The following is a 226,201-nucleotide window of genomic DNA, read 5'->3' as shown; positions in this document are numbered from 1 at the left end:
GCACCTCGAAGTCGGCGACGCTGCGCTCCCGGCCGCCGAGCAGCACCAGCGACTGCAGGTCGAACGAGGTGTTCTGCTGGGCGTGGGAGTCCCCGGCGAGCACCTCGACGATCACCACGCGGCCGTGGCCCGCGGCTTCGGCGCAGCGCCGCAGGATCCGCGCAGCGTCCTCGTCGTTCCAGTCGGTGAGCACCCGCGAGACCAGGTAGACGTCCCGGCCGGTGGGCAGCTCGTCGAAGAAGCTGCCGGGCACGAACGTCGCCCGCTCGGCCACCCCGGCCTCGCGCAGGAACTCCTCGGCCTCCGGTTCGACGGCGAGCAGGTCCAGGACCTCGCCGTCGAGGTGCGGGTTGGCCTTGACGATCTCCGACAGCAGCGCGCCCTGCCCGCCGCCGATGTCGATGACGCTCCGGACGGGCTCCCAGTCGAACTCGGCGGCCAGCACCGGACCGGTCTGCCAGGCGTAGGCGACCATGACGTCGCCGAAGAAGCGCCGCAGGTCGTCGTCGCGCTGGTAGTCGTCCCAGAACGGGGTGCCGTGCACCGCGCCGTAGGCCGACGCGCCGGTGCGCACCGAGTGCAGCATGCCGCTGAAGGCCAGATCCATCCGCGCGCCCGGGCCGTCAAGGACCAGCCAGTCCTTGAGCCACTTGCCGTCCTCGGCGAGCAGTTGGCGGGACAGCGCCGTGAGCCCGTAACTCCCGCCCTCGTCGCTGAACAGTCCGATGTGGACGAGATGGCGGAGCAGCCGCTCCAGCGCATCCCGGTCGGCACCGCTCGCCTCGGCCAGCGCGGCGACGTCACCGGTGCCGTCGGCGATGAGCTCCGGCAGCTTCAGCGTCACCGCCGTGCGGATGGCGAAAGGTGTCGCCAGGTCGATGAGGCCGGCGAGTTCGAGACCGGCCTTGCGCGATTCCTCGGAATCCATGGAACTCTGCTTTCTCTCGGATTGAAGACCCGTCCGCCTCCGTGCTTTTCATCCTTACCGACTGCTCAACACCACGTCAACGCACGTGCGCGCAACGACCCACGTGGGCGCGAGCGCGCCCGAAAACGACTGCACCAGAGAGAGAACGAGGTGATCAACCATGTCGAGCATCGACGTGCGCCCGGCTTCCGGCGCGCTGGGCGCCGAGGTCCGCGGAGTCGACCTGGAAGCCCTGACCGAGGAGACCTTCGCGCAGCTGCACGCGCTGCTGCTGGAGAACCTGGTGCTGTTCTTCCCCGACGCCGAGGAGCTCTCGCCCGAGGCGCACAAGGCCTTCGGCCGGTTCCTGGGCGAGCCGGAGGTGCACCCGTTCCTGCCGAAGCTGGAGGGCCACGACGAGATCGTCGTGCTCGACTCCGACCAGGGCGCGAAGGCCGACGTGTGGCACACCGACGTCACGTTCCAGGCGAGCCCGCCGATCGCGTCGATCCTGCAGATCGTGCACTGCCCGCCGCGCGGCGGTGACACGATGTGGAGCAACCAGCACCTGGCCTACGAGAACCTCTCGGCGCCGCTGCGGGACTTCCTGGACGGGCTCACCGCCGTGCACTCCTTCGCCCACCCCAACGGCACGGTGTTCGAGGCCGAGCACCCGGTGGTGCGCGTGCACCCGGTGACGGGCCGCCGCTCGCTGTACGTCAACCGCATGTTCACGCTGCGCATCCCGCAGCTGCGGCGCGCGGAGAGCGACGCGATCCTGCAGCACCTGTTCACCGCGGCGGAGCGCCCGGAGAACGTCTGCCGCTTCAGCTGGACCGAGGGCGCGATCGCCATGTGGGACAACCGCGCCACGCAGCACTACGCGGTCAACGACTACACCGAACGCCGCATCGGCCGCCGCGTCACGATCCTCGGCGACGAGCCCGAGGGCGACGAACCCCGCTGGCCCCACCTCACCGACGCGACGTCGGCGGCGGACTTCCGCTCCAAGTAGTGCGCGCTGGTCCGAACCGTCCTGGCTCAGACGAAGTCACGTCCGGGCGGTTCGGACCAAGACCGCCGGCCGCTCTCACCCCCGACGCCGCACGTACACCCGGTTCCCCGACGGCCCGGTCCACTCCATCCGCACGATCCCCGCCACGGCGGCGTCCTCCTTCCGCCCGGGAACGCTCCAGTACCCGGCGGCGGGGTTCCGGAAGAACGTCGCCCACAGCGCCCCGTCGGCGTCGACGAACAGGTTGTTGTGCCCGGCCCCGATCCCCGCGGTCCACCGCCGGGAGTACGGCCCCTCGAACCGGTCCGACACCGCGATCACCGCGTCGTACTGGAACTTCTCCCCCTCGGGCGTGTAGGCCTGCCGCCCGTTCGCGCCCTTCTTGTTCCACGCGGCGTGCACGAGGTAGTACTTGCCCTCGTACTTGATCACGTGCGCGCCTTCGAGGTAGGGCTCTGGTTCGTAGCGCTGCTGCTGGAACGTCGGGAGGTTCGTCTTCGGGACGATGTCCTCCATGTCGTCCTGGAACTCGGCGTAGAGGTCGTTGTGCAGCACCAGCCAGGCCTTGTCTCCTTCGGTGTGGAGACCCCCGTCGATGCGGTAGTACCGCTCCTTGTCGACACCGTCGGGAACACCGGGGTTGCGGTCGCCGAAGGGCTTCTCCAGGTTCCCGTTCACCACCCGGTACGGCCCGGCCAGGCCGCCTTCGCTGCGCAGCATGAACGACCCGACCTTCCGCGACGAGTCCCCCATGCACGCCACGATGAACCAGGTTCCCCGGAAGTGGTGCACCTCGGGCGCCCACGCGGCGCCGCGCTTGTTCTCGCCCTCACCCCAGTAGGTCTGCCACGGCGCGACGACGGTCCGGCCCGGCTCGTTCTCGGTGACGAACTCCGGCGACCACACCTTGCCCTTGTCGGCGTCCGGCCGGATCCCGGTGGTGTCCACCAACTTCCACGGCCCGTCGAGTGAATCGGCGGTCCACACGAAGATCCCGTCGTTGTGCCCGCCCGCCGTTCCGGTCCCGGCGGGCCGAGTGGTCCCGGTGGCGACGTAGACGGACTTGCCGTCGACGACGAAGTGGTTGACGTAGGTGTCGCGGATCCACACCCGCCCCCGCTCCTCGTCCCGGGGCCGCAGTTCGAGGTCCAGGACCCGCGTGTTGTCCGCCCGCAACTTCAGGTCCTCCCGCTGGTCAGCCGTGCCGTAGGGCTCCACGGCGGGCCAGTTCGGCGGGTACTCCTGCGCCGACCCGGTAGCGGGCAGGACGGTCGCCACCCCCAGCGCTCCGACCCCGCCGATCAGCGCGGACCGACGGTTCACCTGCGCACCGAACATCGCTGTCTCCCCAGTTCTCGCGTCCTGTTCGCGGTCGACGTTCCCCATCGACCGCGAGATCGACGCTACCGCGATCTCCGGAGCGGAGCCGCGAATTCGCCCTCCCCCATCAGGATCGCTTCGCGGCGGGAGAGCCCGAGGTTGCCCGGACGTGATCGGGGACACATCGGCGCGTCGTCACCGCCGGGTCTGGATGAGGGCGTGGGAGCCCTGCGTGCGCCAGGCCTGACCTTGGGCGTCGAGCGCGGACACCGCGTCGGCGTCGAGGCCGACGATGACCTCGGACTTGAGGACGCGGAGCGTCGCCACCGGTCCGGGGAAGTGCGCGACGGCGTCGGCGAAGGGCCGGGTCGCGGGCCAGTGCCGGTCGCCGACGAGGCGCCGGTAGTTGAGGTCGCCCTTGAAGATCGTGACCGAGGCCGCGGCGAACTCGGCGCGCAGGTCGTCGGGGATGTCGGCGTACTCCTTCGGCGCGCAGAAGAACGGGTGCGAGCGCACGCCGATCCGCCCTTCCCGCAACGAGTCCTGGACTCGACGTCCGATCTCGCCCGCTTCGCCGGGGAGCGCGACGAGGTGGTGCAGGACTTCGAGGACGTCGGTCGGGGTGGCGTCGGAGACGTAGTAGGGCGTCGGCTTGACGTGCAGCACGACCCGCTCGGCGCGGCCGGTGGTCAGCAGCCGGTCGAGGAGCACCAGGTCGGCGGCGAGCTCGCCGGCGGCGTTGTCGGCGACGAGGTGGACCTCGCCGGGTTCGCCGAACAGCGCCCAGAACTGCTCGGGCGAGCCGGTGACCAGCCCCGACGTGGTGCCGCTGGCGTCGGTGGACAGCTGGAACGCCAGGTCGGCCTGGTTGCCCCACACCGCGGCCCGCACGGCGGCGGCGTCGCGTTCGGCGTCGTCGAGCTGCGGGAGCGCGTCGAGGGCCTTGAGCGTGTCGGCGGTGGCGGCGTTGTGCAGCTCGGCCCGCTTCATCGGCGCGAACGGGTCGACCCCGCGCCACGGCCCGGAGGAGAAGAATCCGGTTGCCGCGAGGAGCTTCCGGAAGAAGTAGCTCTCGGCGAACAGGAACGAGGTCTGCGACCACGGCTTGCCGACCTCGTCGGCGATCCAGGCGTTCCAGACGTCGTGATCCGGAGCGTCGTCGTCCAGCGGAGCGACGACGCCGCCGGTGGATTCCTCGAACAGCGCGGACAGGGCGTCGCGCACGTCGGGACCGAAGGGGTGCGCCGCGCACAACCGCTCGATCATCACCGGGTGCCGTTCGTGGAACACCCGCCACCCGAACGAGCCCGGTTCCTCAATGCCGATCAACGGCGCGTCCACGTTTCCTCCTCGGTTCACCCCGCGTGCGGCCGCACCGATTCGACCACAACCCCGAACCGGCCCAAGAACCTGCATGAACGCACCGCCGCACCACCCGAGCACGACGCACCCCTCGCACACCCCCCGACCGCACGCAGCCGCAAAGCGTAACCGACCCCCTCCCCCACAACAGCCCGAACCCACCCACCCGCACCCGTTCACGCACCAGGAGCACCCACCGCACACCCAACGTTGACATCGGCCGTTGACAAGGGACAGTTTTTCCGCGAATCACCCATGATCAATGTCTGAAATGTCCGGACAGTTCTCACTAAAACTGTCACCTCCAGCAACCAACACCCCGCTGAGCACGGGCGACCGACGGGAACCGCGCAGCGGTGCTTCCGACTCTAGGCTGTGAAGCACCCATCGCTCGCCTGTACTCCTCGACGTTCGCGACGTCGATCACGAAAGCGCCGGAACTGCGGCACTCCAGCTGAACCTCCACCGGGGAGGAGCCCCAGATGCCATCCGACGAACGCGGATCCACCTAGACCGTCAAATTTCATTCAGCAAAGGGCATCGTCACCCCATCGGTACTCATGTCCGTTAGGTCCGCAAATGCCCAGCCCTGGGGACGACCAACCGGAGGCGCTTCCCCGATGACTTTAGTCGCAGTGCGAAGATTCTCGATCGTCGACTGGGCCGCACGCCTGCCGCGCACAACGAGCCGTCATACTTGCCGTGTGAGCCCCCCTTACGACTACGACGTTGCTGTCACCTTCGCGGGCGAAGATCGCGGGTTCGTTGAATCCGTGGTCGATGCGATCAAGGACGCCGGGTACCGGGTCTTCTACGATCAGGATGAAGAAGCGACGCTCTGGGGTGAGGACCTCACGGAGTATCTCGCAGATGTATACGAGGAGCGCGCCCGTTACGCCGTCATGTTCATTTCGCGCCACTACGCGGCGAAACTCTGGACTCGACACGAACGGCGCAGCGTCCTTCAACGGGGCCTCGAGCAGGCGACTCCGTACCTACTACCAGTACGCCTCGACGACACGCCCCTTCCAGGGGTCCGGTCATCGATCGGTTTCCTCGACGGACGCACGAAAGGCGCAGTCGGCGTCGCGAAGGCAGTTCTTCAGAAGCTGAAGGGAACCTCGGCTGACGGATATGGCAGCTTCAACGGCTACGTCCCGCGCAGTGAGCACGAGGCCACCGTCCTCGTTGGCGAGCGTCCCGACGGCTGGGAATACCTTCTGTTCGCTTACTCGGTGGTCAGCGGCATGGAGGCTCTTCACGACCGATACCTCGATCACCGGATGGAGTTCGCACACCAAGCAGGTTTCGTCGGGACTCATGAGCTCAGTAGCGTCGTCGAACGCGAACTCGCCACGGCCCAAGGACTCACCCGGAACCTTGAGGCTGTACTCGCGAGCACGGTTCAGGAATCAGCCTTCGGTCCGCCGGGAGTTCCCGGAAACGTCGACGAAATTCGGCACTTCGCCAGCCGCGTTGTAGATGTCTACAGATCATTCATTGACTGGGCCGATCGAATTAGGGGTTATGCAACACCAACCGACGAAGGACACAAGGTGCTACGGGCACTCGCGCGCTACTCAACGCAGCCGGTGGAACGACTTCGAAGGTTCGCCTATGAGTTCCGAGACGAGGTGGACCCCATGCACGCTAAGCTCATAGCCGGAGAGCCCGTCAAGATCCAGATCACCCTGTCGCTGGAAGTCTCCCCGGAAGACTCAGGTGAGTTCGACAAGACCTTCGACGTCTTCCTAAGATCCCATCATTTCTAGGCTGAAGCACGTCTCCCCTAGTCGCCAATGTACGAGCACACCAACCTCTACATGATCTGCGAGGAGCCGACTTCGAAGCAAAGATGATCAAGAACCGGTCGGACACCTTCTTCTTGAGTTGGTGAATACGTCATTCTTCGTGGCCTCCAGGAACGTCTTCCATTGAGTAGGAGTCGCTGCAAGGTAGCCACCAGTAGGTCGCTTCGAGTCTCGGACGGCGACGCCTCCGGACCGTCGACAGACCTCCACGCAGTTGCCGTTCGGGTGGCTGTACGACGACCTTTTCCAGGCGATGCTTCCGTCTACCTGATCTCGGAAAACCACGGCCGATTCCACCTCCCGCTCCTATGCCTCGTACCGACCTTCCTTGATCGCCTCCATGAAGGCTGCCCACTGGGCACCAGTGACGGTGACGAGATCCCCGTCAGGATTTTTCGAGTCTCGTACCGCTGCGTGGCCGGATAATCCGGCGACCTCGACGCATTCGCCGTTCGGGCCGCTGTAGCTGGACTTGCGCCAGTTCCGCACTTCGTTCACCACTGGGCCTCCGTGCTGCTCGCGATCTCTTCGATGAGCTCTGAGGTAGTTTCAGGGCTCAAGGCAACTCTGCCGATCAGGTCGACCGCGTGTCCATACTCGTGAACATCATCTGTGTCGACGACGAAGGCTCCCGAGCTGAAGTGCTCGAAGTGAACCACTGAGGGCGAGTCCGGGAACTCGTACAGGACGAAGGGACCGAGCACTCCGGGATGCCAGCCCACGCTGGGGCGCACGAGCTGGACCGTCACGTTGTCCCGGAGCATCAGCTCGCGGATGTGGCGGAGCTGATCAACCATAACCTCGCTCGACCCGATTCGATCCCGCAACGCGTTCTCGCCCAGCAGCACGTGCAGGTCGAGGGGTGTTTTGCGCGTGATCGCCTCCCGGCGAGCGATGCGCACCATGATCCGGGCCTCGATCTCGTTGGGTGGCAAACCGGCTGCTTTCAACAGCGCCCGCGCGTAGTCGGTCGTCTGGAGCAGCCCTGGGATGAGCATGGGCGCCCACTGGTAGATCGCCGAGGCCGAGCGTTCGCATTCGACTGCGCCTGCGAGTTGTTGGGGGATGCCGGGCATGCCGACTGTGAGCCAGTTGGGTTCGCTGGCGTGCTTGGCCAGGTCGACGATCCGCCTCTTCTCAGCACCCGTGATGCCGGCTGCCGTCAGGAGGGAGGCGACGTCTTCCGGAGTCGGTACTCGACGGCCGGTTTCCCAGTGGGAGATCGTGCCGTGGCTCATGCCGAGGCGTTTGCTGAGTTCGCGGCCGCTGATGCCGCATTCCTCGCGGACCGTGCGGATCGCTGCGGCCAAGGCGCGAGCTCTCGGGGTCATCGTGTTGGCGTCTACAGGCACGAGACGAAACGTAGGCCCTCTGAACTGGTATATCCATCGCTCGATCAGGTACTTGATCGCTGACTAGTAGACGTCGATTCTGATGTGGACAGTCACAGATCACCTGGGGGTCAGCGATGTATCCGTTTCATTGGGTTCCGTCGGCATTGGCACGTCATGCGAGCGAGGACCCGCGCCCGGAAGGAACTTTCGTCTACCCGACCGGGACTTCGGTGTCGACGCTGTGCGGCTTGACCGAGCAGAGCGCCGACAACTCCGAACTCGCCTGGTTCTGGCCCACCTGCGAGGACTGCTACGAGAAGGCTCGAAAGATAGCGGACTCCTTGCCCTAGCCCACCCCCCATCCCCGGGGTGACGGATTACGGCAGTATTCCGTCACCCCGCCGGCGGTCAGGACGAGCGGAGGGCCGGGGCGACCTCGGTGGCGAGGAGGTGGAGCGAAGACAGAGCGTCTTCCACCGGCATCCCCGCCCAGTCGGTGCGGAGGATGAAGTGGTTGACGCCCAAGGAGTCCCGCCACGGGAGCAACGCGTCGACGCAGTCCTGCGGGGAGCCGACGATGAAGCGGTCGTCGGCGAGTTCGGCGTAGTCGGTGCGGAAGGATTCCCGGTCCGGCATGACCTTGTCCTGGCCCCAGTCGGCGTAGACCTGGTACTTGCGGGCCAGGTGCGGTCGGGCGAGCTCCAGGGCGCGCTCCCTCGTGGGGGCGCAGTAGATCTCGCGCATGAGCGGCAGTTCGCGGACGGGTTCGCGGCCCGCTGCCGCACGTTCGGCGTGGAACAGGTCGAGCTGCCTGCGGATCGTGGCGGTCGTGGCGTGCGGGTTGATCATCCACGTGTCGGCGAGCCGGGCGGCGCGGCGGACAGCGCCGTCGGAGTTCGCCGCCATCCACACCGGGGGCTTGCTGCGCGGCAGCGACGTGGATCGGACGCCATCGAGTCGGCACCACGGGTTGTCGGCGTGGACCGGTTCGCCGCTCCACAGCTCCTGGACGATGCGCAGGTTCTCGGTGAACCGCTTGACCTTCTGCTCCGGCGGGATCCCGAACGCCGCGTACTCGACCTCCCGGTAGCCCAGGCCCACGCCGAAGACCGAGCGCCCGCCGGTGACCGCGTCGAGGCTCGCGAAGTTCTCGGCCGTGTCGACCGGGTTGTGCAGCGCGAGCAGGTGGATCCCGGTGCCGATGCGCATCTCCCCCGCCTCCGCCGCGAGCCGGGCCAGCCACGGCAGCGGCTGGATGTGCGAGAACGACTCGGGCAGGTGGTGCTGCCCGGCGAACACCGAGTCGAGCTCGCCGTCCCGGGCGGCCCGGACGAGGCGGAGCTGTTCGCCCAACGCCTCGACCGGGTCCCGCCCTTCGGGCTGCTGGTGGGTCAGGAAGACCCCGACCTTCACCCCGTCGGCCAGAACAGAGTCGGCCACCACGGGGTCAGCCACGGCAGGCCTCCGCGAAGTCGGCCGCCGGGGTGTCGTCGCCGAGCGAGAGGACCGCGTCGAGCACCTTCTCGGAGGTGGCCGTCGAGGCCGCGGTGCCGATGGTGTCGTGGAACTTCGCGACGATCTCGTCGTTGCTCAGCGGGCGCTCGTCGTGGCCGCGGTTGACCTGCTCGCGGTGCCGCAGCACCCGCCCGTCCGCCAGCTCGATCTCGACGTATCCGGAATACGCTCCGGGGAAGCACTCTCGTCGTCGTCGACGACGATCACCTTGCCCGCCAGGTCGAGAATCCCCCTGTCCCGGAGCGCCTCGTCCTCCAGCTCGGTGAGCGTGAAGCGCCCGCGCTGCAGGGCGGCCGCGACCACGAACGGGAGGCTGAACTTGGCGTCGTACTCGTCGCGCGGAGCCCACTTGGCCTCCAGCGGCTCGCACACGACCTTGCCCGGCACCGGGTGGATGGCGCAGCGGATGCTGCTGATCTCGGTGTCCCCGATCTCGGGCCGCAGGATCAGCGCGGCGTCGGCGAAGGCGTGGATGAAGTGGCAGATCGGGTAGGGCTTGACGGCGGTGCGCATCAGCTCCCACGTCTCGCCCCAGCCCTCGACCACGGCCTCGGGGCGTGTCTCGCGGCCGGTCAGGTGCGTGTTGTAGAGCCCGAACCGGCCTTCGTAGACCTCGTTCGGCCCGGTCCAGCCCGCCTTCGCGAAGCCCGCGGCGGTCAGGCCCGACATGGCCGCCCAGCCCGGGTGCAGGCGCTTGGTCCAGGCGCCGTCGGCGAGGAACTCCAGCAGACCGGAGCTCATCGAGCCCACGATGCCCTGGGCGGTGGCGAGCCCGTCGGCGTCGAGCCCGGTGATCTTGCCCGCGGCCACCGACGCGCCGAACGCGCCCGCGACGGCCGTCGGGTGGAACCCGACGTCGTGGAACCCGCCGGCCCCGCCGACGCCGACCCGCGCCGAGACCTCCACGCCGAGGACGTAGGCCAGCAGCAGGTCCCGGGTGGTGGCGCCCTGGGCGACCGCCGCCGACAGCGCCGCGGGCAGCGCGGCCGCCGAGACGTGCGTGACCGCCGGGATGTGGGTGTCGTCGAAGTCCATGCCGTGGATGAGCACGCCGTTGAGCACCGCGGCGTCGCGCGCCGGGAGCCGGTCGGGCATCGCCAGCACCGGGTGGTCACCGCCGCCGAACGCGCTCAGCGCGTCCCGCGCGACCGCCGCGAACGGGTAGCGGGTGGAGGCGAAGGCGAGCCCGACGGCGTCGAGCACGAGGTGCCGGGCGCGCAGCAGCACCTCCTCCGGTACGTCCGAGAGCGACGCCTTCGCGGCGAAATCGGCCACCTGCCGGGACAGAGTCATCGTCGATCCTCCTGTTCGCGTCACCGCAACGTCGCCTTGCCCGCGAGCAGCGCCTTGGCGACCACGCCGCGCAGCACGTCGTTGGTGCCCTCGCCGATCGACATCAGCGGGGCGTCCCGGTACAGCCGCTCGACCTCGAACTCCGTGGAGTAACCGTAGCCGCCGTGGATGCGCATGGCGTCGGTCGCGCAGGCCAGGGCCTGCTCGGAGGCGAAGATCTTGGCCATGCCGGACTCGGTGTCCATCCGCACCCCGTCGTCCATCCGCGAGGCCGCCCAGTAGGTCATCAGCCGCGCCGACTGCAGGCGCACGGCGATCTCGGCCACCCGCAGCTGCACCGCCTGGAAGTCGCCGATGGGCTGGCCGAACGCGGTGCGGTCGCGGGCGTAGCCCAGTGCTTCCTCGTAGGCGCGCTGGGCGATGCCGACGCTGCGCGCCGCGATGTTGATCCGCCCGGTCTCCAGCGACGACAGCGCCTGCTGCATGCCGCGCCCCTCGACGCCGCCGAGCAGCTGGGAGGACGGGACCCGCACGTCGGTGAGCACGACCTCGCAGGACTCGGTGCCCTTGTAGCCGAGCTTGCCGATGTCGCGGGTGACTTCCAGGCCGGGCGTGTCGGCGTCGACGAGCAGGATGCTCATGCCCCGGTGCGCGGGGCTGGCGCCGGGATCGGTCTTGACCAGCACCGGCAGCGGGTCGGCGTGCCGGGCGTTGGTGATCCACATCTTGGTGCCGTTGATGACGTAGTCGTCGCCGTCGCGGCGGGCGGTGGTGAGGATGCCCTGCAGGTCGGTGCCCGCGCCGGGTTCGGTGAGCGCGATGCCGGTGCGGCGCTGCCCGGTGGCCAGTTCCGGCAGGTACTTGGCCTTCTGCTCCTCGGTGCCGTGGCGGGCGAGCATGAAGCAGGACACCGAGTGGCTGCCGAGGATGCCTGCGATGCCCATCCAGCCGCGCGAGATCTCCTCGAAGGCCAGCGCGAACGACACCGTGTCGGCGCCGAGCCCGCCGTGCTCCTCGGGGACGGCGAGGCCGAACAGGCCGAGCTGCTTCATCCCCTCCACGATCTCGGTCGGGTACCGGCCGGATGCCTCCCAGTCGCGGGCCACCGGCACGATCTCGCGGTCGACGAAGTCGCGCAGGGTGTCGCGGAACAGCCGTTGTTCGTCGTTGAGCGTGAAGTCCATTGCTCAGCCCTTCCCCAACACGCCGGCTTCGTGCAGCTCGGCGATCGCCTCGTCGGTGTAGCCCAGGTCCCGCAGGATCCGGTCGGTGTCGGCGCCCATCGCGGGCGCCGGTCGGGTCGGCGCCCGGTCGGCTCCGGGCGGGCCGACGCGGACGGCGCTGCGCAGGGTGCGCACGGTGCCGAACGCCGGGTGCTCGGTGCTGGCGATGAGGCCGCGCTGCACGGTGTGCGGTTCGGTCATCGCCGCGGCGACGTCGTTGATCGGCGCGCACGGGATCGACGCCGCGTACAGCGGTTCCAGCCAGTCGGCGACGGTGCGGGTGCGCAGGATTCCCTCCAGTTCCGGGAGGAGTTCCGCGCGGTGGCGGTCGCGGTCGGCGAAGGTCCTGAAGCGCTCGTCGGCGGCGAGGTCGGGCCTGCCGATGACCTCGGTGAGCCGCTGCCAGAACTTCTCCTTCGCGCAGCCGATCACCAGCCACCCGTCGGCGGCCTCGAACGCCTGGAACGGCACCAGCGACGGGTGCGCCGACTGCCGGGTCCGGGCGGGTTCGTACCCGGCGGTGAGGTGCCAGGTGCCGGGGTAGGTGAGCAGGCTGATCGCGGTGTCGTACAGCGACAGGTCGCAGTCGGTGCCGATGCCGTCGCGGCGGGCGGCGTGGATGCCCGACAGCAGCGAGATCGCCGCCACGTACCCGCCGCAGTAGTCCACGAGGGACAGACCGGTCTTCTGCGGCGCGCCACCGGGTTCCCCGGTCAGCGACATCCACCCGCCGAGGGCCTGCAGCACGTAGTCGTAGCCGGGTTCCTTCGAGCGCGGCCCGGTCATGCCGAAGCCGGTCAGCGAGCAGCAGACGATGCGCGGGTTGACGTCCTTGAGGTCGTCGTAGCGGATGCGCAGCTTCTCCGGCACGTCGCCGCGCAGGTTCGAGTACACCGCGTCGGCCTCGCGCACCAGGTCCTCGAAGACCCCGCGGCCCTCGTCGGTGCGGATGTCGAGGGTGATCGAGGACTTGTCGCGGTTGAACGACTGGAAGAACAGCGAGTCGCCGTCGGTGGCGTAGGGCGGGACGGTGCGCCCCACGTCGCCGTCGACCGACGGGTCCTCGATCTTGATGATCTGCGCGCCCAGCTCGGCCAGGTGCATCGAGCCGAAGGGGCCCGCGCCGTACTGCTCCAGCGAGACGATCCGCACGTCCTCCAGGGGCCTCATGACTCCTCCAGGCTCAGCGGCTCGGCGGCCTGCGGGAACAGCGTCCCGGCCCCGCCCGCTTCCTTCTTGTGCACGTAGAAGGTGCGCTTGAACGACAGGACCTCGACCGCGTCCTGGTTGAGGGTGCGGGTCTTGACGGTGACGATGCCCGCCTTCGGGCGCGATCCGGACTCGCGCTTGGACAGCACGATCGACTCCGACCACAGGGTGTCGCCGGAGAAGACCGGCGCGGTCAGCTTGAGCTCGTCGAGACCGAGGTTGGCGAAGGCGTTCTGGGTCAGGTCGGTGACGGACTGCCCTATGGCGATGGAGATCGTCAGGGGCGAGACCACCAGCATCTTCCCGAATTCCGAGTCCGCGCCGACCTGGGCGTTGAAGTGCGCCTGGTTGGTGTTCATCGTCAGCAGCGTGAACCAGGTGTTGTCGGTGTCGGTGATCGTGCGGCCCAGCGGGTGCTGGTAGATGTCGCCGATCTCGAAGTCCTCGAAGAATCGGCCCTGCCAGCCGGGTTTCACGGACATGCGTTGCACACTCCTTCGTCGCGCTCAGGCGCGTTCGATCTCTTCCAGTCGGCGGTTGGTGGTGCGCTCGCCGAACAGCAGCATCACCAGGCCCATCGCCAGTGCGGCGATGGCGAGGTAGACGTAGACGGCGGGCAGCCCGAGGCCGGAGTACAGGCCCGCGACCAGCAGTCCGCCGACCACACCGGCCAGCCGCCCGGAACCGTTGGCGATGCCGGATCCGAGTCCGCGCAGGTGCAGCGGGAAGACCTCGGCGATGTAGGTGTAGAGCGTGGCGACACCGGTCTGCATCAGCATCGCGGCACCGAAACCGCAGATCAGGATGGCGGCCGAGTGCGGGATCAGGCCGAACAGCAGCAGCAGGACGGCGACCGCGACCTGCAGCCCGAAGATGACGGTCTTGCGCTCGAAGCGGTCGATGATCGGCATCGCCAGCAGCGCGCCGGGCACCGCGGCGATCGCCAGGATCGAGGAGAACGTCAGGCTCTGCGCGGTGGTGTAGCCGCGCTCGACCAGCAGCGTCGGGACCCACGAGCTGAAGCCGTAGAACGACAGGATCAGGAACACGCAGGCCAGCGCGGCCACGATCGTCTTGCGCAGGGTGGCGCCGCGCAGCAGTTCGCCGACCTTGCCCGCGACGACGGGCTTCTCGGCGACGGGTTCCGGCAGCGGTTCGCCGGTGCGCTTCTCGGCCTGGGCCTCCAGCTTGGCGACCAGGGCGTCCTCACCGCCGGTGAGGCCGTGGGCGGCGCGCCAGCGCACCGACTCCGGCAGCACCTTCAGCGCGATGACACCGGCGATCGCGCCCAGCGCGCCGATCACGAAGATCCACCGCCAGCCGCCCTCTCCCAGCGGCACCAGCAGGCGCGCGGCCCAGGCCGCGATCGGAACTCCGGCCAGGCCGATGGCCAGCAGCAGCGCCTGCCAGCGGCCGCGGTGGGCGCGCGGGAACATCTCGCTGACCCACACCAGCAGCACGCCGGTCATGGCCTGCAGGCCGAAACCGGTGAGGACGCGCAGGATTCCGAGGGACCACGGTCCGACCGCGAAGGCGCTCAGCAGCGAGAACAGCGAGTAGGAGAACACCGCGCCGATGAGCACGGGACGACGTCCGATCCGGTCGGAGAGCCGGCCGCCGACGATGGCGCCGACGAACATGCCGACGAACCCGGCGGAGGTGATCGCGCCGACGGCGCCGATCGACAGGCCCCACTCGGCGCGCAGGGCCGGGGCGGCGAAGGCGAAGGAGTTCAGGTCGACCAGGTCGAAGACGAACAGCGAGCCCAGCAGCCAGGCCCAGCGGTGGTGCTGCGGGGTGACGACCGGGATGCGGTCCAGGCGGGCGGTGAGGTCGGCGGTCGTCGGCGGTGCCGCGCCGGTGCCGGGTTCGGACGGTAGAGACGCCATTGTCGTGCTCCCTCCGGCGCGCTGCGCTGCGCGCTCCTCGGGCCCCGCGCCGGTGGTTCGCGGGGCGACCGGGTGGTCCCGGCCACACCCCGGACACTAATCATCAGACATTTAGAACCGCAAGGGTTCACCGCGGAAAATCGGACTCGCCGGCGCGCAGCAGGATCGCCCGCGCCCGCAGCTCGACCGGGCGGTCGATGAGCTTGCCGTCGAGCACCGCCACTCCCCCGGCACCCGCCGCGACCAGCACTTTCCTGGCCCACTCGACCTCGCCGGCGGTGGGAGCGAAGGCCCGCGAGACCGGCTCGACCTGCGCCGGGTGGATGCAGAGCTTGGCGGTGCAGCCGAGCGAGAGCGCGTGCGCGGAGTCGGCCAGCAAGGTCCCGTCGTCGCGCACGGCGGTGGTGACGCCGTCGATCGGCGCCCCCGCCCCGGCCGCCCGCGCGGCCAGCACCAGCGCGGAGCGGGCGTAGCGCAGGGCCTCGTTGTCGGCCGGGTCCACGCCCAGCTCGGCGGCCAGGTCGACGCTGCCGAACGCGGGCCGGACCACCCCCGCCGCGGCGCAGACCTCGGTGGCCCGGTGGATCCCGAGCGCGGTTTCGACCAGCGGGATGATCTGCGGGTTCGGTCCGAGCTCGGCGGCCAGCGCGGCGACCTCCGCGGGGTCCTGGGCCTTCGGGAGCATCACCGGGACGCCGGGCACCGCCGCCACGTCCTCGGCGTACCACGGGGTCGCGGGCGGGTTGACCCGCACGATCACGTTCGGCGGCGCGGTCTTCAGCCAGTCCGACACGGCCCGTCGGGCGTCCGGTTTGGACTCGGGCGCGACCGCGTCCTCCAGGTCCAGGACCACGTAGTCCGCGCCGGTCGCGACGGCCTTGCCGAACCGGTCAGGGCGGTCACCGGGGACGAACAGGATGCTGCGGGCACCGATCAGAGATTTCTCACTCATACATCAGACTTTTGCACAACAATCCCGCTCGGGGTAGCCGTGCGGGGATACGATGCAATGGCAGGCAGGGTCGCGACGCGGTCGCGGCACCACGAGGAGCACTCCGGAGCGTGAACAGATGAGCTCGAACCCGGACCGTCGGGGCACCGCCACCGACGCCGCCGACGAGACGCCCCGGAGCGCCCCGCGCGCGAACCTGCGGGTGCAGAAGGTGCGGCCCGCCTACCGGCAGGTCGCCGACGAGCTCCGCTCCCAGATCATGCGCGGCACCCTCGAACCCGGCTCGCGGCTGCCGTCCGAGTCCGAGCTGACCGGCATGTTCGGCGTCAGCCGCTCCACCGTCCGCGAAGCGCTGCGCGCCCTCGCCAGCCAGCACCTCATCGAGACCCGGCGCGGCGTGCAGGGCGGATCGTTCGTCGCCGCACCCGAACCCACCAAGCTCGTCGACGATCTCGGCGGCATGCTCGGCGTCCTCGTCACCACCCCGCAGATGGGCATCGGCGACCTCCTCGAAGCGCGCCTGCTGCTGGAGCCCGCCGCGGCCCGGCTGGCCGCCCAGCGCGCCGACGCCGACACCGTCGAGGCGCTGCGCGCCGCGGCCGAAGCCCCGCGCGATTCCCGCGATCCCAGCGGATTCGTCACGCACATGGACTTCCACACCATGATCCTCATGGCCACCGGGAACCTGATGCTGACGATGATGGGCCAGCCCGTCAGCGACGTCCTGCGCACCCGTCTCGACCGCGCCTCGGTCGCCCCGGAGCAGTGGGACCAGGTCGACTCCTGCCACGTCGCCATCACCGACCACATCGCCCGCGGCGAAGCCGCCGAGGCCGAGTCCCTGATGCGCGACCACCTCCTCGACCTCAAGGACCTCTACACCGAGACCTGGCGCGGCTCGACGCAGGACTGAGCCGGGTCAGGTCTCCGGGTCGAGGTGGGCCCGGATCCGGTAGTCGACCCGGACGTCGTGGTAGGTCGTGTTCTCCGCGACCGGGCGCGGGAGGTTCGTGCGGTCGCTGCCGGAAGTCGACCGGTCGGCGGCGTCACCGGTGAAGTCGACTCGGGTGTCGGGTGCTTCGAGGAACGTCATCTCCTCCGCGCGGACGGTGCTGGTGAAGGTGATGTCCGGGTCTTCGGACGTCATCGGCGGCGCTCCCTCCTGGACGACCGGGAGGTGCTGTCGCGACTGGTGCGCCTGGTCCTGCGCTCGGAATCGGCTGCTGCCCGGCGCTTTCGGGGCTGATCGGAGTCGTCGTCGCTCCCGACCACCTCGCGCGCGCCCTGCCCGACGTCTTCGACGGTGTCGCCCACGTCCTCGACGGCTTCGCCCGCGCCGCTGCCGACCTGCTCGACCGCCTCACCCGTGCTCTCGACCGCGTCACCGGCACCGGAACCGACGTCCTCCACCGCGCTCCCGGCACCTTCACCGACGTCCTCCACCGCCGACCCGGCGCCCTCGCCCACGTTCTCCACCGCACTCCCAGCGCCCTCACCCACGTTCTCCACCGCCGACCCGGCACCCTCGCCCACGTCCTTGACCGCCGACCCGGCACCTTCACCGACGTCCTCTACCGCCGACCCGGCGCCCTCGCCGACGCTCTCCACCGCGCTGCCGGCCCCGGCGCCGACCTCCTTGACCGCCGAGCCCGCGCCTTCGCCCACGTCCTCGACGGCTTCGCCCGCGCCCGCGCCCACGTCCTTGACCGCCGATCCGGCGCCTTCACCGACGTCCTCCACCGCGCGTCCGAGGCTCTGCGTGAGGTTCTCCAGGATCTGCGGGTTGCGGTCGATGGTCGTCAGAACCCGGTCGAGGACCTTGGCGACGTTGTCCAGGCGGACGTCGAGGTGGGCCTGCGCCTCCACGCCCTTGATCTGCAGCGCCACGCGGCCGAGTAGGGCGTCCACACCTACGTTGAGCTTGAGGAGGTCGAGAACCTCGGCCTGCAGCGAAACCCGCGCGCGGAGGTTCTCCACCTCCAGGCTGATCTCCTCGACCTTCACCACGGGAATGTCGAGGTATACGTCCGGGTGCTCGTCGTTCGAGCTGTACCCACCGGGCGAGCCGGACCCATCGGGCGAGCTCGACACCCGCTCCCCCTCGACGCCGGATTCCACCAGCTCCCCGTTGACGCCCTCGTCCTCGAGTCGCTCGTCCCTGTCCGCCATCGTCGAATCCCCCCGTTCCCGCGGTCGGCAGGCGCCCTGCGCTAGCTCCAGCCTTAGTCGATGGGGCCGCCGGCGGAGAAGAGAACTTCGTCCCTACCCGTCGCGTTGCTGCGCCCCTAGGTTCGGCTCCCTGCACCGGATGCAAACGCATCACACCGCTGACGCGTGCCACCAGGGACAACGCCGCGCTCGCCGCTCTGCGGACGATCAGTGAACTCGATGTGTGGACGCGCTCGTCCGGGGGTAGGTCTGACTGGACCGCGCTTCGCGGTCAGCGGATTCCATCGCTCCAGCAGGAGGTCGGGATGAAACAGGGACCTCAGATCGCGACGGCGGTGGCGATCGGGTACGCCCTCGGTCGCAGTCGCCGGATGAAGCTGGCCCTCATGGTCGGCGGGGTCGTTCTCGGGCGCCGCATGGGAGATCCCAAGGAACTGCTGGCCAAGGCCGGCGACACCCTCTCCCCGTCGGGCGAGCTCCGCGACCGCCTCGTCGACGCGGCCAAGACGGCAGCCGTCGCCGCGGCGAGCAGCAAGCTCGACTCCCTGGGCGACAACCTCTCCGAACGCGCCGCGAAGATCCGCTCCCCGCAGTCGGATTCTTCGGAATCCGAGGAGGAGGGAACGAAATCGACTTCTTCGGAGCAGGACGAGTCCGGTTCCGAGCAAGACAAGTCCGGTTCGGATCAGGAACAGCCGAGCGGCGAGAAGCAGGAGCGAACCTCGGCGGCGAAGTCCGCTCGTCCGCCGCGCAAGCCGTCCGCGCCGCGCGCCGCCTCGACCGCCCCGCGCAAGAAGGCCGCCGCGTCCTCGTCCAGCAGGTCGGGTGGGAACGATGGCTGAGCGCGAGAAGACCCTGAAGGACGACCTGCCGCTCGATCACCTCAAGGACGCCGGGCAGGAACTGCTCGAAGCGGTCGTCTCCCGCGCCGTCGGCTCGGTCACCGGCAAGGTCACCGGACTCACCGACAAGCTCACCGGTGTCGCCGACAACGGCGGGTCCGGGCTGACCGCGGCGCTGACCGGCGCCAAGGACCTCGCCGAGGGCAAATCACCGGTCACCTCCGCGCTCAGCGCCGGGATGGCCGGGGTGAAGGACAAGGTCAAGAAGGCTGTCGGTGGCGGTAACGGTGGTGGCGGTGGCAGCGGGGGCTCGAAGGTGGTCAACATCATCGAGGAGGTCGACGTCGGCCTTCCGCTGCGCGTCGCCTACGACCAGTGGACCCGCTTCGAGGACTTCCCCGGCTTCACCAGGAAGGTGGAGAAGGTCGAGCAGGAGTCCGACGAGACGATCTCCTGGCGCGCCCAGATCTTCTTCTCCCACCGCGACTGGGAGTCCACCATCATCGAGCAGGTCCCGGACGAGCGGATCGTGTGGAAGTCGACCGGCGCCAAGGGCTACGTCGACGGCGCGGTGACCTTCCACGAACTCGCGCCCACCATGACGCGGATCCTGCTGGTCCTGGAGTACTACCCGCAGGGCTTCTTCGAGAAGACCGCCAACCTCTGGCGGGCCCAGGGCCGACGCGTGCGCTCCGACTTCAAGCACATCAAGCGGCACATGATGACCAGCACGATCCTCGAACAGGAGGAGGTCGAGGGCTGGCGCGGCGAGATCCGCGACGAGGAGGTCGTCAAGACCCACGAGGAAGCGCTCGACGAGGAGGACCGGGGCCCGGAAGAAGACCAGGCAGAACAGGACCAGGAAGAGCAGGGCCAGGAGGACACCGACTACGAGGACGAGGAGCAGGACGAGGAGGAGCCCGAGCGGCGCGTGCCCGCTCAGACCTCCCGCTCGAAGTGACCCCGCTCCACCGCTGCGACTGCGCCCCGCCCGATGCGGGGCGCGGTCGCGTGATCGGGACCACGGCGACCGACCTCGGGGCTGTGTCAACATCGTTGACGTCACGCCTGCGCAGCACGAGGAGACGAGTGTGGAAACGAGCACCATCCGGCACGACGTCACCGACGGGGTACTCGTCGTCACGCTCGACCGTCCCGACCAGCTCAACGCCTTCACCCCCACCATGGCCGACGAGCTGGAGCGAACGTTCGTCCAGGTCAACGACGACGACTCGATCCGCGCCGTGGTCGTCACCGGCGAGGGGCGCGCGTTCTGCGCCGGGATGGATCTCAGCAGCGAGGGCAACGTCTTCGGGCTCGACGAGTCGAAGTCGCCGACGCTGGCCGACATGGACGACCTCTCCTCCCCCGAGCTGAGCCGCGTCCGCGACACCGGCGGGCGGGTGACGCTGGCCATCCACGACTGCCGCAAGCCCGTCATCGCCGCCATCAACGGCGCCGCCGTCGGCATCGGGGCGACGATGACGCTGGCGATGGACGCGCGCCTGGTGTCGAGCAAGGCCCGGTTCGGCCTGGTCTTCGGGCGGCTCGGGATCGTGCCCGAGGCCGCGTCGACGTGGTTCCTGCCGCGCATCGTCGGCATGCCCCGGGCCCTGGACCTCGTCTACCGCGCCGACATCCTCGACGCCGCCGCGACCGCCGAGATCGGCCTGGCCAACTCGGTCCACGAGCCCGACGAGCTGCTGCGGGCCGCAATGGACCTCGCGGACGCCTGGACGAAGGGCAAGTCGCCGGTGGCCACGGCCCTGACCAGGCAGATGATGCGCCGCAACAGCGCCTACGACCACCCCCGCGAGGCGCACCGGATCGACTCGCTGGCGATGTTCCACACCAGCGTCGGCGACGGCAAGGAAGGCGTCGCGGCCTTCACCGAGAAACGGGACGCCGAGTTCCAGGGACGGGCCTCGGAGCTTCCCGCCTTCTACGACGAGTGGATGCACCGCTGATCGAACGTTCCCAGGTTCTTCCCAGCTCGTTCACCGCGAGCACGCGCACTTCCCGCCTAACTTGGTGAGCGCAGTCGGGGAGAGCGTGGGAAGGCGGATCATGGGTGGTCTCACCAGGCGTGTCGCGGAGCTCTCGGGGGAGCTCCGCGGCCACGTCGTCGGCCAGGCCGCGCTGTTCACGGGGATCGGCGCGGCCACCACGCTGGGCAACGCGGCGCTGTACGTGCTGCTGCGCGGCACGTTCAGCGCCGGGTTCGCCAACGTGCTCTCGGTGCTGATCACCACGATCGCCAGCAGCCTGGCGCACCGCCGCTGGGTGTTCGCCGGTCGCGACGAGCACCCGATGCGGATGCACCTGCAGACGCTGGCGACGTTCGGCTTCTACTGCGCCTCGAACCAGGTCGCTCTCTGGCTGCTGGGCCTGGCCGTCGCCGACCCGTCCAGCACCGCCGAGGCCACCGCCGTCACGGCGATGGCCCTCCTCGGCGGCACCACCAGATTCCTCGCAATGCGGCTCTGGGTCTTCGCCTTTCGCCGGTCCGATGTGGAGGCGCCCGGCCGGGCCGAAGCGCAGGTCGTCACGCGCTGAGGTCGGTGTCCCGGGGCTCGCGGACCGCGGTGGCCGCGAGGAGGGAGATGACGCTGAGCACCATGATGTAGGCGCCGACGGCGTAAGCGCTGCCGGTGGCCTGGGTGAGGGCTTCGGCGATCGTGGGCGCGAACGCCCCGCCGAGGATGGCGCCGAAGGCGTAGCCGATCGAGACGCCGGAGTAGCGCACCTTCGCCGGGAACATCTCCGCGTACATCGCCGACATCGGACCGTAGGAGAGCCCGATGCCGAACGACAGCACCACGATGGCCAGCGCGAACATGACGCCGGAGCCGGTCTCCATCATCAGGAACATCGGCAGCATCCACGCGAACACCGCCGCGTAGCCGATCTGGAATGTCCGCACCCGCCCGATCCGGTCGGACAGCGCTCCCGCGTAGATGGTGAACACCAGCCAGCCGACGGCGCCGACGATCGTCGCGAGCAGCACCGTCGGCCGCGCGAGGCCCAGCGTCTTGCCGTAGCTGAGGAAGTAGGCGATGACCAGGTAGCCGGCCGCGTTGTTGGCGACGAAGATCAGCGCCGAGAGCACGACGTTGCGCGTGTTGGTGCGGAACAGCTCGCTCAGCGGCGCCGAGGAGTGGGCCTTGCGCTCCAGCATCTCCTGGAACACCGGGCTCTCCTCGACCAGTCGGCGCACCAGGTAGCCGAACACGATGAGCACGACGGACAGCAGGAACGGGATCCGCCAGCCCCAGGAGTTGAACTGCTCCTCGCTGGTCGACGAGCTGATCACCCACAGCACACCGGTCGCCAGGATCAGCCCCAGCGGCACCCCGGTCTGCGGGTAGGCGCCGAAGTAGCCCCGCTTGCCGCGCGGCGCGTGCTCGACGGCCATCAGCGCCGCGCCGCCCCACTCACCACCTGCGGAGAAGCCCTGCACGACGCGCAGCACGATCAGCAGGATCGGCGCCCCGACCCCGATCTGGGCGTAGGTCGGCAGCAGGCCGATCAGGGCGGTGGCCGACCCCATCATGATCAGCGTCATCACGAGCATGGCCTTGCGCCCGAGCCGGTCGCCGAACCGCCCGGCGATCACCGCGCCCAGCGGCCGGAACAGGAAGCTGATCCCGATGGTCGCCAGCGACAGCAGGCTGGCCACGCCCGGCGCGTCCTGGCTCAGCGGCGCGAAGAAGTGCGGCGCGAACACCAGGCTCGCGGCCTGCGCGTAGATGAAGAAGTCGTACCACTCGATGGTCGTCCCGACGAGCGTGCTGGCGAGCAACCGCCGCTCATCGCGGGTACGGCTGACGCGCGGTGGCGAGTCCGACATGGCTGAACCTCGTTGTTCGGTCGTAGTGTCGACTGCCTGTTTAGCCGGGACACCGCCCCAGGTCGAGACCTACCCGTGCACATTTCCGACGAATTCTCGCTTCCGCCGGCGCACCAGGCGCAGCACCACCCAGGTCAGCAGCGCCAGAACGGCCACCACGAGGTACTCGATGAGCGGGATGCGGACGATCTCGTTCAGGCCGAGCAGCGACCGCCCGGAGTACACCGCGACCGCAGCGGCGAGGTAGAGCGCGGCCAGCACCCAGCGGACGGTCCGGGACAGCCCCAGACCGTGCATCTGGGTGATCACGAAGACGCCGAGGAAGCCGAACAGGAACATCGGCCACATGCCGTCCGGCCCGGAGTTCATCACCGCCACCAGCGTTCCGTGCACGGCCACGAGCAGTTCGAGGGTCAGCGTCCACCAGCGGTCGGTGTGCGCGCGGGTGAAGAACAGGCTGCCCTGCAACAGCAGCAGGAACATGTAGGCGAAGCCGATCAGGTGCCCGCTGGTGGTCTCCATCGGGTGGTACCAGAAGGTGTAGATCGCGGCCCAGCTGAACAGGTACCCGTGGTACTCGCGGAAGAAGCGGGTGATCTCCGCCGAGATCGGCGCCGGGCGGCCGAAGAACATCCCGCGACGGCGGTTCTCCATGATCAGCACGACGATCAGCAGCAGGATCACCGAGCCCTGCGAGGAGAAGATCGAAACGTCCTGCGCGAGACCGTCGTAGAACACCTGCGTCTGCACCTCGTGCAGCGCGATGAACCCGAGGTGGGCGATCAGCGCGACCACGTTCACCGGGTGCAGGCCGCCGGTGTAGCGGCGCACGTGCCGCTGCGCGTAGTAGATCAGCCCCCACCCGACGAGCTGGTGCGCCGCGTACCCGGCCCACGCCGAAGCCCTGGTCCAGAAGGTCGGCTCGGGCAGCTTCCAGTAGTACCAGGAAGCACCTTGATCAGGTGATAACCGCACGTCCCCGAGCCAGAACCCACCGGCCCACACGGCCGCGGTGAGCACCAGGCTCACCACCACCCCCGCACCGAGCACAACCCGCGCGCTGTTCACCACGCGCACCATCATCCCGCACGCGGGCCGGTTTCGGTTCGATCGTCCGTTCTTGACCTGGTGTGATCCTGGACGTAGCTTGCCCAGCAAGCGCTTGGTTCGGGGAGGTGTTGGCGGTGGTCGCTGCCGAGGTGGTGGATCGGCGTCAGGTGCGGAAGGTGGCCCTGTCCGGGCTGCTGGGGCCGTGATCGAGTACTACGACTTCCTGCTGTACTCCACGATGGCCGCGCTGGTCTTCGGGACGCTGTACTTCCCCGGGTCGAACCCCGCGGTGTCGACCATCGCCGCGTTCGGGACGCTCGCCGCCGGGTACGTCGCACGGCCGTTGGGCGGGTTGCTGTTCGGCCACTTCGGCGACCGCATCGGGCGCAAGTCGGCGCTGGTCACGAGCATGGTGCTGATGGGTGTGGCGAGCGTGCTCATCGGCGTGCTGCCCACCTACTCCTCCATCGGACTGACCGCGCCGGTGCTGCTCGTGCTGCTGCGTTGCGTGCAGGGCATCGCCGTCGGCGGCGAGTACGGCGGGGCCGCGCTGATGGTCATCGAGCACGCCGACGCGCGGCGTCGCGGCACCTGGGCGGGGATCATGCAGGCGGGTTCACCGCTGGGCTCGCTGCTGTCCAACGGCGCGGTGGCGCTGGTGACGCTGCTGCCCCGGGAGGACTTCACGTCCTGGGGCTGGGGGTTCCGTTCCTGGCCAGCGCCGTGCTGCTGATCATCGGGCTGTACGTGCGGCTGAGCGTGGTCGAGAGCCCGCTGTTCCGGCAGGCTCTGGAGAAAGGCGTTGAGCGCGAGCAGGTTCCGCTGCTCCAGGTGCTGCGCAAGCCTCGCGCGGTGCTGCTGGCGTGCGCGGCCGGGATCGGGCCGTTCGCGATGACCGCGCTGATCGGGTCGCACAGCGTCGCCTACGCCAAGGGCCTCGGCTACGACCTGCCGGACATCATGCGGGCGCACCTGCTGATCAGCCTGACCGGGTTGATCGGGATCCCGCTGTTCTCCGCGCTGTCGGACCGCATCGGGCGCCGGCGGGTGCTGCTGATCGGGGCAGCGGGCGCGGTGCTGTTCGCGTTCCCGATGTACGCGCTGCTGGGGATGCGGACGGTGCCCGCGATGATCGCGGCGCTGGTGATCGCGCAGGTCTTCCAGAACCTCATGTACGCGCCGCTCGCGCCGATGCTCTCGGAGATGTTCGGCACCCGCGTCCGCTACACCGGCGTGTCGCTGGGCTACCAGATGGCGAGCCTGCTGGGCGCCGGGTTCACGCCGATGATCGCCGCCGCGATGGTGGCCGGGAGCGGCGGGTCGAGCCTGCCGCTGAGCTGCATCATCGTTGCGGCGGTGGGGATTTCGATCGTCTCGGTGCTGCTGATCTCCGAGACCCGAGGTCGGGACCTGGGCGAGTGAGCACGTTCGCGGAGATCGTGCTCGCGCGGGCCCGCGACTCGAAGACCGGGCTGCGCTTCGGAGACCGGTCGTGGAGCTGGGCGCAGGTGGTCGCCGAGGGGGCGAGCCGGGCCGGTCTGCTGCGCCGCCTCGGCGCGCGGCACGTCGGGGTGCTGCTGGAGAACGTGCCGGACTACGTGTTCTGGATCGTGGCCGCGGCCCTGGAGGGCGCGGTGGTGGTCGGGATCAACCCGACCCGGCGCGGGGCCGGGCTCGCCCGCGACATCCGGCACACCGACTGCGATCTCCTCGTCACCGAGGAGCGGCTCGCCGGGTTGCTCGACGGGGTCGACCACGGGGTGCCGGTGCTCGACGTCGACGGCGATCTGGACCTGCGCGACGAGGAGCTCCCCTCGCGGGTGCCCGACGCGGACCGGACGTTGCTGCTGCTGTTCAGCTCCGGCTCGACCGGGGCTCCGAAGGCGGTGATCTGCTCGAACGGTCGGCTGGGGGCGCTGGCGGAGTCGCTGGCCGCGCGCACCGAGCTGACCCGGGATTCGGTGTCCTACCTGTGCATGCCGCTGTTCCACGGGAATTCGGCGATGATGAACCTCGCGCCCGCGATGCACGTCGGATCGACCGTGGTGCTGGCGCGGAAGTTCTCCGCATCGGGATTCGCCCGCGACGTCCACCGCTACGGCGTCACGTTCGTCAACTACGTGGGCCGCATGCTGTCCTACGTGCTCGCCCAGCCCGAGCGAGCCGAGGACCGGGACAGCGCGTTGCGGCTCGCCGTGGGCACCGAGGCGTCGCCGGTGGAGGCGGAGCGCTTCGCCGAGCGGTTCGGCTGCCGGGTGTCCGAGGGCTACGGGATGAGCGAGGGCGTCCTGCGGATCAACCGGACTCCCGCCGCTCCCCCGGACTCGCTGGGCCTGCCGGTCGGCGGCGCCGACGTGCGGGTGCTGCGGCAGGACACCGGAACCGAGTGCGCGCCGGCGGAATTCGACGAGAGCGGAGTTCTGGTCAACGCCGAGGAGGCGGTCGGGCAGATCGTGGCGATCGGCGGCGCGGCGGCGTTCGAGGGCTACTACAACAACCCGGAAGCGCAGGCCGAGCGCGTGCGCGGGGACGACTTCTGGACCGGCGACCTCGCCTACCGCGACGCCGACGGGTTCTTCTACTTCGCCGGGCGCACCGCCGACTGGCTGCGCGTCGACGGCGAGAACTTCGCCGCGGCCTCGGTCGAGCGCATCCTGCAACGCTGGGACCCGGTCGAGGCGGTCGCGGTCTACCCGGTCCCGGACCCCATCACCGGAGACCAGGTCATGGCCGCCCTCCAGCTCCGCTCCGACTTCGACCCGGACGCTTTCGCGGCCTTCCTCGCCGAACAGCCCGACCTCGGCACCAAGTGGCTCCCCCGCTTCGTCCGCATCACCCCGGAACTCCCCACGACGGCCAGCAACAAGACGGCCAGAATCCCGCTCCGCCAAACAGCCTGGAGAACCGACGACCCCGTCTACTTCCGCCAGGGCCCGGCCCCGAGCTACCACCCCCTCACCCCGGAACGCCGCGACGCGTGGGAGCGGGGCTTCGTCACGGCTGGGCGCACGGGTGCGGCGCCTCGGGGTGAGACCGGAGACAGTTTTAGCCATAATTGACCCATGATCATGTCCGTTATGTCCGGTCAATTATGGCTAAAACTGTCCGACTGCCGACCCCCACCCCCGTGGCGCTCCGGGCCTCAGTCCATCGGCCACCGGGGTTCTGCGGTGGGGTCGATGCCGAGGGCCGACTTGCCGATGGTTTCCAGGGCGACGTCGTTGTTCGGCGGGTGGAACTGGCCCGCCCGGACGTCGCGGTAGTAGCGCTCCAGCGGCAGCTTGCGGAAGATCCCGTGGCCGCCGGTCATCCGGACGCAGCGGTCCACCGCCGCGTCGGCGGCGTTGACTGCGGTGTGCTTGATGGTGTTGAGCTCCAGCGGGCTGAGCATGCCGGTCTCCGCGCGGCGGCGCAGGCCGTCGGAGACCAGGGCTTCGGCCGGGCGCAGCAGGAGTTCGATCTCGGCGGCGTTGAAGACCTGCGCGGGCTGCCGCGACATCGGCAGCGACGCGCCCGTCACCGTCCTGCTCGTGACGTGGTGGTAGGCGTAGCGCACCGCAGCGCGGGCCACGCCCAGGTAGATCGAGGCCACGTTGAGCGCGAACCACGCGAACCCGCGCTCCCGCGCCGCGTCCCACACCAACGCCGCCTCGGCCGGATCCGCGCCCTGCTGCACGGCCGCGTCGGGCACGAACACCTCGTCGAACTTGACGTCCCACGAACCGGTTCCGCGCATCGACATGGTGTCCCAGGTGTCGATGAACTCCAGTCCGGGCGTGTCGCGGGTGAGCCCGAACAGCAGCAGCCTGCCGGTCTCGGTGTCGGCGGCGGTGCCCCAGAAGAACCCGAGCACCGGCGCCAGCGAGCAGAACGACTTGCGCCCGCTGACGACGTAACCGCCCTCGACGGGCCTGGCCGGGGTCGACGACGTGCGCACGTTGAGCCCGGTGGCCGCGTCGGTGAGGCTGCCTCCGACGACCGTGCCGTCGCTGACCATCTCGAACAGCGGCCCGGTCTCCTTCTCCCCGTTGCGCCAGCCCTCGGCCGCCGCGCCGAGCCCGAACAGGTGCATGTTGATCGCCAGCGCCGTCGACGCGCACCCGCCCGCGAGGATGTTCTGGCAGCGCACGACGGTCTCCAGATCGGCGCCCCCGCCGCCGAACTCCTCCGGCACGGTGAGGGTGAGGTAGCCCGCCTCCTTCATCCGCTCGACGTTCTCGACCGGGAACCGCCCGGAGCGATCGGTCTCGGCGGCGGTTTCGGCGAACTCGGCGGCCAGGGTGGTGGCGACCTCGGTCCAGTCGGTCATTCACGGCTCCACGATGATTTTGCAGTGCTCTTCCGGGTTTCCGAGCGCGTCGAAGGCCCACGAGATCTCGTCGAGGGGAACCCTCGCGGTCACCAGCGGCCCGACGTCGATGACGCCCTCGGCGATGTTGTGCAGCGAGGTCGCGAACTCCTCGGGGCTGTAGCCGAGGGCGAACCGGACGCTGAGCTCCTTGCTGATCCCGAAGTAGGGGTTGATCGAGTCGGTCTCCATGCACACCCCGACCACGACCACGCGCGCCTCGCGCGGCGCGCGCTTGAGGACGTCGTCGAGGATGCCGGGCACGCCGATGGCCTCGAACACCACGGGATTCCCGCCCTCCCAAGGGCTTTCCTCACGAGGGTCGACGGTGCGCGAGGCCCCGAGCGTGCCCGCGAGCGCCCGGCGCGCCGGGGACAGGTCCGAGGCCACGACCTCCTCCACCCCGCGCGCCTTCAGGGCCGCGATCACCGACAGCCCGACCGGGCCGCAGCCCAGCACCAGCGCGCTCTCGCCGTCCTGGATGCCGGACTTGTTGACCGCGTGCAGCCCGACGGCCATCGGTTCGGTCAGCGCCGCGTGATGCGCGGGCAGCCCGTTGGGCACGGGCAGCAGCAGCGGCGCCGACAGCAGCAGCCGCTCGCCGTACCCGGCGGCGACGGTGTTGGAGTAGACGATCGGCTGCATCCCGCTCTCGCCGAGCAGGATCGGTATCGAGGTCACCAGGTCCCCGGCCCGGGCGGTGTCGACGCCGGTCCCCACCTCCAGGACCTCCGCGGCGAACTCGTGCCCCATGAACACGTCGCGGTCCAGGTCGATCCCGCTGGGCCGGCCCATCTCCTCGCCGAGCGCGAGCATCTGGTCGCCGAACTTCGCGAAGTGCAGGTCCGATCCGCAGATCCCGCACGCGCTGACCTGCGCCAGCACCTGCCCCGGCCCGGGAACGGGCTCGGGAACGTCGTCGCGGACCACGAGGCGTCCGGAGTTCAGCGCCGCCGCGCGCATCAGGGGCTCGCCTCGGTCTCGGCGACGTGCTGCTTGTGCGCCTTGACCACGGCTTCCCCGGCGCGGCCGAAGATCTCCTCGCGCTTGCCCACGGCCCACTCGTGCGAGGCGCGCGGCGCCGCCAACCGGCCCTTGAAGTGCGGGATCACGTACTGGGCGAACAGCCGGTAGGAGTTGAGGGTGCGCTCCGGCGAGGCCCAGTCGTGCCCGAGCAGCAGGAACGTGCCGAAGCCGCCGGCCTGGTCCAGCAGGCCCTCGATGTAGTCGATGGCGTCGTCCGGGGTGCCGATGACGACGCTGTCGGACTGGGCGTAGGACTCGACGAACTCCCTGCGGCTCTGGGGTTTTCCGTTGGTGTTCTCGGCCAGGGGCACGAATCCGGCGCCGCCGCCGAAGTACCCGGCGAACTCCTGCAGGCCGTAGGTGCAGTCGTCGATGGCCTGCTCGCGGGTCTCGGCGAGGTGCATGGTGCCGAGCACCCGCCAGGACGCGCGGTCGGGTTCGGGGTTCCCGGCCTTCGCCGCCTGCTCCTCGACCACGCCCCAGGCCTTGCCGATCGCGGCGAATCCCTCGTTGGCGGCCGACATCGACAGCGACAGCAGCGAGGTCCCGTACTTGCCCGCCAGCCGGGGCCCCGACGGCGACACCATTGCGGCCACCGCGACTTCCGGGTGCGGCCACTGGTGCGGCTGGACCTGCAGCCGCGCCTCGTTGAGCTGGAACCAGTCGGTCTTGCGGGTCACCGGTTCCTCGCCGCGGAACAGCGCGAGGATCGCCTCCAGCGACTCCTCCATCATCCGCCGCTGCTCGACCGGGTCGATGCCCAGGACGTAGGCGTCGGTGGGCAGCGCCCCGGGCCCGGCGCCGAAGATGAGCCGGCCGCGCGTGAGGTGGTCGAGGGTGACCAGCCGGTCGGCCAGCAGCCACGGGTTGTGGTACGGCAGCGAGACGACGCCGGTGCCGAGCCGGATCCGGCGGGTGCGCTGCGCGGCGGCGGCGATGAAGATCTCCGGGCAGGAGATGATCTCGTAGCCGCCGGAGTGGTGTTCGCCGAACCAGGCTTCGTCGAAGCCGAAGCGGTCCAGCGCCTCGACGCGCTCCAGGTCGTACTCCAGCGCCAGCGTCGGGTCCTGGCCGATGGGGTGGAACGGCGCGTAGAAGACCCCGAAGTTCAGCGGCTCTTTCATGCGTTCTCCCGGTAGCCGATCGAGTCGAGGAATCCGAGGATGGCCGTGTTGACCTCCTCGGGCGCCTCCTGCTGCACCCAGTGCCCGACGCCCTCGACGAGGACGCTGCCGCGGCTGTCGGACAGCCAGGGCTCCTGGATGGACGGTGGTGTCATGGCGATCACCGGGTCGGCCGTGCCGCCGATGAAGAAGCTGGGCACCTCGACCTTCGCCCCGGCCAGCTGCGGCGTGCGCTCCCAGCTGCGGTCGAAGTTGCGGTACCAGTTGAGCCCGCCGGTGAACCCGGTTCGGGTGAACTCGCCGATGTAGAAGTCGAGTTCGTCCTGGCTCAGCCAGGACGGCAGTTCGGTCATCTCGGGGAAGCGGTCGACGAATCCGCGCCCGTCGTCGGCGACGTCCATGCCGCCGGGCCGGTCCGGTTCGACGCGGGTACCGGCGAGCATCCGCCGCATCGTCTCCGCGGGCCGGGCGTTGAGCTCGGCGTCGGCGACACCGGGTTCCTGGAAGTACAGGATGTAGAAGAAGTTCTTGCCGTAGCGCGCCCGGAACGCCTCGGTCGGCGGGACCGGCGGGCGCGGCGTGAACGGCACGCTCATCCCGCACACCCCGGCGACGCGCTCGGGGTGCAGCAGCGCGGTCTGCCACACGACCATCGAGCCCCAGTCGTGGCCGACGAAGACCGCCTTCTCCTCGCCGAGCTCGTCGAGCAGTGCGATGAGGTCGCCGCTGAGGTGCTCGATGTCGTAGTCGGCGATGTTCTCCGGTCGCGAGGAGCGACCGTATCCGCGCTGGTCAGGCGCGACCGCGCGGTATCCGGCCCGCGCGAGGGCGGGCAGCTGGTGCCGCCACGAGTAGGCCAGCTCCGGGAAGCCGTGCGAGAAGATCACCGGCGGTCCGGAGCCTTGTTCCACGACGTGCAGGTCCACGCCGTTGCAGCTGAGGGTGCGTTCGGGCATGCGGGGCCTCCTTGCCCTGGCCGTGCGAACGAGGCGGGATGACTGGAAACAGCCGTTGCCAGAAACATACGTTATGGTAACGCGTGTTGCCAAGACCTGATGATTCCGCGAAACCCACCCGCTGGGCAGGCGTTCCGGCCGCCGACCGGGTGTCGGCCCGGCGCGCCCTGCTGCTCGACGCCGCCCTCGAACTGCTGGGCACCGAGGGCTGGTCGGGCACCTCCGTGCGCGCGATCTGCCAGTCCGCGCGCGGCTGAACCCGCGCTACTTCTACGAGAGCTTCACCGACCTCGACGACCTGGTCATCGCCCTCTACGACCAGCTCATCGACGAGCTGCGCGAGCAGGTCACCGACGCCGTCGAGGCCGCGGGCGAGCACGGCCGGATGCGCGCGCTGGTGCGCGCCACGGTGGAGTTCATCGACGCCGACCACCGCCGAGGACGCGTCCTCTACGTCGAGGCGCTGGGCAACGAGAAGCTCAACCGCCGCCGCGTCGAGACCGGCTTCATCATCGCCGGCCACGTGGACGCCGCGGGCGGTTCCGGCGACACGCTGAGCATGATCACCGCCTCGATCCTGGTAGGCGGCTTCAGCGAACTCCTCCTCGCCTGGCTCAACGGCCTCATCACCGTCACCCGCGAGCAGCTCATCGACACCGCCACCGCCCTGTTCACCGCCATGACCGACGAGGCGGGCACCCTCCCGCGCTGCTGAGAGCAGATCCGCCGGCGGCAGCGCGGCGCTCGCGCGGTGGGGTTCCCGGGGCAGGCTCGGGGCATGAGCGATGACGACAGGCAGCCGATGTTCGACCACCGGCTTCGCGAGAAGTTCTACGACCAGCGGGTTCTGGTGCTCGACGGCCCGCTCGACGACGACAACGGGACCGTGCTGATCACCCAGATGCTCTCGCTGGCCCACGCCGATCCCGCCAAGGACATCGCGCTGTGGATCCACTCCCCCGGCGGCTCGGTGCCGTCGATGCTGGCGATCCGCGACGTGATGCGCCTGGTGCCCTGCGACATCTCCACGCTCGCGCTCGGATTGGCCTGCAGCGCGGGGCAGTTCCTGCTGTCGGCGGGCACCCCCGGCAAGCGGTTCGCGCTGCCGCACGCGCGGATCCTGATGCACCAGGGCTCGTCGGGGATCAGCGGCTCGGCCGTCGAGGTGGAGGTGCAGGCCGACGACCTGCGCTACACCCGCGACACCGTGCTCGGCCTCATCGCCGAGGACACCGGGCAGCCGCTGGAGCGGATCTTCGCCGACTCGCTGCACGACCGCTGGTTCAGCAGCGAGCAGGCCCGCGACTACGGGTTCGTCGACCGCATCGTCGACGGGCTCGGCCAGGTGATGCCGACGCGCACGCCGATGGGGCTGGGCGCCGAGACGGGGGTGCGGGCATGAGCAGCTACACGATCCCCAACGTGATCACGCGCAACGGCGGTGCCGAGCGGATCATGGACGTCTACTCGCACCTGCTCGCCGAGCGCATCGTCTACCTGGGCACGCCGATCGATTCCGGGGTGGCGAACGCGCTCATCGCGCAGCTGCTGCACCTGGAGGCCGACAGCCCGGATCGGGAGATCAACCTCTACATCAACTCCGAGGGCGGCGATCCGTCGGCGATGCTGGCGCTCTACGACACCATCCGCTACATCAAGGCCCCGGTCGCCACGACCTGCGTCGGCCAGGCGGTCGCGGCCAGCGCCGTCCTGCTCGCGGCCGGAGCACCGGGTCACCGCGCGGTGCTGCCGCACACGCGGGTGGTGCTGCACCAGCCCGCCGCGCAGGGCCGGGGCGCCATCCCGGACCTGATCCTGCAGGCCGACGAGGTGATCCGGGTGCGCACGCAGCTGGAGGAGATCCTGTCGAAGCACACCGGACGGGACGCGGCGACCCTGCGGCACGACACCGACCGCGACCGCGTCTTCGACGCCCGGGAGGCCGTCGCCTACGGCCTCGCCGACCACGTCCTGGACGAACGCGCCTAGGCGGTGGAACTCTTCGAGGATCACCTTGCTCGGCGGTGCGGGTAGCAGAACCTGCGGCGGTGCCGGCTGCCAGGGTGGTGAACGAGAATGCGGCTCCGCCGCATACCTCACAGCGCTTAGGCGGCCATGAGCACCGGGCCGGAGGGCGGGGCGATCGGGGCGGCGCGGCGGACGTCACCGGCGATGGTGATGAGCAGGTCCGGCAGCTCGATGCCGAGGGCGCCGGTGATCGCGGCGATCATCTCGCTCGACGGTTCCTTGCGGCCCCGTTCGACCTCCGAGAGGTACTGCGGGGACACACCGGCTCGCTCGGCGATGTCGACGAGCCGGTCCCCGCGCTCCTCCCGCGCCGCGCGCAGGCTGCGGCCGAGCTCCTCGCGCCACAACGGCTCGGGCCGGGCCTTGCGCCTCCGCTGGAGGTCCACGACGTCCGCCATGCCCACATCCTGACACCTCCCGCACCCACCACCGGAGCCGTTCTGCTGACGGCGGAACAGGATCACTCCGGCGCGAGCCGGTCCGTGTAGCCGGCGGCGCGCAGGCGGCGGTAGGCGGCGTCGACGTCGGCGGGGACGTGCTGCTCGACGGCGAAGCCGCGCTCGGCGTAGAGGGTGATGCGCTGGGTGTCGCCGACGAGCATGTGCAGGACGCGGTCGGCGTCGCCGATGGCGCGGACGTAGTCCTCCAGCGGAGCGCGCTGGGAGCTGCAGACGATGTCGACCTCCGGCCAGACCTTCTCGGCCGTGGCGTGGGCGCGTCGCTGCTGGTACGGCTTGGACACCAGCAGGATCGACCGGACTTCCCGGCGTTCCAGGGCTTTTCGGGTGAACTCGATGTTCTCGGCGGTGTTGGTGGCGTTCGGCTCGACCAGGATGTCGGCGTCCGGCACACCGCGCCGCAGGGCGTGCTCGCGGTAGTGGACGGCCTCGCCGCGCGGGAATCGCTCAGCGGTCGTCGGCGCGTTCGCGCCGGTGAACACGATCAGCGGGAACCACCCGGCCGCGTGGAGGTCGACCGCGTGGTCGGCAACACCGAGGTCATGACTGCCCAACCCCACGCCGACGTCGCAGCGCCGCAACTCGTGGTGGAGGTCGTGGTAGTCCCACAACGTCCGCGCGTCCTCGCGCAACTCCTCGGGCAGCTCATCGGTTCCCACCCCGGCACTGTATCGAGCTCCAGCTGCTCCGCTCCGCCGCGCGGGGGTGCTGGAGGAGGACGGTTTTTCCTCGAATTGACCGGACATAACGGACATTGATCAGGGTGATTCGAGGAAGAACTGTCCCCTGGTGACCCGACGCAGCCCCCGGAGTCGGGTGCAGTCACTGCCGTCACGCGGCCCCGGGGTCACGTGTAGGCGCGGAGGAAGGCGTCGACCCCGTCGGCGATGAGGTCGTGGAGCTCGTCGGTGTCGCGGGCGAGGTCGGGGGTCTGGTCGAGCACGTCGAGGGCCAGGCGCATGGTCAGGGCGATGAAGTGCTGGACCGCGCGGCGGGGGTCGCGGAGCCGCAGCGCACCCGCGTCGGCGTAGCGGGTGAAGCGCTCCTCCAGCGAGCGCTCCGGCTCGTCGTGGAGGCCGTCGGGCAGCCGCGGAGCGGGCGGGTTCTGACCGTTGAGGCGCCGGAAGTTGACGTAGACCGACGACGGGAAGGTCTCGGTGGTGACCCGCTGAGCGAAGGCGTGCAGCGCCTCCCGGAGATCGCGCCCCTCGGTCAGCTCCTCGCCGATGGCGGCGCGGATGGTCCGCAGCAGCACCTCGCCGGAGCGCTCCAGCACGCCCACGAACAGCCCGCGCTTGTCGCCGAAGTGGTCGTAGACGGTGCGCTTGGAGACGCCGGCCCGCGCTGCGATGGCATCGACGCTGGTCACCTCGAAACCGTCGGAGACGAACAGCTCCTCCGCCGCGTCCAGGATGGCCGCGCGCTTCATCTCGGTCCGCTTGCGCCGACCGTCCGCCTGCGGGGCCGCCCTGGGAGTCGTCATGTTCTCATCCTATTCCCAGGCAATCCATACTACACCGTGTAGTGTAGTTTTTGTCCCGCAGCGAGCACGGCGACACGAGGAGCGAACGATGACAACCGTCGACGAGGTCGAGACACCCCTCCACACCACGTGGAGCGGCCGTCTCATCGGACTGGTGTCGGTGCTCGTCCTGGTGAACTTCATGGTCGACACCGCCATCAGCGCACCGCTGATCGTCCTCCCGCAGATGCTCGACCACTTCGGCACCGACCAGGCGGCCCGGCTCAACGCCAGCGCGATGCTCGCCGGTGCGATGTGGGCTCCCCTGCTCGGCAAGAGCGCCGACGTCCACGGCAAGCGCAAGGTCCTGGTGCTGACGCTGCTGATCAGCTGCGCGGGAGCCCTGGTCTGCGCGGTGGCACCGACGACGTGGGTGTTCGTGGTGGGCCGGTTGCTGCAAGGCTCGGCCGTGGCGGCGCTGTTCCTGACCGTGGCGATCGTGCGCGACGTCTGCGCGCCCCGCCTGGCGATGGTCGCGGTCGGCATCGTGACGTCCGGTTCCGCCGTGCTCAACATCGTTTCGCGCTTCGCCGCGGAGAAGCTGGCCGCCGAGAACGGGTTCCAGGTCCTGTTCGTCATCTCGGGCGCGGTCGCGGCGGCGATGGCGCTGACCGTGCGCGCGGTGGTGTCCGAGTCGGCGATCACCACGCCCGGCCGGATCGACTTCGCCGGAGCCGCGCTCCTCGGCACCGGACTGATCGGCGTGCTCAGCTGCATCAGCCTCGGATCCGAACTCGGCCCGCTCCACCCGGCCCCGGTCTCGCTGCTCGTCGTCGGTGCGGCGGCGCTCACCGGCTGGTGGAGCACCTCGCGGCGCAAGGCCGAACCGCTCATCGACGTGCGCGGGCTCGGCGGCCCGCTGCTGCTGACCCTGCTGATCGTGGTGCTGGCGACCGGGGCGTACCAGAGCCTGCTGCAGCTGTTGCCGCAGGTCGGAGACGTTCCGCTGAGCCTCGGGCTGGGCTACGGGCTCGGCGGTCAGGGTTCGCTGGCGACGCTGCTGGCCGCTCCGGCGCTCGGCGTGATGATCGGCGGCCCGCTGGCCGGGGCGCTGGCGGGACGCGTCGGTCCGGTGCCGACGCTGACCGGCGCGGTGGGGCTCGGGACGATCGGCAGCCTCGGCATGCTCGCCGGTGTCAGTTCGTTCCCGGTGGCCGCGGTCTTCGCGCTGCTGCTGGGTTTCACGGTCGGGGCGCTGGGCACCTCGGGGTTCAACGTGGCGGGCGAGCTCGCCCCGGCGAGCCGGCGGGCGACGGTGTCGAGCCTGGTCATGGTCGTGGTGGCGGTCGGGTCCGTGGTGTTCAACTTCGCCGCGACGGCCGTGCTGCAGGCCACCGCGCTGCCCGCGGGGAATTCGAGCTCGGGCGTCTTCGGCTGGATCGCGGTCTGCGCGATCGCGTTCGGTCTGTCCACTGTGCTCGCCGTCGCGCTGACGCGTCGGCAGTTGTCGAGTTGAGGGGAAGAGAGATGCGAGTGCTGGTGTCCGGAGCGAGCATCGCGGGCCCTGCGGTGGCGTTCTGGTTGTGCCGCAGCGGGTTCGAGGTCACGGTGGTCGAGAAGGCCGCGACCGTGCGGTCCGGTGGATATCCGATCGACGTGCGGGGAACGGCGCTGGAGGTCGTGCGCAGGATGGGGCTGCTGCCGCAGCTGCAGGCCACCGACGTGGCCACTCGGCGGCTGACGTTCCTCAACACCGACGGCTCCGTCGCGGCGTCGGTGCACCCGCAGCACGTCGTGGGCGGTGTCGACGGGGAGGACCTGGAGATCCGGCGCGGCGATCTGACCGACGTGCTCCACGCCGCGGTGCGCGAGGACGTGGAGTTCGTCTTCGGCGACTCGATCGAGGTCCTCGACGAGCGCGCCGACGGCGTGCACGTCACCTTCCGCAGCGGTGCGGAGCGGGACTTCGACCTGGTCGTCGGCGCCGACGGGTTGCACTCCCGCACCCGGGAGCTCGTCTTCGGGCCCGAGCTGGAGTTCCACCGCTACCTGGGCTTCTGCTTCGCCGGGTTCACCATGCCCAACACCTTCGGGCTCTCCCACGAGGGCGTCATGTGGAACGCGCCGGGCAAGGGCGCGATCCTCTACGGCGTCGAGGACGGCGAGACGGTGCACGGGTTCCTCAACCTGGCCTGCGCGCCACCACCGATGGAGCTGCTGCGCGACCCGGACGCGCAGCGCGCGATGGTCGCGGACGCGTTCGCCGGGCACGGGTGGGAAACCCCGGCGATGGTCGAGGCCATGCAGGCGGCCGACGACCTGTTCTTCGACACCGTCAGCCAGATCCGGATGCCCGCGTGGTCGCGCGGCCGGGTGGTGCTGGTGGGCGACGCCGCGCACGCGCCGTCGTTCCTGACCGGGCAGGGGTCGAGCCTGGCGCTGGTCGGCGCCTACATGCTCGCTCACGCGCTGGCCACCCACGCCGATCACACCGCGGCCTTCACCGCCTACGAGGCGAGCACCCGCGAGTTCGTCGAGCTCAACCAGGCGCTGGTCGGCGAGGGCGACGCCGTCCTGTTCCCCACCACCGCCGAGGAGCTGGAGACCCGCAACGCCGGGCTGCGGTCGCTCACCGGGGAGTTGCCCGAGACCGGGCGGGTCGAGCACTCCGCGCTCACGCTGCCCGGCTGAGCGGTCCGGGGCGGGTGAGGCGACCGCGGGCGACGATCTCCAGCACGGCCGCGATCGCCACCGCTTCCACCGCCAGCAGTCCCACCAGCACGAGCAGCTGGACCGCACCGGCCTGCACCGGGCTCGCGCCGCCGAGCAGCATGCCGACGAACGCGCCCGGCAGGGTCACCATGCCGACGGTGCGGGTCTGGTCGAGCGCGGGAACCAGCGCGGTTCCCGCGCTCGGCCGCGCGATCTCCAGCCGGGCGTCCCGGTCGGGCAGCCCGAGCGACAGCGCCGCCTCGACCTCGCCGCGGCGCTGCTCCAGCTCGTCGAGCAGCCGGCGCCCGGCCAGCGCCGTGGCCGTCAGCGCTCCCCCGATCAGCTGTCCCACCAACGGGACCAGCACCAACCCGGTCACCGGCACGGCCCGGCTCACCACGAGCACCGCCACCACCGGCGCGACCCCCGCGGCGATCGGCACGGCCGCCCACCACCAGGTCCGGTCACCGGTGATCCGCCGCCCCGCCGTCCGCACCGCCACCGCGAACATCACGACGACGAACACCCCGACGAGCCACCACGACCGCACCACGTAGGCGATGACCAGCGACACCACCGCCAGCTGCACGGCCCCGCGCACCCCGGCCCCCAGCACGGCCCACCACCGCGCGAACCCGCCCAACCACCCCACAACACCGGCCGCGACCAGCAGAAACCCGATCACGCCACCGAGCACCGGAGTCACCGCAACAGAACCCACCCGCCGACCCTACGACCCCCACGTCGAAAACCCCCGCATTCGCCACGTCGAAAACCCCGGTTTTCACGCCGCGAAAACCGCGGTTTTCACCCGACGAATGTTGCAGTTTTTGACCGGGGTGGGGTCAGGGGAGGAGGTCGCGGCGGGCGGCGTTGACCATGTCGACCGCGTGGTGGAGCCCTGCTCGGGTGAAGCGGGTGTGGAGTTCGGTGAGGGTCTTGGCCACCTCGTCGGGTGACATGCCTTGGTGGGCTTGGGATTTGATGAGGCCGAGGCGGGCGAGGGATTCTCCCCGGGGTTCGGCGATGCGGGTGAACTCCTCGATCGTCGCCGCGTAGACCTGCTCGGCTTCGGCGTAGCGGCCCGCGCGGTAGAGGACGTTGCCGCGCATCTTGTGGTTGTAGGCCAGCGCGGCCTCCAGGCGCATCGCGCGGCAGGCCTGCTCGGCCTCGGCGAGCAGCTCCAGTGCGCCGTCGACGTCGCCGCGCAGCGAGGTGAGGTCGGCGATGCCGCGCAGCGCCCAGGCGCGTCCGCGCTGGTCATCGCTGTCGGTGGCGATCGCGCAGGCCTCGGTGAACAGCGTCAGGGCCCGGTCGTGGTCGCCGTTGTGCCGGTGGATCTGCGCGATGCCCTCCAGCGCCCAGACGACGTGGCGCGGCTGCCCGTGCGCGCGGGCCTCGTCCAGCAGCTTCTCGTGCAGCCGCAACGTCCCGGCGAAATCCCCCTGCACGCGCCCGGTTTCGGCCAGACCGGCCAGCGAGTAGCCGCGGGCGACGACGTCGTTGCCGCGCTCGGCGGTGGCCGCGGCGTGGGTGAGCAGCCGGTGCGCCAGCGGGTAGCGGCCGCGCTGGCGGGCCAGGGTTCCGCCGCTCCACAGCGCCCAGGCCATCGCCGCCGCGTCACCGGCGGCGCGGGCGGTGCGGTAGCTGGCGCGCCAGGCCCGCTCGGCGCGGTCGACCCGCCCGAGCCTGCGGCACGCCTCGGCGATGGCCAGCTGCGCCCCGGCACGCTCCCCGGCCGTGGTCGCCGCCGCGTCGTGCTGCTCGGCTTGGACCAGGACCTCGTCCAGCGAGGCGTTCACCGACAACGCCGCGAGTCCGCCCCGGTACTCGGCTGCCTTGGCGCGCATGGGTCTCCCTCCAGTAGGCGGATCACCCGCCCCCAGGCACGGGTGATCATTTCCACTGGAGACGCTAGGCGGCCCGAGACGCCGAATCCTCAGGTCCGAACCCGGAAATCCGGTCGCGCGACCCTGAGACCGACCCGTACGACCAAAGTCGTACGACCGCCCGGACCCGGCTCTTCCGGCGCAGGTCAGCCGAACAGCTCCTGCCCCCAGTGCTCCCCCGGTCGCACTCCGGGCGGGCACGCGAACAGCGCGGAGCCGTTGTGCTCCAAGTACTCCATCATCGTGTCGTCGCGGGCCAGCGCGCGCTGCATCGGCACGAACTGCCTGCGCGGATCGCGGTTGAAGCACACGAAGAACAGCCCGGCGTCGAGCCTGCCGAGGCCGTCCGAGCCGTCGGTGAAGTTGTAGCCGCGGCGCAGCAGGCGCGCGCCGGTGTTCTCCGCCGAAGCCAGCCGCACGTGGCTGTCGGCGGGCAGCGCGTGCACGTTCACCGGGGCGAACTCGTCGGTGCCGCCCAGCGGAGCACCAGAACCCTTGGCGCGCCCCACGATCTGCTCCTGCTCGGACAGCGACGTCCGGTCCCATGTCTCGATGTGCATCCGGATCCGGCGCGCCACCAGGTAACTCCCGCCGACCATCCACTCCGGACCGTCGCCGGGCCGCACCCAGACGTGCTCGTCGAGGGCGGCGGTGTCCTCGGACTTGATGTTGTTGGTGCCGTCCTTGAAGCCGAACAGGTTGCGCGGCGTGGTCTGCTCGCGGGAGGTGCTGGAGGTGCGTCCGAACCCGAGCTGCGACCAGCGCACCGAGACCGTGCCGAACCCGATCCGCGCCAGGTTGCGGATGGCGTGCACGGCGACCTGCGGATCGTTCGCGCACGCCTGCACGCACAGGTCTCCCCCGCTGCGGGCCGGATCGAGGTTGTCCTGCGGGAAGTGCGGCAGCTCGGCCAGCGCGGGCGGGCGCTGCCCCGCGAGCCCGAAGCGGCCGTCGAACAGCGACGGGCCGAACCCAACGGTCAGCGTCAGCGCCGACGGCGGCAGGCCGAGCGCCTCGCCGGTGTCACCGGGAGGTTCCTGCTCGCCGCCGCCGGTCGCGCCGCGCTCGACGGCCTCCTGACCTGCGGTCATGCGCTCGGCTGCGCGGGTCCAGTCCTGCAGCAGGCGGACGAGCTCGGCGCGGTCCGAGGTGGTGACGTCGAAGGCTACGAAGTGCATCCGGTCCTGCGCGGGAGTCGTGATCCCGGCCTGGTTCGGGCCGTGGAACGGGACCCGCTGGGCGGCCGGGTCGTGCTCGTGCCCGCCGAAGGCGGTGGCGCCGACCGCGCCCCCGGCGCCGGCGATGGCCACGCCGGCGCCGGTGAGCCCGAACAGCTTCCGGCGTGAGAAGGTCACCGCGTCACGACCCCCGCGGTCTTGCTCAGCGGCTCGCTGAGCGCGTCGACGGCCGCCGCGAGCTCCTTGACCTGCTCCGGGGACAGCTCCTGGTAGAGCTTGAAGCCGTCGCCGGCCTTGTAGCGGTCCAGCAGCGACTGCACGGCGGCGAAGTCGCGGTCGAGCTCGCCCAGCAGCTGCGGGTCCTTGGCCGACAGCACCGGTCGCAGCGAGTCGACGACCTTCGCGGCACCGTCGACGTTGGCCTGGAAGTCCCACAGGTCGGTGTGCGAGAAGATCTCCTCCTCGCCGGTGACCTTGCCGGTGGCGACCTCCTCGAGCAGCTCCTTGGCACCGTTGGCGGTGTCGGCCGGGGTGGGCTCGACGCCGTGGGCCTGGGCGACGAGCTGGTCGACGTCGGCGACGAGCTGATCGGCCACCGCCGGGGTGTCTGGCTGCGGGCCGGTGACCCACAGGTCCTTCTCCAGGCGGTGGTAGCCGGTGAAGGGCTGGCCGGGTTCGAGGTCGGCCTCGCGGCCGTCGATCTTGGGGTCGAGGTCGCCGAAGCTCTCGGCGACGGGCTCGATGCGCTCCCACGGCAGCCGCGCCTTCGGGTACAGCGCCTTGGCCCGCTCGACGTCACCGGCCTTGACGGCCTGGACGAACGTGCCGGTCTCGGCCTTGAGCTCCTCGGCCTGCTGGTCCACGTAGGACTTGTAGGCGGCGACGGCCTGGGCGGCTTCCGGGCTGGTCACGGCCTCGGCCGAGCCGGTCACGGTGAACTCGCCGCGGATGCCGTCGCCCTGCATGCCGGGCTTGCAGGCGGTGGTGTACTTGCCGCCTTCGGGCACCTGGGCCACGAGCTGCCGGTTCATGCCGGGGCCGATGTTCTCGACCTCGCTGATGATCTTGTCGCCGTCGCCGAGCAGGTAGAACTCGGTGACCTGCGAGCCCGTGTTGCGCACGTCGAAGGTGATCGTCCCGGCGGGTGCGGTGGTGCTGGAGACCTTGCAGGCGTCGTCGCCGGCTTCGACGCCGATCGCGCCCGGAGCTGCGGGGGCGGCCTGCTGGCCGCAGGAGGCGAGCGCGAGCAGGGTCAGCGGGAGTGCGGACTTGGCGAGGGTTCTCACGAGATCTCTCCGGTCGGGGTCGGGGCGGCGGCGCGCTGCGGCCGCAGGAACAGGACGAGGACGGGCACCGCGTAGCCGATCCAGACGACGGCCTCGAACACGGTGGTCTGCGGCGAGAAGTTGAAGATCCCCTTCAGCAGCGTCCCGTACCAGGACGACGGCGGGACCTGCGCGCTGACGTCGAAGGCCAGCACGTGCAACCCGGGCAGCACCCCGGCTTCCTGGAGGTCGTGGACGCCGTAGGCGAGAACGCCGGCGGCGACGAACACCAGCAGGACTCCGGTGGCGGTGAAGAACTTCCCGAGGTCGATCTTGATCGCGCCCAGGTACAGGGCCCAGCCGATCGCCACCGACGCGGCGATGCCGATGAGGAACCCGGCCAGCGGCAGGATCGTGCCGCCACCGGCGGATTGGACGCTGGAGAAGAAGAAAACCGCTGTTTCCAGGCCTTCTCGCGCCACGGCGAGGAAGGCGACGGTGATCACCGACCAGTTGCCGAGCCGCAGCGCTTCGTCGAGCTGTCCGCGCAGCTGCGCCGACAGGGTGCGCGCGGTGGTGCGCATCCAGAAGATCATGGTGGTCACGAAGACCACGGCCAGGACGGACATCCCGCCGCCGAACATCTCCTGCTGCTCGAAGGTCAGCGTCGCCGAGGTGTAGGTGAGCAGCGCGCCGACTCCCACCGACAGCGCCACGGCGGCGGCGACGCCGGTCCACACCAGGCGCAGCGCCCACCGGTGCTGACCGCGCACCAGGAATGCGATCAGGACGCTCACCACGAGAACCGCTTCCAGGCCCTCGCGCAACCCGATCAACGCGTTGCCGATCAGCACGCCAATCCCCTCTCCTTCTCATCTCGCTCCGAGACGTGAAGGGACAATAGGCATGCCTAACCTCATGGGCAAAACCCTGTGCCCGGAGTCACCGGAAATCGCTATCGAGAAGCCTTGGCGGCTAAATCAGTACAGCCTCCTGACCTGCTGGTAAAGGGAACCAGAACTCATTCCGGAAACATTTGGAGAATGCTTCTCCGCTTACCCGGCAGCCCATCGAGAAATGGATTAAAGGAACCATCCAGACATTCCCGAGCCGGAAATGCGGAAAAGCCACCGCCACTTGACCGACGCGGAAATTCAGAAATCTGCGGCGAAACACCCCAAAGGCGAACGCACCACCGGGGCGAATCACCCGTGATCAATTTCCGAAATGCCGGGATGGTTCGAGGAGAAGTCGTCCGCCGGTGAGGACCGCGTCGCGAAGTGGTGCAGCAGGGCGGTGGTGAGCGCTGAGCGTTGCAGGAGGCCGGAGACCGTCGCGTGCTCGGTGCGGGCGTGGGCGCCTGCGCCGACGGCGCCGAGGCCGTCGAGCACCGGAACCCCGGCCGCCTGGGCGAAGTTGCCGTCGCTGGCGCCGCCGACGGCGGTCTCGCGCAGGTCGAGCCCCAGCGGGACGGCGCAGTCGCGCGCCACCTCGTACAGCGCGGCGACCTCGGGCGTTCGCTCGAAGACCGGGCGGTTCCAGCCGCCGGAGACGGTGATCCGCGTCTTCGGGTCCACCGGTTCCAGCGACGCCAGGGCGGCGTCGATCCGGCTCGCCTCGACGGCGTCGGCGACCCGGACGTCGAGTTCCGCGGTCGCGCTGCCCGCCGTGACGTTGGCCCGAGTGCCTCCGCGCACCACCCCGACGTTCACCGACGTCCCGGCGTCGAGGTCGGTGAGCGCCCGGCAGCGCAGCACCTGGTGGGCCATCTCCACCACCGCGCTCGCCCCGGCCGTCGGGTCGAGGCCCGCGTGCGCCTCCTCGCCGGTGACGGTCACCGTGAACAGCCCGACTCCCTTGCGGGCGGTCTTGACCGCGCCGTCGGCGCTGGCCTCGAACACGAGCGCGGCGCGGGACCTCCGCGCCTCAGCGGCGATCACGTCGGACGAGCCGAGGCTGCCGGTCTCCTCGTCGCCGTTGAGCAGCAGCGTGACCGGAGGCCGGGGAAGCCCGAGCTCCTCCAGCGCGCGCAGCGCCCAGACCGCCTGCACCAGACCGGCTTTCATGTCGAAGACGCCGGGACCGCTGATCCGGTCTCCGTCCACCGCGAACGGCCACCCGGCGAGCGTGCCGGTCGACCAGACGGTGTCGTAGTGGGCCAGCAGCAGGATCGGCTCGGCACCGCTGCCGGAGTACCGGCGGATCACGACGTCGCCGGTCTCGTCGCGCGGCAACCGCTCGTGCTCGGCCGGCGGGCCGATGCGGGCGTCGAGCCAGTCGCACACCCACCTCAGGCACTCGTCGAGCGCGGTGAGGTCGTCGCTGGAGCTCTCGTGGTTCACGTAGGCGGCGAGGTCGGCGATCATCTCGTCGCGGTGCTCGGTGAGCCACGCGTGCGCGGCCGCGGCGGTCACACCAGGCTCCCGGCGATGCGGTCGAGCTCGTCGAGCCGCCGCTCGGACATCGCGGCGGGGTCGTCCTCCAGCTCCCGCAGCCCGGCCATCACCGCCCGGAGCAGGGGCGTGCCGATGCCGAGCCGGTCTGCCTCGGCCAGGACCGTGGCGTAGTGGGTGGTCACCTCGACCTCCCGACGTCGGACCGCGAGGTCCCGCCAGATGCCGCTGCGGGTCTTGGGCTGGGTCCGCAGCCAGGCCGTCAACTCCGCCACCGCGCGTTCCCGGTCGTCGCTGTCGGCGCCGCGCGCGAAGGCGGTGGGGCGGAACGCGTCGAACGCCTCCAGCCGGACGCCCAGGGCTCCGGCGACGGCGAAGACCTCCTCTCCCAGCGCGTGCATCGCGGGCCGGTGCCGGTCGATCAGGTCGGCCATCGGCTCGTCGGCCAGCGCCGTGGCGGCCAGCATCGCGCCGAATCCCGCCTTCGCCCAGAGGAATCCCTCGACGTTGTCGCTGGACTGCGCCGGGCCCCACGCCCGCAGGTCGGCCACCAGCGACCGCACCCGGTCCGACACCGCCCCGCCGGGTTCGCCCAGCACGAGGGCCCCGGGGCCGCCGTCGGCGATCACGCCGGGCTCGGTGCGGTCGGCGAAGATGTTGACGAACGCCGCGACGGTGCGCGCGAGGCCGAGGTGCTCGGCCAGGACGGGCTCGTTGAACCCGTTCTGCACCGACGCCACGTACCCGTCGGGCGCGAGCCGGGGCGCGATCCAGCGCACCGCCGACTCCGTGGCCTGGGCCTTCACCGCGAGCAGCACGTGCTCCAAGGTGCCGGTGAACTCCTCGGGAGTCGCGGCCGCCACCGGCGCGGCGGTGCGTTCACCGGCCCGGTCCAGGACCAGACCGCGTTCGGCGATGGCGGCCACGTGCTCGGCGTCGGCGTCGATCACGGTGACGGGGTGCCCGGCGCGGGCGAGGTGGAACGCGAGCGTGCCCCCGATCGCTCCCCCGCCGACCACCGCGTACGTCGTGGAACTCATGCGTTGCGTCCTTCCCGGACCTCGTTCGGCCCCACCGGGTGAGGCCGCAGTCGTGGCAGGTGTGCGGCACCGGCGGCGGATCCGCCGTCGACGCGCAGGATCTCGCCGGTGATCCACGAGGCGTTGTCCCCGGCCAGCCAGCGGACGGCGCGGGCGACGTCGGCCGGGACGCCCGGTCTGCCGAGCGGGTTCACCGACACCGCGGCGGCGTACTCCTCGGCGACCGGGTTGCAGGCGCTGTCGACCGCCACGAACCCCGGGCTGACCGCGTTGACCCTGATGCCCCGCTCCCCCAGCTCCAGAGCCGCTGCGCGGGTGGCCATCTCGAGCGCCGCCTTGGAGCTCGCGTAGGGTCCGCCGCCCGGCCTGGCGCGCAGCGCGGCCCCGGAGGAGATGTTGACGATCGCCCCGCCGCGAGCCCGCCGCGCGAACGCGGCGGTGGTCAGCACCGGGGCGCGCGCGTTCAGCGCGAAGATCCGGTCCCAGCTCTCGGCGTCGACGTCGGCCATGTCCAGCGACGGGTAGATCCCGGCGGCGTTGACCAGCACGTCCAGCGGCCACGCCTGCTCGACGACCGCTTCGCAGGCCCGCGGTGAGGTGAGATCGGCGGTGATCCGCGTTCCCGGCACCGGCGAGTCGGCCAACCGGTCGCCGTCGATGTCGACGAGGGTGAGCGCGACGTCCTCGTGCTCGGCGAACTCCTCGGCGATGGCGCGCCCGAGCCCGCTCGCCGCGCCGGTGACCAGCACTGCGCGCATCAGGCGAACTCCTCGTCCTTGGTCTCGGGCATCGTCAGGTAGACGATCAGCGAGATCAGCGCCGAGCCGGAGACGTAGAGCCAGAGCAGGTCGCTGTGCCCGATGTCGTTGAGCCAGGTCGTGATGTAGGGCGCGGTTCCGCCGAACAGCGCCACCGCCAGGGCGTAGGGCAGCGCGATGCCGGTCGCGCGGACTTCCGGCGGGAACTGCTCGGCCATGATCACCGCGCAGTTCGCCGAGTACCCGAGCACCAGGACCATGCCGACGAGCTGCACCAGGAACAGGCTCCAGAAGCTGTTGCCGAGCAGGTTCAGCAGCGGCCAGGACAGCACCACGAAACCGCCCGCGAACACGCCGAGCGTGGTCTTGCGGCCCACCCGGTCGGACAGGATGCCGACGAAGGGCAGCGCGACCACGAACACCACCAGGCACAACGTCTGCGACAGCAGCGCCTGCGACAGCGGGATCCCGGTGGTGATGTTGGCGTAGGTCGGCAGGTAGTTGACCCAGATGTAGTACGTCAGCGTCCCGGCGATGGTGATGCCGGCGACCCGCAGCGCCGCTCCGGGGTGCTCGACGAACATCGCCTTGAGGGGGTTGGTCCGGGTCCGGCCGTCCGAGCGGGCCCGGGTGAACGAGTCGGTGTCCTCGACCGAGACCCGCAGCCACAGCCCGATGAGCCCGAGCAGCCCGCCCAGGACGAACGCGACGCGCCAGCCCCAGGAGTGCAGCGCCGCGTCCGACAGCGCGGAGGTGGCGATGGTGCCCATCAGCGAGGCGACGAGCACGCCGCCGCCGACCGAGACCTGCTGCCAGGACCCGGCGAACGCGCGCCTGCCCGCTGCGGCGGACTCGACGAGGAACGCCGAGGACGACCCGAACTCACCACCGGCGGAGAAGCCCTGGAGCAACCGGGCCAGCAGCAGCACCAGCGGCGCGAACAGCCCGATCGCGTCGTAGCCGGGGGTCAGGGCGATGACGAACGACGCACCGGCCATCAACCCGACGGTGAGCGTGAGGCCCTTCTTGCGGCCGTGCCGGTCGGCGTAGCCGCCGAGCACCGCGGCGCCGATCGGGCGCATCACGAAGCCGACCGCGAACACCGCCAGGGTCGACAGCAGCGCGACGGCCTCGTCGCCGCCGGGGAAGAACTCCTGCGAGATGATCTTGGCGAAGATCGAGTAGAGCGCCCAGTCGACCCACTCGACGGTGTTGCCGATCGTGCCCGCCACGATGGCCTTGCGCTGAGCTCGCGTCATCTTCCCGGCGCTGATCGCCGTGTCCGTCCTCATGAGGTCGCTCCTGCGGTGTCGAGCCGGGTCGCCTCGGCGCGCGCGGCGTCGGCGAGCTCGGCGTGGGTGGCGAACCACACGTCGCCGTGCGCCCGGATGTGGTCGAGCAGTTCCCGCAGCACGACCAGCCGCGAGCGGTGGCCGATGACGTGCGGGTGCGCGGTCAGTTGGAAGACGCCCCCGGCCCGGTAGGCGGCGTCGAACTCGTCGACCCAGATCTCCAGCACGTCGCGCGGACGGGTGTGGGGCCGCACGGATCCGTAGCGGTCCATCGTGAAGTACGGCGCGTCGTCGCGGATCCAGTCGACGGGGATCTCCACGATCCCGGTCGGCTCGCCCTCGGCAACGATCTCGTAGGGCTCGTCGTCGGCCATCAGCGAGGAGTCGTAGGCGAAGCCGAGCTCGCGGATGGTGTCCAACGTGGACTCGGAGAAGTCCCACGACGGGGTGCGGATGCCGGTCGGGCGCACGCCGGTGATCTCGGCCAGCGACTCCATCGCCCTGGCGAGCAGCTCCCGCTCGTCCTCGCGGGCCAGCAGGGTGTTGCGCTCGTGGATCCAGCCGTGCACGCCGATCTCGTGCGGTTCGCTCGCGTAGTCCCGCGCCTCGGCCGGGTGCAGCAGCGCCGAGACCGCGGGCATGAAGAACGTCGCGGGGACCCGGTGCTCGGCGAGCAGTTCGAGCACCCGGCCCGCGCCGACGCGGGCGCCGTACTCGCCCTGCGCGAGCCGCCCGGGACTGGTCTCGCCGTCGCGCAGCGGGATCGTCTCGTGGTCCGGGTCGAAGGACAGCGCGACCGCGACCCGCGCTCCGCCGGGCCACTGCTGAGGCACGAGGCGCCGTCCGGCGCGCACGGCTTCGACGTGACGGCGCCAGGTCCGCTCCGGCCACTGCCACGGCTCTGGTGTTTCGGACATGTTCCCTCCGTGCGGTTCTCAGCGGAAGCGGTCGACGCGGGTCCACGCGCGCTTGAGCGTGGCCAGGTGCAAGGTGACGTCCGAGGCGTTGAGCCCGGGCAGCGTGCCGATGACCTCGGTGGTGTAGCCGAACAGGTCGGCCTTGGCGGGCAGCACCATCTGCCCGACGAGGTTGAACCGGCCGGTCGCGGCTGCCAGGAACTTCGTGCCTGGGTGGGCCGCGAGGCGGCGACCGGCCTCGTCGAGGTGTCCCGGGTGGATCGACAGCCAGAGCATGAATTCCACGCCGTAGCCCAGCAGACCGGGTTCGACGAGCGTCCGGAACTGCAATCCGCCCCGCGAGACCATCCGGTCCATCGCGCGGGCGACGCTGGATTCGCTGCACCCGAGCTCGCGGGCGATCGCGCTCACCGGCATCCGTCCGTCCGCGGCGAGTTCCTCGGCAACGGCGGTTTCGAGCTCACCCGGTGCCTTCGGCGGCGTGCCCCAGTCCGCCCGGTCGTAGGGCGGCGCGTGGGTCGGTCGCAGCTCGGCGGCGGCTTCGGGCGGCAGCAGACCGGTGTCCCAGCCCGGTGCCGAGGCGAAGGTGCGGATGACGGCGACGCTCTCGGTCCCGGTGATCAGCTCGGCACCGGGCAGGTCGGTGAACAGCAGCCGCAGCAGCTCGTCGTTGTCGTGCGCGACGAAGTCGACGACGAGGTCGGCGGTGCCGGTCACCACGGCGAGGAAGCGCGCCTCCGGCCGCGTCGCCAGCTGCTCGGCGAGGTCCCAGCCCCGCCCGGGCTTGGCCTGCACCCGGACCAGCATCGACGACCCGGCGGCGGTCCGGTCGAGGTCGATGACCCCGACGACGTGGAGCAACCCGCGCTCGTGCAGCGCGGTGAACCGCCGCTGCACGGTCGTCTCGCTGACACCGGCCCACCGCGCGACCGCGCTCCACGGAGCACGCCCGTTGAGCTGCAGCGCCGCGATGATGCGGCGATCCACCTCGTCCACGGCCTCCACGGCCAGCCCGGTTGTCATGGCCGGGGACGTTAAACACCGGGACAACCCCGGTCAACGCCGGAATCCTGCAAACCACCTGGTTAACACGATGTTTCCCGCCGTTTTTCAGGTCCGCGCGCCGGAAAACACCCACGCCGGCCGAACCCGACCGAAGCCCGACTCCGCGCCGGATCCCGTCAAGAAGATCTTGAAAATCCCCTCACCAGCACGCGGAAGAGCCGCGCGACGAGACCGCGCGGCTCATGAGGGGATCTCCGGCGAAGGGCTCAGACCAGGGGTTTGCCCTTGCGCATCCGGCGGCGGAGGTCCCACAGGTGGTAGTTGAACGGGAACCTGCGGAGCGGGGTGGGCAGGCGGAGGGCCACGGCGCCGATGGCTCGGGTGAGCTTGTCGAAGCGGCGCTGGTCGCGGTGGGTCCAGTGCAGGCCCATCTGGTCGCGGAAGGTCTGCGGCAGGAAGCCCGTGGTGATGAACTTGTTGAGCGGCGCGAAGGGGACGCGCAGGATCGCCGGGAGGAACCGGAGCTCGGCGATGTCGAGCAGATGCCTGCGGATCGTGTCGTCGATGCTGACCTCGGCGAGGTTCTTCTCCCAGTAGTCGTCGAACTCCGCCCTCGTCGACGGCCACATCTCCGGCTTGACCTGCAGCGTCGTGCCCAGCGGGGCGGAAGCCGCGAAGATCTCCTCGCGGCGGTCGGCCGGGATGGGCTTGCCGGACATGGCCACGAACGAGTCCTCGTAGCCCTTGTAGAGGCACGCCGCCACCCACAGCTGCAGCTCCGGGTCGAAGGCGTTGTAGGACACCGGGCTCGACTCGCCCGAGCGGACCTGGGCGTGCGACCGGTTCACCGAGCGCCGGTAGGCGCGCTTCTCCTCGTCGGTGCCCAACGTCGCGACCGACAGGTAGGTGAACGTGGTGCGGGTGCGCTTGACCGGGTGCTTGAACAGGTTCCCGCTGTCCACGGTGCTCTCGTAGACGCCGTAGCCGACACCGGGCCGGCCCAGCTGCATGATCACGTTCGCCGCGCCGGCCATCAGGCCCGCTCCGACGATGACGTCGCCGAACTCCTCCGCCGGTGTCATGACCACCTCCCTATCGCTGGAAAGCCCACCTGACCCCCAGGAAGAATCATGACTTCTATTGACCACTTGTCAATAGCTGATTCGGGATTCATCCTCAGGTATACACCGCTGTTGAGGCCTGTTCGCATCCTTCGCGAACAATCAGGCGACGGCTGTTGACATATGGGCAACAGCGGTTCAGCGTGTTTCGACGCAGGTTCGCAACGGAGGGAACTGGCCGTGACCACAGCCGAGCAGGTAAGCCGGGCCGTCGAGGGACTGACCATCCCCGGACTGCTGCGCCGCAACGCCCGGGACTTCCCCGACCACCCCGCCCTGACCAGCGGGATCGACTCGGACGCCGGCACCTGGTCCTGGTCCCGGCTGCGCACCGAGGTCGCCGCGCTCACCCGCGGCCTGGCCGCGCTCGGACTCGGCCGCGGCGACCGGATGCTCATCGCGATGGCCAAGCGGCCCGAGCACTGGGTCGTCGACCTGGCCGCCATCCACATCGGCGCGCTGCCCTGCACCACCTACGACACCCTGAGCACCGAGCAGATCCGCTTCGTCGCCGAGCACAGCGAGGCGAGCGTGCTGGTGCTGGAGGGCGAGGAACAGCTGCGGCGCTGGCGCCCCGTGCTGGCCGACCTCCCCCACCTGCGGGCCGTGGTCACCGTCGACCCCGGCGTCGGGTCCGACCCCAGCTTCGTCGACTACACCGACCTGCGCGGCGAACCCGGGCCGCCCGACGCGGCTTTCGAGCGGCTCGCCGACCAGGCCGATCCGGACTCGCCGCTGACCGTCGTCTACACCTCGGGCACCACCGGCGAGCCCAAGGGCGTGGTGCTCACGCACCGCAACGCCATCCACGAGTCCTTGATGCAGGACCACCTCGTGCCGGTCGCCGAGCACCCGCGCTCGGTCGCCTACCTGCCGTTGGCCCACATCGCCGAGCGGGTGCTGGGCATCTACATGCCGATCTGCAACGCCGGGCACGTCACCATCTGCGAGGACCAGGCCCAGCTGCTGCCGACGCTGGCCGCGGTGCGCCCGCACGGGTTCTTCGGCGTGCCCCGGGTGTGGGAGAAGCTCTCGGCCGGGTTGTCGGCCGAGCTCGCCGCGCTGCCCGCCGAGCAGGCCGCGGTCATCGAGCACGCCCGCGAGGTCGCGCTGGAGGTGTTCCGGCTGCGCTCGGCCGATCAGCCGGTGCCCGACGAGCTCGCCGCGCGGCACCGGGCGCTCGACGAGCAGGTGCTGCGGCCGCTGCGCGCGGCGATCGGGCTCGACGACTGCGTGCGCGCGTTCAGCGGCGCCGCGCCGATCCCGACCGCGGTGCTGGAATTCCTCGCGGGCGTGGGACTTCCGGTCTACGAGGTGTGGGGGCTGAGCGAGACGACGGGTGCGGCGACGGTGAGCACACCGGAGGCCTTCGCGCTCGGCGCGGTCGGTCGGCCGGGTCCGGGCGTGGAGGTCCGGGTCGCCGACGATGGCGAGCTGCTGGTGCGCGGCCCGGTGGTCTTCGCCGGATACCTGCAGCGCGACGGCTCGATCGCGGCGGCCACCGACGCCGACGGCTGGCTGCCGACCGGTGACATCGGGACGGTCGACGAGCGCGGGATCGTGGCGATCACCGACCGCAAGAAGGAGCTCATCATCACCGCGGGCGGCAAGAACATCGCGCCCACCAAGATCGAATCGCTGTTGCGGGCGCACCCGCTGGTAGGCCAGGCCGTCGCGATCGGCGATCAGCGCCGCTACGTCACCGCGCTGCTGGTGCTCGACGAGGACGCCGCGCCGGGCTGGGCGAAGTCCCACGGCGTCGACACCACCGACCTCGACGAGCTGGCCGAGCACCCCGAGGTCCGCGCGGCGCTGGAGGAGGCCGTGGCGCAGGCCAACCAGCAGCTGGCGCGCGTGGAGCAGGTCAAGACGTTCCGGGTGCTGGCGGGGCCGTGGACCGCCGAGAGCGGGGAGCTCACGCCGAAGCTCAGCCTGCGCCGCAAGGTCATCGCCGAGCGCTACGCGGAGACCGTCGAGGGGATGTACCCGTGAGGTATTGGCAGCGTGCCAACACCGCGCGAAGCGGCCTCCACCAGCACTGCTGGCCTTCCCGACGGGACGGGTGCGGTATCTTGTTGACGTCGGTACGGCCACAGATGAGGAGTCGGCATGAACGCCCAGCGCCCGGTCCAGCGACGACGGTTGGAGCCCGACGCGCGGCGCGCCGAAATCCTGGCCGCCGCCCGCAAGCTGTTCGGCAAGGGCAACTTCTCCACCGTGTCCACTTCGGACATCGCGGCCGAGGCGGGCGTGGCGCGAGCGCTGATCAACCACTACTTCGGCAGCAAGCGGGAGCTCTACCTCCAGGTCGTCCGGCAGATGCTGGTCGTCCCGGCCTCGGTCTCCGAACGGCTGCCCCCGACCACGGCCGAGGAGCGGCTGTCGATCTGCGTGGACCGCTGGCTGGACGTGGTGGAGCGCAACCGCGACATGTGGCTCTCGGCGATCGGTTCGGAGGCCGTCGGCCACGACGACGAGGTCGAGCGGATCATGCTGGAGGCCGACGAGATCGCGACCGACCGGGTGCTGGAGGCCGCGATGATGGCCGACGTGACCGACGGCCGGGAGAAGCTGCGCGGCATGATCCGCGCGCACAGCGCCATGCTCAAGGCCGCCTCGCGGGAGTGGCTGGTGCGCGGCAGCCTCAGCCGCAGCGACCTGCACGTCATGCTCACCCGCACCGTGCTGCACCTGGTGAACGAGGTCTTCCCCGCCGTTCGCGCCGACTGAGCCGGAACCGGCTCTCCGCCAACGCCTTTCCACGCGATCCTGCCACGCGCGTGGCGCAACTACCCTTTTCCGCACTTCCACGCGGGGAAACGCGCGCAAGCGGCGCAGCCGCGAGCGGGCCCGAGCCGCTCTCGCCGCCGGCACCGCCGCGGGTTCTCAGCGGTTCTCCGGGGAGGACGCCGCGACGCCGTGTATCGGCATACATCAGGAGTGGCGCCCGGCCCCGGAGGGCCGCTGAGGTTCCGCTACCCGCACCGCCGAGCAAGGTGACCCGGGAATCACGGAAGACGAGGGAGAAGCGGATGAGCCGTTCTCCAGGGCCTGTTGTCGACGCCCTGCTGCAAGCCGGGTTGCTGCTGGACTTCGGCGCCCGGGCGCTGGCCGCCACCGCGCGGGTCACCTTCCGTGCCCGGCTGGCCTGGCGGGAATGCCTGCACCAGGTGCACTTCCTGGCCGCGGTGACGACCCTGCCCGCGCTGCTGGTCACGATCCCGCTGGGCGTCGTGGTGGCGCTCAACGTGGGGTCGCTGGCCAGCCAGATCGGGGCGGAGGGCTACGGCGGTGCCGTGGTCGCCTTCGTCGTGGTCGGCCAGGCCGCTCCCCTGGTGTGCGCGCTGATGATCGCCGGCATCGGCGGCTCGGCGATGTGCGCCGACCTGGGCGCGCGCACCATCCGCGAGGAGATCGACGCCCTGGAGGTCATGGGCGTGCGCACCGTCGAGCGCCTGGTCGCGCCGAGGGTGATCGCGGCGGTGGTGACCACGGTGCTGCTGGCCTGCATCGTGATGCTGGTCGGCATCGGCACCACGTTCCTGTTCCAGGTCTCGGTGCTGGGCGCCTCGCCGGGCATGTTCCTGCAGACGCTGGTGCAGTACTCGCGCGTCGAGGACTTCGCGATGGCGCTGATCAAGGCCGCGGCGTTCGCGGTGCTGACCGCGCTGGTGGCCTGCTTCAAGGGGTTGACCGCCCAGGGCGGGCCCGGTGGCGTGGCCAACGCCGTCAACGAGGCCGTGGTGATCTGTTTCGTGTGCGTGTTCATCGCCAACACCGCGCTCACCGAGCTCTACCCCGTGCTCGTCCCGGCCAAGGGCGAGTACTGATGACCGCCCCCGTCACGTCCGCTGTGGACGCCCTCGTGCTGGTCGGCAGGCACGTGACCTTCTACGTGCGCGCGGTCATCGGCGTCCCGGCCGTGCTGGTGCGCTACCCCAAGCACATCGTGCGGCTGGTCACCGAGATCAGCTTCGGCTCGGCGTCGCTGCTGGCCGGGGGCGGGACGATCGGCGTGGTGTTCGCGATGTCGTTCGTCTCCAGCACCCAGGTCGGCCTGGAGGGCTACCGGGGGCTGGACCTGCTCGGCATGTCGCCGATGACCGGGCTGATGGGGGCGCTGGTCAACACCCGCGAGATCGCGCCGATCGTGGCCAGCATCGCGCTGGCCGCCAAGGTCGGCACCGGGTTCACCGCGCAGCTGGGCACGATGCGGGTGGCCGAGGAGATCGACGCGCTGGAGTCGCTGGCGATCCCGTCGCTGCGCTACCTGGTGAGCACCCGGATGGCGGCGGCGTTCATCTCGGTGATCCCGCTGTACCTGGTGGGGCTGTTCGCCTCCTACATGGCAACGGGTTTCGCGATCGTCTACCTCAACGGCGACTCCCCGGGGACCTACAACTCCTACTTCCACCTGGTGCTCACCCCCACCGACGTGCTGTTCTCACTGGTCAAGGCCGTGGTGTTCGCGCTGATGGTGACCTTGATCCACTGCGCCCACGGCTACTACGCGACCGGCGGGCCCGAGGGAGTGGGCAAGGCCGCCGGGCGGGCGCTGCGCACCAGCATCGTCGCGATCACCGTGGTCGACGTGCTGCTGAGCCTGCTGTTCTGGGGCGTGCGACCGTCGTTGCCCGCGTTGGGGTTGTAGGCGATGGCGCGGCGGAGCGAACGCGCGTCGCTGGCCCTGCGCGGGGCCGCGGCGGTGTCGGTGCTGGTGGTGGGCGCGGTGACCGCGGTGGTGGGCAGCGCGGGGGTGTTCACCGCCGAACCGGAGGTCACCACGACGCTGCCCGCGGCGGCGGGCCCGGTCCGGGAGAGCACGCCCGTGCAGTACCGGGGCATCAAGGTCGGCGAGCTGTCGCAGGTGGTGCCCGACGACTCGGGCGCGCGGCTGACGATGAAGCTGGATCCGGAGCGGATCGGCGAGATCCCGGCCGACGTGCGGGTGCGGCTGCTGCCGCGGACGCTGTTCGGCAACCAGTACCTCGACCTCACCGGCCCCGGGCTGCGCGACGGCACGCGGCTGGCCGACGGCGCGCACGTGCCGCCGGACACCTCGCGGCCGACCGCGCAGCTCTACACCACCTACACCCGGATGTACCGGCTGCTCGACGAGCTGGAACCGGCGCAGCTGCAGGTGGCGCTGACCGCGATGGCCGACTCGCTGCGCGGCCGGGGCGAGCAGCTCGGCGGCATGATCGACGACGGCGCGGCGCTGGTCGACGAGGCCGATCCGATCCTGCGGAACCTCGGTTCGGACCTGGAGACGATGGCCGCGGTCGGTGACGACCTGCGCGCCGCCGCACCGGATCTCGTGCGCTCGCTGGACAACGCCGTCGCTCTGTCCACCGTGGTCGTCGAGCAGCGGGAGGACATCGGGGCGCTGCTGGGCGGCGGCATCGAGGTCACCGACCGCGCGCAGCGGTTCCTCGACGCCAACGGCGAGCGGACCGTGGAGCTGGTGCGCAGCGCCGACCCGATCACCGACGTCCTCGGCGCGAACCCGGGCGCGTTCGGCAACGCCAAGGCCGGCGTGGACACCTTCCTGGACGGCGCGAACCGCGCGTTCTCCACGGGGTTCTTCAAGATCCGCGCGAAGGCCAGCCTGGAGGACCCCCACCCGTACACGCCGCAGGACTGCCCGCGCTACGGCGCTCTCAGCGGGCCCAACTGCGGGAGGGAGACCGCCATCGGCCCGGTCGGGTCCCCGCAGGAGGACGAGACGATGCGACGGCTCGCCCCGCTGCTGCCCACCCCCGAGCAGGCGCCACCGGCGGCCCCGCCGTCGCCGGACCTGCTCGGGCTGATGCTCGGCCCGATGGTGCGCGGAACGGAGGTGATGACGCCGTGAAGAAGGTGCCGTGGATCCGGCTGGCCGCGTTCGCGCTGGCCGCACTGCTGTGCGGGACGGTCGTGGTCAACACGATCAGCAACCCGGTGACCGGGTCGACCCGCGAGTACCGGGCGGTGTTCACCAACGCCGAGGGCCTCATCCCGGGCAGCGACGTGATGATCGCGGGCGTGCGCGTCGGCAAGGTCACCGAGGTCGAGCTCGACGACGGGCTGGCGCGGGTGGCCTTCGACCTGGCAGCCGACCAGCGGATCCCCTCCGACGGCGTCGCCGCGGTGCGCTACGCCGACATGCTCGGCGGCCGGTTCCTGTCGCTGTCGTCCGGTCGCGGACCCGCGCTGCCCGAGGGCGCCGAGATCCCGGTGGAGCGCACCCGCCCGCCGCTGGACCTGACCGCGCTGCTCAACGGGTTCAAGCCGCTGTTCGACGCGATCGACCCGGGGCAGGTCAACCAGCTGGCGGGCGAGATCGTCGCGGTCTTCGACGGCGAGCAGGGCACCATCACCGACCTGCTGACCAAGGTCGTCGCCGTGACCTCGGCGCTTGCCGAGCAGGACCAGGTCATCGGGCAGGTCGTGGACAACCTCAACGGCGCGCTGGGCACCCTGGACCAGAACCGGGAGCAGATGCGCGAGCTCATCTCCGGGCTGGCGCAGCTGACCTCGGCGGCCGCGCAGCAGGCGCCGCAGATCGCCGAGTCCGTCGACAACGGTGCCGCGCTGGCCGGATCGCTCGACGACGCGCTCGACGACCTCGGTCCGGGCCTGTCGCACGACGTGCGGTCGCTTCGGGAGATCACCTCCGGGATGGTGCGCGACCAGCAGCGCTACGCCACGGCGGTGCACGAGCTGCCGGGGTTCCTCAACGCGATCAACCGCGCGGGCGGCTACGGCTCGTGGATGAACGTCTACGTCTGCAACCTCAGCGCCGCGGTCGGCGGGCTCAAGGTCGACCTCGGGGCGGGACCGCACTCGGAGGTGTGCCGATGACGCACGCGATGCCGCCGAAAGCCCTCCGCAACGGCGCGATCGGGGCGATCACCGCGCTCGCGCTGCTGCTGGCGGCGGTCCTGGTGCCGCAGCTGGCCTTCCGCGCGCGCACCCAGGAGCACGTCGCCGAGTTCGCCAACGCCGCTGGGCTGACCACCGGCACCCCGGTCAACGTCGCCGGGGTCCCGGCCGGTCGGGTGACCGGGGTGGAGCTGGCGGGCGACCGGGTGCTGGTGACCTTCCGCGTCGATTCGGGCCAGCGGCTCGGCACCGCCACCCGCGCCGGGATCAAGATCCGCACCGTGCTGGGAACCCGCTACCTGCAGGTCGATCCGGCCGGTCCGGGCGAGCTGGCGGACCCGATCCCGGTGGAGCGCACCGCCGTTCCCTACAGCCTCGACGAGATCAGCCGGGGGGCCACGGCCACCACCGCCGGGCTCGACACCGCCGCGCTGCAGCGGATGATCGGCTCGCTGCGCCAGGCCGCCCCCGCCGACTCGCGGCTGACCGGCGACGCGCTGACCGGCATCGGCGACGCCGCCCGGATCCTCGGCGAGCGCGGCGAGCAGATCGACGAGCTGCTGCGCGGCACCCAGGCGGTGACCTCCACCTTGCTGGAGGAGCAGAACTCGCTGGTGTCGCTGCTCGGCGACGCCGAACTGGTCGCCGACGTGCTGCACCAGCGGCGGGCCGTGCTGCGGCAGCTCATCGCCGACCTCGACGGCTTCACCGCGCAGCTCGACGGGTTGCTGCGCGACAACCGCGACGTCCTCGGCCCGCTGCTGGACGACCTGCACTCGGTCACCGACTCGCTGGAGCGCAGCGACGCCGACATCGCCGAGACGCTGCGCCAGCTGGGGCCGGCGAGCCGCTACGTCACCAACGCCTCCGGAACCGGTCCGTGGGGCGAGGTCTCGGCTCCGCTCGGGCCGATCCCGGACAACATCTTGTGCGTGGCCGGACTTCTCCAGGGGTGCCGATGAGACGGGCGTGGACGATCGTGGCCGCCGTGACCCTGCTGGCGGTGCTGGCGGCCACCGGCTGGTACACCGTGCTGCGGCCGCAGCAGACATTGGTGGTGTCGGCGGACTTCGCCTTCGCCGACGGCATCTTCCCCGGCAACCGGGTGGCGATCCTCGGGGTCCCGTTGGGCACCGTGCGCACCGTGCAGCCGCAGGGCAGCGCGGTGCGGGTGACGATGGACCTCCCACCGGGCACCGAGGTGCCCGCCGACGCGCACGCCTACATCGTCAGCCCGGCGGTGATCAGCGACCGCTACGTCGAGCTCGGCCCCGCCCACACCGGTGGTCCGACGCTCGACGACGGGGCGACGATCCCGCTGGCGCGCACGCACTCGCCGATCAAGTGGGACGAGCTGACCGCCTCGCTGGACACGCTGCTCAAGGCCCTCGGCCCGCAGGGAGCGGCACCCGGCGGGGTGGGCGAGCTGATGCACCTCGGCGCCGACTCGCTCGACGGGCAGGGCCCGGCGATCCGGGAGGCGATCCGCACCGTCTCCCAGGCCACCGAGGTCCTCGCCGACGGAAGCGGTGACGTCGAGGCCGTGCTGGCCAACGTCGACCGGCTGCTGCAGCTGCTCGTCGAGCGCAAGTCCACAATAGACTCGCTGGCCACCAGGACTTCCGATCTCACGGCGGACTTCAACGCCCAGAGCGACGACATCAGCGCGGCGCTCACCCGGTTGTCGTCGTCGCTGACGCAGGTCGACGGGCTGATCCGCGACCACGGCGACCGGCTCACCGGCGACGTCGCCCAGCTCACCCGGCTGTCCCAGACCTTGGCCGACCACCAGCAGCAGCTCGCCGAGACCCTCGACGTGCTGCCGCTGGGATTGGACAACCTGCAGCGCACGATCGCGCCCGACGAGCGGATGCGGTTGCGGCTCAACGTCTCCACCAACCTCCGCCAGTTCGACACCACGGCCGCGCTGTGCGAGACGCTGCCGCTGCCGCTGTGCGACGAGCCCGGCATCGTCAACCCGATCCCCATCCCGCTGCCGCCGCTGCCGCTGCCGAGCGGGACCACCGGAGGTGGCCGATGAGGTTGTGCGCGATCCCCGCGCTCGCCGTGGTCCTGGCCACCGCGGGCTGCGGGGTCAACCTGCAGAACGCCGGTATCGGCACGGGAATCAGCGGTCCGAGCAAGCACGTCACCGCCGTGTTCACCGACGCGGGACGGCTGCCGCTGGGCGGCGTGGTGCGCTCGGGGCAGGCCGAGATCGGCCGGGTCACCGCGATCCGCACCCGCGACTTCCGGGCCCTGGTGGAGATGGACATCGCCGCCGACGTCGACCTGCCCGGCGGCACCACCGCGCAGCTGCAGCTCGCCTCGCCGCTGGGCGAGGCGTTCGTGATGCTGGAACGCCCGCCGGGAGGGCCGATGCTGGGTGACGGGGCGGTGATCCCGATCGAGCGCACCACCCGAGGCCCCGACATCGAGGACACCCTGGCCGCCGTCGGCACCGTGCTCAACGGGTCCGGGCTGGACCAGGCGCGCACCGTCGTCGGCGAGCTCAGCACCGCGCTGCACGGGCGCGAGGGCGAGGTGCGGGACCTGCTGCACGAGCTGCAGGCGGTGCTCGGGTCGTTGCAGCGGCACCGCGACGACATCAACCACGTCATCGCCGCCCTGCACTCCACCTCCGAGGAGATCGCCCGCAACAAGCCGCTGCTGGAGGCCACGTTCACGCAGGTCAAATCAGGTGTGGACGTGCTGCTGGCGGAGCGGGAGCGGTTCGGGGCACTGCTGGCCAACACCGCGTCGCTGAGCGCCACCGCCGACGGGCTCACCCAGCGCACCGCCAGGACGCTCACCGGCGAGGTGCACCAGCTGCGGCCCGTCCTCGACGAGCTGCGCGGGTTCGACGGCGAGCTGGCGGGCACCCTCGACGGGCTCGCCCGCTTCTCGCAGCTGTTCCAGCAGGCCACGCCGGGCGACTACGTGCTGTTCAACGGGACGCTGGACGTGCCGGGCACGCTCGGCGAGGTCGTGGCACCGGGAAGGGGCGCGCCGTGAAGCGGAACCGGTTGATGCTGGTGCAGATCGCGCTGTTCGCGCTGATCAGCATCGGCTGCACGGTGTACGTCGTGACCAACGTCGTGCGCCCGCACATGATCTCGGCACCGCACCACGTGACGGTGCGGATGCCGGAAGCCTCCGGCATCACCCGGGACTCGCTGGTGACCTTCCGCGGCGTGGAGATCGGTGCGGTGACCGGGGTGCGCATCGAGGACGCCGGGGTGAGCGTGCTCGTGGCGATCGATTCCTCGGCGCGGGTGCCCGCCTCCGCGCGGGCGGTGATCGCGATGGACACCCCGATGGCGCTGCAGCACCTGGACCTGCGGGCCGACACCGACGCGGGCCCGTTCCTGCGCGACGGCAGCGTCATCCAGCCCGAGCGGACCGCCCGGCCGCTGCCGCTGGAGACGTTGCTGACCGACTTCACCGCGATCAGCGACAGCGTCGACCCGCGCGACGTGGACCGGCTCGGCGAGGCGCTCGCCACCGGCCTCAACGGCACCGGCCCGGAGCTGACCCGCATCCTGGACAACAGCGCGGAACTGCTGCGGGTGACGCGGGAGAACGTGCCGCGGCTGCGCAGCACCCTCGACAACGGGCGCGCCCTGGTGGGGCCGAACGGCGAGCAGGGCGACCGGTTGCGGGTGCTGGCGGCGAACCTGCGCTCGCTGACCGACCAGGTGCGCGCCGACGAGCCGCAGGTGCGGTCGCTGCTGGCCACCGCACCGGACACGACTCGGCAGGTGGCGCGGTTGATGGCCGACAACGAGCCGTCGGTGACCGCGCTGCTGGGCAACCTCGTCAAGACCGGGCAGATCGTCAGCGTCCGGGGTCCGGCGATGCAGCAGGCATTGGTGTCGCTGCCCGGCACGTTCGGCGGGCTGGGCCGCATCGTGCACGGCGACACCGCGGACTTCGACCTGGTCATCACCCAGGGGCCGTCGTGCGTCACGCCGATCGAGCGGCGCTCGCCCACCGACACCGAGCCGCGCGAACCGTCCCTGGACTGGCACTGCCCGGGCGACGACCCTCGGATGGGCCAGCGCGGCGCCGCGAACGCGCCCCGGCCGATGGGCACCTACGACACCACCACCGGCGACACCGGCGCCGGCTTCACCCTCGGCACCTCCGGTGGGCAGAGCGAGGTGCTCGGTTCCCGTTCCTGGTACTCGATCCCGCTGCAAGGAGTCCGCTGATGACCGACACCCGGACCGAGCCCGAGACCGCCTCCCGCGCCACCTCTCGCCCCGCTCTTCGCAAGCCGCGAGTCCTGGTCGCCGCGGTGATCGCAGCGGTGCTCCTCGGCGCCCTGGGCTACACCGGCCTGCAACTGCGCTCCCACGTCGCCGCGGAGTCGGCCCGCGCCGCCGCTCAGGAGGCCGCCCGGCGCTACGCGGCGGACCTCTCGACCTACGACTACCGGCGCCTGGACTCCAACTTCGCCGCCGTCACCGCCAACGCCCACGGCCAGTTCGCCCAGCAGTACGAGCAGGTCAGCTCCAGCCTCACCGAACTGATCCGCCAGAACCAAGCGATCTCCGAGGGCAAGGTCCTCACCACGGCCACCGTCTCCGCCGACGAGAACCACGCGGTCGTCGCCCTCTTCGTCGACCAGGAGATCACCAACAAGAACACCCCGGAACCCCGGGTGGACCGGAACCGCATGCAGATGACCCTCATCCACGACGACGGCCGCTGGCTCATCGACAACATCCAACTCCTCTAATCCCCCCGATCGTGCCCCTCAAGACGAAAACCGCGGTTTTCGATCGATGAAAACCGCGGTTTTCGTCGCGTCGAAAACCGCGGCATTCGTCGGTCGAATACCGCGGTTTTTGACTTGAGGGCACGATCGGGTGGATCAGAGGCCGTAGGTCTTGCCGATGATGTCCCGCTGGATCTCGCTGGTGCCGCCGTAGACGGTGGAGACGACCGTGGAGCGCAGCATCGACTCCATGTCGTACTCGGTGGCGTAGCCGTAGCCGCCGAGCATCTGCATGCCCTCCAGGGAGACGTGCTTGGCGAGCTCGGTGCTCTTGAGCTTGACCATCGAGGCCTCGCGGGCGAAGACCTTGCCGGGTTCGCGGTCGATGGCCGCGGCGACGCTGTAGAGCAGCAGCTGGGCGCACTCGATCTCGGTGGCCATGTCGGCGATGCGGTGCTTGAGCGCCTGGAACGACCCGATCGGCTTGCCGAACTGCTCGCGCTGCTTGACGTAGTCCAGCGTGTCGTCGAAGGCCCGCCGGGCCGCTCCGACCATGTTGGCGCCGAGGATCATCCGCTCCAGGTTCAGCCCGGCCATCAGCTGCGACCACGCCTGCCCGACGGTGCCGACGACGGCGGAGTCGGGCAGGAAGCAGTCGGTGAAGTACAGGTCGTTGACCTCGCGGCCGCCCATCGTCTCGATGCCGCTGATCTGCAGCCCGTCGACGCCGGTCGGCACCATGAACTGAGTCAGCCCGCGGTGCTTGGAGTCCTCCTGCGAGGTGCGGGCGATGAGCAGGATGTGGTCGGCGATGTGGGCGTTGGAGCACCAGGTCTTCTGCCCGTTGATCAGCCAGCCGCCGTCGACCTTCTCGGCCCGGCACACCAGCGCGCCCACGTCGGAGCCTGCACCGGGTTCCGACATCGACACGGCCTCCACCCGCCCGCGCACGACGCCTTCGAGAACGGTGCGCTTCTGCTCCTCCGAGGCGAACTTCTCGTAGGCGGCGGCGGTGATGATCGTGGTGGCGAAGCCGCTCATCGGGGCGCGGCCGTAGGCTGTCTCCTCCAGGAACAGGCACAGCTCGGTCATGCCCTGCCCGGATCCGCCGTAGGCCTCGGGCAGCGAGATGCCGAGCCAGCCGAGGTCGGCCATCTTGTCGTAGAGGTCCTGGTTGTGCGGCTCGGAGCCGTGCGCGGTGAGCTTGTCCCGCTGCTCCTTGGTGCCGCACTCGCGGCGGCAGAACTCGCCGACGGCGTCGACCAGGTCGCGCTGCTCATCGGTCAGGACTCGTGGCATGACGTGCCTCCATGGCTGCTGAATGTCTCTCAGCGGAGTCTGGCGACACTGTTGTCACTCTGTCAATAAGAACTCTCACCCGATCGGCAGGTATCCCTCGGACAAGCGTTCCTGACAGCCTTTACACCCTGTTGACCCACGACCAACAACGATCTACGTTCGAGTGGTCGACCGCAGTTGGGGAGGTACCTGGGATGCGGCGCTTCGACCGCCTGAAGACGATCCTCGCGATGGACCCGGAGCGGGACTGCGACGAGATCTACCGACTGCTGTTCCAGTACGAGTTCCCCTGGGACTTCACGCGTTCCCTCGAACTCGCGCTGTTCCGCACCTACGCGGTGCCCCATCGGACGGCTGCTCGACCGCACCGGCGAGTTCGAGCGCGGCACGCAGAAGCGCTACGACGACACCGTCCTGGTGCTCTACGAGATCCTCATCCCCGACTCGCCCAGCTCGCGGGAGCGGGCGGTGGACCGGCTCAACCAGATCCACTGGCGCTACCGGATCAGCAACGACGACTACCTCTACACGCTGGCGACGTTCGTGGTGATGCCGGTGCGCTGGATCAACGAGTTCGGCTGGCGTCGCCTGCACCCCAACGAGATCCGCGGGCTGACCGCGATGTGGCGGAAGTTGGGCGAGGGCATGCGGATCGAGGGCATGCCGGAGACCTACGCGGGGTTCGAGCGGTTCCTCGACGACTACGAGCGCGAGCGGTTCGCCTTCGACGAAGGCGGCAGGCGCGTCGCCGACTCGACGATGTGGCTGTTCGGCTCGTGGTTCCCGCGCCCGCTCTCGGCCCCGGTCAGCGACGCCACCCGCCTGCTGATGGACCCGCACCTGCTCGACGCCCTCGACATCCCCCGCCCGCCCGAGCCAGCACGCCGCGCGGTCCGCCTAGCGCTCAAGGCCCGGGCCCTGTTCCTCCGCCTCGGCTCCCCGCGCCCCGACTCCCGCCCGGTCATCCCCCGCCCCCGCACCTACCCGTCCGGCTACACCCTCGACGACCTCGGCCCGGACTCCTACCGCCGCAACCCGACCCACCGCGACGCTCCCCCGGCGTGCCCGGTCGCGAGGTAGGGCGGTTCTAGCCGGAATCACCCGGGTTCACCACAGCGAAATCCCGGGCGATTCTCACTGAAACCGTCACCGCAGCAGCCTCACGCCGCCTCCAGCACCCGCTCCTCCGGTACCTGGGCCCGAGGCCGCGTGGCCAGGAACGCCACCAGCCCGAGCCCCGACATCGCTGCCCCGACGAGCGCCAGCACCGGGTAGTCGAAGGCACGAGCCAGAACCCCGCCGCCGACGGCGGATCCGAACGCCACCCCGAAGTTGAACGCGGCCGCCGCCAACGCCGACACGAGCGCCGACGCGGTCCCGGCGACCTGCAGCACGTAGGACTGCAGCGGCGGCACCATCCCGAACCCGGTCCCGCCGAGCAGCACCAGCAGCACGATCACCGCGAACAACGACGACCCCAGCCCCCACAGCGCCAGCAGGGACGCGACGAGCCCGCCGAGGATCACCACGACGGTCGCCGTCACGGACCGGTCCGCGTACCGCCCGCCGAGGGCGTTCCCGACGATCAGCCCGACGCCGAACAGCAGCAGCAACCAGGTCACCGATCCCTGCGACACCCCGGTCACCGAGGTCAGGTACGGCGCGATGTAGGTGTGGACGACGAACAAACCGCCGTAGCCGAGCGCGATCGCCGCGAACGCCGTCCACAGTCGACGGTTGCGCATGACGCCGTACCCGCGGTCCTCCGTCTCTCCCCCGCCGGGCGCGCTGGGCAGCACCAGCCACATCGCGACGACGCCGAGCGCCGCCAGCACCGACACGACCCAGAACGCCGCCGACCAGCCGACGGCGCGACCGGCGAGGTTGCCGATCGGCACGGCGATCACGTTCGACACGGTGAACCCGGTGAACACCACGGCGATGGCCGTGGCCTGGCGGGACGGGGCGACGAGGCCGCGCGCGACGGTGATCGCGGTGCCGAGGAAACCGCCCAGCATCGCTCCGGCCACGGCCCGCGACAGCGCGATGACCAGCAGCGTTCCGGCGGAGGCGGTGATGGCGTTGGCGATGAGGAACACCAGCGTCAGGCCGATCACCAGAGGTTTGCGCGGCAGGCGGAGGGTGGCGGCGGCCACCAGCGGGCCGCCGATCACCGCGCCGAGCGCGAAGCTCGTGGTGACCCAGCCCGCCATCGACACCGAGATTCCGAGGTCACCGCTGATCAGCGGGAGCAGTCCGTTGGGCACCAGCTCGGCCGTGCCCAGCGCGAACGCGGTCAGGGCCAGAGCGACGATCGGGAGTGGCATGCCTCCGACCCTGCTCCGCGCACGAAAGGACGACCAGATCCCGGTTGTGGGCTCCTCGCCGTGGGTGGCACTCGCGGGGATAGGTTCGCACCGGCCGACCCGAGCTAGGCTGGAAAGCGTGAGCGAGCCGGGTGAGCTGGGGATCTTCCTGCGGGGCAAGCGCGCGGCGCTGCCGCCGGAGGCGACCCCGCTGAACGGTTTCGGCGCACGTCGCCGCGTCCCGGGGCTGCGCCGCGAGGAGGTCGCGCAGCTCGCCGGCGTCAGCGTCACCTACTACACGCGCCTGGAGCAGGGGCACAGCCGCAACGCCTCCGACGAGGTGCTGCTGGCGCTCGCGCGGGCGCTGCAGCTGTCGGTGACCGAGACCGAGCACCTGCTCGACCTGGCTCGCGCCCGCCGCACCACGAGCGATCCGGGGCCGGAGTCGGCGAGCCCGCGAGCACTGGAGCTGCTGTCGCTGGTGGCGGAGCGCCCGGCGATCGTGCTGGGCAGGCGCAACGACGTCCTGGCCTGGAACGAGCTGGGCCGCGCCCTGGTGGCGCCGCACCTGCCCGCCGACGCCCCGGAGTCACCGGCGACGCGTCCGTCGCTGCCGCGAATGCTGTTCCTGGACCCGCAGGCCCGCGCCCTCTACCGGGACTGGCACGCCGAAGCGGCCGACTACGTCGCCTACCTGCGGATGGCCAGCGGCAAGCACCCGGACGACGAGGCCCTGACCCGCATGATCGGCGAGCTGTGCATCCGCGACGACGCGTTCGCCGACCTGTGGGCCTCGGGCCGGGTCAGCGAGTGCGTCGCGGGGACCAAGCCGATGCGTCACCCGAGCGCGGGCGACATCACCGTCGACTTCCAGCTCTGGGCCCAGTCCGACCGGCCCGACCAACGCCTCGAGCTCTATTCCCTCCGAGACGACCCGGACGGCTCCCGCACCCGAGCCCTGCTGGGCCATCCCGCAACCACCCGCTGACCCCCGCTTCTCCGCTAACTCCGCCTCCGCGCCCCGCCTCCGCCCAGCCCGCGTCCGCCCAGCCCACGTCCGCCCAGCCCGCGCCGCGCGGAGATCGCTGGTGGATCGTTGCCGTGGCCGCCGGGGCGCTCTTCGCTGCGGAAGGGGCGGTTTTTCCTCGAATCACCCATGATCAATGTCCGTTATGTCCGGTCAATTCGAGGAAAAACTGCCCCCTGCCCACACCTCCACGACCTGGCCGCCCTCGTGACGCTGCAGTTGGAAACGGTTATCGTTATCGTGTCATTGGGTGAGCTAGGAGGAGGTCGTGGTGGAGTCAGCGACGCGGACCGTGGGATTCACGGCGGTGGTGTGCGACGACTGCCGGGAGCAGCTGCCGGTGCTCGACGCGTTGCGGGAGTCGGTGAGCCGGACCCCGCACGGCGTGCTGGTCAGCGCGCCCTGCCAGCTCGGGAGCCTGTGGTGCCGCACCCGCGCGCAGACCTCCGGCGACGGGACGGTGGTGCTGGTGCAGCCGTGCGATCTCAAGCGACGTCCCACCGGCCCGGTGATCCCCGTGGGCCCGCTGCGCGACCGCGCCGACCTGGCCGCGCTGACCGGCTGGATGACCTCCACCCCGCTGAGCGCGGACACCCTCCCGGCACGCCTGCGCACTCGCACCCCCGCGACTCACGCGCAGAACAACTAGCGGGACGACGAGGCCCGGCATCGCTGAGATGCCGGGCCTCGTCGTGCGGTCAGTGACCCGCGATCGGGGTCGCGATCTCGTTGGGTGCCTGGGGAAGCGCTCCGGTGGCGGTCTTCTGCCCGGAACCCAGGTCGATCGCGTGGATCTCGCGCTTGGCGGGGTCGGTCACGTAGGCCGTCCCGCCGCGGACGAACAGCGCCGGGCGCGGCTGCTGCCACTCCAGCGGCTCCTCCCACTGCCCGATGACCGGGATGCTGCGGACCACGCGGGCCTGCACCGGGTCGATCACGTGCAGCTGCCCGTCGGTGCCCAGCACCAGCGCCTCCCCGGCCGGGCCGCGGCCCAGCGAGCGGAAGGTGTAGCTGGTGCCCAGGTCGACCAGCTTCAGCGACGAGTCGGCGGTGTTGACCAGCGCGACCTGCTGCGGGCGTTCGAGCTCGGCGTGCTCGTCCTGCTTGTAGTCGCCGAGCACGATCGGCGAGTGCTCGCTGCCTGCCTGGTTGCCGATCCGGCCGTAGGGCGTCGGGCTGGTGATCTTGGTGATCTGTCCGTCGCGGTACACCAGCGCGCCGTTCTCGCACCCGATGACCACCGCTTCGCCCTGCGCGACGGCCTCGCCGTGCACGCCGGGGCAGTCCTCGTTGCGGGTAATCTCGTGGCGGTGCTCGTCGAGGACCGCGATGCCGGTGCGGTCCTCCTCGTTGCCCAGCGAGAGCACCATCTGCCCGTTGGACAGCTCCACCGCGACACCGTGGTGCGCCTCGGCGGCGGTGTGCTTGTCGGTGGCGGGCGCGCCGTTGGCGAGCTCGGCGGTGTCGAACGAGGTCACCTCGCCGGTCCCGTCGGCGAACAGCACCGTCCGGCCGGCGTTGCGCACCACGTGCCCGGGCTTGGGCGCCGGGAACCGCACGTCGGTGAGCCGGGCGTGCACGGCGTCGAGCGCCTGGAAGCCCGTCGACGTCGACACCATCACGTGCTCGGCGTCGCCGGCCGGGTTGAGCCGGTTGAAGCCCGGCAGCGGGATGTCCTGGGCCACGGACAGGGTTTTGCCGTCCAGCACTAGGATGCCGCCGTCGTAGGTGGTGACGATCGGGTCGGCGACCGCCTTGGCGGGTTCCGCCGGCGCGGGTCCTGCGGCCTGCTCGGTGCCGCACGCGGCCAGGGCCAGCGCCGTCGTGGCGACGGCGATCGGTAAGCGAGCCCGTTTCAACATGGTTTCCTCTCCCTCTTCCCAGGTCAAGCGCCGAGTCCGGAGGCGATCGCCTCGGTGTTGGCGCGGGTCATCTCCAGGTACGTGGCGGCACCCCGGCCCGGAGCGGTGAGCGATTCGGAGAACAGCGGCGTCACCCGCACGTCGAGCCCGGCCTGCTCGGCCAGCACTCGCGCCAGCCGGTCCGGCTGCGACGAGTCGGCGAAGATCGTGCGCACCCCGGCTCGGCGGACGGCGTCGGCCAGCGACGACAGGTCGGAGGCGCTGGGCGAGGCCAGCGTGGTGCCGCTGGGGATCACCGCACCGATCACCTCGAAGCCGTAGCGCTGCGCGAGGTAGCCGAACACGTGGTGGTTGGTGACGAGCTTGCGGCGCTCCGGCGGGATCTGCTCGAACCGCTGCGCCATCTCGCCCTCGACCACGAGCACCTGCGATGCGTACTGCGCCGCTTGGTCCTTCACCGCCGCCGCGTCGATCCCGTCCACGTTGGACACGACGTGGTCGGCGATGATGCCGACGGCGCGGGCGACCCGAGCCGGGTCGGTCCAGAAGTGCGGGTCGGCCTGCGAACCCGGTCCGGCGATCGGGAGCGGGTCGACCTGCTCGGCGACCGCGAGGGTGGGAACCCCTTCGGCCCGGGCGGTCTGGACGTGGCGCTGCACGCCCTCCTCCAGGCCGAGCCCGTTGTGCACGACGAGGTCCGCCTGTTCGAGCTCGGCGGCCTGCTGCGCGGAGATCCCGAAGGAGTGCGGGTCGGCGCCCGCCTCCATCAGCACCGACACCGACGCGCGGTCGCCGACGATCTGCCGGGTGATGTCGCCGAGGATGTTGGTGGTCACCACCACCTCGGCGCGCGGCTGGGCTCCGGCGGAGCAGGCGGTGGCGGTGAGCAGCAGGGTGATCAGCGCGAGGATCGCGCGCGTCGCGGTGCGCTTCACCGGCCCGTCTCCACCACGTGCGCGGCCTGCCCGCCCAGCTGGAAGCTGCGGGCGACGCGGAGACCGTCGTTGTAGTCGATCTCGTGCACCGTCCCGGCGGCGACGTCGTTGACGTACGCGCGGGAGGTGTCGACCTGGATGCTCGGCGGTGGCCCGCCGGGGGCGACGAGCTGGTTGCGGGCGCTCTCGGTGCCGTCCTGCCGGTAGGCGCGCAAGGTCCCGTCGGTGCCGACGGCCAGCAGCGAACCGCCCGCCCCGACGGCGTTGACGGCCGTCACCGGACCGGTGGGCACGTGCGTGAACGCGCGCTGGGACAGGTCCAGCAGCCAGACGCCATCCGTGCCGGCGAGGGCGGCGAGGGTGTCGCTGCCGGGCCGCATGCGGAACTCGGTGGCGCGCGGTGCGTTCGACGGGTAGGGGATCTTCTCGCCGCGGAACTCGCCGTCGTCGGCGGTCACGAGCAGGGCTCCGTCGGCGCAACCGAACACCACGCCGCGCCGCGTCACCGCCGTCCCGGCGGGTTCGGCGCAAGGCTCGGCGATGCGCCCGGTCTCGGCGCCGTTGCGGTCCAGCACCCGCACGCCGGTGTCGGACATGGCCAGCACGCGCTGCTCGTAGGGCACGGCCGCCGTTCCGGGCTGCACGCGGAGGTTCCCGGCCCGCTCGATCTCGCCCTTCTCCAGCGGTTCCCGGTTCAGCAGCACCACCTCGCCGTCGGCACCGGACAGCGCGACGACCACCTTGTCGCTCTGCGCCTGCGCCGGGGTGGCGAGCGGAACCTCCCCCAGCTCCCGGATCTCGGCGCGGTAGTGGTGGACGTGGTCGCTGTGGTCGACCGTCCAGCCGCCGCTGTCGACGACGTGCACCGAGTCGGCGTCGGAGAGGTAGGCGAAGCGGCCGTCGGTGACGGCCTCGCGCACGCCCGGAACGGGCGCGAGCTCGCGCACCTCCTCGGTGAGCAGGTCCAGCACCCGCACCGCTCCCCCGCCGTCGGCGACGACGAGGCGGGACTGGGTCTCGGCGGTCTCCTCGGCGCCTTCGACGTAACCGTGCGGGACCGGTGGTGGCGGGGGCGGTGGTGCGGAACAGGCTCCGAGGGCCAGAACGGCGGCACCTAACGAGAGCGCTCTCAGGCTGCGATGTTTCACGCGACGGGCTCGACTTCCTTCTCGACTTCTTCGGTGCTCAGGACCCGGTCCCGCAACGCGGAGACCAGGGCGGACAGGAAGAACAGGGCCACCGAGGTGGCGGCGATGCTGGCGCCGGCGGCGGTTCCCCAGTGCCAGGAGGCCAGCAGGCCCAGCACGGTGGCGGCGGCGCCGACCGCGGCGGCACCGGCCATGACCAGCGGAACGCGGTTCGCCCACAGCAGGGCGGCGGCGGGCGGGGCGATGAGCAGGCCGAAGACCAGCAGCGTGCCGACGACCTGGAAGCACATCACCATCGCCAGCGTCACCAGCCCGGTCATCAGCAGACCGGCCAGGCGCGGGCGCATCCCGAGCGTGTGCGCCTTGCGCGGGTCGAAGGTCAGCGCCAGGAACGGGCGGTAGGCGGCCACCGAGATCACGACCGCCACGACCAGCGCGATGCCGAGCCGCACCAGGTCGCCGTCGGTGACGGCGAGGACGTCGCCGAACAGGAACCCGGTCAGGTCCACGGCGAAGGACTTCGAGTGCGACACCACGATCACGCCGGTGGCCAGCATCCCCACGAACAGCAGGCCGATCCCGGTGTCCCGGGACAGTCGGCGCGAGCGGTCCAGCGCCGAGACCCCGGCGGCCATCGCGCCCGCGCTCAGCGCCGCGCCCAGCAGCAGGTCGCCGCCGAGCACCGAGGCGATGGCCACGCCGGGCAGCATCCCGTGCGACATCGCGTCGGTCAGGAACGCCATTCCCCGCAGCACGACCCAGGTTCCGGCGAGCGCGCAGATCACCGAGACGAGCGAACCCGCCCAAAGCGCGCGTTCGACGAAGGAGACCCCGAACGGGACTAATAGCCATTCCATGTGGTTCAACCTATAATGGAAACGATTGTCGTTCTCAAGGTTGTGGCGTGACTTCGCCCACGACGACCGGAGGGGAAACCGTGAGCATCGCGTCCCGACCCGCAGTCGAACTCAGCCGGCTGCAGGCCGGATACCAGGGAAAACAGGTGCTCGACATCGAGGCTGCGGCGATCCCGGCCGCCTCGCTCACCGCCGTGGTGGGACCGAACGGCGCGGGCAAGTCCACCCTGATGGCCGCGCTCGCCGGCACGCTGACCGGCAACGGCGCGCTGCGGACCGGCTACCGCGGGCGACCGGCGTTCGTGCCGCAGCACAGCGCGGTCCCGGAATCGCTGCCGTGCACGGCCTTCGACGCCGTGGCGATGGGGCGGTGGGCCGAGCGCGGCCCGTGGCGCAAGCTCACCGCGGCCGACCGCGCGGCGATCGGCGAGGCGATGGAGCGCCTGGAGATCACCCCGTTCGCCCACCACCGCCTGGGCACCCTCTCAGGAGGTCAGCGCCAGCGCGTGCTGGTCGCCCAGGGCCTGGCCCAGCAGGCGGAGCTGCTGCTGCTCGACGAACCCGACGCCGGCGCGGACCCCCAGGCGCGCGGGCTCATCGCCGACGCGATCCGCGCTGAAACCCGCCGGGGCCGCGCGGTCGTCCAGGTCTCCCACGACCTCACCGAGGCCCGCCGGGCCGACCACTGCCTCCTCCTCCACCGAGGGCACCTCCACGCCGCAGGCCACCCCGACGACGTCCTCACCCCCACCACGATCAACCAGGTGTGGGTCCCGTCCTGATCCGTCGGCTCCAGGAGCAGGACGGTTTTTCCTCGAATCACCCATGATCAATGTCCGTTATGTCCGGTCAATTCGAGGAAAGACCGTCCCCTGCCCCCACCCGCACACCTCCGACCACCGCCCCCGCCGCACCCCCACCAGATCACCAACCTCAGGTCACCATCCCGCTGCCTCGCTGGGCGGTCGAAAACCGCGACATTCGCGCGTCGAAAACCGCGGTTTTCATCGCGCGAAAACCGCGGTTTTCGTCTTGCGGCGCTCGGTCGTGCACGGATTGGCGAGGGGGTGTGCGCGGATTGGTGATCTGGTGGGGGTGGGCGGGGGTTGTAGTGACCGGTGACAACGGAGTCACCGGAGGTACCCATGCCGATCACCACCCGCACATCGATCATCCGTCAGGTGCCCGGGACGTACGAGACCGCTGAGGTGGAGCTCGACGATCCGCGGCAGGGCGAAGTGACCGTGAAGCTGGCCGCTTCGGGGTTGTGCCATTCCGACGACCACGTGGCGACCGGGGACGTGCCGGTCGGGGTCCACCCCTACGCCGGTGGCCACGAAGGGGCCGGGGTGGTGACCGCGGTCGGGCCGAACACCCCCGGGTTCGAGGTCGGCGACCACGTCGTCTTCTCGTTCCTGCCCGCCTGCGGTCGCTGCGAGTTCTGCGCGCGCGGGCTGTCGAACCTCTGCGACCTCGGCGCCTCGCTGCTCACCGGCGCCCGGGCCGACGACCCGACGAGCTTCCGGATGCACCTCGACGGCCGGCCCGTCGGCCAGCAGTGCGGCATCTCGACCTTCAGCGAGCACACCACGGTCTCCATCGACTCCGTGGTCAAGATCGACAAGAGCATCCCGCTGCGCTCGGCCGCCCTCGTCGGCTGCGGCGTGCCCACCGGCTGGGGTTCGGCGGTGCGCTCGGCGAACGTGCAGCCCGGCGACACCGTGATCGTGATGGGCATCGGCGGCATCGGCGTCAACGCCCTGCAGGGCGCCGCCCACTCCGGGGCGACCACGATCATCGCCGTGGACCCCGTTGCGGCCAAGGAGGATTGGGCCAAGCAGTTCGGCGCGACCCACTTCTTCACCTCGATCGAGGAGGCCGCAGAGCACGCCCGCTCGGTCACCAACGGCCAGGGCGCCGACGCCACGATCGTCACCATCGGCGTCGTGCGCGGCGAGCACATCGGCGAGGCGCTGGCCTCCATCCGCAAGGCCGGCACGGTCGTGGTGACCGGGCTCGGCGACATCACCGCCGTCGGCGCCCCGATCGCGCTGGGCGACCTGACGCTGATGCAGAAGCGGCTGCAGGGGTCGCTGTTCGGCGAGTCCAACCCGCGGCGCGACATCCCGAACCTGCTGCGCATGTACCAGAACGGTCAGCTCAAGCTCGACGAGCTCGTCACCAAGACCTACACCCTCGACCAGGTCGCCCAGGCCTACGAGGACATGCACGCGGGCCGAAACCTGCGCGGCGTCATCGTCTTCGACTAGGAGCGGTTGCCGTGGCCGTTTCGCGTGGCGGTGCGGGCCGAGTCCCACACCTGAAGCAGCGGCTGACGCCGCGATTGAAGTACGTCGCCTGATCCAGGAGGAGTTCCCTTGCGCACGGACATGTTCATCGGCGGGAAGTGGACCGGCGGTGGTGGCACCACGTTCTCGACCCGCAATCCGGCCACCGGGGAGGTCATCGCCGACCTGCCCGAGGCGTCGAAGTCCGATGTGGACAGCGCGGTCGCGGCGGCGCGGGAGGCGTTCGCCTCGCCGGAGTGGGCCGGGATGCTGCCCGCGCAGCGCGCCCGGGTGCTGTTCAAGGCCGCCGACCTGCTGGAGGAGCGGGCCGCCGAGTTCGCCCGGCTGGAGACCACCGACCAGGGCCAGCCGCTGTCGATCAGCGCCGGGTTCTCGGTGCCCAACGCCGTGGAGCACCTGCGCTACTACGCGGGTTGGGCCACCAAGATCACCGGCGTCACCACTCCACTCTCGGTTTCCGACGTCGACCACCGCACGCGGCGCGAGCCGCTGGGCGTGTGCGGGCTGATCACGCCGTGGAACTTCCCGCTGATGATCCTGGTGTGGAAGCTGGCCCCGGCCCTGGCCACCGGCAACACCGTGGTCATCAAGCCCGCCGAGCAGACCCCGCTGACCACCCTGCTGCTCGCCGAAGTCCTGGAGCAGGCCGGGATTCCGCCGGGCGTGGTCAACGTCGTCACCGGCGGGCCCGAGGCGGGCAAGGCGCTGGTCAGCCACCCCGACGTCGTCAAGATCTCCTTCACCGGCTCCACGGCCGTCGGCCGCGAGATCGGCGCCGAGGCCGGACGCGCGCTGAAGAAGGTGTCGCTGGAGCTGGGCGGCAAGGCGCCCAGCATCATCGCCGCCGACGCCGACGTCGACGCGGTCATCGAGGGCAACCTGATGTCCGGGCTGCTCAACTCCGGCCAGGTGTGCGCGGCGGCGACGCGGTTCTACGTCGACCGCAGCCGCGCCGACGAGTTCGCCGAGAAGATGGCGGGCGCGGCCGGGTCCATGAAGCTCGGTCCGGGCCTGGACGAGTCGACTCAGCTGGGGCCGGTGGCCTCGCTGGAGCAGCTGGAGCAGATCCAGCGCTACGTCGACATCGGCAAGGCCGAGGGCGCCCAGCTGCTCACCGGCGGCAGTCGCGCCGACGGGCACCTCGCCGACGGCTACTTCTTCCGGCCGACCGTGTTCGGCGGGGTCGGCCAGGACATGCGCATCGCCCGCGAGGAGATCTTCGGGCCGGTCCTGACGGTGCTGCCCTACGACGACCCCGAGGAGCTGGCGCCGCGCGCCAACGACACCGAGTACGGCCTGGCCGCCTACGTCTGGAGCCGCGACATCGGCACCGCGAACCGGCTCGCGCACCAGGTCAAGGCGGGCACGGTGTGGATCAACATGCCGCCGCTGCTGGACGCCGGAGCACCGTGGGGAGGGATGAAGTCCTCCGGTTCGGGACGCGAGATGGGCTGGGACGCGATCGAGGCCTTCACCGAGGTCAAGAGCATCTGGACCAGCCTGTCCTGAGGGGGCGACCGGCGGGCCGCTACCGCGCCGTCCGCCGGATCTCCGCCGCCGTCATCCCGAACTCGGCCTTGAGCGCGCGGCTGAGGTGGGTGCCGTCCAGCACGCCCCAGCGGGCCGCGATCGCCGCGGCGGTGCGGTCGGCGAGGACCGGGTCGGCGAGGTCGCGGCGGATGCGCTCCAGGCGCTGCCGCCGGATCCACGCCGACAGCGTCAACGGGCTCCCGGCGAAGACCTTGTGCAGGTAGCGCACCGAGACGCCGTGCGCGCGGGCCACCGACTCCACGGTGAGCCCCGGGTCGTCGAGGCGGGTGAGGCAGTGCGCCCGCACCCGGTCGGCGAAGTCCTCACCGGGTTCGGGACGCAGCTCGGCGAGCTCGGTGAGCACCATCGACACCAGAGCGTCGGTGAGGTGCCTGCCCACATCGCCGCTCAGCCCTCCGGTGTCGTCGCCGAGCGCGTCGGTCATGGTGCGGAAGAACCCGCCGACGACCCGCTGCACGCCCTGCGAGGTCGGCACCGCGACCGCGCTGCGGCTGGCCAGGGTGTCGACGTGCCCGCCGAGCAGCGACTTCGGCACCGCCACCACGGTGATGTCGTAGGACTCGGGGAAGTGCAGCCGGTACGGCCGGTCGGTGTCGTAGTTGACCAGGTCGCCGGGGGTGAGCACGCAGCGCCTGCCGTCCTGCTCGACCTCGCCGCGACCGGCGGTGAGCATGGTGACCTTCACCAGCTCGCGGTCGCCCGAGCCGATCAGCCGCGGCGTGCGGCGCACCTGGCAGGGCGCGCACCGGATGCGGGTGACCGCCACGTCGCCGGCCGAGGCGGCGCGCAGCGAGTTCGGGAACGGCCCGGACCGCAGCGGCCGGATGCGCAGCGGGGCGAAGACGGTCGAGGCCGAGGCCTCGAACTCGCCGATCTGCTCGTCGACGTCGACCGACATCATCCGTCCTTACCGATCGTTCAGTAACCGAACACACTACGTCCCCACCTGCACCGATGGCAACGGTCCCCGGAACCGGCACTGGCGGGAGACCGATCCGACCGGTTTTAATCCCAGGCGACCGGACACGTCGAGGAGGCGCGCATGGCAATGCTGCCGCCGGTCGCGTTCGCGACCGAATCCGTGCTCGCGTGGCAGCGGGTCATCTCGTCGTCGTTCGTGCCGCTGGTCGTCGACGACCTCAGCGACGGCCGGTTCGCCGGCACCATCCGGGGGCGCGTCCTCGACGACGTCTTCTTCGCCCGGCTGCGGGTCACCCCGCACGAGGTGCACCGCACCCGGGCGCTCATCGATGCCTCGCAACGGCTGTTCTACAAGGTGACGCTGCTGCTGGAGGGCACCGGCGAGCTCGTCCAGGACACCCGCCGGGCGCTGATGCTGCCCGGCAGCGTCAGCGTCTACGACACCGCGCGCCCCTACGACCTGCGCTTCCCCGACCCGATCGACGCGGTGGTCGTGATGTTCCCGCGCGATCTGGTCGATCCCAGCCCCGACCACGTCCGCGCCATCACCGCCACCTCGCTCGGTCCCGAGGAGGCGCTGACCAGGCTCGTCGCTCCCTTGCTGACCGAGATCTCGCGCGACTTCACCGCGCTGGAAGGACCCGCCTCCACCCGGGTGGTGCGCACCGCCGTCGAGCTCATCTCGGCGCTGCTGAGCACCGCCGCGCTCGCCCGCACCGACGACCACGACCGGGAGCACCTGTCGCTCATGCTGCGCATCCGCGAGTACATCCTGGACAACCTCGGCGACAGCGAGCTGAACCCGGAGGGCATCGCCCGCGCCGTGTTCATCTCCACCCGCCACCTGCACGCGCTGTTCCACCAGCAGGGCACCACCGTGTCGGCCTGGATCCGGGAGCAGCGGCTGGAGGCGATCCGCCGCGACCTCGCCGACCCGCTGCACGCGCACCGGCCGATCTCGGAGATCGCCACCAGTTGGGGCTACCCCGACGCGTCGCACTTCTCGCGGACCTTCCGGCAGCAGACCGGCGTGGCGCCCAGCGCTTTTCGCCGCGCCGCGCTGGAGGAAGCGCGGCGCGGCGGTGACGAGCGCAGCGGGGGCGACGAGCGCAGCGGGGGCGATCAGCGCGTCAGGACCGGGTAGTCGAGGACGACGGCGCCGCCGGTGGCGTAGTTCGGCACGTCGGCCTGCACCGCCTGGCCCTCCGGGGACGCCAGCGCCGCGGCCATCGTGGCCGCGTTCGGGAAGTCCGCCTCGAACAGCGCGAAGTACGGGCTCTCCGGTTCGGCGTGGACCTCGAAGGAGTAGCGGTGGTCCAGCATTCCCGGCAGCTTCGCCGCCAGCGGCAGGTGCGTGCCCTCGTAGTGCGCCTTGAACGCCTCCGGGTCGGTCGGGTGCGGGTACAGGACCAGGAGCTTGTGCATCAGGAGACCTTTCCGTAGGTGGGGTCGGTGCCGAGCGCGGCGTGCCGGGCGATCGCGGCGTCCACGCGGTCCGCGGTGGCGACCATGTCGCCGTTGCGGTGCGGGTAGCTGAAGTTCTCGGTGAACTCGTCGCAGAGCGTGCGCATCTGGGACATGGCGCCGAGCAGCTTCTGCAGGTGCGGCGGCGTCGGCGTGGCGATCATGGTGTTGACCCAGGTGGACAGGCCGTCGACGCGTTCCCGGCGGCGCAGCGCGACCTTCTGCGCGAAGCGCTCGTCGACCACGCCGTCCTCGATGATGGCGTCGGCGGCCACCTGCGCCTCGAACGAGGCGGAGTTGGCGCCCTGGCCGGTCACCGGGTCCACGGTGGAGTGCGCGTCGCCGAGCGACAGCACCACGGTTCCGTCGGGCAGCAGGCGGTAGTCCTCGCGCACGACCGGGCGGACCGCCCCCTGCAGGACGTCGCCGGGGCGCATCAGCTTGAACCGCGACTCGTCGATGCGCTCGTGGACGGTCGGGTGGTGCTCCTTGAGCTTGTCCAGCGTGAGCCTGCGGTAGGCCTCGGGGTCGTCGGACTCCTTCTGCGTCATCAGGACTTCCAGGTCACCGCCGGGGACGTTCTCGCAGAGCAGGGCGCTGGCCCAGCCGTCGAAGGTGGTGATCGGCAGGTCCAGCAGCTCGCCGTGGCCGGGCGAGATGGACATGGTCACCGCGCGCGGTTCGGTCTGCGCGACGCCGTCCCAGAAGCCGACCGCGAGGTGGCGCTGCGGCTTGGCGTAGGGCGAGACGTCCGGGCGTTCGCCGAAGTACTCGGCGAAGGAGCGCTTTCCCGCAGCGACGACGATGAGGTCGTGGTGGCGGGCCAGCTGCTCGAAGTCGCCGGGCTCGATCGAGCGCTGCTCGATGGTGCCGCCGCGCTCCTCGTACTCGGCCATCAGGCGCGGCAGGTAGATGCGGTAGTCCAGCACCCGCGAGGGCCGCAGGAAGTCGCCGCGGAACACCGGAGGGCCGTCCGGGACGTTGAGGTGGTGGTAGTGCACCTGGTACCCGTACTCCTCGACCGGCCAGAAGTTCACGCCCATCGCCTCTTCGCGGGCGATGGTGGGCGCGTGGTGCGAGACGCTGTTCTGCGGTCGCCCCGACGCCACCTGCTCGGCGGTCTGGTTGGTGTAGATCCGGGTGTCCACCCCGGCCTGCTGGAGCAGCAGTGCGAGGTGCAGGCCCGCGGTTCCGGCTCCGATGATTCCGATGTTCGGCATCTGCGTCTCCTCGTTGAGGCGTGCCTGGGTCGCGGTCATCGTGGCCCGCCGCGCGGTGTTCCGGGTAGTGCGAGGGGCCGTTGTTCGCTGAGAGGCGGCTCTGCTGCGCTGGCAGTCAAGTTGCCACCCGGGGCCGGGCGGGCGCTGTCCTCCGAGCGCACGGGTCTGTGCAACCAGGGCACGGCGCCCTGCGGCCGTTGCCCGGCCCCGCGGGCGTTCCTACCGTCGATCGGTACCGGAGCGGCCCCGTCCCGGGCCGCCACGACCTAGGAGCGATCGACGATGACCGCAGCCTCGGCCGAGACGCAGGACTTGCGCGGGTGCTTGGGACGGTTCGCCACCGGTGTGGCGGTGGTGACGTTCGACGGGTTCGCCGGCGGGGAGGTGAAGCGGCACGGGTTGACGATCAACTCGTTCACCTCCGTCTCGCTGGACCCGCCGCTGGTGCTGATCGCCGTGCAGCGCACGGTCCGCGCCCACGCCCTGCTGGCCGGGCGGCCGTTCGCGGTCAACGTCCTGGCCGCCGAGCAGCGCGACCTCGCGATGCACTTCGCGGGCCGTCCCAACACCGAGCCGACCTGGATCGAAGGCCGTCACGCACCTCGGCTCGCGGAGACGGCGTCCTGGTTCGAGTGCACCCCGTGGACCGAGCACGACGGCGGCGATCACACGCTGTTCCTCGGCAAGATCGAGCGCTTCGACCTGCGCCCCGGCCCCTGCCTCGGCTTCGCCGACGGCACCTTCTTCACCATCCCCGAACCGACCTGAACCCCGCTCGCCCCTGTCATGGGGGTGGGGAAGTTTTCATGAAAACTTCCCCACCCCAGGTCACGCGACGGGACCGATGCTGGGACGGATCACCAGTTCGCTCGGGAGGCGCTTCTCCCTGCGCCGCAGTCGCTCCGGCGAGTTCAACCGGGTGTTGAGCATCTCCACGGCGTGCTTGGCCAGGTCGTCGAGGCGATGCCGGACCACCGTCAACGGCGGCGAGGTCAGCGCCGTCCACTCGGCGTCGTGGAACACGACGACCGAGAGTTCCTCCGGCACCGAGATTCCCGCAGCGCGCAGGTGCGTGACCACGCTGGCCGACACAGCGGTGTTGCCGACGATCAGGGCGGTCGGCGGTTCGGGCAACGCGAGGACTCCGGACAGCGCCGAGTCGGCCTCGACGTGGCGGAAGGCGAGCTCGACGATCAGGGACTCGTCCTCGGTGACACCGCGTTCCCGCAACGCGCGCCGGTAACCGGCGATGCGCTCGCGGCCGGTCGAGGTCGTGCTCGGACCGCTGAGCAGCGCGATCCGCCGGTGCCCTCGTTCGACGAGCGCCGTGGTCGCCGAGTGCGCGGCGTGCTCGTTGTCCATCCCGACCACGTCGATGCCCGGGATGCGATCGATGAACCGGTCGACGAAGGTCAGCTCGACGCCGAGCTCGCGCATGTGCCGCCACGCCGAGGCGTTCTCGGTGCCCGGTGCCGCGATCACCCCGCCCACCCGCTTCTGCAGCAGCAGCTCGATGCTCTTGAGCTCCATCGCCGGGTCTTCCTGCGTGGTGGTCAGCAGCACCCCGAGCCCGGCGTCCGCGGCGTGCCGGACGATGTGGTCCGCGAGCTGGGAGAAGAACGGGTTGGCGACGTCCGCCAGGACCAGGCCGATCGTGTTGGTGGTGCGGGTGCGCAGTTCACGCGCGGCGCTGTGCGGTCGGTAGCCGAGCTCCGAGATGGAGGCGAGCACCCGTTCCCGGGTCCGTTCGGACACCGAGCCGTTGGCGTTGACCACGCGGGAGACCACACCGGGCGAGACGCCCGCGTGCTCCGCCACGTCCTTGACCGTGGGTTCACGACCTCGCGCCATGGTCCCCTCTCTCGTCGGGTTCGGGTCCGCTCGCGCCAGCCTATGGGTTGACAGCGCAGCGGCCGGATGACACAAAGTACAACGTTGCACTCGGAGTATAACGTTATACATGACTGACGAGGGAGTCAGCATGCACGGCATCGGAGTCACCCGACCGCCCTCGGCAGCAACGGGATTCGTCGCAGCGGAGGTGCGGAGATGAGCACGCAGGACGCCGGTCTGCCCGCAGAGCAGGCGCGATTGCCGGAAGTACCCCCGGAACTGGCCAAACGTCGGCTCGGCTTCGGGACGATCGTGAAGTTCTTCGGCCCCGGGGCCATCATCGCCTCGCTGACCGTGGGCAGCGGGGAGACCGTGCTGGCCTCGCGGATGGGCGCGGTCTTCGGCTTCGCGGTGCTGTGGGTCGTCGTCGTGGGAGCCGTGGCCAAGGCGGCCGTCATCTACTCCTCCAACCGCTACATCGTGCTCACCGGGGAACATCCGATGCGCGGCATGGCACGGGTGATCCCGGGACCGCGCGGGTGGTTCCCGATGCTCATCGGCGCGCTCGCGGTCCTGTCGTTCCCGTTCGTGGCCAGCGCCCTGGCCTCGGGGATCGGCGGATACCTCAACCGGGTGGCCGGTGGTCCGGCCATCGCCTGGGGCCTGGTGCTGCTCGTGCTGGCTGCGGCGATCGCCTGGTTCGGCTGGTACGCGCTGCTGGAACGCGCGCAGATCGCCATCGTCGCGCTCAAGGTCAGCCTGGTCGTCGTGGCGGTGTTCGCGGCCGATCCGCAGTGGCTGGATGTGCTGGCGGGCTTCGTGCCGCAGCCCTTCGCCTACGAACCGTTCGTGCACGTCGAATACCCGGACATCGCCGCCGAGTCGGCGTGGGTGGAAGCCGTGGTGTTCATGGGCGGGCTCGGCGGCGGGATGTACGACTACATCGGCTACGCCGGGCTGATGCGCGAGAAGCGCTGGGGCGCGCTGGGACTGCCGGGCCGCGCGGACGACATCCCGGTCGTGGAGCCGCTGTCGCTGCCCGACACCGACGAGGAGCGCCGCCGCGCGCGGGGGTGGTCTCGCGCGCCGCTCGGCGACGTGGTGCTCAGCTTCGCCACGATGGCGCTGACCGCGGTCGCGTTCATCATCACCGGCAAGGAGATCCTCGGCGCCGCGCACAACGTGCCCAGCGGCAACGACGTCCTGACCTACCAGGGCGATGTGCTGGGCGTGATCCACCCGGTCTTCCAGTACTTCTACATCGTCGCGATCATCATGGTCTTCCTGGGCACGATGTACGCGATCTGGGAGGTCTACACCCGCACCACGCACGAGTCGCTGTCGGCGGTGTCCGAGCGCGTGCACTCCGGTGGCGTGGCTCGGACGCGGCGCTGGGTGTACGGCTACGTGCTGGTCGGCGGCATCGCGCTCATCCTCACCGGCGGTGATCTCGTGAAGCTCATCAGCCCGGCCAACATCGTCGGCGGGACGGTCGCGGTGGGCGCCTACGGGTTCGGCCTGCTCGTCCTGGAGAAGCGGGTGCTCCCGGCGCGCTTCCGGATCGGCCGCGCCGGGCGGGCGCTCATCGCGGCGTCCTCGTTCGTCCTGCTGGTGGCCGGCCTGATCGCGCTGGCCCAGTACGTGGGGTTGGTCCGATGAGGACGATGACACCGGGGTACGCGATCGGCGCCGGCTGCTTCCTCCTGCTCGCCGGGTTCCGGTTGACCGAGGGCGCGTGGGTGTGGGCGCTGGTGTTCACCGTCGCCGCGGCTTGCCAAGTCTACCTGGGGCTGCGGGCCGCACCGGCCACCGCACCCCGGCGGACGACTGCCGCGACCGACCGCGAGCAGCGCACCTGGCGGTTGCTCGCCGTCTCCTCGTGCGGGCTCACCGCCGGACTCCTGGTCCTCAACCGGCTTTCAGCCCGATCGCCGCCGCGACCGGCCTGTACTGCCTGTGGAGGCTCACCCACCGGCGTCCCGCCTGACCGTCCCGGGGTGGCACGATTTCAACGGAGATCAGATCCACGAGTTCCACGGAAATCGTGCCGCCCGGGAGGTCCGGATCAGAGTCGGCCCTTGGCCTCGTCCCCGCAGGGCAGGGCGGACATCGTCACCACTTCCGGGGCCGACTGGAGCAGGCCGACGACCTCGGCGTTGAGCCGGGCGACGGCGTCGGCGCGCTGGTGCGCGGCGAGCAGCTCCCGGGATTCCCACCGCTCGATGAGCACCAGCGTCTCCCCCGGTGCCTCGTGCAGGGCGTAGAGCAGGCAGCCCTGCTCCTCGTGGACGTCCGGGATCACCGATTTCAGAACGGTTTCCAGCTCGTCCCGCTTCCCCGGGACCGGGTGGAACACGGCGGTGACGACGACTTCTCGCGACATGGCGGTCCTCTCGGTGGCGGTGCTCATCGGCGTGTTGCGGTGCTCGAACGTTCCAGGAATTCCGCCGGCACGCGCACCCTGCGCGGGGCGGGCGGAAGCTTCTGCCGCATCCGCGCGTGCACCAGGTCCACCGAGTGCAGCGCGAGCATGTCGATGGGCTGGCGGACGGCGGTCAGCGGTGGCCGGATCAGCTCGGTCCACGGGTTGTCGTCGAAGACCACCACCGACAGCTCGTCCGGAACCGACACCCGGGCCTGCGTGAGCATCCGCAGCACGGCTCGCACCTGGGCGGTGTTGGCGACGACCACCGCTGTCGGCGGTTCGTCCAGGGAGAGCATCTGCGCCATCACGTCGGCACCGGTCTCGCCCCGGAACGGGACGGGCCGCACCAGCCGCTCGTCGAGATCGACGCCGCGTTCGGCCAGCGCTCGCTCGTATCCGCGGACGCGTTCGCTCCCGGTGCTGGTGTCCAGCGGCCCCGGGACGAGCCCGATGCGCCGATGCCCGCGGTCGAGCAGGTGTCCGGTCGCGGTGGCAGCGGATTCGACGTTCTCGATGCTGACGACGTCGACCTGGTCGAGCCCGTCGATGGCGCGGTCGACAAAGACCACCGGCATCTCCAGGTTCGCGAGCTTGTCCCAGTGCTCGACGTTGTGGCCGGTGGGCGTGCCGATCACCCCGCCCACCGAGCGGTCCAGCAGCGTGTTCAGGGCCTGCTGCTCCAGGTGCGGGTCCTCCTGGGTCGTCATGAGCACGACCTGCAGCTCACGAGATCGAGCTTCGGCGACGACGCGGTCGGCGAGGCGGGCGAAGAACGGGTTGGTGAGGTCGGCGAGCAGCAGCCCGATCGTGTCGGGCCGGTCCTGACCGAGCTGGCGGGCGGCCGCCTTCGGCCGGTACCCGAGCTGTTCCACCGCTTCCAGCACCGCGGCGCGCTTGGGCGCCGACACCGGCCCGGTGTCGTTGAGGACGCGGGAAACCACGGAAACCGACACGCCCGCGCGTCCGGCGACGTCACGAATGGTCGCCGCTTTCTTCATCGCCCCTCCTCCACAGGACTGCTCGGACCCTAGTCCACGGCCGCCGGTCCCCATCCAGCCGTTGACGCCCGGGAAACCGTGGTGGTACAAAACTGGAACCGTTACCACATGCTATCAGCTGGGGAGTTTCCGGTGAACTTGCACGATTTGCTGCTGGCCCGCGAGAACGACGGCAACCCGATCCGCGTCGGCGTCATCGGCGCCGGCCGGTACGGCACGATGTTCCTCGCCCAGGTCCGGAACACCCCGGGAATCCGGGTCGCGGCCATCGCCGACATCAACCTGGACCGGGCCCAGCAGGCGCTGAAGCTGGTCGACTGGCCGCAGGACGCGGTCACCGCGGACGTCGACGAGGCGCTCACCGGCGACCGCACGGCCGTGGTGGCCGACGCCGCCGCGCTCTTCCGCGAGGACATCGACGTGATCGTGGAAGCCACCGGCAACCCGATCGCCGGTGCCGCGCACGCCCTGCGCGCCTTCGACTCCGGCCAGCACGTGATCATGGTGACGGTCGAGGGCGACGCGCTCGCCGGTCCGGCCCTGGCCAAGCGCGCGGCGGAGCGCGGGCTGGTGTACTCGCTGGCCTACGGCGACCAGCCCGCGCTGGTCATGGAGCTCGTGGACTGGGCGCGCACCTCCGGATTCGACGTGGTGTGCGCGGGCAAGGGCGCCAAGTACCTCCCCCACTACCACGAGATGAACCCCGACAACGTCTGGGAGCACTGGGAGTTCTCCCGGGAGCTCACCGATTCCGGCCAGCTCAACCCCTACATGCACACCGCGTTCCGGGACGGGACGAAGGCCGCCATCGAGATGGCCGCCGTCGCCAACGCGGCCGGGTTGGCCCCCTCGGACGACGGCCTGACCTTCACCCCCGGCGACCTGGAGGAGATCGCCACGGTCTGCCGCCCGAAGGCGGCGGGAGGAGTGCTCGCCCACGAGGGCTCGGTGGACGTGATGTCGAGCGTGACCCGCGACGGCGAGTGGATTCCGCACAACACGCAGGAAGGCGTGTTCGTCGTCGTCAAGGCGACCAACGACTACGTCTCCGGCTGCTTCTCCGAGTACCCCTGGCACCCGGACACGTCCCAGCGCTACGCGGCGCTCTACCGCCCCTACCACTACGTGGGCCTCGAACTGGGGATCTCCATCGCCAACGCCGTGCTGCGCGGAGTGCCGACCGGCGCGCCCAAGGGGTTCTTCGGCGACGTGGTCGCCACCGCGAAGAAGGACCTGCGCGCGGGTGACGAGCTCGACGGCGAGGGCGGTTACTCGGTGTGGGGCAAGCTCATCTCGGCGCGCGCGTCGGTCGAACGCGGCGCGCTGCCGATCGCGCTGGCCCACCACGTGCGGCTGCGTCGCGACATCCCGAAGGGGGCCACCCCGACCGTGGCCGACGTCGAGCTCGACGAGCGGTTCGACCAGGTGCTGGAACTGCGCCGGGAGACCGTGGAGCTGCTGGGCCGATGACTCCGTCCGACGAGGTGTCGCTGCTCGGGCTCGGCCCGATGGGCGAACCGATGGCGGCGAACCTGATCCGCGAACTGGGCTCGCTGACGGTGTGGAACCGGACGCCGGAACGCGCCGAGCGGGTCGTCTCGCTCGGCGCCCGGCAGGCCACGACGCCCGCCGAGGCCGCTGTCGACGTCGTGCTCACCGTGCTGCCGGACCTGCCGCAGGTCGAAGCCCTGCTCCCGGGCCCCGGAGGGCTGCTCGCGGGGTGGCGCGCCCGCGACGTCACGCGACCGGTGCTGGTCGTGCACGGCACCGTCTCCCCGGTGGCGGTGCGCGAGTTCGCCGCTCGCCTCGCCGCGGAGCACGGCGTCCGGGTCGTGGACGCACCGATGAGCGGCGGTGTGCCCGGCGCAGAACGCGGTGAGCTGAGCCTGATGATCGGCGGCGACGAGTCCGCGGTGGAATCGCTGGCGCCGGTGTTCGACGCCGTGGCGCGAACCGCGGTGCGGATGGGCGGGACCGGGTCCGGTCAACTCGCCAAGGCGTGCAACCAGATCGTGGTCGCCGGAACGATCGCCGCGCTCTGCGAGGCGCTGACCTTGGCGGAACTGCACGGCTTGTCCAGGGCCGACCTGCTGACCGCGCTGGGCGACGGGCTGGCCGGCTCGGAAGTGCTGCGGCAGAAGGCCGAGCGCTGGCTCAACGGCGACTACAGCGGCGGCGGCAGCGCCCGCAACCAGCTCAAGGACCTCGTCTTCGCCCGCGACGCGGCCGACGACGCCGGAGCCCCCTCCGACGTCGTCGACCTGCTGCTCGCCCAGTTCGACCGCGTGGTCCGCGCCGGCGACGGCGACCTCGACCACTCCGCCCTGCTCCGCACGATCACCCGCTGACCTCGGTCCCCTCTCGCACCGAGGGCGGGTTCCACCGCGACCACCTCACGTCCCGACGTGGTGACGGGAGCGGGCGTCGGGTCAGCGGGCGTAGAAGTCGGGGCGCTCGGCGAGGTCGACTTCCGCTCTGGTGCCGGTGGTTTGGGCTTGCACGCCCGCTTCGCAAGCGGCGGCCGCGGCGTAGCCGTCCCAGGTGGTGGCCGCGGTGGGGTCGGTGCGGCCGTGCCGGGCCGCGTCGGCCCAGCGCTGGAACTCGCGGTCGAAGGCGGCGCCGAAGCGGTCCCGGAAGTCGTCGCTGATCGTGCCGCCCCAGTTCCCGGAGCGGTGGACCAGCGGGCCGCCATCGGTGCCGATGAGGGCGGTGCCCCTCTCCCCGACGGCCTCGCAGCGGACCTGGTAGCCGAAGCCGCAGTTGACGAAGATCTCGACGTCGACCAGTGCGCCCGAAGCGGTTTCCACGGTGACCATCTGCGGGTCCAGCAGCCCGTCCGGGGCCCCGGAACTCGACCGCGGAGCGCGGACGGTGACCGCCGCGATCTCGCTGCCGAGCAACCAGCGGGCGGTGTCGAACTCGTGCACCACCGAGTCGTAGATCATCATCTCGCTGGTGAACCCGGGCGGCGTCGCGGCGTTGCGGTGCACGCAGTGCAGCATCAGCGGTGCGCCCAGCTCACCCGCGTCGAGCAGGCGCTTGAGCTCGGCGTACTCGGCGTCGAAGCGGCGCATGAACCCGACCTGCACCAGGTGCTTCCCGCGGGCCTCCTCGGCTTCCACCACGCGCAGCGAGGACTTCGCGTCCGGCGTCAGCGGCTTCTCGCACAGCACCGGCACACCGCGCTCGATGGCCGCGAGCAGCAGCGGCTCGTGCACCGAGCCGGGCGAGGCGATCACCAGGGCGTCCACGGCGGAGTCGTCGACCACCTCGAAGGCGTCGGCGGTGGCGCGGGCGCCGAAGCCGCCCGCGACCTGCTGCGCCCGGTCCAGGTCGGGGTCGGCGACCGCGGCCAGCCGCGCCCCGCTGATGCGCTCGTGGATCCGCAGCGCGTGATCGGCGCCCATCTTGCCCGCGCCGATGAGCCCGACGCGAAGTTGCTGTTCCTGCACGGGTTTTCCCTTCCTCTGGTGGCTTTCAGCGCTTGAGCTCGCGGGTGATGCGGTCGAGCATGAACGTCGACGACTCCACGGCGCGGTCCTCCCAGGCGAACACGCAGGCGGTGGCGATGCCGTCGAAGTTCATCTCGCGCAGCGTCGAGAAGAACGCGTCCCAGTCGACCTCGCCCTGGTCGATGTCCAGGTGCTGGTGGATGCGCGCGGGCGTGCCGGGCGGGTTGAGGATGTAGCGCAGCCCGGAGGACGCCTTGTGGTTGAACGTGTCGGCGATGTGCACGTGGGTCAGCTTGTCGCCGGCGTAGCGCAGCATCGCCGGGATGTCGGCGCCGGTGTCCTCGCCGGAGAGGTGGAAGGTGTGCGGCGCGCAGTACAGGTAGTTCACCCACGGCTCGTTGATCGCCCGCACCAGATCGACCGCGGGCGCGTTGACCTCGCAGAAGTCGTCCGGGTGGGCTTCCAGGTTCAGCGCGATGCCCTCGCGCTCGAACACCGGCAGCAGCTCCTCCATCGACCGCCAGAACGCCGCCTCGCTCTCGGCGGGCCGTTCCGGGCGGCCGTTGAACTCGGAGTTCATCTGGGTGCAGCCGAGCTCGGCGGTCACCTCGATCATGCGCTTCCAGTACCGCACCGCCGCCTGGCGCTCGGTCTCGTCCGGGCCGGACCAGCGGTAGAGCGGCAGCACGCTGGCCAGCCCGACGCCGGTCTCGCGCAGGGCGGACTTGAGCTCGGCGACCCGCTCGTCGTCGGCGCGCGGGTGCAGGAAGAAGGGCATGAAGTCGTCGCGCGGGGACAGCTCGATGTGCTCGTAGCCGATGTCGGCGACCGTGCGCACCATCTCCCGGATCGGGAGCGCGCGGAACATGTGCGGATCGATTGCGATCTTCATGGGAGGTCCTCAGCGGAGAAGGTTTCAGGAGTAGCGGACGCGCAGCTCGGTTTCGAGCGTTTCCAGGGACTTGCCGCGGGTTTCCGGCACGAACTTGGCCACGAACGCGATGGCCAGCACCCCGACCGCGACGAACACCAGGAACGTGGTGGCGATGCCCAGCGCGTCGACCAGGATCGGGTAGGTCAGACCCACCAGGAAGTTCGCCGCCCACAACGTCAGGCTGGCCAGGCCGAACGCGAAACCGCGCATCTTCAGCGGGAAGATCTCCGAGAGCATCAACCACGTGACCGGTGAGGTCGCTCCCTGCTGGAACGCCAGGAAGGTCACGGTCAGCGCCAGCACCAGCACACCGCGCAGCAGCCCTTCGGGCATCGTCATCGACACCACCGCGAGGAGCAGCAGCGCGGTGGCCGTGCCCGCCTGACCGATCAGCAGCATCGGCCTGCGGTTGATCCGGCCGAGCAGGTAGATGCCGACGAAGGTGGCCAGCACCGAGATCACGCCGTTGGCGATGTTGGCGACGATCGCGCCGTTGGCCGAGAAACCGGAGCTCTTCAGGATCTGCGTGCCGTAGTACATGATCGTGTTCACGCCGCTGACCTGCTGCACCACGGCGATGCCGATGCCGACCACCAGCAGCCGCCGCACCCACGGCACCTTCAGGTCGGCCCAGCCCCCGGCTCGCTGCTGCTGGTCCTGCTCGGCCAGGCGCCGCACCTCGGCGAGCTCGGACTCGGCTCGCTGGGCGGTGCGGACCTGCCGCAACACCTCCAGGGCTTCGCCGAGCCGTCCCCGGGAGGCCAGCCAACGCGGGCTCTCCGGCATCACCAGCATCCCGAACCACAGCACCACGGCGGGCAGCGAGGCGATGACCAACATGTAGCGCCAGACGTGCGCGGATTCGCCGAGCGCCCCGGCGATCGCGGCGTTGAAGGTGAACGCCGCGAGCTGACCGCTGACGATCATCAGCTCGTTCTGCGTGACCAGCCGACCCCGCCGTTCCGCGGGCGAGATCTCGGCCAGGTAGGTCGGCACGGTCACCGAGGCGCCGCCGACGGCCAGGCCGAGCACGAAGCGGGCGATGACCATGAACGTGGCGCTGGGCGCGAAGGTGCAGGCCAGAGCACCGACGAGGAAGATCCCGGCGAGCCAGAGGATGATTCGCCGCCTGCCTCGCTGATCGGCGAGCCTGCCCGCGGCGAAGGCGCCGATGGTCGCGCCGAGCAGCAGCGAGCTGGTCACCAGACCTTCGGTGAGCGGGGTCAGCCCCAGGTCGGACTGCATGTACGGCAGCGCACCGTTGATGACGCCGGTGTCGTAGCCGAACAGCAGACCGCCGAAGGTCGCCACGACGGTGATGACCTTCAACCTCCGGGACTGGGCCCCGGATCTCGGTTCGGTGGCGGGAGCGGGCACGTCGCTGTGCACATCGGACATTCGAACGGACTCCTTCGTAGGACGCCCAAAGGGGCGCACTGCAAACCTCTGGGTGCGAGAACCGCAGTTCCCGTCGGGGCGAGCACCGCCCCGGGTGGTGGTCAGCGGTGCTCGGGGCGGCGGGTTCCGGTCAGGCCGCATCCGCCGAGGTATTCGCGGGTGCGCACGGCGATGGGCATCGGCACGTCCGGTGCGCACGGGTAGAGGTCCTGCTCGACGATCACGAACAGCTCCGCGTCCAAGGTGGACAGTTCGCGCACGACCTCGCCGGGATCGGGCACGCCGGCCGGGGGTTCGACGCACACGCCGCGCTGGACGGCCTCGCCGAACGACAGGCCCTCGGCGGAGACCTGCGCGAGCACCTCCGGGTCCATCTGCTTGATGTGCACGTAGCCGATGCGCTCGGCGAACCGCCGGATCAGGTCGAGGTTGTCGCCGCCGCCGTAGGCCACGTGCCCGGTGTCCAGGCAGAGGTTGGCGTAGCGGGAGTCGGTGGCGTCGAGGAACCGCTCGATCTCCGGCTGGGTCTGGATGTGGCTGTCGGCGTGCGGGTGCAGGCACAGCCGGACGTCGTGCTCCTCCAGCAGGATCTTGCCCAGCTCGTCGGCGGCCGATCCGAGCGCGCGCCACTGGTCGGCGCTCAGCTGCGGGGATTCGGTGAAGGCACCCGTCTTCTCATCCCGGAACATCGGCGGGATGAACACCAGGTGGTGCGCGCCGACGGCGGCGGTCAGCTCGGCGACCGCGCTCACCTCGGCGAGCATCCGCTCCCACTCCTCCGGCCGGTGCAGCGCGCCGAAGGTGGTGCCGCCGGAGACCTGCAGGCCCCGGGATCCGACCTCGTCGGCGAGCCGCTGCGGGTCCAGGGGCAGGTAGCCGGGCGGACCGAGCTCCAGCCAGCGGTAGCCCGACTCGACGAGCTCGTCGAGGAAGCGGGTGTAGGGCACCTGGTGCTCGTCCTCGGGGAACCACACGCCCCAGGAGTCGGGGGCGGAACCCAGGCAGAGGTTGCCCGCGACGGTGCGCGGGGTGGTCTCGGACGTCGCTGTCATCGAACCCTCCTCGGTCCGGCGTGGTCGCCGGTGCGTCTCGATCGCCGGGATCGGCGAGAGGTCAGGTCTGGCGCGCGCCGACTAGCGCGCTCTAGTCTCGAACACTATGTTGGCGGTCACATCAATATGTCAAGACGTTCTGGCAAACTCATCGGACTTTCGAATGGGGCAGGATCGGCGACGTGATCGACGAACCCGCACGCCCTGACGGCACCGGCGGCCGACGGCCCACGATGGCCGACGTCGCCCGCGCCGCAGGGGTTTCCCGCGCGCTGGTCTCGCTGGTGTTCCGCAACAAGCCGGGCGCGGGCGAGGAGACCAGGCAGCGCGTGCTGCAGGCCGCGGACCGGCTCGGCTACCGGCCGGACACAGCGGCCCGGATGCTGGCCAGCCACCGCAGCCGCACGCTCGGCGTGATGCTGACCGTGCACCAGCCGTTCCAAGCCGACCTCGTCGAGGCGATCTACCCGGAGGCCGAACGGCTCGGCTACGAGGTCCTGCTGTCGGCCACCGCGCCGTCGCGCGACGAGGCGAAGGCGGTGGAAGCGCTGCTCAGCCACCGCTGCGAGGCGCTGATCCTGCTCGGCCCGCGCGCCGCGGCGGACCTGCTCGACGAGTGGGGGCGCCGGGCCGTGGTCACGGCGATCAACGCGCGCGAGGAGTCCGCCCGGATCGACAACGTGCGCACCGCCGACGAGGCCGGTGTCCAGCAGGCCGTGGACCACCTGGTCGACCTCGGACATCGCGAGATCGTGCACGTCGACGGCGGCGACGAGCCCGGATCGGCCGAACGCCGCGCGGCCTACCGGAAGGCGATGGACGCGCGCGGTCTCGGCGAGCGCGCGCGGGTGCTCGCGGGCGCGCACACCGAGCAGGCCGGGCAGGACTCCGCCCGCCGGCTGCTCGACGAGGCGGAGCCGCCGACGGCCGTGCTGGCGAGCAACGACCGCTGCGCGCTGGGCGTGCTGCGCGCGTTCGCGCTCGCCGGCGTCGACGTTCCCGAGCGGGTCTCCCTCGTCGGCTACGACGACAGCCACGTCTCGCACCTGGCGTCCGTCGCCCTCACCACGATCCGCCAGGACGCCGAGCAGATGGCCCAGCACGCCGTGCGGCTGGCGGTCGAACGACTCGACGATCCCGCGCGCGCTCCGCGAGAGGTGGTGCTGGACCCCAAGCTGGTCTCCCGGGGCAGCACCGCCCCTCCGCGGTGAGCGCTCAGCCGTTGCTGGGGAAGCCGAGGTCGACGCCGCCGTCGCCGGGGTCCGGCCAGCGGGTGGTGATGACCTTGCCCCGGGTGTAGAAGTGCACCCCGTCGTTGCCGTAGACGTGGTGGTCACCGAACAGCGAGTCCTTCCAGCCGCCGAAGGAGTGGTAGCCCACCGGCACCGGGATCGGCACGTTCACGCCGACCATGCCGGCGCGCACCTCCAGCTGGAAGCGCCGGGCCGCGCCGCCGTCGCGGGTGAACAGGGCGGTGCCGTTGCCCCACCGGGAGCGGTTGATCAGCGCCAGCGCCTCCTGGTAGTTCTCCGCGCGCACGACCGCCAGGACCGGGCCGAAGATCTCGTCGGCGTAGACGTCCATGTCCGGGGTGACCCGGTCGACGAGGCTGACACCGGTGAAGAACCCGCCCTCGTGGCCCTCGACGACCAGTCCGGTGCCGTCCACCACGACCTCGGCGCCCTGCTCGCGGGCCCGGGGCACGTAGGAGGCGACCCTGTCGCGGTGCTCGGCGGTGATCAGCGGGCCCATCTCGGAAGCCGGGTCGTCGCCCGGCCCGATGGTCAGCGCGCGGGCCCGGTCGGCGATCTTGCCGACGAGCTCGTCGCCGATCGGGTCGACGGCCACCACCACCGACACCGCCATGCAGCGCTCGCCCGCGCTGCCGTAGGCCGCCGACACCGCCGCGTCCGCGGCCTGGTCCAGGTTCGCGTCGGGGAGCACGAGCATGTGGTTCTTCGCACCGCCCAGCGCCTGCACCCGCTTGCCGTGCGCGCTCGCGGTGTCGTGGACGTGCTTGGCGATCGGGGTGGATCCGACGAAGCTGACGGCCTCGACGTCGGGGTGCTCCAGCAACCGGTCCACGGCGGTCTTGTCGCCGTGGACGAGGTTGAGCACGCCGTCCGGAACGCCCGCCTCGTGGGCCAGTTCCACCAGCCGCAGCGTCGCCGACGGGTCCTTCTCGCTCGGCTTGAGCACGAAGGTGTTGCCGCAGGCCAGGGCCACCGGGAACATCCACATCGGGACCATGGCCGGGAAGTTGAACGGGGTGATGCCCGCGACCACGCCGACCGGCTGGCGGATCGACTCCACGTCCACCCGGGTGGAGACCTGGGTGGAGGTCTCGCCCTTGAGCAGCTGCGGGATGCCGCAGGCCAGCTCGACGATCTCCAGGCCGCGCGCGACCTCGCCGAGCGCGTCCGAGTGCACCTTGCCGTGCTCGGCGGTGATCAGCTCCGCGATCTCGTCGCGGTGGGCGTGGACGAGCTCCCGGTAGCGGAACATCACCTGCGTGCGCTTGGCCAGCGACGCGGTCCCCCACGACTCGAAGGCCTTGGCGGCCGCCGAGACCGCGGTGTCCACTTCGGACACCGAGGCGAGCGGAACCTGCCCGGTGGCCTCGCCGGTGGCCGGGTTGGTGACCGTGCCGCGACGGCCGGAGGTGCCGTCGGCGTGCTTGCCGTCGATGAAGTGCTGGATGGTCTTCACTGCTTCCTCTCACAGGTGGTGGCGGCGCGCTGCCGCCTGGTCCTCGTAGCGCTTGCGGGCCTCGCGGGTCGATTCGCGGGTGGCGACCTCGGCGACCGGGACGTCCCACCACGCCTCGGGCGGCAACTGGGCCTTGGCCGGATCGGTTTCGACGTGGACCGCCGTGGGGCGGGGGTCCTCCCGGGCGTCTCGGAGGGCTCGGCGCAGCTCGTCGTTGGTCTCGGCCCGCAGGACCCGCATGCCCAGGCTCTCGGCGTTGGCCGCGAGGTCGACGGGCAGCGGCGCGCCGGTGAAGGTGCCGTCGTCGGTGCGGTAGCAGTAGGCGGTGCCGAACCGCTCGCCGCCGACCTTCTCCGACAGGCCGCCGATGGAGGCGTACCCGTGGTTCTGGACCAGCACCAGGTTGATCTTGATCCCCTCCTGCACGGCGGTGACCAGCTCGGTCGGCATCATCAGGTAGGTGCCGTCGCCGACCAGCGCGAACACCTCGCGCGACGGATCGGCCAGGCGGGCACCGATCGCGGCCGGGATCTCGTAACCCATGCAGGAGAAGCCGTATTCGACGTGGTACTGCCGGGGGTCCTTGGCGCGCCACAGCTTGTTGAGGTCCTCGGGCAGCGAACCGGCCGCGTTGATGACCACGTCCCGCTCGCCCAGGACCTCGTCGAGCGCTCCGATCACCTCGGCCTGACCCGGGCGTTGGTCACCGGCGCCGCGCGTGACCGAGTCGACGACCTCGGCCCACCTCCGCGCCCCGGCCCTGGCCCGTTCGGCGTGCTCGTCGGGAACGCGGTGGCCGGACAGGGCCTGCGACAGCTGCCGCAGCGCGGTGCGCGCGTCGCCGATCACCGGTGCGGCGGCCTGCTTGTGCGCGTCGATCGAGGCGATGTTGACGTTGACGAACCGCACGTCCGGGTTCGCGAACAGCGTCCGCGAAGCCGTGGTGAAGTCCGAGTAGCGGGTCCCGACGCCGATGATCAGGTCGGCGTCGCGGGCCAGGTCGTCGGACACCTCGGTGCCGGTGTGCCCGATCGAGCCCATCGCGCACGGGTGGTCGTGGCGCAGCGAGCCGCGACCGGCCTGCGTCTCGGCCACCGGGACACCGGTGCGCTCGGCCAGCTCGGCCAGTTCCCGCTCGGCTCCGCTGTGGTGCACACCCCCGCCGGCGATGATCAGCGGCCGGCGGGCTCCCCGGATCGCCTCGACGGCGTCGGACACCGACTCCGGGTCGGCGACCGGGCGGTGCACCCGCCACACCCGCTCGGCGAAGAACTCCTCCGGCCAGTCGAACGCCTCGGCCTGCACGTCCTGCGGCAGCGCCAGGGTCACCGCGCCGGTCTCCACCGGGTCGGTGAGCACCCGCATCGCCTCCAGCGCCGAGGGCATCAGCGCTTCGGGCCGCCAGATGCGGTCGAAGTAGCGCGAGACCGGGCGCAGGCAGTCGTTGACCGACACGTCCTTGGCGTGCGGCACTTCCAGCTGCTGCAGCACCGGATCGGCGGGCCGGGTGGCGAAGACGTCGCCGGGCAGCAGCAGCACCGGCAGGTGGTTGATGGTGGCCAGCGCCGCGCCGGTGACCAGGTTCGTCGCGCCCGGCCCGATGGAGGTGGTCACGGCGTAGGTCGACATCCGGTTGCGCTGGCGGGCGAACCCCACCGCCGCGTGCACCATCGACTGCTCGTTGCGCCCCTGCAGGTAGGGCATCCGGTCCCCGGACTCCAGCAGCGCCTGCCCCACACCGGCGACGTTGCCGTGCCCGAAGATGCCCCAGCAGCCCTCGATCAGCCGCTGCCGCACCCCGTCGCGCTCGGTGTGCTGGTTGGCCAGGAAGCGCACCAGCGCCTGCGCGACGGTCAGCCTGCGCGTCGTCATCGTCCCTCCACTTCGGACGGGGCCTGGTAGAGCGGGAGCCGGGCGTCGACCGGCTGATCGGCCCAGGTGCCGCGCACCCAGGCGTGCGCGGGGTCGTCGCAGATCAGCCAGGCGCGATCCGGCGAGGGACCCGCCATGACGTTGAGGTAGTACATGTCGTACCCGGGCACCGCCATCGACGGGCCGTGCCAACCGTCCGGGATCAGCACCACGTCCCCGCTGCGCACCTCGGCGAGCACGTCGGTGGCGCTGTCCGGACCCGACGGGTACACGCGCTGGTAGCCCACACCGGGCGTGCCGTGCGAGTCGGCGATCTCGAAGTAGTAGATCTCCTCCAGCCGCGACTCGCCCTCGCGGTCCTCGTCGTGCTTGTGCGGCGGGAAGGACGACCAGTTGCCCGCCGGGGTCAGCACCTCCACCGCGATCAGCCGGTCGGCCTCGAAGACGTGCGCCGCGCCGAAGTTGTTGACCTGCCTGCTGGCCTGTCCCGCACCCCGCAGCTCCACCGGGACTCCCGAGGCCGGGCCGTAGCGCGCGGGCAGCCGGTTCTCGCAGCGCGCGCCGGTCAGCGCGAACCGGCCACCGGCGGGGCTGCTGATCCGCACCTGCGCGTCCCTGGGCGCGTAGGCGAAATCGGTGACGCCGTCGAACACGCTCGTCCGCCCGGCCAGCTCGAAGGTCTCGCCGTCGCAGGTCACCGAGCAGGAACCGTTGAGCGGCAGCACGATCCACTCGCTGTCGCCGGTGTCGAACGCGCGCGACTCCCCGGCCGCGAGCTCCAGCACGCGCAGCGAGGAATATCCCCAGCCGGCCGTTGCCGGGTCGACGAAGGCGCGGTACCCGTCGCGCGCCGATTCTCCGTCGGCGAGGTGAAATCCCTTGTTGCTCACCACTTCTCCCCTCCTACAGCAGGGCGACCGCGGCGTCGACCGCGCCCGCGACGTCGTCGTCGTGCGGGTAGAGCAGGCTCCGGCCCACGACCAGCCCGCGCACGTTGGGCAGTTGCAGCGCCTTGTGCCACCGCTCCTGGGTGGCCGCCGGGTCGTCGGGCACCTCGCCGCCCAGCAGCACCGTCGGCAGCGTGGTGGCCTCCAGGGCGCGGCCGATCTCGTCGAGCTCGTCGACCACCGGCACCTTCAGCCACGTGTAGGCCGAGGTGCCGCCCAGCCCGGAGGCGATCGCGATCGAGCGCGCCACCGCCTCGGCCGAGAGGTCGTTGCGCACCTTGCCGTCCACCCGCCGGGACAGGAAGGGCTCGACCATCGCGATCAGCCCGCGCTCGGCGAGCTCGTTGACGGCGTCGGCCGCGCCCTGCATGGTGTTCAGCGATCCGGGGTCGTCGAGGTCCAGCCGCATCAGCAGCTTCCCCGCGTCGAAGCGCATCCGGTGCAGGTCCTCGGCGCGGTGGCCGGTGAACCGGTCGTCGAGCTCGAACGCCGAACCGGCCAGACCGCCCCGGTTCATCGAGCCGATGACGACCTTGTCCTCCAGCGCCCCGAGCAGCAGCAGGTCCTCCAGCACGTCGGCGGTGCCCAGCACCCCGTCCACGCCCGGGCGTTGCAGCGCGGTGCACAGCCGGTCCAGCAGGTCCGCGCGGTTGGCCATCGCCAGCGGGTTCCCGCCCGCGGCCAGCGCGCCGCGCGCGGGGTGGTCGGCGGCGACGATCATCATGCGGCCGGATTCGCCCAGCAGCGGCCGTCTCGCGCGCAGCGCGGCGGCCTCGGCGATGGCCTCGGGTCGCGTCGCGCGCGCGTCGAGCAGTTCGGTGATGTTCAACGGTGACACCCGGATCTCTCCTTCGGCGGTGCTCATGCGCTCAGCGCCGAGTTCTTGGACAGCGTCTCCTCGACCTCGTGCGCGTAGGGCATGGCCGAGGAGCACGCGAGGCGGCCGGCGACCAGCGCGCCGGCCGCGTTGGCGAAGCGCATGGTCCGCTCCAGCGGCCAGTCGTGCAGCAACCCGTGGCAGAGCGCGCCGCCGAAGGCGTCGCCGGCCCCCAGGCCGTTGACGACGTCGACCGGGATCGGCGGCGCCACGGTCTTCTCCCCGCGGGTGCGCGCGAGGACCCCGTTCGGGCCCTGCTTGACCACCGCCAGCTCCACGCCGCGCTCCAGCAGCCGTTCCGCGGCCTCCTCCGGATCGCGGGTGCCGACGGCGGTCTCGACCTCGTCGAGGTTGCCGACCGCGACCGTGACGTGGGCGAGCGCCTCCTGGTACCAGCAGCGCGCTTCGCCCTGGTCCGGCCAGAACATCGGCCGCCAGTCCAGGTCGAAGACCGCGGTGCCGCGCTTGGCCCGGTGGCGCAGCGCGGCGAGCGTCGCCGAGCGGCTCGGCTCCTCGGCCAGCCCGGTGCCGGTCATCCAGAAGATGCGGGCGTCCGCGATGGCGCTCAGGTCCAGCTCGTCCTGGTAGATCTCCAGGTCAGGAGCCTTGGGCCGGCGGTAGAAGTACAGCGGGAAGTCGTCCGGCGGGAACAGCTCGCAGAAGGTGACCGGGGTCGGGTACTGCTCGACGGAGCTCACCCACCGGTCGTCGACGTCGAAGCCGCGCAGCGCCTGGTGGACGTATTCGCCGAACGGGTCGGCTCCGGTGCGGCTGATGACCGCGCTGCGGTGGCCGAGGCGGGCGGCGGCGACGGCCACGTTGGTGGCGGTGCCGCCGAGGTACTTGCCGAACGTCTCCACCTGCGGCAGCGGAACACCGGTCTGCAGCGGGTAGATGTCGACCCCGATCCGACCCATCGTGATCACGTCGAACGGATCGCTCATCGCAGATGCCCTCCATCGGGACGCGGCCGCTCGCGGCGGCCGGAGCACGGACTCCCCTTGTTTACGTGCGCACCACATCGCTGTCAAGACTTTGTCAGCACATACGGACTTATTTACGTCGTGTGTTCTTGATATCGTGGCGACGTGACGGCCATGCGACATCGATCCCAGGAACCGCAGTGGGATCCAGCCAGGCAGATCTCGGTCGACCACCACAGCCCGGTCCCGCTGTACTTCCAGGTGGCGAGCCAGATCGAGGAGGCCATCTCCTCCGGTGCGCTGCCGGTCGGCGCGCGCCTGGACAACGAGATCGAACTGGCGGGCAACCTGGGGCTGTCCCGCCCGACCATCCGGCAGGCCATCGGCTCGCTCGTCGACAAAGGACTCGTGGTCCGCAAGCGCGGCGCGGGCACCCAGGTGGTCTTCAACCGCGTCAAGCGCTCGCTGGAGCTGAGCAGCCTCTACGACGACCTCAGCGGCATCGACCAGCACCCCACGACCCGCGTGCTGACCAACGAGCTCTGCCACCCGCCGGAGGAGGCGGCCCGCGCCCTGGGACTGTCCGAAGAGGACGAGGTCCTGCACCTGGAGCGGGTCCGCTACGCGCGCGGCGAACCGATCGCCCGGCTGCGCAACTACCTGCCCGCCTCGCTGATCACGCCGACCGACGAGGACCTCACCGACCGGGGCCTCTACCAGCTGCTGCGCGCGGCGGGCATCCACCTGCACGCGGCCCAGCAGACCATCGGCGCCCGGACCGCCGCGGACGACGAGGCCGAACTCCTCGACGAGCCCGCCGGTGCCGCGCTGCTGACCATGCAGCGCATCACCCACGACCACACCGGCGCCATCGTCGAGTTCGGCACCCACGTGTACCGGGCCTCCCGCTACAGCTTCGACCTCACGCTCCGCGGCGACACCTGAGGTGCCGGTTCGCGCTTCGGCAACCCACCGAACGACGCAACGGACTCGGCGTGATGCACACTCGTCGGGATGCTGCTGACCGGAAAGGGCGTGTGGTGACCGAAGTGCCCGAGGAGGAACCCCGCGTTCCGCTGCGCGACCAGGTCCACGACGAGCTGCAGGCCCGGATCAGCGACGGCCGGCTGCGGCCCGGCGACCGGATCTTCGAGCAGGAGCTGGCCATCGAGTTCGGCGTCTCCCGCGTGCCGGTGCGCGAGGCGATCCGGATGCTGCAGAGCGCCGGGATGGTCGAGGTCCGGCCGCGGCGGCGCGGCGTGTTCGTGCGCAGCCTGGACCGCCAGCAGCTGGAGGAGCTCTTCGACGTCCGCGAGGCCCTGGAGGCGCTGGCGGCCAAGCTCGCCGCCGAGCGCAGCGAGTCCGCCGACGTCGAGCACCTGGGCGAGCTGGTCGCGCGAGCGCGGGAGGCGTTGGAGTCGCAGGACACCGACGCCATGTCGGAGGCCAACACCGAGTTCCACGACAAGCTCGTCGCGCTGTCCCGCAACGACCTGCTGGCGTCGATGCTCGAACCGCTGCACGGCAGGCTCGCGGCGCTGTTCCGGCTGAACCTGGAGCCCGAGCGGGTCTGCGGCGAGCACGAGGAGCTCTACTCCGCCATAGCGGCCGGCGACGCCGAGCGGGCCGCCGAGCTCGCCCGGGGGCACGTGCGCGCGAGTCGCGCGATGGTCCTCGAACGCATGGTGTTCTGAGCCCCGATCCCGCCCTTGACCTGCGGAACTCCCCAGCCGTAAGTTACGTATACATTCGAATATACTTTTGTATCGTGGAACTTCAGGGGAGGTAGCGCGGTGGCTCAGCCTTACGATCTGGTCTTCCGGGCGCAGCGGCTCATCGGGCCGAACGGCGAGACGTCCGGCAGCGTCGGCATCCGGGACGGCCGCATCGCCGCCGTCGACGCGCTCGACGCCGAGCTGGACGCCCACCGGGTCGTCGAGCTCGCCGGCGACGAGGTGCTGCTGCCCGGGCTGGTCGACACGCACGTGCACGTCAACGACCCCGGCCGCACCGAGTGGGAGGGCTTCGAGACCGCCACCCGCGCGGCCGCCGCGGGCGGCGTGACCACCATCGTCGACATGCCGCTCAACAGCCTCCCGCCGACCGTCGACGTCGACGCGCTGGAGCTCAAGCGCAAGACCGCCGCGGCCAAGGCGCACGTCGACGTCGGGTTCTGGGGTGGCGCGATCCCCGGCAACGTCGGCGACCTGCGCGGACTCCACGAGGCCGGGGTGTTCGGCTTCAAGTGCTTCCTGCTGCACTCCGGGGTCGACGAGTTCCCGCCGCTGGACTCCGCCGAGCTCGACACCGCGCTGCGGGAGCTGGCCGGGTTCGACGCGATGATGATCGTGCACGCCGAGGACTCCGAGGCCATCGAGCAGGCACCGACCCCGCACGGCGAGGACTACGGCGACTTCCTCGCCTCCCGCCCCAAGGGCGCCGAGAACCTCGCGATCGCGCAGGTCATCGAGCTGGCCCGGCGCATCGGCGCCCGCGTGCACATCCTGCACCTGGCCTCCGCGGACGCGCTGCCGCTGATCGCCTCGGCCCGCGCCGACGGCGTCCGCGTCACCGTCGAGACCTGCCCGCACTACCTCAGCTTCACCGCCGAGGAGATCCCCGACGGCGCCACCCAATTCAAGTGCTGCCCGCCCATTCGCGAGGCCGCCAACCGCGAACTGCTCTGGAAGGCCCTGGCCGACGGCACGATCGACTGCGTCGTCAGCGACCACTCCCCCTGCACTCCCGAGCTCAAGCGCCTCGACATCGGCGACTTCGGCGTCGCCTGGGGTGGCGTGTCGAGCCTGCAGCTGGGGCTGCCGGCGATCTGGACCCAGGCGCGCCAGCGCGGGTACTCGCTGTCCGACGTCGTGACCTGGATGGCGCGCAAGCCCGCCGAACTCGCCGGGATGCGCACCAAGGGTTCCATCGCCGTGGGCAACGACGCCGACCTGTGCGTCTTCGCCCCGGACGACGCCTTCGTCGTCGACGTCGCGAACCTGCAGCACCGCAACCCGGTCTCGGCCTACCACGGCCGCCCGCTGGCCGGCGTCGTCCGCAGCACCTGGCTGCGTGGCACTCAGATCGCCGGCAACGGCACCGACACCACCGCGCCCCAGGGCGAGCTCCTCACCCGCGGCGAGGTGTGAACGTCACCAGGCGACAGTTCTAGCGAAAACCGTCGCCTCGCGAAGAGGACGATTACAGCCAAAAACCGCCCCCTGCCAACGCTCACTGTGACAACGGCCGTTGGCAGGGGGCAGTTTTAGTGAGAACTGTCCGGACGAAACGGACATGATCATGGGGTGATTCGAGAAAAAACTGTCCCCGCGAGAGGGAGGCACCCCACGCGACCACGAAGCCGGGCCCCGAGGATCGGGACCCGGCTTCGCCGTGCTCAAGGCCGTCAGGACGGGGGCCAGTTGGTCATCTCCTTGGGGCGCGGGGGCGCGTAGGTGCGGACCTTGGAGGTCTTCAGGCCCAGCCGGACCAGGGACTCCGCGATCGTCACCGCCGCCGTGACGCCGTCGACGACCGGGACGCCGGTGCGTGCCACGACGCGCTCGGACAGTCCCGCCATGCCGCCGCAGCCCAGGCAGATCGCCTCCGCCCGGTCCTCGCGCACCGCGCGGACCGCCTCCTCGGCGATGGCGTCCACCGCCGCCTGCGGGTCGCGCTCCAGGTCCAGCACCGCCATGCCGCTGGCCCGCACCGACGCGCACCGGTCGCTGAGACCGGCCGCGCGCAACCGGTCCTCGATCAGCGGGACCGTGCGGTCGAGGCTGGTCACGACCGAGTAGGTGCGGCCCACGAACTGCGCGGTGGTCGCCGCGGCCTCGGTGATGTCCACGACCGGCACGTCGAAGAGCTCTTGCAGACCCTCCCGGCCGTGCTCGCCGTAGCCGGCCTGGATGATCGCGTCGAACGGCTCCGGGTAGGCCTTCACGGCCTCCATCACCGCGATCGCCGCGAGGTAGCTCTCGTAGTTGCCCTCGACCGACTCCGCGCCGAAGGGCGGTGTCAGCGGCACGATCTCGGTTCCGGGCGCGGCCACCGAGGCCGCCTGCTCACCGATCGACTCGGTGATGGACTTGGTCGTGTTGACGTTCACGACGAGGATGCGCATGGACTCGACTTTCTCGAAATTGCCTGCTGCGGAGGATCATTCCGCCGCGACGGCGATGGACTCGCCGTCCACGTCCTGGGCGTCGGGCCTGCGGTCGCCGATGACCGCGTAGATGATGGCGCCCAGGATCGCCCCGATGAACCAGGAGAACCCGCCGACCGCGCTGAACGCCGGAACCAGCGCCAGCACCACCGCGATCGCGGCGGCCGGGATGAACGCCCACACCGCCTTGGGGTTGTAGCCGCCGTTGTAGTGGTACTCGCCGTCGGCGTTCTCGGTGTAGAGCTCGGGGACGTTCACGCGGGTCTTCCGGATCAGCCAGTAGTCGGCCATGATCACGCCGAACAGGGGGCCGAGCAGAGCACCGAGACCACCCAGGAAGTAGTTCACCACGACCGGGCTGTCGTAGAGGTTCCAGGGCAGGATGACCAGACCGATGATCGCGCTGACCAGGCCCGCGCGGCGGAAGTTCAGCTTCTTCGGGAAGAGGTTGACCAGCACGTAGATCGGGGCGACGAAGTTGGCCAGCAGGTTCACCGCGATCGTGAGCACGATCAGCGCGAGCGAGGCCAGCGCCAGCAGGTAGGTGTTGGGGATGGTCTGCACGATGTCGGTCGGGCTGGTGATCACCCGTCCGTTGATCTTGAACTGGGCTCCGCTGAGCACCACCACGATCCCGGCGAAGAACAGCATGTTGACCGGGATGCCGACCAGGTTGCCCACGACGATCGAGCTGCGGCTCTTGGCCGAGCGGGTGAAGTCGCAGAAGTTCAGCACGAACGTGCCGTAGATGACGACCCACAGCGCGGCGCCCTGCAGGATCTGCAGCCACATCGCGCCGCCGGTCAGCGGCTGGGCGGTGGACATCGAGATCGAGAAGTCGGCGCGGGCGAACATCCAGATCGCCAGGCCCAGCATGGTGATCAGTGTCGTCGGCGCGGCCACCGCCATGTACTTGCGGATGACGTGCATGCCGTAGCTGACGATGAGGACCTGCACGGCCCACAGCGCCAGGAACGTGATCCAGCCGAGCAGCGAAAGTCCCAGCACCGACTGGTCTTCCAGCGACCTCAAGCCCGGGAAAATCGCCACGAGCAGCGCGTCGAGCACCGAGGAGGCCAGGTAGGTCTGGATGCCGAACCAGGCGATCGCCACGACGCCGCGCACCGCGGCCGGGATCTGCGCGCCCTTGGTGCCGAAGGCGATGCGGCTCATCACCGGGAACGGCACGCCGGCCTTGTGCCCCATGTAGCCCGACATCGTCAGCAGCAGGAACAGCAGCGCGGAGGCCAGCACGAAGGCGGCCAGGATGCCCCAGACGTTGAGCCCGAGCGCGAACAGGCCGATCGCGAAAGCGTAGTTGCCGAGGCTGTGAACATCGTTGGCCCACAACGTGAAGACGTTGTAGGCGCCCCAGCGGCGGCCGTCCTTCTTCGTCGGCGCGAGGTCGTAGCTGTACAACCGCTCGCTCGACGCGGGAGGGATGTCCAGACCGGACCGGTCGTTCGTGGCAGTCACCAGCCGCCTCCAAAGCCCCCACTCCGCGACATTGCTGGAGTGGATCGAGTTTCGCGATGCGAAAGTATACGTGAGAGTTGGGAAGACCGTAGGCGGTGTTCACGGCCTCGTCAACACTCCCCACCCGAGAGGCCGAGTGTGATCTCCTCCGCGGCTCCGGGGGCTTCCGCACAGCGTCGGCGTTGCTTATCCTGCACCCAACCCCGCTTTTGTATACATGGATTGTGCAGGTCATGGGCTTGCGCTGGGGTCGGGGTTGTCGAGGAGGAGCCAGCTTGAACTCGCCGTCGTACTTCGCGCCTGCCGGTGGGCTGCCGCCGCAGACCGATCTGCTCACCGACCGGGCGATCGTGACCGAGGCCTACACCGTGATCCCGCGCGGCGTCCTGCGCGACATCGTCACCAGCAACTTCCCCGGCTGGCACGGCACCCGCGCCTGGATCCTGGCCAAACCCGTCACCGGCTTCGCCACCACCTTCGCCCAGAACATCGTCGAGGTCGCCCCCGGCGGCGGCAGCGAGAACCCCGAACCCGAAACCGGCGTCGAATCCGTCGTGTTCCTCATGACCGGACACCTCCGGCTCACCATCGACGGCGTCAGCCACGACCTCGAACCCGGCGGCTACGCCTACCTCGCCCCCGGCACCACCTGGTCGCTGACCAACCCCGGCGCGGAAGCGGCCACCTTCAACTGGGTCCGCAAACCCTACGAACACGCCCCCGGCATCACCCCGCCCACCTCGTTCGTCACCCGCGAACAGGACATCACCCCCACCCCCATGCCCGACACCGACGGCCGCTGGGCCACCACCCGCTTCGTCGACCCCGACGACCTCGCCCACGACATGCACGTCAACATCGTCACCTTCGAACCCGGCGGCACCATCCCCTTCGCCGAAACCCACGTCATGGAACACGGCCTCTACGTCCTGCAGGGCAAAGCCGTCTACCGCCTCAACAACGACTGGGTCGAAGTCCAAGAAGGCGACTACATGTGGCTCCGCCCCTTCTGCCCCCAAGCCTGCTACGCAGGCGGCCCCGGCCCCTTCCGCTACCTCCTCTACAAAGACGTCAACCGCCAAATCCGCCTCACCTGAGCAGCGGCACAGGCTCGGGCCGACCCCTCGAACCCCAGCGCAAACGGATGCGAACAATCCGATTCGCACGGCGTTTGCGCAACCCATCTCCCCTGGTCATGCACGTTTCCGGACCGATGTTTCGGGGGATCAACGCAAACGCTTGCGCTTGAGACTCAGGCCACAGTACATTCCTCGCGATCTGGACGGCTGATCGATCGGAGGAGAGCCCGTGGTCGGCATCGAGGAGGTCGCGCGGCGCGCCGGGGTGTCACCGTCGACGGTGTCGCGCGCCCTGCGCGGGCGTTCCGGGGTGTCGGACCGGACCCGCCGGCGCATCACCGAGCTCGCCGCCGAACTCGACTACTCGATCTCCCGCTCGGCCTCCGGGCTCGCGACCGGGCGCACCTACTGCATCGGCGTCGTCGTCCCGTTCGTCTGGCGGTGGTTCTTCGGCCAGATCATCGGTGGCGCCGAACAGGTCCTGCGCGCGGCGGGCTACGACCTCATGCTCTACACCGCCGGCGACGAGGAATCCCGCGAGCGGTTCTTCCGCGACCTGCCGGTGCGCGGGCGGGTCGACGCCGTGCTGGTGCTGTCGATGGACCTCACCGAGCAGGAATCCGACCGCCTCCGCGGGCTGGACCTGCCGCTGGGCCTGGTCGGGCACGAAGCCGAGGGGTTCAACTCGGTGCACATCGACGACCGCCAGGGCACTCGGCTGGCCGTGCAGCACCTCATCAACCTCGGGCATCGCGACATCGCCATGATCCAAGGGCTGGAACCGAAGCCGCAGGGCGCCATCGCGCCGATCATCCGCCGCGAGGCGTTCCTGCAGACCCTCCGCGACAACGGCATCGAGCCGCGCCCCGAGTGGATGGTGCCCGGTGAGTTCGGCATCTCGGGCGGCGAACGCGCGATGGACCGGCTGCTCGCCGAATCCCACCTGCCCACAGCGGTGTTCGCCTACGCCGACGAACTCGCGATGGGCGCGCTGCGATCCCTGCGCAGGCACGGGCGCTCGGTGCCCGAGCACATGTCGATCGTGGGCTTCGACGACCACGAGATGAGCGAGTACGTCGACCTGACCACGGTGGCCCAGCCGGTGCAGGCGCAAGGCGCCACCGCCGCGCAACTGCTCATCGACCAGCTCGACGAGCGATCCCCGAAGGACACCGTCGTATCCGTGCCGATCGACCTCGTGGTGCGGGGATCCACAGCTCCACCGCCGAAATCCACGGACGAGCGAGGAGATGGAGGAGGCTGGTAAGCGCAGGGAGAACCTGCCTTTCACGGGCGATCTGAAAGCGGGCGCAGCAAGCCCGGAGCAATTCGACGAATCGAATACCGACCGAACCGCACAACGCGACTGGATCGATCCGGTGCATTGCGCGGTGGAGCCCCCGTGTGCTCGAAAAGTCCTCAATGGAGAGTGGCATGAGACAGAGAAATCGGTTAGCGATCGCCGCGGTGCTGACGTGCACGGCAGCTCTGACGGCCGGCTGCGGCGGAGCGGCCACGGACGAACCGTCGGCCGCGCTGGAAGGCCGCGGCCCGATCACCTACGTGGCGGGCAAGGACGAGGAGGGCGTCAACCCCAAGATCGTCGAGGCCTGGAACCAGGCCCACCCCGACGAGCAGGTGCGCTTCATCGAACTCTCCTCCTCGGCCGACGACCAGCGCCAGCAGATGGTGCAGAACGCGCAGACCAAGTCCGACGCGTTCACCGTGCTCGACCTCGACAACGTCTGGACCACGGAGTTCGCCGCGAACCGCTGGATCACCGAGCTCCCCCGGGACCGGTTCGGGCTTGAGAAGTTCGTCCCGACCACCGTCGAGACCTCGGTCTACCGGGACCGGCTCTACGGCGTCCCCACGACCTCCGACGGCGCGATGCTCTACTTCCGCCAGGACCTGTTGGCCAAGGCCGGTGCCAAGCCACCGGCGACGTGGGACGAGATGCGCCAGACCTGCGAGAAGGTGCTGGCACTGCCCGAAGCCGCCGGGATGTCGTGCTTCGCCGGGCAGTTCGAGAAGTACGAGGGGCTGACGGTCAACTTCTCCGAGGCCGTGCACGGAGCCGGTGGTGCGGTCACCGATCCCGAGGGCAAACCGCACGTCAACACGCCGGAGGCCAAGCGCGGGCTGGACGCGCTCGTCGAGGGGTTCCGCTCCGGGATGATCCCGCGCGACGCGATCACCTTCAAGGAGACCGAGACGCGTCGCGCGTTCATGGACGGCAAGGTCGTGTTCACCCGGGCCTGGCCGAACCAGTACTCGCACGCGGCCAAGACCGACGGTTCTTCCGGCGTGGCGGGCAAGTTCGACGTCGCACCGCTGCCCGGCGTGTCCGGTCCCGGTGTGTCCAGCCTGGGCGGGCACAGCCTCGCGATCTCCGCGTTCGCCAAGAACAAGGCCACCGCGGTCGATTTCATCAAGTTCGCCACCGCGCCCGAGCAGCAGCGGTTGCGGCTCGACCAGGGCTCGCTGGCGCCGACCCTCGGCGAGATCTACGACGACCCGGCGATGCAGGCCAAGTACCCGTACCTGCCGCTGTTGAAGAAGTCCATCGAAGGTGCCGAGCCGCGTCCCCGCGTCATCAAGTACGGCGAGGTCACCGACGTGATCCAGGAGAACGCCTACGCGGCGTTGCGCGGCGAGAAGTCCTCCGATCAGGCGCTGGCCGATCTGCAGGCCCGGCTCCAGGCGCTGACCGGACAGCAGTGAGCGCGCGGGGCGGCGCCCGGTAGCGGGCACCGCCCCGCCCTCCCGGGGAGGTGAGAGATGACGGCAGAAGTGGAATCCGCGGTCGCACCCGCGGCCGAGCGGGGACGCGGCGCCCGCAGGCGCAGATCGCCGCAGGCCGCCGCGGCGGCGCGCCTGGCCGCTGCGCTGGTGTCGCCGACGCTGCTGGTGCTCGGCCTGGTGGTGGTCTACCCGATCGTCGCGGCGCTGCGGCAATCGCTGTTCACCGAGGGCCAGAGCGTCGACGCCGACGGCTTCGTGGTCGAAGGCGAGCAGTTCGCCGGGCTCGGCAACTACGCCGACGTGGTCACCGGGCCCAACGCGGCGCGGTTCTGGAACGCGCTGTGGAACACGACGTTCTTCACCACGACGACCGTGGTGCTGGAGGCCGTGCTCGGCGTGGTGATGGCGCTGATCATGCACCGGGCGTTCCGCGGACGCGGGCTGGTGCGCGCGAGCGTGCTGGTGCCGTGGGCCATTCCCACGGCCGTGTCCGCGCTGCTGTGGCGGTGGATCTTCGCGTCCGACGGCGTGGTCAACGCTATGCTGGGAACCCAGGTGCTGTGGAGCGCCGACGGCGCCCCGGCCAAGCTCGCGGTGATCGTGGCCGAGGTGTGGAAGACCGCACCGTTCGTGGGATTGCTCGTGCTGGCTGGTCTTCAGGTGATCCCGCGCGACGTCTTCGAGGCCGCTCGGGTCGACGGAGCCAACGCCTGGCAGCGCTTCACGCGCATCACCCTGCCGCTGGTGCGTCCGGCGCTACTGGTGGCGGTGCTGTTCCGGATCCTCGACGCGCTGCGGATGTTCGACCTGCCGTTCGTGCTGATCGGGCAGCAGAAGGAGTCGGTGGAGACGCTGTCGATGCTGGCCTGGCAGGAGGCCACCAACGTGCAGTACGGGCCTGCGGCGGCCTACGCGACGATCATGTTCTGCTACGTCGCCGTCGTCGCCTTCGCCTTCGTCAAGCTGCTGGGCGCGGACCTGCTGGGCGAGGCCCGGTCGCAGGTGAGAACCGCGCGGAAATCCGGGAAGGCGGTGGCGTGATGACGAATTCGGCTTCGAAGCTCTCCTGGAAGCGCTGGGCGCCGTACCTCGGCGTCGCGGTGATCGTGCTGTACTGCCTGGCCCCGTTCTACTGGATGGCGGCGACCGCGTTCCGGCGTCCCTCGGACCAGTTCGATCTCAGCCCGCTGCCGCAGGTGTGGTCGTTGGAGAACTTCCGCGCGGTCTTCGCCCCCGACGTGGGCTTCGGCTGGGCGCTGCTGAACAGCTTCGTGGTCGCCTCGGTCACCACGCTGCTGACGCTGGTGGTCGGCATGACCACCGCCTACGCGCTGGCTCGGCTGCACTTCCGGGGCAAGAACGCGGTGCTGGCGCTGATCATCGCCTGCTCGATGTTCCCCGGCATCTCGCTGATCGTGCCGCTGCTGAAGCTGTTCACCGACATCGGCTGGATCAACACCTACCAGGCGATGGTGCTGCCGAGCCTGTCGTTCGCGCTGCCGCTGGCGGTGTGGAACCTGACGACGTTCTTCCGGCAGATGCCGGTGGAGCTGGAGCAGGCGGCCATGGTCGACGGCTGCACGCCCGGTCAGGCGTTCCGCAAGGTGATCGTGCCGCTGGCCGCTCCGGGCGTGTTCACCACCGCGATCTTGACCTTCATCATGGCGTGGAACGAGTTCATCATCGCGCTGAGCATGGTCAACGAGAAGGAGATGCAGACCGTCACGGTCGCGATCTCCAAGTTCGTCGGTGCGCAGGGCCACGAGCAGCCGTTCGGCACCCAGATGGCGGCGGGCGTGATCGTCACCGTGCCGTTGGTGGTGGCCGTGCTCATCTTCCAGCGCCGCATCATCGCCGGTCTGACCTCAGGCGGGCTCAAGTGACCGCAGTGAACTCTTTCGGAGAGGGAGAACCGTTGCAGCACAACCGATCCGGCGAGCGACCGTGGTGGCGCGACGCGGTGATCTACCAGGTCTACATCCGCAGCTTCGCCGACGGCGACGGTGACGGCGTGGGCGACATCGAGGGAATCCGATCCCGGCTTCCCTACCTTCGCGACCTCGGCGTGGACGCGCTGTGGATCAACCCCTGGTACCGCTCACCGCAGGCCGACGCCGGCTACGACGTGGCCGACTTCCGCGACATCGACCCGCTCTTCGGCACCCTCGCGGACGCGGAGAAGCTGATCGCCGACGCGCACGAGCACGGGCTGCGGATCATCCCGGACATCGTGCCCAACCACACCTCCGATCAGCACCGCTGGTTCCGCGACGCACTGGCGGCCGGGCCCGGCGCGCCCGAGCGGCACCGCTACGTCTTCCGCCCCGGGCGAGGAGCCGACGGCGCGGAGCCGCCGAACAACTGGCGCTCGGTCTTCGGCGGCCCGGCGTGGACGCGGGTGGCCGACGGCGAGTGGTACCTGCACCTGTTCGCCCCCGAGCAGCCCGACCTGAACTGGGCGAATCCCGAGGTGCACGACGAGTTCGCCGAAGTCCTGCGGTTCTGGTTCGACCGCGGCGTGGACGGCTTCCGCATCGACGTCGCGCACGGGCTGGCCAAGGACCCGGCCCTGCCGGACCTGACCGGCAGTCCGCAGGAACACCTCGCGCACCCGCACTGGGACCGCGACGAGGTGCACGAGATCTACCGCCGGTGGCGCGCCATCGCCGACGAGTACCCGGGCGACCGCAAGTTCGTCGCCGAGGCGTGGGCCCCGTCGCCGGAGCGGCTCGCCCGCTACCTGCGGCCGGGCGGGCTGCACACCGCGTTCAACTTCGACTTCCTGAAGTGCCCGTGGGAGCCCGAGCGGATGCGCGAGGTCATCGACTCCACCGCGGCGAGCCTGTCGGCGGTGGGGGCTCCACCGACCTGGGTGCTGTCCAACCACGACGTGACCCGGCACGTCACCCGCTACGGCCGCGACGCCGAGTGGGTGCCGCACGACCGGCGCCGGCTCGGCGAGGACGAGCTGGTCCTCGCCGAACCGGACCTGGATCTGGGCGCCCGCCGAGCGCGGGCGGCCGCGCTGCTGATGCTCGCCCTGCCCGGCGGCGCCTACGTCTACCAGGGCGAGGAGCTCGGGCTGCCGGAGGTCGAGGACCTGCCCGAGGAGCTCCTGCAGGACCCGATCTGGGAGCGCTCGGGGCGCACCGAGCGCGGCCGCGACGGCTGCCGGGTGCCCCTGCCGTGGTCGGGGGACGGCCCGCCGTTCGGCTTCGGCCCGCCGGACTCCGCGGCTCCCTGGCTCCCGCAGCCCGCCGAGTGGCGCGATCGCACGGCCGAGGCCCAGGAGGCCGACCCGGCCTCGATGCTGGAGCTCTACCGCACCGCGCTGCGGCTGCGCCGCGAGCTGGACGCGCTCGGCGAGGGAGAGATGCGCTGGTTGGACGCCCCCGAGGGCGTCCTGGCGTTCCACCGCGACCCCGGTTTCACCTGCGTGGTCAACATGTCGGGAACTCCGCAACCGCTGCCAGAGCACGAGCGGGTCCTGCTCACCTCCGCCGACCCGGACGGCGGCCTGCTCCCGCCGGACGCGGCGGCGTGGCTGGCGGACTGACCACGCCCGTCCCCACCCGGAGGTGGAGAAGTTTTCATGAAAACCTCACTCCCCTACGAACCGGACAGTTTTCATGAAAACTTCCCCACCACCACCCACTCAAAGCACGTGACGTGCACAAACGAAACACCGATCGAAACGTCCCACCACCCGTTCTCCCGAGAGTGGGGGAAGTTTTCATGAAAACTTCCCCCACCACCTCACCGATCGGAGGGGACGGTTTTCATGAGAACGTCTCGTCCGAGCAGCTTTCAGCTGGTCGACCGCACCGTGCACCCGCCAGTGCCGCCGCACGTCACCAGCAGCTCCGCTGCGAGCCCGGCATGGGGCTGCTGGTGACGGTCGACGCGCAGCGGCGTGCTCGGCAGGAAGATCTTCCCGCCGATCTTGCGCACCTCGACGTCGGGCCCGAACGGGTGCTGCAGCTCCGCTGCGAGCAGTCCGCCCGCCGCCTCCTCCGCGACGTCCTGCGACCGCCCCGCCTCCACGCGTGACCTCCTCGCCGCCGTTCGTTACCGGATGCGGTCCGTTCGTGCGCTCTTCTGCCGCTCTCGTCCCACTGCGCTGGTCCCGGAAACGGGCATAAGCTTAGTTTCAGACCTTGGAGCGGGAGATCCGCCAGCGCGGAATCCGTCGATTCCCGGTCGGCTTGGTGAGGAGACCAAAGGCGGTCTTGGATGGCAGACGTGCACCGGCTCGACCCGATCTCGCGCGTCTCCGGCACCACGACGGTGTACGGGGCGTGGGAACGATTCGTGCAGGGCGAGGACGACATCAGCGGCGTGCGGCCCGAGGTGGCGATCTCGTGGCACCGCTGCCGCGACCAGTACCGCGTCGATCCCGGGCTCAAGGAGGCCCCGATCGCCGTGGCGGAGGTCGACCACACCCTCGAACACGACGTCGTGTTCGCCGACCTGGGGTTCCGGGCCGCCTCGGTGGCCCACGAGGTCGCCAACGTCGGCGGGATCGTCACCGTCACCGACGCCACCGGGCGGGTGCTGGCCGAGTGGGGCGATCCGAGCACCCGCAAGCTGGCCGCCGACGCGAACCTGGCGACCTGGTTCTGCTGGTCGGAGCAGGCCACCGGCACCAACGGCATGGGCACGGCGCTGGAGACGCACGCGCCGGTGATGATCCGCGGCGCCGAGCACTGGTGCCAGGCGTTCCACGAGTGGACCTGCGCGGGGGTGGCCGTGCGGGACGTGGTGACCAAGGATCCGATCGCGGTCCTCAACATCTCCTGCTGGCGCGGTGAGCTGCCCTCCCCCGCCGGCGCCTGGCTGGCCAACGCCGCCACCCGGACCCAGGCCACGCTGCGCCAGCGCGCCCAGGACGGCAGCGCGGAGCTGATCGCGGCGTTCAACCACGCCCGCTCGCGCGCGGGCGTGTCGCTGGCCGCGGTCGACCCGGCCGGCCGGGTGGTGATCGCCGACGACACGGCGAGCGTGCTGCTCGGCGTGCCCAGCTGCACCCCGGCGAAGGACCCGGCGGTGCGCTGGAACCCGGGCCTGCCGGAGTTCATCAGCGCCGCCCGCTACGCCGCCAAGCAGGCCTCCCGCAATCCCGACTGGGTCGGGTCGACGCAGCTGTTCACCCACCTCTCCGACGAACCGACGCCGGTGACGATGCGACCGGTGTTCCTCGCGGGGCACCTGGTGGGCAACCTGGTGTTCTTCGGCGTCTCGGACGGCGAGCAGCTGCCGCGCGGCGAGAGCGCCCAGCAGCACGGCCCGCCGCACCGGATCGTGGGAACGCGGGAGAACCGGATGGTGCTGCTGAAGCTGCCGGAGATCTCCTTCGCCGAGTCCGACGGCAACGACGTGTGGCTGACCACCGACCAGGGGAAGTTGCGGGCCGCGTCGGGCAGCCTCGAGAAGCTGGAGAGCGAGCAGGGCGACGCGGGCTTCCTGCGGGTGCACCGGCGCTACGTGGTGAACCTGGGGCGCATCCGCGAGGTGGAGCGCCGCTTCAAGGGCGAGTTGGTGCTGATCATGGACGACGGTGCGAGCACGATGGTGCCGGTGTCGCGGCGCAACGCCCCTGCCGTGCGACGGGCTCTGGACATCTGAGCGGCCGGCCGGGGAGGTGGTCTCGCGTTGCCGGAGAACCCCGACTCGGTGGCCGTCACGCGCAACTACGACCAGGCGCTGCGACGTCCCGAGCGCACCCGCGAGCACCCGGCGGCGGGCGGCGACGCCCGCGACTGGTGGCCGCACCGGCTGAACCTGGAGATCCTGGCCAAGCACCACCCGAGCCGGAATCCGCTGGGCGAGGACTTCGACTACGCCGCCGAGTTCGCCAAGCTCGACCTCGACGAGCTGGCCCGCGACATCGACCACGTGCTCACGACCTCGCAGGACTGGTGGCCCGCGGATTTCGGTCACTACGGGCCGCTGGTGCTGCGGATGGCCTGGCACTGCGCGGGCACCTACCGGGTGGGCGACGGTCGCGGTGGCCCGTGCTCGGGTTTGCAGCGGTTCGCTCCGCTGAACAGCTGGCCGGACAACCGGAACCTGGACAAGGCGCGGCGCCTGCTGTGGCCCGTCAAGCAGAAGTACGGCCGCAAGCTGTCCTGGTCCGACCTGATGATCTTCGCCGGGAACCGGGCGCTGGAGTCGATGGGCTTCCGCACCCTGGGCTTCGCCGGTGGCCGCGAGGACGCGTGGGAGTCCGACGCCGACATCTACTGGGGTCCCGAGCGCACCTGGCTCGGCGATGAGCGGCACACCGGCATCCGCGACCTCGAAGAACCCCTCGCCGCCGACGAGATGGGGCTGATCTACGTCGACCCGCAAGGCCCGGCGACGCTGCCCGACCCGATCGGCGCCGCTCGCGCCATCCGCGGCACCTTCGCCCGGATGGCCTTCGACGACACCGAGACCGTCGCGCTCATCGTCGGCGGGCACACGTTCGGCAAGACCCACGGCGCCGACGACGTCAAGCACCTGGGGCCCGAGCCGGAGGGCGCCGGCCTCGAACAGCAGGGCCTGGGCTGGTGCAGCGGGCACGGCTCGGGCAAGGGTGCGGACACCATCTCCAGCGGACTGGAGGGGACCTGGACGCCGCATCCGACGCGGTGGGACAACGGGTACCTGGAGACCCTGTTCGCCTACGAGTGGGACGTCGAGCTCAGCCCCGCCGGTCTCTGGCAGTGGGTGCCGCGCGAAGGTCAGGGCCACGGCACGGTCCCCGACGCGCACGACCCGTCGCGGGCGCACACGCCGACGATGCTCACCACCGACCTCGCGCTGCAGGAGGACGAGCAGTACCGGAAGATCGCGATGCGGTTCCTCGCCCGGCCCGAGGAGCTGGAGGACGCGTTCGCTCGGGCCTGGTTCAAGCTCACCCACATCGACATGGGACCGGTCCAGCGCTACCTCGGTCCGCTGGTGCCCGACGAGCGGATGATCTGGCAGGACCCGGTTCCCGAGGTCGACCACGAGCTCATCGACGCCGCCGACATCGCTGAGCTGAAGCGGCGGATCCTCGACTCCGGGCTGTCGGTGCCGCACCTGGTGTTCACCGCGTGGGCATCGGCCTCGACCTACCGCGACAGCGACAAGCGCGGCGGCGCCAACGGCGCCCGCATCAGACTCGAACCCCAACGCGACTGGGAGGCCAACGATCCCGAGATCACCGGACCCGTTCTGGCCGAGCTCGAACGGATTCAGGAGGTCTTCAACGCGGAACAGCCGGGAAACAAGCGGATTTCGCTCGCCGACCTGATCGTCCTCGGTGGCTGCGCGGCCCTCGAACGGGCCGGTGCGCGGGTCGCGTTCACCCCGGGCCGCACCGACGCCACCCAGGAGTGGACCGACGTCGAGTCCTTCGCCGCCCTGGAACCCCGCGCCGACGGGTTCCGCAGCTACCTCGGCCCGAAACCACCCCTGCCCTCGGAATACCTGCTCGTCGACCGGGCCAACCAGCTCACGCTCAGCGCCCCCGAGATGACGGTGCTCATCGGCGGGCTGCGGGTGCTCGGGGCCAACCACCGCGGATCACAGCTCGGGGTGCTCACCGAGCGACCGGGCACGCTCAGCAACGACTTCTTCGTCAACCTCCTCGACATGAGCACCGAATGGGTCCCCACCTCCGGCACCTTCGAGGGACGGGACCGGCGCAGCGGCTCCGCTCGGTGGCGAGCGAGCCGCGTCGACCTCGTCTTCGGGGCGAACCCCGAACTCCGCGCGATCTCCGAGGTCTACGCCAGCGACCAGGAGAAATTCCTGCACGACTTCGCCGCCGCGTGGGACAAGGTCATGAACCTCGGTCGCTTCTGAGTCCGAGCGGTAGACCTCGCCGTGCGAGCGGTGCCGGCACCCGGCCCGGCGGCGCCGAGTGTCCACCTCCGTGCACCCGGCGTAGTGTCCGATTTCGTTACGGGCCAAGTGGTTTGGCCCTCGCCGGGCGCTCGAACCGCTGTTCCCCCGTCGCGCGCACCGGCCTGTCGCGAACGGATTCACAAGGAGGTGATCTCCGGTGACGACAGCCAAGGAACGCTCCGATCTGCTCAACGAAGTCGGACTGGACTCGCAGAACGGCGCAGCCCTGGGCCGCGTGCTCGGCACCGGCAACATCCATCGGGCCACCGAGCGGTCCGACGGCACGATGGAGGCCACGGTCCGCATCCTGCCCGACGAGATCGTCTGGGACCCTTCGATTCTCGTCCTCCCGCACGGCGGAGACCTCGAACTGACGCTGATCAACGACGATCTCAACACCCACTGCGCGCTGCTGCCCAGCAACGGCGACAGCAAGTTCATCTGGCTGGTCAACCACTCCAAGGGGCGCGCGAAGCTCAACCTCGACGGGCCCGGCTACTACTGGTTCTCCTCGCCCACCGGAAACGACGAGGGGCGCGGGCTGACCGGCGCCATCGTCGTGCTCGGCGAGGTCCCGCCGGAAGCCCGCCTCGACCGTCCCGACCAGATGCGCCCGTAGGAGGACGACGATGACTCTCGAATACGTCGACGCCGGCGAGGCGATCGACCACGGCACCCTGAGCGCGGTGCCCCGCAACGCGCCCGACGTCGGGTTCCGCGTCGGCTACGACCGGCTGCTCGACGCGCGCTCGGAGTCGCACAACTGGCTGACCTACTACGGCGCCTACGACGGGCAGCGCTACAGCCTGCTCGACCAGATCAACACCGAGACCGTCAAGGGCATGGGCCCGGCCTGGATCTTCCAGGCGGGCGCCGCGGGCATGATCGCGGGCGCGTCGACCTACGCGTTCGAGGCGACACCACTGGTCGTCGACGGGGTCATGTACGTCTCGGGCTGGGACGGCTGGGTGTGGGCGCTGGACGCCAAGACCGGCGACCAGATGTGGCGCTACAAGCACGCCGTGCCCTACGACGTGTCGCTGTGCTGCGGCAACGTCAACCGCGGCGTCGCGGTCGCCAAGGGCAAGGTCTTCTGCGTGATGCCCAACGCGCACCTGCTGGCGCTCGACGCGGTGACCGGCGAACGCGTGTGGGACAAGACCATCGGGGACGTGCGGGCCGGCGAGAGCGGCACGATGGCTCCGCTGGTCGTCAAGGACATGGTCATCACCGGCAGTTCGGGCGGCGAGTTCGGCGTGCGCGGGCACATGGACGCCTTCGACCTGGAGAGCGGTCAGCACCGCTGGCGCTGCTACATGGTCCCCAAGCCGGGTGAGCCCGGGTCGGAGACCTGGCCGGCCGACGGCGAGGCGTGGGCGCGCGGCGGGGCGAACCCGTGGATCACCGCGACGTTCGACCAGGACACCAACCTGCTGTACGTGGGCACCGGAAACCCGGCGCCGGACTTCGACGGCGCGGTCCGCGAGGGCGACAACCTCTACACCGACAGCATCGTGGCCGTCGACGTCGACCAGGGCACCATCCAGTGGCACTACCAGTGCACCCCGCACGACGTGTGGGACTACGACTCGACGATGGAAAACATCCTGTTCGACCAGGGCGGGCGCAAGATGCTCGGCCACTTCGACAAGAACGGGTACTTCTTCGTCCTCGACCGCACCAACGGGGAGCTGGTGTCGGTCACGCCCTACGTGGACCGGATCGACTGGGGCACCATCACCCGCGACGGCAAGGTGACCCCGCGCAAGTACCCAGACGCCGAAGGCGAACCGGTGCACTTCTACCCCGGCCCGGCCGGGGCGAAGGAGTGGACGCACGCCGCCTACAACCCGGAAACGGAGCTGTTCTACGTCCCCGTCCAGGACGTCGGCGCCACCGCGACGCGGCGACGTCGCGAGTTCCGCGAGGGAATTCCCTACTGGGGTGCGGGTGTTCAGGTCGACGCCGACGACATGAACGGCTCCATCAGCGCTTTCGACTCGGAGGGCAACGAGAAGTGGCGCTGGCGCAACACCCTGCCGATGTGCTCGTCGGTGCTCACCACCGCCGGGAACCTGGTCTTCGCCGGGACGCCCTCCGGTGAGTTCGTCGCCCTGGACGCCCGCAACGGCGAGAAGCTGTGGCAGTTCCAGTGCGGCAGCGGCCACCACGGCAGCCCGATGACCTACTCGGTCGACGGCAGGCAGTACGTCGCGGTCCCGGTCGGCTGGGGCGGCTGGATCGAGGGCTTCCTGCCCGGCATGCTCGGAGCAGGCCACGGCAGCGCCCTCATCGCCTTCGCCCTCCCGGAGGAACCCGGAACCCGCTGATCACCACCGGGGGTGGGGAAGTTTTCATGAAAACTGTCCCCACCCCCACCCACGTCTCAGGTGCCCGTCACCGTCCGGAGGTCCGAGCCCGGTGGGCGGCGACTTTGTGGCGGTTGAGGCAGGTCGGGGAGCAGAACCGGCGGCGTCCCGTCGGGGAGGCGTCGGCGTAGACGTCGACGCAGCGGGCGGCCTGGCACGTGCCCAGGCGGCTCTCGTCGTGGTGCAGCAGCCAGCCGAGCAGGCAGGTGCTCAGCGCGGCGGGCAGCACGTCGCCGCTGGACTCGACGGCCCAGGTCAGGCCCTGCCCGGTCATGACCGGGACCGGTCGGATCGCCCGCAGCAGTCCGTTGAGCTCTGCGAGCGGGCGTTCCGCGGCGAACACCCGGAAGAGGGCGTTGGCCGAGGCCACCGGATCCCCGGAGGCCGACCACCCCAGCACGCTCACGACGTCCGGGTACGGCGCCGCCTGCTCCCCCGCAGCCGCTCGCGGCTCGTCGGCGAACTCGTTCACGAACTCCACGAGCTCACCCAGGTCGAGAACAGGAACGGCCAACACATCCCCAGGCTAACCGACACGTCCCTTCCTGCCGGTTACCGCGATCTGTAACCTCCTGACCCATGCTACCGGGTTACATCGACCTCAGCGTGCTCCCCGCATTCCTGGCAGCCGTGACGCTCCTGCTGCTGGCACCGGGTCCGGACATGGCCTTCATGGTCGCCACGGGACTGCGCGACGGATTGCACGGCACGACCAGGGCAGCCCTCGGCATCACCGCTGGCGTCAGCGTCTACGTCGTCCTCACCGCCCTCGGCCTCGGAGCCTTCCTCGCGGCCGCCCCGAGCCTCATCGCCGCCCTCCAGCTCGCGGGCGCCGCCTACCTGGCCCACCTGGCGTGGACGACCTGGCGCAGCGCCGCAGCCCCGGTGGAGATCACGACCGCCACCACCCGAGCGTTCCGGAGGGGTTTCCTGGTCAACCTCGCCAACCCGAAGATCGCGTTGTTCTTCACGGCGTTCCTCCCGCAATTCCTCGGCGACACCGAGGGCAACCCCACCTTCCAGCTCCTGCTCCTCGGCGCCCTCCTGCAAACCCTCGGCCTCCTCACCGACCTCGCGATCGGCTGCGCCGCAGGCGCCGTCCGCAACCGCCTGCTCCACCGCACACGCCCCCGCACCCTCCTCAACCGACTCGCAGCAGCCACCTATGCCACCCTCGCCGCCGCTCTGCTGGCCAGGTGACAGTTTTTCCTCGAATTGACCGGGCAAAACGGATATCGATCACGGGTGATTCGAGGAAAAACCGCCCCCTGCCAACCACCATCGACACGAACACCGCGGGACTCAGGACTCGAGCACGTCTCGGCGGAACTCACCATCGACGATCCGGACCAGGTCGCGATCTACCACCGGCTCATGGACCGTCTCCGGCAGGTCGCGGCCGAAGGTGACGAGGCCCGAACGATCCTCCGCGGCCTCGCCGCCGAGCATCGTGATCGGGCGGCTTCGTGAGGTGGGTTGGGGTCAGGTTTTCGGGGCTTCCGCTCGGCCTGTTTCCGGGGAGATGACTCCTGGGCAGAGGGCTTTCTGCTGGAGAGCTTCGGCGATCCCCGGGATGGCCGCGAGGGTGTTGGGGGGCCAGTCGTGCATGAGGATGATCTGGCCGTCGGTGAGGCTCGCGTTGGCCGCGACGATCTGGTCGACCGTGGCGTTGTTCCAGTCCTGGGAGTCGACGTCCCAGATGATCTCGGTGAGCCCGTGGGCGGCCTCGACCTCGCGCAGGGCCGCGTTGGTCTCGCCGTAGGGCGGCCGGAACAGGGTCGGTGTTCCGCCCCCGGCTTCCGAAATCGCCTGCTGCGCGCGGGAGATCTCCGAGTCCATTTCGGACCGGCTCAGCCCGGTCATGTGCGGGTGGGTGTAGCTGTGGTTGCCGACCTGCATGCCCGCATCGACCTGCGCGGCGACCAGCGACGGGTTGGTGTCGGCGTGATCGCCCTGGTTGAACATCGTCGCGCGCAGCCCGTTCTCGCGGAGGGCGTCGAGCAGCCGGGCCGTCGTGTCGCCGGGTCCGTCGTCGAAGGTGAGACCGACGTACCCCGAGCACTCGGGCGCCGACTCGGCCGCCGGGGCGACCACCACCGCTGCCGCCAGGACCGCGCTCATGGCGCAGGCTCGCGCTCTCGCTGACATGTCCACCGCATCCTCTCGAAGACGCTGACGGAAGAGCCGAACGGGAGCGAGTATGCGGCGCCGACACGCGATGGTCAACGAGTGTTTTTCGAAACTATTTCGACCACAACGACTCTCGCATATCGAGGTGAATCGTGACCAGCAGCGGACTTACGCGCGCCACGACAATCCAGGCCCACCCCAAAGCGCCAAGTCGCGAGCCGTCATTTCCGAAACTTTCTTCCACTCCGCGAGTGTCCGCGAAGTGACCCTTGTGGTGATTCGTCCCGATGGATACGGTCGCTAAAACTTACACCGTTAGTTATCTGGGTCACAGACGACCCGGATCAACACCCCGGAGGACGACCGGAATGGCCGCCACCGCGACAAGTGCGCGCCGCGTCGCGCTCGCCAGCCTCATCGGCACCACCATCGAGTGGTACGACTTCTTCATCTACGGCACCGCCGCAGCGCTGGTGTTCAACCAGCTGTTCTTCCCCAAGTTCGACCCGGTCGTCGGCACCGTCGCCGCGTTCGCGACCTTCGCCGTCGGCTTCATCGCCCGGCCCATCGGCGGCGTGCTGTTCGCCCACTACGGCGACAAGCTCGGCCGCAAACCCATGCTCATCGCCTCGCTGATGCTGATGGGCTTCGCGACGCTGCTGATGGGGCTGCTGCCCACCTACGCCACGATCGGCGTGTGGGCCCCGATCCTGCTGACGCTGCTGCGCTTCGCCCAGGGCATCGGCGTCGGCGGCGAGTGGGGCGGCGCCGCGCTCATGGCCGTGGAGCACGCCCCGGAGGGCAAGCGCGGCTTCTACGGGAGTTGGCCGCAGGTCGGCGTTCCCGCGGGCCTGCTGCTGGGCAACCTGACGTTCACGGTGCTGTCGGCGACGATGTCCGAGGCCTCCTTCATGGCCTGGGGCTGGCGGATCCCGTTCCTGTGCAGCGCGCTGTTGATCGTCGTCGGCTTCGCGATCCGGCTCAAGATCAGCGAGAGCCCGGTGTTCGAGCAGGCGATGGAGCGCAAGGAGCAGGAGCGCGCCGAGCGGATGCCGGTGATCGAGGTGCTGCGCCGCCACCCGAAGACGATCCTGCTCGCGGCCGGTTCGTTCCTGGCCACCAACGCGACGTTCTACGTCGGCACCACCTGGATCGTCTCGTACACCACCAAGACCCTCGACTACGAGCGCACCACGATCCTCAGCGCCAACGCCCTGCTCGCGGCCATCGACATCCCGCTGATGATGGCCTTCGGGATGCTGTCGGACCGGATCGGCCGACGCGGCATGGCCCTGGGCGGCATGCTCATGCTCGCGGTGTTCGCGGTGCCGTGGATCATGCTGGTGGACACCGGGGTGATCACGCTGTTCCTGCTGGCCGGCATCGTCGTGCAGGGCTGCCGGACCGCGGTGTACGGGCCGCAGTCGGCGTTCTTCTCGGAGCTGTTCAGCACCCGCCTGCGCTACAGCGGCGCGTCGCTGGCGTACCAGATCGCGGCGATCCTCGGCGGCGGCATCGCCCCGATGATCTGCACCGGCCTGTTCGCCGCCACCGGCAGCTCGCTGTCCATCGCAGGCTACGTCGTGGTCCTGTGCCTGATCTCGTTCGTCTCGACCTACCTGCTGGCCGAGACCTACAAGCGGGACCTCAGCGACACGGACGCTCCGGTTCGGGCCTGATGGAGGGTGGGGAAGTTTTCATGAAAACTTCCCCACCCCCACGAGACCCGCCTAAGCCGCGGGGACGCGGAACCCGATCGTCTGCGCCGCGCGCCGAACCTCCCCCGGCAGCGCGGAATCGCTGACGTCGCCGAACGAAGCACTGTTGCCGCTGAGTCCGACGGACCCCAGCAGGTTCCCCGCGTTGTCGTTGATCAGCGCGGCGATCGCGGTGGTCCCGGTCTTGCGCTCGTCGACCGAGATCGCGCACCCCTCGCGGCGGACCCGCTCCAGGTCCGCGCGAATCTCCTTCGCCCCCACGGTCTTCCCGTTGGTGAAGGTCACCGATCCCAGCCTCTCGGCCTCCGATGCGAGATCGTCCTCGGCGGCGAGGAAGACCTTGCCCGCCGCGCCCGGGTAGAGCGGTAGCCGCTCCCCGATGGGCAGCGAGTACTGCGGGCGCCGCCCGCCTTCGACGCGGTCGATGAGCACCCGGCTCTCCTGCACCCGCACGTACAGCGACGCGGTGAGGCCGGTCGCGGTGGCGAGCTCCTCCAGCACCGGCCGGGCCACGAGCCGCAGCGGGCTGGTCATGGCGAACGCGTGCGCGGTCGACAACGAGGCGGGCCCGGCGGTGTAGCCGTTGGCGTGCCTGCTGGCGTAGCCGTGCTCGATGAGCACGTTGACCACGCGCTGCGTGGTGGCCACGTGCAGTTCGCTGCGCTGCGCCAGGTCGGTCAGCCGCAGCGGTTGCTGCGCGAGCTCCAGCACCTTCAGGACTTCGAAAGCCCGGTGCACGGAACGCATCGGGTTGCTCTTCGCGGTCGTCATGGCACCTCCTGCAGACCCCGCGAATCTATCACTGCGTGAGAAGTTCGCTCACACCCATTGACACGCGGCGTGCCGCCTCGCACAGTCTTCTCACTAACTGCACGTTCTTATCATAGAATGATACGGAGTTCGATCGATGAAGATCGCAGTGCTGGGCTTGGGCGAGGCCGGCAGCATCTACGCCGCCGGTTTCGCCGCCACCGGTGCGACCGTGACGGCCTACGACCCCGCCACGCCCCCGCTGCCGACCGGCGTCGCAGCCGCGGACGGCGTCGCCGCGGCCGTGCGCGACGCCGACCTGGTGATCAGCCTGGTGACCGCCGCGCACGCCGTCGCGGTCGCCGCCGAGAGCGCACCGCACCTCGGCCCCAACGCCGTCTACGCCGACCTGAACGCGGCATCGCCGCAGCTCAAGACCGATGTGGCCGCAGCGCTGGGTGATCACTCCGACCGCTGCGCCGACGTCGCGGTCATCGGCTCGGTCCCCCAGTTCGGCCCGAAGACCGCGCTGATCGCCTCCGGCCCGGCCTCCGAGAAGGTCTCCGAGGCGTTCCGGAGCTTGGGCGCCGAGGTCGACTCGATCGGCGGTGAGCCCGGCGACGCCTCGCGGCGGAAGATGCTGCGGACCGTCTTCATGAAGGGCCTGGGCGCGATCATCAGCGAAGCCGTGGACGCCGGTGCCGCGGCGGGCGAATCCGCGTGGGTGCGCGAGCAGATCGCCAAGGCCCTGGTCGGCGGCGAGAGCGCCCTCGACCGGCTCGACAAGGGCACCCGCAAGCACGCGCTGCGGCGGGCGCACGAGTCCCAGGCCGCCGCCGACCTGCTCGCCTCGCTGGGCGTGGCACCCGTGATGACCACGGCCACCGCCGGCCGCCACCGCTCGTTCCACGAGGCGGACGACCTGACCGCGCTGCTCGACGCGTTCGCCGAGATCCCCACCGCCGCCATCGGCGACGCGCGGGAACGGCTGGGCGTCATCGCTCCTCGCGTGCAGTCGGTGTGGCCCGGCGCGCACATCGCCGGCCGCTCGTTCCCGGTGCTGTGCCGCCCGGGCGACAACAAGGGCATCCACCAGGCGCTCGAGCAGGTCCGGCCCGGCGACGTCCTGGTCGTCGACGGTGGCGGTGACCCCTCGCGGGCGCTGATCGGCGAGCTCATCGCGCACCGCGCGATCAACCGCGGCGTGCGCGGCATGATCATCGACGGCGCGGTCCGCGACGTCGAAGCCCTCCAGGAGGCCGGGTTCCCGGTGTGGGCGGTGGGCACCTCACCCGCGGGCCCCTACAAGAACGGGCCGTGCCGCGTCGGCGAGGACACCTCCGTCGGAGGTGTGGCCGTGCACCGCGGCGACATCGTCGTCGCCGACGGTGACGGCGCGATCGTCGTCCCGCTCGCCGAAGCCCACCGCACCCTCACCGGCGCCCGGGCCGTCCTGAACGATGAGGCCGCCCGCTACCAGAAGATCCTCAGCGAACGTTCCGGCTGACCGACCCCCGTCCACCCCGCTCCAGTGCCGAAGAGGGGAACCTGAAACATGCCAATCGGCCTTATCGCGCTCAGCGCGTTCATCGCCACCATCATCATCTGGAACGTCGCGTTCAAGCGGAACATGGGCGAAGCGATGCTGCTCGGCCTGCTGGTCACCGCCGCGTTCGCCGGGCTCGACGCACCCGCAGCACTGCTCGACGGAATGCTCGGCGCGCTCGACGAAGAGGTCCTCTACGCCGCGATCGCGTTCGTGTTCATGGCCTACGTCGTCGACCGCACGGGCCTGATCCAGAAACTGCTCGGAATCCTGAACTCGCTGGTCGGACGTGTCCGGGGCGGCCCCGTCGTCGTGGACACGATCGGCTCGGCCGTGATGGGAGCGCTGTCGGGGTCGAACTCCGGCAACACCGCCGCGACCGGTGCCTTCACCGGCCCGTGGATGATCCGCACCGGCTGGACCCCGGAGCGCAGCGCGACCTTCCTCGCCGGCAACGGCGGTCTCGGCGCGGCGTTACCGCCCAGCGCCTCGATGGTCATCATGATCGGCTTCGCCGGTTCGATGGTGTCCACCGGGCAGATCTACCTGGCGCTGCTGTGCGCCGGGATCTACCAGGTGATCTGGCGCCTGCTGCTGGTCTTCTACTTCGTCCGCAAGGACGGGATCCAGCGCTCGCCCGCGGAGGAGCTCCAGCCGCTGCGCCAGGCCCTGCACGAGGGCGGGTCCGCGCTGCTGATCGTGCTCGGGGCCGTGGTCCCGATCGCCATCACCGTCGGCCCGATCGCGGCGTTCCTCACCGGCAGCACGCCTATCGGTGATGCGCTCGACGACATCGAGATCCTGACCTGGATCCCGATCCTGATCATCGTCCTGGCTCTGATCGTGGGCCGTCGCGAGCTCCCGCGCGGGGCGCGCGCCTGGAACACCTGGATCACCGAGGCGATGCCGCGCTTCACCAGCATCGGCGCGCTGCTGTTCTTCGCGGTGGCGGCCAGCGAGATCCTGGGCGAGCTGGGGCTGGCCGACGACATCGACGGCATCCTCAGCGACCTGCAGCTCAACAAGTACGTGATGGCGCTGCTGGTCGGTGTGCTGGTGGCCGTGGTGGCGGGCCCGCTGTCGTCGACGGCGACGCTCACCGCCGTCGGGCACGTCGCGCTGCTGTCCCTGGTCGCGGTCGGGGTCGACCCGGTCCTGGCGGTCACGGCGATCCTCGTGTTCGCCTCCACCGAGGGCGCCTCTCCCCCGGCGTCGGGCTCGATCTTCGTGGCGGCCGGGATCACCGGCGCGAAGCCGGAGAAGACGTTCCTCCCGCTGATCGGCTACTACATGGTCCCGATCATGCTGATCGGCTGCCTCATCGCCTGGGGCGCCCTGCCCGTCCTGCGCTGACCGACCCCCTCGCGATTTAGGAGTCCGGATGACCACGACACCCACCCGAGCGCAGTCGGTGTGCCGAACCGCGTTCACCGCCACCCTGCTGATCTTCCTCGCCCTGGCGGCCGTCCTCGTCGGCGTGCAGATCGTGGGCCTGCTGCTCGTGCAACCCACCTGGATCAGTTGGGCCTCGGACACCCTGCTCACCCCGAGCATCGGCGCCGCCGTCCTCTTCGGCCTCGTCGCCTTCATCAGCGGCTACATCAACCCCAACACCACCGCCGAAGACTGACCACCACCCCACCACGGTCAAGAACCCCGGTTTTCGCGCGACGAAAACCGGGGTTTTCGTCCGGGTGACACGGGTCGTCCTGGTGTGTCGGGGGTGGCCTGGTCACCGCTGGTAGGTCTGGTCGTCGAGGCCGCTGAGGGTGGGGTCGTGGGTGACGTCTCCGACCTCGTACATCGAGGTCATCCAGTGGTAGAAGTTGTCGCCCCGGTCTCGGAGGAGGTCGTAGAGGCGGCGCATCAGGCGGGAGCGGACCTCGGCCATCTCCGGGTGGGCGTAGCGGTTGAGCAGCTCGTCCGGGTCGGCGTGCAGGTCGTAGAGCTCGTTGACCGAGTCGGGGTTGACGACGAGCTTGTAGCGGTCGGTGCGGAGCATCCGCTGCGGGTACGGGAAGTGGTGGCCGTGGAACTCGCAGACGATGTCCTCCTGCCACCCGACGGAGTCCGAAGTGGACACGAGCGGTAGCAGGCTTCGGGAGTCCACGGCGGGTTCCGGGTCGATGCCGGCGAGGTCGAGGATGGTGGCGGTGCAGTCCAGCAGGCTCACGAACTCCTCGCGCACCACCCCCCCGGGCGCGCCCGGCACGCGCACGATGCCCGGGGTGCGGTAGATGTCCTCGTACATCGCCGGGCCCTTGTCGTGCAGCCGGTGGGATCCGGTGAACTCGCCGTGGTCGCAGGTGAACAGCACCGCCGTGTCGTCGGCCAGCCCGAGCCGCCGCATCGCGTCGAGCACGCGGCCGATCTCGTGGTCGATGAGCGCCACGTACCCCCAGTACACGGCGATCAGCTTGCGGGTGGTCTCCAGCGGCATCGTGTCGAACGTCCAGTGGTCGCTGTAGTTTCGCTGCACCGGCGGCTTGCCGTGGAAGGTCTCTGCGACCGAGCGCGGCAGCGGGATCACGCCGGGATCGACCAGGTCGAAGTACTCGTCCGGCACGATGTAGGGCAGGTGCGGCCCGAAGAAGCTCAGCTGCAGGAAGAACGGCTTGTCGTGTTCGCGCACGTCGGCGGCGTAGCGCTCCATCGTCTCGATGGCGCGCGTGGCCAGGTAGTGCTCGAAGGTCGCCTCCACCGGCTGGTGCAGCCGCGCGGCCAGCAGGTTCCCGGGACCGCCGTTGGGCAGGGTGCCGCGGACGCGGTCGCTGATCTCGTACGGCGGCAGGTCGTGCTCGGCGAGGTAGGCCAGGTAGTCGGGATGGTCGACGGGGTTGTGCCAGCCGGGCAGGTCCGGCCCGTCGAAACCGAAGTCGCCGGCGGTCTTGGCGGTGCCGACGTGCCACTTGCCGATCAGACCGCAGTTGTAACCGCTGTCCCGCAACGCTTCCGAGAAGCTGAACTGCCCGTCGGGCAGGTCCTCGATGTAGCCGACGTTGCGCTCGTAGTTGGCCAGCAGCTTGTGCCGGAACGGCGCCTGACCGGTGAGCAGGCTCGCGCGCGCGGGCGTGCAGATGGCCGTCGGTGTGTACCAGCGGTCGAAACGCGTTCCGGTGGCGGCGAGTTCGTCGAGGTTGGGGGTGAGACCGAGCGGGTTCCCGTAGGCGCCGAGGGTGTCGGCGCGGTGCTGATCGGTCATCAGCAGCAGCACGTTGCGGCGGCTCACGGGGTGCCCGCCGAGGTGAAGAGGTCTGCGGCGTAGTAGTTCTCCGGACCGGTGCTGCGCTGGAGCTGACCCGTGCCGGTGAAGTAGGCGTCCATCCCCGACAACCAGTTCCGCACGGTTCCGTCGCGGGTCATGCCGTCGAGCTCGTCGACGCCCAGCACCCGCACGTTGGCGGCATCGGCGCGGACCTGGGCGGGGTCCTTCTCGAGCAGGCCCGCGGTGAGCTCGATCGTGCGCTCCGGGTTGGCCGAGCGGTAGCGCATCGCGTCGCGCAGCACCGCCACGGTGCGGCGCGCCTCGTCCCGGCCGACGACGTCGTTGCCCGCGACGAACGCGGTCGGGAACTCCAGCTGCCCGGCGAAATCCGAGTTCCTCGCCAGCTCGACCAGTCCCGGGACCTGCTTGCGCACGGTGTCCAGCGCCGGGTACCAGAACCCGGCGGCGTCGATGCGCTTGGCGGAGAACGCCGACACGATCGTCGAGGCGTCCATCGGCACGACCTTCACGTCGCTCTTGGTCATGCCCGCCCGGCTCAGCGCCAGGTCGAGGATCATCTCCCCCGAGGTCCCCTGCGGCACGCCGACGGTCTTGCCGCGCAGGTCCGCCACGTCGGTGATGCCGGGCTGGGCGATGACGCGGTCGGCGTTGCCGAGGGTGTTGAGCGCGACGACCTTCGCCTGCCCGGAAGCGGGCAGCCACATCGCGCCCGGACCGATGTAGCCGAAGTCCAGGTCACCGCTGCCCAGCGCCTGGATCTGCAGCGGGCCGTTGTTGAACGAGCTGATCTCGGCGGTGAGACCGTGCTTCTCCCAGAGCTTCTGGTCCTCGGCCACGGCGAGCAGGCTGGCGCCGTTGTAGTCGCCGATGTAGCCGAACCGGACCTCGCCGGCGTCCGACGAGCCGCCGCACCCGCTGAGCGCGACGACGAGTCCGGTGAGCAGTGCTGCGAGCCATCTCTTCCTGCTGGTCATGGTGTCCTCTCGGCGACGGTCCCCTGGTGGTAGACGGAGTTCCAGACCCGGTTGCGCAGCGCGGTGAACTCCGCGCTCAACCGGACCTCCTCGGTGCGCGGGTGCGGCAGGTCGACCTCGACGACGTCGTGGATCCGACCGGGCCGGGAGGCCATCACCACGACCCGGTCGGCCAGGTACACGGCCTCGTCGACGTCGTGGGTGATGAACAGGACCGTGCGACGCTCGCGGTCCCAGGCGCTGAGCAGCTGGTCCTGCAGCTTCACCCGGGTCAGCGCGTCGAGGGCGCCGAAGGGCTCGTCCATCAGCAGGATCTCGGGGTTGACGGCGTAGGCGCGGGCGATGGCGCAGCGCTGCCGCATCCCGCCGGAGAGCGCCTTGGGCAGCACGTCGGCGAAGTCGGCGAGCCCGACGACGTCGATGAAGTGCTCGGCCCGCGAACGCCGCTCGGCCTTGGGCACTCCGGCGATCTTGAGGCCGAACTCGACGTTGCCGCGCACCGTCAGCCACGGGAACAGCGCGTACTGCTGGAAGATGACGCCGCGGTCGGGTCCGGGACCGGACACCGGGACGCCGTCGACCAGGGCGCGCCCCGCGCTGGGTGCCTCCAGCCCGGCGAGGACGTTGAGCAGCGTGCTCTTGCCGCAGCCGGAGGGGCCGACGACGGTGACGAACTCGTTGTCGGCGATCTCCAGCGACACGTCGTCGAGCGCCACCAGGGGCTCGCTGCCCAGGTCGAAGGTCTTGGTGACGCCGTCCACGGCGATCTTGGCGTTCACGGGCGCTCCTGCCATCCGGTCAGCCTGCGCTCGGCGAACAGCAGCAACCGGTCCATGACCAGGCCGAGGACGCCGATCGCGACGAGGCTGACGAAGATCGTCGGTAGGTCGTAGTAGAGCTGGGCGTTCTGCATCCGGAAGCCGAGTCCTTCCTGCGCCGCGATGAGCTCGGCGGCGACGACCGTCGCCCACGCCGAGCCCAGGCCCACGCGCATGCCGACGAGGATGAACGGCGCGGAGGCCGGGACCACGACCTTCGCGAAGATCGTGGCGTCGCCCGCGCCGAGCACCCGGGCGGCGTTGATCAGCGTCCGGTCGACCGTGACCACGCCCTGGAGCGTCGAGATGACGCAGGCCAGGAACGCGGCCAGGAAGATCACGAAGATCTTCGGGACCTCGCCGATACCCATCAGCACGATGGCCAGCGGGATGATCGCCAGCGGCGGGATGGTGCGGAAGAACTGCACCCACGGCTCGGCCAGCGCCCGCACCGGCCGGTACCAGCCCATCAGGAATCCGACGCCGACCGCCACGACCGTGCCCAGCGCGAACCCGGACAGCACCCGCGCGAGACTCGCGCCGGTGTCGGCGAGCAGGGTGCCATCGACGAGCATCTCGGCCGCGCGGGCCGCGACCTCCGGTGGCGCCGGGATCTTCACGCCCAGCGCGGAGACCGCCCACCACACGGCGATGCCGAGCAGGATCGAGGCGGTGTTGAGCAGCAGCGGTGAGCTGCGGCTCGGTGCCGCGTCGGGCGCGGTGCGGCGCTCGCTGAGCACTGCCATCACTGCCTCCTTCAGGCCGGGAGCGCGCGGATCGGCGCGGGTTCCGGGTGGTCGGCGAGAAGCGGTGAGCTGCGGAAGAGAGCGGCGAGCGCGCCGAGTGCGCCGTCGTCGTCGGCGAGCCGGGCGCACCGGACGAGCGGTTTCGCCGCGACCCACGGGAACAGCTCCCGGCCGGCGGTCTCGGCGGCCCGCTCGACGAGCACCGGTGCCAGCCGGGCGATCTCACCGCCGATGACGACCTCGGACGGGTTGAACACCATCGCGATCGCGCCCAGGGCCCGACCCAGCACCTCGGCGGTCTCGCGCAGCACCTGCTCGATCGCGGGATCGCGTGAGCGGACGAGTTCGTCGAGGGAGCCGACGTCGGCGCCGCGTTCCCGGCAGGCGGCCAGGATCGCCGGGACCGACGCGACGGTCTCCAGGCAGCCGGCCTTGCCGCACCGGCATCGCGCCCCACCCGGCACGACCGTGACGTGGCCGAGCTCCCCGGCGAGCCCGGTGGCTCCGGGGACGATGCGGCCGCCGATCACCAGCGCCCCGCCGACGCCGTCGGAAAGTCGCACGTAGAGCAGGTTCTCGGCGATGGCATCACCGGCGAGCGCTTCGGCCAGGGCCGCGAAGCGGGTGTTGTTGTCCACGATCACCGAGGCGCCGAAGCGCTCGGCGAAGGCGACGTCCACGTCGTCGCGCGCAGCGGCGAAGCCCGGGCCGAACGCGCCTTCCGGGGCGTGCGGAGCCGAGGAGCGCGGGTGCGGGCCGGTCACGCCGATGCCGATGCCGTGCAGCGCTCGGAAGTGCAGGCCCCGGTCGTGACCGAGCCGGTCGATGAGCGCGAAGGCGGTCGTGATCCGCTCCGGCCAGCCCGCGCCGTCGGAGTAGGTCTGGCGGCCGGAGGCGACGACGTCGTGGGAGGCGTCGGCGACGGCCACGTGCACCCGGCGGTGCCCGAAGTCCACCCCCAGGAACTGGCCGGAATCCGGGTCCAGCGCGAGCCGCTCGGCGGGCCTGCCGCTGCCCGCCCGCTGCGCCGCGTCGGTGTCGACGACCACGACGGCCCCGTCCCGCAGCAGGTCGCGGGTGATCTCCGAGATCGTGGTCCGCGACAACCCCACGGCCTCGGCGATCTCACCCCGGCTCAGCGCGCCCCGCTCCCGCAGCGCGCGCAGCACGCGCTCCTGATGGGTCTGACGCACCAGGGCGTGCGCTTCGCCGGGCATCCGCATGCCGCACATGCTCGAACCAGGCGATTTTTCCGGCAAGGCTCCGACAGAATTGTTCCGGGGAGTGGAACCCGCAGTCCATCCCCTTCCCAACACACCCCCACGACCACCCGGTCGGGCGCCTCAAGACGAAAACCGCGGTTTTCGACCGACGAAAACCGCGGTTTTCGACTTGAGGGACCTGATCGTGGGGTTTGGAGGGTGGGGAAGTTTTCATGAAAACTTCCCCACCCTCCAAACGCCGGGTCAGGTGGTGCGGATGTCCTGGGCGAGGACCTGGGCGATGTTGCGTTCGGCGAGGGCGGTGATGGTGACGAAGGGGTTGACGCCCGTGGAGCCCGGGATGAGGGAGCCGTCGGTGACGTAGAGGTTGTCGTAGCCCTTCACCCGGCCGTAGAGGTCCGTGGCCTCACCGAGGACGAGGCCGCCCAGGGGGTGGTAGGTGAAGCGGTTCTCGAAGGCGCGGGTGTCGCCGAAGAGGTCGTAGCGGTAGCTGGTGCCGTTGACCTCGTTGATCCGGTCGAACAGCTGCTTGGCCGCGTCGATCGACGGCTGCCCCTGCTCCTCGCGCCACTGCAGGATCGCCCGGTCGCTGCCCGGGTCGTAGCGGAACGTGCCGCGCTCCGGGTTGCGGGTGATCGCCAGGTACAGGCTCGCCCACGTCTCCAGACCCGCCGGGACCGGCGCGATCTCGGCGAACACCGGGTTCACCGGGTCGTCCCAGGCGTCGATGCCCATCGCCGGCATGCCCGATTCCAGCGGTCCGACCAGGTCCTTCATGTGGTTGGCGCGGCCGAGCATCACGTTGCCGTTGGTGCCCCAGCCCTCGCCGATCGCCTCGCCGAGGCGCGGCAGCTTGCCGGTGTCGCGGGCGCGCAGCAGCAGTTCCGTCGAGCCGAGGCTGCCCGCGCCGAGGAACAGGTACTTCGCGGTCAGCTGGTGCACGCCCAGGACGTTGCCGGTCTCGTCGATCCGGCGCACCGACAGCGCGTAGGTGCCGTCCTGCTGCTGGGAGATGTCGCGGACCTCGCTCAACGTCTGGATGGTGACGTTGCCGGTGCCCAGAGCCGCGGCGAGGTAGCTCTTGTCGAGCGAGCGCTTGCCGTGGTTGTTGCCGTAGATGACCTCGGACGCCAGCGCCGAGCGCGGCACCAGCTCCTCCTCTTCCCGGCGCATGTAGTCGAAGTCGTAGACGCTGGGCACGAAGGTCGTCCTGTACCCGGCCCTGTGCGCGGCCTCGCGGGAGACGCGGGCGAACTGGTAGGCGTCGCAGGTCTCGAACCAGTCGGGGTCGATGCTGTTGGTGCCCAGCATCGAGTTCGCCATCGGGAAGTACCGGCCGTACATCTCGTCCGCGTTGACCTCGGGGAGGATCTCCTCGAAGTACCAGCGCTTCGGCGTCACCGCCATCGCCCCGTTGACCAGCGATCCGCCGCCGACACCCCGGCCCACGTAGACCGACATGTCGCCGTAGTTCACGCGGTCGAGCACGCCCGCGTAGGGCTCGATGTCGCGGTTGGCGAGGTCCAGCCACAGGAACGACGCCAGCGGCGCCTCGGTGCGCTTCTTGAACCACATCGACCGGCGGTCCGGGGTGAGCATGCTGGAGAAGATGGTGCCGTCCTCGGCCGGGGTGTTCCACAACCGGCCCATCTCCAGCATCACGGTGGGCACGCCCGCCGCGCCGAGGCGCAGGGCGGTGACCGCCGCGCCGTAGCCGGTTCCGATGACGACGGCCGGCGCGTGCTCGGCCGCGTGCGCGGAGCGGCGGGTGGAGATGGTGGTCAGTCCGAGCGCAGAGGCGGAACCGAGGGCGGCCATGCCCATGAAGCGGCGGCGGGAGGTTGAGGCGCGCACACCGGACCCTTCTGTCGTTGACGCAGGCTTACAACTTCTGTCAACGATGTAAAGATCAGGAGGTGACGCCCAATCCGGGAACGAGATGTCGGTGCAGGTAGGCGCGCAGTTTCGCGTCCGAGCGGGACCGGGCGCTCTCGAACTGCACCAGCGACACCAGCCAGCGCAGGCAGGTCTCGGCGATCTCCTCCAGCTCGGCTTCCAGCTCCGGCTGGAACTCCAGCAGCGGCAGCAGGAACGAGCGCGACAGCTCCAGCGCCCCGGGACCCATCGGATCACCGTCGAAGAGGATGGTGCCGCGCTGCGGGAACGCGATCGGCGCGAGCGCGGGACTCGCGCGGAACTCCGTCCGCGCGGCGACCATGACCTCCACGACGTAGTCGGCGGCGGTCGTCGCCTCCTCGCGAGCGCGCTCGGTCACGCGCGAGATCACTTGGACGGCAGCGGTTTCCAGAGCTTCGGCGATGAGCTGCTCCAGCGTGCCGAAGTGCGCGTAGATCGTCGGCCGGGACAGGCCGGAGAGCCGGGCCACCGAGCTGATGGACAGCCCCTCGTAGCCCGCGGTCGCCATCCGCTGGATCGCAGCGTCGACGATCCTGGTGTGGACATCCATCCGGGCAGTATGCCGCTGCCCGGATGGATCAGCTCACACCCGGGGCGAATCGATCACCGGGCGACGAACGTGCTCAGCAGCGCCTGCACCTCGTAGACGTCGACGCCCTTGCCGAACTGGTGCGACACCGGTTCCGGCATGCTGGAGACCCAGAACTTCAGCTCCGCGTCGAGGTCGAAGGTGCCCGCGGTCTCCACCGAGAAGTGCGTGATGCTGCGGTAGGGGTACGAGTGGTACTCGATCTTGCGCCCGGTCACGCCCTGCTTGTCGACCAGGATCAGCCGCCGATCCGTGAAGATCAGCGAATCCCGGATCAGCTGGTAGGCGGCGTGGATCTGCTCCCCCTGCGCCAGCAACCGCCCGAACTCCTTGGCAGCCGCCTGCGGGTCCACGCCCGAAGCGTTGCCCATCATCCCACCGAACAAGCCCATACCCACTCCTAGAAGACGATCTCCGCTCACACCACCGTACCGAAACTCCCGCCACCACCGGGGCGACCGGATTTCAATGGAGGTCAGGTACCCGATTTCCATGGAAATCGGGCCATCCGGGTGCGGGCGCGACGACGCCGACCGGTCTGCGGTGGGGAATGCGCAGAGCGGTCGGCGTTGACGGGCCGGTGCGGGGTCGGTCAGCCGGTGACGGCGACGTGCCCTTCGGTGGCCTCGGGGGCCGGAGCCTCGGGAAGGCTCTCGGAGGCGTCCTGGACCTCCGTCGAGGTGTCGGCCGGCGGCTCCGCCTCCGGCAGGACCTCCGTGCCCGAGTCCGCCGGGGGCTCCTCGGCCGGCGGCTGCTCCGCGGGCGGCTCCTCAGCCGGGGGCTCCTCGGCCGGGGGTTCCTCAACCGGGGGTTCCTCGGCGGCCTCGGGGTGGTCGACGATGGGTGCGTTGGTGCACTCCACGTCCTGACCCGAGCCGATCGGCGCCACGAGGCCGAGCACGCCGACGTTGTTCCCGCACAGCTGGACCGGGGCGACGCTGACGTTGTTGTCGTTGCCGATGTTGATGCCGTCGTTGTCGGTCGTGTCGGCCGAGGCCGGCATGACGCCGATGACCATACCGGCGCTGATGACGAGCGCCGCTGTCCAACAGGACTTTTCGCGGAGAGTGCGCATCGGATACCTACTTTCTCCAAGGAGGACGCGGAGTTCCACCCGAGCGGGAGATCAAATCCGAGCGAACGCTAACCCGCGGGCAGGACCGCTGCCACGCGACCGGATCAGCAGCGGAAAAAGAGAAAAATTCATCTGACCTGCAAAGATGAATGCGATACGGAACGAACTAGGGGAATTGGATTCCACTTGATCACCCGTTGGTGTCGCCCGCGTGACCCGATGAGGCGACCACGATGAGCGGGCCCCGGAACCCCCGAGGCCCGCCCCCGCTCCCGCTCACGGCTCGACCTTGACCTCCGCGGCGATCGGTAGCTCGCCCAACGAACGTCCGATGTGGAGGGTGAACGCACCGGGCTCGGTGCACCAGGCCCCGTCCTGCCAGTGCTGCCAGGCCCGCGCCGAGATCCGGACCGGAACGTCGGCCTCCTCCCCCGGCTCGACGTCCACCGCGGCGAACCCGGCGAGCCAGTGCGCCGGTCGCTCCACGGCCCCCTCCCGGGACAGGTAGACCTGCACGACCTCCCGGCCCGCGCGAGACCCGGTGTTGCGCACCCGGACCCGCAGCTCCACGTCCTCGCCGGCGGCGATGCTCGCGGGCACGTCGGCTCCGGTGTACTCCCAGGTCGTGTAGCCGAGGCCGTGCCCGAACCGGAACGCGGGCTCGACCCCGGCGCGCTCGAACGCGCGGTGTCCGATGTGGATGGATTCGGCGTAGTCCAGCGCGCCGTCCTGCGGCAGGGTGCTCGGCAGCGGCGCCCCCTCGGCGGCCGGCCAGGTCACCGGCAACCGCCCACCGGGCTCGGCGTCGCCGGTGAGCACGTCGGCCAGCGCGTTGCCGAACTCCTGCCCGGGGAACCACGACAGCAGCACCGCCGGGACGTCGTCGACCCACGGCAGCAGCACCGGAGCGCCCGAGTTGACCACGACGACGGTGTTCGGGTTGGCCGCCAGGACCCGCCGCACGAGCTCGTCCTGGCGCCCGGGCAGCGCGAGGGTGTCGCGGTCGAATCCCTCGCTCTCGCTCTCGTCGGAGGTGCCCAGCACCAGCACGGCCGCGTCGGCGGAGGCGGCGAGCTCGGCCGCGTGCGCGAGCTCGTCCTCCTCGCCGCGCGCGGGCTGCTCCAGACCGAGGGTGAACGTGGTCCCGATGGCGTCCGGCGCGACGCGGTGGACCAGCCGGAGCTCCACCTCCTGACCGGCCGTGAGCGGGACCCCGACGGTGCGCTGCGGCGGACGCACCATCGCCTCGATCGGGTCGTCGCCGGGCAGCTCCAGCACCCCGTCGATGACCGGGTCGTCGTCGATGGTGAGCGTGAAGTGCCCGGCCCCGGCGACGCCGACGCGGTGCACGCCGGTCTCCTGAACCCGCAGCACGCCCCGGACCTCGACGAACCCGACCGCGTCCACGGGCACGTCGGCCCCGAACGAGCCCATCCAGATCAGCTTGCCGCTGGTGCGGTGCTCGCCGCCGATCGGCGCGCGGTCGGCGTCGAGGAACCGCACCGACAGCCCCGGCTCACCCGTCTCCGGGTCGGTGACCAGCGACGCCGAGGCCGGGTCGAGGAGTTCGGTGCTGCGGGCGCCGGTGGTGTGCACGATCTCGACCTCGTCGCCGAGCCGGGCGCGCAGGCCTTCCAGCGGCGAGACGGTGTAGGGCGGGAAGACGCTGGCGCTGCCACCGCCGAGGGTGCGGGCGACACGGGCGTTGGGCCCCAGCACCGCGATCCGGCGCATCCCGCCGGTGTTCAGCGGCAGCAGTCCGTCCTCGTTGCGGGCCAGCACGAATCCGGCCGCGGCCGACCGCCGCAGCTCGACCTCGGGTCGTCCGGCGTGCGCGGCAGGCGGTTCGGCCGCGTCGAGCGCCGAGACCCGCTGGGCCAGCCGCAGCAGGTTGACCACCTTGGCGTCCACATCGGACTCGTCGACGCGGCCCGCGCGGACCGCGTCGACGAGCTGCTGCCCCCAGGGGCTGTCGGGGCCGGGCATGGCCAGGTCGAGTCCGGCGCGGCCGGACTCGTCGGTGGAGCGGGTGGCGAACCAGTCGGAGATGACCACGCCGTCAAAACCCCACTCGCCGCGCAGCACTTCGTCGAGCAGCGGGTGCTCGGTCATGGTGGTGCCGTTGACGCGGTTGTAGGCCGCCATCACCAGCCACGGCCCGGCTTCGCGCACGATGCGCTCGAACGGCGCGAGGTAGAGCTCGCGCAGCGCGCGCTCGTCGACGCGGGCGTCGACGGTCATCCGATCGGTCTCGGAGTCGTTGGCCACGAAGTGCTTCACCGTCGCGCCCACCCCGCCGGACTGCACGCCGCGCACGTAAGCGGCGCCGATCTCGCCGGTGAGCAGCGGGTCCTCGCTGAAGCACTCGAAGTGCCGTCCGCCGTAGGGCGAGCGGTGCAGGTTCACCGTCGGCGCGAGCAGCACGTCCACGCCCTTGCGACGGGCTTCGGCGGCCAGCAGGCGGCCGACCCGGTGCGCCAGGTCGACGTCCCAGGACGCGGCCAGCGAGGTCGGGCTGGGGGTGTTGGCCGAGGTGCTGCGCTCGTCGAAGGCCTCGCCGCGCACGCCGACCGGGCCGTCGGAGACGACCACCCGCCGCAGCCCGGCGTCGGGTTCGGGGTGCAGCGACCAGAAGTCGGCGCCGGTGAGCAGCCGGACCTTCTGCTCCAGCGACAGGGCGCGCACCCGTGCGCGCAGATCGACCTCGGACATCAGCGAATCCTCCTGACTGGGTGGATGCTCAGCGCGCCGAGCACCGCGAACGCCGCGGCCGCGCCGAACAGGACCGGGTAGTTGCCGCCGCCACCGACGGCGAGGAACACCGGCGCGATCGCCGGTGCGAGGGACTGGGGCAGCGCGTTGGCGATGTTGAACACGCCGAGGTCCTTGCCCGCGTCGGAGTCGCGGTCGGGCAGCACGTCGGCGACCAGCGCGAGGTCGACCGCCAGGTAGACGCCTTGGCCGAGACCGGTGATCGCCATGCCCACCAGGAACACCGGGAACGACCCGGCCAGCGCGATGACCAGCAGACCGATCCCGAAGACCGCCGCCGAGCCGAGCACGAAGACCTTGCGGCGGCCGAGCTTGTCGGACATCCAGCCGCTGGCGTTGCTGCCCGCGACGGTGAACACCGTCTGCACCAGGGTCGCGACGAACACCAGCCGCGCGACCTCGTCGGCGGGCACGTGCAGCCGGTCGGTGAGGTAGTAGGCCTGGTAGGTCAGCAGCGTCGCCACACCCATGAACAGCAGGAACCGGCTCAGCCACGCCCAGCCGAAGTCCGGGTGGGCCACCGGGTTGACCCAGAAGCTGCGGGCGAACTCGCCCGCGTCGTAGCGGGGTCGTTCACTGGCCGGGAGCACGCGGTCGCGCAGCATCGCGGCCAGCAGCAGCGCGGGCACGAGGCCGAGCAGGCCGGGCGCCATGAACATCCAGAACGCCGAGTCCTGCAGCGCCTGCGCGAGGAAGGTGCCGATGACGGTGGCGGCGGCCATCGCCATGCCCAGCAGCCCGGACACCCGACCGCGCTGCTCGGTGGGCACCTGGTCGGGCAGCAGCGCGGTGAGCGCGGCCAGCACGGCGTTGAGCCCGGCCTGGGCGAGGCACCAGCCGAGCAGCAGCACCGGCACGCCCTGCGCGGTGGAAACGACGGCGAGGCCGAGGGTTCCGGCCAGCGCGCCGCCGACCAGCCAGGGGCGGCGCATCCCGAAGCGGGAGGTCGTGCGGTCGCTGAGGCGGCCGAAGAACGGGTTGGCGATCAGCGCCAGCAGCGCACCGACACCGGTGACCAGGGCGAGGCTGCCCTCCTTGCCGTCGGGGTCGATCTGCTGCACCCGCACCGCGAGGCTCACCACGACCGGCGTGATCAGCGCGACCCACAGGCCGAGGTAGGCGATCGCGTACGCGGTGATGAACACCGGGCTCGCGCGTTCGGGTTCGGTTCTTCGCTCGGCGGTCGCGCCCGACTCCACCATGACGGCCTCCAGGAAGTTCGCATCGTTGCGTCGATCGGACATCCTGAAGCCACAGCCGAGTGAGCAGTAGGTTCTGTCATCGTTCTGTTATCCGCGATGTCGTAGGGTTGCCTCGTGATCAGCCACTCCACCCCTGAGGGAAGCGCCCCTCGGCGCAGGTCAGCGCGCGGCGAAGCGGCGCGGGAACGGATCTTGCACGCGGCGGTGGAGGCGTTCGCCCGGGACGGCTACCAGGCCTGCTCGCTGGCCCGCATCGCGAGCGAGGTCGGCCTGTCGCAAGCGGGGTTGCTGCACCACTTCCCGACCAAGGAGGACCTGCTGGCCGCGGTGCTCGACGAGCGCGACCGCCTCGACACGCGGCGCTTCCTCGCCGACGGCGCCGAGGGCATCGAGATGCTGACCGCGCTGGAGAAGCTGGTCGAGTACAACACGTACCTGACGGGCATGGTCCAGTCGTTCACGGTCCTGGCCGGGGAGAGCACGGCCGACCTGCACCCGGCGCGGGAGTGGTTCACCACCCGCTACGACAACGTCCGCACCATGATCGCCGACGAACTCCGAAAGGGCGTGGCGCACGGCGACGTTCGCCCGGACACCGACTGCGACGCCATCGCCGCCGAGATCGTCGCCACCATCGACGGCCTCCAGCTCCAGTGGCTCCTCGACCCCGAGAAGGTCGACATGCCCGCCCTCTTCCGCGCCTACGCGGCGCGCTTGCGAGCAGCGCTCAAACCCTGACCCACCAGCGCGAGTTCGCGCGGTGCGGCCCCGGGGCGGGAGGGGGCCGGCAGAGCGCCTCCCGCCCCGGGCCTCCTAGCCCCGGACCGTGGATCGCTGGCGCCCGAGGTGCTGGACCTCGATGTCGACCACGTCGCGGGGGCGGAGGAACGGGCGCGGCTCCGGGTGCAGAGCCGCGACTCCGGCCGGGGTTCCGGTGAGCACCAGATCCCCCGGGTGCAGCGTCATCAGGCCGCTCAGGTGCGCCAGCAGCTCGCCGACGCCGAAGACCATGTCGGCCGTGCTCCCCCGCTGCCGGGGGATCCCGTTGACCTGCGCTTCCAGGTGCAGGTCCTGCGGGTCGTCGATCTCGTCGGCGGTGAGCAGCCACGGGCCAAGCGGGGTGAAGGTGTCGTGGCACTTGCCGCGCACCCACGTCGGCCCGCTGGTCAGCTGCGCGCGCTCGGTGACGTCGTTGGCGGCGACGTAGCCCGCCACCGACCGCAGCGCCGCCCGCGGGTCCGGGCAGGAGCGCAGCCGGGTGCCGATGACGACGCCCAGCTCCACCTCCCAGTCGGTCTGCTCGCTGCCCGGCGGTAGCACGATCTCGTCGTGCGGACCGGTGATCCCGCCGCTGGGCTTGAGGAACACGATCGGTTCGGGCGGTGGCTCGGCACCGGCCGCGGCGGCGTGGCACCGGTAGTTCAGCCCGATGCCCACCACCGTTCCCGGGCGCGCGATCGGCGGGCCGAAGCGCGTCGCGGGCAGTTCCGGCAGGGCCTGCCGACCGGCCTCGATCGCCGCGAGGCGCTCGGGGTCGGCCAGCAGTGCGCCGTCGATGTCGTGGGCGAACCCGGACACGTCGCGGACCAGGCCCGCAGCGTCCAACACCCCCGGCCGCTCGGCGCCGGGTTCGCCCACTCTGACCAGTCTCATGACCGGCCCGCTACCGCGGTCGGAGCGTCGGCGCCGGATTCGGCCAGCGCCTCGAACTCGTTGACCGCGTCGATCTCGGTGCCCATCGACACGTTGGTGATCCGCTCGACCACGACCTCCACGACCACCGGGACGCGGTGCTCGGCGACGAGCTTCTTGGCCTGCTCCAGCGCGTCGAAGATGGCGTCGGAGTCGAAGACCCGCAGCGCCTTGCAGCCCAGGCCCTCGACGACCTTGACGTGGTCGACGCCGTAGCCGTTGACCTCCGGGGCGTTGATGTTCTCGAAGGCCAGCTGCACGTGGTAGTCCATGTCGAACCCGCGCTGCGCCTGCCGGATCAGCCCCAGGTAGGCGTTGTTGATGAGCACGTGCACGAACGGGATGTTGAACTGCGCACCGACCGCCAGCTCCTCCACCAGGAACTGGAAGTCGTAGTCACCCGACACCGCGACCACGGTGGACTCGGGGTCGGCGGTGGCCACGCCGATCGCGGCCGGCACGGTCCAGCCCAGCGGACCCGCCTGACCGGCGTTGATCCAGTGCCGCGGCCGGTAGACGTGCAGCATCTGCGCCGCCTGGATCTGCGAGAGCCCGATCGTGGACACGTAGCGGGTGTCGGGACCGAACGCGCGGTTCATCTCCTGGTAGACCCGCTGCGGCTTGATCGGCGCCGACTCGAAGTGGGTCTTGCGCAGCAGCGCGGACTTGCGCTCGCGGCACCGCTCGGCCCACTCGCCGCGCTCGGCCAGCCTGCCGTCCCGCTTCCACTCGCGGGCGACCTCGACGAAGACCTCCAGCGCCGCGCGGGCGTCGGAGACGATGCCGTAGTCGGGCGCGAAAACGCGCCCGATCTGGGTGGGTTCGACGTCGACGTGGACGAACTTCCGCTCGCCGCGGTAGGTGTCGAGCCCGCCGGTGTGGCGGTTGGCCCAGCGGTTGCCGATGCCGAGCACGAAGTCCGACTCCAGCAGCGTCGCGTTGCCGTAGCGGTGCGAGGTCTGCAGCCCGACCATGCCCGCCGACAGCGGGTGGTCGTCGGCGATCGCGCCCCAGCCCATCAGCGTCGGCACGACCGGGACCCCCAGGATCTCGGCGAACTTCACCAGCAGCGCCGAGGCGTCGGCGTTGATGACCCCGCCACCGGCGACGATCAGCGGCCGCTCGGCGGCGTCCAGCATCCCCAGCGCGTGCTCGGCCTGCGCCCGGGTGGCGCGCGGGTTGACCACGGGCAGCGGCTCGTAGGTGTCGACGTCGAACTCGATCTCGGCCAGCTGCACGTCCAGCGGCAGGTCGATGAGCACCGGGCCCGGACGGCCCGTGCGCATCAGCTGGAACGCCTTCTGGAACGCTCCCGGGACCTGCGCGGGTTCCAGCACCGTCACCGCCCACTTGGTGACCGGCTGGGCGATCGACTCGATGTCGACGGCCTGGAAGTCCTCCTTGTGCAGCTTGGCGACCGGGGCCTGGCCGGTGATGGCCAGGATCGGGATCGAGTCCGCCGACGCGGAGTACAGCCCGGTGATCATGTCGGTGCCCGCCGGGCCCGAGGTGCCGACGCAGACGCCGATGTTGCCCGGCTCCGCCCGCGTGTAGCCCTCGGCCATGTGCGAGGCGGCCTCGACGTGCCGGGCGAGCACGTGGTGGATGCCGCCGTGCTTCTTCATGGCGCTGTAGAACGGGTTGATCGCGGCGCCGGGCAGCCCGAAGGTCTGCGTGGCGCCCTCCTTCTCCAGGATGAGGGCGGCGGCGTCCACGGTGCGCATGCGCGTCATGTTCGTCCTCGTTTCGGCGTCAGGGGCAGGTCTCGCTGCGGGGGTTGCGGAATACGGCCGTATTCGGGTCGCGGGGTGCGGCCGCATTCCGTCACCCGGATGCGGCCGCACCCCGTCATCCCCGCGTCGGGCGGCGGGGTCAGGTGGTGCTGCGGCCGGAGAGTCGTTCGACGCCCCGCAGCAGGGCGGAGTGGTCGAGCCCGCCGTCGCCCTGGGCGCGGGCGGCGGCCATGAGCTGCGCGAGCAGCGAGCCGACCGGCACGACGACGCCGGATTCGCGGGCGGCGGCGGTGACGATGCCCAGGTCCTTGTGGTGCAGATCGATCCGGAAACCCGGGTCGAAGCTGCGGTTGAGCATGTTCGACCGCTTCTGGTTGAGCACCGCGGACCCGGCCAGCCCGCCGCCGAGGACCTCCAGCGCGGCCTCGACGTCCACGCCGTAGGACTCGACGAACACCACGGCCTCGGACAGGGCCTGGATGTTGGCGGCGACGATGAGCTGGTTGGCGGCCTTGACGGTCTGGCCCGCGCCGCTGGGACCGACGTGCACGACGGTCTTGCCGACGTGGTCGAAGACCTCCGCCGCGGCGGCGAAGTCCTCGGCCGAGCCACCGACCATGATGGACAGAGCCGCGTTCTTGGCCCCGGCCTCACCACCGGAGACAGGGGCGTCGAGCAGCCGGTAGCCCTTCTCGGAGGCCTCCTCGGCGAGCTCGATCGTGACGTCGGGGCGGATGCTGGAGAAGTCGATGATCAGCGCGTTCGGCTTGGCGTGGGCGAACACGCCGTCCTCGCCGGTGAGCACGTCCCGCACGTCGGGGCTGTCGGGAACCATCACGCAGACGATCTCGGCGCCCGAGACGGCCTCCGCGATGGAGTCGGCCGAGCTGCCGCCGGCCTCCTTGAGCGGGCCGTACTTGTTCGGCGTGATGTTGTAGCCGGTCACGTCGTGGCCGGCGTTGGCGAGGTGCACGGCCATCGGGCTTCCCATGACGCCCAGGCCGATGAACGCGATCGAGCTCATTGCTTTCGTCCTTCCGGAAGTTCTGCGGTTTCTCAGCTGCGGCGCTCGCGCGGGAGCCAGTCGAAGGGGCCCACCTGGCCACCGGCCTTGTACTCCAGGCCGACCCAGCCGCGGTAGCCGCCGCGTTCGAGCGCGGCGAGCTGCTGCTGCAGCGGCAGCGCCCCGGTGCCCGGCTCGTTGCGGCCCGGGTGGTCGGCGATCTGCACGTGCGCGATGCGGTCGATGTGGTCGGCGATGACCTTGTCGACGTCGTCGCCGTTGACCGCCAGGTGGTAGAGGTCGGCGAGCAGGCCGAGGTTGGTGGCGCCGGAGGCCGCCTGCACGCGATCGATGACCGCCAGCGCGTCGGCGGCGGTGCGCAGCGGGTAGGGCTGCGGGCCGCTGACCGGCTCGACCAGCACCGTTCCGCCGATGCGGGCGGCGGACTTCGCGGCGAGCGTGAGGTTCTCGACCGCGAGGTCGTCCTGCTGCTGGGCGGAGGCGCCGTCGACGCGATTGCCGTAGAGGGCGTTGAAGGCCGTGCAACCCAGGCGCTCGCCGATCGCGACGGTGACGTCGACGTTGTCGCGGAACTCGCTGCTGCGCTCGGGCCAGGAGACCAGGCCGCGGTCGCCGCCGGGCATGTCACCCGCGAAGAAGTTCAGCCCGACCAGCCGCACGCCGGCGTCCTCGACGGCGTGGACGAAGGCGTCGACGTCGCGCTGCGCGGGCACCGCGGTGTCGAACGGCCACCAGAACTCGACGGCGTCGAAACCGGCGGCCTTGGCCGCGGCCGGGCGCTCCAGCAGCGGCAGCTCGGTCAGCAGGATCGAGCAGTTCACCTCGTAGGGCAGTGCGTGACTCATCGCAGCCGTCCCCTTAATTCCGTATAGCGGATGTTTGTTTCCGTTCCACAGAATAGTGGCCGCCGTCACCGGATTTTGTCAACACTTTGTTGAGTTCGCTGGTCGAGGCGTTGCGGACGATCAATCGGTACCGTGGCGGGCGTGCCGCGCCCCCACGTTCTGCTCAGCGTCGCCGTCAGCGCCGACGGTTGCATCGACGACGTGAGCCCGCAGCGCTTCCCGCTGTCCAACGCCGCCGACTTCGACCACGTCGACCAGGTGCGCGCCGAGTCCGACGCGATCCTGCTCGGCGCGGGCACCGTCCGGCGCGACGACCCGCGCCTGCTGGTGCGCAGCGCCGAGCGATGCGCCGCCCGCCTGGCGCGCGGCGCGCCGGAGCACCCGATGAAGGTCGTCGTCTCCGGCACCGGCGACCTCTCCCCGCGCTGCGGCTGTGGCACCTCGACGGCGCCAAGCTCGTCTACACGACCGACTCCGGAGCGGAGTCGACCACTGTGGACGGACTGGCCGAAGTCGCCGCCATGGGACCGGAAATCGACTTCGGCGAGATGCTCGACGACCTCGGCGATCGAGGCGTGCGGCGGCTCATGGTCGAGGGCGGGACCTGCATCCACACCGGATTCCTGCGGGCCGGTCTCGCCGACGAGCTGCGGATGGCGATCGCACCGATCTTCGTCGGGCAGCAGACCGCGCCGCGCTTCCTGCACCCGGCGCTGTTCCCCGGCGGGCCGGAGCGCCGCTTCCACCTGGAGGACGTGACCAAGATCGGCGACGTCGCCGTGCTCCGCTACTTCCCGAAGATCACGTCCGAGAACGCCTGAGCCACAGCACGTCCCGGCCGAACGACCACACCAGGACCAGCAGCGCCAGGAACACCCACGCCGCCGCGTGCGGCACGAGACCCGACGAGACCGCGACGAGCACGATCCCCTGCACCGCCGCGACGGCCTTGCGCGCGCGGCTCGGCGGGAGCTGTTCCCGCAGCCACCGCAGCCGCCACGAGGCGGCGACGAACGCGTAGCGCATCAGCCCGATCGCCAGCACCCACGGCCCCAGCGCGGTGGCGACGTGGACGCTGAGCACGAGGATCAGGAACGCGTCGACCTCCATGTCCAGCCGCGCCCCGAACGGCGAGGTGGTCCCGGTGCGCCGGGCGACCTGCCCGTCGAGGAAGTCGCTGATCAGCGCCACGACCCCGAGCACGACGAGCAGGCTCGGGCCGACCCCGTCGGCCACCAGCGCGGTGATCACGGCGGTCAGGGCGGCGCGCACGAGCGTGATCCGGTCGGCCGGGCCGAGGCAGGTGGTCGCGTGCCGGAGCATCGCGCGGCGCACCAGCGCCTGGGTGCCGAGCGCGCAAGCGAGCCCGGCGGCCCAACCGAGCGGGCCCAGCCCCACCGTCGCGGCGACGGCGAGCAGCGCGAGCACCTGAGCGCCCGCCCACGCCAGGTGCTCGGCGGTGTTGCGGTGGAGTTCGATCATGTCCACCCTGTTCTCGGAGGTCATCGATGGCAGAGACCGCACGGGCATTGTGGGTCACCGGGCACGGCCGGGGCGAGATCCGGCGCGCCGCGCTGCCCGAGCGTTCGCCGGATCAGGTGGCCGTGCGCACCCTGTACTCGGCGATCAGCCGGGGCACCGAAAGCCTCGTGCTGCACGGGCGGATCCCGCGCTCGCAGCACCAGCGGATGCGGGCGCCGTTCCAGGAGGGCGAGTTCCCGTGGCCGGTCAAGTACGGCTACCTCAACGTCGGTGCGGTCGAGGAGGGTCCGCCCGAGCTGGTCGGCCGCACGGTGTTCTGCCTCTACCCGCACCAGACCCGCTACGTCGTCCCCGCCTCGGCGGTGACCGTCGTGCCGCCGTCGGTCCCGGCGCGACGCGCGGTGCTGGCCGGAACGGTGGAGACCGCGGTCAACGCCGTCTGGGACGCCGCGCCGCTGATCGGCGACCGGATCGCGGTGGTCGGCGGCGGGATGGTCGGGTGCAGCGCGGCCGCGATCCTGGCCCGCGTCCCCGGAGTCCGGGTGCAGCTCGTCGACGTCGACCCGGCCCGCGAGGCCACCGCGCGCGCCCTGGGCGTCGGCTTCGCCGCGCCTGCCGATGCCGAAGGCGAGTGCGATCTCGTGGTGCACGCCAGCGGCAGCGAGCGGGGGCTGGCCCGGTCGCTGGAGCTGCTGGCCACCGAGGGCCGGGTGATCGAGCTGAGCTGGTACGGCGACCGGGCGGTGAGCGCGCCGCTGGGCGAGTCGTTCCACTCGCGGCGGCTGACGATCCGCGGCAGCCAGGTCGGCGCGGTCGCCCATCCCCGGCGCGATTTCGCGCAGCGGATGGGTCTGGCGCTGGAGCTGCTGGCCGATCCGGTCTTCGACCACCTGATCAGCGGTGAGAGCCCGTTCGGCGCTCTTCCCGATCTGCTGGCGGCGGGGCTTCCGGCGCTGTGCCACCGGATCGTCCACTGACCAGCACGAGCACGCCGGGCAGCGCGGCGATGAGGGTCAGCGCCCCGTAGGTCACCGAGGTCGCCAGGCCCTGCGCCGGGTCGAGCCCGGTGGCGGCGAAGGCCAGCGCGAGGAACGCCTCCCTCGGCCCGAATCCGCCGACGTTGATCGGCAGCGCCATCACCAGCAGCGCGAGCACGAGCAGCGGCAGCAGGACGCCCAGCGGCGCCTCCGCCCCGGAGGCGCGGGCCGCGACGAGGAACAGGGCCAGGTGCCCCGCGACGGTCGCCAGCGACGACACCGCCACCGGGGTCACCGCCCGCCGGGTGAGCACACCGCGCCGCGCGTCCCGCCAGAACGTCACCGCGGCTCGGCGCACCGCCGGGATCAGCAGCGCCGACCCGGCGAGCGCGCCGATCACCAGCAGCGCGGGCACCAGCGGCACCGGCACGACCGGGTCGATGACCAGCACGACCGCACCGACCGCCAGGAGCGCGAGCTGCCCGGCGAAGCGCTCCAGCAGCACGGCCCGCACGCCGCCGCCGAGGTCGCCGGAGCGGTTCCCGTGGCTGACGGCCCGGTGGACGTCGCCGAGCACCCCGGCCGGCAGCACGGCGTTGAGCAGCAGCGCGCGGTAGTAGTCGGCCAGCGCCACCCGCAGCGGCAACCGCAGGCCGAGGCCGCGTGCGACGACGCACCACCGCCACGCGCTGAAAGCCGTGGTGGCCAGCCCGATGCCCAGCGCCGCGAGCGCCGTCCGGGGACCGATCGCGCGCAGTCCGTTCAGGAAGGCGTCGGTGCCCAGCCGCCAGGCCAGAACCGCGAGGATCGCGGCCGCCACCAGCGCGCGCAGCCAGGGCCAGATGCGGCGGCTCACGTCCGCTCCCCCGGGATCACCAGGAGGTCGGCGTGCCCGACGACGGCCCGCAGTTCTCCGGCCCGCCGCAGGTAGTCAGGTGCTTCCGAGGTCAGGTCGGGGTCCTGCTCGCAGGCGGCGCCGATCCAGCCGCGCAGCCACTGCTCGGTCAGCGGGCCGGGTTCGAGCCGCCACGGGCTGGGGCCGGTCAGCACGGTCGCGCCGCGCGCCTCGAACGCGGCTGTGGCGTGCGCGACAGCGTCCGGGCCGAGCAGGTGGCGGCGCTGGTGCTGGTTGAAGGCCGCCTCGAACCGGGAGTCGAGCGGTCCCGGCGGGTCGAGCTCGACGCGGCCGGTGACGGTGAGCGTCAGCAGCGCGGGACACCCGGCCTCGACGCAGGCCGCCACGAGCGCGTCGACCTCCCGGGCGGTGAGCACGTCCAGCAACGCCGAAGCCGTGACCAGCGACGTCCCCACCAGCTCGGCCCCGCTCAGCGCCCCGATCTCCCCCACCCGAACCTCAACACCGGCCTCGTCGTCCACCGCGAGCGCCAGCAGCTCCGGATCCCGGTCCTGCAGCACCCAGCGCTCCGGGACACCGAGCCGTCCGCTCAACCACCTCCGCATCGACCCGGTGCCGCTCCCGAGATCGCGGATCGTCACCAGGGGACGGTTCTTCCTCGAATCACCCGGGGGTGATGCCCCTTTTGTCCGGTCAATTCGGGAAAAACCGTCGCCTGGCGACGCGACAACACCACGCGCAGGGGGTCGAGGAGGGCCGCCGCGCGGGCGGCGGCGTCGGCGGGTTCGCGGAGCGCCAACCACTCCGGGTCGAAACCGGCGGCGGTCATGCCTCCAGGCTAGTCAGCGCGTCGGCCAGCTGCCGCGCGGTCGCGTCCCAGCTCGGCAGCTGCGCGCGGCGGCGCAGCGCGGCGGCGCGCAGTCGGTCCCGGAACTCCGCGTCGGTGGCCCAGCGGCGCAGCGCCGTGGTCAGCGCGTCGAGGTCGCCCGGAGGCAGGAGCAGGCCGCCGTCGCCGAGGGCGTCGGGAACGGCGCCTGCGATGACCGGGACGCCCCGGGCCAGGCCTTCGGTGACGGCCATGCCGTAGGTCTCGGCCAGGGACGGCTGCACCAGCAGGTCCGCGCTCGCGTAGGCCTCGGCGAGATCGACGCCGGTGAGCGGGCCGAGGATCCGACCGCCCGCTTCCCGCAGCGCCCGCGCGTACTCGGGATCCCGTTCCGGACCGACGAAGTCGCAGTTCAGAGGCAGTTCTTCCAGCGCCCGCAGCAGCAGGTCCTGGCCCTTGCGCGGCATCAGCGCGGCGACGCACAGCAGCCGCGACACCCCGTCCGTCCCGGGCGCGACGGGAGCCGGGTCGGTCCCGGGCACCGCGATCCGGGCGCCGGGAATCCGCCGGGCCGTCCGCGGGCTGGTGGTGATCACGAGGTCCGCCGCGCTCAGCACCCGCTTCTCGGCCGCATCGAGTCGCGCGGCGACCTGGGCGCTCAGCCCGGTCTCGTCGGCCAGCGGCAGGTGGACCAGGATCGCGACGCGCAACCGGCGCGAGTGGGCGGTGATGACGTCGGGAACTCCGCAGGCCACGAGCCCGTCGAGCAGCACCGCCTCACCGTCGGCGATCCCGCCGAGCAGGTCGGCGAGCCGATCCAGCGCCGCGCGATCCGGCTCCGGCCAAGCCCCCGCGACGGCACCGCGGCGCACGTCGAACCCGAGTTCCGCCAGCCCTGCGGCGACCCGCCGGTCGTAGACGTTGCCGCCGCTGGGAAGCTCGTCGTCGGGGACGACGAAGTGGACTCTCACAGCGTCACTCTCAGAGGGCCCGTTCGTACCCGGCCCACGCCACGTGGGACTCGTGCAGCACGACCTTCAACCCGCTCAGCCCGCGCGCGGATTCGCCGAGCGCGCCGGAGCGGATCCGCTCGGCGAGCCGATCGGCGACGACCTGGGCGAGGAACTCCGTCGAGGTGTTGACCCCGGCGAACTCGTCGAGCTCGTCGAGGTTGCGGTAGTTGAGCTCGGCCAGCACCTCGCCGAGCTGCTCGGTCGCGCGGCCGATGTCGACGACGACGTTGTCGGCGTCGAGCTGCTCGCGCTGGAACGTCGCGTCCACCACGAACGTCGCGCCGTGCAGGCGCTGCGCGGGACCGAAGGTCTCGCCCCGGAAGCTGTGGGCGACCATGACGTGGTCGCGAACGGTGATGGTGAACAGGATGCGCCCTCCGTTCTCTCAGCGGGCCCGCCACGGACCTCCGCGCGCCAGCGACATCACGAGCCCGGCTAAGGCGGCGATGCCCATGGTGATCGCGGCGACCGCGAAGCCGAGCCGCACGGCGGGATCGTCGGCGTTGGCGGCGTAGGACGCAACACCGGACGAGCCGAGCCAGCTGGTGAGGATCAGCAGCGCCACCGCGGTCCCGGCGGCCTGGGCGCTGTTGAACAGCATCGACCGGATGCCGTTGGCCACGGCCCGCTGATCGCTGCCCACCCCGGCCATGATCGACCCCGTGTTGGGCGCGGTGAACAGGCCCGTCCCCGCCCCGATCAGCCCCAGGCACAGCGCCATGAGAAGCAGCGGAGCCCCGGGAACCGCGAGCTGCCCGGCCAGCCCGACGATGCCGACGACCACCAGCAGCGCACCGAGGCTGGACAGGGTCCGCGCCGACCAGCGCACCGACAGCCGGGCGCTGAGCGGCGCGCACAGCATCATCACCAGCGCCAGCGGCATCACGACGAACCCGGCTTCCAGCGCGGTCCGGTGCTCCACCATCTGCTGGTGCAGCCCGACCAGCACCACGACTCCGGCCCGGCAGAAGGAGTTGAAGAACGCCGCCGCGTACGCCTGCCCGCGGCCGGGCCGCTGCAGCAGTCGCAGGTCCAGCAGCGGTGCCGAGATCCTGCGTTCCACCAGCACGAACGCCACCAGCAGCGCGACGCCGAGCACGATCGCCGACGGCACGCGCGGATCGGCCGCGCCCCACGGTCCGATGCGGTTGATGCCGAACAGCAGCACCGCCAGTCCCGTGCTCGACAGCAGCGCCCCGGTGATGTCGAAGCGCTGCCGGGGTCCGCGAGCGCGCGGGATCTTCGGCAGCAACCGCGACCCCAACACCACGGCGAGGATCCCGATCGGCACGTTGACCAGGAACAACGCGTGCCAGTCTGCGAAGGTCACCAGCAGCCCGCCCAGCGCTGGCCCGATCATCTGCGCGATGGAGGCGGCCGTGATGTTCAGGCTCAACCCGTGCACCAGCCGGTTGGGCGGGAACACGTCGGTGAGGATCGCGGTCGTGTTCGTGACGGTCGTGGCGGCCGCGATCCCCTGCAGCACGCGCAGCACGATCAGCGTCGACGCGTTCGGCGCGAACGCGCACAGCAGGCTGATCACGGTGAAGCAGGCCAGCCCCGCGAGGTAGATCGTCCGCCGCCCGAGCATGTCCGAGATGCGGCTGAACACCAGGATGGACGCGGTGTTGCTGAGCATGAACGCCACGAGGAACCAGTCAGCGGTAGCAGCGGGGACCCGGAACGAAGCGGACAAGGCGGGCAGCGCCAGGTTCAGCGAGGTGGCGTTGACCAGCACCAACATCAACCCGAGCGTGGTCACCCCGAGCGCCCGACGACACCGGCGACGGACCTCCCTCTCGTCCTCCGCCAGCACTCCCACAGCACAACACTCCTTAGCCTCGCGAAGATGCTAACTCGGGAAACACCTCCCGAACGCCCACGCGAGACCCCGACCACACACTTCGTTCGAGACACTCCCCACTCATGGGGGTGCGCAGTTTTCATGAAAACTTCCCCCTCCTCGAAAACCGGAACACATCTGGAAGGAGTGGCCAGCGCTCAGGACGACGGACCCGAGTCGACCGGATCACGGCACTGATCCGCAAAGAGCGCGACCACGCGCGGAGTCCCGAGAGCAACGGCCGGGTCTGGAACCGGGCTTCGAATGCGGCTGGCTCCCGTTTCGTGGGGAGGGAAGTTTTCATGAAAACTTCGCCCTTGCGGGAGACGGGAGTGGGGACGGTTTTGGTCCGAACCGTCCTGGGACCACGTCGATGGTCATGGGACAGTTCGGACCAGAACCGGCGTCAGGCGACCGCGACCGCTGGGGATCTGCCGAGGACGTTGCCTGAGGCGTCGAGGGCTTCTACCGCGACCACGGCGTGGGCGCCCTGGATGTCGATCCTGGTTTCGAAGCCCGTCTTCTCCGCGTCCGCGACTGCGGTGAGGTTCTGGTCGTCCGGGCCCGCCAGGGCGCGCCACGTCGTGACCTCCGTGGCTCCGTTCCAGCTGGTGTAGACGCTGGTCACGCCGTCGCCGGGGCGACCCACGACCGCCGGGGGGTCCGCGGGTCTGCCGACCCACTGGGCCCTGTGGGCGCGGTAGGAGGCCATCGTTTCGGTGAATCGGCCGTGGAAGAGGACCTCGTTGTTCGGGCCGAACTCGGTGAAGTACGGCTGGCCGCCCCAGCCGACGAACATGTGGCCGTTGGCCAGCAGCTGCGCGTTGCCCTGGTTCGGGGCGAGCAGGCCCTCCGGGCTCTCCGCGCTGCGCAGCAGCGTCGCCGTCCTGGCCGCCTCGTCGACGTCGAGCGTCATGCCGCGCGACTTGGCGCGGCCGGCGGCGTCGGCGTTGTCGAAGAGGCTGATCGTGCCGTCGGAGTGCCGGCGAACGTCGTGCTGCCAGGCGAAACCGGCGTCCTCGCCCATCGCGAAGTCGCTCTTGCGGCCGCACAGGCGCCACTTCACCTCGCCCGAGGCGCGGTCGATGCGGTAGATGGCGTGGGTGCAGCGCGCCGAGATCAGCAGCGCGTCGCCGTCCTCGCAGATGGCGTTGAGGTGGATGTAGTCGTGGAAGGCCTCCGGGTCCTTCGGCACCGGGTAGAACGACTCGTCCAGGCCGACGTGCTCCAGGCTGTTCCACTCGAAGATCAGCTCACCGGAGGCGATGTCGATCTCCTGCACCACGCCTTCGAGGACCTTCGAGTTCGGCTGCCCGCCCACCGGCGTGGTGTCCAGCCGGACCTCGCGGTAGGCCAGGATCAGCGCCGTGCCCTGCGGGGTGATGACGAACTCGTGCAGGTCACCGGTCAGGTCGTTGGCCGGGACGACCTCGGCGATGCGCGCGTAGGCCTCGTCCATGATCACGAACTTGCCGTGACCGAAGCCCGGCGGGACGACGACCTTGCCCTCCCAGAACGTCAGCACCGGTTTCCCCTGGTACTGCTGCACCTTCAGGTCGAAGTTCACGCCCTCCGACGACGGACCGAACCAGACCGGCTGGCCGGTGTCGTCCATGAGCATCGCACCCGGCTGGATCGGGGCGCGCGGCGCGGGCGCGTTCACGTCCATCGTGCTGGCTCCGGTGGGCGTGAGCAGCACCTGCCCCGGCTCGGTGCCCGCGGCCGGGGTGATGATCTCCATCAGCGGCGGGTGCAGATCCGGCCGCGTGACCAGGTCCGCGCCCAGCGCGCCGACGGACGGCCGGGGCGCGGCCTGGGCCACGCCCGATAACGCCGCGGGAACCAGGGGCGCTGCGGCCAGCATCCGCAGCACGGATCTGCGGCCTAACTCGGTGGTGGACATGGGTCTCCTCGAAGCTGTGCGGCGGATATCAGGACTCGTACGGCGAGGTGAACTTGCCCTCGCGCTGGGTCTTCTCGACCAGGTCGCGGATCGAACCGGAGTCGTTGACGTGCGGGAACGGGTCGTCCGGCACCGGCACCTCCAGGAACTCGCACAGCCGGTCCCAGCCCTCGCCGACCTGGTAGGTCAGCAGCCGGTCGGCCGGGACGGCCTCCTGCACGGCCGCGTTGTGGGCCTCGAAGACCTTGATGGCGTGCGCGCGGTCGTCGAATCGACCGTCGAAGGTGCCGTTCCAGATCATCCGCTCTATGGTCGGCCGCATCTTGAGGCTGAAGTCGTCGTCGGCCGGCGGCTCCTGCACGAACTGGTAGATCGTGTTGAACACGCTGTCGTACCAGCGCTCCGGGTCGCGGACGGTGAGCAGCACCTTCGCGTCCGGGTAGAAGTCCATGAGCTCGCGCCAGAACGTGCAGCCCGGCCAGTCCACGGTGGACTCGAACCCGCCGAGCACCGTCTCCCAGTCCTCCACCTCCCCGTCCAGCGCCCGGTCCCAGTCCTTGGCGCGCTCGGGCTGCGCGATGACCTCGAACATGTGGTAGCACGGCGCGAAGCCGAGGTGCTCCAGCGCCGACTTCATCGACGCGGTACCGGTGCGGCCGAACCCGGCCCCGATGATCTTGACCATTTCCTTCGCTCCTTCGTCGGGTCTTCTTCAGCGCGTCTCGGTGATCAGGACGGCGCCCGCGGTCGCGTTGCTGGAGGCGTCGATGAGGACCGCGCCCCCGGTGAACCGGTTGTGCCGGTAGGGATCGCAGAACACCGGCTGCGCCAGCCGCAGCCGGACCTCGCCGATGTCGTTGAGCTGCAAGGATTCCGCCGGTCCGCGTTCCAGCGTGGTGACGTCGAGGCGTTCGCGGACCTCGGTGACGATCGCCTTGACCACGCGGGTGGTGTGCTTGAGCAGCAACCGGGTTCCCGGGGTGAGCGGGGACTTCGTCGACATCCAGCACACCGAGGCCGTCAGCTCCTCGGCGGCGACCGGCGGATCGTCCGGTGCGCACAGCATGTCGCCGCGCCCCACGTCGATGTCCTCGGCCAGCCGCAGCGCCACCGACTGCGGCGCCCGCCCGAGCTCCAGCTCGGCGTCGGCGGTGTCGACCGCGACGACGCGGCTGCGCATCCCGGACGGCAGGTGCAGCACCTCCTCGCCGGACGCGACGGTGCCCCCGGCGATCTGGCCCGCGTAACCCCGGTAGTCCTGCTCCTGCGCGCGGATCGCGTACTGCACCGGCATCCGGAACCGACCGGTCTCCTCGGCGACCTCCACCTGCTCCAGGTGCTCCAGCAGCGACGGCCCGTCGTACCAGGACATCTCGGTCGAGCGGTCCACGACGTTGTCGCCGCGCAGCGCCGAGATCGGGATGGCGGTGACCTCCCGCAGGTCGAGCCGCTCGGTGAACGCGGCGAACTCGCCGGTGATGGCGCGGAAGACCTCCTCGTCGTAGTCGACGAGGTCCATCTTGTTCACCGCCAGCACCAGCTGCGGCACCCGGAGCAGCCCGGCCAGCACGGCGTGCCTGCGGGACTGCTCGGTCAGGCCGTTGCGGGCGTCGACCAGCACGATCGCGAGGTCGGCGGTGGAGGCGCCGGTGACCATGTTGCGGGTGTACTGGGCGTGGCCCGGGGTGTCGGCGATGATGAACGCGCGCCGCGCGGTCTCGAAGTAGCGGTGCGCGACGTCGATGGTGATGCCCTGCTCGCGCTCGGCACGCAGCCCGTCGGTGAGCATCGCCAGGTCGAGCTGCTCGTCGCCGCGCTCCTCGCTGGCCACCTCCAGCTGTTCGAGCTGATCGGCCAGCAGCGACCTGGAGTCGTGCAGCAGGCGTCCGATCAGCGTGGACTTGCCGTCGTCGACCGCGCCCGCGGTGGCGAACCGCAGCAGGCTGTCGGCCGGGGCGAAGACCGGTTCGGTGGTGGTCATCAGAAGTATCCCTCCCGCTTGCGGTCCTCCATCGCCGCCGCGCTGGTGCGGTCGTCGGCGCGGGTCTGGCCGCGCTCGGAGATCCTGGTGGCGGCGATCTCGGCGATCACCTCGGACACCGTCGCGGCCTCCGAGGGGACCGCGCCGGTGCAGGTCATGTCGCCGACGGTGCGGAACCGCACGGACCGCTCGACCAGCTGCTCGTCGGGATCGCGCGGCAGGAACGGGTTGTCGGCGAGCAGCATCCGTCGCGCTCGAAGACCTTGCGGTTGTGGGCGAAGTAGAGCGACGGCAGTTCCACGTCCTCGCGGTCGATGTAGGTCCACACGTCGCGCTCGGTCCAGTTCGACAGCGGGAAGGCGCGCACGTTCTCGCCGGGGTGGATCAGGCCGTTGTAGAGGTTCCACAGCTCGGGGCGCTGGTTGCGCGGGTCCCACTGTCCGAAGCCGTCGCGGAACGACAGCATGCGCTCCTTGGCGCGGGCGCGTTCCTCGTCGCGGCGGGCTCCGCCGAAGAGCGCGTCGAAGCGGTGCTCGGCGATGGCTTCCAGCAGCGAGGCCGTCTGCAGCCGGTTCCGGCTGGTCAGGCCCTCGGGTTCGACGGTGCGGCCGGCGTCGATGGACTCCTGCACCGAGGCCACCACGAGCCGGACGCCGAGCTCGGCGGCTCGGCGGTCGCGGAAGTCGAGGACCTCCTCGAAGTTGTGGCCGGTGTCGACGTGCAGCACCGGGAACGGGATCGGGGCGGGGGCGAAGGCCTTCTCGGCGAGCTTGAGCAGCACCGCGGAGTCCTTGCCGCCGGAGAACAGCAGCGCGGGCCGGTCGCGTTCGGCGACGACCTCGCGGATCAGGTGCACCGCCTCGGATTCCAGTACGTCCACACGAGACAGTCCGGCCGGCATCAGCGACTCCCCTCGGGTCGATCGGACAGGGCGGCGAGCAGGTCCACGGCCAGCTCGCGGCGGCAGACCAGCAGGTCGGGAAGCCACGGGTCGGGGCGGTCGTAGACGAGCTCGGAACCGTCGAGGCGGCTGGTGTGGAGTCCGGCGGCTCGGGCGATGCCGACGGGGGCGGCGCTGTCCCACTCGTACTGCCCGCCGCCGTGCAGGTAGGCGTCGACCTCGCCGAGCACCACGGCGGTGATCTTGGCGCCGGCCGAGCCCATCGGCACCAGCTCGGCGCCGATCTGCTCGGCGATCTCGGTGACGAACTCCGGGGGGCGGCTGCGGCTGACCGCGATGCGCGGACGCGCGATGCCGTGCGTGGGCTGCTTGGGCGGCTCGCCGGTGCCGAGCACGACGCCCTGGGCGGGCAGGGCTACGGCTGAGGCGATGACCTCGTGCCGTTCGGCCAGCGCCACGTGCACCGCCCAGTCGCTGCGGCCCGGCTCGGTGAACTCGCGGGTCCCGTCGAGCGGGTCGACGATCCAGACACGTCGCCCGGCAACGCGTTCCGGACCGGACACGCCGTGCTCGGAGAGCACCGGGTCGTCCGGCCGTTCCTGCGCGAGCGCTTCGACGAGCAGCCGGTGCGCTGCGGCGTCACCGGCGTCACCGAGCGCCTTGGGGTCCGAAGTGGACTCCTCCCGCAGCTCGAGAAGGCGCTCCCCCGCCCGCTGCGCCAGCCCGGCGGCCAGCTCGTGGTCGTCCACGCTCACCCCACTACCTCCCTGTGTTCGTTCGCGGCGGCCCGCCGCGACATCGCATTGCGCAACGGCGGGATCGCCGCCCCGAGCAGAACGACCAGCGACCCGGCCGAGACCCCGGTCAGGACGTCCGTTCCGAGCATCATCAGCCCGGTGGTCACCAGCATCCCGCCGAGCAGCACCCGCACCGGCCGGTCCGGCACGCGCGCCGAGAACAGCGATCCCGCCAGCACACCGGGGATCGACCCGGCCAGCAACGACGCGACGAGTCCGATGTGGACGTCACCGGCGGCGAGGTGGCCGAGCGCCGAGACCAGCACGAGCGGGACGGCCTGGACGAGGTCGGTGCCGACCAGCCGCGCCGAGCTCAGCCCCCGGTTGAGCAGCAGCAGTACCACGATGATGATCGATCCGGAACCCACCGAAGTGGTACCCACGACCAGCCCGGCGACGGCGCCGAGCAGCACGGTAGGCACCGGCCGCACCCGAGTTCCGTCCGATGTGGACGCACGGCGGGACAGCACCATCCGCGCGAACAGGGTGAGCGCGGCCAGCAGCACCGCGGCGCCGACGATCTCCTTGAGCAGCGACTCGGCGCCCCGGCCCAGCGTTCCCGCCAGCAGCGATCCGGCCGCCGCGCAGGGCAGCGAGCCCAGGCACAACCAGCCCACCAGCTTCGGCTGCACGGTGCGGCGCCGCAGGTGCACCAGCGCGCCCAGCGGTTTCACCACCGCCGCCGCCACCAGGTCCGAGGACACCGCGGCCAGCGGCGGCACGCCGAAGACCAGCGTGAGCAGCGGCATCGTCAGCGCACCGCCGCCCATGCCCGTCACGCCCACCATCAGGCCGGTGAGCAGGCCGGTCGCCGCTACGCCGAGGTCCACGACCGCACCCAGCCCCGCGCGCGCAGCAACGCCACGACGCGCTCCACCGCCTCGTCCTGCGACAGCGCGGAGGTGTCCAGGACGAGGTCCGCGTCGTCGGGTTCCTCGTAGGGCGCGGAGACCCCGGTGAACTCCGGGATCGAGCCGCTGCGGGCCTTCCGGTAGAGGCCCTTGCGGTCGCGGCGCTCGCACTCGCCGAGCGGCGTGGCCACGTGGACCAGCACGAAACCGCCGGATTCGCGCACCATCCGGCGGACCGCGTCCCGGTCGGCGTGGTACGGCGCGATGGGCGCGCAGATCGCCGCGCCGCCGTGCCGGGTGATCTCGGCGGCGACGTAGCCGATGCGGCGGACGTTGCGGCTGCGGTCCTCGGCGGAGAAGCCGAGCCCCTCGCACAGCGTCCGGCGGACCACGTCGCCGTCGAGCAGCGTCACGGCGCGGTGGTCGTGGCGGCTGAGCTCGTCGCGCAGCGCGCGGGCCAGCGTCGACTTGCCCGCGCCGGACAGGCCGGTGAACAGCACGGTGAAGCCGCGCGCGGCCAGCGGCGGGTGCAGCCGGCGCTGCTGCTCGGCGATCGCGGGGGTGGTGAACCAGTCGGGGAGTTCCTCCCCGGCGTCCAGCAGCGCGCGCAGCCGCTCGTCGCTGAGGCCGGGGCGGCTGTCGGCCGGGGCGACGCGAGCGGCCGGGAGCCAGCGGTCGGAGCGGTCGCGGACCACCTCCGGTGGTTCCACGACCGGGATCGGGGCCTGGTCGAGGGCGGCCTCGGACAGCAGGTGGGTGGCGCCGTAGGCGGCCGCGACGTGCGCGGTCAGCAGCGCGTCGCGCTTCGGATCGGCGCGGTGGACCAGCGGGACCGGCACGATCGTGGTGCCCTCGGGCAGTTCCGGACGAGCCGCCAGCACCGATTGGACGAGCACCTCCGGACGCGGGCCGGTCATCCGCGGCAGCAGCAGGACGTGCGCGCCGAGCTCGGCGGCCGACTGCCGGACCTGGGCGAGCTCGCGGTGGTGCAGCGGCGCCGAGGGCAGCACGCCGAGCACCGGACCGGCCGGGAGGTCCGAGCGGACCTGGTCAGCGGGAGGGCGCAGCCGGCGCAGCACGCCGGAGGGCTCCTCGGCCGCCAGCACCGGGCCCGCGACGTGCGAGCCGGACTCGTCGGCCCAGGGGCGCTCGTTGCGGACGACCGCCACGGGCGCGCCCTCGACGTCGCGCAGCTCGACCTCGTCGGCCGCGGCGATCTCGTCGGGAACCGCGAGGGTGATCGGTTCCGGCCAGGCGACGTCGGTGGTCAGGCGCTGCCGGGTGCGGGCCGACTCGACCTCGTCGGCGGGCAGGAACCCGGGCAGCGGGGCGAAAGCGCCGTCCAGCAGCAGTTCCACATCGGACAGTTGAGCGGGTTCGGGGACCCAGGTCGCGCGACGCTGCGGACCGGCGGGGATTTCGGCGTTCCCGCCGGAACGATCGGCATCCGTTCCGTTCGCGCTCACAGGCACCTCGGTCCTCAGCTCGGGGACGAACCGGTCCATCCCGTGGGACGTCTGGATCCATACGGTGGCCGACCACTCCCACCCGGAGGAACCCGGTGACGATTACTCGCCAGTTCCGGTTTTTCCCAAGCGTGGAAGAGAATTCACGTGTTCGCGCAGGCCACAACCAGACATAGTTCGTGTACCACGCGAGTGATCCGCTCGCAGTGCGCGTGCGCCCGGGCGAGTGCCGAGGCCGCGCGACGAGCCCGTCAGCTCATCGCGACCGATCGCCGTTCACCGGGGTCCGCACGTCGTTAACGCGGCGAGGACCGTTGCCGTTTTTCCCGCGCGACGTGCGCGACCCCGGCTCACCGTCGCGAAGGTGAGCCGGGGTCGCTGTGAGGGGGAACCTCACCAGGGGGTGGTTCTTCCTCTGGTTGGCCGGGCAGAGCGGACTTCGATCACGGGTGATTCGAGGAAGAACCGTCCTGCTCCAGGAGTTCAGCTCTCCGCCGGGTAGCCGAACCGCATGAGCGCCTGCGGGATGAGGGACGTGCCGAGGCGCTCGGCCAGCCCCGTGCGCACCTCCCGCATGTGCAGCGGCTGGGTCATCATCGACACCGACAGCCCCGCGCTGGTGGCCTCCAGCCACGCGCGCTCGACGGCCTGACCCGCGCGCACGTGATCGACCGGGCGGTCGCCGCGCGTGCCGATCAGCAGCACCGATTCCTCGCGGAGGAGCCGCGCGAGGACGTGCTCGTCGGGCAGGTGCGTGGTCCGCGCGGTCAGCCCGACCGCGGCCAGGCCGCGCAGTTCACCGGACTCGTGCTGCAACCGGCGGCCCTCCGGCGTCGCCCACCCGGTCAGCTCCCGGGTGTAGCCGACGTCGGCGTGGAAGGCGTTCGCCGAGCGGCTCAGGATCCGCGCGATCTCAGCGGCCTCGGCGGACGATCCGACCCAGCGCCCGCCGCCCCGCGGATCGGCGGCGGCGTCGAGGATCTTCTCGCGGAACAGCTCGGGCACGGGCCTGCGGGAGAACGGCTCGCGGTGGCTGTGGCGCTTCGGGATCGCCTCGGCCCAGCCCGCCTCGCGCGGGCTCGGCCCCGACGGCTCCCCGGCGGTGACGGCCGCGGACACCAGGCCGCTGGTCGCCCCGAACTCGACCTGCGCCGTCCAGCCCAGGTTGCGCACCGCCAGGACCAGGTTCATCAGCGCCGCACCGCACGAGATCCGCTGGTCGCGGCCCTGCGGGTCGTGGTCCATCACCGGCGCCGGGTTCTCGCGCAGCACCGCCGTGCGGTGGTGCAGGGTCAGCGTCCAGGGTCGGCTGTTGTGCACCGACGGGGCGTGCCCGACCGATTCGCAGAGCTCCTCGATCTCGACCGGCGACCAGCCCAGCTCCCGAGCACGGACGTCCTCGACCTGCTGCGCCACAGTCATCTGATCACCCTCCCCGATCTCCTTCCGCCCTACCTCAGGGCGGCCTGCAGCCGGGCGCGACGCGCCCCTCGACCGCCACCGACACTCCACGCCCCCGCCCGGGCCCCACAGGGGACAAAGTCCCGACCGACCGGACATGTCACCCATCCCGGTGAGAGCGACCGCACCGGCCCGTCGCAAAAGGGCTTGACCGCCCGCCGGGTGTGACCCATCTCGTTTCGCTTCGGTTGCGCGCGTCAACTACGTTCGAACGCATGACCGCTCGTTCGACGCCGCCGCTGGACCTGCCGATCGCCGGGCTCGCCGGGCTGTTCGCCACCTCGGGGGTGCTGCACCTGGTCAGACCCCAGATCTTCGAGCCGCTGATCCCTCACTGCCCGCGCGCACGACCGTGGAGGTCTCCGGGGTCGCCGAGATCGCGTGCGCCGCCGGGCTGCTGCACCCGCGCACCCGCGGCGCCGCCGGGCTCGCCAGCGCCGCGCTGCTGGTCGGCGTCCTGCCCGGCAACGTCAAGATGAGCGTCGACGCGGGCAAGCGCGCCCGCCGCAAGCCCGGTGCGAAGTCCGCCGCCTTCTTCGCCGGAACGCTGGCCCGGCTCCCCCTCCAGTGGCCGATGATCCGCACCGCCCTGCGCGCCGGAGGCCGTTAGAAGGCGCAGGGCAGCTCGGTGACGCCGTGGACGAAGCTGGTGCGCTGCCGGACCGGTTCGGCCGTGGCGTGGATGTCGGGGACGCGGGTGAACAGCTCCCGCAGCATCAGCCGGATCTCGCGCCGCGCCAGGTGCGCACCGAGGCAGAAGTGCGGTCCGCGCGAACCGAAGCCCAGGTGCGGGTTGGGGTTGCGCAGCACGTTGAACCGGTAGGGGTCGACGAACACCGTCTCGTCCCGGTTGGCCGACACGTAGTACATGATCAGCCGGTCGCCGGTCCGGTAGCGCTGGCCCAGCAGGTCGACGTCGTGCTTGACGGTCCGCCGCATCCAGTTCACCGGGGTCGCGTAGCGCAGGACCTCCTCGACCGCGGTCGGCAGCCGCCCGTCGAGATCGGCCAGCACCAGGTCGCGCTGATCGGGGTGCTCGGTGAACAGGGCGAGCGCGTGCGAGAGGGCGTTGCGGGTGGTCTCGTTGCCCGCCACGACCAGCAGCACGAAGAGCTTGCCCAGTTCGAGGTCGCTGAGCGCTTCGCCGTCGACGTCGCCGTGGACCATCGCGGTCACCACGTCGTCGGCCGGCTCGGCCCGGCGGGCCACGGCGAGCTCGCCCATCAGCTCGTGCATGTACCGCGCGCTGTCGAGCAGCACCTCGGTGCGGGAGCGGCCGCGCGGGTCCTCGTGGTTGGGGTCGCCGACGGCGGCGATGAGGTCGTTGGTGGCCGCGACGACCTCGGGTCGCGCGGAGGCCGGGACGCCCATCATCCGGCACACGATCTCCAGCGGCATGGGCGTGGCGACCTCGGTGACGAAGTCGCACGGGCCGCGCTCGACGAGCGCGTCGACGATCTCGGTGGCCAGCAGGGCGACGTCGTCGGAAGCCTTGTCGATCATGCGCGGGGTGAAGGCGCGGGCCACGATGCGGCGCAGCCGCGCGTGCAGCGGGTCGTCCAAGCTGAGCATCGAGCCCATCAGCTCGTCGACCTCCGGTGGCGGGTCGTCGAGCCCCACGGCGACGGGCTCCGAGCTGAACACCTGCGGGTTGCGGCTGACCTCGGCGACCTGGTCGTAGCGGGTGAGGGCGTAGAAACCGGTGCCGTCGGCGAGCGGGCAGTGCACGGGCTCATCGGCCGCGCGCATCGCGGCGAACGCCCGGTCCCACTCGGAGCGGGGCCGTGCCCAGAAGTCGAGGTCCGACAGATCGATGGAGTTCATAGCGGTCTCCCAACTCGATCTCCGACGCTAGGATCTTCCGCTTGCACAGCCCTTTCACGGGCGGCTCAGGTGCGCGAGGTGAGCCGCCACAGCGAGGTGACCTCGTCCCGACGAGCCGCGTGCAGCGGGTCGGTGGGGTCCGCGGCGCGCGGGTGGCGCGGCGCGGTGTCGTGGCGCTCGACCACGGACAGACCCGCCTCGGCGATCCGCCGCAGGAGCTCGGCTCGGGTGCGCAGGCCCAGGCGTTCGGCGAGGTCGGAGAGCACCAACCAGCCTTCACCGCCCGGTTCGAGATGATCGGCCAGACCGTCCAGGAATCGGCGCAGGACGTCCGAATCCTCGTCGTACACGCCGAGTTCCAGCGCCGAGGTCGGCCGCGCGGGGATCCACGGCGGGTTGCACACGACGACGTCGGCGCGCCCGCTCGGCCACAGGTCGGCGAGTTCGACCCGCACCCGCTCGACGAGCCCCAGGTCCTCGACGTTCGCGCGGGCGCAGGCCACGGCGCGCGGGTTGATGTCGGTCGCCACCACGCGAGCGCCGCGCCGCGCGAGAACCGCTGCCAGGACGCCGGTTCCGGTACCGAGGTCGAACACCGCCGGCTCGGGCGAGGGCAGCGGCGCGGCGGCGACGAGGTCGACGTACTCGCCCCGGACCGGGGAGAACACGCCGTAGTCGGGACGGATCTTCGCGCCGAGGGCGGGCACGTCGACACCGGTCAGGTGCCACTGGTGCGCGCTGATCACGCCGAGCAGTTCGGGCACCGACACGCACATCGGCTCCCCCGTCGGCTCGCCGTAGGCGTGCGCGCACGCCTCGCGCACGTCGGGCGCGCCGCGCAGCTGCGGCCGGTGCTCGGCGTCGAGCAGCACGAGCACCTTGCCGAGCAGTTCGGCCCGCTCGGCACGGGCGGTGCGCTGCGCGTGGAACAGCTCCGCGGGGTCGCCGCCCTCGGGTTCGGGCCGGAGGCGGCGCAGGCGGCGGTCCAGGTCCTGCACCAGGCGCCGGACGGCGTGGAAGTCGCCGCGGCACAGCATCGCCGCGCCGGACTCGGCGGTGCGGTGGGCGGCCTTGGCGGTGGTGCGGTCGTCGATGACGACGACGGTCGAGGGCGCGGGCGCCGAGTTCTCGGAATGCCAGCGGGCGGAGTGGGTCGATCCGTTCTCGGACCAGCTGATCGTCTTCAACGCCTGCTCCTGCGAGTGCCTCGGGTCGGGCAGCGCTCCGCAGGAGTGCGTCCGGTTCTCCAACTTTGCCCCCATCCTCCCACGAGCCGGAATCCGTTGGGCCGGACGATCGACATTCGTGGGCCGTCCGTGTGGCAAGAACGGGAAACCGCCCGCTCACCGGGGAGAATCGAGCGCACCGCAGCAAGAGGTGGGACATGTCCGGTGCGCTCTCGGGATCACGGCCCAACATCGTGCTGATCGTCCTCGACGACCTGGGGTACGGGGACCTCGGCTGGTACGGCTCGCCGATCGCCACACCGCGCATCGACGAGATCGGCCGCCGCGGCACGACCTTCCGGCAGGCCTACGCCGGCGCGCCCATCTGCACGCCCTCCCGCGCGGCGCTGTTGACCGGCCGCTACGCGCAGCGCGTCGGGTTGCCGGTGGTGCTGTGGCCGGAGGAGGAACGCGGGCTGCCGGAGTTCGAGCGCACCGTGGCCGAGGTGCTGCGATCGGCCGGGTACCGCACCGGCGTCTTCGGCAAGTGGCACCTCGGCGACCCGCGGTTGTCCGGCAACCCGTGGGACGCCCAGCCCGAATTCCTGCCGTCCGCGCACGGTTTCGACCACTACTGCGGGATTCCCTACAGCAACGACCAGGGTTGGGGCGACGAGCGGCGACTTCCGCTGTACCGGGGCGACGCGGTGGCCGTCGACGACGTCAACACCGAGCGCGGGCAGGAAGTCCTGGCCGGGCAGTACACCGACGCCGCGATCGCGTTCATCCGCCGGAGCGCCGCCGAGCGGCGGCCGTTCTTCGCCTACGTGCCGCACAGCGCGGTGCACCAGCCGTTCCACGTGCCCGAGGAGACCGGCGGTGTCGACGGCCGCTACCCCGACATCGTCCGCGAGGTCGACCGGCAGGTGGGGAGGCTGCTCGACGAGCTGCGGGCGCTGGAGCTGGTGGACTCCACGCTGGTGATCCTCACCAGCGACAACGGACCGTGGTACGCGGGCAGCACCGGAGGGCTGCGCGGGCGCAAGACCGATCCGTTCGAGGGCGGCATCCGGGTGCCGCTGCTGGCCCGCTGGCCCGGGCGCGTCCCGGTCGCCGAGAACCGGTACCCGATCTCGTTCGTCGACGTGCTGCCGACGCTGGCCGACCTGGCCGGTGCCGCGCCGCCCGCCGACCGCCCGCTCGACGGCATCAGCATCGCTCCCGCGCTGGCCGGCGAGCCGATGCCGCCGGGTCGCACGCTGTACTTCTACGGCGATCTGGAGGAGGGGCCGAACGGGGAGGTCCGGCAGGACTGGGTGTGGAACGTCGCCGCGCTGCGCCAGGACCGGTGGAAGCTGCTGTGGCCGGCCACGGTGTGGCCGGAGCTGGGGCGCGAGATGCTGATCGACCTGGACCGCGACCCCGGCGAGACCACCGACGTCGCCGCCGCGCACCCGCTGATCCGCGACTCCCTGGCCGAGCGGGCGCGGATCTTCAACGACGACGTCCGCGGCAACCGGGCCGCCGCGGTCGAGCGCACCAGGCGGAAGCGGTGATCCGGATGCGAAGATGCGCAGGTGAGCGTCAAGGACCTGTGCCCGTGCGGCCTCGGTGAGCCCTACTCCGCGTGCTGCGGCCCGCTGCACGCCGGTGAACGCGACGCGGCCACGGCCGAGCAGCTGATGCGCTCGCGCTACTCCGCTTTCGCCGTCGGCGACGCCGACTACCTGCTGCGCACCTGGCACCCGAAGACCCGTCCGGCCGAGCTCGACCTCGACCCGGCGCAGCGCTGGCTGCGCCTGGAGATCGTCTCCCGCACCGGCGGCGGCCCGTTCGACGCCGAGGGCACGGTCGACTTCATCGCCCGCTACCGCCACGACGGCCGCACCCACGTCCTCTCCGAGCGCAGCCGCTTCACCCGAACCGCCAAGACCTGGCTCTACGTGGACGGCGACGTCGAGGCGTGAACGTCACCAGGGGACAGTTCTTCCTCGAATTGACCGGACATCTCGGACAACGATCATGGGTGATTCGAGGAAGAACCACCCCTGCCGAACACCGCACACCCCGCCCCCAAACCCGAGATCCACATCCGGAGACCACCCACCCCCGCGGTCAAGAACCGCAACATTCATCGCGTCGAAAACCGCAACATTCATCGCGTCGAAAACCGCAACATTCGTCGTGCGAAAACTGCGGTTTTCGAGCGACGAAAACCGGGGTTTTCGACCGGGGGTCGTCTGGGTGGGTGAGGGGTGGGGTTATCTGGCCGGTTTGGGGAGGTAGGACTTGGGGGTGAAGGTGAAGATCGTGTAGGTGCGGTCTTCGAGGGTGAAGCGGGCGTGCTTGGTCATGCCGAGGGCGCGGTGGACCTTGAGCGAGCGCTGGTTGGTGTTCTCGATGAACAACGCGGCGCTCGGGTAGCGGTCGCCGAGCATGAGGGCCATGCCGGAGAGCAGCAGGCGGACCACTCCCCTGCCCCGGTACTTCGGGGCCACCACGACCGGGCCGTAGTAGAGGACCGGACCTTCGAGCTTGCTCGTCAGCTGGACCGTCCGCTGCGCGGGCGGGGGCATCGGGCCGTCACCTTCGGAGGTGAGCACGACTCCGGCGATCTTGCCCTTGTCCTCGGCCAGGAAGATGCCCGGCCCGCCGGCGAAGGCCTCCAGCGCCGCCTCGTCCCACTCACCCTGGACGAACCCCCGCTCGCCCCGCTCCTCCTCGGGCACCGCGGCCTCGTGCGCGGAGCGGAGCAGGTCGAGGATCGCGGGCCGGTCCTCCTCGGTCGCCAGGCGTACTGCAATGGGCATGCCGCGAAGCCTAACCGGCGCTGCGACCAGCGGCGTTGCCGGTCGCGGTTCGGGCGGAGCCCGCCCGACCGGCTAGTGGTACCGGTGCATGACCGCGTGACCCTTGCCGCGCGCGATGAGGGCGCGGTTGACCGGGACGGTGAGCGCGAAGGCGATGGCCAGCGCGGCCGCCAGCGATGCCCAGAACAGCCAGCTGGTCAGGCCGGCCTCCATCGCCCCCGGGATGAGGACCATGAACAGGTTGTCGACGATCTCCATGACCGTGATCGAGAGGGTGTCGGCCGCGAACGCGACGCCCAGTGCCGCGCCGAAGCCGAGCCCCGCGCGCAGCACCGGCGCCATCGTCAGGCTGTAGCCGAAGACGAAGGCCAGCGCGACGGCCAGCACGATCGTGGCCAGATTCCCCCAGCCCAGCGCCGTGCCGATGACCATGCCGAGGACCTCGCCGATGGCGCAGCCGGTCAGGCAGTGCAGCGTGGCGCTGATCGCCGAGCGCGTCAGCGCGCGCCCCTCGGTCGCGGTGTGGTGGTGGTCCATGACGACCTCCCGGTTGGTCCGTTTCGACTGGGCCGAACATACCCCTAGGGGGTATGGGTACGCAACACGGGCCGCACCACGGCCATCGCTCTGACCTGGCAGAACGGGGTCGAGAAAAATCTGTTGCCCGCTCCCCCGGACGAGTCATAGCCTGCGGGTACACAGGAAAGGAGGTGGTCCGACGTTGAATACCAACAGGACTTGTGAGGTGGCTGTCCGCTAGGACCGCCCACGGCACTCCTGCCGACCCGAGCGCGCGACGATCCCGCGGGATCCCCGCACGGGAGCGCGGTCGGCGAATACCAGGCAGCTACCCGGCCCCGGAGCCCCGAACTGCGTCCGGTTCGGCCTCCTCATCGAGGAGGAAGCGGCTCCGGGGCTGCTGCGTGTTCAGGCCGCTTCGCACTCGGCGAAGAACGGCACGAAGTCCTTGCGGCGACCGTCGGCCCGCAGCGTGTGCCCCATCCGCTTGGCGAAGCGCGGCGTGATCCAGCGGTCCAGCACCCGCGTGCCGGAGAAGTCCGTGGCCAGCTGCTCCTCGAACTCGTCCAAGTCCTCCAGCCGGTGCAGCCACACCTGCGCGACCAGGTTGGCCTCGCTGCCGATCGTGGCGCACAAGCGGATCTCCGGCAGCGAGGCGATCGCGGCGGCGACCGTCGTCAGCTCGCGCTGCGGCACGTCCAGCCACAGGGTCGCGGCCACCTGCCACCCGGCGAGGTAGTGGGCGACCTCGCAGCGGGTGGCGACGTAGTCCGAGGCCAGCAGCCGCTCGATCCAGCGACTCGCCGTCGCCGTCGAGCAGCCGAGGCGCCGCGCCACCTCCGACGCCGGTAACCGCGCGTCGGGCCCGAGCATCCCCAGCAGCGCCAGGTCCCGCTCCCCCGGCCGCGACTTGCCCTGCGCCGAAGCGGGTTTCAGCGCGCGCTGCTGATCGGGCGAGAGCGCGTCCAGCCGCCAGGAACCGCCTTCGCGCAGGATCCGGCGGAAGAAGTGCGTCCGGGTCGCGCGCACGCCCGGGACCGTCGCGATGGAGGTCATGACCTCCTCGTCGAGCTCCATGACGCCGGCGGAGGCGACGGTGAGCATCAGGTCCCGGCGGCCCGAGGTCGCGTCGATGTTCCAGACGTTGCTGAGCTTGGCGAGATCCTCGGTGACCGCGCGCCGGTTGCCCGGAACGGTCTCCACCTCGACGAACGCGTTGGCCTGCCAGCCGTGACCGCTCCAGGCGGGGTTGCGGCGCGGGTAGCAGCTGAACCACGCCAGGCCCTCGCGGGTGAGGCGGCGCCAGCGCCGGGTCAGCGTCGACGGATCGACGTCGAGGACTCCGCCCAGCCGCGTCCAGGTGACGCGCGGGTTGATCTGCAGCGCGTGGATCAGGCTCAGGTCCGTCTCGTCGACTTTCGAAGAATCCTGCACGAAAACGACCGTATTCGAAGTTCTTTGCATCAACGAGACCCCGCGCGTGAACGGGGCATGATTCGGCGCATCCAGCAAGTGAGCACGCCAGCCGGTGCGACGGGGCCCCGCCGCCGGCGTGCGCCGTGATCGACCTCTGGAGGCCGGGATGAGCACCCCGGGCATCGCCCACTCACCGATCCTGTGGATCGCCGCGCTCGCCGTGTTCGCGGTGATCGCCGTGCAGTCCACCGTCTACTGGCGCGCCGCCGTCCGCGGCGCCCCCGAAGCCGGGATGAGCCGGAAGGAGCTGGTCAGCGCGTTCCGCGTCGGGGCGCTGTCGGCCGTGGGACCGTCGCTGGCGGTCGTGTTCGTCGCGATCGGGCTGATCGCGATGTTCGGCACCCCCGCCGTGCTGACCCGCATCGGCCTGATCGGCTCGGCCGGGTTCGAGACCGCCGCGGCCCAGACCGCCGCCGAGGCCGCCGGCGTCGAGCTCGGCGGCGCGGGCTACGACGGCCGGGCGTTCGCGCTGGTGCTGTTCACCATGTCCGTCGGCGGCGCCGCGTGGATGATCACCGCCCTCGTGTTCACCCCGATCCTGCAGCGCGCCGACGCGAAGGTCCGCGCGCTCGACCCCGCGGTGATGGCGGTGGTGCCCAGCGCCGCGATGATCGCCGCGTTCAGCTACCTGGGACTGGCCGAGACCGCCAAGTCGAGCGTGCACCTCGTGGCGTTCCTCGCCGGAGCCGCGGCGATGCTGCTGCTCCAGCTCGTCGCCCGGCGCCTCGGGGCGCGCTGGCTCCAGGAGTGGTCGCTGGGGATCTCGATGGCCGTCGGCCTGGCCGCGGCCGGGATCGCGCTGTGAGCGGGAGGTACGTGATGACTGACGACTTCGAGCGCACCACCTCCCGGTGGGGCCGCTGGACGATGCTCGCCGGCCTGGTGATCTCCCTGGCCGGACCGGTGTACCTGATGTTCGGCGCCGGTCTGTGGCCCGGTTTCGGGTTGGTGGCCCAGGCGTGGCTGGCGGTGGCGGCGGTGTTCGGCGTGATCTGGTTCGTCGAACCGATCTCCTACTACCCGATGCTGGGCCCGGCGGCGACCTACCAGGCCTTCATGATCGGCAACATCGCCAACAAGCTGCTGCCCTCGGCCGTGGCCGCGCAGCAGGCGATCGGCGCCAAGCAGGGCACCCGCAAGGCCGAGATCGCCGCGGTCGTGGCCATCACCGGCGCCGCCGCCGTGCACCTGGTGTCGCTGCTGGTGTTCGTCGGGCTGCTCGGGACCTGGCTGGTATCGGTGCTGCCCGCGGGCGTGCAGGAGGTCTTCGGCTACGTGGTGCCCGCGATCTTCGGGCCGGTGCTGGTGCAGTCGGCGATGACCGCCCGGCACCTGCGCACCGTGGTGATCTCCGTGCTGTGCGGGCTGATCGGCGTGTTCGTGCTGGTCCAGCTGGCGCCCGCGACGAGCACCTTCGCGATGGCGCTGTGCGTGCTGGCCGCCGTGGCGCTGTGCCTGGTCTTCCGCCCGAAGGCGGAGAAGTCCGAATCCGACGAGCGAGCGGAGGTTTCCGCGTGAGCGCGACCGCTGTCAAACAGGTCCTGACCGGACTCGACGACGTCCGGGACGACCTGCACGCCCTGTACCGCCACCTGCACTCCCACCCCGAGCTGTCCATGCAGGAGCACGAGACGGCGGCGCTGATCGAGCAGCGCCTCGACGCGCTGGGGATCCCGGCGTTCCGCTGCGGCGAGACCGGGGTGGTGGGCGTGCTGGAGAACGGCCCCGGACCGGTGGTGGCGTTCCGCGCCGACACCGACGGGCTGCCCATCGACGAGCGCACCGGCCTCGACTACGCCTCGACGGCCACCGGGACTTTGCCCGACGGCACCGAGACGGCGGTGATGCACGGCTGCGGGCACGACACCCACGTCGCTTCGCTGCTGGCCGCCGCGACGCTGATGGCCGGTGCGCGGCAGGCGTGGTCGGGGACGCTGGTGCTGCTGTTCCAGCCCGGCGAGGAGGTCGCGGCCGGTGCGCGGGCGATGGTCGCCGACGGGCTGTGGGACCGGGCGCCGCGCCCGGAGGTGGTGCTCGGCCAGCACGTCATGTCCGGTCCGGCCGGGGTGGTGGGCTGCGCGACGGGGACGGCGGCGTCGATGGCCGACTCGTGGCAGGTCGTGGTGCGCGGGCGCGGCGCCCACGGGTCGCAGCCGGACCTCGCGCTGGACCCGATCGTGCAGGTCGCGCACACCATCACCCGCATCCAGGGCGTGGTGTCGCGGGAGGTGAGCCCGCTGTCGTCGGCGGTGGTGACGGTCGGGCGCATCGCGGGCGGTTTGAAGGAGAACATCATCCCGGACTCGGCGATGTTCACCCTCAACGTCCGCACCTTCGACGACGCCGTGCGCGCCCGCGTGCTGGAGGCGCTGCGGCGCATCATCCGCGCCGAGGCCGATGCCTCCGGCGCGCCGGAGCCCGAGATCACCGAGCTGTCGGCGTTCCCGAGGCTGGTCAACGACGAGGCGGTGTCCGGGCGGGTCACCGCCGCCCTCGACGCCCACTGGGGCGAGGGCTCGGTGCGCGCCGCCGAGGCGATGATGGGCAGCGAGGACTTCGGCGTGCTCGGCGAGGCCATCGGCGTGCCCTACTGTTTCTGGACGATCGGCGGCACCGATCCCGAGCGGCACGCGCGGGCCGAGGCCGACGGCGAGGTCGTGCCGGGGAACCACTCGCCGTTCTTCGCACCGGTGCTCGAACCCACCCTGTCGCGGATGGTGGAGGCCGCGGTGGTGGGGATGCTGGAGTTCCTCGACGACGAGCCGCGGTGAGGTGGTCCGCCGCCATCGCCTCCGGGTGGATGAGGTCGCGGGAGAGGGGCGAAGGTGTCGCCCGGGGGACGGTTTTTCCTCGAATCACCCATGATCAATGCCCGAAATGTCCGGTCAATTCGAGGAAAAACTGTCCCCTGGTGACGACCTCGACGCCGGAGACGCGGGGATGCGGGATCAGAGACCGAAGAGGGAGATGGCGGAGACGAGGGCGAGGCCCGCTACTGCGAGTGCACCCGAGGTGACCGCGAGGCGCTGGGCGAGGACGCGGCGGCCGGACATCGCCGCGGCCGTGCCGACGACGACGGCGAGCGGGATCAGCAGCGCGCACAGCAGGTCAAGAGGCGCCATCGCCCGATCCCTCCCCGTAACGTCGGCGTTAACTCCGGTCGGCGGCCACCAAACTAACGATCAGGGGATCGTCCGTAAACACCTCACAGCGGGTGACTTCGGGCACCTGACGCCAAAACGCCGGTCCGGCCGCCCGGTGAACCCGAGCGGCCGGACCGACGTGCACCGGGTCAGCTCGGGGTCGGCAGCGACCGGCTGATGATCTCCTTCATGATCTCGGTGGTGCCCGCGTAGATCTGCTGGACGCGCATGTCGGTGAACACCCGGGCCACCGGGTACTCCTCCATGTACCCGTAGCCGCCGAACAGCTGCAGGCACTGGTCGGCGACCTTCATCGCGCGCTCCGAGCACCAGTACTTGACCATCGCCGCGGTCGGGATGTCGAGCTCGCCCTTGACGTGCAGCTCGATGCACTCGTCCAGGAACGACCGCGCCACCCGGGCCTCCGTGGCGATCTCGGCCAGCTCGAACTTCGTGTTCTGGAACTTGAAGATCGGCCGGCCGAACGCCTCCCGCTCGTGGACGTAGTTCAGCGTCTCGTCCAGCACGAACTCCATCGCCGCCACGCACGCCACGGCCACGATGAGGCGCTCCTGCGGCAGCTGCGTCATCAGCTGGACGAAGCCCTCGCCCTCCTTCTCGCCGAGCAGGTTCGAGGCGGGCACCCGGCAGTCGTCGAAGAACAGCTCGCAGGTGTCCTGCCCCTTCATGCCGATCTTGTCCAGCACCCGGCCGCGCTTGAAGCCGGGGGTGTCGGTGGGCACGATGACCAGCGAGATCCCGGACGCGGCCTCCTCCGGGTCGGTCTTGGCGGCCACCAGCACGACATCGGCCTGGTAGCCGTTGGTGATGAAGGTCTTGGCCCCGTTGACCACGTACTCGTCGCCGTCGCGGATCGCCTTGGTGGCGATGCCCTGCAGGTCGGAGCCGGTGCCCGGCTCGGTCATCGCGATGGCCGCGACGGCCTCGCCGCTGGCCAGCTTCGGCAGCCACTCGGACTTCTGCGCCTCGGTGCCGTAGGCGAGCAGGTAGTGGGCGACGATGCCGCTGTGCAGCGAGGCGCCCCAGGAGCTGTCGCCGACGCGCCCCTGCTCCTCGATGACCACCGCCTCGTGGGCGAAGGTCCCGCCGGAGCCGCCGTACTCCTCCGGGATCGACAGGCACAGCAGGCCGATCTCGCCGGCCTTGGTCCACAGCTCGCGGTCGACCTGCTTGTTGGCGATGAACCGCTCGACGTGGGGCTTGATCTCCTTCTCGGCGAAGGTGCGCGCGAGTCCGCGCAGGTCGTCGAGTTCCTCGGTCATCCAGGGCGAGGGGCGAGCGGGCACGGCGAATCCTCCCATTACGGAACGATGGAGTACTGGATACAGGTTGTAGCACGCGTTCCGAACTGGGTACAAGGTGTATCAGCAGGGGGTGCATCAGCAGGTACGGTGTCGCCGTGGTGAACGTGGCGAGATGGGTCGATTCCACGGTCCGGCGCCGGTCGGCCAAGGCGTCCCCGGACAACGACTCGCGGCGCGCGCAGATCGTCTCGGCCGCCGTCGAGGCGATCGACGAGACCGGCCCGCACGTGGGCATGGCGCAGATCGCCGACCGCGCCGGCCTCCCGCGCCCCAACGTCTACCGGCACTTCGCGAGCAAGGAGCAGCTCGACGCCGAGGTCACGCGCTTCGCCGCCACCGAGCTCATCCGCCGCGTCCGGCCGCACCTCACCCGCGCCGGGACGCCGTTCGAGGTGATCCGCGGGATCGTCGCCGCCAGCATCGCGTGGGCCTCCGAGCACCCCAACCTCTACCGGTTCGTCGCCGCCCAGCAGCAGACCAAGGCGCTGCACCGCGCCCGGATGGGACGCACCCGCTTCCTCAACGAGATCGTGGAGGCGATGCGCGCCTACCTCGACGCCGCCGAACTGCCCGCCGCACCACCGGACGGCGTGCTCGCGGGCCTGATGGGAATGGTCGACGCCAGCATCATCTGGTGGCTCGACCACCACGACGAGACCGAGGAGGAGCTCGCCGACCGGGTGAGCCGCCAGATCGCCGTCGTGCTCATCGAACTCCTCGCCCAGCTCGGCATCGACATCCCCGACGACCAGGTCTTCCGCCCGAGCTAGGGGCTGTTTGAGAGGGGCGGTGTCAGCCGCTGCCTCAGGTGTGGGACTCAGCCGGCACCGCCGTGTCGTCTCCTCCGGGGGGAACCTGAGCGGCTTCGTGGCGAGCGCGTCGGGACGCCGTGCGTTGGCGTGCATCAGGAGCGACGCGCGGAGTCCACGGAGCCGCTCAGGTTCCGCTACTGCCAAGCAAAGTGATGCTCGAACAGCTTCTAGTCCAGGCCGTACACGCGCTCGGCGTTGTCGCGGCCGATCATGCGGGCGACGCGCAGCGCGTCGTCGAGCGCCCACTCCCCGGAATCGACGTGGCGGGACAGGACTTCGGTCATCCGGCGGCGCCAGAGGCGGGCGCCGAGGTGGTGCAGCTCGGGCAGGCCCCAGGCGTCCGAGGAGTAGAGGACCTTGGCGAACGGGGCGAGCTCCAGGGATTCGGCGAGCACCGCCGTCGCGCGGGCGCCGGTGTGGTTGATCGCCAGGCCGACGTCGAAGTGCACGTGCGGGAACACCTGCGCCAGGTAGGCCGCGTTGCGGTGGAACGGGTAGCAGTGCAGCAGCAGCACGTCCACGCCGCGCGGTGCGACCTCGCGCAGGAACCCGGTCAGCAGCAGCGGATCGCAGCGGTGCAGGTCCAGGTCGGGGTCGCCGAAACCCGCGTGCAGCTGGAGCGGCAGGCCGCGCTCCACCCCGGCCCACAGCGCGAACCGCAGCAGCACCGGGTCCGACACCCGGGGCGCGCCGTCGCGCAGCCAGCGCCCGGCCGCGCGCACGACCTCGGCCGAACCCGGTGGGCGCGGGTCGAAGCCGAAGCCGAACCGGTAGGCGATGATGCTCTTGAGCCCGACCGCGAACGCCGTCCGCCGCGACAGCTCCTCCTGGAACCGCGCGGGCAGCTCGGCCGCCGAGACGCCGGAGCGGCCGACGTCCTCCAGCACCGACTCCAGCCGCACCACCTCGTGCACCGGTTTCCCGGACGCCTCGGCCAGTTCCGCGATCCCGCCGCCCAGGCCGGTGTCGACCAGGAACCGCCCCGCCCCCGAGGCCGCGAGCAGTCGCCGGTTCACCTCGGCGGCGCCCAGCGAGACCCGCGCGGCCAGGTACTCCTCCGGCGAGGCGTGCGGCTCCAGACCGAGCACCGGCGCGCACCAGCGCCGGACGGCGAACCCCAGCGGGGAGTCGAACTGCGTCATCCAGCCAGGGATCGGGGCGTCGGACTCGGTGAGCAGCGACTCGAACCCGGCTCGGTCGAGCTCGCCCGGCACCACGCCGTGGACGTGGTGGTCCACCAGTGCGACGTCCTCGACACCCGCGCGCAGCTCTTCCACCCCCGCACGGTACCCGACCTCCGCGCGAGCTGGCAGGGGCGCGCGATCCGAATTATTATTGCGTCACAACAACGATTTTCGACGTCTACTGTGGATGGTAAAGCGTGCGCAGCGTTGTCCGGGGACGGATCAAGACCCGCTTCGACCGATGGGACCGGGACGGCCGGGGCGGCCTGCGCCGGGACGACTTCGAACGCGAGGCCCTGCGCATCGCCGCGGCGTTCGACGCGCCGCCGGAGGCACCGGAATCGGTGCGGCTGCGGGAGGCGCTGCGCGGGCTCTTCGAGCTCTGCGCCGATCACGCCGGGGTCTCACCCGACGCCGCGATCAGCGAGGTGCAGTTCCTCAAGATCTCCGAGGACCTGATCTTCGAGCAGGGCGAGGCCGCGTTCAACCGGGCCCTGCGGCCCGTCGCGGCGGGTGTGATCGGCGTGTGCGACGGGGACGGGGACGGCCGGATCGACCGCGCGGAGTTCGTCCGGTGGCTCACGGCCCTCGGACTCGACGACACCCAGGCCGGGGCGGCCTTCGAGCACGTCGTCGGCGGCGCGGGGACGCTGTGCCTGGACGAACTCCTCGCGACGATCCGCGACTACCACTACGGCCGACTCGACGTCGAGCTCATCGCGGGCTGACCTGCGGCGACGTGGTCCACCGCCAGCGCCGTGACGGTGCGGCGGCAGACCTTGCCGGTCGGGGCCAGCGGGAGTTCCGGCAGGCGCAGCAGGTACTCCGGCAGCTTGCGCCGCTCCAGCCCCCGCTCGTGCTCCAGGAACTCGGTGAGGTCGGACAGCGACAGCTCGGCGCTGCCGGCGGCCTGGCTGACGCACGCGCACAGCCGCTCCCCCAGCTCCTCGTCGGGCACCGGCACGCACGCCACGTCCACCACGGCGGGGTGCGCGCCGAGCTCGCGCTCCACCTCGGCCGGGCTGATCTTGAACCCACCGCGGGAGACGACGTTCTCCAGCCGTCCCAGCACGTGCAACCGGCCGAGCTCGTCGAGCACGCCGCGATCACCGCTGCGCACCCACCCGCCGCGCGTGCGGTAGCGCTGGTCGAGGCCGGGATCGGCGACGTAGCTCAGCGGCGTCATCGGCCCGCGCGCCCAGATCTCCCCGGCCTCACCGGGGCCGACGTCGCAGCCGAGCTCGTCGACGATCCGGATGTCGGCGACCTCCGGGTCGGGCATCCCGGTCCCCGACCCGTTCCCGGTGCCGGTGAGCGCGGTGTGGCAGTTGATCCCGTCGGACGAGCCGTAGACGGTGATGACCCGGGCGCCGAACCGGCGGGTGCAGGCGCGCGCCGTGACGTCCGACAGCGGTGCCGCGCTGGAGACCACGGCCCGCAGGCTCGACAGGTCCTCCCCCGGCTCGGCGGGGTGCTCGGCGAGCCGCCGCAGCATGGTGGGCACGCCGAACAGGTGGGTGGGCCGGTGCCGGGTGACCGCGCGCAGCGCCTCGCCGGCGTCGAACCCGCGCTGCAGCACGGCGGTCGCGCCGAGCGCGGCGATGCCCACGTGCGTGACCAGCGACCCGTACCCGGAGGAGAGCTTCATCAGCACCAGGGCGCGCATCGGCTCGTCGCCGCCGCCGAGCTCGCGGACGTAGTTGGCGCGCCCGCCGGCCATCGCGTTGTGCGAGTAGGCGATCATCTTCGGCTCGGACTGCGACCCGGAGGTGACCAGGATCCGCGCCGGGGCTTCGGGGTCGAGAGCAGGTGGGTACCAGTCGGTTCCGCTGTCGAGGTCGTCGAAGTGGAAGGCGCGGCGCAGCGTCGGCAGCTGCGAGGCGACCTCGACGTCGGCGGGATCGGTGAAGATGCCCGCGGCGGCGCGGGACCGGCCGAGCAGGCTGCGGGTGTCCTGGGCACCGGACCCGTCCGGGTAGGGCAGGGCGACCGCCCCGATCGCGGCGACGGCGAGTTCGGCGACGATCATGCGCCAGCCGTTGGGCATCCGGATGCCGATGATGTCGCCCTCGCCGAGGCCGTCCGCGCTCAGCGCTGCGGCAACCCGCCGCACCTCGTCGTCGAGGTCCCGGTAAGCGAGCACGACCTCGCCGTCGATGACGGCCTCGCGGTCGGGGTGCGCGCGCACCCGCTCGACGAACAGGTCGTAGACCGGCCGGTCGGGGCACAGGCCCTGCTCGACCCAGTGCCTGCGCAGTTCGGCGGGCACCAGGTCGCGGATCTCGATGCCGTTGCGGGACGTCCAGGTCATGCGAACTCCCAGGGTGGTTGCGGTGCGGTGTGCGTCGTGCGGGTCAGCGCGCGCTTGAAGCGCGGGTCGGCGGCCAGTTCGCGCAGGTCGGTGCGCACGGGCGTGCCGTCGGGCAGGACGGGCCGGCCGTCGCGCCACACGAACCGGCCGGAACCGCTGGGTTTCCGGGGGATCACGCCCGCCGCCGAGTACAGCGAGCTGTCCACGCGCGCGCCGAGCCCGGTGCGCTCGCGGCGCAGCAGCGCGGCGAGAACACCCGTGGCGCAGACGAGCCCACCCATGATGTCGGTGAGCGTCATCAGCGACGGAGCGCGGTCGGGGGCGGCCAGCCCGCTGTGGGCCTGCACGAGGAAGTCGGTGCCCAGCGGCGGGTCCGGCCAGGGCAGGGGCGCCCAGCCCGACGACCACGCGTGCACGAGCCCGGGCCGCACGCGGGCGAGGTCGTCGGCGGCCAGCCCGTACTGCTCGGCCCTCCCGGGCGCCCAGTTGTGCGCGAACGCGTCGGCGCCGGAGACGAGTTCGCGCAGTTCCTCCTTCCCCGCAGCGGTTTTCAGATCGATCTCGGCGACGCGCTTGCCGTCGTTGAGCACCCGGAAGCGCGCCGAGACGTCCCCCGAGATCGGCGGGATGCCGCGCATCGGGTCGCCGCCCGGGGGCTCGACGCGGACGACGTCGGCGCCGAGCATCTCCAGCACGTGCCCGGCCATCGGGCCCTGGATCCGGCGGGTGGACTCCACGACGACGATCCCCTCCAGCGGTCGCCCTCCCGTCCACGGGCGGGAGCGCGCCCCGCCCGGCAGGTCGTGGAGGGTGACCGCCGGGACGCGGGTCGGCTGGTCGCGCTCGGCGCGGACCGGCAGCACGCTCACCCCGGCGTCCTCGGCGGCCCGCAGCAGCTCGCGGAGCGGGAACCGCCTGGTGCGGGCGAACAGCCCCGGGGGCAGCGAGCAGGAGGCGGTGGCGAAGCGCTGCTGGAACGGCCACCAGCCCGCAGCGATATCGGCCTGCTCGGCGTCGAGGGCGCTCCAGAACCGCTGCCACCCCTCGGGATGCAGGGTTTCCAGTTCGAATCGGATGCCCTCGCGCGACCGGAACGGCGGGCGCTCGCCGGGTTCCCAGCGCTCGTCCCAGTCGTCATCGGTGGTGGCCACCGCGAGGTACTGCCCGACCGCCAGCAGCGCGGCCTGGGCGACCGAGGTGCGGGCCGACTCGATCCGCGCCCCGCGCGCCCGGGCCAGCTCGGCGGCCAGCGACGCCTGCGCGGCGAGCACCCCGGCCACCGCCGAGGCGTAGTCGACCCCGAGCCTGCGCGGGCCTCCGGACGCGCGGCCGTGGACGTGCATGATCCCGCATGCGGCCTGCACCGCGGACTCGTCGCGCAACGTCATCTCGACCGGACCGGCCCAGTCCACGTCGCACCAGACCTCGGGCGCCACGCCGAGCTCGCGCAGGAGCCCGGCGGCGACGCGCTCGGCGATCACGGCTTCCTCCCCTGCACCGAGTGCAGGACGCTGGACGAGGCGCGGAATCCCGGATCACGCATCACCTCGCGCACCCGCACCAGTTCCGCCTCGGTCATCCCGGCGGCCAGCAAACCGGCCCGCAGGTGGTGGGTGTGGTTGAGCTGCAGCGCCAGCTCGGGCGATCCGGCGTGCCGAGACCCGATGTGCGGGCGCGGGTCGATCTCGACCAGACCGGCGGCGCGCATCGCGACGGCGGCCTTGCGACCCCACTCCGGATCGCCTCCCCGGGAGCGCATGTGCTCGGTCTTGGCGGCGAGGAACTTCTCGTACAGCGCGGTGTCGGCGGCCACCAGCACCGGCTCGTAGGAGGTGTCGAGCTCGTCCACCTGCAACCAACCGCCGGGCTTGAGCGCTCGGATCAGCTTGTCCAGCAGCGCTTCTCGCTGCGGGAACTGCTGCAGCAGCATCCGCACCGCGATGAGGTCGAAGTGCTCGTCCGGCAGCGGGTCGGTGGTGATGTCGTGCACCGCCGCGGTCAGGTTCGGGTGCGGCTCGATGTCGACGGGGGCGAGGTCGGTGGCCAACACGCTCCCGGTGGGCGCGACCCGGTGAGCCAGCCAGCGGGCGATGCTGCCGCGCCCGGCGCCGACGTCGAGGCACCGCCAGCCGTCGCCGACGCCGAGGGCTTCCAGCCGGGCGGTCGTGATGCCGTCGTAGGCGGCGGCCAGGCAGCGGTGCTGCTCCGCCACGCGCGGCTCCTCGTCGGTGAAGGCGTAGGTCATGTCCACCGCCCGGTCCCGTAGGTGTCGGTGCTGCCGGTGAGCCGGTCGAGCAGGGCGAGCCTGCGGACCTTGCCGGTCCCGGTGCGCGGCACGTCGTCCCAGGTCAGCGTCACGGGATCGGCCATCTCGGGAAGTCCGTGGCAGGCGTGCCGCCAGGCGTGCTCCGACAGCGTCCCGTCGGCGGTGACCACGACCGGCAGCGGCGGGTGCTCGGCGCGGGCGAGCAGCACGCACTCCAGGGCGTGCGGGAGCCGTTCCTCCAGGGTGTCCTCGGTGGCCAGGCAGCTGCCCTCTGCTACGCAGTCGACCTCGCGGTCCACGAGGTGCACGCTGCCGTCGCGTCCCCGGATCGCGAGGTCCCCGGTGTTCCACCACCGCCCGCGCTTCTTGGTCGCGTAGCGCTCGGTCTCGCCGAGGTAGTCCAGGCACAGCGCGCGGGTGCGGGCCAGGACGAGCCCACTCTCGCCGGGCCGGACCGGGTGGAAGGTGGCCGGATCCACCACGCGCAGGCGGGTTTTCACCGGGACCGGCCGTCCCGCCGGGTGCGCCCGGGCGCGGCGCCGCTGCACCGAGGAGCGGTGGTGCAGCCGGAACGTCAGCGGTCCCGTCTCGGTCTGGCCCCACCCGTCCAGCCACACCGGGTGCTTGCGGCCACTGGCCCGGAGGTAGGCGCGCAGCGTCGGCGGGTGCACGGCGTCGTAGGTGCTGATGAACAGCCTGACCCGGCGGAACGGGTTGGCCAGCCGCGTGGTCAGCGGCTTGAACCGCACGAACGCGGAGGGCAGACCTTCGAGCACGGTCGGCGGGTGCTCCCGCAGCAGCGGGTCGACCCGATCGGGGTCCTGGGAGGTGAGCACGACGATCTCGGCGGGCGCGGCGGCGATGGTCGCGGCGGTCCAGCTGAAGGTGCGGCCGTGCGCGTAGGCGCTGGCGGTGGCGACCACGTCGTCGCGGCGCAGCCCCACGACCGGCGTCGGCAGGGCTTCGAAGCGGGCGAGGTTGCCGATGATCGTGCGGGTGGAGTGCACGACGAGCTTGGGGACGCCGGTGGTGCCCGAGGAGTGCGTGATGATCAGCGGCGCGTCGTCGTCGCGGCGCTGCGGCTCGGGCGGGGCGCTGCCGCGCAGCTCGTCGAGGGACACGGTGCCGGGCGCGGGCGCGGTGCTCACCGTCGTGCGGGCGAAGGAGGCCAGGTCCACGCCCTCGGCGACGCCGCGGCCGAGCACCCGCGGCGAGGTCACCAGCACGTCGGGTTCGAGGCGTTTGAGCAGTGCCGAGGCCGTTTCGGCGGACAGGTGCGGGGAGAGCTTCGCCGGGACGGCCCCGGCGCGGATGGCGGCGCAGGCCAGCAGGTCGACGTCCCAGTGGTCGTCCTTGAGGATGGCCACCCGCCCGCCGGGCCGCGCGCCCGCCGCGACCCACCAGCCCGAAGCGGCGCGCACCAGTTCGGCCAGCGCGGTCACGTCGTGGCGGAGCCCAGTCTCGGGGGCGATGTCGAAGGGCCGGTCGAGGTGGATCGTCGTGGTGCGCCCTCGGGCGGAGGCCTGCTCGAAGAGCACACCCATGTCGTGCGGTAGCAACGCGAACTCCTTGTCGTCAGACCGGAACCGGTGAGCCGAGCCTGCTGAGCGTGCGGGAGACCGCCAGCGCGGCGGTGCGCACGGCGCCTTCGCTGTGCGGGCGCAGGTTCACCCAGTCGCCCGCGTAGTCGACCGGCCCGAGCTCGCGGGACCGGAAGCCGGGCAGCGCGGCGAGCGCGGCCGGGGTGCACTCGGGCAGCGCGTGCCGGTGCCGGTGCACCCGGGCCTCGCCGCCGATCGGGAGGTAGCGCCGCACGGCCTCGGTGACCCGCGCGATGACCTCGTGGTCGGGGGCGTCGAGCAGCGCCGGGGTGTTCTCGACGTTGACCACGGCCGTGACCAGCCCCTTCTCTGCCGGGACGCGGCGCGGGTGCTTGAGGTGGTCGAAGAGGATCGCGGCGAGGAACTCCTCCTCGGCGCGCGGGGTGATCACCAGGTAGGGCTTGCCGGGCAGCTCGACCGGGGCGTCGAGCAGGAACGGCACCTTGATCGCCGAGGAGAACGTGCACGCCGCCAGGAACTCCGCCTCCACCGCGGGAGCGCCGGGGTGCAGCCGGGCGGCGATCGGAGCGGGCACGCACAGCAGCACCTGCCGCGCGGTCACCACGTCCTCGCCCACCCGCAACCGGGCGCCCGTCCCGTCGGCGACGACCTCGCTCACCTCCTGGCCGGTGACCACGTCGAGGTCGACGGCCATGCGGCGGCACGGGGTGTCCATCCCGTCCCGGTAGGTCCGCCACGCCGAGGCGGCGCCGACGGCGCGCTGCATTCCCAGAAGCACTGCGGCCGAGGACTTCTCGGGATCCCACAGGCAGAACGAGGCGGCGGGCTGGAGCAGGTGGTCGCCCACGTCGCGGTGGTGCCGGCGCGCAAGCTCGGCGACGGTGGTGTCGCCGAGCTCCGAGTCCTCGGGGCGTTCCGGGTCGACGGGAACGCCCAGCCGCGGCAGCTCCAGCCGTGCGCGCACCGACAGCCCGGCGCCGGTGACCAGCCCGCGCGCGGACCCGAAGCCCAGGTGCGCCCGCCCGTCCCGCCACATCCCGATGGGACGGCCGATCGGCGGCACGTCCTCGGCGCGGAACCCCAAGCGCCGCAGCAGGTCCCACGTAGCCGGGTAGCCGTGCGGGGAGATCTGCTCGGCACCGGTGTCGACGGCGTAGCCGTCACCGCGCGCCGTGGCCATCCGCCCGCCGACCTGCCCGGCGGCCTCGTAGACCCGCACGTCCAGCCCGGCCCGCTGCAGCTCGTGGGCGGCGGTGAGCCCGGCCACGCCTGCGCCGACGACGGCAACGTCCAGGTCGCGGCTCATCCGAGGGCCACCAGGACGTTGGCCAGCACCAGCAGAGCGACGCAGGTGCGGTGCGCGGTGAAGCCCAGCTTGCGGGCCCGCATGATGTCACCGACCGCGAAGCCCAGGTGGTACTGCCGCGCTCGCAGCGCGGTGGCCGGAAGCAGGAGCAGCGCGAACCACCACGGCGCGACACCGGTCACCGAGGCCAGCGCGCCCAGCAGGAACTCCCCGACCGACAGCGCGGCGATGAACCGCGCGTTGCCGCGGCGCGAGGTCAGCGCGGCGACCGTCGGGCGGGCCACCGCCCGGTCCCCGTCGACGTCGTTGGTGTTGGAGTACACCCCGAACATCAGCGGGCCCATGCCGAACAGCACCGCCTGCACCAGCACGAACCCCGAGAACTGGCCGGTGATCAGGCCGTAGGGCGCCAGCACCAGCGTCGCGCCCAGCACCACCAGGAACGCCTCCTGGAGGCCCCGGTAGCTGAGCTTGAGCCCGTAGGAGTACTGCAGCGCCGCGGCGAACACGACCACCAGCAGCACCACGGTCCACATCGGACTGTGCGGGGCGGTGAGGATCGCCGCGCCCCACAGCAGCGCGCCGATCCCCGCCGCGCCCCAGGCGAAGCGCAGCGCCTCGGCCTCGGTGAGGGCGCCCGCGACCAGCGGTTTGCGGAGCTTCTTGCGCAGCCGGTCGTCCGAGCCGTAGTTCACCAGGTCGCTGCCGTCGCGGAACCCGGTGATGTCGTCGAAGGCCACCCCGGCCACGATCACCGCGACCGCGCCGAGCAGGAACAGCAGCAGCGTCCCCGGCTCGGTGGGCGCGGCCGACGCGACGACGAGGATGCCCAGGTAGTAGTCGTAGACGTCGAACTTGCCCAGCCGCAGGTAGCTGCGGAACCGGGACTCCTGCGGAACGTTGAGCATCTCAGCGGACATGCGTGCTGAACTCCTCCACCGCGTCGGCGACCCGCTCCACCTCGGCGTCGGTCAGGTGCGGGTAGATCGGCAGCGCCAGGATGCGGGCGCAGGCGCGCTCGGCGTTCGGCCAGCGCTCGCCCACCGGCGCGTGCCGGGCGAAGGCCGGCTGCGCGGGCAGCGGCTGCGGGTAGTACACGTGCGACCCGATCCCCTTCTCCGCGAGGAACCCGCGCAGTTCGTCCCGCCGGTCGCTCTGCACGCAGTAGACGTAGTAGCAGCGCCCGTTCCGGCCGGGCGGCGGCGGTTCGAGGCCGGGCAGCCCGGCGAAGCGCTCGGTGTAGTGCTCGGCGATGCGGGCGCGGCGCTCCAGGCGTTCGGCGAGCCCGGTGTAGCGGTAGGACTGGAACGCGGCCTGGAACTCGTCGAAGCGGCTGTTGACGCCGACCACCTCGTGCACGAACCGCTCGCGCTGACCGTGGTTGCGCAGCATCCGGACCCGTCGCCCCAGCTCCGGGTCGCGGGTCACCACCGCGCCACCTTCACCGGGCATCCCGAACGACTTGACCTGCACGAACGAGTAGACCCCGGCCTCGCCCCACAACCCGGCCGGGGTGCCGTCGAGCACCGCGCCCTGGGCGACGGCGGAGTCCTCCAGCAGCCGCACCCCGCGCGCGGCGGCGATCCCGGCGAACCGGGGCATGTCGGCCATCACCGAGAACATGTGCGCGGGCATGATCGCCTTGGTCCGGTGGGTGATGCGCGCTTCCACCTCGCCGGGGTCGACGACCATCGTGCGCGGGTCGACGTCGGCGAACACCGGCTGCGCCCCGACCTCCAGCACCGCCGAGGCCAGTGGCGCGCAGCCGAACGCGGGCACCACGACCTCGTCGCAGGTGCCGACGTCCATCGCGCGCAGCACGAGTCCCAAGGCCGCGGTGCCGCTGCCGCAGGCCACGACGTCGGCGGCGCCGAGCTCGGCCCGCAGCAGGTCCTCGAAGGCGCGGGTGTGCTCGCCGAGGATGAACTTCTGCTCGGGCGCGGTGCCGATCTCGCGGATCAGGTCGAGCATGACCTTGCGGTCGCCCTCGAACAGGTCGGGAGGGAAGAACGGGATCTGCATCAGGGCCTCCCGGCGTAGAACTCGCGGATCGTCGCGCACACCCGGTCCACCTGCTCGTCGGTGAGGTCGGCGTGCAGCGGCAGCGCGAGCGCGCGACGGCTGGCGGACTCGGCGCGGGGGAAGTCGCCCCGCCGGTGGCCGAGATCGGCGAAGCAGGGCTGCAGGTGCAGCGGGACCGGGTAGTAGGTCTCGGTGCCGATGCCGCGCTCGGCGAGGTGCTCGGCCAGCTCGTCGCGCAGCTCGACCTCGATGAGGTGCACGTAGAACACCGGGTCGTCGCCGGGCACCGGCAACCGCACGACGCCGTCGAGGCCGCGCCGGTAGCGCTCGGCGATCTCGGCCCGGCGGGCGATGTCGTCGTCGAGATGCGCGAGCTTGGTCAGCAGGATCGCGGCCTGGATGTCGTCCATCTTGCTGTTGGTGCCGGTCATCCCGGTCTCGGTGGAGATCGTCGGGAAGTCGTCGAGGGTGCGTCCGAGCCGCCCGTGGTGGCGCAGCCCGGCCACCAGGTCGGCGAGCTGGTCGTCGTCGGTGAGCACCGCCCCCGCGTCGCCGAGCGCGCCGAGCGTCTTGGCGGGGAAGAACGACAGCACTCCCCCGGCTCCGTGCAGCCCCGCGTGCACGCCGCCCTGCCGCATCCCGATCGCCTCGGCGCTGTCCTCCACGACGGTGAGGCCCCGCTCGCGCGCGACCTCGCCGAGCGCGGTCATGTCGGCCATCCGGCAGAAGAGGTGAGCGGGCATCACGAAGCGGGTGCGCGGGGTCGCCACCCGCGCCACCTCGTCCGGGTCCAGGGCGTAGGTGTCGCGATCGACGTCGGCGAACACCGGCGTGCCGCCGGCCAGCACCACCGCCGAGGCGGTCGCGATGAACGAGTAGGCGGGCACCACGACCTCGTCGCCGGGCCGCAAGCCCAGCGCCCGCAGCAGCAGGACCAGCGCATCGGTCCCGCTGTTGACGCCGACGACGCGGCGCGCGCCGGTATATTCCGCGAGCGCGGCTTCGAGCTCACCGACCTGCTTGCCGTGCGAGAACTTGCCGTTGTCGAAGACCTCGGCTATGCGCGAGCTCATCTCCGGCCAGAGCCGTTCGAAGGTGCGGGCCTGGGAGAAGAACGGAACGGGTGCTTCCGCCACTCCCCCAACGAATTCCGTCCCGAGGGACACGCTGAACCAACCCCCTGTAAGCGTTCAGAACCTAGATCGAACTTAACGAGGGCTGATCTTTTTCGACGTGTGGAGGAGCCAACTTCACTCCTTCCAGTGAGACGTCGTTTTTCCGGCAGCAGAACGACTTCCGAGCGCGGTGGTGGTCTGTACAGTCGCCGGGGCCGGGTTCACCGGCACCTCTCCTCCCACTCATCGGTCCACAGAGGACGTCGTGCGATGCTGCAACCATTCGTGATCGGGCTCGGACGCGCCGGTTCCGGCCTCCACCTGCGCGTGCTGGCGCAGGCCCGCGAGGTCGCTCCGGGGCTGTTCGCCGGCGGTCGCGTGGTGGCCTGCGACCCCGACGCGAGACGGCACCGGCCGGACGTGACGCTCGTCGACTCGATCGGCGCCGCAGCGGCGACGCTCGACCCGCACCGCACCGTGGTGCACGTCTGCACCCCGCCGCAGGGGCGCGCCGGGCTCTTCGCCGAGCTCGCCGAGCACGGGTTCCGCCGGGTCATCGCGGAGAAACCGCTGGCGACGAACCTGGAGGAGCTCGCGGCGATCGAGTCGATCCGCGACCGGCACGGCATGGACATCGCGGTGGTGAGCCACTGGCTGGAGTCCCGGCTCACCGAGCACCTGACCGGTCTGGTGGCTCGTGGCGGACTCCGCTCGGTGACCTTCGACCAGGACAAACCGCGCTTCACCCGCTCGTGCGCGACCACCGGGCACCCGACCGCGTTCGACGTGGAGCTGCCGCACTCGCTGGGCGTGGTGCTGCGGCTGGCGGGTTCCGCCGAGATCACCGAGGCCGAGTGCGCCGACATGCGCGTCGCCGACACGGTGCTGCCGAGGCTCGGCAGCGCCCGGCTGGTCCTCGACCACGCCGGGGGCGTGCGAAGCGAGATCCGCTCGGATCTGACCGCGCCGATCCGGCGCCGCCGCATCACCCTCGAACTCGACTCCGGGCGGGTCGTCGGCCACTACCCGATCGGTGCCGACGACGACCACGCGCAGCTGGAGATCAACGGCCGTCGGGTCGTCTTCCGGGACGACGCGCTGACCCGCTGGATGGTGCGCGCCTACGTCCACCACCACCGCCCCGCGGGCGAGCACGGCACGTTCGACCTGCACGCCGACATCATCCGCCTGCTCACCGCCGCCAAGGAGAGGACGCTCGCGCATGCACGCTGACCAGCTCGCCGGCATCGGGGACGAGGCCGGCGCCTCGCTGCCGGAGCAGATCGCCGCGATCACCGAGCTCGGCTGGCCCGGCATCGAGCTGCGCACCGTCGACGGGGTGGCGCTGGCCGAGCTGGACTCGTCCCGCTTCCAGCGCGTCCGCCGCGCGGTGGAGGCGGCCGGGTTGCGGGTCGTCTGCCTGGACTCGCGGATCGGCAACTGGGCGCGGCCCATCACCGCTCCCCCGGCCGACGACCTGCGCGAACTCGACGTGCTGGCCGACCGGTGCGCGGCGTTGGGCACCCGGTACGTCCGGATCATGTCCTACCTCGCCGACGGTCTCGACGAAGCCGAGTGGCGGGACCGCGTGCTGGAGCGCATCGCCCTGCTGGGCGACCGCGCGGCCCGGCACGGCGTGGTGCTGCTGCACGAGAACTGCTCGGGCTGGGCGGGTTCCGATCCGGCGCGGATGCTGCGGCTGGTCGACGCCGGTGGCCCGTGCCTGCGGCTGCTGTTCGACGTCGGCAACGGGGTGGAGCACGGGTACGACGCCTTCGAGGTGCTGCAGCGGGTCCTGCCGCACGTCGAGCACGTGCACGTCAAGGACGCCGTCGGCGTCCCGGGCCGGGCCGAGTACGTGCTGCCCGGCGACGGTGACGCGCGCGTGCACGACTGCCTGCGGCTGCTGCTCGACCACGGCTACAGCGGAGCCCTGTCGCTGGAACCGCACCTGGTCACCCGGCCGCACGAGGGCGTGGCCGGGTCCGACCCCGGACCGTTCCTGCGGGCGGGGCGGCGGTTGGAGCGGATGCTGCGGACCGCGCCGACCGGTGTCGCGTGATGGGCTTCTCCGACGACGACTGCGCGCTGCTGCTGGAGCTGCTGGAGCTGCCGACCGTCAGCCCGCTGGAGACCTCCGATCCGCCGCAGCTGTGGCAGGCCCAGCGCCGCTACGCCCGCGCGGCCGAGGAGCTGGGGTTCCGGGTGCTGCACCACGGCCCGCCCGATCCGGGGGTGCTCGACCGCGACGACGTGCCCGAGACCGTGCGGCGCGCGGGGCCGGAATTCCTCGACGCGCAGCCGAGCCTGCTCCTTCGGCTCGGGCCGGAATTGCCGCGATCCGAGACGGTGATGTTCAACGTGCACCTGGACACCGTCGCCGGTCTCGAACCCGTCGGGCTGCGCGGCGGCCGGTTCACCGGTCGCGGCGCGATCGACGCGAAAGGCCCTGCGGTGGCGCTGCTCTCGGGGATCCGGGACGCACTGCCCGCTCTGGGCGACGACGTCGCGGTGCTCCTGCAGGTCGTCTCCGGCGAGGAAGGCGGGGCGATGGGCACCTACGGCACCCGCCCGCTGGTCGAGCAGGGCCACGTGGGGCGGCTCAACATCTGCTGCGAACCCACCGGTCTGCGCTACCTGCCGCGCTCGACGGCGTCGATGACCGCGCGGGTGCGGGTGGACGGGCAGGGCTCGATCGACGACCGGCCGGACGCGGGGCACAACGCGACCGCGCTGCTCGGGTTCCTCGCCCAGCACCTGGCGTCCCGGCTGGACACGACCGACCGGCCCGGCCGGCTCTGCGTCGCCGGGCTGCGCACCGGCGACCTGCACAACCGCGTCTACGGGTCCGGGCAGCTGCTGCTCAACCTCTCCTACGCCACCACCGCCGAGGGCGCGGCCGCCGAGAAGGAGCTGCAGCGGGCGTTCGAGGACGGCATCGCGGAGTTCCGCGAGCGATTCTCCGGTAGCAGGGAGTTCGCCCGAACCGCCCGGGACGCGGCGGCCATCACGCACCTGGACTGGGTCAAGCGCGGCCTGCCCTGCCTGGACGACACCGACCCGTGGGCCGAGGACCTGCTGGAACGCGCGGGCGCCCGGCGCTGGCCCGACGAGGAACCGGCCTTCACCTGCGACGCGATCTGGATGCACGACCTGCCCGGCTGCTTCACCGCCGTGCTCGGCCCGGGTCGCCTCGACACCAACCACGCCCACGCCGATGGCGAGCACGCCGAGCGCGCGGAGCTGGAGGAGTTCGCCGCCGTCGTCTCGGCGCTGCTCACCGAGTTCGCGCGACACCGCACCGGAGAGGAACACGATGCAGCCTGACACCGCGACCGTCCCCCACGAACGCCTGCACGGCCTGGTCGCCGAGCGGTTCCGCGCGCACGGCGTGCCCGAGCACCGCGCCGGCCTCGCGGCCTCGGCGCTGTGCCACGGCGACCTGTGCGGCTTCGACTCGCACGGCGTGTTCAACCTGCCCCGCCTGTACCTGCCGCTGCTGGAGTCCGGCCGCGCCGACCCCGCCGCCGAACCGGTCGTGCGCTCCGACCTCGGCGCCTGCGCGACGGTCGACGCCGATCGCGCGCTGGGCCTGTGGGCGGCGGCGGAGCTGATGGACGACGCGATCGCGCGAGCCCGCGAGCACGGGCTCGGCCTGGTGTCGGTGCGCGGCGCGACGCACTTCGGGTGCGCCGGGTTCCACGCGGCCCGCGCCGCCGAGCAGGGCATGATCGGCGTCGTCGCGAGCAACTGCGGCGGTCAGCGCATCGCCCGGCCGCCGCTGGGCGCGCTGCCGCTGCTGGGCACCAACCCGCTGGCGGTGTCGGCGCCCGCGCTGCCGGAGCACCCGTTCCTGCTGGACATGAGCACGACCGTGGTGCCCACCGGCAAGGTGCGGGTCGCGGCGGGAGACGGCGCGACGATCCCGGAGGGCTGGCTGGTCGACGACTCCGGGACCTCGGTGACCGATCCGAGCGCCCTCGACGGCGGCACGGCGCACCTGCGCTGGCTCGGCGGCGACCCGGACACGGGCGCGCACAAGGGTTTCGGACTCGGTCTGGTCGTGGAGCTGCTCGCCGCGCTGCTGTCCGGATCGGCGCTGGGACCGACCCCGGGGGCCGTGCTGGGCGACTCGGGGCGCGACGACGACATCGGCTACTTCCTGCTGGCGATCGACGCCGAGCGGCTGCGTCCCGGCTTCGCCGAGGCCGCGCGGGCGATGTTCGGCGCGGTCCTGGACTGCCCGCCCGAGGGCCAGGTGCACTACCCGGGCTGGCACGAGGCCGAACGCGCGATGCGCCGTCGCCGCGACGGCGTTCCGGTCCGGGCCCGGCTGCTGGCCGAGCTCGGTGAGGTGGTCGGCTGATGCGCCGCGTGGGAGTCGTCGGGCTCGGCGCGATCTCCGCCTACTACCTGGCCGCCGTCGAGGCCCGGGGCTGGGACCTCGCCGCGGTCTGCGACCTGCGACCGGACAGGCTGCGCGGGTTCGCGCCGCACGTCGGCTGCTTCACCGACCACCGGGCGCTGCTGGACTCGGTCGAGCTCGACGGGCTGATCGTCACCGCCCCCAACGACGCGCACGCCGCGGTGTGCCGGGACGCGCTGCGGAGCGGAGTCCCGGTGTGCGTGGAGAAACCCCTCGCGGTGTCCCTCGACGACGCGCGGGAGCTCGTGGAGATCGCGACCAGGTCAGGTGTGCCGCTGCTGACCTCGTTCCACCGCCGCTACAACGACAACGTGCGCCGGCTGATCACCGAGGTCACCGCGCGCGGGGGTGCGGCGGCGCTGCGGGTGCGCTACCTGGAGCGCATCGAGGAGCACCTCGGCGGGGACAGCTGGTACCTCGACCCGGTTCGCTGCGGCGGCGGGTGCGTGGCCGACAACGGGCCGAACGCCTTCGACCTCGTGCGGCTGTTCCTCGGTGACATCGACCTGGTCCACGCGGTGGTCAAGGAGGAGGGCGGCACCGACCGCCAGGCCGTGATCGAGCTCGAATCGGCCTCCGGCGTCCCGGCGGTCGTCGAGCTGGACTGGTCGCACCCCGGCGAGACCAAGGACGTCGAGGTGCTGCTGGCCGACGGGGCGCGGCTGCACGCCGACATGCTGGCCGGGCACCCCGGTTTCAAGAACTCGCTGTGGCACGAGTACCACGGCGTGCTCGACGAGTTCGAGACGGCGGGAGCCGATCCGGGCGGGCTCGCCGCGCTGCGGCTGGTCCACGACACCTACCGGTTCTGCCAGGAGGGAACGCGGTGAACCCCGACGAGGACGGTCCGAAGAGGACGCTGCAGGCCCGCGTGGTCAAGGTCCTGGTGCACCACCGCGCCGAGCGCGGCATGTCGCTGGAACCGCACGCGAGCCGCTGCGTCCGCGCCGGCGACGTGCACGAGTTGGTCACCACCGACCACACCGACACCGCCGAGGGCGCCCGCATCGACCGGGTCGCGTTCCTCGGCTTCGCGGAGTTCGACCGCGGCGGCGTGCTGGACCGGGGCGACGAGGTGTGGTTCGGGGACCGCCGGGTGGGCACCGTGCTGGGCTTCGACGCCTGCCACTTCCCGAACCACTACAACGTCCTCATCCACGCCGAAACCCCGCTCAGCGGCGCGGATCTCCACCTGCGCCCGGAGGCGCGCCTGAGCTTCAGCCAGCCGCTAGAGGTGGCTGATGTTCTCCCCGGCGAGCTTGCCCCGGGTGTCTAGCAGCAGGCATCGCGAGGCGACCAGGCGGACCGGGTCGTAGCAGGCGTGGTCCTGCAGCAGGATCGCCAGGTCGGCCTCGCGCAGCCCGTCCTCCACGTGCTCGACCCGGCGCAATCCCCTTTCCCCGACGGCGAATTCGGGGACGTTCGGGTCGTGGTAGACGACCTCCGCGCCGGACTTCAGCAGGCCGGAGGCCACCGGCAGCGCCGGCGTCTCGCGGGTGTCGGCGATGTCCGGCTTGTAGCTCGCGCCCAGCAGCAGCACGCGGGCGCCCTCGACGGCGATCCCCGCGTCCTGCAGCAGCCGCTCGGCGCGGTCCACCACGTGGTGCGGCATCCGCTCGTTGACCTCGCGCGCCGCGCTGAGCGTGCGGAAGTCGAAACCGGCGCTGACCCCGGCGGTTTCGAGGTAGACCGGGTCCACGGGGATGCAGTGCCCGCCGACGCCGGGGCCGGGCTGGAAGGGGGCGTAGCCGAAGGGCTTGGTGCCCGCGCAGTGCAGCACGTCCCACACGTCGATGCCGGTCCGGTCGCAGAACAGCGCGACCTCGTTGACCAGCGCGATGCTGACGTAGCGGTAGGTGTTCTCCAGCAGCTTGGCCATCTCGGCCTCGCGGGTGCCGCGCGAGACCACGAGGGTGTCGATGAAGCGCCCGTAGAACGCCACGCCGTGCTTGGCGCACAGCGGGGTCACCCCCGCCACCACCTTCGGTGTGTTGCGGACGCCGAAGACCTCGTTGCCGGGATCGATGCGCTCCGGCGAGTAGGCGAGGTGGAAGTCCTCGCCCGCGACCAGACCGCTGGACTCCTCCAGGATCGGCCGGACGACGTCCTCGGTGGTGCCCGGGTACGAGGTGGATTCCAGCACCACCAACGTGCCGAGGCTCAGGTTCTCGCCCACCGAGCGAGCGGCGGCGCGCACCGCGCTCAGATCGGGGGCGCCGTCGGTGAGCCCGGTCGGCACGCACACCACGACGGCGTCGGCCTCGGCGATCACCGCCGGATCGGTCGTGGCGCGGAACCCCGCGGCCGCCATGTCGGCGACCGCGGAGTGCGGGACGTCGGCCACGTGCGAGCGACCCGCGCCCAACCCCGCCACGACCTCGGCGGAGATGTCGAAACCGGCTGTCCTCATGCCGGTTTCGTGCGCGCGGACCAGCAGCGGCAGGCCGACGTATCCCAGCCCGACCACGACCAGGTCGGTCCTCGTCTCACTCATGCCGAGAAGCTGCCCGTACCCGGGGGGACGTGCGAGCCGTGCCCGGGCGGGACCTGGAGCCCCGGCGTCATGCAGAACGGGTCGCCGTACACCGTGATCGCGCGATCGGTGTCGTTGACGATCACGTGCGAGGCCAGCGGGAGCTTGTGGCAGCCCTGCGGGTCCTCGAACTTCGTCAGCGGCTGGAGCTCGGTCTCGAACACCGTCACCTGGTTCGACGGCTCCTGCGCTCCCGCGAGACCGGCACCGCCCATCGCCAGCGCACCGGTGGCCAGGACTACCGAAGCAACGCGCACCATTCTCATGGAATATTCCTTTTCCCTAGATGACAAAACCGACCGACCTGCACGGAAATTCCTAGGATTTCCGGAAACGGCCGGACCGGACAGTAGCAACACGTGAAAGTTCTTGCAGCGAATGGATATCCGCACGTCCTGGATCAGATCAATAGTCCGCTCGATCGTGCGAATCGAAGTGCCGACGGACGAGACCCGTGATCCTATTCCGCTTCGAAGGAGATCGACGGCGATCTCCTTCTCCCCTTGAGTGAACGAAGGAGCTCAATCCGCATGATGCCCCATTTCGGGAAGAAGTCAGCACTTTTCGGCGCGACCGCAGCACTGGCGGCCGCGCCGCTGCTCGGCGGTCTCCTGACCGCGCAGGCCGCCCCGGCCGCACCCGACAAGGCGCTGCTGACGTGCGACATGACCGGAACGGCCCAGTTCTCCCCGGCGCTGTCGGGGAACCCGTTCGGCGCGGCCACCACGATGAAGGTCGAAGGCGAAGCCATCGGCTGCACGCCCTCCGGGAGCTGGGCCGAGGACGTCGAGAGCGCGACCTTCAGCGGTGACCTCTCCGGCCGGATGTCGTGCACCTCGCTGCCGCGCGACGTCGGCGGGGACGTCGACATCACCTGGAAGTTCAAGGACGGCAGCACCGAGACCAGCAAGGCCAACTTCTCCCTGAAGCTGGAGGGCAACCCGCTCCGGCCCAGCCAGGGGGTCAGCGGCGCCTTCGTCGGCGAGACCACCGACGGCGAGTTCGCCGACGCCAAGCACAAGGGCACCGGCAAGTTCGACATGGCCTCCGCTGCGGGCGGCTGCCTCGCCGGCGGACTCTCCACGCTCGACTTCGCGGGCGAGTACGAGCTGAGCAAGTGACCTCCTGACACCGGCAGGACCCCCACGGGACGAGGGGCGGGGCAACGAGGCCCCGCCCCTCGCTCTTGCCCATAAATCAATCAAGCGTGCTTGATTTTTCTCGCGCTCGGGCTCAGGCTGGTCGGCATGGCCAACGTGGGCGCTCTGCTGGAAGACCTGTGCGCGGAAGGCGATGAGCTCGACGAGCTCGTCGCCGGACTGGACGAGGCGAGGTGGGCGCTCGCCACGCCCGCCGAGGGGTGGACGATCGCGCACCAGATCGCCCACCTCTCCTGGACCGACGACGTGGCCCTGCTGTCGGCCACCGATCCCGACGGCTTCGCAGCCGTCGTCGAGAAGGCGATGCAGGACCCGTTCGGGTTCGTCGACGCCGGGGCCGCCGAGCGGGCTCGCGCGCGGCCCGCCGATCTGCTGTCCGCCTGGCGGCTCGGGCGCTCGCGGCTCGCCGAGTCGCTGCGCGGAGTCGAGGACGGCCGCAAGCTCGCCTGGTTCGGACCGCCGATGGGCGTCGCCTCGATGACCACCGCACGGCTGATGGAGACCTGGGCGCACGGCCAGGACGTCGCCGACGCCCTCGGCGTCACCCGCACCCCCACCGCGCGGTTGCGCCACGTCGCGCACATCGGCGTGCGCACCCGCGACTTCGCCTACGCCACCCACGGCCAGAACCCGCCCGCCGAGGAGTTCCGCGTCGAGCTGGTCGGTCCCGGCGGCGAGGCGTGGGAGTGGGGCCCGGCCGACGCCGCGCAGCGGATCACCGGACCCGCCCTGGACTTCTGCCTGCTCGTCACCCAGCGGCGGCATCGCGACGACCTGGCGATCGAGACCGCCGGCGAGGACGCGGCGCACTGGCTGACCATCGCTCAGGCCTTCGCCGGCGCACCCGGCAAGGGCAGGGAGGCGGGCCAGCACTCATGATCGGCACCGACCCCGAGCTGCTGCGCGTCGGCAACTGCTCCGGCTTCTACGGCGACCGGTTCTCGGCGATGCGCGAGATGCTCACCGGCGGCGAGCTGGACGTGCTCACCGGCGACTACCTCGCCGAGCTGACCATGCTCATCCTCGGCCGCGACCGGCTCAAGGACCCCGATCTGGGGTACGCCAAGACGTTCCTGCGCCAGCTGGAGGACTGCCTCGGACTCGCCGCCGAGCGCGGCGTGCGGATCGTGGCCAACGCGGGCGGCGCCAACCCGGCGGGCCTGGCAGCCCGGATCCGGGAGCTCACCGCGCGGCTCGGCCTGGACATCTCGGTCGCGCACGTCGAGGGCGACGACCTCACCGCCCGCGCAGCCGAGCTCGATCTCGGCTCTCCCCTGGTCGCCAACGCCTACCTGGGCTGCTGGGGTCGTGGAGTGCCTGAACTCCGGCGCCGACGTGGTGGTCACCGGCCGGGTCACCGACGCCTCGGTCATCGTCGGACCCGCCGCGGCGCACTTCGGCTGGGAGCGAACGGATTTCGACGCGCTGGCCGGGGCCGTGGCGGCCGGGCACGTCATCGAGTGCGGGACCCAGGCCACCGGGGGCAACTACTCGTTCTTCACCGAGATCGCCGACCTGACACGGCCGGGCTTCCCCCTCGCCGAGCTGCGGCGCGACGGCTCCAGCGTGATCACCAAGCACCCGGGCACGGGCGGCGCGGTCACCGTCGACACCGTGACGGCGCAGCTGATGTACGAGATCCAGGACGAGCGCTACGCCGGTCCCGACGTCACCACGCGGCTGGACACCATCGACGTCTCCCAGGACGGCAAGGACCGGGTGCTGCTGCGCGGCACGCGCGGCGAGGCACCACCGCCGGAGCTGAAGGTCTCGCTGAACACCCTCGGCGGCTTCCGCAACGAGATGGACTTCGTGCTCACCGGTCTCGACATCGAGGCCAAGGCCGAGCTCGCCCGGCGCCAGCTCGAAGCCGGGCTCACCCGGCGACCCGCCGAGCTCACCTGGACCCTGTCCCGGCTGGACCGCCCCGACGCCGACACCGAGGAGCGCGCCAGCGCCATCCTGCGCTGCGTCGCCCGCGATCCCGACCAGGACGTGGTCGGACGCGCGTTCTCCAACGTCGCCGTCGAGATGGCCCTGGCCAGCTACCCCGGCTTCAGCCTCACCAGCGTCCCGGGCAAGGCCTCGCCCTGCGGCGTCTTCACCGCCGGGTACGTCGATCCGGCCCGGGTCCCCCACGTCGCGGTCCTCCCCGACGGAGAACGGGTCGACGTCCCTCCCGTTTCCGAGGTGGGGGAAGTTTTCATGAGAACTTCCCCCACCCCACCACCAGAACGGGAACCCGAACCACTTTCAGACGGACCCACCCGCAGCGTCCCGCTGGGGACGTTCGTCGCGGCGCGCAGCGGGGACAAGGGCGGCAACGCCAACATCGGCGTCTGGGTGCGCACCGAGCAGCAGTGGCGCTGGCTCGCGCACGCGCTCACCGTCGCGAAGGTGCGCGAGCTGCTGCCGGAGGCGGCCGAGCTGGCGATCACGCGGACCGCGCTGCCCAACCTGCGCGCGCTGAACTTCGTCGTCGAGGGAATCCTCGGCGACGGCGCGGCGTCCCAAGCCCGATTCGACCCCCAGGCCAAGGGACTCGGCGAATGGCTCCGGTCCCGGCACATCGACATCCCGGAGGCGCTGCTGTGAACCCGTGGGACACCGACGAGCGGCGGGGGTTGCGCGAGACCGCGCGGCGCTTCACCGAGAACGAGATCCTGCCGCACCAGGACGAGTGGGAGCGCGCGGGCGCGCTGCCGCGCTCGCTGCACGAGAAGGCCGGGGCGCTGGGGCTTCTCGGCGCGGCGCTTCCCACCGACGTCGGCGGGGGCGGCGGTGACCTCATCGACGCGGCCGTCATCGCCGAGGAGATGCACCACGCGGGCGTTTCCGGCGGCACCTTCGCCTCGCTGTTCACCTGCGGCATCGCCGTCCCGCACATGGCCGCCGCCGGAGACGCCGCGCAGATCGAGCGCTGGGTGAAGCCGACGCTGGCCGGCCGCAAGATCGGCTCGCTGGCCATCACCGAGCCCGGCGGCGGGTCCGACGTCGGGCACCTGCGCACCCGCGCCGACCGCGACGGCGACCACTACGTGGTCAACGGCGCCAAGACGTTCATCACCTCCGGCTGCCGCGCCGACTACGTCGTCACCGCCGTGCGCACCGGCGACGACGGCGCGGGCGGGGTGTCGCTGCTGGTCGTCGAGAAGGGGTCGCCGGGTTTCACCGTCTCCCGCAAGCTGGAGAAGATGGGCTGGCACGCCTCCGACACCGCCGAGCTGGCCTTCACCGACGTCCGCGTTCCCGCCGAGAACCTGGTGGGGCCGGAGAACTCCGGGTTTCTGCAGATCGCCCAGGCGTTCCTCAGCGAGCGCCTGTCGCTGGCGGTGCAGGCCTACGCCGGGGCCCAGCGCTGCCTGGACCTGGCCGAGCAGTGGTGCCGCGACCGGGAGACCTTCGGGCGCGCGCTGATCACCCGGCAGTCCGTGCAGAACACGCTCACCGAGATGGCCCGCAAGATCGACGTCGCCCGCGTCTACGCGCGACGGCTGGCCGAGCGGGCAGTCGCCGGTGAGCAGGACCTGACCGTCGAGGTGTGCTTCGCCAAGAACACCGCGGTGGAGGCGGGCGAATGGGTGGCGCACCAGGCGCTGCAGCTGTTCGGCGGGCTCGGCTACATGCGCGAGTCCGAGGTCGAGCGCCAGTACCGGGACATGCGCATCCTCGGCATCGGCGGCGGCACCACCGAGATCATGACCGGACTGGCGGCGAACCGATTGGGGTATCGAGCGTGACGATCGTGAAGTCCGCGCTGGACACGAGTTCCGGCGACTACGCCGACGCCGCGAAGGCGATGGTCGACAAGATCGCCGAGCTCGACGAGGCGCACGCCACCGCGCTGGCAGGCGGCGGCCCGTCGAAGGTCGAACGGCACCGCAACCGCGGGAAGCTCACCGCCCGGGAGCGCATCGAGCTGCTCATCGACGAGGACTCGCCGTTCCTCGAACTGTGCCCGCTGGCCGCCTGGGGCAGCGACTTCCAGGTCGGCGCCTCGGTGGTCACCGGCATCGGCGTGGTCGAAGGCGTCGAGTGCATGATCGTGGCCAACGACCCGACCGTGCGCGGCGGCACCTCCAACCCGTGGACGCTGCGCAAGTCGTTGCGCGCCAACGAGATCGCCGAGAAGAACCGGCTGCCGGTGATCTCGCTGGTGGAGTCCGGCGGCGCGGACCTGCCGACGCAGAAGGAGGTGTTCATCCCGGGCGGCGCGCTGTTCCGCGACCTCACGCGGCTCTCGGCGCACGGGATTCCCACGATCGCCCTGGTCTTCGGCAACTCCACGGCCGGGGGCGCCTACATCCCCGGCATGTCCGACCACACGGTGATGGTCAAGGAGCGCTCGAAGGTGTTCCTCGGCGGGCCGCCGCTGGTGAAGATGGCCACCGGGGAGGACGCCGACGACGAGTCGCTGGGCGGCGCCGACATGCACGCCACCACCTCCGGCCTGGCGGACCACTTCGCGGTCGACGAACCGGACGCGCTGCGCCTGGGCCGCTCCATCGTCAAACGCCTGAACTGGCGCAAGAAGGGCCCGGCCCCGCGCGCCGAGGTGCGCGAACCGCGCTTCTCGCCCGAGGAGCTGCTGGGCGTGGTGCCCGCGGACCTGAAGGTGCCGTTCGACCCGCGCGAGGTGATCGCGCGCGTCGTCGACGACTCCGACTTCGACGAGTTCAAACCGCGCTACGGCTCCAGCCTGGTGACCGGGTGGGCGGAGCTGCACGGCTACCCCGTCGGCATCCTCGCCAACGCGCGCGGCGTGCTGTTCTCGGAGGAATCGCAGAAGGCCACCCAGTTCATCCAGCTGGCCAACCGGGCCGAGACGCCCCTGCTGTTCCTGCACAACACCACCGGCTACATGGTGGGTGCCGAGTACGAGCAGGGCGGCATCATCAAGCACGGCGCAATGATGATCAACGCGGTGTCCAACAGCAAGGTCCCGCACATCTCGCTGCTCATGGGCGCCTCCTACGGCGCCGGGCACTACGGCATGTGTGGGCGCGCCTACGACCCGCGGTTCCTGTTCTCCTGGCCCAGCGCGAAGTCCGCGGTGATGGGCCCGGCGCAGCTCGCCGGGGTGATCTCGATCGTCGGCCGCGCCGCCGCCGAGGCCAAGGGCCAGCCGTTCGACGAGGCCGGTGACGCCGCGATGCGGGAAGCGGTGGAGAACCAGATCGAGGCCGAGTCGCTGCCGATGTTCCTGTCCGGACGGCTCTACGACGACGGCGTCATCGACCCGCGCGACACCCGCACGGTGCTGGGGATGTGCCTGTCGGCCATCCACAACGCCCCGATCGAAGGCGCCGAGAACTTCGGCGTCTTCCGGATGTGAGGTCCCACGCGATGATCACCAACGTTCTGGTCGCTAATCGCGGTGAGATCGCCCGGCGGGTGTTCGCGACCGCCCGCCGCATGGGCCTGTCCACCACCGCCGTGTTCTCCGACCCCGACGCGGCCGCGCCGCACGTCGGCGAGGCCGACGCCGCGATCCGGCTGCCCGGCGACACCCCCGCCGAGACCTACCTGCGGGCCGAGCGGCTCGTGCAGGCCGCGCGGGCGGCCGGCGCCGACGCGGTGCACCCCGGCTACGGGTTCCTGTCCGAGAACGCCGCGTTCGCCCAAGCGGTCTCCGACGCCGGGCTGACCTGGGTGGGCCCGCCGGTCAAGGCCATCGAGTCGATGGGCTCGAAGGTCGAGGCCAAGGCCCTGATGTCCGACGCCGGGGTGCCGGTGCTCGCCGAGCTCGACCCGTCCTCGGTCACCGACGACGACCTGCCCGTGCTCATCAAGGCCTCCGCCGGGGGCGGCGGGCGCGGCATGCGGGTGGTGCGGGAACTCGCCGAGCTGCCCGAGCAGATCGAGGCCGCGCGCCGCGAAGCCGAGTCCGCCTTCGGCGACCCGACGGTGTTCTGCGAGCGCTACCTGGAGACCGGCCGCCACATCGAGGTGCAGGTCCTGGCCGATCGGCACGGGGCGGTGTGGGCGCTGGGCGAGCGGGAGTGCTCGATCCAGCGCAGGCACCAGAAGGTCATCGAGGAGGCCCCGTCTCCGCTGGTGGAGCGCACACCCGGAATGCGGGAGCGGCTGTTCGAGGCGGCGCGGCTGGCGGCCGCGGCCATCGGCTACGAGGGCGCGGGCACCGTCGAGTTCCTGGCCGACGAGCGGGGCGAGTTCTTCTTCCTGGAGATGAACACCCGGCTGCAGGTGGAGCACCCGGTCACCGAGAACACCACCGGGCTCGACCTGGTGCGGATGCAGCTGCAGATCGCCGACGGCCACGCCCTGCCCGCCGAACAGCCCGCGTCCCGAGGACATTCGATCGAGGTCCGGCTCTACGCCGAGGACCCGGCGCAGGACTGGCGCCCGCAGAGCGGCACCCTGCGACGGCTCGAGGTCCCAGGCACCGCAGCGGAGTTCGCGGTGCTGGACGCGCCGGGCGTCCGGCTGGACTCCGGTGTCGCCGACGGCGACGCGGTGAGCATCCACTACGACCCGATGCTGGCCAAGGTCATCTCCCGCGGCGACACCCGCGAGGAGGCGGCGCGGCTGCTGGCGGCGAGCCTGTCCCGGGCGAAGATCCACGGCCTGGTCACCAACCGCGACCTGCTGGTCCGGGTGCTGCGGCACCCCGCGTTCCTGGCCGGGGACACCGACACCGCGTTCTTCGACCGGCACGGCCTGGCCGCCCTGGCCCGGCCGCTGGCCACCGACGACGCCGTCGCGCTCTCGGCAGTCGCCGCAGCGCTGGCCGCCGCTGCCGAGAACCGCCGCACCGCGCGGGCTCTCGGCGGGTTCCCGTCGGGTTGGCGGAACCTGCCGTCGGTCCCGCAGACCAAGACCTACACCAGCGGCGATCGCGAGATCGAGGTGTCCTACCTCGCCAAGCGCACCGGTGTGGAGGTCGCCGACCACCCCGGGCTGGCGCTGGTGGAGGCCACCCCGACCCGCGTCGTCCTCGACGTCCCGGGCGAGCACGGGGCGCTGCGGCGGAGCTTCGACGTCGCCCGCCACGGCGAGCACGTCCACGTCGACTCCCCGCTGGGGCCGGTCGCGCTGGTGCGCACCGCGCGCTTCACCGACCCCGCCGAGCGCGTCAGCGAGGGATCCCTGCTGGCGCCGATGCCCGGCAAGGTCGTCAGGCTCGCCGCCGCCCCCGGCGACCAGGTCACCGCGGGACAGCCGCTGCTGTGGCTGGAGGCGATGAAGATGGAGCACACCGTCGCCGCGCCGACCGACGGCGTGCTCGCCGAGCTCAACGTCACCGCAGGTCAGCAGGTCGAGGTGGGAACCGTGCTGGCCGTGGTCGACGCCCCCGACACCGAGGAGAAGGCATGAGCTTCATCGAGACCGACGAGCAGAAGGAGCTGCGCGCCTCCGCCGCCAAGCTCGCCCAGCGCTACAACCACGTCGACTACGTGCTGCCCAAGGCGCGCGCGCACGAGCCGCTCACCGAGCTGTGGGACGAGGCGGGCCGGCTCGGGTTCCTCGGCGTGAACATCCCCGAGGAGTACGGCGGGGGCGGCGCGGGCATCTACGAGCTCGCGCTGGTGCAGGAGGAGCTCGCCGCGCAGGGTGCCGGGCTGCTGCTGGTCGTGGTCTCCCCCGCGATCTGCGGCACCATCATCACCAAGTACGGCACGGCCGAGCAGAAGCAGCGCTGGCTGCCGGGGCTGGCCGACGCCAGCACCACGATGGTCTTCGCCATCACCGAGCCGGACGCGGGCTCGAACTCGCACCACATCACCACCACCGCCCGCCGCGACGGCGCCGACTGGGTGCTGCAGGGCCAGAAGGTGTTCATCTCCGGCGTCGACCAGGCGGACGCGGTGCTGGTCGTGGCGCGCACCGAGGACTCCCGGACGGGCAAGCTCAAGCCCGCGCTGTTCATCGTGCCCACCGACGCGCCGAACTTCGTGGCGCAGCCGATGGAGATGGACATCATCGCCCCGGACCGGCAGTTCACGCTGTTCCTCGACGACGTGCGGCTGCCCGCCGACGCGCTGGTCGGCGAGGAGGACGCGGCGCTGATGCAGCTGTTCTCGGGCCTGAACCCGGAGCGCATCCTCGGCGCGGCGATGGCCACCGGAACGGGCCGCTACGCGCTGGACCGAGCCGTGGAGTACGCCAACCAGCGCCAGGTGTGGAAGACCCCGATCGGCGCCCACCAGGGCATCGCGCACCCGCTGGCGCAGCACAAGATCGAGATCGAGCTCGCGAAGGTGATGATGCAGAAGGCCGCCACGCTCTACGACGCCGGGCGGGACATGGAGGCCGCCGAGGCCGCGAACATGGCCAAGTACGCCGCGGCCGAGGCCAGCATCGCCGCCCTCGACCGCGCCATCCAGACCCACGGCGGCTCGGGCCTGACCTCCGAGCACGGCCTCGCCGCGATGCTCGGCGCCGCCCGCATCGCCCGGGTCGCCCCGGTCAGCCGTGAAATGATCCTCAACTACGTCGCCCAGCACAGCCTGGGCCTGCCCAAGTCGTACTAGGGGCTGTTCGACAATTGCGGTGGAGCCGCTGCTTCAGGTGCGGGACTCGGCCGGCTCCGTCGAGCGGGGTGACCACAGCACAGTTCTCAGGGGGATCAGCGGGATGAGGTCGCGGGAGCCCAAGCAGGATCGCAGTCGCGCGACGCGGCAGCGCTTGCTGGAGGCCACCATCGACTGCTTGGCGTCGCAGGGCTGGGACGCCACGACGGTCACGGCCGCCGCGCAGCGGGCGGGGGTGTCGCGCGGTGCCGCGCAGCACCACTTCCCGGCTCGCGAGGACCTCATCACCGCTGCCCTGGAGCACATGTTCGACGCGCGGATGGCCGAGATCCGCGCCGAAGGCACCCGGCTGCCCGACGGGCCCGGCCGCACCGAGGCCGTGGTCGCGCGGGTTGTCGACTACTTCACCGGCGACCTGTTCAAGGCCGCGCTCCAGGTCTGGACGGCGGCCGCGGCCGACCCGTCGCTGCGGGAGCGGATCGTCCCCCTGGAGGCCCGCTTCGGCCGCTCCGTCCACCAGGTGGCGATCGAGATGCTCGGCGCCGACGACCGCGACCCCACCACCCGGCGCCTCGTGCAGGCCACCCTCGACATGGCCCGCGGCCTGGGGCTGGCCGACGTCCTCACCGACGACTCGACGCGCCGCAAGAACATCGTCGCCCAATGGGCGAAGACCCTCGACGACGCCCTGCCGCCGGTCGCCTGAGACGCGAAAGGGCCCGTGGCCCCGCCGGTGTCGAACGGGATCACGGGCCTGCCTCACGCCTCGGTCACGGCACGACCTGGACCTCGTCCCCGACCTGGAGCTTGTCGAAGAAGACCTCGGAGGACTTCTTCGACAGGTGGATGCAGCCCGCCGAGCGGTCGGTGAGGCTGCCCTGGTGGAACGCGACGCCGGTGTCGGTGAAGAACACCGAGTTCGGCATCGGGGCGTCGAACTCCTTGCTGTGGTGGTCCTTGTCCTTCCACGTCACGTGGAAGGTGCCCGCGGGGGTGGGGCTCTCGGGACGGCCGCCGAGCGCGGAGGCCTCGCCGTAGTAGACCTCGCCCGCGCGGATCAGCCACGCGCGGTTCTGCGACAGGCTCACGCACGCGTGCGCGGTCGCGGTGCAGGGAGTGCCGGGCACCAGCTGCGGCTCGGGCGCCGGCTCGGCGGAGGCGCTCACCGCTCCGAGCGGCAGCGCGGTGGCCGCCGCGGTCACCGACACCATCGCGATCCTGCTTAACATCCGTTCTCCCAACGTTCTCGGCCTCGGCCCGAACCCCCAGTTCACGCGGGATGGGGACCTCGAATCTGCCGTGGAGTGATCAGAGCAGCACACACTGTAGCGGAGGAGGTTTCGATCCGGTGACGAACGGCCGCAACACCACCCGAGACGCGCAGCGGGCTCAGCCCGCGACGCGGCGCACCGAGTGCACCTCGCCCATGTACTTGACCTCTTCGACCGTGACGTCCTGGCCCTCGGTGGGCGCGTGCACCATCTTGCCGTTGCCGATGTAGATGCCGTCGTGGCTGGCGGAGCTGTAGAAGAAGATGATGTCGCCGGGCTTCATCTCCGACTGCGACACCGACCGCCCCGCCGAGACCTGGGAGCGCGTGGAGCTCGGCAGGTCCACACCGGCCTGCTTGTAGGCCCACTGCACGAGGCCCGAGCAGTCGAACTCCGACGGCCCCTTGGCGCCGAAGACGTACGGCGAGCCCTGCTTGCTCAGGGCCGCGTTGACCGCCTTGATCGCCGCACCCGAGCCGGCGAGCTGGCCGACGGCGCTGGTCACGCCGGACAGCGCGTCCTTGTCCTGCTCGCTGAGCTCCTCGTACTTCTCCTTGACCTCGGCGACCTGGGTGTCCATGTCCTTCTTGCGCGCGGCGATGTCGCCTTCCAGCCGGGCGGCGTCGGCCTCGGCCCGCTCGGCTCCGGCGCGGGCCGCGTGAGCCTGCTGCTGCGCGCTCTCGGCCCGGTGCGTGGCGTCGGCGAAGGCGTGCACGGCCTCGTTGTTGTGCTGGGCCATCAGGTCGAGCGCGGCCGCCCGGTCCAGGAACGCGTCCGGGGTCTCGCTCTCCAGGATGGCGCCGATGGAGTTCATCCGCGCCCCCTTGTAGGAGGCCTCGCTGAGACGGTCGACCTGGCCGCGCAACTGCTCCTCCTGCGCGTGCGCCCCAGCGGCGACCTTGTCGGCCTGCTGCGCCTCGGCGTTGAACCGGTCGAGGTCGCGGCGCTTGGCCGCGTGATCGTCCTGCGCCTTCTTGTAGTCCTCGGTGAGGACCTCGGCCTGGCGGGACAGCTCGCGCAGCTTCTGCGCGGCCTGCGACGCCTCGCCGGACTGGGGCTCGGCCACCGCCGCCGGGGCACCTCCGAGCATCGCGGTGGAGACGGCAGCGACCGCCAGCAGCGCGGTGCGCTTGGGGACGTGGTGCGGGTTCGGCATGGGGCCGTTCACTCCTTCGAGCGGGGTTGCGGCAGTGGGCGGTCACCCTAGATCCCCGCTCAACCGGAAGCCCGAACCGGCCACATCCCCCCGACGAACCCGTGCGCTGCGAGAACGACCTCGAACGAGCCAAGTGGACGAGACCCTTCCGACCGTCCACCGATCGTGATCCTTCGCACCGCCCGATCCGGCTAACACCGGGCGGAGCTGCGACGACGTGCCCTCGACGGACCCGCGATCAGCCCGCGACGCGACGGACGCTGTGCACCTCGCCCATGTACTTGACCTGCTCGACCATGACGTCCTGGCCCTCGGTGGGCGCGTGCACCATCTTCCCGTTGCCGATGTAGATGCCGACGTGGCTGGCCGAGGAGTAGAAGAAGATGAGGTCGCCGGGCTTCATCTGCGACTGCGACACCTTCGTCCCGACGGACACCTGCGACTGCGTCGAGGCGGGCAGGGACACCCCCGCCTGCTTGTAGGCCCACTGCACCAGACCGGAGCAGTCGAACGAGCTGGGCCCCTTGGCGCCGAAGACGTACGGCGAGCCCTGCTTGCTCAGCGCCGCGTTGACCGCCTTGATCGCCACGCCGGACCCGAGCAGCGCGCCGACCTTGCTCTTCACGCCGGACAGCGCGTCCTTGTCGGAGTCGCTGAGCTCCTCGTAGGTCTCCTTGACCTTGGAGACCTGGGCGTCCATGTCCTTCTTGCGCGCGGCGATGTCGCCTTCCAGCCGGGCGGCGTCGGCCTCGGCCCGCTCGGCTCCGGCGCGGGCCGCGTGGGCCTGCTGCTGCGCGCTCTCGGCGCGGTGCGTGGCGTCCGAGAAGGCGTGTACCGACCGGCTGTTGTGCTGCGACATGAGGTCCAGCGTCGAAGCGCGGTCCAGGAACGCGTCAGGGCTCTCGGCGTTGAGGATCGCCGCGATGGAGTTCATCCGGGAGCCCTTGTAGGAGGCCCTGCTGAGCCGGTCGACCTGGCCGCGCAGCTGTTCCTCCTGCGCCCGGGCCCCGGCGGCCACCTGGTCGGCCTGCTGCGCTTCGGCGTTGAACCGGTCGAGGTCGCGGCGCTTGGCCTCGTGGTCGTCCTGCGCCTTCTTGTACTGCTCGGTGACCTCCTCGGCCTGCCGCGACAGGTCCCGCAGCTTCTGGGCCGCTTCGGAGGCCGACCCCGCCTGGTCGGGCTGGGCGCCGGCCGGGGCGGCGCCCAGCAGGGTCGACAGCGTCACGGTCGACAGCGCGGCGGCGGCCACCAGCGCCGTGCGCTTCGGCGTGTGCTTGGCGTAGTGCGTCATGGCCTCGTTCACTCCTCCTGCAGACCGCGAGGTGACGGCACCGTAGAACGCGGCCGCAGCGCGGGAGAAAGCGGACAACGACGCTGAAACAGGTTGGCAGCGGCGAAACCCGGCGTCGAATCCGGCCGAGAACGGGCATTTCCGCGCGGCTTTCGGACTCGTCCGGGAACGTGATCTTCGGCACCGTCCGGTTCGGCTAACGCCGGGCGCCCGCGCGACGACTTCGCGGGAAGGGCCTTTCGACGTCGCCCCAACCGGGAAGAAACGAGTTCGACTGGGATTTTGCCACTTTCTCGAGAATGCGATCCCGGCCGGTCCGGCAATGGCGCGAATTCGCGATCCAAATTGCGGTGACCAGCCGAATCACCTCCTCCCGCAGCCGGTTTCGACGCCCCTACCTCGACGATCTCCGTTTCGGAGTTTCGCCAATCTGGTCTAGACCCATTGACACCGCACAGGCCGGACCATACGTTCTGCCGCGCTATCGCAAATTCCACCGACCGTTCTCCGGGGCCGAGCGCGCCGCGTTCCGGATCGATTCACGACCCGAAGCCGCACGCCGGGTCGTCCTGAGGGGAGACCCCTGTGACGAGGAAACCGATCCGATGGGCCGCGCTCGCGGCCGGTCTGCTGATGCTGCCGATCGCGGGCGCCCTGACCGCGCAGGCCGCGCCGGGCGAGCTCAAGGCGGCCCCCTACTACATGCCGCTGGACAACAACCCGCAGGACATCGCCGAGGCGATCGAGTCCAGCGGGCAGAAGGACTACATCTTCGCCTTCGCCCTGGCCCCGTCCACCGACTCCTGCACGCCCACCTGGGACGGCAAGCCCGGCCAGGAGATCGCCACCGACACCGCCGTGAAGGCCAAGGCCGACGCGGTGCGCGCCGCGGGCGGCAACCTGTCGGTGTCCTTCGGCGGCTACAACGGCATCGAGCTGGCCACCGCCTGCGCCGACGCCCCCGCGCTCGCCGGCGCCTACCAGCAGGTGATCGACAAGTACGAGCTGAACCACATCGACCTCGACATCGAGGGCGACGACCTCGGCGACGTGCCCAACGAGACCAAGCGCTTCGAGGCCATCAAGATCCTCAAGGAGCGCAACCCCGACCTGCACGTCACCCTCACGCTGCCGATGACCACCGTCGGCCTCAACGAGGCCGGCAAGGCCGAGATCCAGCGCGCCAAGGACATGGGTGCCGAGATCGACCTGTTCAAGATCATGGACTTCGACTACGGCGGGCCCGGCCAGGACATGGCCAACAGCGCCATCTCCGTCGCCGAGGCCTTCCACCAGCAGCTGCGCCAGATCCACCCCGAGTTCGACGACGCCGCGGCCTACGCGCGCACCGGCGTGATCCTCATGAACGGCCACACCGACCAGCCGTCCGAGCTGTTCACCCCGGACACCTTCCGCGCGCTGCTGGACTACGCCCAGCAGAAGCAGATCGGCCGCCTCTCCTACTGGGCGCTCAACCGCGACCGCGTCTGCACCGAACCCGGCGGCTGGGCCGACGGCAAGTGCAGCAGCGTCGAGCAGCAGCCCTACGAGTTCACCAAGATCATCGCCGAGTTCCAGTGACGCCCTGGAGGATCACCATGCGAATGTCCCGGAAGATCGTGACCGCCCTGGTCGCCGGTTCGATGCTGCCGCTGGCCGCGGGTTCCGCCCTCGCCCGGGAAGCCCCGGCCCCCGCCGAGATCAAGACCGCGCCCTACATCGACGTGATGCAGGAGAAGCCCACCCTCGCCGAGGTCGCCGAGGCCACCGGGCAGCAGCACTTCACGCTGGCCTTCGTCCTCGGCAGCGCCGCGGGCTGCACCCCGATGTGGGGCGGTGAGCGGCCCGTCGACGACCCGGCCATCAAGGGCCAGATCGACGAGCTGCGGGCGCAGGGCGGCGACGTCATCGTCGCCACCGGCGGCGCGATGGGCCCCTACCTGGAGAGCGTCTGCGGCAGCGCGGACGAGCTGCTCAACGCCTACAAGGCGATCCTCGACGCGACCGGCGCCAACCACCTCGACGTCGACGTCGAGGCCAACATCCCGCAGGACCTCGTCAACGAGGCGCTGGCCAAGCTGCAGGCCGAGCGCGGCACCAAGGTCAGCTACACGCTGCGCGTGCAGGCCGACGAAACCGGCCTGGACCCCTACTCGGTGCAGGTGCTGCAGAGCGCCGCCGCGCACGGCGTCGACGTCCTGGTCAACCCGATGACCATGGAGTTCGGTTCCCAGAAGCCGTGGGGCGACGCGGTGATCGCCGCCGCCGAGAGCACCCTGCGCCAGATGAAGGAGATCTGGCCGGACCTCAGCGACGCCGATCTCAGGGCGCGGCTGGGCGTGACGCCGATGATCGGCCGCAACTTCAACGGCAACATCTTCACCCAGGACCACGCGCGTCAGCTGCTGGACTGGGCCAACACCAACAAGATCGGCCTGCTGTCCTTCTGGTCGGCCGGCCGCGACAACGGTGACTGCCCGGGCGGCGCGGTGTCCCCGACCTGCAGCAGCATCGAGCAGCAGCCCTTCGAGTTCACCACGATCTTCAAGGGCTTCGGCGCCTGATGCCGACCGCGGTGCCGGCGTTCCCGCTCGGGAGCGCCGGCATCGCGCTCAGGACTCCAGGCACTCGTAGGTCGTGCGCACGTAGTCGCGGGTCTTGGCCGCTCCGACGAGTTCGGCCGCCATCTTGTTCATCGCGTACGCCAGGGTCGTCCGGCGGTCGAGGTCGTTGACCACCACGGCGCCGCCGTGCCCGACCCACCAGCAGATCCGCCCGGACGGCGTGGGCATCAGCTCCGGCGTCGGCAGCGCGTAACCCATCCCGAACGGGATGCGGTGCCCCAGGACCCGGTCGCGGGAATCGGACTGGACCTCGAAGATCCGCTCGATGACCTGCGGCGACAGGTAACGCCTGCCCCCGATCTCGCCACCGTGCGAGATCGGCGACTGCATCCGGGCCACCGAGCGCGCGTTGCCCTGGCCGTTGAACCCGCCGAGCTCGGCGCCCAGGAACTCCCGCGTGGTCGTCACCTTCATCGACAGCACCGGGTTGAGCAGCGCCCGCTGCCCGAACTCCCCCAGCTCCGGCGCGTGCGGCGGCGACTTGAGCCGCGCGACCCGGGCGTCCACCGATTCCGGTGCGCCGAGCCAGTAATCGGCCTCCAGCGGCTCGGCGAAGCGGGTGCGCAGCAGCTCCCCGGCGGTGCTCCCGGTGGCCCGCAGCACGAGTTCGCCGAGCAGGTGGCCGTGGCTGATCGCCTGGTAGCCGGACCCGTCCCCCGGCGCGAACCACGGCTTCTGCGCGGCCAGCAGCGCGGCCGCCCGGCGCGTGTCGTAGAGGTCCTCGACGGTCATCGTCGCGTCCCAGCCCGGAAGTCCGCTGGTGTGCCCGAGAACGTGCCGGACCAGCACCCCGGACTTGCCCTTCTCGGCGAACTCCGGCCAGTAGCGCGCCACCGGCGCGTCCAGGTCCAGCTCGCCGGAATCGGCCAGCGACAGCGCCACCAGCGCGAGCATCGTCTTGGTCACCGAGAACGTGTTGACCAGCGTGTCGGCCTCCCACGGCACGCCCTCGGAGGCCTCCCCGGCCCACAGGTCCACGACGGTCTCGCCGTCCTGGATCACGCACAGCGACGCGCCGCGCTCGTCGCCGTCGGCCAGCCGGCGTTCCAGCAGGTCCCGCAGCGGCGCGAACCGGGGTGCGCAGTGCCCGTTCATCATCGGGGTCCCGTTCATCATCGGGCTCGCTTCCTGCCTGCGGCGATCTCGCGGTGCAGATCGCGGACGTATCGGGCGAAGTCGAGCTGGATGGTATGCCGCGGCGCGTCGTAGTACTGGCCCAGGTGCTTGCGCTCGTCCTGCGCCATGATCCGCCGCATCCGCTCCGGCTCGGGCAACCGGTACTCGCCGGTGAGGTGCGCGGCGATGAGCTTGCTCTGCTGCTCGGCGAGGTTGACGATCGTCGGCGAGGCCTGCGCGAGCCCGGCGAAGTAGAGGTTGTCGATGCCCGGCTTGAGGATGCGCTTGTACAGCGGGAACCGGTGATCGACGTCCGGCTGCAGGGCGTCGTCGTCGAAGAACGGGAAGCTCATCGCGTACCCGGTGGCGAACACGATGACGTCGGCCGCGATCCGCGTGCCGTCGGAGCACTCGACCTCGTCGCCGTCGAGCCTGCTGATCGCGGGAACGCAGGTCAAATCGCCGGACCCGGCCTTGGCGAGGAAGTCGATGCTCACCGAGGGGTGCGCGGACAGCGGCTCGTGGTCGGGTTCGGGCAGGCCGTAGTCGCTCATGGCGCCGACGTTGCTGCGAATGGCCTTGCGCGCCAGGCGGAGCGCCAGCGGTTTGGGCATCCAGGGCGGCATCATCAGCTTGTCGGCGGGCTTGCCGCCGCGGTACTTCGGCAGCACCCACACGCCCCGGCGCGCCGAGACCCACACGTGCTCGGCGATGGAGCGGTGCGAGAGCTCCGAGGCGATGTCCAGCGCCGAGTTGCCCATGCCCACCACCACGACCCGCTTGCCGCGCATGTCCACCGGCGAGAACGGGCTGCGGTAGGAGTGGCTGTGCAGGGTCGTCCCGCGGAACTCGCCGGGTACTGCGGGGTGCGCGGGTTCCAGTGATGCCCGTTGGCGACCACCAGCGCGTCGTACTCGCGGGTCTCCCCGCTGCTCAACCGGACTCGCCAGCGCCCGTCGGCGGTGCGCCCGGCGTGCTCCACGCGGGTGTTGAAGGTGATGGTCTCGCGCAGGCCGAAGTGCTCGACGTAGTCGCGGAAGTACCGGTGGATCAGCGTGTGGTGCGGGAAGTCCGGCCAGTCCCCGGCGGCCGGGAAGTCCTCGAACTGCAGGCGGGTGGTCGAGGTGTCGATGTGCAGGGACTCGTAGCAGGCGGACCGGCCGTTGGGGTTGTCGAAGTACCAGTTGCCGCCGACGTCGTCGGATTCCTCGAAGCAGTCGTAGCGGATCCCCGCGTCGCGCAGCCGCTTGGCGGTGGTGAAGCCGGAGCACCCGGCCCCGATGATGCAGACCACCGGATCCGAACCCATCGACAACCTCCTCGTCGCGATGCGATCGCTGATCGCGCCCCGGCGCGCGAGCGCTTCCGATCGACCCCGCGCGGAGCGGTCCCGGAAGACCCCGGCGGCGGGGCGATCGTCGATCGACTCTGCCATTTCGCTGACGCAATGTCTAGTGAGTGGGCGGTAGGGTCGGCCCGGTGACGACCCTCCGGCAGCAGCAGAAGCAGCGAACCCGCGGCGCCCTGCTGACCGCCGCCCGACGGCTGTTCGTCGAGCGCGGCTACGCGGCGGTCACCGTCGACGACATCACCACCGAGGTCGGTTGCAGCCGCGCGACGTTCTACCTGCACTTCAGCGGGAAGCCGGACGTGCTGCGGCGGATCGGCGCCGAAACGGTGCAGCAGCGCGCGGTCTCGGTCTACGCCGACCTGGACGAGGTGCTGGCCACCGGCTCGCGCGCCGAGTTCGCCGAGTGGCTGCGCCGCGCGGTGGCCTGGTTCGAGCGCAACCGGGACATCCTGCCGGTGTGGGACGAGGCGGTGGCCCTGGAACCCTCGTTCCGGCCGATCGCGACCGAGGCGGTCGCGGAGCTGCCGGCGGCGATGCCGCGCTACCTCGAGCGGTGGGGCGAGGCCCGCTCCGAGGAGGCGCGGCTGCGGGTCGGACTCCTGGTGACCCAGCTGGAGCGGTTCTTCACCCGCTGGGCCGTGCAGGGCACGTTGGACACCGGTGACACCGATCCCGCGGTGACGTTGACCGACATCTGGTACCCGGCGTTGCTACCACCCGAGCACCACCACTCGACCGAGGTCGACTGAAAAGTATTTCACATCAATTCGTTTCGCAGAGTGATCGCCTGGACCACCCCATCCGGCGATGCCCATTCGCTCGCATTTTCGAATGGAGTTGGGCATCATTTAGTACATGAGTTCGAAGGCGAAGAACCCCAGGTCCGCACCCCGCCGAACGTCCACAGTGGGCGGATCGAGCACGCCGGTGATCACGACGAAGACCGCACCGCACCAGGAATCGACGATCCGCCTGTCGCTCTCGCGCGGCCCACCGCCGCTGATCGCATGACACCGCACCGACCTCCGGGCCGGTTGACCCAACATGCCCGCGTGGCTTGCTGTTTGACAACTGCAGAGTGGGAAAGCGGGACCGGAGGCCCTCTGCGGTCGCCGCGCGGATCCACCGGGTCCGCGCGGCGACCGCCGGGTCCGACGGCGAGGTGCTCAGAACCGAAGGCGGCCCCCGCCACGTGTTCACAACGACCCGACCGCTCAACGGAAGAGCCCCCATGCCGATCCCCGCCCCCGACTTCGACCAGATCTTCGTCGACGGTTCCCGCCACGCGCTGTCCGACGGCGACGGCGCCACCGTCCGGTTGCACCAGGAGACCTCGCTGTGGATGCCCTCGGGCAAGGTCTGCGCCGGTGAGCCGTTCATGTTCGGCTCGGCCGAGGACGGGGCGTTCGTCCAGGACGTCCCGCCCGGCACCTACCCGGTGGTGCTGGCCGAGGCCCGGTTCGGCGAGGCCGACCAGCCGAGCTGGTACCAGGCGGTGGCCGCGATCAAGATCCAGGTCCGCGACGAACCGACCGCGTCCTGGGAGATGGCCGTGGTCGCCGGGCAGGACCCGACGACGCTGGACGGCGACTCGTTCTTCGGCTACCCCGTCGACGGCGGCACCGGCGGTTTCGTCGACGCGGGCAACCTCGCGCACTGCGACGACGAGGAGTACATCGACCGCGTCCTGGAATGCCTGGAGGAACGCGACTTCACCGGCGTCGGCAAGCTCACCGACGACGAGGACCGCACGATCGTCGTCGTGTGCTCCTCCGGCGGAGGCGACGGGCACTACCCGACCTGGGTCGGCCGCAACGCCGACGGTGAGATCACCTGCTTCGTCACGGACTTCTTCATCCTCACCGACGACGGCGACGAGGACGACGCGCCCGACGACGGCGGCACCGGTCCGGACGAGACCGCGCACTGCGCGCTGAACGGCCCGGCGTTGAACAATGCGGCGCTGAACGGTTCGGTTCTGGGCGACTACGCACTGGCCGACTTCGCCACCGGTCACGAGATGCGCCTCGGGCAGACGCTGCGCCGCGAGTCCCTCACCTCGCCGAACGGCCGCTTCTCGCTGGTGCACCAGGACGACGGCAACGTCGTGCTCTACGACAACGAGTCGCTGCGCGCGTGGTGGGCCTCGGACACCTGCGGCGCCGACACCGCGTTCTGCGCGCTGCGCGAGACCGACGGGCTCACCCTGTTCTCCCCGCAGGGCAGGCGGATCTGGCGCAGCGGGGCGACCCGACCGGCAGCCGCGCTCGCGGTGCGCGACGACGGCGACGTCGTCATCACCGACGTCGACGGCGAGACCGTCTGGTCCACCGGGAGCGCCTCGGTCGTGCCCTCGGGCCCGGCCGCGATCGGTGACCGGATGCTGCCCGGCCAGACCCTCGGCCGCCAGTCGCTGACCTCGGCGTCCGGTCGTCACACGCTGACCCACCAGGACGACGGGAACCTGGTGCTCTACAGCAACGAGGGCCGCGGCGCGCTCTGGGCGTCCGACACCCAGTTCCGCGGGACCGGCCGTTGCAAGCTGCTGGACAGCGGCGACCTCGTCCTCTACGACCGGCGCGGCCGGATCGTGTGGTCCACCGGAACCGAGGGCAACCCGGGCGCCGCGCTCACGGTCGGCGACGACGGTGTCGAGCTGCGCAACGCCGACGACGTCGTGGTCTGGAGCGTTCACACCGCACCGGGGACGGAGTTCACCTCGGCCATCGCCGCGACGGCGGCGACACCGGTTCAGCCCCTCCAGCCGTTGTCGTCGTCGCTTGCCACCGAGATGACCGCGGCGGTTCCGGCGGTGCCGACGGGTGAGGCCGTTCCGGCCGAGCGAGCCCGGAACTGACCGGACGCTCCCGCGATTCCGCCGGTGATCAGCTCCCCGCCGTCACGGCCTGGGGCTTCCCGTCCTCCTCGTCGCCGACCTTGTCCTCCCCGCGGCGTCGGAAGAACTGGAAGCCGGGGATGCCGGCGATCGCCCGGCGGACGTCGTAGGTGACCTCCAGGAGTTCGTGGATCTCCGGGCCGACCCTGTCGAGCGTGCGCAGGATCGGCAGGATGTCGGACAGGACGTGCTCGGTGAGCTGCGGGAGCTCGTCGACCAGGCGGATCGCCGCGTCGACCTCGGAGTCGGAGAGCTCGTCGACGAACCGGTCCAGCAGCGGCGCGGCCTTCTTCGCCGTCGGCGCGTAGACCGCGAGCAGCTCGTCGGCGTCGGCGGAGGTGCGCCGCGCCTGGTCCACGGTCTTGGCCGCGTCGTCGCACACCCCGCTCGCGCGCCCGACCACCGCTTCGGCCATCGACGAGACGCGACCGGCGTCGGAGACGATCGGCGCCGCCGCGACGGCCACCGCCCGGGCGTCCTGGATCGTGTCCTGAGCGTCCGCGACGGTGCCGTTGGCGCGCTGCACCAGGTCCTCGACCTGGTCGACGACCGCGGAGATGCGGCCGACGAGCTGCTCCGCCTCACCGAGGAGCCCGAGGACGCGGGTCGGAGCGGTGGCCACGGCGGTGGCCGATTGGGTCGCCCAGCTCACGGTGGACTTCGCGAGTCCGAGGACGTCAGAGGGCGCGGGTACGCGGAACACCATGCCCTTCACTGTGCACACCGATTGATCGAATCGCCACCACATCACGGCGCGTCGCCGGTCAGCGCGGAACCGGGCCCGCCGGACGCGCCGAGGTCGAGCCCGGCGTTGATGCCTACTCGACGCGGGCTCGGTCGCTGTTCCCGTCCGACAGGAACGACGCCAGCGCACCACCCCGTTCGAGCACCTCGGTCCGGTCGCGGCGGGAGAGCCGGTGCAACGGCGCGATGCTCACCGTCCCGTCCGCGCACCGCCAGGTTCCGGCGACGCGCCCGTCCACCAGGACGACGCGCTCGCCGGCCACCGACAACCCGCGGTGCTCGTCGTCGATGACGCGGCTGCGGTCGTGGTACCCGAGGACCGCGTTGTCGAAGGCCGGCAGGAACCGCACGGGCGCGGGCACGTCCGGGTCCGGACGCGGCGCGTCGGGCAGGTCCAGCAGCTCGCGACCGCGCTCGTCCCGGAACGACACGAGTTCCTCGCGCACCGCCTTGACGGCACCGGGCAGGCCCGCCAGACCCGACCAGGCGCGGATGTCGGCGGTGGCGGCGGGGCCGAACGCCGCGAGGTAGCGACGCACGAGTTCCCGCCCGGCCTCGTCACCCGGGGACTCCGGCTCGACCTCGTGGCCCAGCCAGGTCGAGATCGGCAGGTAGCGCGCCGCTCCACCGGTCCGCCACAGTCCGCGCGGGGGCAGCTGGGCCACCGGGATCAACGCTCCGACCAGCGTCTCCCCCAGAGCGCGAGAGCTGGTTCCGGGCCAGCGCGAGGCCACCGCCCGGCCCAGGTCGGCCATCGACTGCGGCTCGCCTCCGGCCAGCACCTCCCGGCCCGCCGACGCGAGCTCGTCGAGGTCTACCCCCGCCAGCTCGCGGCGGTAGACCCCGAGGACCCGCTGCAGCAGCATCGCCTCGTGGCGCGTTCGCCAGGCCAGCACGTCCTGGGCGGTCAGCAGGTGGATGGTGCGGCGCATCAGGTGCGTCCGCACCACCCGCCTCTCGGTCAGCAGCTCCGAGAGCTCCGCCGGGTCGAAGGCGCGCAGCCGGGACCAGAGGCCGACGAAGGGCTCCTGCGGTTCCTGCGCCTGCAGGCCGCACAGGTGTGCGACGGCGTCGTGCGGCGCGAGTTCGGCGGGTTCGAGCAGCAGTTGCCGGGCCAGGCTCGCGCGGTTGAGCGCCCGGTCGTCGAGAACCACCACGCGCTCAGGTGGTGGTCCGGCCGTCGATCGACTCGCGGATGATGTCCGCGTGCCCCGCGTGCTGGGCGGTCTCGGAGATCACGTGCAGCAGCACCCGCCGAGCGCTGAGCACCGTGCCGGGCTCGTTCCAGGGCGCTTCCGGCACCGCGTGCTCGATCAGCAGGTCGGGCAGCGCGGTGACGACCTCCTCGGTGCGGGCGGCCACCTGCTCGTAGCGCTCCGCGATCCCGTCGAGGGTGTCGCCGGGAAGCATCTGGAAGTCGTTGAGCCGATCGGTCATCCACTGCGGGTACTCCCGCGCGGTGCCGGCCTCGATGTCGGCCCAGGTGACGCCGTCGGGCAGGGAGAAGGACATGGCGGACTGGCCTTCCAGCACGAACCGCATCCACGCCTCCTCGGTGCTGGCGACGTGCTTGACGATGCCGCCCAGGCACAACCCGCTGCGGGTCGGGCGTTCGCCCAGCTGTTCGTCGGTGAGGCCGCGCACGGTGGTGAGCACCTGTTCGCGCGCGGTGGCCAGCTCGGCGAGCAGATCGCGCTTTTCGATTTCGAGGGCTTTCTCAGCAGTGGTCATAACGGAAGGATGGCACCGGTAGCGGTCAGGATGTGTCCGCTACCGGGTGCACGATGGGGTTCATGCCGACCACTTCAGCCCGGCTTCTCGCGCTGCTGTCCCTGCTCCAGGCACGACGGGACTGGCCCGGTTCGCTGCTGGCCGAACGCCTGGAGGTCAGCGATCGCACGGTGCGCCGGGACATCGACCGGTTGCGCGAGCTGGGCTATCCGATCTCGACGGTCAAGGGCCCCGACGGCGGGTACCGCCTGGAGGCGGGCAGCAACCTGCCGCCGCTGCTGTTCGACGACGAGCAGGCGGTCGCGCTGGCCATCGCGCTGCGCATCGCGACCACCGCGGGTGCGGGCATCGAGGAGGCCGCGACCCGCGCGCTGACCACGGTGCGCCAGGTGATGCCGTCCCGGCTGCGGCACCGGATCGACTCGCTGCAGGTGACCGCTGTGGAGCGCAGCACGGCGCACCGGGTCGACAGCGAGGTGCTGATGGCGCTCAGCGGCGCGGTGCACGCGCGCGAGGAACTGCGCTTCGACTACAGCGGCTCCGACGCTCCACGCCGGACGCACCCGCACCACCTGATCACCTGGGGCGGGCGCTGGTACCTGGTCGCCTGGGACCTCGACCGCGACGACTGGCGGATCTTCCGCGCCGATCGCATCACGCCGCGCACCCCGACCGGACCGCGCTTCGGTCCGCGATCACTCCCGGGCGGGGACGTGACGGCGTTCGTCCGCGGTCGATTCCAGGGCGCCGAAACCTGGCCGTGCCAAGGAACTGTCGTCCTCGACCTGCCTGCGGCCACGGTGTCGCGCTACACCTACGACGGCGTCGTCGAGGAGCTGGCGCAGAACCGGTGCCGACTCACCCTGGGCTCGTGGTCCTGGCGTTCGCTGGCCGCCGAGCTCGGCAAGTACGACGCGGACGTGGAGGTGATCGGCCCCGCAGAGCTCAGGACCGCCTGCGCGCAACTCGCCGAGCGCTACGCGAAAGCCGCGTCAGATGAACCGAACACGCGATGAGTGACGCTCTTTCACCCAGCGGACCGCGTCACCTTGCTTCCGCTGGGGAGGCGCACGGCGGACTTGCCCGCCGCTGCTCCGAACCGGCAGGCCATCAGGAAGTAGACGGCCAGGATCTTCGGTCGCGTCGTCACGATGTCCGAACTCCTTCGGGGAGGCGAGATTTCATGCTCGGTGATATCGCATGATCACGGAACCGCCGTCCGCGCCGCGGCACTTCGGCGCGGCTTGACCCGGACGAGGGAGCGACGTTGACCAATTCGGACCGACGCGCGCCGACCGGACGCCGGGAGGCGCGTCCTCAGGGTTCGATGAGTCCGGCCCGGATCGCGTAGCGGGTGAGCTCCAACCGGTCCTTCATGCCCAGCTTCGCCATGAGGTTGGAGCGGTGGCGCTCGACGGTCTTGATGCTGATGACGAGCAGATCGGCGATCTCCTTCGAGGAGTGCCCTTCGGCGACCAGCTTCAGGATCTCCTCCTCCCGATCGGTGATGGCCCGGTCCGGGACCGCCTCGCCCTGCCCCGCGCGGTCGAGGTAGTTGCGGATCAGCGCGGTCACGGCGCCCGGGTACAGGAACGGCTCGCCGCGCATCGCCGCGCGGCAGGCCTCCACAGGTCGCGGTCGGCGACGGACTTCAGCACGTACCCGGAGGCGCCGGACTTGAGCGCCTCGAACAGGTACTGCTCGTTGTCGTACATCGTCAGGATCAGCACCCGCAGGTCCGGTTGCAGCCGGATCAACTGGCGTGCCGCCTGCAGCCCGGTCAGCCGCGGCATCGCGATGTCGAGGATCGCCAGGTCCGGGTGCCGGGTCCGGGCGAGCTCGACCGCCTCGGCCCCGTCGCCGGCCTCGGCGACGACGGTGAGGTCGGGTTCGTTGTCGAGGATGAGCCGGACCCCGCGCCGGACCAGCACGTGGTCGTCGGCGAGCAGGATCCGCGTGGGGTCGGTCATCGCCCGCCCCCGTCCTGGATCGGCACGTCGAGCCGCACTTCCGTTCCGCCCTCCGGACCGGGCTCGACCGCGAGCAGCGCGCCGGCGAGCAGCGCGCGCTCCCGCATTCCGCGGATGCCCGCGCCCTCCGGGGCGTCACCGATGCCCACCCCGTCGTCGCGCACCCGCAGTCGCACGACGGACTGACCGACGCGGACGCTCAGGTCGATGCGGGTGGCCGCGGCGTGCCGGACGGCGTTGGTGATGCTCTCCTGCGCCACCCGGTAGATGACGAGCTCGACCTCCTCGCCGAGCTCGGGCAGCTCGCCGTCGATCCGGCAGCGCGCCACACCGCCGCCGACCTCGCCTGCCAGCGACTTGAGCGCGCTGGCCAGGCCCAGCTCCTCCAGCACCCCGGGGCGCAGCCGCCGGGCGATGCGGCGGATCTCGTCGAGGCTGTCGCGGGTGGTCTCCTGCACCTGGTGCAGAGCGGTGGCCACGGCCTCCGGCGCGTCGTCGGACACCCTCCGCATCTCCAGCAGCACCGCGGTCAGGCTCTGCCCGACCTCGTCGTGGAGCTCGCGGGCGATGCGCCGCCGTTCGGCCTCCTGCGCCGACAGGGCCCGGGCGTTGCTGGTGGCGCGCTCGATCTCCAGCCGGTCGAGCATCGCGTTGAACGCCTTGATCAGGTCCGCGATCCCGCCGTGCCCGGACACCGGCGGGCGCGAACCCGGCCGCAGCAGGTCGATGGTGGTCATCGCGCGGGTCAGCCGCCGCAGCGGCAGGAACCCGATGCGCAGGAGCAGCGCGTTGGCCACGAGCATCGCGGCCAACCCGGCGACCAGGATCAGGCCCTCGGCGGGCAGCACGGGCGTGGACACCGTGGCCGGGCTGAGCACCAGCAGCGCAGTCGCAGCGGTGAACACTGCGGCGTTGAGCAGGAACACCCGCCAGAACAAGGACACGTCCGCACCTCCCGAATCCCCTCATTCGACCACCGGGCGCAGTTCGAACACCCATACGGGTGGGTGGGCGCGCGGAATGGGTGTCAACCCCGATGGAGAAATCCGCCTGCGTGGGTGAGGCTGGGCCCGGTAACTGCGGCAGAGGAAGAGCAACAAGCGTGACAACAGCCGGATCCGGCGGGCCCAAGAGCAGCCGGAAGATCAGCTGGGATCTGGTTCGGGCCGGCTGCGTGATGCTGGTGATGCTGTACCACTCCACCAGCCTGAGCGTCTTCCTCCACCCCGAGCTGGAACCGCGCGCCTTCGAGTTCCCCTACCAGGTCGGCGCCAGCATGCTGCTGGTCGTCTCCGCCTACTTCGCCTGCGTGACGATCGGCCGCGGCACGATGCTGCGCTACTGGTGGGGCCGGATCGCCCGGCTGCTGCCCTCGTTCCTGGCGGCGGTGGTGATCAGCTACTTCGTGCTGCGGGCGTTCCCGATCGAGGGCTGGTTCTTCCCGCTGCCCGAGGACCTGCGGGCGAACCTGCTGATGCTGTGGCACTGGAAACCGCAGTACTACCCGTTCATCGACGGCTCGCACTGGACGGTTCCGCTGCAGCTGATGGGCTTCACCGCCGCAGCGCTGCTCTACAAGAGCAGCTGGGGTCACGGCAGGCGAATGCTGATCATCATGTGGGTCGCGGTGGTCCTGCCGCTGCTGCAGTGGCCGATCCGCATCAACGACCCGGTCGAGAGCTACCGAGTGGTGGTCGACGGCATCGGCATGCACCGCTGGCACCTCTTCGTCGCCGGTGTGGCGATCTGGATGTGGTCGGTCAAGCGCCTGAGCACACCGCACTTCGCGACCCTGCTGGGGCTGTGCATGGTGGCCCAGGAGGTGCACAACTACACGCGCACCCCCGAGGGGCTGCTCGCCGACACCGGGTCCTCGGTCGCGGTCGCCATCGGCATGTGCCTGATCGCGCTGGTCGCGCGCTCCCCGGACATGCCGATGCCGCCGCTGGCGCGCCGCGCGGTGAGCTGGTTCGCCGGCATCTCGTACGGCACGTTCCTGATGCACCAGGCCATCGGCTACATCGTGCTGCGCAAGCTGCAGGACGTGGGCGTGGACACCATCACGCAGACGGTGGCGATGCTGGCCACCGGCACCCTGCTGGGCTGGGCGCTCACCCGTGCGGTGGAGACGCCCGCGCACAAGCTGCTGATGCGGCCCTTCACCCAGCGCGGTCCGGCTCACACCCGGGAAACAAATCCCAGCGGCCGGCGTTGAACCCACTGTGAAAAAGATCGGGTTCCTGTCCTTCGGGCACTGGTCGGACTCGCCGCACTCGCAGACGCGGACGGCCTCCGACGCCCTGCACCAGGCCATCGACCTGTCGGTGGCCGCCGAAGAGCTCGGCGCCGACGGCGCCTACTTCCGCGTGCACCACTTCGCGCGGCAGTACGGCTCGCCGTTCCCGCTGCTGGCGGCGATCGGGGCGCGGACCAGCCGGATCGAGATCGGCACCGGCGTGATCGACATGCGCTACGAGAACCCGCTCTACATGGCCGAGGACGCGGGGTCGGCGGACCTCATCTCCGACGGCAGGCTGCAGCTGGGGATCAGCCGTGGATCGCCGGAGCAGGTCGTCGACGGCTGGCGCTACTTCGGCTACCAGCCCCCGGAGGGCCAATCCGACGCCGACATGGCGCGCACCCACACCGAGGTGCTCATGGAGGTCCTCAAGGGAGGCGGATTCGCCCAGCCCAACCCGCGGCCGATGTTCCCGAACCCGCCCGGTCTGCTGCGCGTCGAGCCGCACTCGCCGGGCCTGCGCGACCGCATCTGGTGGGGGTCTGGTTCCAACGCCACGGCGCGGTGGGCGGCCAAGCTCGGGATGAACCTGCAGAGCTCGACCCTCAAGGACGACGAGAGCGGTGAGCCGCTGCACGTCCAGCAGCGCAAGCAGATCGAGGCGTACCGGGAGGCCTGGCGCGCCGAGGGGCACGCGCGCGAACCGCGCGTGTCGGTCAGCCGCAGCATCTTCGCCATCGTCAACGACCTCGACGACATGTACTTCGGGGACGAGGACAACACCGAGGACAAGATCGGCAACATCGACGCCCACACCCGGGCCGTCTTCGGCCGGTCCTACGCGGCCGAGCCGGACGTCCTGGTCAAGCAGCTGGCCGAGGACGAGGCGATCGCCGCGGCCGACACCCTGCTGCTCACCGTCCCCAACCAGCTGGGCGTGGACTACAACGCCCACGTCATCGACAGCATCCTCCGCCACGTGGCCCCGGAGCTCGGCTGGCGCTGATCCGCCGAGCGCCCCGGCCTCGCGGCCGGTGAGCCGGAACTGGCTGAGCCAGTCGACCAGTTCGGTATTGACTTCGCCGCGCGATTCACGGAAAGTGGCTGAGCCAGTGAGCCACTGTGCCGCGCGCCACACCCCCTTGTGGCGCGCGGGCCCGCGCAGGCAAGGAGGCAAAGGTGCCGCCCGAAGTCATCTCGATCCTGGTGCTGGTCGCCGCGTTCGTCATCGCCACCACGCTGTCGGTGAACATGGGCGTGCTGTGCTTCGCAGCCGCGTTCCTGGTCGCCACGGTGTTCGGCGGGCTGTCCGAAGACGACATCTTCGACGGCTTCCCCGGGGACCTGTTCGTGGTCCTGGTGGGCGTGACGTTCCTGTTCGCGATAGCCCGGGCCAACGGCACGACCGACTGGGTCGTGCAACGCGCGGTCCGCCTGGTCGGAGGCCGGATCGCCCTGATCCCGTGGGTGATGTTCGGCATCGGCGCCGTGCTCACCGCGATCGGCGCGGTCAGCCCGGCCGCGGTGGCGATCGTGGCGCCGATCGCGCTGAACCTCGCCGCCCGCTACAAGATCAACCCGCTGCTGATGGGCGCGATGGTCGTGCACGGCACGCAGGCCGGCGGGTTCTCCCCGATCAGCATCTACGGCAGCATCGTCAACGAGGTCGTGGCCAACAGCGGCCTGCCGGGCAGTCCGGTCGTGCTGTTCCTGGGCAGCTTCGCCGCCAACGCGGTGATCGCGGGCGTGGTGTTCGTGGTCTTCGGCGGGTTGCGGCTGCGCCGCGCCACCGAAGCCCGGCAGCTCATCGCCACCGGGTCGGGCGGCACCGGCGCGGACCCCTCCGACGACGACCGGGTCGAGGAGCTCAAGCTCAACCGGGACCGGCTGCTGACGCTGACCGGCCTGGGCGTCCTGGTGGTCACCACGCTCGGCTTCGGCCTCGACGTCGGTCTGATGGCGATGAGCATCGCGGTTGTGCTCAGCGTGCTCTCGCCGAAGATGGGCAAGGCCGCGCCGAGCGAGGTCGCCTGGCCGACCGTGTTGCTGATCTGCGGTGTGCTCACCTACGTCGGCGTGCTGGAGAAGATGGGCACGATCGACTACGTCGGTCATTCCGTGGCAGGCATCGGCGTTCCGCTGCTGGCGGCGCTGCTGCTGTGCTACATCGGCGCGATCGTGTCGGCGTTCGCCTCCTCGGTGGGCATCATGGGCGCCCTCATCCCGCTGGCGGTGCCGTTCCTGCAGACCGGCAGCGTCGGGCCGATCGGGATGATCACGGCATTCGCGGTGGCGGCCACCGTGGTCGACGTGAGCCCCTTCTCCACCAACGGCGCGATCGTCCTGGCCAACGCCAAGGACGTGGACAAGGACGCCTTCTTCCGGCAACTGCTCGTCTACGGCGGGGTCATCGTGGCGGCGGCGCCGCTGGTGCTCTGGATCCTGCTGGTGCTGCCCAACTTCGGGTGAGCGCAGCGCAACGGGGTGCGTCGCTCGACGGCGACGCACCCCGTTCGCGACCTCAGACCAGGTCGCCGTCCTGGACGACGTGGCGGATGCGCTTCGGGTCGGCCAGCGCGGAGATGTCGCCCAGCGGGTCGCCGTCGCAGACCACGAGGTCGGCGCGCGCTCCCTCCCGGAGGGTGCCGATCTCGCCGCTCATGCCGAGCAGTTCGGCGGCGGTGCTGGTCGCCGAGCGGATCACCTCCAGCGGTTCCTGGACCTCGCTGCGGATCCGGAACTCCTCGTTCTGGTGTCGGTGCATCCCGCCGAGCAGGTCGGTGCCGTAGACGATCTTCACGCCGCCCCGGTGGGCCGTCTCCAGCGCGGCGAGCCCGGCCCCGAGCACCTCGTCGACCTTGCGCCAGCTGTCCTCGGGCAGCCCGTACTCGCGCCCCTCGGACTTGAGAGCCCAGTAGGTCACCAGCGTCGGCACCAGGAACGCGTCGTGCTCGACGAACTCGGCCACGTTGGACTCGTCGATGAGGTTGCCGTGCTCGATGGAGCGGATCCCGGCGCGCAGCGACCGGCTGACCGAGCGGGCCGTGTAGGCGTGCGCGGCCACGTAGCGGTTGGCGGCCTCGGCTTCCTGCACGATGGCCTGCAGTTCGTCCATCGAGTACTGGGTGGAGTCGATCCGGTCGGTCGGCGAGGCGACCCCTCCCCCGGCCATCACCTTGATGTGGTGGGCGCCCTTGCGGAGCTCGTCGCGGGCGGCGGCGCGCACCGCGTCGACGCCGTCGGCGATGCGGCCGAGCCCGGCGCAGCACTGGTGCCCGTCGTGCAGGCGGGTGCCGCGCGGGCGGCTGTCGCCGTGCCCCCCGGTCTGGCTCAACGCCTTGCCGCAGAAGGCGAGTCGCGGCCCGCGGAGGAGCCCTTCGGCCTGGGCGTCGGCGAGCCCGAAGTCGGCACCGGAGGCGTCGCGCACCGTGGTGAACCCGCGGTCGAGCATCCCGCTCATGATCCGCGCGGAGTGCGCCGTCGCGTAGGACGGCGACCAGGTGGTGAGCGCCCCGAGGTCGGCGGTGGCGGCGGTGACGTGCACGTGGGCGTCGATCAGGCCGGGCAGCACGGTGGCCCCGCCGAGCTCGACGACGCGCGCGCCGTCCGGCGCCTGGAGACCGGGGCCCTTCTCGACGATGCGGCCGTCGGCGCACAGCACGTCGCCTTCGGCGTACTCACCGGTCTCGACGTCGAGCAGCGCGCCGGAGCGCAGCAGCAGGATGGTCACGGGGTCGATTCCTCCTCGGGTTCGTCGATGCGGTGCACGAGTTCGCTCAGCGCGGGCACGGCCAGCGAAGCGAGCTCTTCCACGCGCGTCACCTGGGACCGCTGGTAGGCGCCGGGCGCGTCGAGCAGGTTGAGCACGCCGAGCGCGCCGGACGGCCCCACCACCGGGGCGTTGATCACCGAGCCGCAGCCGAGTTCGGCGATGAGCCGGTGATCGGCGAAGACCTCCCGCACCGAGGCCTCGTCCGGGCCGAAGTAGGGCTCTCGCGCGACGATGCAGCGCTCCAGCCAGTCGGCGGCGACCTCGACGCTCTTCTCGCCGCCGACCGGGTACTGCTCGGGGTGGCTGCTGTGCGCGCGGTGCAGCACGCGGCGACCGGGCAGCCAGGCCAGCACCGTGAACAACCGGGCCCCGACGTCCCGCCGGACGCGTTCTTCCACTTCGGACAGCCTCATCGGGTCACCGCCTCCGCTCCGCCGGTCTCGGTGAGGTCCTCCAGCGACCGGCCCGCGGTGGAGAGCCCGAACAGCAGGGTGCACACCACGCCGACCGCGAGCACGGCGGTGGTCAGGCCGAACACGCCCGCGAAGCCCAGCGAGGCGGCCGACAGGCCGATCACCGAGGGCGCGATGATGCTGCCGACCCGCCCGAACGCGCTGGACAGCCCCGTTCCCGAGGCCCGGATCCAGGTCGGGAACACCTCCGGGGTGTAGGAGTAGACGGCCGCGTAGGTGCCGTTGAGGAAGAACGACAGCACCGCCGCCGAGGTCGTGATCAGCACCGGATCGGTCATCTGGCTCATCCAGAACGCGCTGGCGGCGGCTCCGGCGAGGTAGAGCGCGATGGTGTTCTTGCGGTCCAGGTACTCGCCGAGCCACGCCGCCGAGAAGTACCCGGGCACCTGCGCCAGGTAGATGATGATCGAGAACTCGAAGCTCTTGGTGACCGTGATGCCCTGCTGCACCAGCAACGTCGGGATCCAGGTGAAGAACCCGTAGTAGGAGAAGGTGATCACGAACCAGATCAGCCAGGTGATCGCGGTGCGCCGCGCCATCGAGCCGCTCCACAGGTACTTCAGCGCGGACAGCAGCCCGATCTTGCGGGTCTCGGCCGGCTTCTCGACGGCGGCCTCCGGGATCGGCGGCAGTTCGGCGCGGGTGGCCGCCCGGACCTTCGCCTCCAGGCCGACCACGATCTCCTCGGCTTCGGCCGCGCGTCCGTTGGCCAGCAGGTAGCGGGGTGATTCGGGCAGCGAGCGGCGCCACCACAGCAGCAGCACGATCGGCAGCGCGGTGATCACCTGAGCCCAGCGCCAGCCCTCGGGCACCGGTTGCACGACGAAGCGGCCGAGCAGCGCGGCGGCCACGAAGCCGAAGGAGAAGAACCCGGCCAGGGCACCGACGAACCAGCCGCGTCGGGCGGCGGGCACGAACTCGGACAGGAAGGGCGCGATGATCGCGCTCTCGGCCCCGGCGCCGAACCCGGCGAGCACGCGGGCGCCGAGGAAGATCTCGTAGTTCGGCGAGAGCGCCCCGACCACTGAGAACAGGGCGTAGACCGCCAGGGCCCACATCATGACCTTCTTGCGACCGATGCGGTCGCCGAGCAGTCCGGCGCAGGTGGCACCGAACAGGAAGCCGAAGGGCGTCGCGGAGCCGATCAGGCCGAGCTGCGCGTTCGTCAGCCCCCATTCGTCCTGGACGCTCGGCAGCAGGAAGGCGACGACGGCCGAGTCCATCCCGTCGAAGGTGTAGCCGAGGCCGCCGAGCAACAGCAGCAGGTAGTGCGGCCGGCTCAGCGGGAGCCGGTCGAGTCGGGCCAGCAGGGACACGGGGTGCCTCCAATGTGTCGCAGCACCGAGCGAAAGTGCACAGCAACATATAGTGCAGTTATTGCAAACTGCAATACCTGTTGCGTTGTGAGCTCGTTAAGCTGTGCGCGACGAGAGGAGCCCCA

The 226,201-nt window shown here is 71.0% G+C and carries 217 protein-coding genes and 4 pseudogenes (1 of these 221 running past the window's edge); 92 read left to right on the top strand and 129 right to left on the bottom strand.

What is annotated here, in order from left to right:
• Positions 1–928, bottom strand: partial view of a methyltransferase gene (locus REH65_RS29585; protein ID WP_406690037.1) — the 5' portion only. 83 nt of this gene lie to the left of the window's left edge; the window shows 928 of its 1,011 coding nt (coding positions 1–928); the start codon lies at positions 926–928; its stop codon lies off the left edge, out of view.
• Positions 929–1,088: 160 nt separating this feature from the next.
• On the opposite strand from REH65_RS29585, the gene REH65_RS29580 reads away from it, so the two are divergent.
• Positions 1,089–1,922: a TauD/TfdA dioxygenase family protein gene (locus REH65_RS29580; RefSeq protein WP_406690036.1), complete on the top strand. Its 834-nt coding sequence runs from the start codon at positions 1,089–1,091 to the stop codon at positions 1,920–1,922.
• 75 nt (positions 1,923–1,997) lie between these two features.
• On the opposite strand, the gene REH65_RS29575 is transcribed toward REH65_RS29580, so the two are convergent.
• Positions 1,998–3,260, bottom strand: a complete 1,263-nt coding sequence (locus tag REH65_RS29575) for a family 43 glycosylhydrolase (protein WP_406690035.1) — start codon at positions 3,258–3,260, stop codon at positions 1,998–2,000.
• A 177-nt stretch (positions 3,261–3,437) separates the two neighbouring features.
• On the bottom strand, positions 3,438–4,583 hold the full coding sequence (locus tag REH65_RS29570; protein WP_406690034.1) for a damage-control phosphatase ARMT1 family protein: 1,146 nt from the start codon (positions 4,581–4,583) through the stop codon (positions 3,438–3,440).
• A gap of 725 nt (positions 4,584–5,308) precedes the next feature.
• Here REH65_RS29570 and REH65_RS29565 point away from each other — a divergent pair.
• Complete coding sequence (locus REH65_RS29565; RefSeq protein ID WP_406690033.1) at positions 5,309–6,376, top strand: toll/interleukin-1 receptor domain-containing protein; 1,068 nt, start codon at positions 5,309–5,311, stop codon at positions 6,374–6,376.
• A gap of 87 nt (positions 6,377–6,463) precedes the next feature.
• Here REH65_RS29565 and REH65_RS29560 read toward each other — a convergent pair whose 3' ends face one another.
• The 3 genes from REH65_RS29560 to REH65_RS29550 form a co-directional block, all read right to left on the bottom strand.
• Positions 6,464–6,625, bottom strand: a complete 162-nt coding sequence (locus REH65_RS29560) for a DUF397 domain-containing protein (protein WP_406693266.1) — start codon at positions 6,623–6,625, stop codon at positions 6,464–6,466.
• A gap of 96 nt (positions 6,626–6,721) precedes the next feature.
• Positions 6,722–6,913 carry a DUF397 domain-containing protein gene (locus REH65_RS29555; protein WP_406690032.1) on the bottom strand — a complete coding sequence of 64 codons (192 nt, stop codon included), beginning with the start codon at positions 6,911–6,913 and terminating at the stop codon, positions 6,722–6,724.
• A complete protein-coding gene (locus tag REH65_RS29550) occupies positions 6,910–7,767 on the bottom strand; it encodes a helix-turn-helix domain-containing protein (RefSeq protein ID WP_406690031.1) in 858 nt (285 codons plus the stop codon). Before REH65_RS29550 ends, REH65_RS29555 begins: the two co-directional genes overlap by 4 nt.
• A gap of 116 nt (positions 7,768–7,883) precedes the next feature.
• Here REH65_RS29550 and REH65_RS29545 point away from each other — a divergent pair, with 116 nt between their 5' ends.
• A complete protein-coding gene (locus REH65_RS29545; RefSeq protein ID WP_281456684.1) occupies positions 7,884–8,099 on the top strand; it encodes a zinc finger protein in 216 nt (71 codons plus the stop codon).
• Positions 8,100–8,157: 58 nt separating this feature from the next.
• Here REH65_RS29545 and REH65_RS29540 read toward each other — a convergent pair whose 3' ends face one another.
• The 8 genes from REH65_RS29540 to REH65_RS29505 all read right to left on the bottom strand — a co-directional run bounded on the left by REH65_RS29540 (position 8,158) and on the right by REH65_RS29505 (position 15,830).
• A complete protein-coding gene (locus REH65_RS29540) occupies positions 8,158–9,204 on the bottom strand; it encodes an LLM class flavin-dependent oxidoreductase (protein WP_406690030.1) in 1,047 nt (348 codons plus the stop codon).
• Positions 9,197–9,391 carry a hypothetical protein gene (locus REH65_RS29535; protein WP_406690029.1) on the bottom strand — a complete coding sequence of 65 codons (195 nt, stop codon included), beginning with the start codon at positions 9,389–9,391 and terminating at the stop codon, positions 9,197–9,199. Before REH65_RS29535 ends, REH65_RS29540 begins: the two co-directional genes overlap by 8 nt.
• Entirely contained in the window at positions 9,340–10,557 is a 1,218-nt protein-coding gene (locus REH65_RS29530) for an MmgE/PrpD family protein (RefSeq protein WP_406690028.1), read from the bottom strand. The genes REH65_RS29535 and REH65_RS29530 overlap by 52 nt, the downstream gene beginning before the upstream one ends.
• A 20-nt stretch (positions 10,558–10,577) precedes the next feature.
• A complete protein-coding gene (locus tag REH65_RS29525) occupies positions 10,578–11,741 on the bottom strand; it encodes an acyl-CoA dehydrogenase family protein (protein WP_406690027.1) in 1,164 nt (387 codons plus the stop codon).
• A gap of 3 nt (positions 11,742–11,744) precedes the next feature.
• Positions 11,745–12,950, bottom strand: a complete 1,206-nt coding sequence (locus REH65_RS29520) for a CaiB/BaiF CoA transferase family protein (protein WP_406690026.1) — start codon at positions 12,948–12,950, stop codon at positions 11,745–11,747.
• Positions 12,947–13,471 (bottom strand): MaoC family dehydratase, encoded by a 525-nt coding sequence (locus tag REH65_RS29515; RefSeq protein ID WP_406690025.1) that lies wholly within the window; start codon positions 13,469–13,471, stop codon positions 12,947–12,949. Before REH65_RS29515 ends, REH65_RS29520 begins: the two co-directional genes overlap by 4 nt.
• A 24-nt stretch (positions 13,472–13,495) precedes the next feature.
• Positions 13,496–14,878, bottom strand: coding sequence for an MFS transporter (locus REH65_RS29510; RefSeq protein WP_406690024.1), 1,383 nt, complete (start codon positions 14,876–14,878; stop codon positions 13,496–13,498).
• 127 nt (positions 14,879–15,005) lie between these two features.
• Positions 15,006–15,830 (bottom strand): HpcH/HpaI aldolase/citrate lyase family protein, encoded by an 825-nt coding sequence (locus REH65_RS29505; RefSeq protein WP_406690023.1) that lies wholly within the window; start codon positions 15,828–15,830, stop codon positions 15,006–15,008.
• Positions 15,831–15,948: 118 nt separating this feature from the next.
• Between REH65_RS29505 and REH65_RS29500 the strand changes: the two genes are divergently transcribed.
• Positions 15,949–16,743, top strand: coding sequence for a FadR/GntR family transcriptional regulator (locus tag REH65_RS29500; RefSeq protein ID WP_406690022.1), 795 nt, complete (start codon positions 15,949–15,951; stop codon positions 16,741–16,743).
• Between the two features lie 6 nt (positions 16,744–16,749).
• On the opposite strand, the gene REH65_RS29495 is transcribed toward REH65_RS29500, so the two are convergent.
• The gene (locus REH65_RS29495) at positions 16,750–16,977 is read right to left on the bottom strand and encodes a hypothetical protein (protein WP_406690021.1); all 228 of its coding nucleotides are present in this window, start codon (positions 16,975–16,977) and stop codon (positions 16,750–16,752) included.
• Positions 16,974–17,999, bottom strand: coding sequence for a hypothetical protein (locus REH65_RS29490; protein WP_406690020.1), 1,026 nt, complete (start codon positions 17,997–17,999; stop codon positions 16,974–16,976). The genes REH65_RS29495 and REH65_RS29490 overlap by 4 nt, the downstream gene beginning before the upstream one ends.
• A gap of 305 nt (positions 18,000–18,304) precedes the next feature.
• On the opposite strand from REH65_RS29490, the gene REH65_RS29485 reads away from it, so the two are divergent.
• The 4 genes from REH65_RS29485 (at position 18,305) to REH65_RS29470 (ending at position 21,397) form a co-directional block, all read left to right on the top strand.
• Positions 18,305–18,841 carry a hypothetical protein gene (locus REH65_RS29485; RefSeq protein ID WP_406690019.1) on the top strand — a complete coding sequence of 179 codons (537 nt, stop codon included), beginning with the start codon at positions 18,305–18,307 and terminating at the stop codon, positions 18,839–18,841.
• Positions 18,834–19,802, top strand: coding sequence for an SRPBCC family protein (locus tag REH65_RS29480; RefSeq protein WP_406690018.1), 969 nt, complete (start codon positions 18,834–18,836; stop codon positions 19,800–19,802). Before REH65_RS29485 ends, REH65_RS29480 begins: the two co-directional genes overlap by 8 nt.
• Positions 19,803–19,932: 130 nt before the next feature.
• Positions 19,933–20,808 carry a crotonase/enoyl-CoA hydratase family protein gene (locus REH65_RS29475; RefSeq protein ID WP_406690017.1) on the top strand — a complete coding sequence of 292 codons (876 nt, stop codon included), beginning with the start codon at positions 19,933–19,935 and terminating at the stop codon, positions 20,806–20,808.
• Positions 20,809–20,872: 64 nt separating this feature from the next.
• Positions 20,873–21,397, top strand: coding sequence for a GtrA family protein (locus REH65_RS29470; RefSeq protein WP_406690016.1), 525 nt, complete (start codon positions 20,873–20,875; stop codon positions 21,395–21,397).
• On the opposite strand, the gene REH65_RS29465 is transcribed toward REH65_RS29470, so the two are convergent.
• On the bottom strand, positions 21,387–22,691 hold the full coding sequence (locus tag REH65_RS29465; RefSeq protein ID WP_406690015.1) for an MFS transporter: 1,305 nt from the start codon (positions 22,689–22,691) through the stop codon (positions 21,387–21,389). The two genes, REH65_RS29470 and REH65_RS29465, sit on opposite strands and share 11 nt — an antisense overlap.
• Positions 22,692–22,760: 69 nt before the next feature.
• Positions 22,761–23,759 (bottom strand): hypothetical protein, encoded by a 999-nt coding sequence (locus REH65_RS29460; RefSeq protein ID WP_406690014.1) that lies wholly within the window; start codon positions 23,757–23,759, stop codon positions 22,761–22,763.
• 184 nt (positions 23,760–23,943) lie between these two features.
• On the opposite strand from REH65_RS29460, the gene REH65_RS29455 reads away from it, so the two are divergent.
• The 3 genes from REH65_RS29455 to REH65_RS29445 are packed head-to-tail and all read left to right on the top strand — an operon-like array spanning position 23,944 to position 26,800.
• Entirely contained in the window at positions 23,944–24,474 is a 531-nt protein-coding gene (locus tag REH65_RS29455; protein WP_406690013.1) for an MFS transporter, read from the top strand.
• Positions 24,465–25,163: an MFS transporter gene (locus tag REH65_RS29450; protein ID WP_406690012.1), complete on the top strand. Its 699-nt coding sequence runs from the start codon at positions 24,465–24,467 to the stop codon at positions 25,161–25,163. The genes REH65_RS29455 and REH65_RS29450 overlap by 10 nt, the downstream gene beginning before the upstream one ends.
• Positions 25,160–26,800 carry an AMP-binding protein gene (locus REH65_RS29445; RefSeq protein WP_406690011.1) on the top strand — a complete coding sequence of 547 codons (1,641 nt, stop codon included), beginning with the start codon at positions 25,160–25,162 and terminating at the stop codon, positions 26,798–26,800. Before REH65_RS29450 ends, REH65_RS29445 begins: the two co-directional genes overlap by 4 nt.
• 83 nt (positions 26,801–26,883) lie before the next feature.
• Here the strand turns inward: REH65_RS29445 and REH65_RS29440 are convergent, their stop codons facing one another.
• The 4 genes from REH65_RS29440 to REH65_RS29425 are packed head-to-tail and all read right to left on the bottom strand — an operon-like array spanning position 26,884 to position 31,195.
• Positions 26,884–28,050: an acyl-CoA dehydrogenase family protein gene (locus tag REH65_RS29440; RefSeq protein ID WP_406690010.1), complete on the bottom strand. Its 1,167-nt coding sequence runs from the start codon at positions 28,048–28,050 to the stop codon at positions 26,884–26,886.
• Positions 28,051–29,052 carry a zinc-binding dehydrogenase gene (locus REH65_RS29435; RefSeq protein ID WP_406690009.1) on the bottom strand — a complete coding sequence of 334 codons (1,002 nt, stop codon included), beginning with the start codon at positions 29,050–29,052 and terminating at the stop codon, positions 28,051–28,053.
• Positions 29,052–30,239 (bottom strand): LLM class flavin-dependent oxidoreductase, encoded by a 1,188-nt coding sequence (locus tag REH65_RS29430; protein WP_406690008.1) that lies wholly within the window; start codon positions 30,237–30,239, stop codon positions 29,052–29,054. The genes REH65_RS29435 and REH65_RS29430 overlap by 1 nt, the downstream gene beginning before the upstream one ends.
• Positions 30,236–31,195, bottom strand: coding sequence for an alpha/beta fold hydrolase (locus REH65_RS29425; protein ID WP_406690007.1), 960 nt, complete (start codon positions 31,193–31,195; stop codon positions 30,236–30,238). Before REH65_RS29425 ends, REH65_RS29430 begins: the two co-directional genes overlap by 4 nt.
• Before the next feature lie 86 nt (positions 31,196–31,281).
• Between REH65_RS29425 and REH65_RS29420 the strand changes: the two genes are divergently transcribed.
• The 4 genes from REH65_RS29420 to REH65_RS29405 all read left to right on the top strand — a co-directional run bounded on the left by REH65_RS29420 (position 31,282) and on the right by REH65_RS29405 (position 33,184).
• On the top strand, positions 31,282–31,452 hold the full coding sequence (locus tag REH65_RS29420) for a TetR family transcriptional regulator (protein WP_406690006.1): 171 nt from the start codon (positions 31,282–31,284) through the stop codon (positions 31,450–31,452).
• A gap of 128 nt (positions 31,453–31,580) precedes the next feature.
• Positions 31,581–31,910 (top strand): hypothetical protein, encoded by a 330-nt coding sequence (locus REH65_RS29415; protein WP_406690005.1) that lies wholly within the window; start codon positions 31,581–31,583, stop codon positions 31,908–31,910.
• 63 nt (positions 31,911–31,973) lie between these two features.
• Positions 31,974–32,597, top strand: a complete 624-nt coding sequence (locus REH65_RS29410) for a ClpP family protease (protein WP_406690004.1) — start codon at positions 31,974–31,976, stop codon at positions 32,595–32,597.
• A complete protein-coding gene (locus REH65_RS29405; protein ID WP_406690003.1) occupies positions 32,594–33,184 on the top strand; it encodes a ClpP family protease in 591 nt (196 codons plus the stop codon). Before REH65_RS29410 ends, REH65_RS29405 begins: the two co-directional genes overlap by 4 nt.
• Before the next feature lie 116 nt (positions 33,185–33,300).
• On the opposite strand, the gene REH65_RS29400 is transcribed toward REH65_RS29405, so the two are convergent.
• From REH65_RS29400 to REH65_RS29390, 3 genes are all read right to left on the bottom strand, one after another.
• The gene (locus REH65_RS29400) at positions 33,301–33,621 is read right to left on the bottom strand and encodes a helix-turn-helix domain-containing protein (protein WP_406690002.1); all 321 of its coding nucleotides are present in this window, start codon (positions 33,619–33,621) and stop codon (positions 33,301–33,303) included.
• A gap of 62 nt (positions 33,622–33,683) precedes the next feature.
• Positions 33,684–34,340, bottom strand: coding sequence for a YdcF family protein (locus tag REH65_RS29395; protein WP_406690001.1), 657 nt, complete (start codon positions 34,338–34,340; stop codon positions 33,684–33,686).
• 188 nt (positions 34,341–34,528) lie between these two features.
• Entirely contained in the window at positions 34,529–35,164 is a 636-nt protein-coding gene (locus REH65_RS29390; RefSeq protein ID WP_406690000.1) for a TetR/AcrR family transcriptional regulator, read from the bottom strand.
• Between the two features lie 88 nt (positions 35,165–35,252).
• Here REH65_RS29390 and REH65_RS29385 point away from each other — a divergent pair, with 88 nt between their 5' ends.
• Positions 35,253–36,659, top strand: coding sequence for an MFS transporter (locus tag REH65_RS29385; RefSeq protein WP_406689999.1), 1,407 nt, complete (start codon positions 35,253–35,255; stop codon positions 36,657–36,659).
• Between the two features lie 11 nt (positions 36,660–36,670).
• Positions 36,671–37,834 carry an FAD-dependent monooxygenase gene (locus tag REH65_RS29380; protein WP_406689998.1) on the top strand — a complete coding sequence of 388 codons (1,164 nt, stop codon included), beginning with the start codon at positions 36,671–36,673 and terminating at the stop codon, positions 37,832–37,834.
• On the opposite strand, the gene REH65_RS29375 is transcribed toward REH65_RS29380, so the two are convergent.
• The 12 genes from REH65_RS29375 to REH65_RS29320 all read right to left on the bottom strand — a co-directional run bounded on the left by REH65_RS29375 (position 37,818) and on the right by REH65_RS29320 (position 50,674).
• Positions 37,818–38,576: an ABC transporter permease gene (locus REH65_RS29375; RefSeq protein ID WP_406689997.1), complete on the bottom strand. Its 759-nt coding sequence runs from the start codon at positions 38,574–38,576 to the stop codon at positions 37,818–37,820. The two genes, REH65_RS29380 and REH65_RS29375, sit on opposite strands and share 17 nt — an antisense overlap.
• Positions 38,577–38,700: 124 nt before the next feature.
• Positions 38,701–39,705 (bottom strand): tetratricopeptide repeat protein, encoded by a 1,005-nt coding sequence (locus REH65_RS29370; protein WP_406689996.1) that lies wholly within the window; start codon positions 39,703–39,705, stop codon positions 38,701–38,703.
• A 185-nt stretch (positions 39,706–39,890) separates the two neighbouring features.
• Positions 39,891–41,099 carry an iron uptake transporter deferrochelatase/peroxidase subunit gene (gene efeB, locus REH65_RS29365; protein ID WP_406689995.1) on the bottom strand — a complete coding sequence of 403 codons (1,209 nt, stop codon included), beginning with the start codon at positions 41,097–41,099 and terminating at the stop codon, positions 39,891–39,893.
• Positions 41,096–42,208 (bottom strand): iron uptake system protein EfeO, encoded by a 1,113-nt coding sequence (gene efeO / locus REH65_RS29360; protein ID WP_406689994.1) that lies wholly within the window; start codon positions 42,206–42,208, stop codon positions 41,096–41,098. The genes efeB and efeO overlap by 4 nt, the downstream gene beginning before the upstream one ends.
• Positions 42,205–43,041 carry an iron uptake transporter permease EfeU gene (gene efeU, locus REH65_RS29355; RefSeq protein WP_406689993.1) on the bottom strand — a complete coding sequence of 279 codons (837 nt, stop codon included), beginning with the start codon at positions 43,039–43,041 and terminating at the stop codon, positions 42,205–42,207. The genes efeO and efeU overlap by 4 nt, the downstream gene beginning before the upstream one ends.
• A gap of 351 nt (positions 43,042–43,392) precedes the next feature.
• Positions 43,393–44,601 (bottom strand): M20 family metallopeptidase, encoded by a 1,209-nt coding sequence (locus tag REH65_RS29350; protein ID WP_406689992.1) that lies wholly within the window; start codon positions 44,599–44,601, stop codon positions 43,393–43,395.
• Positions 44,598–45,620, bottom strand: a complete 1,023-nt coding sequence (locus REH65_RS29345; RefSeq protein WP_406689991.1) for a ketopantoate reductase family protein — start codon at positions 45,618–45,620, stop codon at positions 44,598–44,600. The genes REH65_RS29350 and REH65_RS29345 overlap by 4 nt, the downstream gene beginning before the upstream one ends.
• On the bottom strand, positions 45,617–46,378 hold the full coding sequence (locus REH65_RS29340) for an SDR family NAD(P)-dependent oxidoreductase (RefSeq protein ID WP_406689990.1): 762 nt from the start codon (positions 46,376–46,378) through the stop codon (positions 45,617–45,619). Before REH65_RS29340 ends, REH65_RS29345 begins: the two co-directional genes overlap by 4 nt.
• Positions 46,378–47,670 carry an MFS transporter gene (locus REH65_RS29335; RefSeq protein ID WP_406689989.1) on the bottom strand — a complete coding sequence of 431 codons (1,293 nt, stop codon included), beginning with the start codon at positions 47,668–47,670 and terminating at the stop codon, positions 46,378–46,380. The genes REH65_RS29340 and REH65_RS29335 overlap by 1 nt, the downstream gene beginning before the upstream one ends.
• A complete protein-coding gene (locus tag REH65_RS29330) occupies positions 47,667–48,587 on the bottom strand; it encodes a polysaccharide deacetylase family protein (RefSeq protein WP_406689988.1) in 921 nt (306 codons plus the stop codon). Before REH65_RS29330 ends, REH65_RS29335 begins: the two co-directional genes overlap by 4 nt.
• Before the next feature lie 18 nt (positions 48,588–48,605).
• Positions 48,606–49,610: an Lrp/AsnC family transcriptional regulator gene (locus REH65_RS29325; protein WP_406689987.1), complete on the bottom strand. Its 1,005-nt coding sequence runs from the start codon at positions 49,608–49,610 to the stop codon at positions 48,606–48,608.
• A 248-nt stretch (positions 49,611–49,858) separates the two neighbouring features.
• Positions 49,859–50,674: an oxygenase MpaB family protein gene (locus tag REH65_RS29320; protein ID WP_281456642.1), complete on the bottom strand. Its 816-nt coding sequence runs from the start codon at positions 50,672–50,674 to the stop codon at positions 49,859–49,861.
• A 219-nt stretch (positions 50,675–50,893) separates the two neighbouring features.
• On the opposite strand from REH65_RS29320, the gene REH65_RS29315 reads away from it, so the two are divergent.
• The 11 genes from REH65_RS29315 to REH65_RS29265 all read left to right on the top strand — a co-directional run bounded on the left by REH65_RS29315 (position 50,894) and on the right by REH65_RS29265 (position 62,321).
• Positions 50,894–52,705: an AMP-dependent synthetase/ligase gene (locus REH65_RS29315; RefSeq protein WP_406689986.1), complete on the top strand. Its 1,812-nt coding sequence runs from the start codon at positions 50,894–50,896 to the stop codon at positions 52,703–52,705.
• 117 nt (positions 52,706–52,822) lie between these two features.
• Positions 52,823–53,443 carry a TetR/AcrR family transcriptional regulator gene (locus REH65_RS29310; protein WP_406689985.1) on the top strand — a complete coding sequence of 207 codons (621 nt, stop codon included), beginning with the start codon at positions 52,823–52,825 and terminating at the stop codon, positions 53,441–53,443.
• A 302-nt stretch (positions 53,444–53,745) separates the two neighbouring features.
• The gene (locus REH65_RS29305; protein WP_281456639.1) at positions 53,746–54,543 is read left to right on the top strand and encodes an ABC transporter permease; all 798 of its coding nucleotides are present in this window, start codon (positions 53,746–53,748) and stop codon (positions 54,541–54,543) included.
• Positions 54,543–55,364, top strand: coding sequence for an MlaE family ABC transporter permease (locus REH65_RS29300; RefSeq protein ID WP_406689984.1), 822 nt, complete (start codon positions 54,543–54,545; stop codon positions 55,362–55,364). The genes REH65_RS29305 and REH65_RS29300 overlap by 1 nt, the downstream gene beginning before the upstream one ends.
• A 3-nt stretch (positions 55,365–55,367) precedes the next feature.
• Positions 55,368–56,567: an MCE family protein gene (locus tag REH65_RS29295; RefSeq protein WP_406689983.1), complete on the top strand. Its 1,200-nt coding sequence runs from the start codon at positions 55,368–55,370 to the stop codon at positions 56,565–56,567.
• The gene (locus REH65_RS29290; protein ID WP_406689982.1) at positions 56,564–57,556 is read left to right on the top strand and encodes an MCE family protein; all 993 of its coding nucleotides are present in this window, start codon (positions 56,564–56,566) and stop codon (positions 57,554–57,556) included. Before REH65_RS29295 ends, REH65_RS29290 begins: the two co-directional genes overlap by 4 nt.
• A complete protein-coding gene (locus REH65_RS29285; protein ID WP_406689981.1) occupies positions 57,553–58,539 on the top strand; it encodes an MCE family protein in 987 nt (328 codons plus the stop codon). Before REH65_RS29290 ends, REH65_RS29285 begins: the two co-directional genes overlap by 4 nt.
• On the top strand, positions 58,536–59,618 hold the full coding sequence (locus tag REH65_RS29280) for an MCE family protein (RefSeq protein WP_406689980.1): 1,083 nt from the start codon (positions 58,536–58,538) through the stop codon (positions 59,616–59,618). The genes REH65_RS29285 and REH65_RS29280 overlap by 4 nt, the downstream gene beginning before the upstream one ends.
• Positions 59,615–60,592, top strand: a complete 978-nt coding sequence (locus REH65_RS29275) for an MCE family protein (RefSeq protein WP_406689979.1) — start codon at positions 59,615–59,617, stop codon at positions 60,590–60,592. Before REH65_RS29280 ends, REH65_RS29275 begins: the two co-directional genes overlap by 4 nt.
• Positions 60,589–61,791 carry an MCE family protein gene (locus tag REH65_RS29270; RefSeq protein WP_406689978.1) on the top strand — a complete coding sequence of 401 codons (1,203 nt, stop codon included), beginning with the start codon at positions 60,589–60,591 and terminating at the stop codon, positions 61,789–61,791. Before REH65_RS29275 ends, REH65_RS29270 begins: the two co-directional genes overlap by 4 nt.
• A complete protein-coding gene (locus REH65_RS29265; RefSeq protein ID WP_406689977.1) occupies positions 61,791–62,321 on the top strand; it encodes a hypothetical protein in 531 nt (176 codons plus the stop codon). Before REH65_RS29270 ends, REH65_RS29265 begins: the two co-directional genes overlap by 1 nt.
• A 135-nt stretch (positions 62,322–62,456) precedes the next feature.
• Here REH65_RS29265 and REH65_RS29260 read toward each other — a convergent pair whose 3' ends face one another.
• Positions 62,457–63,599 (bottom strand): acyl-CoA dehydrogenase family protein, encoded by a 1,143-nt coding sequence (locus REH65_RS29260; protein WP_281456630.1) that lies wholly within the window; start codon positions 63,597–63,599, stop codon positions 62,457–62,459.
• A 417-nt stretch (positions 63,600–64,016) separates the two neighbouring features.
• Here REH65_RS29260 and REH65_RS29255 point away from each other — a divergent pair, with 417 nt between their 5' ends.
• Positions 64,017–64,679: an oxygenase MpaB family protein gene (locus REH65_RS29255; protein ID WP_406689976.1), complete on the top strand. Its 663-nt coding sequence runs from the start codon at positions 64,017–64,019 to the stop codon at positions 64,677–64,679.
• Between the two features lie 80 nt (positions 64,680–64,759).
• Here REH65_RS29255 and REH65_RS29250 read toward each other — a convergent pair whose 3' ends face one another.
• A complete protein-coding gene (locus REH65_RS29250) occupies positions 64,760–65,926 on the bottom strand; it encodes an MFS transporter (RefSeq protein ID WP_406689975.1) in 1,167 nt (388 codons plus the stop codon).
• 118 nt (positions 65,927–66,044) lie between these two features.
• Here REH65_RS29250 and REH65_RS29245 point away from each other — a divergent pair, with 118 nt between their 5' ends.
• Positions 66,045–66,893, top strand: a complete 849-nt coding sequence (locus tag REH65_RS29245) for a helix-turn-helix domain-containing protein (protein ID WP_406689974.1) — start codon at positions 66,045–66,047, stop codon at positions 66,891–66,893.
• Between the two features lie 310 nt (positions 66,894–67,203).
• Positions 67,204–67,581 carry a hypothetical protein gene (locus REH65_RS29240; RefSeq protein WP_281456628.1) on the top strand — a complete coding sequence of 126 codons (378 nt, stop codon included), beginning with the start codon at positions 67,204–67,206 and terminating at the stop codon, positions 67,579–67,581.
• A gap of 49 nt (positions 67,582–67,630) precedes the next feature.
• On the opposite strand, the gene aztD is transcribed toward REH65_RS29240, so the two are convergent.
• From aztD to aztB, 4 genes are read right to left on the bottom strand one after another with little or no spacing between them, the layout of a single operon-like run.
• The gene (gene aztD, locus REH65_RS29235) at positions 67,631–68,794 is read right to left on the bottom strand and encodes a zinc metallochaperone AztD (protein WP_406689973.1); all 1,164 of its coding nucleotides are present in this window, start codon (positions 68,792–68,794) and stop codon (positions 67,631–67,633) included.
• 23 nt (positions 68,795–68,817) lie between these two features.
• Positions 68,818–69,729: a zinc ABC transporter substrate-binding protein AztC gene (gene aztC, locus REH65_RS29230; protein ID WP_406689972.1), complete on the bottom strand. Its 912-nt coding sequence runs from the start codon at positions 69,727–69,729 to the stop codon at positions 68,818–68,820.
• Complete coding sequence (locus REH65_RS29225; protein WP_406689971.1) at positions 69,726–70,877, bottom strand: hypothetical protein; 1,152 nt, start codon at positions 70,875–70,877, stop codon at positions 69,726–69,728. Before REH65_RS29225 ends, aztC begins: the two co-directional genes overlap by 4 nt.
• Positions 70,874–71,734, bottom strand: a complete 861-nt coding sequence (gene aztB, locus REH65_RS29220; protein ID WP_406689970.1) for a zinc ABC transporter permease AztB — start codon at positions 71,732–71,734, stop codon at positions 70,874–70,876. The genes REH65_RS29225 and aztB overlap by 4 nt, the downstream gene beginning before the upstream one ends.
• A gap of 80 nt (positions 71,735–71,814) precedes the next feature.
• On the opposite strand from aztB, the gene aztA reads away from it, so the two are divergent.
• The 3 genes from aztA to REH65_RS29205 all read left to right on the top strand — a co-directional run bounded on the left by aztA (position 71,815) and on the right by REH65_RS29205 (position 75,552).
• Positions 71,815–72,516 (top strand): zinc ABC transporter ATP-binding protein AztA, encoded by a 702-nt coding sequence (gene aztA, locus REH65_RS29215; protein WP_406689969.1) that lies wholly within the window; start codon positions 71,815–71,817, stop codon positions 72,514–72,516.
• A gap of 363 nt (positions 72,517–72,879) precedes the next feature.
• A complete protein-coding gene (locus tag REH65_RS29210) occupies positions 72,880–74,004 on the top strand; it encodes an NDMA-dependent alcohol dehydrogenase (protein ID WP_406689968.1) in 1,125 nt (374 codons plus the stop codon).
• A 108-nt stretch (positions 74,005–74,112) separates the two neighbouring features.
• Positions 74,113–75,552: an aldehyde dehydrogenase family protein gene (locus REH65_RS29205; protein WP_406689967.1), complete on the top strand. Its 1,440-nt coding sequence runs from the start codon at positions 74,113–74,115 to the stop codon at positions 75,550–75,552.
• A gap of 19 nt (positions 75,553–75,571) precedes the next feature.
• Here REH65_RS29205 and REH65_RS29200 read toward each other — a convergent pair whose 3' ends face one another.
• On the bottom strand, positions 75,572–76,495 hold the full coding sequence (locus REH65_RS29200; protein ID WP_406689966.1) for a helix-turn-helix domain-containing protein: 924 nt from the start codon (positions 76,493–76,495) through the stop codon (positions 75,572–75,574).
• A 141-nt stretch (positions 76,496–76,636) separates the two neighbouring features.
• Here REH65_RS29200 and REH65_RS29195 point away from each other — a divergent pair, with 141 nt between their 5' ends.
• Complete coding sequence (locus REH65_RS29195) at positions 76,637–77,659, top strand: helix-turn-helix domain-containing protein (RefSeq protein ID WP_406689965.1); 1,023 nt, start codon at positions 76,637–76,639, stop codon at positions 77,657–77,659.
• Here REH65_RS29195 and REH65_RS29190 read toward each other — a convergent pair.
• Together REH65_RS29190 and REH65_RS29185 are read right to left on the bottom strand one after the other, a co-directional pair.
• Complete coding sequence (locus REH65_RS29190; RefSeq protein ID WP_406689964.1) at positions 77,638–77,940, bottom strand: EthD family reductase; 303 nt, start codon at positions 77,938–77,940, stop codon at positions 77,638–77,640. The genes REH65_RS29195 and REH65_RS29190 overlap by 22 nt on opposite strands.
• On the bottom strand, positions 77,940–79,199 hold the full coding sequence (locus REH65_RS29185) for a styrene monooxygenase/indole monooxygenase family protein (RefSeq protein ID WP_406689963.1): 1,260 nt from the start codon (positions 79,197–79,199) through the stop codon (positions 77,940–77,942). The genes REH65_RS29190 and REH65_RS29185 overlap by 1 nt, the downstream gene beginning before the upstream one ends.
• A 282-nt stretch (positions 79,200–79,481) precedes the next feature.
• Here REH65_RS29185 and REH65_RS29180 point away from each other — a divergent pair, with 282 nt between their 5' ends.
• The gene (locus tag REH65_RS29180; protein WP_406689962.1) at positions 79,482–79,967 is read left to right on the top strand and encodes a flavin reductase family protein; all 486 of its coding nucleotides are present in this window, start codon (positions 79,482–79,484) and stop codon (positions 79,965–79,967) included.
• A 60-nt stretch (positions 79,968–80,027) separates the two neighbouring features.
• Here REH65_RS29180 and REH65_RS29175 read toward each other — a convergent pair whose 3' ends face one another.
• On the bottom strand, positions 80,028–81,050 hold the full coding sequence (locus tag REH65_RS29175; RefSeq protein ID WP_281456616.1) for a LacI family DNA-binding transcriptional regulator: 1,023 nt from the start codon (positions 81,048–81,050) through the stop codon (positions 80,028–80,030).
• 198 nt (positions 81,051–81,248) lie between these two features.
• Between REH65_RS29175 and REH65_RS29170 the strand changes: the two genes are divergently transcribed.
• Positions 81,249–82,691, top strand: a complete 1,443-nt coding sequence (locus REH65_RS29170; RefSeq protein ID WP_406689961.1) for an Nramp family divalent metal transporter — start codon at positions 81,249–81,251, stop codon at positions 82,689–82,691.
• Between the two features lie 406 nt (positions 82,692–83,097).
• Here the strand turns inward: REH65_RS29170 and REH65_RS29165 are convergent, their stop codons facing one another.
• Complete coding sequence (locus tag REH65_RS29165) at positions 83,098–83,415, bottom strand: putative quinol monooxygenase (protein ID WP_406689959.1); 318 nt, start codon at positions 83,413–83,415, stop codon at positions 83,098–83,100.
• A gap of 23 nt (positions 83,416–83,438) precedes the next feature.
• Positions 83,439–84,455: a LacI family DNA-binding transcriptional regulator gene (locus REH65_RS29160; RefSeq protein WP_406689958.1), complete on the bottom strand. Its 1,017-nt coding sequence runs from the start codon at positions 84,453–84,455 to the stop codon at positions 83,439–83,441.
• A 132-nt stretch (positions 84,456–84,587) separates the two neighbouring features.
• On the opposite strand from REH65_RS29160, the gene REH65_RS29155 reads away from it, so the two are divergent.
• Entirely contained in the window at positions 84,588–85,925 is a 1,338-nt protein-coding gene (locus REH65_RS29155) for an NAD(P)H-dependent oxidoreductase (protein WP_406689957.1), read from the top strand.
• Complete coding sequence (locus REH65_RS29150; RefSeq protein ID WP_406689956.1) at positions 85,922–86,803, top strand: NAD(P)-dependent oxidoreductase; 882 nt, start codon at positions 85,922–85,924, stop codon at positions 86,801–86,803. The genes REH65_RS29155 and REH65_RS29150 overlap by 4 nt, the downstream gene beginning before the upstream one ends.
• An 81-nt stretch (positions 86,804–86,884) precedes the next feature.
• On the opposite strand, the gene REH65_RS29145 is transcribed toward REH65_RS29150, so the two are convergent.
• From REH65_RS29145 to REH65_RS29130, 4 genes are all read right to left on the bottom strand, one after another.
• The gene (locus tag REH65_RS29145; RefSeq protein WP_406689955.1) at positions 86,885–87,907 is read right to left on the bottom strand and encodes a Gfo/Idh/MocA family protein; all 1,023 of its coding nucleotides are present in this window, start codon (positions 87,905–87,907) and stop codon (positions 86,885–86,887) included.
• 25 nt (positions 87,908–87,932) lie between these two features.
• Positions 87,933–88,799: a sugar phosphate isomerase/epimerase gene (locus REH65_RS29140; protein ID WP_281456608.1), complete on the bottom strand. Its 867-nt coding sequence runs from the start codon at positions 88,797–88,799 to the stop codon at positions 87,933–87,935.
• A 24-nt stretch (positions 88,800–88,823) separates the two neighbouring features.
• On the bottom strand, positions 88,824–90,239 hold the full coding sequence (locus REH65_RS29135) for a sugar porter family MFS transporter (protein WP_406689954.1): 1,416 nt from the start codon (positions 90,237–90,239) through the stop codon (positions 88,824–88,826).
• Between the two features lie 101 nt (positions 90,240–90,340).
• Positions 90,341–91,291 (bottom strand): TIM barrel protein, encoded by a 951-nt coding sequence (locus tag REH65_RS29130; RefSeq protein WP_281456606.1) that lies wholly within the window; start codon positions 91,289–91,291, stop codon positions 90,341–90,343.
• A gap of 182 nt (positions 91,292–91,473) precedes the next feature.
• Between REH65_RS29130 and REH65_RS29125 the strand changes: the two genes are divergently transcribed.
• Positions 91,474–92,502: a LacI family DNA-binding transcriptional regulator gene (locus REH65_RS29125; RefSeq protein ID WP_406689953.1), complete on the top strand. Its 1,029-nt coding sequence runs from the start codon at positions 91,474–91,476 to the stop codon at positions 92,500–92,502.
• A 4-nt stretch (positions 92,503–92,506) separates the two neighbouring features.
• On the opposite strand, the gene REH65_RS29120 is transcribed toward REH65_RS29125, so the two are convergent.
• The 5 genes from REH65_RS29120 to iolC are packed head-to-tail and all read right to left on the bottom strand — an operon-like array spanning position 92,507 to position 98,640.
• Positions 92,507–94,000: a CoA-acylating methylmalonate-semialdehyde dehydrogenase gene (locus REH65_RS29120; RefSeq protein WP_406689952.1), complete on the bottom strand. Its 1,494-nt coding sequence runs from the start codon at positions 93,998–94,000 to the stop codon at positions 92,507–92,509.
• Positions 94,001–94,009: 9 nt separating this feature from the next.
• Positions 94,010–95,872, bottom strand: a complete 1,863-nt coding sequence (gene iolD, locus REH65_RS29115) for a 3D-(3,5/4)-trihydroxycyclohexane-1,2-dione acylhydrolase (decyclizing) (RefSeq protein ID WP_406689951.1) — start codon at positions 95,870–95,872, stop codon at positions 94,010–94,012.
• A complete protein-coding gene (iolB, locus tag REH65_RS29110) occupies positions 95,869–96,762 on the bottom strand; it encodes a 5-deoxy-glucuronate isomerase (RefSeq protein ID WP_406689949.1) in 894 nt (297 codons plus the stop codon). Before iolB ends, iolD begins: the two co-directional genes overlap by 4 nt.
• Positions 96,763–96,775: 13 nt before the next feature.
• Positions 96,776–97,684, bottom strand: a complete 909-nt coding sequence (locus tag REH65_RS29105; RefSeq protein WP_406689948.1) for a deoxyribose-phosphate aldolase — start codon at positions 97,682–97,684, stop codon at positions 96,776–96,778.
• A complete protein-coding gene (gene iolC / locus REH65_RS29100; RefSeq protein ID WP_406689947.1) occupies positions 97,681–98,640 on the bottom strand; it encodes a 5-dehydro-2-deoxygluconokinase in 960 nt (319 codons plus the stop codon). The genes REH65_RS29105 and iolC overlap by 4 nt, the downstream gene beginning before the upstream one ends.
• Before the next feature lie 153 nt (positions 98,641–98,793).
• On the opposite strand from iolC, the gene REH65_RS29095 reads away from it, so the two are divergent.
• The 3 genes from REH65_RS29095 (at position 98,794) to allB (ending at position 101,768) form a co-directional block, all read left to right on the top strand.
• On the top strand, positions 98,794–99,564 hold the full coding sequence (locus tag REH65_RS29095) for a GntR family transcriptional regulator (RefSeq protein WP_406693265.1): 771 nt from the start codon (positions 98,794–98,796) through the stop codon (positions 99,562–99,564).
• Positions 99,565–99,659: 95 nt separating this feature from the next.
• Positions 99,660–100,313, top strand: a complete 654-nt coding sequence (locus REH65_RS29090; RefSeq protein WP_406689946.1) for a GntR family transcriptional regulator — start codon at positions 99,660–99,662, stop codon at positions 100,311–100,313.
• Between the two features lie 99 nt (positions 100,314–100,412).
• A complete protein-coding gene (allB, locus tag REH65_RS29085) occupies positions 100,413–101,768 on the top strand; it encodes an allantoinase AllB (protein WP_406689945.1) in 1,356 nt (451 codons plus the stop codon).
• Positions 101,769–102,025: 257 nt separating this feature from the next.
• Here allB and REH65_RS29080 read toward each other — a convergent pair whose 3' ends face one another.
• Together REH65_RS29080 and REH65_RS29075 are read right to left on the bottom strand one after the other, a co-directional pair.
• Positions 102,026–102,745, bottom strand: coding sequence for an aspartate/glutamate racemase family protein (locus REH65_RS29080; protein WP_406689944.1), 720 nt, complete (start codon positions 102,743–102,745; stop codon positions 102,026–102,028).
• 36 nt (positions 102,746–102,781) lie between these two features.
• Positions 102,782–104,263 (bottom strand): NCS1 family nucleobase:cation symporter-1, encoded by a 1,482-nt coding sequence (locus REH65_RS29075; RefSeq protein ID WP_406689943.1) that lies wholly within the window; start codon positions 104,261–104,263, stop codon positions 102,782–102,784.
• A 233-nt stretch (positions 104,264–104,496) separates the two neighbouring features.
• On the opposite strand from REH65_RS29075, the gene REH65_RS29070 reads away from it, so the two are divergent.
• The 6 genes from REH65_RS29070 (at position 104,497) to REH65_RS29045 (ending at position 111,643) form a co-directional block, all read left to right on the top strand.
• Complete coding sequence (locus REH65_RS29070; protein WP_406689942.1) at positions 104,497–105,360, top strand: bifunctional allantoicase/(S)-ureidoglycine aminohydrolase; 864 nt, start codon at positions 104,497–104,499, stop codon at positions 105,358–105,360.
• Positions 105,361–105,571: 211 nt separating this feature from the next.
• A complete protein-coding gene (locus REH65_RS29065) occupies positions 105,572–106,609 on the top strand; it encodes a LacI family DNA-binding transcriptional regulator (RefSeq protein ID WP_406689941.1) in 1,038 nt (345 codons plus the stop codon).
• 167 nt (positions 106,610–106,776) lie between these two features.
• Positions 106,777–108,066, top strand: a complete 1,290-nt coding sequence (locus REH65_RS29060) for an ABC transporter substrate-binding protein (protein WP_406689940.1) — start codon at positions 106,777–106,779, stop codon at positions 108,064–108,066.
• Positions 108,067–108,123: 57 nt separating this feature from the next.
• A complete protein-coding gene (locus tag REH65_RS29055; protein ID WP_406689939.1) occupies positions 108,124–109,128 on the top strand; it encodes a carbohydrate ABC transporter permease in 1,005 nt (334 codons plus the stop codon).
• The gene (locus REH65_RS29050) at positions 109,128–109,970 is read left to right on the top strand and encodes a carbohydrate ABC transporter permease (RefSeq protein WP_406689938.1); all 843 of its coding nucleotides are present in this window, start codon (positions 109,128–109,130) and stop codon (positions 109,968–109,970) included. The genes REH65_RS29055 and REH65_RS29050 overlap by 1 nt, the downstream gene beginning before the upstream one ends.
• Before the next feature lie 32 nt (positions 109,971–110,002).
• A complete protein-coding gene (locus REH65_RS29045) occupies positions 110,003–111,643 on the top strand; it encodes a glycoside hydrolase family 13 protein (RefSeq protein WP_406689937.1) in 1,641 nt (546 codons plus the stop codon).
• 251 nt (positions 111,644–111,894) lie between these two features.
• Here the strand turns inward: REH65_RS29045 and REH65_RS29040 are convergent, their stop codons facing one another.
• Positions 111,895–112,131 carry a hypothetical protein gene (locus tag REH65_RS29040; protein WP_406689936.1) on the bottom strand — a complete coding sequence of 79 codons (237 nt, stop codon included), beginning with the start codon at positions 112,129–112,131 and terminating at the stop codon, positions 111,895–111,897.
• A gap of 189 nt (positions 112,132–112,320) precedes the next feature.
• On the opposite strand from REH65_RS29040, the gene REH65_RS29035 reads away from it, so the two are divergent.
• The 4 genes from REH65_RS29035 (at position 112,321) to REH65_RS29020 (ending at position 118,295) form a co-directional block, all read left to right on the top strand.
• Positions 112,321–113,712 (top strand): LytTR family transcriptional regulator DNA-binding domain-containing protein, encoded by a 1,392-nt coding sequence (locus REH65_RS29035; RefSeq protein WP_406689935.1) that lies wholly within the window; start codon positions 112,321–112,323, stop codon positions 113,710–113,712.
• A 27-nt stretch (positions 113,713–113,739) separates the two neighbouring features.
• Entirely contained in the window at positions 113,740–115,923 is a 2,184-nt protein-coding gene (gene katG, locus REH65_RS29030; RefSeq protein ID WP_406689934.1) for a catalase/peroxidase HPI, read from the top strand.
• Positions 115,924–116,122: 199 nt separating this feature from the next.
• Positions 116,123–116,584, top strand: a complete 462-nt coding sequence (locus REH65_RS29025) for an MSMEG_3727 family PQQ-associated protein (protein WP_281453371.1) — start codon at positions 116,123–116,125, stop codon at positions 116,582–116,584.
• Between the two features lie 10 nt (positions 116,585–116,594).
• Positions 116,595–118,295: a PQQ-dependent dehydrogenase, methanol/ethanol family gene (locus REH65_RS29020; protein WP_406689933.1), complete on the top strand. Its 1,701-nt coding sequence runs from the start codon at positions 116,595–116,597 to the stop codon at positions 118,293–118,295.
• Between the two features lie 67 nt (positions 118,296–118,362).
• On the opposite strand, the gene REH65_RS29015 is transcribed toward REH65_RS29020, so the two are convergent.
• Positions 118,363–118,851, bottom strand: coding sequence for a CGNR zinc finger domain-containing protein (locus REH65_RS29015; protein ID WP_406689932.1), 489 nt, complete (start codon positions 118,849–118,851; stop codon positions 118,363–118,365).
• A gap of 62 nt (positions 118,852–118,913) precedes the next feature.
• On the opposite strand from REH65_RS29015, the gene REH65_RS29010 reads away from it, so the two are divergent.
• Both REH65_RS29010 and REH65_RS29005 read left to right on the top strand, forming a co-directional pair.
• Positions 118,914–119,534 (top strand): LysE family translocator, encoded by a 621-nt coding sequence (locus REH65_RS29010; protein ID WP_406689931.1) that lies wholly within the window; start codon positions 118,914–118,916, stop codon positions 119,532–119,534.
• 45 nt (positions 119,535–119,579) lie between these two features.
• A complete protein-coding gene (locus tag REH65_RS29005; protein WP_406693264.1) occupies positions 119,580–119,804 on the top strand; it encodes a Scr1 family TA system antitoxin-like transcriptional regulator in 225 nt (74 codons plus the stop codon).
• Between the two features lie 12 nt (positions 119,805–119,816).
• Here the strand turns inward: REH65_RS29005 and REH65_RS29000 are convergent, their stop codons facing one another.
• Positions 119,817–120,482, bottom strand: coding sequence for a polysaccharide deacetylase family protein (locus tag REH65_RS29000; RefSeq protein WP_406689930.1), 666 nt, complete (start codon positions 120,480–120,482; stop codon positions 119,817–119,819).
• A gap of 350 nt (positions 120,483–120,832) precedes the next feature.
• Here REH65_RS29000 and REH65_RS28995 point away from each other — a divergent pair, with 350 nt between their 5' ends.
• On the top strand, positions 120,833–122,143 hold the full coding sequence (locus REH65_RS28995) for an MFS transporter (protein WP_406689929.1): 1,311 nt from the start codon (positions 120,833–120,835) through the stop codon (positions 122,141–122,143).
• A gap of 51 nt (positions 122,144–122,194) precedes the next feature.
• Here REH65_RS28995 and REH65_RS28990 read toward each other — a convergent pair whose 3' ends face one another.
• Positions 122,195–122,953: an IclR family transcriptional regulator gene (locus REH65_RS28990; protein WP_406689928.1), complete on the bottom strand. Its 759-nt coding sequence runs from the start codon at positions 122,951–122,953 to the stop codon at positions 122,195–122,197.
• Between the two features lie 136 nt (positions 122,954–123,089).
• Here REH65_RS28990 and REH65_RS28985 point away from each other — a divergent pair, with 136 nt between their 5' ends.
• The 3 genes from REH65_RS28985 to REH65_RS28975 are packed head-to-tail and all read left to right on the top strand — an operon-like array spanning position 123,090 to position 126,108.
• Complete coding sequence (locus REH65_RS28985; protein WP_406689927.1) at positions 123,090–124,439, top strand: NAD(P)-binding domain-containing protein; 1,350 nt, start codon at positions 123,090–123,092, stop codon at positions 124,437–124,439.
• Positions 124,440–124,487: 48 nt separating this feature from the next.
• Entirely contained in the window at positions 124,488–125,831 is a 1,344-nt protein-coding gene (locus tag REH65_RS28980) for a TRAP transporter large permease subunit (protein WP_406689926.1), read from the top strand.
• Between the two features lie 28 nt (positions 125,832–125,859).
• Positions 125,860–126,108, top strand: coding sequence for a hypothetical protein (locus tag REH65_RS28975; RefSeq protein ID WP_406689925.1), 249 nt, complete (start codon positions 125,860–125,862; stop codon positions 126,106–126,108).
• 102 nt (positions 126,109–126,210) lie between these two features.
• Here REH65_RS28975 and REH65_RS28970 read toward each other — a convergent pair whose 3' ends face one another.
• The 11 genes from REH65_RS28970 to REH65_RS28920 form a co-directional block, all read right to left on the bottom strand.
• On the bottom strand, positions 126,211–127,707 hold the full coding sequence (locus REH65_RS28970) for a sulfatase-like hydrolase/transferase (RefSeq protein WP_406689924.1): 1,497 nt from the start codon (positions 127,705–127,707) through the stop codon (positions 126,211–126,213).
• Positions 127,704–128,678 carry an aliphatic sulfonate ABC transporter substrate-binding protein gene (locus REH65_RS28965; RefSeq protein WP_406689923.1) on the bottom strand — a complete coding sequence of 325 codons (975 nt, stop codon included), beginning with the start codon at positions 128,676–128,678 and terminating at the stop codon, positions 127,704–127,706. Before REH65_RS28965 ends, REH65_RS28970 begins: the two co-directional genes overlap by 4 nt.
• Positions 128,675–129,472, bottom strand: a complete 798-nt coding sequence (locus REH65_RS28960) for an ABC transporter ATP-binding protein (protein ID WP_406689922.1) — start codon at positions 129,470–129,472, stop codon at positions 128,675–128,677. The genes REH65_RS28965 and REH65_RS28960 overlap by 4 nt, the downstream gene beginning before the upstream one ends.
• Positions 129,454–130,242, bottom strand: a complete 789-nt coding sequence (locus REH65_RS28955) for an ABC transporter permease (protein WP_406689920.1) — start codon at positions 130,240–130,242, stop codon at positions 129,454–129,456. Before REH65_RS28955 ends, REH65_RS28960 begins: the two co-directional genes overlap by 19 nt.
• A gap of 11 nt (positions 130,243–130,253) precedes the next feature.
• Positions 130,254–131,465 (bottom strand): ROK family transcriptional regulator, encoded by a 1,212-nt coding sequence (locus tag REH65_RS28950; protein ID WP_406689919.1) that lies wholly within the window; start codon positions 131,463–131,465, stop codon positions 130,254–130,256.
• Between the two features lie 243 nt (positions 131,466–131,708).
• Positions 131,709–133,283, bottom strand: coding sequence for a GMC oxidoreductase (locus REH65_RS28945; RefSeq protein ID WP_406693263.1), 1,575 nt, complete (start codon positions 133,281–133,283; stop codon positions 131,709–131,711).
• A 91-nt stretch (positions 133,284–133,374) separates the two neighbouring features.
• On the bottom strand, positions 133,375–133,932 hold the full coding sequence (locus REH65_RS28940) for a TetR/AcrR family transcriptional regulator (protein WP_281453391.1): 558 nt from the start codon (positions 133,930–133,932) through the stop codon (positions 133,375–133,377).
• Between the two features lie 53 nt (positions 133,933–133,985).
• On the bottom strand, positions 133,986–134,363 hold the full coding sequence (locus tag REH65_RS28935) for a PH domain-containing protein (RefSeq protein WP_406689918.1): 378 nt from the start codon (positions 134,361–134,363) through the stop codon (positions 133,986–133,988).
• A 200-nt stretch (positions 134,364–134,563) separates the two neighbouring features.
• A complete protein-coding gene (locus tag REH65_RS28930; RefSeq protein ID WP_406689917.1) occupies positions 134,564–135,046 on the bottom strand; it encodes a hypothetical protein in 483 nt (160 codons plus the stop codon).
• Positions 135,047–135,322: 276 nt separating this feature from the next.
• Positions 135,323–137,758 carry a beta-glucosidase family protein gene (locus tag REH65_RS28925; RefSeq protein ID WP_406689916.1) on the bottom strand — a complete coding sequence of 812 codons (2,436 nt, stop codon included), beginning with the start codon at positions 137,756–137,758 and terminating at the stop codon, positions 135,323–135,325.
• Complete coding sequence (locus REH65_RS28920) at positions 137,758–139,062, bottom strand: MFS transporter (protein ID WP_406689915.1); 1,305 nt, start codon at positions 139,060–139,062, stop codon at positions 137,758–137,760. Before REH65_RS28920 ends, REH65_RS28925 begins: the two co-directional genes overlap by 1 nt.
• Before the next feature lie 150 nt (positions 139,063–139,212).
• Here REH65_RS28920 and REH65_RS28915 point away from each other — a divergent pair, with 150 nt between their 5' ends.
• Positions 139,213–139,758 carry a TetR family transcriptional regulator gene (locus REH65_RS28915; RefSeq protein ID WP_406689914.1) on the top strand — a complete coding sequence of 182 codons (546 nt, stop codon included), beginning with the start codon at positions 139,213–139,215 and terminating at the stop codon, positions 139,756–139,758.
• A gap of 75 nt (positions 139,759–139,833) precedes the next feature.
• Here the strand turns inward: REH65_RS28915 and REH65_RS28910 are convergent, their stop codons facing one another.
• The 4 genes from REH65_RS28910 to REH65_RS28895 form a co-directional block, all read right to left on the bottom strand.
• A complete protein-coding gene (locus tag REH65_RS28910; RefSeq protein ID WP_406689913.1) occupies positions 139,834–140,673 on the bottom strand; it encodes a fumarylacetoacetate hydrolase family protein in 840 nt (279 codons plus the stop codon).
• Entirely contained in the window at positions 140,670–142,445 is a 1,776-nt protein-coding gene (gene gcl, locus REH65_RS28905) for a glyoxylate carboligase (protein WP_406689912.1), read from the bottom strand. The genes REH65_RS28910 and gcl overlap by 4 nt, the downstream gene beginning before the upstream one ends.
• A 139-nt stretch (positions 142,446–142,584) precedes the next feature.
• Positions 142,585–143,505, bottom strand: coding sequence for a 2-hydroxy-3-oxopropionate reductase (locus tag REH65_RS28900; protein ID WP_406693262.1), 921 nt, complete (start codon positions 143,503–143,505; stop codon positions 142,585–142,587).
• On the bottom strand, positions 143,502–144,314 hold the full coding sequence (locus REH65_RS28895; protein WP_406689911.1) for a hydroxypyruvate isomerase family protein: 813 nt from the start codon (positions 144,312–144,314) through the stop codon (positions 143,502–143,504). Before REH65_RS28895 ends, REH65_RS28900 begins: the two co-directional genes overlap by 4 nt.
• A 132-nt stretch (positions 144,315–144,446) precedes the next feature.
• Between REH65_RS28895 and REH65_RS28890 the strand changes: the two are divergent.
• A pseudogene (locus REH65_RS28890) lies at positions 144,447–145,135 on the top strand (RibD family protein).
• On the opposite strand, the gene REH65_RS28885 reads toward REH65_RS28890, so the two are convergent.
• Positions 145,116–145,820: a CDP-alcohol phosphatidyltransferase family protein gene (locus tag REH65_RS28885; RefSeq protein WP_406689910.1), complete on the bottom strand. Its 705-nt coding sequence runs from the start codon at positions 145,818–145,820 to the stop codon at positions 145,116–145,118. The pseudogene REH65_RS28890 and the gene REH65_RS28885 overlap by 20 nt on opposite strands.
• A 2-nt stretch (positions 145,821–145,822) precedes the next feature.
• On the opposite strand from REH65_RS28885, the gene REH65_RS28880 reads away from it, so the two are divergent.
• Complete coding sequence (locus REH65_RS28880; RefSeq protein ID WP_406689909.1) at positions 145,823–146,773, top strand: zinc-binding alcohol dehydrogenase; 951 nt, start codon at positions 145,823–145,825, stop codon at positions 146,771–146,773.
• On the opposite strand, the gene REH65_RS28875 is transcribed toward REH65_RS28880, so the two are convergent.
• From REH65_RS28875 to REH65_RS28810, 14 genes and pseudogenes are all read right to left on the bottom strand, one after another.
• On the bottom strand, positions 146,691–147,629 hold the full coding sequence (locus tag REH65_RS28875; RefSeq protein WP_406689908.1) for a YbhN family protein: 939 nt from the start codon (positions 147,627–147,629) through the stop codon (positions 146,691–146,693). The two genes, REH65_RS28880 and REH65_RS28875, sit on opposite strands and share 83 nt — an antisense overlap.
• Positions 147,626–148,270: an SAM-dependent methyltransferase gene (locus REH65_RS28870; RefSeq protein ID WP_406689907.1), complete on the bottom strand. Its 645-nt coding sequence runs from the start codon at positions 148,268–148,270 to the stop codon at positions 147,626–147,628. Before REH65_RS28870 ends, REH65_RS28875 begins: the two co-directional genes overlap by 4 nt.
• Positions 148,267–148,458, bottom strand: a complete 192-nt coding sequence (locus tag REH65_RS28865; RefSeq protein ID WP_406689906.1) for a hypothetical protein — start codon at positions 148,456–148,458, stop codon at positions 148,267–148,269. Before REH65_RS28865 ends, REH65_RS28870 begins: the two co-directional genes overlap by 4 nt.
• Positions 148,455–149,426: a glycosyltransferase family 4 protein gene (locus tag REH65_RS28860; RefSeq protein ID WP_406689905.1), complete on the bottom strand. Its 972-nt coding sequence runs from the start codon at positions 149,424–149,426 to the stop codon at positions 148,455–148,457. Before REH65_RS28860 ends, REH65_RS28865 begins: the two co-directional genes overlap by 4 nt.
• Positions 149,427–149,436: 10 nt before the next feature.
• On the bottom strand, positions 149,437–149,835 hold the full coding sequence (locus REH65_RS28855) for a 6-carboxytetrahydropterin synthase (protein ID WP_281453999.1): 399 nt from the start codon (positions 149,833–149,835) through the stop codon (positions 149,437–149,439).
• A gap of 18 nt (positions 149,836–149,853) precedes the next feature.
• On the bottom strand, positions 149,854–151,290 hold the full coding sequence (locus tag REH65_RS28850; RefSeq protein ID WP_406689904.1) for an MFS transporter: 1,437 nt from the start codon (positions 151,288–151,290) through the stop codon (positions 149,854–149,856).
• 427 nt (positions 151,291–151,717) lie between these two features.
• A complete protein-coding gene (locus REH65_RS28845) occupies positions 151,718–153,214 on the bottom strand; it encodes an arylsulfotransferase family protein (RefSeq protein ID WP_406689903.1) in 1,497 nt (498 codons plus the stop codon).
• 28 nt (positions 153,215–153,242) lie between these two features.
• Positions 153,243–153,899, bottom strand: coding sequence for a sulfotransferase family protein (locus REH65_RS28840; RefSeq protein WP_406689902.1), 657 nt, complete (start codon positions 153,897–153,899; stop codon positions 153,243–153,245).
• 27 nt (positions 153,900–153,926) lie between these two features.
• Positions 153,927–155,195 (bottom strand): sulfate adenylyltransferase subunit 1, encoded by a 1,269-nt coding sequence (locus REH65_RS28835; protein WP_406689901.1) that lies wholly within the window; start codon positions 155,193–155,195, stop codon positions 153,927–153,929.
• Positions 155,195–156,096 (bottom strand): annotated as a pseudogene (gene cysD / locus REH65_RS28830) (sulfate adenylyltransferase subunit CysD). The gene REH65_RS28835 and the pseudogene cysD overlap by 1 nt, the downstream one beginning before the upstream one ends.
• Positions 156,096–156,851, bottom strand: a complete 756-nt coding sequence (locus REH65_RS28825; RefSeq protein WP_406689900.1) for a 3'(2'),5'-bisphosphate nucleotidase CysQ — start codon at positions 156,849–156,851, stop codon at positions 156,096–156,098. Before REH65_RS28825 ends, cysD begins: the two are co-directional and overlap by 1 nt.
• A complete protein-coding gene (locus REH65_RS28820; protein WP_406689899.1) occupies positions 156,848–157,723 on the bottom strand; it encodes a sulfite exporter TauE/SafE family protein in 876 nt (291 codons plus the stop codon). The genes REH65_RS28825 and REH65_RS28820 overlap by 4 nt, the downstream gene beginning before the upstream one ends.
• Positions 157,708–159,210, bottom strand: a complete 1,503-nt coding sequence (cysC, locus tag REH65_RS28815; protein ID WP_406689898.1) for an adenylyl-sulfate kinase — start codon at positions 159,208–159,210, stop codon at positions 157,708–157,710. The genes REH65_RS28820 and cysC overlap by 16 nt, the downstream gene beginning before the upstream one ends.
• A gap of 483 nt (positions 159,211–159,693) precedes the next feature.
• Entirely contained in the window at positions 159,694–160,632 is a 939-nt protein-coding gene (locus REH65_RS28810) for a nitroreductase family protein (RefSeq protein ID WP_406689897.1), read from the bottom strand.
• A 391-nt stretch (positions 160,633–161,023) separates the two neighbouring features.
• Here REH65_RS28810 and REH65_RS28805 point away from each other — a divergent pair, with 391 nt between their 5' ends.
• Positions 161,024–161,281: a hypothetical protein gene (locus REH65_RS28805; protein ID WP_406689896.1), complete on the top strand. Its 258-nt coding sequence runs from the start codon at positions 161,024–161,026 to the stop codon at positions 161,279–161,281.
• On the opposite strand, the gene REH65_RS28800 is transcribed toward REH65_RS28805, so the two are convergent.
• Complete coding sequence (locus tag REH65_RS28800; RefSeq protein ID WP_406689895.1) at positions 161,278–162,495, bottom strand: cytochrome P450; 1,218 nt, start codon at positions 162,493–162,495, stop codon at positions 161,278–161,280. The genes REH65_RS28805 and REH65_RS28800 overlap by 4 nt on opposite strands.
• Before the next feature lie 65 nt (positions 162,496–162,560).
• Positions 162,561–163,682: a methyltransferase gene (locus REH65_RS28795; protein WP_406693261.1), complete on the bottom strand. Its 1,122-nt coding sequence runs from the start codon at positions 163,680–163,682 to the stop codon at positions 162,561–162,563.
• 197 nt (positions 163,683–163,879) lie between these two features.
• Here REH65_RS28795 and REH65_RS28790 point away from each other — a divergent pair, with 197 nt between their 5' ends.
• Complete coding sequence (locus REH65_RS28790; protein WP_406689894.1) at positions 163,880–165,217, top strand: sulfatase-like hydrolase/transferase; 1,338 nt, start codon at positions 163,880–163,882, stop codon at positions 165,215–165,217.
• 21 nt (positions 165,218–165,238) lie between these two features.
• Positions 165,239–165,628 carry a YchJ family protein gene (locus REH65_RS28785; protein WP_406689893.1) on the top strand — a complete coding sequence of 130 codons (390 nt, stop codon included), beginning with the start codon at positions 165,239–165,241 and terminating at the stop codon, positions 165,626–165,628.
• Between the two features lie 294 nt (positions 165,629–165,922).
• Here REH65_RS28785 and REH65_RS28780 read toward each other — a convergent pair whose 3' ends face one another.
• From REH65_RS28780 to REH65_RS28770, 3 genes are all read right to left on the bottom strand, one after another.
• Positions 165,923–166,471, bottom strand: a complete 549-nt coding sequence (locus REH65_RS28780) for an N-acetyltransferase family protein (protein ID WP_406689892.1) — start codon at positions 166,469–166,471, stop codon at positions 165,923–165,925.
• Positions 166,472–166,543: 72 nt separating this feature from the next.
• Positions 166,544–167,008: a DUF4396 domain-containing protein gene (locus REH65_RS28775; RefSeq protein ID WP_406689891.1), complete on the bottom strand. Its 465-nt coding sequence runs from the start codon at positions 167,006–167,008 to the stop codon at positions 166,544–166,546.
• Positions 167,009–167,398: 390 nt separating this feature from the next.
• A complete protein-coding gene (locus tag REH65_RS28770; protein WP_406689890.1) occupies positions 167,399–168,424 on the bottom strand; it encodes an Lrp/AsnC family transcriptional regulator in 1,026 nt (341 codons plus the stop codon).
• Positions 168,425–168,572: 148 nt separating this feature from the next.
• Here REH65_RS28770 and REH65_RS28765 point away from each other — a divergent pair, with 148 nt between their 5' ends.
• Genes REH65_RS28765 through REH65_RS28755 form a run of 3 tightly spaced genes read left to right on the top strand, consistent with a single transcriptional unit; the run spans position 168,573 to position 171,237 of the window.
• Positions 168,573–169,271 carry a DUF5058 family protein gene (locus tag REH65_RS28765; protein ID WP_281453419.1) on the top strand — a complete coding sequence of 233 codons (699 nt, stop codon included), beginning with the start codon at positions 168,573–168,575 and terminating at the stop codon, positions 169,269–169,271.
• Between the two features lie 14 nt (positions 169,272–169,285).
• Positions 169,286–169,984 (top strand): hypothetical protein, encoded by a 699-nt coding sequence (locus REH65_RS28760; RefSeq protein WP_281453420.1) that lies wholly within the window; start codon positions 169,286–169,288, stop codon positions 169,982–169,984.
• Positions 169,981–171,237 (top strand): amidohydrolase, encoded by a 1,257-nt coding sequence (locus REH65_RS28755; protein ID WP_406689889.1) that lies wholly within the window; start codon positions 169,981–169,983, stop codon positions 171,235–171,237. The genes REH65_RS28760 and REH65_RS28755 overlap by 4 nt, the downstream gene beginning before the upstream one ends.
• Positions 171,238–171,414: 177 nt before the next feature.
• Here the strand turns inward: REH65_RS28755 and REH65_RS28750 are convergent, their stop codons facing one another.
• Together REH65_RS28750 and REH65_RS28745 are read right to left on the bottom strand one after the other, a co-directional pair.
• Positions 171,415–171,588, bottom strand: a complete 174-nt coding sequence (locus REH65_RS28750; protein WP_406689888.1) for a hypothetical protein — start codon at positions 171,586–171,588, stop codon at positions 171,415–171,417.
• A 170-nt stretch (positions 171,589–171,758) separates the two neighbouring features.
• On the bottom strand, positions 171,759–172,892 hold the full coding sequence (locus tag REH65_RS28745; RefSeq protein WP_281454001.1) for an acyl-CoA dehydrogenase family protein: 1,134 nt from the start codon (positions 172,890–172,892) through the stop codon (positions 171,759–171,761).
• A 137-nt stretch (positions 172,893–173,029) separates the two neighbouring features.
• Here REH65_RS28745 and REH65_RS28740 point away from each other — a divergent pair, with 137 nt between their 5' ends.
• Complete coding sequence (locus REH65_RS28740) at positions 173,030–173,704, top strand: TetR/AcrR family transcriptional regulator (protein ID WP_281453423.1); 675 nt, start codon at positions 173,030–173,032, stop codon at positions 173,702–173,704.
• Between the two features lie 209 nt (positions 173,705–173,913).
• Here the strand turns inward: REH65_RS28740 and REH65_RS28735 are convergent, their stop codons facing one another.
• Positions 173,914–175,023 (bottom strand): amidohydrolase family protein, encoded by a 1,110-nt coding sequence (locus REH65_RS28735; protein WP_406689887.1) that lies wholly within the window; start codon positions 175,021–175,023, stop codon positions 173,914–173,916.
• Positions 175,024–175,127: 104 nt separating this feature from the next.
• Between REH65_RS28735 and REH65_RS28730 the strand changes: the two genes are divergently transcribed.
• Positions 175,128–175,658: an EF-hand domain-containing protein gene (locus REH65_RS28730; protein ID WP_406689885.1), complete on the top strand. Its 531-nt coding sequence runs from the start codon at positions 175,128–175,130 to the stop codon at positions 175,656–175,658.
• Here the strand turns inward: REH65_RS28730 and REH65_RS28725 are convergent.
• From REH65_RS28725 to REH65_RS28690, 8 genes are read right to left on the bottom strand one after another with little or no spacing between them, the layout of a single operon-like run.
• Positions 175,622–177,241, bottom strand: a complete 1,620-nt coding sequence (locus REH65_RS28725) for a class I adenylate-forming enzyme family protein (RefSeq protein ID WP_406689884.1) — start codon at positions 177,239–177,241, stop codon at positions 175,622–175,624. The two genes, REH65_RS28730 and REH65_RS28725, sit on opposite strands and share 37 nt — an antisense overlap.
• A complete protein-coding gene (locus REH65_RS28720) occupies positions 177,238–178,722 on the bottom strand; it encodes a CoA transferase (RefSeq protein ID WP_406689883.1) in 1,485 nt (494 codons plus the stop codon). The genes REH65_RS28725 and REH65_RS28720 overlap by 4 nt, the downstream gene beginning before the upstream one ends.
• Entirely contained in the window at positions 178,719–179,486 is a 768-nt protein-coding gene (locus tag REH65_RS28715; RefSeq protein ID WP_406693260.1) for a class I SAM-dependent methyltransferase, read from the bottom strand. The genes REH65_RS28720 and REH65_RS28715 overlap by 4 nt, the downstream gene beginning before the upstream one ends.
• Positions 179,483–181,066, bottom strand: a complete 1,584-nt coding sequence (locus REH65_RS28710; protein ID WP_406689882.1) for a class I adenylate-forming enzyme family protein — start codon at positions 181,064–181,066, stop codon at positions 179,483–179,485. Before REH65_RS28710 ends, REH65_RS28715 begins: the two co-directional genes overlap by 4 nt.
• Before the next feature lie 16 nt (positions 181,067–181,082).
• Positions 181,083–182,375: a protoporphyrinogen/coproporphyrinogen oxidase gene (locus REH65_RS28705; RefSeq protein ID WP_406689881.1), complete on the bottom strand. Its 1,293-nt coding sequence runs from the start codon at positions 182,373–182,375 to the stop codon at positions 181,083–181,085.
• Positions 182,372–183,295, bottom strand: coding sequence for a UbiA family prenyltransferase (locus tag REH65_RS28700; protein WP_406689880.1), 924 nt, complete (start codon positions 183,293–183,295; stop codon positions 182,372–182,374). The genes REH65_RS28705 and REH65_RS28700 overlap by 4 nt, the downstream gene beginning before the upstream one ends.
• Positions 183,285–184,397 carry a DegT/DnrJ/EryC1/StrS family aminotransferase gene (locus tag REH65_RS28695; protein ID WP_406689879.1) on the bottom strand — a complete coding sequence of 371 codons (1,113 nt, stop codon included), beginning with the start codon at positions 184,395–184,397 and terminating at the stop codon, positions 183,285–183,287. The genes REH65_RS28700 and REH65_RS28695 overlap by 11 nt, the downstream gene beginning before the upstream one ends.
• On the bottom strand, positions 184,397–185,533 hold the full coding sequence (locus tag REH65_RS28690; RefSeq protein WP_281453430.1) for a DegT/DnrJ/EryC1/StrS family aminotransferase: 1,137 nt from the start codon (positions 185,531–185,533) through the stop codon (positions 184,397–184,399). The genes REH65_RS28695 and REH65_RS28690 overlap by 1 nt, the downstream gene beginning before the upstream one ends.
• A gap of 249 nt (positions 185,534–185,782) precedes the next feature.
• On the opposite strand from REH65_RS28690, the gene REH65_RS28685 reads away from it, so the two are divergent.
• The 6 genes from REH65_RS28685 to REH65_RS28660 are packed head-to-tail and all read left to right on the top strand — an operon-like array spanning position 185,783 to position 191,214.
• Positions 185,783–186,745: a Gfo/Idh/MocA family oxidoreductase gene (locus REH65_RS28685; protein WP_406689878.1), complete on the top strand. Its 963-nt coding sequence runs from the start codon at positions 185,783–185,785 to the stop codon at positions 186,743–186,745.
• Entirely contained in the window at positions 186,735–187,574 is an 840-nt protein-coding gene (locus REH65_RS28680) for a sugar phosphate isomerase/epimerase family protein (RefSeq protein WP_406689877.1), read from the top strand. The genes REH65_RS28685 and REH65_RS28680 overlap by 11 nt, the downstream gene beginning before the upstream one ends.
• On the top strand, positions 187,574–188,839 hold the full coding sequence (locus REH65_RS28675) for a M20/M25/M40 family metallo-hydrolase (protein ID WP_406689876.1): 1,266 nt from the start codon (positions 187,574–187,576) through the stop codon (positions 188,837–188,839). Before REH65_RS28680 ends, REH65_RS28675 begins: the two co-directional genes overlap by 1 nt.
• On the top strand, positions 188,829–189,878 hold the full coding sequence (locus tag REH65_RS28670; RefSeq protein WP_406689875.1) for an Ldh family oxidoreductase: 1,050 nt from the start codon (positions 188,829–188,831) through the stop codon (positions 189,876–189,878). The genes REH65_RS28675 and REH65_RS28670 overlap by 11 nt, the downstream gene beginning before the upstream one ends.
• On the top strand, positions 189,878–190,768 hold the full coding sequence (locus REH65_RS28665; protein ID WP_406689874.1) for a Gfo/Idh/MocA family protein: 891 nt from the start codon (positions 189,878–189,880) through the stop codon (positions 190,766–190,768). Before REH65_RS28670 ends, REH65_RS28665 begins: the two co-directional genes overlap by 1 nt.
• Positions 190,765–191,214 carry a DUF6917 domain-containing protein gene (locus tag REH65_RS28660; RefSeq protein WP_281453436.1) on the top strand — a complete coding sequence of 150 codons (450 nt, stop codon included), beginning with the start codon at positions 190,765–190,767 and terminating at the stop codon, positions 191,212–191,214. Before REH65_RS28665 ends, REH65_RS28660 begins: the two co-directional genes overlap by 4 nt.
• Here REH65_RS28660 and REH65_RS28655 read toward each other — a convergent pair.
• A complete protein-coding gene (locus tag REH65_RS28655) occupies positions 191,167–192,432 on the bottom strand; it encodes a nucleotide sugar dehydrogenase (RefSeq protein WP_406689873.1) in 1,266 nt (421 codons plus the stop codon). The two genes, REH65_RS28660 and REH65_RS28655, sit on opposite strands and share 48 nt — an antisense overlap.
• Positions 192,429–192,737 carry a hypothetical protein gene (locus REH65_RS28650; RefSeq protein ID WP_406689872.1) on the bottom strand — a complete coding sequence of 103 codons (309 nt, stop codon included), beginning with the start codon at positions 192,735–192,737 and terminating at the stop codon, positions 192,429–192,431. The genes REH65_RS28655 and REH65_RS28650 overlap by 4 nt, the downstream gene beginning before the upstream one ends.
• Positions 192,738–193,001: 264 nt before the next feature.
• Here REH65_RS28650 and REH65_RS28645 point away from each other — a divergent pair, with 264 nt between their 5' ends.
• The 8 genes and pseudogenes from REH65_RS28645 (at position 193,002) to REH65_RS28610 (ending at position 202,832) form a co-directional block, all read left to right on the top strand.
• Positions 193,002–193,592 carry a hypothetical protein gene (locus tag REH65_RS28645; RefSeq protein ID WP_406689871.1) on the top strand — a complete coding sequence of 197 codons (591 nt, stop codon included), beginning with the start codon at positions 193,002–193,004 and terminating at the stop codon, positions 193,590–193,592.
• A 126-nt stretch (positions 193,593–193,718) separates the two neighbouring features.
• A complete protein-coding gene (locus REH65_RS28640; RefSeq protein WP_406689870.1) occupies positions 193,719–194,510 on the top strand; it encodes a TIGR03084 family metal-binding protein in 792 nt (263 codons plus the stop codon).
• Positions 194,507–196,226: pseudogene (locus REH65_RS28635) on the top strand (acyclic terpene utilization AtuA family protein). Before REH65_RS28640 ends, REH65_RS28635 begins: the two are co-directional and overlap by 4 nt.
• The gene (locus tag REH65_RS28630) at positions 196,223–197,371 is read left to right on the top strand and encodes an acyl-CoA dehydrogenase family protein (protein ID WP_406689869.1); all 1,149 of its coding nucleotides are present in this window, start codon (positions 196,223–196,225) and stop codon (positions 197,369–197,371) included. The pseudogene REH65_RS28635 and the gene REH65_RS28630 overlap by 4 nt, the downstream one beginning before the upstream one ends.
• Positions 197,368–198,966, top strand: coding sequence for an acyl-CoA carboxylase subunit beta (locus tag REH65_RS28625; protein WP_406689868.1), 1,599 nt, complete (start codon positions 197,368–197,370; stop codon positions 198,964–198,966). The genes REH65_RS28630 and REH65_RS28625 overlap by 4 nt, the downstream gene beginning before the upstream one ends.
• 11 nt (positions 198,967–198,977) lie before the next feature.
• On the top strand, positions 198,978–200,969 hold the full coding sequence (locus tag REH65_RS28620) for an acetyl/propionyl/methylcrotonyl-CoA carboxylase subunit alpha (protein ID WP_406689867.1): 1,992 nt from the start codon (positions 198,978–198,980) through the stop codon (positions 200,967–200,969).
• Positions 200,966–202,126, top strand: coding sequence for an acyl-CoA dehydrogenase family protein (locus REH65_RS28615; RefSeq protein WP_406689866.1), 1,161 nt, complete (start codon positions 200,966–200,968; stop codon positions 202,124–202,126). The genes REH65_RS28620 and REH65_RS28615 overlap by 4 nt, the downstream gene beginning before the upstream one ends.
• Before the next feature lie 103 nt (positions 202,127–202,229).
• A complete protein-coding gene (locus tag REH65_RS28610; protein ID WP_343231348.1) occupies positions 202,230–202,832 on the top strand; it encodes a TetR/AcrR family transcriptional regulator in 603 nt (200 codons plus the stop codon).
• A 64-nt stretch (positions 202,833–202,896) separates the two neighbouring features.
• Here the strand turns inward: REH65_RS28610 and REH65_RS28605 are convergent, their stop codons facing one another.
• The 3 genes from REH65_RS28605 to REH65_RS28595 all read right to left on the bottom strand — a co-directional run bounded on the left by REH65_RS28605 (position 202,897) and on the right by REH65_RS28595 (position 205,844).
• Positions 202,897–203,355, bottom strand: a complete 459-nt coding sequence (locus tag REH65_RS28605) for a L,D-transpeptidase (RefSeq protein ID WP_281453447.1) — start codon at positions 203,353–203,355, stop codon at positions 202,897–202,899.
• Between the two features lie 160 nt (positions 203,356–203,515).
• Positions 203,516–204,553 carry an NlpC/P60 family protein gene (locus REH65_RS28600; RefSeq protein WP_406689865.1) on the bottom strand — a complete coding sequence of 346 codons (1,038 nt, stop codon included), beginning with the start codon at positions 204,551–204,553 and terminating at the stop codon, positions 203,516–203,518.
• 238 nt (positions 204,554–204,791) lie between these two features.
• On the bottom strand, positions 204,792–205,844 hold the full coding sequence (locus REH65_RS28595) for an NlpC/P60 family protein (protein ID WP_281453449.1): 1,053 nt from the start codon (positions 205,842–205,844) through the stop codon (positions 204,792–204,794).
• Between the two features lie 585 nt (positions 205,845–206,429).
• Between REH65_RS28595 and REH65_RS28590 the strand changes: the two genes are divergently transcribed.
• Entirely contained in the window at positions 206,430–207,425 is a 996-nt protein-coding gene (locus REH65_RS28590; protein ID WP_406689864.1) for a chitinase, read from the top strand.
• A 23-nt stretch (positions 207,426–207,448) separates the two neighbouring features.
• Entirely contained in the window at positions 207,449–208,408 is a 960-nt protein-coding gene (locus REH65_RS28585) for a chitinase (RefSeq protein WP_406689863.1), read from the top strand.
• 48 nt (positions 208,409–208,456) lie between these two features.
• On the opposite strand, the gene REH65_RS28580 is transcribed toward REH65_RS28585, so the two are convergent.
• The 3 genes and pseudogenes from REH65_RS28580 to REH65_RS28570 form a co-directional block, all read right to left on the bottom strand.
• On the bottom strand, positions 208,457–209,584 hold the full coding sequence (locus REH65_RS28580; RefSeq protein ID WP_406689862.1) for a serine hydrolase domain-containing protein: 1,128 nt from the start codon (positions 209,582–209,584) through the stop codon (positions 208,457–208,459).
• Positions 209,581–210,375 carry a hypothetical protein gene (locus REH65_RS28575; protein WP_406689861.1) on the bottom strand — a complete coding sequence of 265 codons (795 nt, stop codon included), beginning with the start codon at positions 210,373–210,375 and terminating at the stop codon, positions 209,581–209,583. The genes REH65_RS28580 and REH65_RS28575 overlap by 4 nt, the downstream gene beginning before the upstream one ends.
• Before the next feature lie 128 nt (positions 210,376–210,503).
• Positions 210,504–210,893, bottom strand: a pseudogene (locus REH65_RS28570) (NAD(P)-binding protein); the annotation flags it as partial.
• A 170-nt stretch (positions 210,894–211,063) separates the two neighbouring features.
• Here REH65_RS28570 and REH65_RS28565 point away from each other — a divergent pair.
• Entirely contained in the window at positions 211,064–211,684 is a 621-nt protein-coding gene (locus tag REH65_RS28565; RefSeq protein ID WP_281453454.1) for a TetR/AcrR family transcriptional regulator, read from the top strand.
• A 99-nt stretch (positions 211,685–211,783) separates the two neighbouring features.
• Here REH65_RS28565 and REH65_RS28560 read toward each other — a convergent pair whose 3' ends face one another.
• Entirely contained in the window at positions 211,784–211,954 is a 171-nt protein-coding gene (locus REH65_RS28560; protein ID WP_406689860.1) for a hypothetical protein, read from the bottom strand.
• Between the two features lie 212 nt (positions 211,955–212,166).
• Here REH65_RS28560 and REH65_RS28555 point away from each other — a divergent pair, with 212 nt between their 5' ends.
• On the top strand, positions 212,167–213,792 hold the full coding sequence (locus tag REH65_RS28555) for a DUF4241 domain-containing protein (RefSeq protein ID WP_406689859.1): 1,626 nt from the start codon (positions 212,167–212,169) through the stop codon (positions 213,790–213,792).
• Between the two features lie 28 nt (positions 213,793–213,820).
• Here the strand turns inward: REH65_RS28555 and REH65_RS28550 are convergent, their stop codons facing one another.
• From REH65_RS28550 to REH65_RS28540, 3 genes are all read right to left on the bottom strand, one after another.
• Complete coding sequence (locus REH65_RS28550) at positions 213,821–214,537, bottom strand: hypothetical protein (protein ID WP_406689858.1); 717 nt, start codon at positions 214,535–214,537, stop codon at positions 213,821–213,823.
• A 112-nt stretch (positions 214,538–214,649) separates the two neighbouring features.
• The gene (locus REH65_RS28545) at positions 214,650–215,732 is read right to left on the bottom strand and encodes a winged helix DNA-binding domain-containing protein (RefSeq protein ID WP_406689857.1); all 1,083 of its coding nucleotides are present in this window, start codon (positions 215,730–215,732) and stop codon (positions 214,650–214,652) included.
• A 4-nt stretch (positions 215,733–215,736) separates the two neighbouring features.
• Positions 215,737–216,306, bottom strand: coding sequence for a DinB family protein (locus REH65_RS28540; protein ID WP_406689856.1), 570 nt, complete (start codon positions 216,304–216,306; stop codon positions 215,737–215,739).
• 62 nt (positions 216,307–216,368) lie between these two features.
• Between REH65_RS28540 and REH65_RS28535 the strand changes: the two genes are divergently transcribed.
• Entirely contained in the window at positions 216,369–217,322 is a 954-nt protein-coding gene (locus REH65_RS28535) for a helix-turn-helix transcriptional regulator (protein WP_406689855.1), read from the top strand.
• A gap of 11 nt (positions 217,323–217,333) precedes the next feature.
• Here REH65_RS28535 and REH65_RS28530 read toward each other — a convergent pair whose 3' ends face one another.
• The 4 genes from REH65_RS28530 to REH65_RS28515 all read right to left on the bottom strand — a co-directional run bounded on the left by REH65_RS28530 (position 217,334) and on the right by REH65_RS28515 (position 219,220).
• Positions 217,334–217,456, bottom strand: a complete 123-nt coding sequence (locus REH65_RS28530; RefSeq protein WP_406689854.1) for a hypothetical protein — start codon at positions 217,454–217,456, stop codon at positions 217,334–217,336.
• A 167-nt stretch (positions 217,457–217,623) separates the two neighbouring features.
• Entirely contained in the window at positions 217,624–217,881 is a 258-nt protein-coding gene (locus REH65_RS28525) for a response regulator transcription factor (RefSeq protein WP_406689853.1), read from the bottom strand.
• Positions 217,878–218,276 (bottom strand): response regulator transcription factor, encoded by a 399-nt coding sequence (locus tag REH65_RS28520; RefSeq protein ID WP_406689852.1) that lies wholly within the window; start codon positions 218,274–218,276, stop codon positions 217,878–217,880. Before REH65_RS28520 ends, REH65_RS28525 begins: the two co-directional genes overlap by 4 nt.
• Positions 218,273–219,220: a HAMP domain-containing sensor histidine kinase gene (locus tag REH65_RS28515; protein WP_406689851.1), complete on the bottom strand. Its 948-nt coding sequence runs from the start codon at positions 219,218–219,220 to the stop codon at positions 218,273–218,275. Before REH65_RS28515 ends, REH65_RS28520 begins: the two co-directional genes overlap by 4 nt.
• Positions 219,221–219,378: 158 nt before the next feature.
• Here REH65_RS28515 and REH65_RS28510 point away from each other — a divergent pair, with 158 nt between their 5' ends.
• From REH65_RS28510 to REH65_RS28500, 3 genes are all read left to right on the top strand, one after another.
• Positions 219,379–220,491 (top strand): acyltransferase family protein, encoded by a 1,113-nt coding sequence (locus REH65_RS28510; RefSeq protein WP_406689850.1) that lies wholly within the window; start codon positions 219,379–219,381, stop codon positions 220,489–220,491.
• Positions 220,492–220,498: 7 nt separating this feature from the next.
• Entirely contained in the window at positions 220,499–221,521 is a 1,023-nt protein-coding gene (locus REH65_RS28505) for an LLM class flavin-dependent oxidoreductase (RefSeq protein ID WP_406689849.1), read from the top strand.
• Positions 221,522–221,694: 173 nt separating this feature from the next.
• Positions 221,695–222,984: an SLC13 family permease gene (locus REH65_RS28500; protein ID WP_406689848.1), complete on the top strand. Its 1,290-nt coding sequence runs from the start codon at positions 221,695–221,697 to the stop codon at positions 222,982–222,984.
• Between the two features lie 52 nt (positions 222,985–223,036).
• On the opposite strand, the gene REH65_RS28495 is transcribed toward REH65_RS28500, so the two are convergent.
• From REH65_RS28495 to REH65_RS28485, 3 genes are read right to left on the bottom strand one after another with little or no spacing between them, the layout of a single operon-like run.
• A complete protein-coding gene (locus REH65_RS28495) occupies positions 223,037–224,245 on the bottom strand; it encodes an amidohydrolase family protein (protein WP_406689847.1) in 1,209 nt (402 codons plus the stop codon).
• Entirely contained in the window at positions 224,242–224,700 is a 459-nt protein-coding gene (locus REH65_RS28490; protein ID WP_406689846.1) for a GAF domain-containing protein, read from the bottom strand. Before REH65_RS28490 ends, REH65_RS28495 begins: the two co-directional genes overlap by 4 nt.
• Positions 224,697–226,076 carry an MFS transporter gene (locus REH65_RS28485; protein WP_406689845.1) on the bottom strand — a complete coding sequence of 460 codons (1,380 nt, stop codon included), beginning with the start codon at positions 226,074–226,076 and terminating at the stop codon, positions 224,697–224,699. Before REH65_RS28485 ends, REH65_RS28490 begins: the two co-directional genes overlap by 4 nt.
• Positions 226,077–226,201 lie beyond the last annotated feature (125 nt).

This window comes from Saccharopolyspora sp. ID03-671, assembly GCF_045278815.1.
Taxonomy (GTDB): domain Bacteria; phylum Actinomycetota; class Actinomycetes; order Mycobacteriales; family Pseudonocardiaceae; genus Saccharopolyspora; species Saccharopolyspora ipomoeae.
The sequence above is the reverse complement of the archived record's forward strand: the minus strand, read 5'-3'. Positions and strand labels throughout refer to the sequence as shown.

Bases quoted from the DNA above. Each gene is read 5' to 3' on its own strand.
- REH65_RS29580 (WP_406690036.1), top strand. From the start codon at position 1,089: ATGTCGAGCATCGACGTGCGCCCGGCTTCCGGCGCGCTGGGCGCCGAG.
- REH65_RS29575 (WP_406690035.1), bottom strand. From the start codon at position 3,260: ATGTTCGGTGCGCAGGTGAACCGTCGGTCCGCGCTGATCGGCGGGGTC.
- REH65_RS29545 (WP_281456684.1), top strand. From the start codon at position 7,884: ATGTATCCGTTTCATTGGGTTCCGTCGGCATTGGCACGTCATGCGAGC.
- REH65_RS29530 (WP_406690028.1), bottom strand. From the start codon at position 10,557: ATGACTCTGTCCCGGCAGGTGGCCGATTTCGCCGCGAAGGCGTCGCTC.
- REH65_RS29525 (WP_406690027.1), bottom strand. From the start codon at position 11,741: ATGGACTTCACGCTCAACGACGAACAACGGCTGTTCCGCGACACCCTG.
- REH65_RS29520 (WP_406690026.1), bottom strand. From the start codon at position 12,950: ATGAGGCCCCTGGAGGACGTGCGGATCGTCTCGCTGGAGCAGTACGGC.
- REH65_RS29515 (WP_406690025.1), bottom strand. From the start codon at position 13,471: ATGTCCGTGAAACCCGGCTGGCAGGGCCGATTCTTCGAGGACTTCGAG.
- REH65_RS29510 (WP_406690024.1), bottom strand. From the start codon at position 14,878: ATGGCGTCTCTACCGTCCGAACCCGGCACCGGCGCGGCACCGCCGACG.
- REH65_RS29505 (WP_406690023.1), bottom strand. From the start codon at position 15,830: ATGAGTGAGAAATCTCTGATCGGTGCCCGCAGCATCCTGTTCGTCCCC.
- REH65_RS29500 (WP_406690022.1), top strand. From the start codon at position 15,949: ATGAGCTCGAACCCGGACCGTCGGGGCACCGCCACCGACGCCGCCGAC.
- REH65_RS29495 (WP_406690021.1), bottom strand. From the start codon at position 16,977: ATGACGTCCGAAGACCCGGACATCACCTTCACCAGCACCGTCCGCGCG.
- REH65_RS29490 (WP_406690020.1), bottom strand. From the start codon at position 17,999: ATGGCGGACAGGGACGAGCGACTCGAGGACGAGGGCGTCAACGGGGAG.
- REH65_RS29485 (WP_406690019.1), top strand. From the start codon at position 18,305: ATGAAACAGGGACCTCAGATCGCGACGGCGGTGGCGATCGGGTACGCC.
- REH65_RS29480 (WP_406690018.1), top strand. From the start codon at position 18,834: ATGGCTGAGCGCGAGAAGACCCTGAAGGACGACCTGCCGCTCGATCAC.
- REH65_RS29465 (WP_406690015.1), bottom strand. From the start codon at position 22,691: ATGTCGGACTCGCCACCGCGCGTCAGCCGTACCCGCGATGAGCGGCGG.
- REH65_RS29440 (WP_406690010.1), bottom strand. From the start codon at position 28,050: ATGACCGACTGGACCGAGGTCGCCACCACCCTGGCCGCCGAGTTCGCC.
- REH65_RS29435 (WP_406690009.1), bottom strand. From the start codon at position 29,052: ATGCGCGCGGCGGCGCTGAACTCCGGACGCCTCGTGGTCCGCGACGAC.
- REH65_RS29430 (WP_406690008.1), bottom strand. From the start codon at position 30,239: ATGAAAGAGCCGCTGAACTTCGGGGTCTTCTACGCGCCGTTCCACCCC.
- REH65_RS29425 (WP_406690007.1), bottom strand. From the start codon at position 31,195: ATGCCCGAACGCACCCTCAGCTGCAACGGCGTGGACCTGCACGTCGTG.
- REH65_RS29415 (WP_406690005.1), top strand. From the start codon at position 31,581: ATGCGCGCGCTGGTGCGCGCCACGGTGGAGTTCATCGACGCCGACCAC.
- REH65_RS29410 (WP_406690004.1), top strand. From the start codon at position 31,974: ATGAGCGATGACGACAGGCAGCCGATGTTCGACCACCGGCTTCGCGAG.
- REH65_RS29405 (WP_406690003.1), top strand. From the start codon at position 32,594: ATGAGCAGCTACACGATCCCCAACGTGATCACGCGCAACGGCGGTGCC.
- REH65_RS29400 (WP_406690002.1), bottom strand. From the start codon at position 33,621: ATGGCGGACGTCGTGGACCTCCAGCGGAGGCGCAAGGCCCGGCCCGAG.
- REH65_RS29390 (WP_406690000.1), bottom strand. From the start codon at position 35,164: ATGACGACTCCCAGGGCGGCCCCGCAGGCGGACGGTCGGCGCAAGCGG.
- REH65_RS29385 (WP_406689999.1), top strand. From the start codon at position 35,253: ATGACAACCGTCGACGAGGTCGAGACACCCCTCCACACCACGTGGAGC.
- REH65_RS29380 (WP_406689998.1), top strand. From the start codon at position 36,671: ATGCGAGTGCTGGTGTCCGGAGCGAGCATCGCGGGCCCTGCGGTGGCG.
- REH65_RS29370 (WP_406689996.1), bottom strand. From the start codon at position 39,705: ATGCGCGCCAAGGCAGCCGAGTACCGGGGCGGACTCGCGGCGTTGTCG.
- REH65_RS29345 (WP_406689991.1), bottom strand. From the start codon at position 45,620: ATGAGTTCCACGACGTACGCGGTGGTCGGCGGGGGAGCGATCGGGGGC.
- REH65_RS29340 (WP_406689990.1), bottom strand. From the start codon at position 46,378: ATGCGCGCAGTGCTGGTCACCGGCGCGGCGAGCGGGCTCGGGCGCGCC.
- REH65_RS29335 (WP_406689989.1), bottom strand. From the start codon at position 47,670: ATGAGGACGGACACGGCGATCAGCGCCGGGAAGATGACGCGAGCTCAG.
- REH65_RS29330 (WP_406689988.1), bottom strand. From the start codon at position 48,587: ATGTCCGAAACACCAGAGCCGTGGCAGTGGCCGGAGCGGACCTGGCGC.
- REH65_RS29325 (WP_406689987.1), bottom strand. From the start codon at position 49,610: ATGACAACCGGGCTGGCCGTGGAGGCCGTGGACGAGGTGGATCGCCGC.
- REH65_RS29320 (WP_281456642.1), bottom strand. From the start codon at position 50,674: ATGACACCGGCGGAGGAGTTCGGCGACGTCATCGTCGGAGCGGGCCTG.
- REH65_RS29310 (WP_406689985.1), top strand. From the start codon at position 52,823: ATGAACGCCCAGCGCCCGGTCCAGCGACGACGGTTGGAGCCCGACGCG.
- REH65_RS29305 (WP_281456639.1), top strand. From the start codon at position 53,746: ATGAGCCGTTCTCCAGGGCCTGTTGTCGACGCCCTGCTGCAAGCCGGG.
- REH65_RS29300 (WP_406689984.1), top strand. From the start codon at position 54,543: ATGACCGCCCCCGTCACGTCCGCTGTGGACGCCCTCGTGCTGGTCGGC.
- REH65_RS29295 (WP_406689983.1), top strand. From the start codon at position 55,368: ATGGCGCGGCGGAGCGAACGCGCGTCGCTGGCCCTGCGCGGGGCCGCG.
- REH65_RS29285 (WP_406689981.1), top strand. From the start codon at position 57,553: ATGACGCACGCGATGCCGCCGAAAGCCCTCCGCAACGGCGCGATCGGG.
- REH65_RS29280 (WP_406689980.1), top strand. From the start codon at position 58,536: ATGAGACGGGCGTGGACGATCGTGGCCGCCGTGACCCTGCTGGCGGTG.
- REH65_RS29275 (WP_406689979.1), top strand. From the start codon at position 59,615: ATGAGGTTGTGCGCGATCCCCGCGCTCGCCGTGGTCCTGGCCACCGCG.
- REH65_RS29265 (WP_406689977.1), top strand. From the start codon at position 61,791: ATGACCGACACCCGGACCGAGCCCGAGACCGCCTCCCGCGCCACCTCT.
- REH65_RS29260 (WP_281456630.1), bottom strand. From the start codon at position 63,599: ATGCCACGAGTCCTGACCGATGAGCAGCGCGACCTGGTCGACGCCGTC.
- REH65_RS29250 (WP_406689975.1), bottom strand. From the start codon at position 65,926: ATGCCACTCCCGATCGTCGCTCTGGCCCTGACCGCGTTCGCGCTGGGC.
- aztD (WP_406689973.1), bottom strand. From the start codon at position 68,794: ATGTTGAAACGGGCTCGCTTACCGATCGCCGTCGCCACGACGGCGCTG.
- aztB (WP_406689970.1), bottom strand. From the start codon at position 71,734: ATGGAATGGCTATTAGTCCCGTTCGGGGTCTCCTTCGTCGAACGCGCG.
- REH65_RS29210 (WP_406689968.1), top strand. From the start codon at position 72,880: ATGCCGATCACCACCCGCACATCGATCATCCGTCAGGTGCCCGGGACG.
- REH65_RS29200 (WP_406689966.1), bottom strand. From the start codon at position 76,495: ATGATGTCGGTCGACGTCGACGAGCAGATCGGCGAGTTCGAGGCCTCG.
- REH65_RS29195 (WP_406689965.1), top strand. From the start codon at position 76,637: ATGGCAATGCTGCCGCCGGTCGCGTTCGCGACCGAATCCGTGCTCGCG.
- REH65_RS29190 (WP_406689964.1), bottom strand. From the start codon at position 77,940: ATGCACAAGCTCCTGGTCCTGTACCCGCACCCGACCGACCCGGAGGCG.
- REH65_RS29185 (WP_406689963.1), bottom strand. From the start codon at position 79,199: ATGCCGAACATCGGAATCATCGGAGCCGGAACCGCGGGCCTGCACCTC.
- REH65_RS29180 (WP_406689962.1), top strand. From the start codon at position 79,482: ATGACCGCAGCCTCGGCCGAGACGCAGGACTTGCGCGGGTGCTTGGGA.
- REH65_RS29175 (WP_281456616.1), bottom strand. From the start codon at position 81,050: ATGGCGCGAGGTCGTGAACCCACGGTCAAGGACGTGGCGGAGCACGCG.
- REH65_RS29170 (WP_406689961.1), top strand. From the start codon at position 81,249: ATGAGCACGCAGGACGCCGGTCTGCCCGCAGAGCAGGCGCGATTGCCG.
- REH65_RS29165 (WP_406689959.1), bottom strand. From the start codon at position 83,415: ATGTCGCGAGAAGTCGTCGTCACCGCCGTGTTCCACCCGGTCCCGGGG.
- REH65_RS29160 (WP_406689958.1), bottom strand. From the start codon at position 84,455: ATGAAGAAAGCGGCGACCATTCGTGACGTCGCCGGACGCGCGGGCGTG.
- REH65_RS29150 (WP_406689956.1), top strand. From the start codon at position 85,922: ATGACTCCGTCCGACGAGGTGTCGCTGCTCGGGCTCGGCCCGATGGGC.
- REH65_RS29140 (WP_281456608.1), bottom strand. From the start codon at position 88,799: ATGAAGATCGCAATCGATCCGCACATGTTCCGCGCGCTCCCGATCCGG.
- REH65_RS29135 (WP_406689954.1), bottom strand. From the start codon at position 90,239: ATGTCCGATGTGCACAGCGACGTGCCCGCTCCCGCCACCGAACCGAGA.
- REH65_RS29130 (WP_281456606.1), bottom strand. From the start codon at position 91,291: ATGACAGCGACGTCCGAGACCACCCCGCGCACCGTCGCGGGCAACCTC.
- iolD (WP_406689951.1), bottom strand. From the start codon at position 95,872: ATGACGACGCGCAGGCTGACCGTCGCGCAGGCGCTGGTGCGCTTCCTG.
- REH65_RS29105 (WP_406689948.1), bottom strand. From the start codon at position 97,684: ATGAGCACCGCCGAAGGAGAGATCCGGGTGTCACCGTTGAACATCACC.
- iolC (WP_406689947.1), bottom strand. From the start codon at position 98,640: ATGAGCGATCCGTTCGACGTGATCACGATGGGTCGGATCGGGGTCGAC.
- REH65_RS29095 (WP_406693265.1), top strand. From the start codon at position 98,794: ATGCGACATCGATCCCAGGAACCGCAGTGGGATCCAGCCAGGCAGATC.
- REH65_RS29080 (WP_406689944.1), bottom strand. From the start codon at position 102,745: ATGCGCATCCTCGTCGTGAACGTCAACACGACCAAGTCCATCACCGAG.
- REH65_RS29070 (WP_406689942.1), top strand. From the start codon at position 104,497: ATGGGCTTGCGCTGGGGTCGGGGTTGTCGAGGAGGAGCCAGCTTGAAC.
- REH65_RS29060 (WP_406689940.1), top strand. From the start codon at position 106,777: ATGAGACAGAGAAATCGGTTAGCGATCGCCGCGGTGCTGACGTGCACG.
- REH65_RS29055 (WP_406689939.1), top strand. From the start codon at position 108,124: ATGACGGCAGAAGTGGAATCCGCGGTCGCACCCGCGGCCGAGCGGGGA.
- REH65_RS29050 (WP_406689938.1), top strand. From the start codon at position 109,128: ATGACGAATTCGGCTTCGAAGCTCTCCTGGAAGCGCTGGGCGCCGTAC.
- REH65_RS29035 (WP_406689935.1), top strand. From the start codon at position 112,321: ATGGCAGACGTGCACCGGCTCGACCCGATCTCGCGCGTCTCCGGCACC.
- REH65_RS29020 (WP_406689933.1), top strand. From the start codon at position 116,595: ATGACTCTCGAATACGTCGACGCCGGCGAGGCGATCGACCACGGCACC.
- REH65_RS29010 (WP_406689931.1), top strand. From the start codon at position 118,914: ATGCTACCGGGTTACATCGACCTCAGCGTGCTCCCCGCATTCCTGGCA.
- REH65_RS29000 (WP_406689930.1), bottom strand. From the start codon at position 120,482: ATGTCAGCGAGAGCGCGAGCCTGCGCCATGAGCGCGGTCCTGGCGGCA.
- REH65_RS28995 (WP_406689929.1), top strand. From the start codon at position 120,833: ATGGCCGCCACCGCGACAAGTGCGCGCCGCGTCGCGCTCGCCAGCCTC.
- REH65_RS28990 (WP_406689928.1), bottom strand. From the start codon at position 122,953: ATGACGACCGCGAAGAGCAACCCGATGCGTTCCGTGCACCGGGCTTTC.
- REH65_RS28985 (WP_406689927.1), top strand. From the start codon at position 123,090: ATGAAGATCGCAGTGCTGGGCTTGGGCGAGGCCGGCAGCATCTACGCC.
- REH65_RS28980 (WP_406689926.1), top strand. From the start codon at position 124,488: ATGCCAATCGGCCTTATCGCGCTCAGCGCGTTCATCGCCACCATCATC.
- REH65_RS28975 (WP_406689925.1), top strand. From the start codon at position 125,860: ATGACCACGACACCCACCCGAGCGCAGTCGGTGTGCCGAACCGCGTTC.
- REH65_RS28965 (WP_406689923.1), bottom strand. From the start codon at position 128,678: ATGACCAGCAGGAAGAGATGGCTCGCAGCACTGCTCACCGGACTCGTC.
- REH65_RS28960 (WP_406689922.1), bottom strand. From the start codon at position 129,472: ATGGCAGGAGCGCCCGTGAACGCCAAGATCGCCGTGGACGGCGTCACC.
- REH65_RS28955 (WP_406689920.1), bottom strand. From the start codon at position 130,242: ATGGCAGTGCTCAGCGAGCGCCGCACCGCGCCCGACGCGGCACCGAGC.
- REH65_RS28950 (WP_406689919.1), bottom strand. From the start codon at position 131,465: ATGCGGATGCCCGGCGAAGCGCACGCCCTGGTGCGTCAGACCCATCAG.
- REH65_RS28945 (WP_406693263.1), bottom strand. From the start codon at position 133,283: ATGGCCGCCCTCGGTTCCGCCTCTGCGCTCGGACTGACCACCATCTCC.
- REH65_RS28940 (WP_281453391.1), bottom strand. From the start codon at position 133,932: ATGGATGTCCACACCAGGATCGTCGACGCTGCGATCCAGCGGATGGCG.
- REH65_RS28935 (WP_406689918.1), bottom strand. From the start codon at position 134,363: ATGGGCTTGTTCGGTGGGATGATGGGCAACGCTTCGGGCGTGGACCCG.
- REH65_RS28930 (WP_406689917.1), bottom strand. From the start codon at position 135,046: ATGCGCACTCTCCGCGAAAAGTCCTGTTGGACAGCGGCGCTCGTCATC.
- REH65_RS28925 (WP_406689916.1), bottom strand. From the start codon at position 137,758: ATGTCCGAGGTCGATCTGCGCGCACGGGTGCGCGCCCTGTCGCTGGAG.
- REH65_RS28920 (WP_406689915.1), bottom strand. From the start codon at position 139,062: ATGTCCGATCGACGCAACGATGCGAACTTCCTGGAGGCCGTCATGGTG.
- REH65_RS28910 (WP_406689913.1), bottom strand. From the start codon at position 140,673: ATGAGACTGGTCAGAGTGGGCGAACCCGGCGCCGAGCGGCCGGGGGTG.
- gcl (WP_406689912.1), bottom strand. From the start codon at position 142,445: ATGACGCGCATGCGCACCGTGGACGCCGCCGCCCTCATCCTGGAGAAG.
- REH65_RS28895 (WP_406689911.1), bottom strand. From the start codon at position 144,314: ATGAGTCACGCACTGCCCTACGAGGTGAACTGCTCGATCCTGCTGACC.
- REH65_RS28885 (WP_406689910.1), bottom strand. From the start codon at position 145,820: ATGACCTCCGAGAACAGGGTGGACATGATCGAACTCCACCGCAACACC.
- REH65_RS28880 (WP_406689909.1), top strand. From the start codon at position 145,823: ATGGCAGAGACCGCACGGGCATTGTGGGTCACCGGGCACGGCCGGGGC.
- REH65_RS28865 (WP_406689906.1), bottom strand. From the start codon at position 148,458: ATGACCGCCGCCGGTTTCGACCCGGAGTGGTTGGCGCTCCGCGAACCC.
- REH65_RS28845 (WP_406689903.1), bottom strand. From the start codon at position 153,214: ATGTCCACCACCGAGTTAGGCCGCAGATCCGTGCTGCGGATGCTGGCC.
- REH65_RS28840 (WP_406689902.1), bottom strand. From the start codon at position 153,899: ATGGTCAAGATCATCGGGGCCGGGTTCGGCCGCACCGGTACCGCGTCG.
- REH65_RS28835 (WP_406689901.1), bottom strand. From the start codon at position 155,195: ATGACCACCACCGAACCGGTCTTCGCCCCGGCCGACAGCCTGCTGCGG.
- REH65_RS28810 (WP_406689897.1), bottom strand. From the start codon at position 160,632: ATGACTGTGGCGCAGCAGGTCGAGGACGTCCGTGCTCGGGAGCTGGGC.
- REH65_RS28800 (WP_406689895.1), bottom strand. From the start codon at position 162,495: ATGAACTCCATCGATCTGTCGGACCTCGACTTCTGGGCACGGCCCCGC.
- REH65_RS28790 (WP_406689894.1), top strand. From the start codon at position 163,880: ATGTCCGGTGCGCTCTCGGGATCACGGCCCAACATCGTGCTGATCGTC.
- REH65_RS28780 (WP_406689892.1), bottom strand. From the start codon at position 166,471: ATGCCCATTGCAGTACGCCTGGCGACCGAGGAGGACCGGCCCGCGATC.
- REH65_RS28775 (WP_406689891.1), bottom strand. From the start codon at position 167,008: ATGGACCACCACCACACCGCGACCGAGGGGCGCGCGCTGACGCGCTCG.
- REH65_RS28765 (WP_281453419.1), top strand. From the start codon at position 168,573: ATGAGCACCCCGGGCATCGCCCACTCACCGATCCTGTGGATCGCCGCG.
- REH65_RS28760 (WP_281453420.1), top strand. From the start codon at position 169,286: ATGACTGACGACTTCGAGCGCACCACCTCCCGGTGGGGCCGCTGGACG.
- REH65_RS28750 (WP_406689888.1), bottom strand. From the start codon at position 171,588: ATGGCGCCTCTTGACCTGCTGTGCGCGCTGCTGATCCCGCTCGCCGTC.
- REH65_RS28745 (WP_281454001.1), bottom strand. From the start codon at position 172,892: ATGACCGAGGAACTCGACGACCTGCGCGGACTCGCGCGCACCTTCGCC.
- REH65_RS28725 (WP_406689884.1), bottom strand. From the start codon at position 177,241: ATGACCTGGACGTCCCGCAACGGCATCGAGATCCGCGACCTGGTGCCC.
- REH65_RS28715 (WP_406693260.1), bottom strand. From the start codon at position 179,486: ATGACCTACGCCTTCACCGACGAGGAGCCGCGCGTGGCGGAGCAGCAC.
- REH65_RS28705 (WP_406689881.1), bottom strand. From the start codon at position 182,375: ATGAGCCGCGACCTGGACGTTGCCGTCGTCGGCGCAGGCGTGGCCGGG.
- REH65_RS28700 (WP_406689880.1), bottom strand. From the start codon at position 183,295: ATGTCCGCTGAGATGCTCAACGTTCCGCAGGAGTCCCGGTTCCGCAGC.
- REH65_RS28695 (WP_406689879.1), bottom strand. From the start codon at position 184,397: ATGCAGATCCCGTTCTTCCCTCCCGACCTGTTCGAGGGCGACCGCAAG.
- REH65_RS28685 (WP_406689878.1), top strand. From the start codon at position 185,783: ATGCTGCAACCATTCGTGATCGGGCTCGGACGCGCCGGTTCCGGCCTC.
- REH65_RS28680 (WP_406689877.1), top strand. From the start codon at position 186,735: ATGCACGCTGACCAGCTCGCCGGCATCGGGGACGAGGCCGGCGCCTCG.
- REH65_RS28675 (WP_406689876.1), top strand. From the start codon at position 187,574: ATGGGCTTCTCCGACGACGACTGCGCGCTGCTGCTGGAGCTGCTGGAG.
- REH65_RS28670 (WP_406689875.1), top strand. From the start codon at position 188,829: ATGCAGCCTGACACCGCGACCGTCCCCCACGAACGCCTGCACGGCCTG.
- REH65_RS28665 (WP_406689874.1), top strand. From the start codon at position 189,878: ATGCGCCGCGTGGGAGTCGTCGGGCTCGGCGCGATCTCCGCCTACTAC.
- REH65_RS28655 (WP_406689873.1), bottom strand. From the start codon at position 192,432: ATGAGTGAGACGAGGACCGACCTGGTCGTGGTCGGGCTGGGATACGTC.
- REH65_RS28650 (WP_406689872.1), bottom strand. From the start codon at position 192,737: ATGAGAATGGTGCGCGTTGCTTCGGTAGTCCTGGCCACCGGTGCGCTG.
- REH65_RS28645 (WP_406689871.1), top strand. From the start codon at position 193,002: ATGATGCCCCATTTCGGGAAGAAGTCAGCACTTTTCGGCGCGACCGCA.
- REH65_RS28640 (WP_406689870.1), top strand. From the start codon at position 193,719: ATGGCCAACGTGGGCGCTCTGCTGGAAGACCTGTGCGCGGAAGGCGAT.
- REH65_RS28620 (WP_406689867.1), top strand. From the start codon at position 198,978: ATGATCACCAACGTTCTGGTCGCTAATCGCGGTGAGATCGCCCGGCGG.
- REH65_RS28615 (WP_406689866.1), top strand. From the start codon at position 200,966: ATGAGCTTCATCGAGACCGACGAGCAGAAGGAGCTGCGCGCCTCCGCC.
- REH65_RS28610 (WP_343231348.1), top strand. From the start codon at position 202,230: ATGAGGTCGCGGGAGCCCAAGCAGGATCGCAGTCGCGCGACGCGGCAG.
- REH65_RS28605 (WP_281453447.1), bottom strand. From the start codon at position 203,355: ATGTTAAGCAGGATCGCGATGGTGTCGGTGACCGCGGCGGCCACCGCG.
- REH65_RS28600 (WP_406689865.1), bottom strand. From the start codon at position 204,553: ATGCCGAACCCGCACCACGTCCCCAAGCGCACCGCGCTGCTGGCGGTC.
- REH65_RS28595 (WP_281453449.1), bottom strand. From the start codon at position 205,844: ATGACGCACTACGCCAAGCACACGCCGAAGCGCACGGCGCTGGTGGCC.
- REH65_RS28585 (WP_406689863.1), top strand. From the start codon at position 207,449: ATGTCCCGGAAGATCGTGACCGCCCTGGTCGCCGGTTCGATGCTGCCG.
- REH65_RS28580 (WP_406689862.1), bottom strand. From the start codon at position 209,584: ATGATGAACGGGACCCCGATGATGAACGGGCACTGCGCACCCCGGTTC.
- REH65_RS28575 (WP_406689861.1), bottom strand. From the start codon at position 210,375: ATGCGCGGCAAGCGGGTCGTGGTGGTGGGCATGGGCAACTCGGCGCTG.
- REH65_RS28555 (WP_406689859.1), top strand. From the start codon at position 212,167: ATGCCGATCCCCGCCCCCGACTTCGACCAGATCTTCGTCGACGGTTCC.
- REH65_RS28550 (WP_406689858.1), bottom strand. From the start codon at position 214,537: ATGGTGTTCCGCGTACCCGCGCCCTCTGACGTCCTCGGACTCGCGAAG.
- REH65_RS28540 (WP_406689856.1), bottom strand. From the start codon at position 216,306: ATGACCACTGCTGAGAAAGCCCTCGAAATCGAAAAGCGCGATCTGCTC.
- REH65_RS28535 (WP_406689855.1), top strand. From the start codon at position 216,369: ATGCCGACCACTTCAGCCCGGCTTCTCGCGCTGCTGTCCCTGCTCCAG.
- REH65_RS28520 (WP_406689852.1), bottom strand. From the start codon at position 218,276: ATGACCGACCCCACGCGGATCCTGCTCGCCGACGACCACGTGCTGGTC.
- REH65_RS28490 (WP_406689846.1), bottom strand. From the start codon at position 224,700: ATGAGGCTGTCCGAAGTGGAAGAACGCGTCCGGCGGGACGTCGGGGCC.